The organism is Mucilaginibacter flavus, assembly GCF_030409315.1.
Lineage (GTDB): Bacteria > Bacteroidota > Bacteroidia > Sphingobacteriales > Sphingobacteriaceae > Mucilaginibacter > Mucilaginibacter flavus.
This window is the reverse complement of the sequence record NZ_JAUFPS010000024.1, coordinates 57,672-283,134: the sequence shown is the minus strand read 5'-3', so window position 1 is coordinate 283,134 and position 225,463 is coordinate 57,672. Positions and strand designations below refer to the sequence as shown.

Below are 225,463 nucleotides of genomic sequence, written 5' to 3'. Positions count from 1 at the left end.
GCCCTAAACAGGCTGGCATAAAGCCGCCTTAATAAAACAAAATTAAAAATTATTTGATAATTAACACAGAATCTCTCTTCGGCTGCGCCGGAAAGAGGGATTTTAAAAGTTCATATTTTATTATAAATATCTAATAAACAGCATTCAAACCCCTCTTTCCGCGAAGCGAAGAGAGGGTGGCCAGCGGAGCGTAGCCGGGTGAGTCTTCGCCAGCGTTCAAAGGCAATGCTTGTATAAATATCCAAATCATCATTTCTTAGTCGTAACTCTTCGCAATGATGATCTTTTTACTGGCTTTAAAAAGGTATAAAACAAAACCATTAGCGCTTTTAAAAGGTTATTAAGGTATGAGCAAGAAAAGAACCATGCCCGTAGAGCCGGACGAAATGCCCGTAAATCCCAAGAATCCGGAGATAGGGCAGCCAACAGATCCCGGCCAGCCGGTTACACCCGAGGAAGCGCCCGAAAACATTCCGCAGGAATTACCACCTGATGAGCTGATAGAACCCGAAGTAAACCCGGATAAGTTTGAAAAATAAAGCGTTAATTATTGATGGCTCGGGGTAATTACATTAACGCCATCGTCACCAGCTATGATGGCTTTGGCAGCCATCCTGTAAAACAGGGAATGTTCCACAATGCCGGGGATCATGCCTATGCTGATGTTTAATTCATTGAGCGGAATGAGCTTATCGAAATAAATATCAACCAGCATATTGCCGTTGTCAGAAATTACCGCGCCATCTTTTTGGGTGCTTATCCTTTGTTTTATGGTAGCGCCGGGGAAATAAGTAGCTAAACGATGAAGCACAATTTGCAGCGCGGCAGGTAAAACTTCAATAACCAGTGGGTAAGTTGTATCCAGTTGGGTTGAAAACTTAGCTGCATCGCCAAGGAGTATAAATTCGGTGGCCATGGAGGCCAGGATCTTTTCGGTAGTGTGGATACCGCCGCCACTTTTCAGCGCGTTTAGTTCGGTATCAAACTGATCGCATCCATCAAAATAAATATCCAGGTGTTTAAGCAGGGCAGGAGCTTTTACATTCAGCCCTTTGTCTGCAAGCAGATTGGTTGTTTTAAATGATGATGATGTAAAAGTAAGCCTTTCAGCTAACTCAGCTTGCTGCGCTATTAAATTTACAAGGTACGCAATGGTACTACCAGCGCCCAGGCCAATGGTTTGGCCTGGTTTTATATATTGTAAGGCTGCTTTGGCGGCTTCCAGTTTAAGATCGGTCATGATAAATTAAACAGTATCTAAAGCCGCCGGTTTCGTATTGCTATCGTTGGTGGTGTTTGTTTCGGTATCTGCCGGTACTTCGCAATGGAAACCAAACAAACAACGGTCTTTAATTATTGCCGCAACTTCTGTAGGTACGTAACTTTCCCACCCTTCGGCGCCTTCTTTAATTAATTCCAATACTTTATCGGTATCAACATGCAGGTTGCCCTCGGTGTAATGCCTTATATCTTCAATTTTATTGTTGGCTATCAGGTAACGGTACAAATCTATCAAATGCGGCGGCGGGTAAAATTTAAGGCAGTTAAATATGGTGCCATCGCGCAGGGTAGGGTATATGAACAATTTAACCTTACGGCTAAACAGGGTGGCGAATGATTCCAAAATACCGCCCGGTAAATCCTGGTAATGTTCTTCAGAAAAAATGTACTCGAGGTTAGGATAACCCAGTACCATGCCTATTTTAAGCCTGGTGATTTTTGAAAGATAAGCTACCAGTTTATAATACTCGTGGAAATTGGAAATCATTACCGTTTGCCCAAGCGAGCAAAGGATGTCAACCCGGTCAAGAAAATCCTTCTCGTCAATATCGGCGTTTAAATCGGCGTTGCGCTCTTTTAGGGCTTGCAGGGTAAGTTCTGTTACTACCACCACCTTTGTTTTGTCAACATCGGGCTCCTGTAAAAACTGTTTTACACCGGTGTTAAGCATATCCATATGTAAATTGATCAAGGGGCGGAAACGACCACGGATCACTACAATATGTTTTTTATACAGGGCCTCGGTAGGCTGCATGTTTTTGCCATCGGGGCCAAATACGGCAGCGTCAGAAAAGCCGTATTTAACCAGGTGCAGGCTCATCAGCCTGTTATCAACTTTGGTAAAATCCGGGCCCTCAAACCGGATCATATCTATCTGTATCCTGTCCCTTGATAAATTGTCCATCAACGACAACAAAAACACGGGTGGAATTTCGTTATAATAAAAACAGGCATACATGAGGTTTACACCCAATATACCTACCGCCTGCTGCTGCAGGTTGGTATCATTATCTAACAGGTTAACGTGGATAACCACATCATTGAACGGCCCGTTAGGTACCAGCTGAAAGCGCACGCCCATCCATCCGTGGCCATCATTGGTTTTATTATAGTTAAGCGCCGATACGGTATCAGAAAAAGCGAAAAAGGTGGTTGAGTCGCCACGTTGCGCGGCAAGGCGCTCGTTAAGCAAACCATACTCATGATCGAGCATGGAAATCAGGCGGGCTTCGCTTACATACCGGCGTGTTGCCTGTACCCCGTAAATAGCATCAGAAAACACCATATCGTAGGCCGACATGGTTTTGGCGATAGTACCCGACGAAGCTCCGGCTTTAAAAAAATTAGCGGCCACATCCTGTCCGGCACCAATTTCAGCGAATGATCCGTATATTTTAGGGTCGAGATTAATGGCAAGGGCCTTTTGTTTTGTCCCAATATCCTTGTTGTGAATTGCATTCATCCCCTTAAGTATTAATAGTTTACCGTTGCCGGTACCCTGGTCAGAAAAGTTGTCTAAAAATACTATTTTTTATGAAATCTGTGGTCAATAATTAGTAAAAATGCAAGGGAAGCGGTTTTTTGTTTTGATAACGATATAAGCTTGGGCTTAGGGCTTAACAAATTGTTAACAATTGTGAATGGTTTGTCGGCAAATTGTAAGCGTGTTTTTGGGCTTTATCGGCAATCCCCTGATATTTAAAACACAGCTAAGTGATTGCGAAATTTGCTCCGATCATCGGTTCATATATGCTTAATTTATAAAAATATTTTACTTTATGGATAATATTTACCATTCATTGAATAATTTTTATAAGCCGTAAAAGTGACTAATAAGGTTGTTTTGTAATGCTGGATCAACAGCAAGGTTACTAACCCATTATACACCAAAATACAACCATATGATCTCGTCGAAAACACCGGCTTTAGATAGCCTTATTACGGTTGATGATAACCTGATCAATAGTTTCAGGAAAGATGGGCATGTGCTCATTCAAAATATCTTACAAGCCGATGAAGTAGCCTGGTATCGCGATGCCATTCGCGATGCTGCTTACAGGTACAATACCGAAACCCGTGACATGAAAGATCGCGATACCTACGGCAAAGCTTTTTTGCAAATCATGAACCTTTGGGAAACCGATGAGCAGGTAAGGCAGTTTACTCTGGCCAAACGTTTTGCTAAAATTGCTGCCGATTTGCTGGGCGTTGAGCATGTAAGGATATACCACGATCAGGCCTTGTTTAAAGAGCCGGGCGGTGGCTTTACGCCCTGGCACCAGGATCAATACTACTGGCCGCTGGATACCTTTAAAACAGTTACCATGTGGATGCCGCTGATAGATATTGATGTTGAGTTGGGCATGCTCACTTTTGCTTCCGGATCACATAAAGATGGTTTTGCCGAAAATATTCCCATCTCTGATGAATCGGAAACGGCACTGCAAAAGTATATCCGCCTTAAAGATTATCCAATTCAACGCGCCGAAACCATGCAGGCCGGCGATGCTACCTGGCATTACGGCTGGACACTGCATAACGCGCCGGGGAATAGCTCCACAACTACCACCCGTGAAGTAATGACAATTATTTATTATGCCGATGGCGCACACATAACCGAACCTGAAAACAAACACCAGGAAAACGACCGTAACCGCTGGCTCGATGGACTGCCCCCCGGCGACTTAGCCAATTCAAAACTTAACCCACTGGTTTATTAATATTAATTACCACTCCTCATGATAAAAAAGACATTTTTACTCTTAATGCTATTGCTTTGCGGTACCATAACCTTCGCCCAAACAGTGGGCAAACGCTGGTCAGAAGAGCGTATCTGGACCTGGTATAACCAGCAGCCCTGGTACTGCGGCTTCAATTACATTCCGGCTTATGCCATTAATTACACCGCCATGTGGGATAAAACCTCGTTTGATCCTGTGGCTATTGATAAAGAGCTCGCGCTGGCTCAGCAATCGGGCATGAACTCCCTGCGTGCGGTTTTGCAATACGCTGTTTATGCCGATGATCCTAAATACTTTTTGAAAACGCTGGATAGGTTTATGGCTATTTGCGATAAGCACCATATTAAATTTATCCCGGCTTTGTTTGATGATTGTTCTTTCGGTATTTATAACGATCCTAAAATTGGGGTGCAGCCAAAGCCATTAAAAGGTTGGTATGCCTGGGACTGGTCGCCAAGCCCGGGGCATACCATGGTTACCGATTCAACCACGCATCCTAAGCTGGAAAAATATGTAAAGGAGGTTATAGGCAGGTTTAAAAATGATAATCGCATCCTGATGTGGGATCTTTACAACGAACCTACCAATGGTGGTTTGGGTTCGGCCACATTTCCGTTGCTAAAAAAGGTGATTGTTTGGGCACGTACAATTGACCCTTCACAACCGCTTACCATCGATATTTTTGATCAAAACCCGCGCCTTAACGCTATCATTACCGATAATGTGGATGTAATAAGTTTCCATGATTACGGCAATAAACAAACTGTGATCAATCAAATTGAAAAACTACAGCAGTATAAACGCCCTATAATTAATACCGAGTGGATGAACCGCCCCTGGAAATCAATAGTAAGCGAAATTATCCCGGTGTTTTATAAATATAAAGTGGGCTGCAATTTATGGGGACTGGTAAATGGCAAAACCCAAACCAATTTACCATGGGGCCACCGCCCCGGCGATCCTGAGCCAACCATCTGGCAGCACGATTTGTACTACGGCGATTTTAAACCTTACAAACAGGCCGAGATCGATTCCCTCAAATTGTTTATTGATCAATCTAAGACCAAGGAATATATTGCGGAGCATCAGCATAAATAATTTATTTGGTTTATTTGTGGTGCTCAGGCACCCTTCAAAATATAAGCGTCATTGCGAGGTACGAAGCAATCTCGAAACCTTACAGAGCTAACTTTTAGGGCTGAACTGCCTGTGTAGAGATTGCTTCGTACCTCGCAATGACGGTACTTTAGCGTTTTTGGTACGTTAACGACTTAACTATTGAAAGGTTAAAATAAACAAACCCATGATCAAACCTACATTAGAAACACTTACCGGCCAAAGCCAAAGCACTTTCCTGTATAGGTTATTTGAACAGGATGAGTTTGCATCGCCCTATCATTTTCACCCGGAGTATGAGCTTACCGCTATACTGAAGGGGGAGGGAAACCGCTTTGTGGGCAATAGCATGTCGCCCTACAAAAAAGGAGATTTGGTTTTAGTGGGGGGCAATGTACCCCACTGTTGGAAGACAACTTTACGTGAGGGTGAGATCAATGCCAGGTCGGTTGTGATCCAGTTTGACAGGGCTTTTTTGGGTACGCGTTTTTTTGAAGAGCAGGCCGCCTGGAAAGTGATCCAATTGTTAGATAAAAGCCTGCACGGGATTCATTTTACCGGCGATGAAGCCAGCGGTATCATTAACCTGATGTTGAGCATGGCCAAGGTTGATGAGCCATTTAAAAGGCTTATCATTTTGTTGCAGATATTGGATAAGCTAACGGCTGCAACATCATATGAGTTGTTAAACGCCGAGGCAGTGATCTATCATTCGCCGGCAATTGAGCACCACCGACTTAATGCCATACAGGGTTTTATTATTGATAATTTCAGGGATAAGATAAGCCTGAAACAAGCAGCCGAAGTAGCACGCATGACGCCCAACGCCTTTTGCAAGTTCTACAAAAAAATGACCGGCAAAACCCTGATGGAAGCGGTATCAAACTATCGCCTCCATTATGCCATGCAACAATTGATATCGACCCACAAAAATGCTACAGAGGTAAGCCTGGATAGCGGCTTTTCTGACGTTGCTTTTTTTCACAAACTGTTTAAGCAATATACAGGGAAAAGCCCACTGATTTATCGGAAAGAGCATTTGGAAGGGTTAGGGTTGGAGTAATCGTGAATAATTGTAGTGTGAAATCAATATGAAAAATCGAAAAATGGCTATGGTTGTTAACCATGTTAAGATGGAAGAAGAGGATCGCCTCGATGTGGAATTCTGGCTAAATAAAACACCATCCGAAAGATTAGCAGAAGTAGTTCGGTTAAGAAGGATTTATTTTATGGGGCGTGATGGCTATTTCCCCGATAAAATTGAAAAAGTAGCGCACAAGCGGAAGCTATAATGTTTAATAGCATTCATTTATAAAGCTGTTCACTATAACGATCGGTTTAAAACCTTATAAAAAGAGCGAGGGGAGGTGCGATTCCTTCCTTGGGGAAGGGGAGGAAGGGGTTTAATCCACTATTCATTGCCGCATTTTTAGCCGCACCCAATCCCGTTAGTAGGGAATTGAAAAAAAATGCTACACAAAATACTGCCCAATTTTTTTTCTCCCCAATTCCTTTCCTTTTTATAACTTACAGCGTTGTAAACACAAATACATGCTGCAAAGCACAGCCTTCACCTCACTAAATATTTATCCGCGCCTCAGGTTGTTGGTAGCCAAATGCTTTTTTGTGGCGTTTGGGGCAATTCTCATCACCAATAATTTATTGGCCGAGGGCAGCAAGGAGCTTAGCGCCAGTGGTGGTAGTCGTGCTTATCTTTTCTCCAGCAATACTTTAAATAACGCGTCGTTCCCGTTCCCAACGTTGGGCACCATGAAGGTTTATGTAAAAGCGGGCGAAAGTATTTACGTAGGCTCAAGCGCCCAGGGTATAAGTACCGGTACGATAAACCTGAGGTCGCCGGATGGTAATACGTATACCAGCGGCACCAGTACTACAGTGGGTTTGATACAAAACCGGGCGCAGGAACAGGCGGGTGCGCTGCCTAATGCCGGGGGGTACACACCCTTCATACAAAAAGTTTTGGCAGGGCAGGATGGCGTTTGGGAAATAGATTTTATTGCCGAAAACCTGGGTAGCGACCTGAACGGCAATCCACCCACGGTGCCCGCCAACGCCAACTGGACCCAACCCGCGGCAGAATACATTACCGCTTTTGATATATCTGTGCGCAATGCCGCCAATACCGCTTTTGTTAACGGCAGGGCATATACGCAAGTGTTCTCGGGAATTTTAGGTACGTTTAATGTGGGTTTCAATGCTATATTTCATATCCTTACTAAAGATGGTTACCAATACATCCTCAACAACAACGGACAGGCCGGTAATGGCTTTACCTTTTTTGTAAATAACAAGGGTTTCAGGGGCGATGATGGCAAGGCATCTTACAAAAGTATAAACGGACTAAGCCCCAACATCAACGTGCAGGACCCACGGGCCGCAGATACCGAAACCGATATCACTCAGAAAATATTTTTCAATACACCCGCCGCCGACCTGCCCGAAACCGCGAATACGCCCGGTAGCACCACCACATGGCTTTTGCGGGCGCCAGTTGCGCCGGTAATAAGTAATGTAACCTTTACCGGTGCAGAAGGTACGCCCGGCAAGGCTGGGACAAGCCCCTTGGGCGGTAACTTTAATTTTAATATAACCGGTAACGGTACCTATCTCATCGCCCTCGATATTAATAAAAACGGAGTTTATACAGACGCTGTCGACCGTAAATTAACCGGCCAGGCAAATGCCGGTGATAACCAGGTTTTTTGGGATGGGCTGGATGGTAATGGCAATAAAGTACCCGCAACCAGTGGCATTTTCCAAACCAGTATTACCATAGCCACAACCGCGGGCGAAGTACATTTCCCGTTTTTTGATGTGGAGCGTAACGTGAACGGATTGTTGCTTACACGCATTAACGGCACTTTTGCCCCAAACGACACATTGTATTGGGATGATAGCCCCATAACCGTAGTAGGTACACCATCAAACCCGGTGAAAAACCTTAGTGGTTTAAGCAGCGCCGTTAACGGACACAAGTGGGGTACCCCAACTACAAACCCGCTTAATGATGCCGATTTTGGCAACAATAAATGTATTGATACCTGGAGTTATATTAAAAGTAAACCGGTTTTTAGCTCGGTAAGTTTTGAAACAAGGGAGGCCGATCTTTCGGTGGAAAGCGTCACCGCTTCGGACGCCTGTTCGGGGCAGGTAGCTGTTTATAAAGTTGTGGTTAAAAATAGCGGGCCGGATGATGTGAGCGGAGGACAATTCAGCTTTGGTTTCCCGGCAACGCTAACCGGCGTATCCATTACCAGTGTATCAACCACCGGTGTTTCAGCCTCGTCGGGCGGTACGGTTGCAGCAAACTCCTATCGTGCCAATATCGATATTGCCAACGGCGCCACGCGTACTTTTACCGTCAGCGGTAATATAGCGCCTGCCGCGAGTGGCGATCTTTCTGTTACGGCTGGAATGTTACGCCCCGCCGATGTAACCGATCCCGACGCCACCAACCCAGATTCCGCCGTACCCACCGATGCGGCTAATGAGTGCGATGCCTTACCATCCGGCGTAGGGTGTAATAATATTAAAACCAATATCATCCATGTAACCCTCGCTCCAAACGCCGGGCCCGATCAAACCATATTTCAATATGCCCCGGCAACTATGGCAGCAACCGGTACAGGTACATGGACTCAGGTAGCCGGTGATGCATCGCCGGCAATAATTACCAGCGCAACCAATGCTACTACCACTATAACCGGGCTTGATAAGGTGGGCCTGTATCACTTTTTATATACCAATGTAAACGGCTGTGCCGATACGATAGTGCTTAAAGTGATCTCGGCCGACCTACAGATCCCCAACATCATCACCCCAAATAACGATGGTAAAAACGATGTGTTTAAAATAGTGGGCTTAGAAAGTTACCCTGGCTCACAGTTGCTCATTTTTAACCGCTGGGGAAATGAAGTTTACCGGGCCGATAATTACAAAAACGACTGGAACGGCAGCGGCCTTGCCGAAGCTACTTACTACTACATCCTGAATAGGAAGGAGCATACCGGTGAGGTTACGCCGCTTAAAGGATGGGTGTTTTTAAAATTGAGCAAATGAGGCAGGTAATTAAAATATATCTGCTGGTGGCAGCCATGGTTTTTATCACCCTGAAACTACAGGCGCAACAAAGCATACAATTTAGCCAGTATGTATTTAACGGCCTCGCGGTAAACCCGGCGTATGCGGGTTACAAGGAAGATTGGACGCTTAATTTAAGTAGCCGCATCCAGTGGGTAGGCATCAATGATGCCCCTAAAACCGGTACGGTAGCCGTGGACGGCTTAACCAATACCACCAACCAAAATGTAGGCTTGGGGCTGATAGCTACGTTTGATAAATTGGGACCCGAGAGCACATCATCTGTTTATGCAAATTATGCTTATCGGCTTCGGCTGGATGAACTGGATACCAAACGCCTGTGTTTTGGTATAGGGTTGGGTGCTATACAGTATAGGTTAGACGGTACCAAATTTAACGCTACCGATGATGGCGATACCAATATCCCCGCAGGCACTCAAAGTAACATCACGCCCGATATCAGGTTCGGCATCTATTATTACACGCCCAACGTATACATTGGCGCATCGGTATTTAACCTGCTTTCGGGGTTGGGTAATACTATTGATCATTTGCAGCAATATAAACAACAGCGCACCATTTATTTAACTGGCGGCACCATGATTCCCTTGAATGAGTCGATAGATTTAAAGCCATCCATATTAATCAAGGAAGATTTTAAAGGGCCAACCAATATGGATGTAAGTAGTAGCGTAGTGTTCAACAAACGCATCTGGATTGGTGCATCATACCGTACAGGGGTTGATCTTTGGCATAAAAGCAACCTGCAAAGCAGCCTGGATAAAACTGATGCTGTAGCCGGCATTGTGCAGTTTTATATTAGCGATAATTTCAGGTTAGGGTACTCGTACGATTTTACAACCAGCAAGCTGGCAAGTTCACAAAGCGGATCTCACGAGCTTTCACTGAGCATAAGTTTCCCTAATAAAAACGGGCGTGAGGTTAGTCCGCGATATTTTTAAGCTCATGAAAAAGTTTATACTCATTTGCATATGGATCATGCTGGCAGCTAAAGCGCTTACCGCGCAGGAGCAGCTATCCATTAAGCAGCAGGCCGATAAACTTTTCGACCGGTACGAGTATTTCAAAAGCCTGAAACTATACCTTAAACTGGCCGACCGCAAAAATGCCGATATAAAACTATTCGAGCGCGTAGCCAGCTGTTACCGTTACATTAACCAATACCCCGAAGCTGAGCAATGGTACGAACGAATCACAGCCAACCCCAAAGCAGAAAAGTTAAGTCACTATTTTTATGCCGAGGTGTTGCTGAGAAACCGAAAGTTTGACCAGGCAAAACAACAATACAAAATCTATTTTACCAACGATGCCGGGGCATTGGCGCTAAAGCTAAACGATTGCGATTCGGCCATGGTTTGGATGAAGCAGTCGACAGGTTATAAGGTAGCTAACACAACGGCCGCCAATACCAAATCGTCCGATTGGGGCGCGAGCTACGATGGCAAAACAGGTATCATTTTTACATCCGACAGGGAAACCAGCGATGGCAAAACAGACAACCGCACCGGTAATAGCTGGTTTAGATTATATGAGTACGATTTAAATACCAAAGAAACCAAAGAGCTGATCCTTGACGCGGGGAACAATCCCGAATTTAAAGGCGCTTACCATATTGGGCCTATGGCATTAAATGCCGGGGGAGATACCGCGTATATCACCCTGAGTACCGAAACCGCTTCAAAAAATCTCCCTATAGATAAGGTTACGCGACAAAAGCTTTATACCCGCCGCCTGCAACTGGTAACGGCCTGTAAAAAGGATGATCGCTGGGTAATTTGCGGCAGTTTTGCCTATAACAATGTTAAGCAATATTCGGTAGGTAATGCGGTGCTATCAACAGATGGTAAACTGTTGTATTTCAGTTCGGACATGCCGGGTGGTTTTGGCAAAACAGATTTGTGGTATTGTGCGAAAGAGAGCGATGGCTCCTGGGCCAAGCCGGTTAACTGCGGTAATAAGGTAAATACCAAAGAGGAAGAGAATTTTCCTTTTGTTGATGATAACGTTACACTATACTATGCTTCAAAAGGGTTGCCCGGTATGGGCGGTTATGAAATTTACGCAGCCACAGGCAGCAAAGCAAACTGGACTTCCCCTAAAAACCTAAAATATCCCATTAACAGCACCAGCGACGATTTTAATTTAATTACCCGTGATGGCACCAGTGGCTACCTGTCATCAAACCGGGAAAATGGCCAGGGCAACGATGATATTTACGAGTTCGCGTTTGTAAAAGACAGTATCAAAATCATTAAACCGTTAACGCCAGGAACCGTTGTTACTTCAGGAAAACCATCTGCGCCCGCACCCGGCTCTTCGCTTCCCGTCCCTGGCTCCTATACCACCGGCATCATTTATTATGATTTGGATAAATCATTTATCAGGCCCGATGCCGCGGCAGAGTTGAATAAGTTAGCCGACGTTTTAAAGCGATACCCCGGTTTAAGGGTGGTGTTGTCGTCGTACTGCGATTCAAGAGCGTCTTACCTTTACAACCTCGCCCTATCGCAACGCCGGGCAAAAGCCGCGGCTATTTACCTGGTTAAAAAGGGTATTGCCATCACCCGGATAGCTGCCAAAGGTTACAGCAAAAGCAACCTGGTAAACCAATGTGTCGATAACGTAAAATGCTCCGAAGCGGATCATCAATTGAACAGGAGGACGGAGATTAAGGTGGTGCAGTAGTACTTGGATTTAAAGTTCTATATTCTGTAATGCTGAGGAACGAAGCATCTATTCGCGACTTTACAGGGCGAATATGCATTGCGTAGAAGACTCACCCGACATCGCTGCGCTTGTCACCCTCTCTTCGCTTCGCGGAAAGAGGGGTTTGAACGCGTTCTTTTGAATATATAGTGATAAATATCAATTTACTACTATTTAAACCCCTCTATGCGGCGCAGCCGGAGAGAGGGTGCCGTCCGCCAAAGGCGGGCTGGCGGGTGAGTCTTCTACGTCCGGCATTCTACGTTATGCTTTTACTTCCGGAGTCTGTTGGATTTAACAATTCGCAATAAGATTTTTATATTTAAGTGACTGTATTACTGGTTTTTGTGTTTGTTTTGGTTGGATTATCAAAAAAACTTAAATTTTCTTGTAAGGTTTTCCAATCAAAAACGACTAACCGGCAAAAAGGCCATTAAATACACTTTGCCCGAATAAAAAATATACCCCTAACTATGGATAATTCTACTGATTACAAGATGCTTAATGATCCGCAGCAAACTCGATCAGCGGGCGAATTTTTGATTGATCCGCACCAATGGGTTGATAAATATGCCGATTACTTATACACATATGCTTTTACGCGTACCAATAACGAAGATAAGGCCCGCGACCTGGTGCAGGAAACTTTTTTGGCCGCGCTGGAGCACGTAGATAGTTTTGAAAGCAGGAGTTCGGAAAAAACCTGGCTTACGGCTATTTTAAAAAACAAGGTGATTGATAATTATCGCAAGGCTTCATCGGGGCTGGCGAAAAAGACGGTCTCCTTAGATGCGGATACCGGGCAAACGGAGTTTTTTGTGCCCGACTATAACAACTGGCGACCGGAACAAGTCCCCAAAGCTTTTGGCTTGGAAGATGACTGCCCCATGCTAAATAAAGAGCTGAACAGCATTTTACAACGATGTTTGGAAAAACTACCGTCACAATGGCTGGCAGTTTTTACCATGAAACACATGGACGATGAAAAAACCGATGACATTTGCGAAAAGTTAAATGTAACCACGGCCAATTTCTGGGTGATTATACATCGTACAAAACTTAACCTTAGGGCATGTTTACAACGCAATTGGAATTAAATACAGGAGGATATGGAAATGGATGAGATAACTAAAATAGCCTACAACTGCAGAAAAGCTACTTTTTTAATCGAGAAGCAGCAGCTAAGCAGCATAACCATGCGCGAAAAGCTGGAACTGAAAATTCACCTTGCAGGCTGCGTAGTATGCCGCATATTTATGCAGCAAAGCGCCAATATTAATAAAATGGTGCATAATTTATTGCACAATGAAGCACACGCCGAAATGAAACTTAACGATGAGTTTAAGAAAGAGATGAAAGAGAAGATAGAACAGCAGTTAAATAACAATAAAAATTAATTGATGCTTAAATTGTTACTTGAATAGGTGTTAGTCAAGGATATTATAGTACAAAGCGCCGTCATTGCGAGGTACGAAGCAATCGCCAATTTTACAGTGCGGCTCTGTATATTGGGGATTGCTTCGTCGTTCCTCCTACCCATGACGCCTTTTTGTATTAATACCAGCGCTTCTTAAATATCAGATATCTAATCATCATTTTATGAAATTCAGGCGGTTCGTATTCACCTTAATCTCGTGCCTGCTAATGTTTAATGCATCATGCAGGTACATGCGCATGCCCGATAAAAAAGCCGAAGTTGAATTTGATGAGCAAAGCTTGCAGCCGCGTTTTACCTACACTTATGTGGATAACGTACGCCTGCATTACGTTAAAGTAGGCAATGATACCTTACCTACCATTTTTATCATCCATGGTTCGCCGGGATCATGGAAGCGGTATCGCCAATATTTAATGGATAAGGACCTGTTAAAACATTTCAGGCTCATAGCTATCGATCGCCCGGGTTTTGGGTATAGTAATCCGGGGCATGCCTACCATTTGCAGGAGCAATCAAAACTTATTTATGGCATTGTAAAGCAGGAGAAAAATGGTAAGCCCTTTCACCTGATGGGTCACAGCCTTGGCGGCCCTGTAGTGGTTAAACTTGCGCAGGAGCATCCCGAGGCTTATGCGTCCATCACTATTTTGGCCGGCTCTATATCGCCCTATGATGAACCTGCCGAAAAATGGCGGGCCTGGGTGGTTTATAATCCGCTGCAATACCTGTTGCCTCGGCCATTCAGAGTTTGTAATACCGAGATCTGGTATTTTAAAAAAGACCTCTTTCAAATGGATACCTGCTACAACCGTTTAACCATGCCCGTAACTTTTATTCATGGCGATAAAGATCCCCTGGTAACCGTTAAAAATGTGGATTACGGTACCCAAAAGCTCGCCTTTAACAAACATGTTAAAGTGATCATTATCCCCGGTGCCAATCATTATATCCCCTATGAGCATTTCGATATTATCAAAGCGCACCTGCTTACTTTGCAAACGAGCAAATAGCTTTTTGGTTGAAGCAGCTGGGGCGCTTCGTAATTCAAACCTCCCGCTTTTAAATTCAGGAGGCACCTACGGAGCCAAATACTATATATAATTATGCTATAAACACGTGGCTCCGCTGGAGCCTATCATCGTGTGCCAGCTTTAAGATTAAATGGCAAGGCATGCTAAACTCCGTAGGAGTATCGTGTTTATAGTTTGATTGAACCGCGCTACATGGCTCCGTAGGTGCCTCCTTTATAAATGAGATCGGTCTACCCGGCCTCTTCTCCTAATTATTTTCAAATTTTTTGTAAGGCTTGATGTAATCCTGCGACAAAGCAGGAAAAACACCATAACACTTTATAAAATATCATGAAAAAATTATTTAGCCTGCTTTTGGCCTCTGCACTTACCATCAGCATTGCATCAGCGCAAACAGCTACAGATCTTCATAAAAAACATTATAACCTTGATAGCGAGGGTTTAGCCATAAAAGGTTATGACCCGGTTAGCTACTTCACCAACAAAAAAGCGCAGGAAGGCAAAAAGGATATCACCCTAACTACCGAAGGCATTACCTATCGTTTCGCTACCACCCAGGATAGGGATTTGTTTAAAGCCAATCCCGCCAAATATCAGCCACAATATGGCGGCTGGTGTGCTTATGCCATGGGCGCTACCGGCGAGAAGGTAGATATTGATCCCGGCACCTTCAAACTATTGGATGGCAAGCTTTACCTGTTTTACAACAAGTTTTTCAACAACACCAAAAAAACCTGGGATAAGGACGAAGCCAACCTGAAATGTAAGGCTGATGCCAACTGGGACAAGATCATCAAATAAGCTGGACAAATCATCATCACTTAAAACCACAAACATTATGAAACGTACCATCATCATTGCCGTACTCGCGTTATTCATCATTGTACAGGCCAAAGCCCAAAAGTCAGAAATTTTTGCACCCGGTGGCAAAGCCATTAAAGGATATGATCCGGTTGCTTTTTTCAAAGAATCGAAACCTGTTAAAGGTGCCGATAGCTTAAGCTACAGCTGGAAAGAAGCTACCTGGCTGTTCTCTTCCCGCCAAAACCTGGAAGCATTTAAAGCCGATCCGGATAAATACGCGCCTCAGTATGGCGGTTACTGCGCTTATGGCCTTTCGCAAGGGCACAAGGCACCCACCCAAACCGATACCTGGACCGTGGTAAACGATAAGCTTTACTTTAACTACAACAGCAAGGTAAAAGAACTGTGGACTAAAGATCAACCTGCTTTGATCAAAACGGCCGACGAAAAATGGCCGGAAATTAAAGGCCAATAAAACCCTAAACATCATGAACACAGCAATAGAGAAACCTTTGGTATTAATTACCGCTGGCCCCACAAGGGAAGCCATTGATCCAGTACGTTACATCAGTAACCATTCGTCAGGTAAAATGGGGTATGCTATCGCCACTGCCTTTTTAGAGGCTGGTTACCCGGTGGTACTGGTATCTGGTCCGGTAAATTTAACACTTACCAATCCAAACCTTACTACCATCAACGTTAATTCGGCCGATGAAATGTTTGCGGCCTGTAAGGCCTACTTCGCATCGGCGACAATAGCTGTTTTCGCTGCCGCCGTAGCCGATTACAAACCGGCCGAGATCTATATCAACAAGATGAAAAAGTCGGCCAGCGAGTTCGACCTTAAAATGGTGAAGAACGTGGATATAGCCTATGAGTTTGGGCAGGTAAAAACCAACAACCAGGTTGCTGTGGGCTTTGCTTTGGAAACTAACGACGAGGAGCAAAACGCCCTCAAAAAATTATACAAAAAGAATTTTGACCTCATTGTCCTCAATTCCACCCAGGACAATGGGGCAACATTCGGCTTCGATACCAACAAGATCACCATCATCAACAAGGATTTTGTATTCAGGGCATTGCCGCTTAAATCAAAGGCAGAAGCGGGTAGGGATATAGCCCAGGCCGCCTTAAAACTGCTAAAAACCAACACCGATCAAACCATCAACCAAATACAACTCACTTAACAACATTACGATCATGACAAGCGTACCACTTAACATTTTAACATGGCTGTTTCGCCTGGCTGCCGCCATTATTATGCTGCAAACCTTATACTTTAAGTTTAGCGCAGCGCCCGAATCTGTTTACATATTCAGCACCCTTGGGTTAGAGCCATGGGGCCGTATCGGGATAGGTTCGTTGGAGCTTATAGCATCTATCCTTATCGTTATCCCTAAAACCACCAGCCTGGGTGCTTTATTGGCGGTGGGCATTATGGCCGGCGCTATTTTATCGCACCTAACCAAATTGGGCATCGTAGTTCAAAACGATGGTGGGCAACTGTTCACTCTTGCGTTAGCGGTGTTCATTTGCTCGGCAATTCTGCTTATCATCTACAGGAAACAGCTCATCGCTTACATTCCATTTATTAATCAACAGGCTTAATCATTTTAAATACCACCACCATGAAATTGAAAGAACCTATCTCCAACCTAATGGAGCAATTAGAATTTGTAATTGACGGATTAACTAATCAACAATATACGCAGCCGGTAAAAGTATTATCAAAATCAACCATTGGCCAACATACCCGCCACATCCTGGAGTTTTTTATCGAACTGAATAAGGGCTATGAAGAACGGATTGTTGATTACGATAAACGCGTGCGCAACCATGCTATCGAATCGGATAAATACGTGGCCATTGATACCATACATCAAATAGTTGCCAGCCTGGCTAAGCCAGATACGAAGCTTGTTTTAAATGTAGAGTATGGTGCCGAAGCCGATCACCGCGCCCAGGTAATTACCAATTACTTACGCGAGCTGGTTTACAACATGGAGCATACCGTGCACCATATGGCATTGATAAGGATAGGGGTAGAGGCTATATCCGAACTTGAAATTCCCGCGGAGTTTGGTGTTGCAGCATCTACGCTCAAATTCAGGGCAGCATGTGCACAGTAACCTACATCCCTAAAAAAGAAGGTTTTTACCTGACCTCGAACCGGGACGAAAGTGTAAAACGGGGGCAGGCCATTACTCCGCGGGAATATAACAACGGCAAAAATACCTTGCTGTATCCCAAAGATGCCGACCGCAACGGCAGCTGGATAGCTGCCAAAGATAACGGCGACCTGGTGGTATTGCTCAATGGTGCCTTTATAAAGCATACGCCGCAGGCAGCTTATAAAAAAAGCAGGGGGTTGGTTTTAATGGATATTATTAAAGCCGATGATCCTTACACCTATTACAGTATGCTTAATTTATATGATATTGAGCCGTTTACCATAGTGCTGTACTCGGGTGGTAAGTTGTATGAATGCCGCTGGGATGGTGGGCGCAAGCATATTACGATGCTTGATAAAGGGATGGCCTATATCTGGTCGTCGGTAACGTTGTATGATAAGATGGCAACAGCCAAAAGGGAAAGTTGGTTTGGCGATTGGAGGCGCGGCGAATCTCCGAAAACTGCCGATGATATTTTACATTTCCATCATTTTGGTGGCCGTGGTGATTTAAAGGATGGTTTGGTGATTAACCGCGATGGAATGATGAAAACGATGAGCATCACCAATATAGATGTAAGCGCAGAAAATGTAATCATGACCTATCATGATTTGAAAGATGATAAACAATATGTAACCGATCTTCACATTCAAAAAGACGCGGTACTTGCAACCAGCAAGGTTAGGCTACCCCGTTTTTTAGGTTTAAGAAGCTTTTTTATAAGGCTTACACATTGGGAATACTGGCCGTTTAATGCGGTTTACCTGCCGGTAATGTTTTACTGGTTTTGGTTGAGTTTTAAAGCACGATCGTTTTTCTTTTTCAGTGCCGCCAACCCTTTGATAGAAAACGGCGGTTTTGCCATGGAGAGTAAATGGCTTATTTACAAATTAATGCCCCGTAAGTACAATCCAGAAACCCTTTTTTTTAAAACAGGGACCGATATAGAATTGATAAAAGGCGCCATTGAAGTACACCGGTTTAGCTTCCCGATGATAGCCAAGCCCGATATTGGGGGCAGGGGCGTATTGGTGAAAAAAGTACATGATTTACATGAGCTAAACCAATATGTTAAAAATATAAAAGTTGATTTTTTGCTGCAGGCTTTTATACCCTATAAAAATGAAGTTGGCATATTTTACCATAGGATACCGGGGGAAAGTAAAGGCAGCATATCGGGTATAGTAGGTAAGGAGTTTTTAACGGTGGTTGGCGATGGACGGTCGACAATAGCTGAGCTGATTATCAATGAGCCGCGTTATTTATTACAGTTACCTGTATTGAAAGATACGCATGCCGATGTTTTACCACAAGTACTGGCACCAGGGAAACCACTTACATTGGTGCCTTACGGCAATCACGCCAGGGGAGCCAGGTTTATTGATTTGAGCCACCTGATCACCGATGAATTGACCGGGAGCATTGACAACATATGCCAGCAAATACCCGAGTTTTATTTTGGCCGGATGGATGTGATGTATAACACCTGGGATGAACTTTGTGCAGGTAAAAACCTGACCATAGTTGAGCTGAATGGAGCAGGCAGCGAACCAACGCATATTTATGATCCTAAATACTCCATATTTTTTGCATGGAAAGAGATTATGCGGCATTGGAAACTGCTGAGCGACATCAGCAAGCAAAACCGGATTAACAAAGGCCTTAAATGCATGACGTACAGAGAAGGTATCACCATGCTAAAAAATAATACCGAATACCTAAAATTAGTATCCTAAACCATGAGCAAATATTTGAAATTGTTTTTTGTTGCTTTCAGCATCAGTTTTATAGGGGCTTTGCCTATTGGCACCTTAAACGCCAATGTGGCCAACTACGCGCTAAAGGGTAATTTTTCCGGTGCTACCCAATTCGGACTCGCAGCTATTATTGTAGAAGTTGTATTGGTAAGGCTTGCCCTGTTTTTGCTGGATAAGCTTGGCCACCTGCAAAAGCTGTTCAGATACCTGAGCGCTTTTATGTGTGTGGTGATCTTTATTTTGGCTTACAAAACGTTAGAGGCTGCATTTCATATGCGTAGTTTTCAGGATGATTTGCCCTTTGTAGGCATGCAGCCATTTTATTCTGGACTGGTGTTGAGTTTGCTTAATCCACTCCATTTGCCCTTTTGGCTGGGCTGGACGGCAGTACTAAAAGGTCGTGAGGTATTAGCATCAAAGGCAGGGGATTATAACGTCTACATCGCTGCTATTGGCACAGGCACATTGCTGGCCTTTATACTTTACGGCGTTGCCGGTAATTATTTGATGGATGCCCTTAAAGCACAGCATAACTTGATTAACTGGATTTTGGGCTGTACGCTATTGTTAACCGGCTTGGTGTTAGCTTATAAATTGATAGCTAAGAAGGTAAGTTTGGGCGGGGTATCACAAGCTTAGTTAGTAATCGTTTTTAGATTTGTCAGATTGCATCCGCATTGGATAGGTAGCATCTACGGCGCATAAAAATCTTCTCGTTTTTTTCTACAAATAGATAGCCGCTATGCGGCAGGTATGATTGTGAGATATAATGCACATTGGGAGGAAAGGTTATTTAAATTAAGAGGAAAACACTTGCCTTTGCGATTAAGAAGGTAGCACCTACGGCGTATAAAATCTTCTGCTTTTTTTTCTACAAATAGGTAGCCGCTACGTTGCGTGCATCATTGTGAGATATTAACAATTTTATTTTCTTAGGCTTATTATTGTCAATTGATTTTTTGCCGCATCGCGGCTACCTATTTGTAGCCCAATCGCCACCACCCGCAAGATGCCGCGTAGCGGCTACCTTTCTAAAAGCGACTCACCAAAAAGGTTCGTCACTTATTACCTGATGAATAATTCTTACCATAAAATGTCCATACGTTTATAATTTATTGAGATTTATAGGATAATATTGCCGGGAATTTAAAAGCTACCGGGTAATTGCATATTTTATGAATTGGGAAAAGTTATTATCGGCAAAACGCTGGGGTTACGAGGCTAAATACGTAGCCAGCCAGGTTGATGCCAGGTCGGAGTTTCAACGCGATTATGATCGCATCATATTTTCGTCGCCGTTCAGAAGATTGCAGAATAAAACCCAGGTATTTCCTTTGCCGGGTAGCGTTTTTGTTCATAACCGGCTTACCCACAGCCTGGAGGTTGCCAGTGTGGGTAAATCATTAGGGCGTATCTTTTACAATAAACTCAAAGCAGAAGACCCCGGTCTTGATGCCCACTTGCCATTGATGGCCGATATTGATACGATCATTTCGGCGGCTTGTTTAGCGCATGATCTGGGTAACCCTGCGTTTGGTCATTCAGGCGAATCGGCCATCTCTCATTACTTTGCCGAGGGCGACGGAAAAAAATATCAGGATAGCGTTACTAAAGAACAATGGGCCGACCTTATCAATTTTGAAGGTAATGCCAATGCCCTGCGCATATTAACGCACGCTTATTCGGGCAAGGGCAACGGCAGTTTCGCGCTTACTTACGCAACCATAGCCGCCATAGCCAAATATCCCTGCGCTTCAATCGTCGGCGGAAACAAAGCTAATATCTACACCAAAAAATACGGTTTCTTTCAGTCGGAACAAGAGGGCTTTAAAAAGATAGCCGATGAGTTGGGTTTAAGCCAGGTACAGGACAGTCCGCTGATTTATAAGCGTCACCCGCTGGTTTACCTGATAGAGGCTGCCGACGATATCTGCTACAATATTATTGACCTGGAAGACGCGCACCGTTTAAATATCCTTTCGTACCAGGAAATTGAAAATCTGCTGCTGCCTTTATGTAACGATCCTAAAATGCGAACCCGTTTAGATGATATTGACGACGATGACGCCAAAGTTGGGTACCTGCGTGCACGGTCTATCAATACGCTGATACAGCAATGCTCTGACGTGTTTTATCGCGAGCAGGAAGCCATCCTTGCCGGCGACCTGAACCAGGCTTTGATTGATTTGATTGATGAGCCATTCAGGCAGATCATGAAAAACATCACCAAGCTTTCTATCAAAAGGGTCTATAATTACTCGTCGGTTGTACAGATAGAGGTTGCCGGTTATAAAGTAATGGGCGGAATATTGGAGGAGTTTATTCCAGCTTATCTGCAAAATAATTCAAAATATCATCAAAAGCTGATCGAACTGATTCCCAAACAATTCCTCACCAAAAACGAAGACGATTACTCCAAAATTCAATCCATACTGGATTTTGTATCAGGAATGACGGATTTGTACGCGGTTGAATTGTTCAGGAAGATTAAGGGGATTTCGTTCCCATCGTTGTAGGGCGGACTAAGAGATTATTCGCTATATATTTTAGATGATTAATATACGATCTCAAAATCTTCTATGACTTTAGAAACGCTCTCCATGCAAATAACAGAATCTTAAAATCAGCCAAAGGTATATTTATAGGGTTTGCGCCTCCTTTTGACGAAACAATTAAATTATCACTTGTCAAGGTGCCGTATATTTGCCGTAAAGGATCACTGTAGTCTGTGTCTTCCACCAACTCTATTTGTCCATTAAGGCATAAGTTAACATCCGATAGAAAGTCTTCTATGTCATCAGCGTGCCGCCATATGTCGATGTAGGAGCTGATTGGGTTTTGGCCGTTAGTTAACTTTTTTCCTTCGGTATTCCTATAAAAGACCACATTATATTTTTCTAAAATTTCCATATTCATTCTAAAAATATTAAGAGTATTAAAAGAAAATAATGTTCGAAAAAATTTGCCTTGCTGCAATAAATTTTTTTCATCAATTAGTGTGTCCATAATAGGTTCGATTTCGTCGAAACCAGTGATGGGATTTTTGTCAATTTTCTTGTGAAAGACTATTCCATATTTATTTAGGATTTTAATCATTATCTGATTGATGGTAACATATTTGTTATTTCTAAACGATTAACGCTGTTTTTATCAAATGTACAATTGTGCCACCATAAACTGATTTTCAAAATATGCAGATTGGCGTATTGGATTTCTAAAACGCTTCCTTGCTGCCACCCCTACAAATCGTATCAACTTTTCCTCAAAATAAATCAAACATACTTGCGGGTTAAAACCGCATAGCTTTTTAGTATAATTTTAGCCGGTAATAGCATTTTGCGCTTTGCACACGCCTGTTGTACAAGCGCGATAAAGTATATCGACCTAAAAATTATGAACATTAAAAAATTACTTTCCGTAGCGCTTGTAGCTATGCCCGGCTTGTTGTTTGCCCAGGAGTGGCAACCTAAAAAGGCGGTACTCATGACGCGTTTTGCAAAAGATGTTGATCCAAAAAACGTATTGCCCGATTATCCCCGGCCACAATTTGCCCGCGAAAAGTGGCTTAACCTCAATGGCCTTTGGCAGTATCAACCAGGTAAAGCCGGCGAACCCACGCCTGTTGGCAAATTAGCGCAAACTATTTTGGTTCCTTTCGCGGTAGAATCCGCGCTATCTGGAGTGATGGAGCATCACGAGAGGTTGTGGTACCGCCGTAAATTTACCGTTCCGGCCACCTGGAAAGGCGAGCATGTGTTACTGCATTTTGGCGCGGTAGACTATGAATCGGAAGTATTTGTGAACGGCAAAAGCATGGGCGTGCATACCGGTGGTTATGATCCGTTTAGCTACGATATTACTTCGGCCCTCAAAGGCGCTGGTGAGCAGGATATAACCGTAAGGGTATATGACGCTACCGATGATGCCGGTAAGCCACGCGGCAAGCAAAGCTTACATCCGCAAGGTATTATGTATACGCCAACTACGGGCATCTGGCAAACCGTTTGGCTGGAGCCGGTGCCGGTTACCAATATTAGCGATATCAGGATTACGCCGGATATCGATAAATCGGTAGTAAAACTTACCATAAGTACCGATGCCAAAGCTGCCGGTTATACTGTTGCCGTAAAGGTAAAAGATGGTGGTAAAGTTGTACAAAATGCCACCGGTGTTGCCAATGAAGAGATTAGCGTACCGGTGCCTAATGAAAAGTTATGGTCGCCAGATTCTCCGTTTTTGTATGATCTGGATATCACGCTGTTAAAAGATGGCAAAAGTGTCGACGCGGTTTCAAGCTATTTTGGGATGCGCAAAATTTCGGTAGGTGACGAGGATGGTTACAAAAAACTGTTCCTTAATAATAAGTTCTTGTTCCAGATTGGTCCGCTCGACCAGGGTTTCTGGCCCGATGGTATTTATACCGCCCCAACCGATGCCGCTATTAAAAACGATTTGCAAATGATGAAAAATTATGGCTTTAACATGGTGCGCAAGCATATTAAAGTAGAGCCATACCGCTGGTATTACTGGGCCGATAAACTGGGTTTAATGGTTTGGCAGGATATGCCATCACCCAACTCTTACACAGAGCATACGCCACCCGTTGATACCGCGGCCTATGCGTCTGAGCTTACCCGCATGGTTAAAACCCATTGGAACACGCCAAGTATTGTTACCTGGGTGGTGTTCAACGAGGCACAAGGCCAGCATAATACACCGCAATTGGTTGATATGGTGCGCAAGCTTGATGGCTCCCGCCTTATTAACCAGGCCAGTGGTGGCAACCATTTTGGCGTGGGCGATTTTATGGATATCCATAGCTATCCGCCGCCCGCAGCGCCCGAAAGTAAAACCCAGGTTTTGGCATGCGGCGAGTATGGCGGTATAGGTTATATCATCCCCGGCCATATCTGGAAATCTGGTCCTACCTATATCATGATTGATAATAAAAAGGATTATACCAATCTGTACGATACTTATGCCAACGACCTGGTGTTATACAAAACCAACAAAGGTCTTAGCGCGGCGGTATACACCGAAATTACCGACGTGGAAGTGGAGCTGAACGGCTTGCTTACCTACGACAGGGAAATTGACAAAGGCGGTGCCGAAAACATTGCCGCGTCAAACAAAAAGATCATTAACGATCATATGTACATCACCGATATCCTGCCGTCATCGCAAACCAACAGTCGCGATTGGAAATATACATTTGCTAAACCCGCCGACGATTGGTTTAGCAAAAGCTTTAACGATTTAGCATGGAAAACCGGTCCCGGTGGTTTTGGTACCAGCTTTACACCCGGTGTAAACGTAAAAACCGTTTGGGATAGCAGCGATATTTGGGTAAGGCAGGATTTTACCTTAAATGTAACCCAAAACATCAATAAATACGACCTGGTGCTATACATTCACCACGATGAAACCTGCGAAGTGTACATTAACGGTGTTAAGGCAGCTACCATTGATGGCGCTACATCCGGGTATACTGTAGCCCAAATGACCAAAGAGGGTAAAGCAGCGCTTAACCTGAACGGTAAAAACGTGATAGCCATTCATTGCCACCAAACAGTAGGGGGGCAATATATTGATGCCGGTATTTCGTTATTGAGTAAAACGAAACCGTAATTTTAAATACAATTATTTGTGTAATAGCCCCGGCAATTGCCGGGGCTATTTTATTTTAGGGCTTATGGTATTTGCTCGTAGGGAAACAATTCACCGAATTTATTTTTCTAATCATATTTTGCTAAATCGATTTTATTAAATAATTTGGCCTATAATTGTCAATCTAAATAAACCATCTGCTAAACGTAACTTCACGATTAAAAAAATGACCAACACAAAACAGGCTGTTTTTAAAACGCTGCCGCGTAAAAAATGCTATGCGGTATTGTTAACCGCAGCGCTTGCCATCAGCACCTTAATTGTAAAAGCACAAGGCCCGGCAACTTATGTAAATCCCTTTATTGGTGCCACTACCAACACGGATGACGCCGGGGTATACCATGGTTTGGGTAAAACTTTCCCGGGAGCGGCAACACCTTATGGTATGGTACAGGTAAGCCCTAATACCATCACCGGCGGCGATAACGGATCTGGCTACAGCTTTGAACATAAGACTATTGAAGGTTTTGCCATGACACAAATGAGCGGCATTGGCTGGTATGGCGATCTGGGTAACTTTTTGGTGATGCCTACCACCGGTAAGCTAAAAACCATTGCCGGCAAAATTGATGGATCATTAGCCGGTTACCGTTCTAAATATGATAAAAAGAGTGAAAAAGCATCTGCCGGGTATTACAGTGCATTGCTGACAGATTATAATATTAAAGCCGAAATGACGGCAACCCCGCATAGCGGCATGCTACGTTTTACCTTTCCGCAAAATAAAGAATCGCGCATACAGATTGACCTGGCCCGCAGGGTAGGGGGCACTTCAACCCTGCAATATGTAAAAGTGGTAAATGATCATGCTATAGAAGGTTACATGAAATGCACCCCGGACGGCGGTGGCTGGGGCAATGGCGACGGCCATGCCGATTATACCGTTTATTTTTATGCCGAGTTCAGCAAGCCTTTAACAGATTTTGGCGTTTGGAGTGCCGATATCCCCGACGGCTGGAGCCGCAAGTTGGATGATGTAACCAGCACTAAGTACCTTAACCAGGTAGCTGCCGCCCCCATTTTAAAAGGCGTGAAAGAAAAAGAAGGTAAACATCTGGGTTTTTATACCCAGTTTGCCACCAAAGCCAACGAGCAGGTGATCCTTAAAACAGGAATCTCTTTTATCAGTATCGCGGGAGCAAAAAACAATTTAAATACCGAGATCAAAGATTTTAATTTCGACGCGGTGCACCAAAAAGCGGTTGCCCTATGGAATAATGCCTTATCTAAAATTAGCGTTGATGGTGGTACCAAAGAGCAAAAAACTGTTTTTTATACAGCGCTGTATCATACCATGATAGATCCGCGCATTGTGAGCGATGTGGATGGTAATTATCCCGGTGGCGATGGTAAGGCACATCATGCGGCTAACTTTAACAAGCGTACTATTTTTAGCGGCTGGGATGTTTTTCGCAGCCAAATGCCTTTGCAAACTATTATCAATCCATCGTTGGTAAATGATGAGGTTAACTCATTGGTAACCCTGGCGCAGGAAAAGCAAAAAGATTACCTGGAGCGCTGGGAACTGCTAAACGCCTATAGCGGTTGTATGCTGGGCAACCCGGCGGTATCGGTAATAACAGATGCTTATGCCAAAGGAATACGCAATTTTAACGTGCCAGAGGCTTACCGCCTGGCGGTAGGTTCGGCAGAAAAATTTGGCAATGGCGATAAAGGTTTTACAGGCGGAGATTTAAGTATCTCTAATACGCTTGAATATGCTTATACCGAATGGTGTACCGGGCAGTTAGCCAAATGGCTGGGCAAAACTACCGATGCCGAAAAATACAATAAACGCGGTCAGTCTTATAAAAACGTGTTTGATCCTGAAAAGGGCTGGTATCGGCCTAAGGATGACAATGGCAACTGGAAAGCCTGGCCCGATTCGGCCCGTACAAAGCAGTGGTATGGTACAGTTGAAAGCAACCCTTACCAACAAGGCTGGTTTGTACCACAGGATGTGCAGGGCATGGCCCGGATGATGGGCGGCAAAGAAAAGGTTATTGCCGATTTGAACAACTTTTTTGAAAAAACACCCGATAACATGATGTGGAACGATTATTACAATCACTCAAACGAACCCGTGCATCACGTTCCATTTTTATACAATCGCCTGGGCGCGCCATGGCTTACCCAAAAGTGGACCCGCGCTATTTGTCGCCGGGCCTATAACAACTCGGTTGATGGCTTGGTGGGAAACGAGGATGTAGGGCAAATGTCGGCCTGGTATGTGCTGGCGGCCAGCGGTATTCACCCGGTTTGCCCTGGTGATACCAGGCAGGAAATTACCAGTCCGGTATTCAGCAAAGTAGTTTTAAAGCTCGATCCTAAATATGCCAAAGGCAAAACCTTTAGTATTACAGCGCTCAATAACTCGGCAACAAATATTTATATTCAGAGTGCCAGGTTAAACGGCAAGGCTTATAACAAGTGTTATATTGATTATAAGGATATAGCGGCAGGCGGCAATTTGCAACTAACCATGGGCAATAAGCCGAATAAAAACTGGGGTGTTTTATAATAGCAGTGATCCCGAATTGTATTGACTTATTAAAAATGCTAATTGTGCCTGTAATATATATTGCAGGCACAATTAGTTTTGGGGGATGAGATTCCCTTGGTAAATCGCTTTAAAAATACCGGGTTTATTTGGGCTAAAGCCGGTTTTTCGACTGCTATTCTTCCGCCCCCATAAATGGGACGGCAATGAATTTTTAATTCGCTTTTATCAGTTTTTTATTCATTGCCATTCTGGCTTTAGCCAACGGCTCATATAAGTAGCCATGGAAGAGGGCTTTAGCCCCAATTTTGCTGATTGGGATTTAAAAGGCGCTTTCAGGAGCATTGCCGCTAAAATTTAACGAAAAGGTTGCCCATTCATCAATAAGATTGGGGTTAAAAAGAGGTAAAAGCGATTTTATGAAAAAATAAATCGTTTTAGATGTGTATAATTCAAAGATTTCAATTAATTTGCAATCACCAATTAACAACTGAATAAACCTTTATAATGAGCACCAAGCCCAACTTTACCGAACGCAAGTACCTTGTGGTACTCATATTTGTTACTTCACTATTTTTAATGTGGGGTATTTCTATGACCCTTGGCGATACGCTGAATAAGCATTTTCAAAATGTGTTGCATATTTCCAAGTCAAGATCGGCCTACGTGCAATTGTCAATTTTTGGTGCATACTTTTTTATGGGTATCCCCGCCGGCTTATTTATGAAACGTTTCGGCTATAAAGCTGGTGTTTTAATGGGACTTACCTTTTACGCTATAGGCGCGTTTTTGTTTATTCCGGCCGCAAATGCCGAGTCGTTTATATTTTTCAGGATAGCATTATTTATACTGGCCTGCGGTATGGCTACTTTAGAAACCGTGGCCCATCCGTTTGTTGCCTCCCTGGGCGATCAGCGTACCAGCGACCAGCGGATAAATTTTGCTCAGGCGTTTAATGGGGTAGGTGGAATTATTGGTCCGCTCGTGGGCAGTTACTTTGTATTAAAAGCCGGACAAGAACATTCAAACGACCTGGTGTCGGTTAAGCACCTGTATATCATCATAGGCATAGTTGTTGCCGCTGTAGCTTTATTGTTTTCGATGGTAAAGGTGCCAGACCTTACCGATCCTCATGTGGTTGCCGAAGATTCATACGCAGTTGCCGGTGTGGAAGAAACCAATAAGAGCTTATTTAAACATAAGCATTTTGTTTTTGCAGCCATAGCTCAATTATTCAATGTTGGCGCGCAAGGCGGCACCTGGGCCTTTTTTATCAATTACGGGCGCGAAATTATGCATTTATCAGATGAGCATGCCGGGTATTATTTTTCGTTAAGTATGGTAATGATGATGGTGGGGCGTTTTGCAGGTACCGCGTTGATGCGCTTTATCAAACCATATAAACTGCTGTCGATATTTGCACTGGGCAATATTGTGATGTGTATTATTGTAGCGCAGGGCTTTGGCTGGCCTTCGTTTATCGCGTTGTTATTCATCAACTTTTTCTTCAGTATCATGTTCCCTACCATATTTAGTTTAGGTTTGAAAGATATGGGCGCCAAAACACAGCAGGCATCATCTTTTATTGTAATGGGTGTAGTAGGTGGCGGATTATTTCCGTTAGTGATGGGCCAAATTGCCAACCACAACGTGGCTACCGCCTATTATTTGCCTATTATTTGTTACGTTGTTATATTCGCGTTTGGCTTTATGTACCCAAGGTTAAATAAAAAAGCGGTTTAGCTTTCCCGCTACAGGATACATTCTCAGCATCATATTTATAGTTAACCGATTTAGTATTAAAATAAATCGATTAACTGGTGATGCTGTGTTTACAATCTCCTTATATTGCCCTATATTTGAAATAACCAATATATAAAAGGGGTGAAGAAGAAACTATCAATTGTTGACATCGCCAACGAGCTAAACGTATCAAAAACTACTATATCATTTATCCTTAACGGGCGCGCCCAGGAAAAAAGGATCAGTAATGATCTTGTTGAACGTGTAATGAAACATGTAGCCGAGGTTGGCTACAAACCAAACTCGTTGGCCAAAAGCTTACGCACCGGCAAATCAAATACCATTGGTTTGATGGTAGAGGATATCTCGAACCCATTCTTCGCCAGCATTGCACGCCTGATAGAAGATCGGGCTTATGTAAATGGTTACAAGATCATTTATTGCAGTACCGATAATGATACCAATAAAACCAAGGACCTGATAGGCATGTTTCGCGACAGGCACGTGGATGGCTACATTATGGCACCACCAGAAGGGATTGAAGAAGATATTCAATCGCTGATCAAAGATGGCATGCCGGTGGTATTGTTTGACAGGCACCTGCCTGGCGTTAAAACCGATTTTATTGAGGTCGACAATCTTTTCAGTACCTATAACGCTACAAAGCATTTAATGGATCAGGGTTTTAAAAATATAGCCTTTGTAACCTTTGCATCCCATCAAACCCAAATGATGGATAGAGTAAAAGGTTATCGCGATGCCATAATAAGCAATGGTTTTAAGCCTCCTATCATTAAAGAAATCCCCTTTAACCAGGATGAAGAGCAAATTATGGCTCCCCTTCGCGACTTTGTTAAAGCAAACCCGGATATAGATGCTATATTGTTCGGTACCAACCATATTGGTACCTGCGGCTTAAAAGTACTGAACGAGTTAGGCAAAAAAGCGCCTACCGATGTTGCCGTAATTTCTTTTGATGATTATGATGTATTTAAATTGCACTCGCCCCCGGTAACAGCCATCGCTCAACCGGTTGAAGCCATAGCCGATAATGTGATCACCGTATTGTTAGAGAAACTTAATGACCGCTCATCATCTGCCAAACCACAATCTATTGTACTTAAAACCGATTTGAGGATAAGGAATTCATCTTTGAAGGGATAGAATCAAGAGTCAAGAATCAAGAGTTAAGACTTTTTGAAAAATGAGAAGACTTACGAAGTTTTTAAAACTTCGTAAGTCTGGCTTTTACGACATCTAATTCGGCATAAATTTCTGCGTGCCCATTGCGCGTTCTAATTTCACAAGTCCAAGGATCACGGACTCATAATATCCCTATTCTGCTAATTCTCAAATTCTGAAAATTCTGATTCAGACAATCGCGTTAGGGATGGCAGCGGATACCTGCCTTGCGCCTAAGGCCTTGTGCGCTGTATGAGCATACAGCCCGGCCGCAGGCAACGCCATTATTGGAGAAAGGACTTTAAGACTTTTGGACTTTTGGACAAAAGATTTTTGGATAAAGGAATAAAGACTTCGAAAAAAAGAATAATTCAATAATTCAATAATTCAATAATTTCCTCCTTCAGACAACCCTCCCTTAACCATATCTTAACCCAAAAACTTACCTTAGTCTACTTTTTTTAACAAAAAAAGATAAATGAAGTTAAAATCCGGCTAATGATTGTTAAATTGTAAATGAATAATAACTATCTACAACCTTAATTTTGTTAAAAAATAGATACAATGATAACTTTTGACTGGAAAGGCGTATTCCCTGCGGTAACCACCAAGTTCACCGATAATGACGAACTGGATTTTGATGCATTTGATGTAAACCTGAACGCGCAGCTGGAAGCTGGTGTTGATGGTTTCATTTTGGGCGGATCATTAGGCGAAGCCAGCGTGCTGAGCGATGATGAGAAGTTTGCATTATTAAAACACACTATTGACTTTGTAGCCGGCAAAGTACCTGTAATACTTAACATTGCCGAGCAAACTACCAAAGCTGCTGTTGCTTGTGCCCAAAGGGCGTTTGATACCGGTGCCGATGCTTTAATGTTGTTGCCGCCAATGCGCTACAACAGCGAAGAGCGTGAAACTTTGGCCTTTATTGGCGCGGTTGCCGAAAGCACCAAACTGCCAATTATGATATACAACAACCCGGTTGATTATAAAATTGAGGTTACGCTGGATATGTTTGAAAAACTATCGGTTTATGATAACATTCAGGCTGTAAAAGAATCAACCCGTAATGTATCAAACGTTACTAAAATGATTAACCGTTTTGGTAACCGTTTCGCTATCTTAACAGGTGTTGATCCCCTGGCTATGGAAAGTTTGGTGATGGGTGCCGATGGTTGGGTTGCCGGTTTGGTTGACGCCTTCCCTAAAGAAACCGTTGCTATTTTCCGTTTGGTAAAAGCCGGCAGAATTGCCGAAGCATTAACCATTTACCGTTGGTTTTTACCGGTATTGGAATTGGATATTCACGCTAAATTAGTTCAGTACATTAAACTGGCCGAGGTGGCCAACGGCATTGGTACCGAAAACGTACGTGCCCCACGTTTGCCTTTAATTGGCGAAGAGCGTACCAAAGTATTAAAAATCATTAACGATGCGATTGCTGTTCGCCCTGAATTGCCTGCTGGCAGCTGGGGAAAACTGGCCGAAGTTGAGGCTCAATAAAATCACAATATCTATAAATAAAATCAAAGCTTTTGGCCTTGCGCCTTAAGCTTTTAGCTTATATATGAGTAGTAAAACTTTTTTTTGTGTAGATGCCCATACCTGTGGCAATCCTGTGCGATTGGTTGCCGGCGGTGGCCCCACGCTTAAGGGCGATAACATGAGCCAGAAACGTCAGCACTTTTTAAAAGAGTACGACTGGATACGTACCGGCCTGATGTTTGAGCCCCGCGGGCATGATATGATGTCGGGCAGTATATTGTACCCCCCTCATGACCCGGCTAATGATGTGGCAGTTTTATTTATTGAAACCAGCGGCTGTTTGCCCATGTGTGGCCATGGTACTATTGGTACCATCACCATAGCTATTGAAGAAGGATTAATTCAGCCTAAAGTACCAGGCATTGTGCGCATGGAAGCACCGGCCGGTTTAGTACTGATTGAATATAAGCAGGAAGGTAAAAAAGTTACCTCGGTTAAGTTGAAAAACGTAGCCGCTTATCTTGCAGCTACCAATCTGGAAGTGGAATGTCCTGATCTGGGCACTTTAACCATCGATGTATCATACGGTGGTAACTACTATGCTATTGTTGATCCGCAGCCAAACTTTGGCGGTATTGAAAACTACACTGCCGGACAGCTGATTGCATGGAGCCAGGTTTTGCGCAAACGCATCAACGAAAAATACCAGTTTGTACACCCTCAAGATCCTACCATTAACACCTGCACCCACATCCTTTGGGCTGGCGCAGTGTTAGATGAAACATCAACCGCCCGCAACGCTGTTTTTTATGGCGATAAAGCGATTGACAGATCACCTTGCGGTACCGGCACATCGGCACGTATGGCGCAATGGCATGCCAAAGGCAAGCTTAAAGTTGGCGAGCCTTTTATCCACGAAAGCATCATAGGCAGCAAATTTACCGGCAGGGTAGAGGAAGAGGTTAAGATAGGCGAATTAGATGCCATTATCCCAAGTGTAGAAGGCTGGGCCAAGGTTTACGGCTACAACACCATCAAAATTGATGATGATGATCCGTACGCGCACGGTTTTCAGGTGATATAATAGCTACAGAAATAAATAAAATAATCCGTCATTGCGAGGAACGAAGCAATCCCCAATTAGCAGATAAGCCATGTAAATCGGCCCTGTATAGTTTGGGATTGCTTCGTTCCTCGCAATGACGGTTGGTAAATAAATTAAGCCTTTGGCTTTAAGCTCTAAAATAAAAATGTCAAAAGTACTGATCATAGGTGGTGGTATAGTTGGTTTAAGCTCGGCTTACTATTTGCACAAGGCCGGGCACCAGGTAACGGTTTTGGATAAGGGAGATATGACCGATAGCTGTTCATACGGCAATGCCGGTATGATTGTGCCAAGTCATTTTATTCCACTGGCTACGCCGGGTATGGTGTCGCAGGGAATTAAGTGGATGTTTAACAGTAAAAGTCCGTTTTATGTTAAACCATCCTTGAATCCGCAGTTGATTTCCTGGGGATTGAAATTTTTGCAGAAAGCAAACGCCGGTCATGTTGAAAGATCGGCCACGCCCTTAACCGAACTATCCTTGCTCAGCAAAAAACTTTACGAAGATTTAAGCAAGCAATCCGGCTTTGATTTCGACCTGGTAGAAAAAGGCATCCTGATGTTTTACAAAACCGAAAAGGCAGGTGAAGAAGAAGCCCACATGGCTGAAAAAGGGCGGGAGTTGGGTTTGGATATGGCAGTGCTTAGCCCGTCAGAATGTAAGGCATTACAGCCCAATTTGGAGCTTGATGTATTAGGCGCGGTACATTACCGTTGCGATGCGCACTTATCGCCCAATAAACTGATGGCTGCCTTTTTAAAATACCTGAAAGGCGCCGGCGTAAACCTGGTGACCAATAAAGAGGTAACTAAAATTGAAACTACCGGTGGTAAAGTAAGCACTGTGTTATCGCACAACGAAAAATTTACTGCCGATGAATATATTGTGGCAGGTGGCTCATGGTCGCCGGCTATTGGGAAGTTATTAGGCATAAAGATTTTGCTGATGCCTGGTAAAGGATATTCCTTTAACGTGAAGCAAGAAGTACCAGCGATGGAGATCCCCGCTTTGTTGGCCGAAGCCCGTATAGCCATTACCCCGATGAATGGTGGCTTACGCTACGGCGGTACTATGGAGCTGGATAAGATTAACAGCCGCATTAATATGAACCGGGTAAAGGGCATTGTTGAATCGGTACCTAAATACTTCCCTGGTTTAAAACCGGCGGTACCAACTGAAAAAGATATCTGGTTTGGTTTCCGTCCTTCGTCTGCCGATGGTTTGCCTTATATAGGTCGTAGCAATAAATTCAGTAACCTGGTTATAGCTACCGGCCACGGGATGATGGGTCTGGGCTTAGGTGCGGCTACAGGTTTATTGGTACAGGAGATTGTATCGGGCGATAAAACGGCTATTGGTATTGATGCTTTTGCACCGGATAGAAACTAAGAATAGTTTATAAATTAGACAACTGCCTTTTAACCTTTAAAGGCAAAACAATAAAGCGAAAGCCTTACTGAGTTTTAAAAACTCAGTAAGGCTTTCGCTTTATTGTTTTTAGTATTAAAATGGATTAATTTTTTGTTAGTTAAACAAACGCAACGATGTATTTGTGGTCAAGCAAAAGTATTTATCAAACTTTTTGCACTTGCAAGGCGAGTAATAGCGTGAATTGCCTTTTGATGATCAACCTGTAGCGAATTTTTGATAAGCCGTTTTTAAATTAAGGAAGTACTTTTCATAATAATTAAATGATATCCACGCTAAGCAAATAACCCCTATATATACAAGTGGATAAAGCAGATACATTGCGTGAAAATGATTTAATAAAACAATCAGTACGTTTACCACAACTATGTGGTACATGTAAATCCCGTACGATATTTTACCCAAAAAGTTGAATATAGGATATTCCATATTGATTATGCTGGTATCAGGATGTACAAGATTATAAATGATTAAGCCATAAATACCGGCGTGTACTTCCCACATTACCATTTTTGGAACAACGTCGTAAAACACTAAAAATATCTCTAAAACGTATAAAAATGCCTGGAAAAATTTATTGGTAAGATATTTTTTTAAATCAAATTTGATATTTAGTATAGCAAAGAAACCTCCGATTAGCAAGCAATCAAACTTTAAGCCATCGCGCATGAAATCATTTAGTTCGCTCCAAAAAACGTTGGTGTGGTATTTAGTAATGTATAAATGTTTTACCCCAGCTACAGCTATAAGGTATACAATAACAAAGCCGATGATAAAAATCATCAAGCCTTTAAATTTTAGACGGTTAACTACAAAAGGCCAAAAAAGATAAAAATACTCTTCAATGCCTATTGACCAAGCCTGGGCGCAATACAGTATTGGGCCAATAAAATAGATCTGAACATGGGGTAAGAAAGCGATATACAAAAATATATTTTCGATAAAACTTCCCTGGGGTGAAATAAAGGTGCTATTTAACCGAAGTGCCGGGATGTAAAAGTTAATTAATATGGCAATTACAAATATTAAATAATATAAAGGCCAAATTTTCAATACCCTACGCATTAAAAATTTCTTGATATCTACTCTTTTGAAGCTTTCTTTTTCTGCTAATATTAAAGATGTGATTAGGAAGCCACTCAATGAAAAAAACAGATCGACACTTAATTTTCCAACTAATACAACTGGTGGGTACCCCCAATGATTCGGTAAACCGTGAAGTGATTTAAGTTGCTCGGTATGATGAAATACAACGATGAGAGCCGCAAGTGATCTAACAAAATTGAGGTTTGGGTAGTGTATTTTTTTCATTCGACGGCTAAGATAGATAAATAATAAAAAAATCACGATGTAAGCCGCCCCTTTCTAAAGGCAGATGTTATTAGCCTCACAAGTTAAAATCTCGTAAAATTGTACTTAATGTTCTGATTGATAGGGTCGGTTTCTCTTGTAAAATATTGAATATTATTTAGTTATAATAAGTTTTCGAAGCCTATGCAGAAACTGGAATAAGGCGGTTCTGATGATGACGATTTAAAAAAGTAATGTTTTTATTGGTTTATTCAACAAACTATACTAATCACAACGCCTCATTCACCAACTCATTCAATTCATAATACCGTTTATTCCTGCCATCGTTATTCAGGTAAAATGTCATCATAAAAGCGGCGTAATGCTTATCGTTGTTCACCCACGGAAAGCTGCCAAATAAACCCGGACTACTGATAAAAAATGTTTTATTCGTTCCCGGAACTTTTAGCACCCATTCGCCAAAACCATAACCGGCATTGCCGGCTTCGGCAGGGGAGTAGGCTATTTTAACATTGGCCGTAATACGGTCAATTTGCATTTCGTTAATGCTTTTTTCGCTTAAAATGCGCTTGGCGTTAAAGGTGCCCTTGTTAAGGATCATCACCAGGAAATTCAAATAGTCGTTAGGGGTGCTGTATGCGCCGCCCGCCGGTAATGCTACCGGTCCTTTGCCAAAATCGGAATTTGACATGTTTAACGGTTGGGCAATACGTTCGGCAAAAAGTGTTTCAAAGCTTTTACCGCTTATTTTTTCGATGATGGCACCGGCAATTTGCAAACCGGTGTTGCTGTACCTGAACACAGTGCCTGGTTTGCCTTCCATCGGCATATCGGCTATGTTTTGAATGGCTTCATCCATGCTGTTCATCTGCCGCATTTCCTGTAAACTCTCCTTCAAATCGGGCGCTCTGATGCCAGTGCGGTGCGATAAACATTCGGCTATAGTAATACCACCCTTGCCGCTTTTTGAAAGCACAGGCAGATATTTACCAACGGTATCATCAAGCTTTAACTTGCCCTCATCAACAAAAGTCATGACAAGGGCGGCGCTAAACCATTTGCTGCAACTGGCTACCGGTATTTTAGATGTTGGCGTAAAGGCATCGGTGTTTGGCGTTTTGCCCATTTTGCGGGCAATCATTTTGGTGACGAATTTTTGCTTCATCGTCATATCCGTTTTACTGCCGGTATATATCACCTTGCCATCTTTATACACCACTAAAATTACCCGACCGCCCATTTGCTCTACATTGGCAGATAGCCATTGGTCAACTTTTTCAAAATTGTGTTGGGCGTGAGAGGTGAGCGTACTTGCTGCAACCAACAGTAATATCAGGACTATCTTTTTCATAACTCTCTAAATAAAAAACGGAACGCGCCCGGCTCATAAATTTGCTATAACCCGGGCGCTATTCAAAATTCTAAATCCGAAATCGAACATCCGAAACGGCGGAGCCTTCAACGGAGTTAATCCGAAATCAATTTGCTTTTTTTGCTCTTTGCATCAGTTGGTTTTTCATGGCCTGTTCAATATCCTGGTATTGTTTAAACTGAGCCTCGGTAAATACGGGTTTTAGCTCCTGGTCTTTAGCCTCCTGTAGTTTCATAATCTGCCTTACCTTGCTAAACCTGCCGTCGTCGCTTTTCAATACCGACTGAAATTTATAAGCGTAATTTAAGTTGATTGCCCTCACCTTATCAGCCTGTGTGCTATCCAACTTCAGTTTGGTAACCATGGTGCCGGTTTGGAATTTTGCCCTGTCCTCGGGCGTGGAGTTTTTAAGATCGGGCCCTGTACCCTGGGCAAATGCCGAACCAGTAGTCAGGCAGATCATCAGCATTAAACAAACCCTTACGCAGGTTTTAAATAGATTGTTTGGCTTTTTCATCATTGGAATGTTTTACTAAAATGCAGTTTACCAGCTAATGGCATAGCTTGCGCCGCTAATTAAAACCAGGTTGGCTTTGTTATTACCCTGGAAGGTAATGGTGCCGTTAAAGCTAAAGCTTTTGCCCGATGATGAAGTGCCTGTTAAAGTAACGGCCGCCGTACCAGATACTATTTTCAAGGTAGTTTTATCAACAAGCACATTGTTTGATGTTATGCTTAAATTACTTGTAAAAGTGTATTTACGGGCTATTTTTGAAGTTTGCGTACCGTTACGTACATAAGTTGAGCTTAAGGTATATGTTGATGCTGTAGGCTGCAAATTGGTAAGTACAAAGCCGCCGGTGCTTTTATCATCTGACGACATTCGTGGGCCGTCAAAAGTGCTGCTGCCTGTAAAGTTAAACGTTAGCTGGCTTGGTACTATCCCCGCGCAGGTAAGCATGTAATCCCAGCTTAAGTTGTAGCTATAGGCTGGTGTTGCGCCGCTGGCGCTTGTTTTACTAATGGTAGAGTCTTTTTTTCCCCCACAGCTTAAGGCTACATTTTTATAGATACTTACCGAACTGTTTACCTGCAAGGCAAACCCGCCTGTTGTAGGGGTTATGGCGTCGGTGGCCAGTTCGGCAGCATCTGCCTCGGTTACAGTAACAGGGGTGCTTGTTGCGGCTGCATCTTTTTTACAAGAGTACAATCCTAAACCCAGTCCCGATGTTATGAATAACATCACCATTGTTGTTTTCAAGTTTTTCATAATATTAGCTTTTACGTTTTTAGATTATTTGTGTTCTGTTTGATTTTGCGTTTGATTGATCAGGAAGCCAGTTGGTTATATTCACCGGTCTTTAAAGTCACGTCTTTAATTTTTACTGTCGATGCTTCTTTTTTGGTTTGTTTTAATGGTTTACCCTTAAATAACTCGATGAAGCCCTGAGCCATCAGCATAAAAGGATTATAGCTTACAAAGCCGGTGGTTAGTCCGTATTGTACTTTTTCAGTTTCGGGCTGATAAGTGCCAAATAATTTATCCCAGATGATAAGCACCCCGCCAAAGTTTTTATCAATGTAAATAGGATTGCTGCCATGATGTACCCGGTGCGATGAAGGCGTATCCATCAAGTTTTCAATTATACCTAAAGTGCCCACAGCTTCGGTATGTAAAAAAAATTGATAGGCCAGGTTAAGTACGTAGGAGATGATGATAAAGTCGGAAGGCAAGCCCAGCAACGCTGCGGGTATAAAAAACAGCGGACTAATCAGCGCAGAAAACCAGTTTAAGCGATAGGCGGCAGTAAGGTTCATATGCATAGCCGAGTGGTGCACCAAATGGAAAGCCCAAAGCGGCTTCCAGATGTGTGATATGCGATGAAACCAGTAGTAAATAAAATCGGTGGTAAAAAAGGTAAGCACGAAAACCCAGGCGTTGCGTGGCAAATGAATGGGCGTAAGGTTTGCAAAAATACCCAGCACGGCTAATTGATACCCGGCAAAAATATATTTAGATAACTGGAAGCCTGCAAACACCGAAAGGTTTGATAAGGTTTCTTTAACATTATATGCGCCTTTATCCTTTCTCCAGCTCCAGATAATCTCGGCTGTAACCATTACAGCCAGGAATAATAAAATGTATATGCGGTAGGGGCCAACTTGATGTTTCATTTTCTTTATGTTTTATTGACAATATAAAATTGACCAGAAAATGCTACCTAAGTTTGGCTAAACAAGGTGAAGCTGAAAAAGTAGGGGGTGAAGTGATTGGTTCCTATTGTGTCTTAGTATTTTGGGTTATGGTGAAAATACCTACCATAGGTTGCGAAACGAAAGCGCCTCGTGTTCCGAAAAGTGTCAGCAGAACAGCTTCGGGCGAAAACGGGCAGAACGATGGTGGGTAGTGCAGTGGCAGGGCATAGGAGTTTTTGCATGCGTGGGGGAATGAGGGTTAGGGCAAAATAATCCAGCCCAGGTTCTGTCCGTTTTGCAGGGCAAAGGCCTTGAGCGCAAAGAAGCATTTCTGCTGACTTGATTTATTCACCAGTAATTTATTTTTATTGGTGTTCATTATCTCGCTGTGCTCGGTCTTTGTTACTTTTTTATCAAGAAAAAAGTAACAAGCCCCTTCCCGCGGCGAATGAGCGGGCCGATGTTATTCGTTTCTACTAAATGTACTTGTAAGGATGGTGAAAGTCATGAGTAATAAGCCCGCTTGGCCAATGCATTGGAAACCATGACGCAGAAACCCTTACCCTCCTTCCCCAAGGAAGGAATCGCACAAGGCCGCCGCTGTTTCGGTTTTAAATTTCAAATCCGAAATCGAACATCCGAAATCGAAAATCCCAACTAACTATCCATCCACTTCTTAAACTCCGGCACCCTTGCCTTACTTATCAAAATCTTCTCCGGCGGTTCCGGTTTCATTTTTAGGGATAGGCGCCCGTTAAAGTAAAAATCTACCTCGGCAATAGCCCCACGATTTATTAGAAACTGGCGGTTAGCTCTAAAGAAAAGGCTGGGGTCTAATTGTTGTTCCAATTGCTCCATGGTAAACTCAATGTTGTATTGATGCCCATCTGCGGTTCGGACGTATACAATTTCATGAGCGGTATAAAACCAGGCTATCTTGGCGGTTTCTACCGGGATCAGTTTGTCCCTGAAATGTACCAGGAACGATTTTTTATAAGGTTTGGCCAGCACCTTCATCTGCTCCAATAACTGGGCAAAGGGTTGCGCGTTTTCGTTTTGGGGCGATTGAGCCATCCATCTTTTAAACTTGTTAAGGGCTTGTTCAATTTCGGCCTCGTCGAAAGGTTTCAGAATATAGTCGATGCCGTTGTTTTTGAAAGCTTGTATGGCGTAATCGTTATATGCGGTTACAAATATTACCGGTTTCAGGATTTCAGCCTGTTTAAAAATATCAAAGGATAAACCATCGGCCAGACGTATGTCCATAAAAACCAGGTCGTAGCCTTTTTTATTGTTATTAAACCAGCCGGTGGCGTCATTTACATCGGGGAGCGAGGCCTCAATGCTGATATTTTCATCAATAGTTTGCAAAACATGAGCAAGGTTACGGGCGGTAACCGGTTCATCTTCCACAATAACAATCCGTAGTTTATTCATGCAGCAAAGGCAGTTTAACAATAAATTGATCGGCCGTTTTCAAAATCTCAATATCCCGGTGAAGTAAAATCTTAAAACGCTGACTTAAATTGGCCAATCCCGTACCGGTACCTTCGGCTTCAACCGGGTTAAGGTTATTGCTCACCGTCAACTGATCCCAAATTACATTAACAGTAACCGTTAATGGCGACTTAAGCGTAGCCGCGTTATGCTTAGCCGCGTTTTCTAACAAGGGCTGTAAAGACAGGTGCGGCACTTTGTAGTTTAGGTACTTTTCGTCAACCTCAATTTTTAAATCAAAAGCGTTCTCAAAGCGCATTTTCAACAGCTGGGCAAATGATTTTACCATGGTCAGTTCTTCTGCAACGGTAACCAAATGTGCTGATGGCTTTACTAAAGTATATCTAAAAACGGAGGATAAATGTTTGATGTATTGCTGAGCCAATGCAGGGTTTTCCCGCACCACGCCCGATAAGCTGCTTAAGGAGTTAAACAAAAAATGGGGGTTAAGCTGCTCTTTCAATAACTCCAGTTCGGCAGTGGTGTAGGCATTTTTCAGCCGTTCGTTTTCGAGCGCCTGCTCTTTGGTTTGCCGCATGAGCAGGATAAGTTTGATGATAATGCCCACCAATATTACCGTTAAAGAAAAACGGGTAAAATATCCGGCCCAAAAAGCGCCTTTAAGCTGCCCATCATTAAAAGCGAAAATACGTTTCTGGATGCCCCCGCAAACTACCATGCAAAAAAATGATAGGGTAATATTGTAAATGAAATAAGGGAGGTATTTATTCCGGTCGCGGTAGTCGGTCAGCCAACCATCCTTTAAATTGAGGTAAAATAACAGGTAACAAAAGCCAAACTGTACCGCGAACTGAAAACCGAGTTCGGCGGCGTTAAAGTGCCAGTAGTGGGCTACAATACCGTTTTCGCGCAAGGCCAGTAGTTTAGCACTGTTTAGCAGCAACGCTATCAGCAAGGAACTGTAAAGCCACAATTGCCTCTCGGTTTTTCATCAGGTAAATCTACCTAAAGATAACATCATGCTGCTAAAAATTAGGGTGAAGCTGAAAATTTGAGGGGTGAAGAGCGTCGGCCTCACCCTGCCCTCTCCAAAGGAGAGGGTTCTGATTTGCTTGTGTATAGAGTTAGCGTTTAATCAACTTGCAAATCAAAGTCCTCTCCTTTGGAGAGGATTTAGGTGAGGCTATTTTAGGTGAGGCCGCGGCTATTTTTTACAAAAGTCCCCTTAACTTATGAAAGCTTTTTAACATCTTTACGGTATACATATTTTTAGCACGATGCAGCATTGGTTAGTAAAAAGTGAACCCTTTAAATATAGCTGGGAAAAGTTTAATAAGGATGGTCGCACCTTTTGGGATGGCGTACGTAATTACCAGGCCCGTAACAATTTAAGACTGATGCAGGAGGGCGACCTGGTGCTTTTTTATCACAGTAATGAGGGCAAAGAAGTAGTGGGCATTGCCAAAGTGGTAAAGGAATCTTACCAGGACCCAACTACCGAAGATCCTAACTGGGTTGTGGTTGATCTATCGCCGGTAGAAACTTTAAAAAAGCCGGTAACGTTAGAAACTATTAAAGCCGACGAACAATTGAAAGATGTAGGCCTGGTAAAACAGGGCCGCTTATCGGTAATGGCATTAAAACGCGAAGAGTTTGATCGCATTTTAGAGCTGGGCAGTTAATGGCCGCGCTATCAAAACTCCAAAATATAGCTAAGGCGGCCTTAATGGTCGCCATATTTTTTACTCCTGCCATAGCCATGGCGCAGTCGCCTTTTGGCGGGCTCGAAAACTTGTTTAATGTTCCGCAAAGCTATGTAGTAAGGCATATAGCCAAAGCGCCTGTTATTGATGGCGATATTAATGATGCGGTATGGCAGCAGGCCAAATGGACAAATGATTTTGTTGATATTGAGGGTGATTTAAAGCCGAAGCCAACTTACAAAACCAATGTAAAAATGCTTTGGGACGATAGTTGTCTATATGTAGCCGCCCGCATGAGCGAGCCGCAGGTTTGGGCCACCCTAAAAAATCACGACGATATTGTTTACCACGACAACGATTTTGAACTTTTTATTGAACCCGGTTCAACAACGCATAATTACTACGAGATAGAGGTAAACGCCTACAATACCATTTTCGATTTATTTTTAAACAAACCCTATCGCAACCGTGGTGGCGGATTGATTGGCTGGGATGCTAAGGGACTGCGTTCGGCGGTTAAGATCCAGGGGACGCTGAATAATACAGCGGATAGAGATGAGGGATGGACGGTTGAAATGGCTATCCCTTTTAAAGCTATTACCATGGGTTTTAACCCTCAAATCCCTAAAGATGGTACCATTTACAGGCTGAATTTTTCGAGGGTGGAGTATGATGCCAAAATAGTTGATGGACGTAATGTGAAGCTGAAGGATTCAGCAGGGCGTGATCTACCGGAGCATAACTGGTCGTGGTCGCCGCAGGGCGAAATTGCCATGCATAGTCCCGAGCATTGGGGATATCTTTTGTTTAGCACCCGTGAAGCCGACGATGTGGTGTTTAAAATGCCTTATTCCGAAGAGCAGAAGAAATACCTGTGGCTTATTTATTACCGCGAAAAGCTTTGGTACAAAGAGCATCATGAATATACCTCGAAACTGAGTAAACTCGGTATTGAAAGTAAATACGACATAGATGGTAAGCGCAACACGCTAAGAATTGAAGCCACCAAAACCCAGTTTGCCGCTTTTATAAATACCGACGATACAGAGATCGCCATAAACCACGAGGGTTTCATTGAACAATTAAAACCGTTACGCTATGAATAAACGCCAATTTTTAAAAGCCGGTTTATTGGCCGGTGTTGCCGCGCAATTACCTTTAGCCGGTATTGCTGCCGAGGTAAAATTACCCGCCAAAAAGAAGGTAATGAAAAACTGGATCTGGATCAATCCTAACTTGAAGGATACTGACCTGGATTTAGAAACCAATTACACGGCATACAAGGCGGCAGGTATAACGGGAATATTTTTTGAGGCTGATAGCGAGCGTCATTTCCGTGCGGCCAAAGCGCATGGTATTGAGGCTCACCGTTGGATATGGACGTTTAACCGGGCCGAATTACTCACCGAACACCCGGATTGGTACAGCAAGAGCCGCAATGGCGATTCCTGCGCCGATAAGCCTCCCTATGTAACGTATTACAGGTGGCTTTGCCCATCGCGCCCCGAGGTGCAAAATTACCTTACCGATATTGTGGATAAGGTTTTAACGTTGGATTATGTAGATGGCATTCACCTGGATTATGTGCGTTACTGCGATGTAATATTGCCTTTAAACCTTTGGGATCATTACAAAATTGAACAAACCAAAGAACTGCCCGAATATGATTTTTGCTATTGCGAGGTTTGTCAGGCCAAATTTAAAGAGCAATACAATCAAGATATTAAAGCCATCCAATATCCCGAAGCCAGTCTTTCATGGCGGTTGTTTAGGTACGGCAATATCATTCGCGTGGTTAACAGTATTTCTGAAGTAGCCAAAAAGCATAAAAAAGCCATCACAGCCGCTGTTTTCCCAACCCCCGAAGTTGCCCGTAGAAATGTGAGGCAGGATTGGACAAACTTTCATTTGGATGGTGTTTGCCCTATGATATACCACGGTTTTTACAAAGAAGGCGTACGCTGGATAGGCGATGCCGTAGCCGAAGGCGTTCACTTTTTAGATGGCAAATTCCCGCTGTACGCAGGCCTTTATATTTCTGATTTTAAGAATGAAGAGGAAATTCGTACCGGTATACAATACGCGCTGAAGAATGGCGCAGCCGGGGTTTCCTTTTTCGGCCACGTTACGCCGGGGATACTGGATATTTTAAAGCAGGAAACTAAAGTTTAGATGTGCAAATGTGCAGATTTCAGATGTGCAGATGATATTGATTTGAGAATTTGAATATGATGACAAGAAATCTTCAAATCTTACATTATTTTTCATCTGCATATCTGCAAATTTGAAATCTGCACATTGAGTGAAATTCATCTGCATATCTGCACATTTGAAATCTGCACATCTGATAAACTCACCCCCTCAACTTATCCAATAAATCACTTAATTGCCCGGCTTCTTCTTCGCTGAGGTTGTTTTTAAGTACTTCGCGGGTTTTAAACTCTTCGTCCATTTTGGCAAGGGTTTGCAGACCAAGTTCGCTGATTCGGATGTCAACTGCGCGGCGATCTTTGTTATTGGTACAACGTGAAACCAGTTCTTTTTGAATCAGGCGGTCAACAATACGGCTCGCGTCCGACATTTTATCAATCATCCGTTCCTTCAACAAATTGATAGTTGCCGGTTTTGGATACTGACCTCTTAAAATACGCAGAATATTAAACTGCTGCTGTGTAAGGTTATGCTTATCAAAATGGCAACGGAAATAATTACCTAACCAACCCGATGTATAGTTAATGTTGATAGCAACTTTGTGGTAATTATCCTCAAAATTAGTGCTTTGTATTTCGTCGTCTATCCGCATAATAGTTTAATGACTAAAGTGCAAATATCTCTAATTATTTTTAATTTGTTGTTATCGGCACAGCGGCATTTCGTTAATCCTCCGGTTGCTTCTCCGGTTGGTTGTTGCTTTTTTCGGGTTTGCCATAATCCCAGGGGCAATGCAGGCATTTGTTTTTACAGCAATAGCCACGTTTTTGGTGGTATTGTTTGGTAAAAACAAAGTTGCCGTCCTCGTTTATATAATAGTCAACACCTTCCTGTAACATTAGTTGAGTATTTTAACCAGTATCTGGTCTTTAAAATGGTTTTTAAGGTGCCTGCCATCGCCGTGAAGCGTCCAAACCTGTTTGGGTTGGGTGCGGGCAATAGTTTCTAATATATCGTTCCAGTCCACGTGGTCGGATATAAAAAGCGTATCCTGGTTATTAACCTGCAGGTTTTTCCAGCCTGAAGCAAATAAGCGTTTAACCCCTGTAGCCCTGATGTAACTATCAAACGTAAAGGGTGGCACTATGTATACAAACTCGTCCTGCACTTTCATTAGTTTACGGCCGTACATTTGGTATTTGCCTATCATAACGCCCATGCGCTCGTAAATGGCGTTGATGGGCATTATTTTATGGTGTACCAGGATTTTTTTTTGTGGGGCATGCTGGGTAATCAAATTAATTAGCCGTTGGCTTTTGCCTAATCCGTAAGCGCCCAAAAGTATATTGCTTTTAATAGCGTTGATCTTCTTGATCTCTTCAATAGGATCGGGGTGAATAACGGCTGGGTCAGCAAAGGTACTTTCCGTGATCAGCACATCGGTAGTAACCCATTCAATAGGCTCGCAGGTGGCATCGGGCTGTAATTTGTAATCGCCGGTATACAAGTATCTGGAACCATTATACTCCATCAGAATTTGCGCCGAACCAAGCATGTGGCCGGCGGGTATAAACGTGATGCTTACCCCTCCAATAGTAAAAGGTTCATTAAAAGTAATGATGTTAAACACTTTGGCTGCCGAGCGTTCATAACGTAACTGCATCACATTTGCCGTAGCGCGGGTACAGTAAACCTCATTGTTACCGCTGATGGCGTGGTCGGCATGGGCATGGGTAATTACCGCGCGTGTGGCAGGTAATTTAGGGTCGAGGTAAAAATCGCCGTACTTGCAGTAAAGTCCTTTTTCATCTATCAGTACAAAATCGTCGAGTATCATATTTGGGAGCCGAAAGCGGAACGCTTAAAGCATAAAGCTAATTTTTTATAATGTATTGGCGAGTGATAAATACTTCTCATGTAAAGCTATCACCTGCGGTATCACCAATTGCACATCATCGTTAATGATGATATCATCTGCCAGTTTTTTCTTTTCCTCTTCGGGCATCTGGCGGGCTTCGCGTTTTTCAACTTCGGCTATGGCAATGTTGTCGCGCTCCACTACACGGGCCATTCGTTTTTCAAAAGGTGCGGTAACTATCAGCGTACGATCACAGGTTTTGTAAGATCCGCTTTCAAACAAAATAGCCGCTTCACGAATAATATAAGGCGCATCTTTAGCGTCGCTTTCCAGCTTATCAAAGGCCCTGAAAACCGCGGGATGTACCAGCGCGTTTAGTTTCTCCAATTCGGCAGGGTTATTAAAAACAATGGCCGAAATGTGTTTACGGTTAAGGCTGCCATCGTCAAAGTAGGATACCACACCGAAGGCCTGTTTAATGGCGGCTATCAATATCGCATCGGTTACCATTACCTTTTTAGCTTCATCATCAGCATAAAAAACGGGGATGCCCAGCAGTTCAAAAACTTTGGCTACCGTGGTTTTGCCGCTGCCTATATTGCCTGTTAAACCTACTTTAAGCATTATTTTTTGATGATGAAATCAATATTAGCCGGAACAACCTTAACAATTTTGCAAAAAGGAGGGAAGCGGTTAACTACTACCGGCAGGGTTGAGTATCCGTGATCGCGCCAAAGGTCAAGATCGGCAGTGGCCTCAAATAAATCCTCTGTCATATCCTTATACCGGTTTAAGGAGGTAGTAAAGGTAACCCTCACCTTTTGCGGAAACACCTTAACATTATCGTAATTGTGGTTGTTGATGAGTTTAACGGGGATATCTAATGTTTTTTCGGTAAACTCATCAACAGGGATAATTACCTGCACGGTTTTGGGGTATACATTTAAATTGCCCTCCTTAACGGGCTGTAAATTTATCCTGGTGTTAATGGTTTCGTTTATTTTATCGGCATGGATAGAGTCTGTTCGCCAATCCGTAATTTCCTTTAACCTATCAGTAGGGCCGCTCACGGTTACATAGGCTGGTTTGATAGTTACATTGCCCGATACGGCAAATTGTTTTTGATAGCTGATGTTCATTAATGCTGTTACCGGCACCTTTTTGGTGAGCCTGTTGCTGAAATCAAAATAAAGGGTATCGGGGTCAATTACCGAAATCTGTTGATTTGCATCCCGCTTTGCGTTAATTTGTTTTAGCTGGGTGCTTAGCACAACGTAATTACGTGTTTCCAATGGCGATAGATCGATGGTGATGGGTTTACTATCGGCCCGCATTTTAGAAAACAGCATTTGCCAGCCTGTTCCCTGTACCGTAGCTTTAAGGGTATCGGCCTGTAAAGAATGAAAGGCCCGACGCTGTGGCGTGTTTTTGTAAGTTACCGCCGTATCAATAGTATAAGGCAACGGACTTGACAGCGTAGTAAAAATCCAGGCAATAATAGCCAGCCCCAAACAGGTAAAAAATACCGAGAGCCTCCTGCGTTCTGTTGCTGATAATTTTACTATAGCCATTCTTTTGGAGTAAGGATTTATGGAGCAAGGAGTAAGGACTTTCTTGCATAAAGGATTTAGGGAGTAAGGATAAAGGATTTTTTGCTGAAGGCAAGTTGAAAGTCGTCAATTTCCTCGCCTTAAATCTTTTGTCTTTGCTCCTTTATCCTAAAAAAGGCGAAAGCGTAATGGTAAAACTACCAGTTCTCTTTCGCCTTTTGGAGTTTTAAGTCTTTTGTCTTTAAATCCTTGCTCCTTTGTCTTTTTATCTTTGCTCGTGAAAGCTTAAGCTTTCACAGTAGCTGGTGCGTTCAATGCTTTTGAGGCATCTAAAGAAATTGCTGATTTATCGAAACGGATTTTACCGTTATCAACTTCAACTAAAAAAGTAGTGTCGTTAAGGTCGATGATACGGCCGTGGATGCCGGCGGTGGTAACCACCCTGTCGCCTTTTTTAAGTTCATCTACGTATTTCTTTTGATCTTTTTGCTTTTTAACCTGCGGACGGATCATGAAAAAATAAAATACCACGATAATTAATACCATTGGTATCAACATGCCATAACCTTGCTGACCGGCGGCCTGTAAAAAAATAGTTGCTATCATTGTTTAAATTAAAAATTATTTAGTTAAAACTTCGCCAATAAGGTGTACCATAGTTTGCGCGGGTACGGTATTGGCAGTACAGGTAATTTGCTTATCCTGTAAACCGGTTTTGCCGGCGCTGTTAAATGTAACCTTGATTACGCCGCTTTCGCCTGGTTTAACAGGTGCTTTTGGCCACTCCGGTATAGTACAGCCGCAAGTAGCATGCGCTTCGCTGATAATTAATGGCGATTTACCCGTGTTGGTAAATTTAAAATCGTAATTAACCTTATCACCTTGTTTGATTTTGCCAAAATCATGGCTTTCTTTTTCAAACTTCATTACCGGTGCATTGGCTGCATCTGCAGTGGTTGTAGCGCCTGCCGCTGGTGTTGCGGTGCTATCTGCTGCCGCGGTTGTGCTGCTGGTTTTTGATTGGTTACAGGCCGATAATAACAGGCCTGCGGTTACTAAGCTTAAAAACAGTTTCTTCATTTTTTAAAAGCGCTATAGTGGTTATTCTATTAATCCTCTGCCAATTTTTTTGACTTTGTTTTCGGCCCTAAGGTCAATCAAAATCTTGTCTAAGATACCGTTTATAAATGAATTACTCTTAGGTGTGCTAAACTCCTTTGAAATTTCCAGGTACTCATTAATAGTAACTTTAACCGGGATAGAAGTGAAGTTAATGAACTCTGTAATAGCCATTTTCATTAACAAGGTATCCATCATCGCAATACGGTCTGGCTCCCAGTTGGTGGTTTTGGCGGCTATCAACTCCTGGTAAGGGGTATCAAAACGGATGCTTTTTTCAAAAAGATCAACTACAAATTCACGGTCTTCTACCCAGTTACCGGTAATTTCGGCCAGGTGGTTTTGTTTGTAATCTTCGCTCGAAAAGTTTTTGAATGTTTTAGCGATGAGTGCCTGTAATACATCTTTATCTACGGGCCAAAAAATAAACTTGTCTTCAAAAACCTGCTCGGCTAATGATGATTTCAGAATTACTTTTTTGAAAATAAATTTAATGATGTCTTTATCCGTTTGGATAGTGTCGCCTGTTTTTGCCAGGTATTCGGCATATTCAGGTGAGTTTTTAAGAGTGATGAACAGGGTTTTTGCCAATTCGGGCTCAAAGCCCCAATCAACCTTATACTTTTTTAAAGCAATAAGGTAATCCCTGTTATCATTTAAGGAAAGGATAAACCTGTTGCCAATAATTTTAAGGTTGGCATTAAGGTCATCGGCGGTGGGTAAATGTTTGTTGGCTCTTTCGGCGGCGTCGTTTTCGGCAAAACTAACCACTTCAGAAATCAGCGACAGCATCCAAACATACATTTCAAAAACCTGGTCAATACTGCCCAGCATGTTTTTTTCGTGCTGCTTAATTTCTCTAACGTCCGATTGATGGAACGCGTACAATGCCTGTAATACTTTTACCCGTAGGTGCCTTCTGTTTAACATGTGTAAGAACGATTTGATTTGCTATAAATAGCAAACGGTTAATTTATTATAATTAATATGATGATTTTACTTTTTTAATATCTGCTATCCGTTTCTCGGCAATTTTGTTGGCCGCTTCGGTAGTAGAAATGTTTTCGAGCTTTGAAAGTTTTAAAATGTTGCGTGTAACGTCGTAAATATTTTCGGTAAGCTGAATAGTGCGTTTTTTGCTGAAGCCCTTCAACTCCGAATAGCAATTGATAATGCCACCCGCGTTAATCACATAATCGGGGGCAAACAAAATGCCTTTATCTAACAGCATGGTACCATGTTCAGCCTCGTTCAATAACTGGTTATTGGCCGAACCGGCAATGATGCTGCATTTTAGTTTATTGATAGTTTGGGTATTAACCGTGCCGCCTAAAGCGCATGGCGCGTAAATATCGGCGTCGATATCAAAAATACTGTTGTTTGATACCGCCTGGGCTCCGTATTTTTTGGCTATCTGGCCAATACGGTCTTCCTGTATATCACTTACATAAACCTTTACATTTTCTTCACGCAGTAAGCGCACCAGGTGCTCGCCTACGTGGCCAACGCCTTGTACAATTACCGAGCGACCGGTAAGGGTATCGCTGCCAAATTGTTCTTTAACGCAGGCTTTAATCCCCATAAAAACACCTTTAGCTGCAACGGGCGAAGGATCGCCACTACCACCCAATGACTCGGGAATGCCGGTAACATGTTCGGTTTCCATACGGATGTATTCCATATCGCGCGGATTAGTGCCTACATCTTCGGATGTAATAAACTCGCCGTTAAGGTTTTTAATGAAACGACCGAACTTCCGCAGAAGAGCTTCGGTTTTATCGCGGCGCGAATCGCCAATGATAACCGAGTAGCCGCCACCCATGTTAAGGCCTGCGATGGCGCATTTATAGGTCATGCCTTTTGAAAGGCGCAATACATCTTCCAGTGCATCGGCCTCTGTTTTGTAGCTCCACATACGGGTACTGCCAAAAGCCGGACCTAACGTAGTATCATGTATTGCGATAATAGCTTTCAGATTCGTTTCCGGATCACTGCAATACACCACTTTTTTGTGCCCGAAAGTATCGAGCTGACTGAATATAGATTGCATTGATGGTTGAACGGACATTAGCTATGGCAGTAAATGTTTTAAGGCGGCACAAAAGTAGGTGTTTTTTTGGTTTCGCCAAAGTTTAATTGACTTGCAAAGCTTGTGTTTTAAGGTAAAAGTTGGTTTGAATGTCATTTTGGAGGCAGGGGAACCAGAAGCCTGTAAATTTCGGGAAGCCCTGTTTTGAACCAGTTTGGTATTTCGGCATTTGAGAGGGGAGTAAATGACCCTGATTGGGTGATGCTACAAACCGGTAGGATGTTATTGTTGGATGTATCTAAAATTTCTATTGAGTGGAACATTTTGAAGTTTTTGTTTAGCATCTCCATGTTTCCGTAAAAGTTGTTTTCGATTGCCAGAGGAGGAACATGAAATCCTCCTTTTTTAACTCGTATATCGACACGTTGTACAGATTTATACAAATTATTCAGGCCACAGAAAATTAAATGAATTTCGAATCCTGCTTCTTTAAATTTTTCGGGGATTTTCCACGCACCTGCTCCAGTGAAATGCCCTTCATAAGCAAAATGAAGTTTCTCTCGTATATGTTGAGCCGTTAAGTCAAGGAAATGTTCTTCTAAGGCTGCCTCTGCAAGTTTTCGCGACTCTTTAGAGCTTTTATATTTTTTATAAAACTCAGTACTTTTTTGGGTGAAAAAAATGTCGCCATCAAAAATATTAAGATCACTAAATTCAGGGGGCAACAAAGTTTGCTTTAATGTGGATTTACCCGCCCCGTTGCTGCCAGTTACAATAAAAAGCTGGGGCTTAATAATTGAGGCCATGGGCTTTTCTAACAATAGCGGCTTCGCTTTTATTTAAAACCTTTACTATTTGTCTTGGAATTTCGATGTTTCGTTTGTCGAGTTTTTCAATTTGGATATTGCCATCCGGATATTCATAGTAAGCTTGATCTTCGGGCAGGTTTTCATCAAAAATCATGAAACAATGCCCCTGCTTCAAATCCTCGCTACGAAGCTTACGAATAACATCCTGCATCGACGCTATTTTTAAACTATAAGTATTGGAGAAGTTATTGATAATTGCTGTCGAACTCATGTTGGTCATTGCTTAATGTTGTATTTTGCAAGTGACTACAAATTTAATAATTAAAAGCTAAAGCCGAGATCATTACCTTTATTAAAAACTCATCCCCATGAAAGTAGTACGCGTACAATACACCACCAAAGCCGAATATGCCGCCACTAACCAGGCCAATATTGCCGCGGTGGTTAATGAATTAAAACAATTGAACCATCCGGGTATTAAATACGGGGCATGGCTGCTGCCCGATGGTAAAACCTTTATGCACTTTGATCAGTTTGAAAGCGAGGAAGCTCACCTGGTATTGCAGGGGTTGGAATCATTCAAAAAATTTGCTGCTGAACTTTGGGCAAGCGAACTGGAGGTTGAGCCGGTGCTGGATTTGCTGTCGCTCGCGGCATCTACAGAAGATTATTATAAATAGTTATAATCTCCCTGACTTTTAGAAGTCAAGGAGATTAATAAGATGCTTATACCTCGATGCTTTCTACCGCTTTACTCAGCGCGGTCTCCTGCAAGGCCGGTACTTTTAAACCTTCGGCGCGGTAGGTGGTAATATCAGTCATCCCTAAAAAGCCTAATACGGTGCGTAAATAAGGCTCGGTAAAATCATAAGCTTTCATAACTCCTTCAGAGTAAATCCCGCCAGACGCGATGGCCAGGTAAACCTTTTTGTTTTTTACCAAACCTTCCGGCGTACCACCCGAATAGTTGAAAGTTTCGTTGGCACGGGCAATGTGGTTGATCCAGGCTTGCAGGGTGGAGTGGATGGTGAAATTGTACATAGGTACGCCTATCACAATCACATCAACAGCTTTTAATTCGGCAATAGCCGCGTCAGAATTTTTAATGGCTTCGGCTAATTCCGGCGAACGCTTTTCGGCAGGTGTAAAAAATGACTGGACATGCACATCCTCCAAGTGTGGATATGGGTTTTGGGAAAGATTGCGGGTTATAACGCTGCTGCCGGGATGAGCAGCCTGTAGTTTTTTGACAATAGCATTCCCTAACTGAATGCTCACTGAGGCCGCGCCGCGAGGGCTTGATACGAGGTGTAATATTTTCATTTGTTTGTTTTTAAAGTATGCCACAAACCTATCTATCGTAGCCTTTAAAAACATCAGACTATCCCAAAGGATAGTACTATCCTTTGGGATAGCCGGCCCCTGAAATCAACTTTAATGAGGCAATGGATGGCCGGGATTTGCCCGGAAAAGCCTGGCGTAATGACTAAAATAAATCTTTAAGACCTGTTGGAAATGAGTATCATTATAGTTAAATTAGTATTACCAATTGTACTACAAACTTAAATCAGGAGAATTTGTCATGAAGAAGAAAAACGCACCAGTTACTCAGCCTGACAAGACTGAAACTATTAAATCAGAAGTACTACCCGACGCTAATCGTAACTCCAAAATGTATCGCGATCATTCACATTGTGATCACGCGCATGGCAGGGTTAACAAGTTCCCAATCGGGAGCAGCCATGGCCCAAATTTCTTTTAAACGGGCTGTTTAAGCCATGAGCCGGCACATGAGGCCGCTATTTTTAGTGCGGTACCTCATGGTTTGGCTTGATCTTTTTTTTAACTCCTTATTAGCGGGATATGGCTGCATTGTCTCAAAAAAAGGCATCATAGCTTTATAATATTGCACTGAATAGGAGATAGGTTAGTTTATCCACTACTATTGCGCGTGGCATGAAGGCGTTTTCTTAATTTATTCCTTTAACCGCCTCCACCGCCAGCCGACATTACTTCCCACTCGTCGGCATGTTTCCACTTCACAAAAAATATTTTCAAATTTTATTGGTAAAAAAGCTGAATGCTACGCACTTGTAGTTAAACAACAAAATTTTAATTGTTGATTTATAATTTACCTTTTTTTAAACGCCAATTATGATCTGCAATTTAAAACGCCAACGTACACCCTAAAACAATAAACATTATATGATTTAAAAAATTGAAGCAGCCCAGCGGCTGTTACGGGAATTGCTATGCCCAAAAATCGACAGGAATAACACGCTCACAAATAAATAATTCAATCACTTAATCATTAAAAAACATGAAAAAAATCTGCTTTGTTTTATTAGCTGCAATGATTGCCGCGGGATGTTCTAAAGAAAAATCGGCGGTTAATCCGGCCGCGCCGGCTGCTGTAAATACGGTAGCAAAAAAGAAGGAAGTGGCCAGCACCTTATCTTTTGGCGGCTACACCTGGGTTATCAACGCGCCGGCTGGCCAAACCTATCCGGGGCCAAACTATTGGAATGCTTCCTACGCCTGGGTTGATGCCAATGGCTGGCTGCACTTAAAAGCGGCCTACAATTCGGCAACCGGGCATTGGGAATGTGCCGAGGTTTACACCACAGCAAGTTTAGGCTATGGTACTTATCAGTGGCAGGTTGAAGGTGCCATAGGCTCATTTGATAAAAACATTGTGCTGGGAATGTATAATTACTCTGGTAATGATCAGCATGATGAAATGGATATTGAAATTGCCCGCTGGGGTAATGCCGCCTGGGATAATCTTAACTATACCATTTGGCCTGCGACAGGCGTAACCGCGAGCCCGGGTGTGTACACGGCCTCGTTTACTACGCCAAACGGCACATATACTACTCACCGTTTTAAACGTACCAGCACCAGTGTAAAGCTGCAAAGCCTTTATGGTTTCCAGGATGGAGATGCCAATCAGTTCCAAACGGCTACATTTAATTCACCCGGTACATCTATCAGTACCTTATCCATGCCGGTACACATGAATTTGTGGTTATACGGTGGCTCGGCACCTACAAATGGACAAAATGTTGAAATCATTATCCATAGCTTTAAGTTTACTGCTTTGTAAGCGGCTGTTGCTAAAAAACAATAGGGATATGCTACCACGTATCTCTATTGTTTATTAGTGGGTTTAAATATTGGGGAAATTCATTGCCGTTGACTTTAGTCAACGGTAAAAGAAGGAACTAAAAAGGGGCTTTAGCCAAACTCTTTAAGCGGGTTTTGGCTAAAGTCCCTTGTTTTTTTATTGGTATTCCGTTGACTAAAGTCAACGGCAATGATATCGGGCAATTACTCACTCCATGGCGAATGCAAAATGCAATCGCAAAAGTTTTTACGATGAAAATTGGGGATCATAAAGGCGCAAACATCAGCCTTGATATTGCCAAAGGTTGTTTCGGTTTTATGCTCAAAGCCGCTGAAAAAGGTAGGAATAATGTTTTTCTTAAAGTCGTTCCGTGGAAAAGCCCTGATGATCTCCTCGCGGTTTGCCTGGCTTAGGTTTTCATAGCCTTCGCCCATCACATCAAGTCCCACGCCCGAGTACATCAGCGCTACTTCTGCCTCTTTATGCTCCGCAATGCCAATGGTAGTGTGCAGGGCTATGGTATCCCAAACCAATTGTAACTGGTCTTTTGGCAAACCGTGACTTTTCAGAAAATCGCGCGCAGCATTAGCGCCATCTACCTCAAACCGCAAATCGGCGCTGCTATAATGTTTGGTTAAACCCAGATCATGAAAAACAGAACTTACATAAAGTAATTCCGCATCGTATTTGAAGTTGTTACGTTTGCCGTTTAGGGATGAGAACAGAAACACGCGTAAAGAGTGGTTATAGATAAATTCGGTACCATGTTCAAGCAAAAGTTCAGTGGCATGGGTAGCAATAGTACTATCGGGGATGATTATCCCAGCTACGGATTTTAATTTATTTACAAACATAATTTTGATGATTAATTTTGCTCAAAATTAGGTCGGCAAGCTTTTTAAAAAATGTCAGAAAGCCCCTATCACATGCCAATATGCGCAAAGCGCGACCGGTAATGAAAAGGTGACATCTGGGTGTTTTTCTTGAAAAAATGACTAAAGTGGTCGGCCGTAGCGAAGTTGAGTTGAAAGGCAATTTCTTTAACCGGCTTGGTAGAAAACTGTAAAGCGCGTTTAGCTTCGGCAATAAGTTGCCCGTTAATGATATCCTTGGCGCCTTTGCCACCGCATTTATTGCAAAGGTCGGTCAGTTTCCTGGTTGAGATTCCCAGTAACCCTGCAAACTCATTAACCTCGTGCGTGCTTTGGTAGTTTTTACTTACTAATTCCAAAAAACGGCGATACAATTGGTTATCATAGTTCTCGTGCCCATCGGTTAATAGCGATTTAAGGTTGGCTATTTTAATCATGATGATTTTGAGGTAGGCTGCCAGCACATCGGGCTTGTTGATGTAGTCGGCCTTCAGAAATTCATCTCGCAGGGTTTTAAAATGAAAAATGAGTTCGGTAATATCGGCATCGCCCACCAATACATGTTGGTTGGCTGTGGCATTGTTAAATAAAACGGCCTTGCAATTATTGGCGCTTGGTGGGGTTTTATCCCAAAAACAATCGCCAAAGCAAAGTTCAAAGCCGGTGATCATGGTCTGGTCATCGAATTGATAACATTGTCCTTTGGCTAACAAAAACAGTTCATTACCGGTAACGGGGTAGCTTGCCTCATCAATTTGAATATTGCCAGTACCCTGTGTAATCAGGAAGATTCGATGATAGTTCAATCTGCAAACCGATTGGTGTGTAAAACTCAACGCGTCTATATACCTTATGGCAAAGGAATCTTTTATTTCTTTTTCTGTTTGTATGTTTGGCAGAGGGGCTTTGCTGTTCATTTATTTTCGTAGCTGCAATTACCGTAAAATGTGTTGATCTTTGATCTATTAAATGTAATAAATTGTAAATGGCTAAGGCAATTCAACTTCAATCGGTAATTACCTGCCCGCAATGCGGGTTTCAAAAAGAAGAAACTATGCCAACGGATAGTTGTCAGTATTTTTATGAATGCGAGGCTTGCAATGCGCGTTTAAAACCTTTGCCGGGCGACTGCTGTGTGTATTGTAGTTACGCTACCGTAAAATGCCCGCCCATACAGGCCGGCAATTCATGCTGCGGTTATTAACCATTTTCTTACACCAATCCGACTTTCCATCGCCCCCAATCCACCTAAAAATTAATACTTTTGATTACCCGGTTTTGCAGCGTCTTTCGGTCTTACCGACTTTCCCCCACTTCCGGACTAACATAAATGAAAGATCTCGCATACCTCAATAAATTCTTTTATAAATACCGCTGGCATTTAATTCCGGGCGTGTTATTTGTAATTATATCTAACATTTTTGGTGTGCTGCCGGCCCAGGTTATCAGGGTAGCCTTTGATTTGGTAACCGAAAATATCGGCGCTTACCAGCTGTTTGCCGGTTTTAACCGCCAGGGCATGATCTATGATATTTTTGGCAGCAGCCTAATGCTGTTTGGCGTATTGGTGCTGGTGCTGGCTTTACTTCGTGGTTTGTTCCTGTTTTTTATGCGACAAACCATTATCCTCATGTCGCGCCATATTGAGTACGATCTTAAAAACGAGATATATAGTCACTATCAACGCCTTTCGCTGGCTTTTTATCGCCGTCACAACACCGGCGATTTAATGAACCGTGTTACCGAGGATGTAAGCCGTGTGCGCATGTACCTTGGCCCGGGTATTATGTATACTATTAATACCGTAGTGCTGTTTGTGTTGGTTATTTATGCCATGCTCACGGTAAACGTAAGGCTGGCTATATTTTCGGTTTTGCCGTTGCCTATCCTGGCGGGTATTATTTACTATGTAAACAATGTGATCAATTACCGCAGCGAGCAAATTCAGCAGCGTTTATCGGGTTTATCCAGTTTTGTGCAGGAGAATTTTTCGGGCATCCGGGTCATCAAATCATACGTGCGTGAGGGTTTTGTACGCAAAAATTTTGCTACCGAAAGTGAAAATTATAAAATTCACTCCATGGCGCTGGCCAAAGTGCAGGCCCTGTTTTACCCTATTATGTTGTTGTTGGTGGGTTTAAGTAACGTGATTACGATGTATGTAGGCGGGGTGGAGGTGATGAAGGGCAATATCTCATCAGGCAACATTGCCGAATTTATTGTATACCTCAACATGCTCAGCTTCCCTGTAATTTCTTTGGGTTGGGTAACCTCGCTTATTCAGCGCGCTGCGGCATCCCAAAAACGCATCAACGAGTTTTTGCATGAGCAGCCCGAGATCATATCCTCCAAAGCACCGGCACATCCAATCAAGGGTGCTATTGAATTTAATAATGTATCGTTTACTTATCCCGATACCGGCATCGAGGCCCTAAAAAATGTATCCTTTAAAATAGAACCGGGGCAAATGGTGGCTATCATTGGCCGCACCGGTTCTGGTAAATCAACCATTGCCAACTTGGTGATGCGCATGTATGATGCTACCGGGGGGCAGGTTTTGGCCGATAAAATTCCGTTGGAGCAATTGAATTTAGAAAGTTACCGGTCGCAAATTGGTTTTGTACCGCAGGAAGTTTTCCTGTTTTCTGATACCATTGCCAATAATATCGCTTTTAGTGCCGATGTGTTGGACTTACCGGTTGTGGAACAGGCCGCTAAAGATGCCGCGGTTTACAATAATATTGTGGAGTTAGAGCATGGTTTTGCTACGCTGATAGGGGAGCGGGGTGTTACTTTATCCGGCGGCCAAAAACAGCGGGTATCCATAGCCCGCGCTATTTTTAAGCATCCGCAAATCCTGATTTTTGACGATTGTCTTTCGGCGGTTGATACCCGTACCGAAGAGGAGATTCTGAACAACCTGGGCCGGGTAATGAAGGGTAAAACCAGCATTATTATAGCGCACCGCATATCAACCATAAAAAATGCCGATAAGATTTTGGTAATGGATAACGGCGAAATTATTGAGCATGGCAACCACGAATACCTGATGCAGCTAAAAGGCAGCTATTTTGAGTTATACGAAAAGCAATTGCTGGAAGAAGAACAGGACGCGTAAATAAAATTAACTCCCGCACAATTAAAGCCTTGTTTTGTTTCAAAAAGCGCAATTAAATTGAATAAAATACTTGCACTTTGAAATTTTATTTATATTTATGCCAACCAAAACTAATTACAGGGAAATTCATATGGGAGATTTTGACAATAGAGAGCGTGAAGAGGTATATTCAAAGAAGGTGAGAGCCGGGAAGAGAACGTATTTTTTTGATGTAAAAGCAACCCGATCAAACGATTATTATGTTACCATAACCGAAAGCAAAAAGCGTTTGGAAGATGGCGTTTTTATTAAGCACAAGATTTTTTTATACAAAGAAGATTTTGAAAAATTTGCCGAAGGGTTAAAAGAAACTGTTGATTACATCCGTGCTAACCAGGATGTTGTAGAAAAACGTTACGAATACAGCGAAGGCCACGAAGTAGCCAAAGCATCTGCTGATGAGGATTTTTCATTTGAAATTTAATAAGCTATTACACGCTAAACTTAATATTACAGGAACCCTGCTCACAAGGCAGGGTTTTTTTATTGCCCCGGATTTTATTAATAGTTTTTGCACTTGTTTGATAATAAGTATTTTAAATTGGATATTGTAGTTTTAAAGGGTAGGTTGATTGTAACCGGAGCAATTAAAAACATATGAAGCAGCGTATACACTCCATTGACATTGTAAGGGGCCTCATCATGATCATTATGGCGCTTGATCATACCCGTGATTTTTTTCATTATGCTGGGCCATCGCCGCTTAATATGCAGACTACTACAGTTGTTTTGTTTTTTACGCGTTGGATCACCCACTTTTGCGCGCCTACTTTTGTTTTTCTGAGTGGCGTATCAGCATACATCGCAGGTCAGCGAAGAACAAAAAGCGGGTTAAGTGTTTTCCTGCTCAAAAGGGGGGTATGGCTTGTTCTGTCAGATCTGCTCATTATCACCCTGCTATTTACCTTCAACCTGCAATATCGAATGCTCATTTTAGAGGTGTTATCGGCAATAGGCTTCGGAATGATGATATTGGCTTTATTGCACTATTTACCAAGATCTGTTATAGCTACAATAGCCGTGATCATTATTGCCGGCCATAATTTGCTGGATTATGTTACGTTACCCAAAGATGGCGTATCGGGCTATTTAACAACCTTGTTTTTATCGGTTAAAAGCTTGTTTATACCTTTGCCCGCAGGCAGAACAATCGCCGTATTGTATCCTGTTATTCCCTGGGCGGGCCCTTTGCTATTAGGATATGTTTTTGGGGCGCTATATGGAAAAGACTTTGACGCCCGGAAACGGCAGCGGGTATTGCTGGTATCCGGCCTTTCGATAATTGGATTGTTTGTGGTGCTAAGATTTATCAATCATTACGGCGATTCTGCCCCATGGGTATTTCAGCGCAATTTTGCACATACCTTATTATCGTTTTTGAATACCACCAAACAATCGCCCTCGTTACTATTTATTTGTATGACATTGGGGCCGGTAATGATATTATTGGCGTTAACGGAAAAGCTGGGCAAGCGGTTTACCGATATTTGCCGGGTGTATGGCAATGTGCCCTATTTTTATTTTATAGTTCACTTCGTGGTGCTACGTATCCTCAATATCGCGCTTATTCTTATTACCGGTCTGCCTCTAAAATCCGACGGATCACCGTTGGTATGGCAGGCGCAGGGCTTTGGCTGGCCGCTTTGGGCGGTATACCTGTTTTGGATAGGCGTTGTAACGCTGATGTATTATCCCAGTAAATGGTACGGTAACTATAAACGTACGCATAGCCATTGGTGGCTATCGTACGTTTAATTAAATGTATTTGGGCTTGTGCGCTGTTTAATTACAACAGCACGCCTTTCATAAACAACAAGGCTATTGAAAAGTAAATGATTAACCCGGTAACGTCAACCAGGGTGGCCACAAACGGGGCCGACGACGTAGCCGGGTCGGCACCTAATTTTTTAAGTATTAGTGGTAACATGGAGCCCGCTAATGATCCCCATAAAACTACACCTACCAGGGCGCAACCTACGGTTAAGCCAACCAACATCCAATGCGGACCGTACAGTGGCGAAAACAAAGTCCAGGCGTAAATACGGAAGAAGCCAATAACGCCAAGGGTAACACCCAGCATCAGGCCCGAAAGAATTTCGCGGCGCATTACACGCCACCAATCTGCTACGGTAACTTCACCAAGGGCCATGGCCTGTATAATTAGGGTAGATGCCTGTGAGCCACCATTACCACCGCTTGATATAATCAAAGGGATAAAAAGAGCCAGCACCACCGCTTTTTCAATCGACTTTTCAAAAAAGCCCATCGCGGTAGCGGTTAGCATTTCGCCTAAAAACAAAATGATAAGCCAACCAACACGTTTTTTTACCAGTTTAAACAGGTTAATATCCAGGTAAGGCTCGTCTAAAGCTTCGGTACCACCAATTTTTTGAATGTCTTCCGTGTATTCTTCGTTGGCTATCCAAAGGATATCATCAACGGTAACAATGCCTAATAATATATTTTCTTTATCCACCACGGGCAAGGCCGTACGGTTATTCATCCTGAAAACGTTGATCGCTTCCTCCTGCGGATCGCTTGCGCTAAGGGCTATCAGGCGACCGTCCATCAAATCAGATACCTTGGTTTCGGGTTTAACCAGCAAAATCTCGCGGATTCTGATATCATCCAGTAAAATACCGTTTTCGTCAATCACGTAGATAACATCAATAGTTTCTGAGTTTTTACCGTAACGGCGAATGTGCGATAGTACCCTGGTTACATCCCATGTTTTTTTAACGGCGATATAATCGGGCGTCATCAAACGGCCAACGCTTTCTTCCTCGTAACCTAAAAGAGATAAAGCCTCTTTACGGTTCTCTGGTGATAAGCTCAGGATCAGTTTTTTTACCGCGTCGCCATGTAATTCACTGAAAAGAGCGGTACGGTCATCGGGAGGGAGTTCATTAATCAAGTCGGCAACCTTTTGGCCCGAAAGTTTTTTAATGATACGTTCCTGCGTAGGGAAGTCGAGGATACGGAAAACGTTTACAGCGCGGTTAAGCGAAAGCGTTTCAATAAATAAGGGGCCATGTTCGGGCAGTTCGCCTATGAGTTCTTCAACATCAGATATGTTGAGGTTGTTCAAATATTCCTGTAGTTTGGTATTGTCCTGCCCTTCCAGCAGCAACTCAACTTGCTCAACCATCTCTTCCATATAGTGCCCTCTTTTTTACATCTTATTATAAATAATTCTTGTTTTTTAACGTCGGCAAAAGTCGTTTATTTTTTCAAATAATCGGGTAAAATTTTCTCTTATCTTTGCGGTTTTTAAAGTGAGTGGTTGATTAAGTTAAATGGTTGATTAGGTTGTCAAAATCTAAACTTAGTTAACCCAATCAACCACTCACCTAATCAACTTAATCAACTAAACAAATGGGTTTACAATGTGGGATAGTAGGTTTACCAAACGTGGGTAAATCAACACTTTTTAATTGCTTATCAAATGCCAAGGCGCAGGCGGCCAACTTTCCGTTTTGCACCATTGAGCCAAACGTAGGCGTAATTACGGTGCCAGATGAGCGTTTAACAAAACTTACAGAAATAGTACAGCCTAAAAGCATTGTACCAAACACTATAGAAATTGTTGACATTGCCGGCCTTGTTAAAGGAGCCAGCAAAGGCGAAGGATTGGGTAACCAGTTTTTGGCCAACATTCGTGCTACAAACGCTATTATCCACGTATTACGTTGCTTTGATAACGATAACGTAATACACGTTGATGGTTCGGTTGATCCTATCCGTGATAAAGAGATCATTGATACCGAATTGCAATTGAAAGACTTGGATTCGATAGAAAAGAAAATCCAGAAGGTTGAAAAAATGGCCAAAACCGGTGGCGACAAAGAGGCTAAAAAAACATTTGATGTTTTAACCATTTACAAAAATCACCTGTTGCAGGGTAAATCGGCCCGTACTGCGCCAGTTGAGGAAGAAGATAAAGAATACGTTGCCGATCTGTGGTTGCTTACAGCTAAACCGGTAATGTACGTTTGTAACGTTGACGAAGGTTCGGTAGCAAACGGAAATGCCTACGTTGAGCAGGTTAAAGCCGCCGTTGCCGACGAAAAGGCCGAAGTGCTGATCATATCTGCCCAAATTGAAGCCGAAATTTCTGAACTGGAATCATACGAAGAGCGCCAGATGTTTTTAAACGACCTGGGTTTAACCGAATCGGGCGTAAACAAACTGATTAAAGCCGCTTACCGCCTGTTAAGCCTGGCCACTTACTTTACCGCTGGTGTACAGGAAGTGCGCGCCTGGACAATTACCCAGGGCTTCACCGCACCGCAAGCAGCCGGCGTTATTCACACCGATTTTGAAAAAGGCTTCATCCGCGCCGAAGTTATCAAATACGACGACTTTGTGAAATTCAACGGCGTGGAAACCACCATCAAAGAAAACGGTAAATTAGGCGTTGAAGGCAAAACATACATTGTGCAGGACGGCGATATCATGCACTTCAGATTTAACGTATAGTTTTTTAGAGTCAAGAATTAAGAGTCAAGACAGATGCAATTTTTGGGAGTACCTACCCTAAAAAAACGCTGTCATTCTGAACGTAGTGAAGAATCTATTCTACGCTATGATTCTATGATATTGAAATCCCCGGTTTGCAGAACTATGCTGTAATCGGGGATTTTTTTTGCGCTGCCAGTTATGAGGTAAATAATTGGGGCTTGTGCCTGCCAGTGGAAGGAGGGCCTGGCTTTTGTTTATAAGCTCGCTTGGCGTACCGCGACTGTTGGTATCCACGCAATTTCTCAGAATGGTGAAGGGAAGAGACAAATTCGGCTTACTGTTATTATTTTGAGTCCTTTCCATTCTATTAACACCCGCGCGAATAATGTTTAAAACTTTTGATGCTACTTTTTTTAGCATCGCCTCGATTGCATGTATATTGCATTATTATTACCAGAACCATATGAACACTGTTTTAAAGGGAAATCTATTCGAGGATAAAGCGTGCGATATCATTTTAGCAGCGTTAAATGATGGACAATTGGGTTTTCTACCTGGTATTTGTAAATCATACCGCAAACCCAGATATTATGGACATGATCGGAAGGAGTACGTCAATTTTGATTTAAGTATTGAAGTTTGGCCATCCGGTGCAGATCGTTATTCTCACATATGTTTAATAGAATGCAAGGATTATAATCACCCTGTCAATGTAAAGGAGATAATCAAGTTTGTTGGTGATATCAATTCAGTTGCTGGTAAAAATGTAAAGGGTATTTTCATCACAACAAATAGGCTACAAAAAGCTGCAAAATCTTATGCGGAGTCTCATGGGTTGATGGTAATCCAGGTTGACTCGAAAGGTCAATCAAAAATGATTTTATACAACACCAAGAGAAGTAAAGATTCACTACAGACCGATGCGTCAGCGCGTGAGTTTTCTGAAGAGCTCGATCAATTGGCAGATATCAGCGATTATTATAATCAGAGTCTTGGTGGAGTTAACGATCTCGGATGGGAAATTAGCTTATTCAATTTCCTGACAAAGGTTCTTAAATACGGTCCTCAATGGTATCAGCCTGGTAATCAGGTTCAGAGCACAGAGCTTCGGTCAGCAAAATTGATCGAAAAAATAACTGTGGATATACTAAACGCATTTGACTCCTCAATACTGTATAAAAATAAAGGTTTGCCGATGTCTGACTTTATGGTGTATGTTTCAGAAAAATATAGCGTAAGAATTGTGACGGATCGACCTATTAAATCTGATAAAGGGAAAAAGATAAATGGCTATATTGATTTTGCTGAAAAGATAATCCACATTGATAGTAATTTGGTTGGATCTCCGCAGTTTAATTTTATTCTAGCTCATGAAATAGGTCATTACATTCTGCATTCGGGCTTTTCTATGGATCAGATGGTCTTCAATAATCTTCAAGATTCCGAATATAATAAAGCCTTGGGTAAACACGCTTTGATTAATGAAAAGCATTGGATCGAATGGCAAGCTAATCGATTTGCGGCTTGCTTACTCCTGCCGTATAAAAGCCTTTTAGCTCAGATTGTCCTTTATCAAATTAATAATGGCATAAATGGACATCGTGGTACAATATACGTAGATCATCAACAGTGCAACCAACAAGCATTCGATTTAATGCAGGAACAATTCTCGAACTTTTTTGGCGTTAGCAAAGCAACATTAGAACATAGGTTAAGTAACCTTGGTATCCTCAAGTTCGGGCCAGGCGGTAATTACCGGCGTACAGATCCTAATTTTGAGCGAAATTCCAGGACCGTTGGCCAGATAATCAATAAGATGGTAATGCTCTGATAAGGTTATACCCCGCTGTTCGAAGTCCCCGCTGTCCGATAATCTCTGACTTCGGACAACTATAAAACCACGATAGTTTGTCGATAACCTCATACTAACTCCGATCAAAAAATGATATGAGATTTATTGAATTAACAAAACGTGCTTTAATAACTTGGCGCAAATCAGCTGATCATTCAAAATGCAAATAAGTTTCCACGGTAATTTTGCAACAGCCTGTTGCAAAATTATACCGAGCATAGGTTTAGTCTCGCTTTGCTGCAATTCAGATAAGCTACAGCTGTCCGAAGCCTCCGACTTCGGACGACTATGCCTGTAGTCTCCGACTACAGTATCAAAACCACAATATCTTGTCCATAACTTCACACCAATTCCAATTAACAAGCTGATACGAGGTTTATTGAACTAATAAAACGTGCTTGAATAAAACCACTCAATCCCCGCCCATTCAAAAAATCAAAAGGCCGCTTAGCATAGCTTAAGCGGCCTTTTGTAGTGCTCCCGACGAGATTCGAACTCATATCGATGGTACCGGAAACCATAATTCTATCCATTGAACTACGGAAGCAGTTATTGGCGCAAATATATAAAATTGATTGAAACCATTACCACTGTTTAAACTACTAATGTTTTCAACCAATTTTAAATTTGTTACTATGCTGCACTGCCGGTTTAGATAGCCAGCCAGATGGCGGTACCGCCGAGGTGGTCAGTCTGGGTTACATTAGGGTCAATCATAAACCCATTTACCAGTTTTTGCGTGTGTTGTAAAATCTGGAAGCCGCGTGTGGCAACGTCGGGGCCGTTATACGCCCGCCAGTAGTGACTAAATGATAATTTAGTATACAATTGCTGCGATGTAAGGCCGGCGTCCCAGCCAACGTATATGCCAGGTTCATACCCTGCCGATTTTACTTCGGTATACCATGCCTGGCAATAGGCTATTACGTCGGCAGCAGGAGCCTGTTGATTAACCCCTTCCAGATCAAGCCAGATGTTTACTCCAGGCGGCAGCCCAACTATCTGGGTTGCATATAAAGCAGCATAGCTCCCGTATTGTGTTCCAAGGGCTGCAGATGGCACCCAGCCATCGTTGGCAACGTGTTGCACTGCCATAAGCGCTAAACCAGCGTTTAAAATGTGCAATGCTTCGGCATTAGTTAGGTTACCTGCTTGCAGTTGGGCGGTACGCGGAATGTAGCGGATGCAGAAAGCGTATCCCGCATTTTTAAAACCCGCTGCGGCTGTAGCGCTTACAGGCGAATTGATATCAAAACCCGATAAACCGGCAGCAGCAGGCTGAACGGTACCGGGTAGGGCGATTGGTGATGAGGTATTTGGCATAATGTTATTGGGTTTAGGTTATATGTTGATAAACAGTTATTTATATACTAATTTATGAAAAAAAAGCGACAAGAACAAGTAAAAAGCGACATAATATCAGACCCTTGCGCCAAAATTGCGCTATACATCAGTTTAATGTTAACCTTGTAAAAATATAAAATATTGATTGTTAGTTATTTATAAAATGTATTTCTGAAATGTGTTAAGTTATGTTAACCCAATTACATGCGTTTGCCCTTCCTTTATGGCGGCGAATTGTAAGCTGTTTTGTGGTTAATGATATAATATATGCCCGGTTCATCCTTGCCCTTCCTTATACCTTACGAAAATCAAACCGATGCTTACAAAAATCAAACAATTGGATGTCGCTATTTGGTAACCTGTTAAAATAGGTCTTAAACTTGCACACATAAAGCTAAAAAGGCAGGGCGTAGCTTGTTAACCTGCGCGATAAAAAATAGTTTGCCTTAGGGGATATAATCCCATCCAAACTATAACAGCACTTGTAATTATTAGTACCTTTAATTACCAACAAACACTAAAAAACAACAAACAAAACTACCATGATTGAAGCAAAATCTTATGCAGCCCAGGACGAGAATACACCATTGGCTCCCTGGTCATTTGAAAGGCGCGAAGTAGGTCCGCATGATGTACAATTTGATATTTTATATTGCGGCGTTTGCCACTCAGATTTACACCAGATTAAAAACGACTGGTTCCCGGGTATTTTCCCGATGATTCCGGGTCACGAAATTGTAGGTCGCGTAGTTAAAGTAGGCGACCACGTAAAAAACTTTAAAGTAGGCGACCTTGCCGGTACCGGCTGTATGGTTGACTCTTGCCAGGTTTGCGAAAACTGCAAACAGGATTTGGAGCAATATTGCCTTGAAGGCAGCACGCAAACCTACAACAGCTACGAGCGCGATGGCAAAACTCCAACTTATGGCGGTTATTCAAACACCATTGTTGTACGGGAAGAGTTTGTATTGCATGTATCTGATAAAGTAGATTTGGCGGCTGTTGCGCCTTTACTTTGCGCAGGTATTACAACCTACTCGCCTTTAAGGCACTGGAAAGTAGGCAAGGGCCATAAATTAGCCGTTTTAGGATTGGGTGGCCTTGGCCACATGGCTGTTAAATTTGGCGTGGCCTTTGGTGCCGAAGTTACAGTGTTAAGCACTTCGCCTAAAAAAGAAGAAGACGCTAAAAAATTAGGAGCCCATCACTTTGTGGTTACAACCGATGAAGCGCAGGTAAAAGCCGCCAAAGGTACTTTCGATTTTATTTTGGATACCGTATCGGCCGAGCATGATTTTAACATGTACCTATCTTTATTAAGAACCAACGGTGTACATATTTGCGTAGGCGTACCACCAAAACCGGCAGAAATTGCCGCGTTTAGTTTATTAGGCGGCCGTAAAAGCTTAGCCGGATCGGGCATTGGCGGGATCAAAGAAACCCAGGAAATGCTTGATTTTTGCGCCGAGCATAACATCGTATCAGATATTGAATTAATTGATATCAAAGATATTCAGCCAGCTTACGACCGTATGGTTAAAGGCGATGTGCGTTACCGTTTTGTAATTGATATGGCAACCCTTTAATTTTTAACCCGGGTTTATCCGGGTAAACGAAAAGCCGTTGAAGAAATTCAACGGCTTTTTTGCTTAATATTTGTTTTGCCTTAGTATTTAGAAATCTTGTAATCCTGCAAAATCCCTAAATCGTGTAAAAACAAAGAAGGCTCCGGGTTATCCGGAGCCTTCGCAAATAATATTTTATTAAAAATTATTTTTGTTTGAATTGAACGCGACGGTTAGTAACGCGCCCTTCTTCTGTTGAGTTATCTGCAATTGGCATGGTTTCACCATAACCTTTTACTTTAACTTTTTTAGCGTCAACACCAGAGTTAACTAAGTAAGTTTTTACTGAGTTAGCACGATCTTTTGATAACTGCATATTGTGAGCAGCAGTACCTTCAGATGATGCAAAACCATCAACCTCAACTTTTTTACCAGATGAACGTAAATCGGCAGAAGTAGCATCTAACACAGGATAAGATGAAGTGCGTAATACCGAACTATCAAATTCAAACTGGATGTTTGAGTAAGCTGTAGCTACCGGTTTAGCGGCTAATGAAGAATCTGGTTTAGGGAACACGATAACGCAACCAGAACCATCAACTACACTACCTGCAGGCGTACCTGGGCATTTGTCAAACTGATCGGCAACACCGTCACCGTCAGAGTCTTTTTTCAAGTCGCTAACCGCGGTTTCTACGTTAGTAACACGACCTTTTAAAGCTTCAACTTCCTGACGTAAGGCAGCATCGTATAACTCATCATACATCTGCGCAACCGGGTTTACCCAGGTAAGGTTCTGTTTTGATTTTGAACCTAAAGTAAACTCTAAACCACCATAAGTGTAAGAGTAGTGGTTTTGCTGAGGATAAGTATGGAAACCCTGGAAGTTGTAACCTTGTACAAAGTTAACAGTGTAACCTAAATTTAATGCAACCGCATCGCTTAAACGGAATTTAACACCTGCACCTACCGGGGCAAATAATTCTTTAACTGTGTTAGTGTAAGCTGCCGTATTGCCGTTAACGTCGGTATAGCTTTTAGGTTTGTAGAAACTTAAGCCTAAACCTGCCGAACCGTAAAAGTTAACGCTGTTTTTGCGGTGTAAAAAGCTTACGCTTGCAATATTAAAAACGCCGCTCAACGCTCCTGCATTGTAAGATGTTTTATACTCGGTATAACCGTATTTGTTTGTTCCTTCCTTGTCAATACCGTGTACTTTACCACCTAAATAATCTAACTGTAAGCTAAAAGTGTGCGATAATTGTTGTCTTAACGAAACACCATAACCCAAATCAGCTTTAAACTTATTGGTAGAGTTAATTGAAAAAGGAACCAACCCATCGGTAACACCTGCACTTATGCCAATACTAAATGTGTTGTACTGCCCAATACCACCAAATACCTTGGCGGTAGAGGTCTCAGACGACGTTGTAGTAGTTGCGGTTTTGGTAGAATCGGTTTGGGCATTGGCCATACCTACAACTAACAAAGAAGCAATCGACAACGCGGCTGTTTTCTTTAATGTAGAATAATTCATAGTTTTTAGATTTGTTTTCATTATAGTAGTTGCCCACTAAAAGTTCTTAATAAATTAATCTAATAACTCTTAAACAAGACAAAAGTTTTCGGAGAATGAAAAAAAATAACATAAGAGGGTATTTGTTACCAATAATGATACAAAGTTTGTTGTTTTTTGAAAGTTTATTGCTTTATACCATGGTTGATAATCAGCTTGTTAAACTGGGCCGAAGCAGTAAGAGGCAGTTTTGTAACATTGTTGTCATAGAAAATAAAGCTGACCTTGCTTACCGCTGAGTTTAACGTTATAAATACAAACGCACCATTTGTTTCCAATAACGTGGGCGGTGGGCGTAATTATCCCATACGTACAGCTGATGGGGGATTTGTTTTGCAGATAATAAATGACCAAAGGCGCGGTTACTGTTAATGAATGGGTCGGTTTCGCCAACTGCCATAATGATTTCTACTTTTCTGATCGCATTTAAAACGGCATCATCTTCCATATTGGCCATAAATTGTAAAGGCATATTGAAGTAAATGTTTTCATCCCGGTAGCCATCAAACAGGTCTTTAAAATCATCAATTTGTTGGGTAAGATCGTACCTGCCACTCATGCTGATCACTTTTTTAAACAGGGTAGGGTGTTTCATGGCCAGGTTAATGGCATGGTAGGCCCCCATGCTGCAACCGGCAACTTCAAAATAATCGCCCTTGTTTTCGGTTTGCATTACCGGGAGCACCTCGGTAAGAATGTATTGCTCGTATTGTAAATGGCGCTCAATACGTGCAACCGGGTGTACCCAATGGTTATAAAAACTTTCAGAATCAACGCTATCAACGCAAAAAAGCTGTAGCTCACCGTTTTCTAATTTATCTTTTAAAGCTTCAACAATGCCCCAGTTTTCATAATCATAAAACCGGGCCATGCGGGTAGGAAAAAAAAGCACAGCTTTGCCGCCGTGGCCAAATACCAACATTTCCATATGGCGGTGCAAACTTGCGCTAAACCATTTATGGTACGTTCTGTTCATTATTGGGCTGGTATTTTGCTGCGAAATTTCCAAAACAAATGTTACTTCAAATTAAATAAATGGTAATGCTTAGCGGTTAATATGGTCGGTTATAATTTGTTTCCATAATTGATATCCCGCCGTACTTAAATGCAACCCATCGCCTACAAAATACTCTTTTTTTGGATAGCCTTTAACATCAACCATCTCTTTATAAATATTAATGAACTGCCAGTTGTTGGTGTTTTTAACTATTTCTGTTTCAATAAGGTTGTTTGCATATTTAAATTTATCGATAATGTTCCAGCGGCTGAGGCTTGGTTTTAAAGAAACATAGTAACAGGGCAAATTGCCAAAGCGCTGTTGCACTTTGGTTACCAGTTGCTGAAAAAATATAAATACCTCTTCGGGGTGGCGGCCGTCGCCCAGATCATTGTCGCCGGCATAAATGATCAGTCTTTTTGGCTGATAACTTATCATTACCCTTTCAAAAAACCAAACACAAGCGGCAAGGGTTGAGCCGCCAAAACCAAGGTTAAAGGGGTTAAGTTGTTTAAAATCGTCGTTAAGTGTTGTCCATAAACGCACCGATGAACTACCGTAAAAAATAGTTTCGGGCTCAAATGTTTTATTTAAAGTAAGCTTTTCAAGTTGCTTAATGTCCTCTTCGTACCAATACATGAAAAAAATCTGTTGCTCGTTAATTATCTATCCGGCGCAAATTAACGCAATTAAATTACGCCCGCCGATACGCATAAGAGGCAATATAGTAGTTTATTGTTTCCCCGATGTTAATTCGGCCGGTTTGAAGTGATAAATAGCTATTTTACCTTTATTACCCCGGTTTTGTATAGCTCTAAAGCCTGCTTCAAAACGGCTTCAATGGTTTTTACAGGCAAATCTTTTTCGGCATCAAAAAGCATGATTTTCATTCGGGCGCGTTTTTCAATGATCAGGTTAGGATGCTCAATACGTTGCCCTTCAACAATGCCAATGTAAGGCTGCAGGACTTTTTTATGCACCCATAGGTAACAGAACATCTTTCCCTTATAACAAAAAAAAGGCATTCCATACTTCCATGCGGCAGTAACGGCGTCATCCTGTTTCAGAATAATTTCGCGTAAGGCCAGCAGGCAACTTCTTACGGGTTCATCTTTTTGCAGGTAGAAATTATCAAGTTGGGTTAAACTCATGCTACAGATCTTTTTTTACAAGGTTGATAGCCATAGTCAAAATTTCATTAATGCTATTCTCGGGTAGCTCTTCTTCAGGATCGATAATCATGATTTTAATGCGCGACCGCTTTTCAAAGGCAAGGTTAGGATGCTCTATCCGTTTACCTTCGCTAAATCCGATGAAAGGCTGTCGCAATTTGGTATGCGTCCAGAGGTAACAAAACATTTTACCCTTATATAAAAAGAAGGGCATATTAAATTTCCAGGCGTGGGTAATGTTTGGATCATGGGCCAATATCAAATCCCGCAAAGCAAAAAAACAGCTTTTCAGCGGTTCATCCTGTTGCCGGTAAAATTCATCAAGCTTGGTCGGCATATTTTTATTTAGCCTTTTTAGCAGGCGCTTTTGCCGGTAATTCTTTAACGTATTCGGTAGCACTTATCGCGAATTCTTTCCATCGGTTTTGGTAAGTGAACGGAATTACAATCCAATCTTTCATGGGGCGGCCGTCCATAGGGTCAAAAAAATGGGTCCCGTCTAAACTCAAAGCTTCATCACGTACATTACCGGTTAATTTAATCACAATCATATCATGCCAAAACATGGCCGCGGCTTTGCCATTAGGTGTTTTAAAACAAAGTGCACCAAACATTTTACCTGGTTCAACGTCAGGAATCTCCTGGGTAATTTCATGAAAATAAGCTTCGGCCTGGGTCATACAATAGATTTATTTTTAACAATTTTAGATGCCACAAAAGAGAACAACCCGAGCACAATGCCCGATCCAATGCCAAACATTACCACGCCCAATATAAACATGGCCGCTTTGGGCGGAATTGGCATGGTGGGGTTTTGATATAAATGAGCTTCATTGGCATGGTGGGCAATGTAAGCATCAAATAATATAACATGCACGGCCGATATCCATAGTGAATTAACTATACTCACCATAAAGCCATTTAAAAAGAAACTTTCGACACATTTTTTTGCCACCAGATAGGCACTTATCAAAAATATAGGCAACCAAAAAAAAGCTTCGCCGCTTGATGGGATAAAATATACCGTGGCAAAACTCATGGCCAGGCCAAATAAGGAGAGTTGAAAGATGAGTTTCCAGTTCATGGTTGTTTAGGTTAGATGTTATAAAGCTATTTATTAATTTCGATATTCAATTATCAAGAAATCGATAAAACCCAAACCTCAGATCAGCGATGGTGATACACCATAAACCTTTTTAAACGTGTATGAAAAATGCGAAAGGTTTTCAAAACCAACATCAAGGTAAACTTCTGATGGTTTGCGACCCTTTTCGCGAATTAGGTAATGGGCCTCCTGCAATCGTTTCTGTTGCAGCCATTGCCCGGGCGAGGTACGGAATACCTTTTCAAAGTCGCGCTTAAAGCTGGCAAGGCTGCGGCCTGTGAGCGTGGCAAACCGGGCGGCCGGCACGTTGTACATATAGTGCTGATTCATATAAGCTTCAAGGTCGATCTTGTAAGGTTCGCTAAAATCAAAAAGGAAATCGTAAAAAGTGGCGTCGAGTCGCAACAGCAACTCAACCGCTTCTTTACTTTTCAATTCGCTCAAAGCGCTGTTAATCATATTTGGATGATCAAAGTAGGGGAGCAGCGAATCAAAATAACCTTTAATGAAGGGGTCTGGCGGTAATATCCTTATCTTATCGCCATTGTAGCTATTGGCGGGTGCAAGTTTATTATCCGCACTGTATTTACGTAAAAAAGACTGATCTAAAAATATATTTATCGCTTTAAAGTCGCCACCACCCAGGGGCGGTACTTTGTCCGATTTAATTAATTGGTTACGGCGTACCAGGCCAATAGTACCCGGACCCGCAACCCGAAGCCCCTCGTTGGTTTTAAAGTGGCTTTCGCCCGATATAATGTACCCAAAAGCATGCTCCTGTACAAAGGACTCATTAGCCCGCTGTTTTTTATCTACACAAGAGTATAGCAGGTTATCAAACTGGATGTGGCTTTTATCTTCCATAGCGTTGCGGATTAAAGATAATGATTACTTTAATTGGCTCATCAGTATTTTATCCATGGCACGATCTGGCAGTAGCTTACGTAAAAACAAAACCAGGCCTGCCATATAACCACCGTGATACCTTGTTTTTGATTTTTTGGCTGCAATGGCTTTCCGTACAAGGTTAACAATTACAATAGGATCGGCATTTTTGACCTCGGCTTTTTTACGGATTACATCAAATTGCGTGGCTAAATCACTGTAAGCTGAATCGCTTGAAGCTTTAGCCATGTGACTGGATGCAATTTCGCTCCAATCGGATTTTACGCCGCCCGGTTCAATCACTACCACATCAATGCCAAATTGTTTAACCTCATTACGTAAAGCATCACTTAGGGCCTCCAACGCGAATTTGCTTGCATGGTACCAACCACCTAAAGGCATAGATACTTTACCACCTATAGAAGATATATTGATGACCAGGCCTGAACTGTGGCTACTCATATGGGGCAAAACCAATTGTGTGAGCCTTGCAGCACCTATTGCGTTTACTTCTAACTGATACCGTGCATCGGCCATTGATACATCTTCAATTGCTCCGTATGAGCCAAAACCGGCATTGTTGATCAAAATATCTATTTCCCCTTCGGCTTTGATAATGGCATCTACGCCGGCAACCATAGCATCTTCGTCGGTTACGTCCATGGCCAATACGTTAACGCCCAGTTTTTTGATGTCGTCCATCTTTTCAAGCCTGCGGGCGGCGCCATAAACAATATGTCCGTCTTTCAATAATTCTTTGGCCATTTCTTTGCCCATGCCGGCAGATGCGCCGGTTATCAATATTACCTTTTTCATTTTGCTCTGTTATTAATTACAAAACAAATGTCGGGTTAATGGCTGGGTGGAAGGTTTGGTGGGAAGCTCAAGTTTGCTTTGGTGAGTAGCTCAAACCACACATCTGCCGCGGGATTAACAGCAGTAAATCAAAGCCCTCCCCTTTGGAGAGGGTTGGGTGAGGCTTCTACACATGCTCAATATCACCGGCTTTCAAAAAGCAATCCTTCACCGTGCTGAAAATATCGCTCAGGTTAAAAGGCTTGGCAATAAATGCGTCTGAGCCGTAACTGCCTAAGGATTCCAGCACGCGAGGGTACGCCGAAACCATAATTACCGGTACGTGTGCCGTTAAGGGGTTGGTTTTCATCATGTGGCAAAGTTCGCCGCCGTTAATGCCAAATAAAATGTAATCGAGGATCACCATATCGGTGTTAAAGGAGATAGCTTCCTTGCAGATATCATCGGTATAGTTTAAAGTTTTAACCTCGTAGCCCTCCATTTCAAGAGCATCCTTCATCACCTCAAGGATATCATCGCTATCATCGAGTATCAAAATCTTTTTAGACATTATTTTATATAATTGGTACAGGTAATAACGTACCGGCCCTGTCTTTTGTTTTTGATACGTTCAACTTAGTGTTGTAATATTTGGGTTACAGGTTTATAACTTTAAACCGTTTATTATTTCATCAACAGTTTGCAAAACGGTATCTAAGCTACCAGGAGTGTCGGTTACTTTCGCAATCATAATGCCACCTTCAATAAGGGCAATTATAGATAAGGCTATATTATTAACATCGATACCGGCTTTAAACTCGCCGGCGGCTATACCACCATGTATCAGGTTCTCTATCGATTTTTTCCAGCGCAATACCGCGTTAGCGGCTTTTTCCTTAAGCATAGGGTTGGTGTCATCGGCATCAACAGCAGTGTTTAGTATGGGGCAGCCACCAACGGGGAACTTTTTGCTACGGTTAAAACTATGGTAAACTTGCGCATAGACCCTAAGCTTTTCATAAAAAGTGCCGGCTGTATGGATACGGTCGGTTACCTGTTTTCTGAGTATGGCCGAATTATGATCAAAGGCCGCAGCGGCTACTTCCTCCTTGTTGGCAAAATTGCCGTAAATACTGCCTTTGGTAAGCCCGGTAGCCTCGGTAAGGTCGGATAGGGAGGTGCCTGCATATCCTTTTTTATTAAAGATAGGTGCCGTAGTTTCCACAATAAACTGGCGGGTTCTTTCGGCTTTTGATAATTCCTTTTCCATAATGCAAATATACCATACGGTATTTTAAAAGTATAATTTGGCCTTTTTTTTGCCTCATCATATTAGTGATCGCTAACCAGTACAACCGGTCCGGCTTGTTTTTTACGGTTTAATACCAATAATAATAAAGGCATCGCCAATAAAAACAGCAAACCAACAAATATATAAGCATCAAGGTAGCTCATTAAAAACGACTGCCGGTTAATGCCACTATCAATAACAGCAATAGCCTTATGTTGCGCATCAAAAGACGAAAATCCTTTACCCGCAAAATACTGACTTAAACCATGCACCCGTTGATTTGCCTGTGGGTTGTACACGTTGATATTGGAGATAAGATCATTACGGTGCGAGCCAAAGCGATGAGCAACATAGGTATTGATGATGGCGATACCAAACGAGCCACCTAATTGCCGCATCATGTTATTTAATGCCGCGCCCTGCGGTACGTCTTTAGGTTCCAGGCCGGATACTGCAAGCGCCGTAAGCGGCACGGTTAAAAAGGCCAGTCCCAATGCCCTGAAAATTAAAGTGGCTGCCAAATTACCGGGCGTTGCTTCAAGGTTAAAGCCAGCCATTTTGTAGCTGAATATCATAAACAGGATAAACCCGGTAAATATGATGATGAGTGGCGACACCCCTTTTTTAAGCAACGTGGCCGAAAAAAGTAACCCAAAGATGGCGAGTATAGCGCCCGGCAGCAAGGTGAGCCCCGTAATAGTAGGCGGAAAGCCCAGTACCCTTTGCGCCAATACCGGTGTCAGGAATACCGAAGTAAACAAGCCTACCCCTGTAACAGAGGTAAGGATAGCCGCCACTGCTAACGACTTGCTTTTTAATACCCGTAAATCAATAACCGGGTTGGGGATGGTAAGTTCCCACCAGATAAATAGCAGAATACTAAACACCGCTATTGCCGTTAGCGCGATAATGTAATTGGCAGAAAACCAATCATCGGTTTCGCCGCGTTCCAATACGGTTTGCAGGGAGCCTACGCCAATAACCAGCAACAGGATGCCCCACCAGTCTACCGCTTTTGGTTCAACTTTGATGGATGGCTCGGTCACTAAAAGTAAGCTTGATACAGTTACGGCGATACCAATTGGGATATTGATATAAAAGATCCATGGCCAAGAGTAGTTTTCGGTAATAAAACCACCCAGGGTAGGGCCAATGGTTGGTCCTAAAAATACACCTACACCAAACAACGCGCTGGCAATGCCGCTTTTTTCTTTACCATAAACTTCAAATACAATGGCTTGCGATACCGATAATAACGCCCCGCCGCCCATGCCCTGTAAAAAGCGGAAGGCAACCAGCGTCCAGATATTGGGGGCCAAACCACACATGGCCGAAAAGAAAGTAAACGCGATGATAGAACCTATATAATAATTGCGCCGCCCCAGTTTGGTGCTTAAAAAGCTGGTCATGGGGATAACGATGATATTGGCTATGGCATAAGCGGTGATAACCCAGGAGGTATCTTCCAAGGTTGCACCAAGGTTACCGCTCATGTGCGATAGTGCCACGTTTACAATGGAGGTATCAATTAACTCCATCATAGCTGCGGTAATAACGGTGATGATAAGGATGCTCTTTTTCATTTTAGGAACTTATAAATACCATAAAATATACCATTTGGTATATTTTATGGTAAATTTTTTTATTATGCTCTTGGTAAATTCATCACCCTTAAAGCTTCATCGGGGTTTGAAAGGTATAAGCGGTAAAAATCTTCGGTACCAGCCACCCTGATTTCGTAGTTATCGCTTTCAAGTCCGGTTAAAAATTCATCAGCAACCTGCGAAGCCGGGATACCGTTTTTGCCGCCTATCTCTGCCGAAAATTCGGTATTAACCAATGGAGGCATCAATTCAAATACTTTTACATTGGTTTCGGCAAGCGACAAGCGTAAAGCGCGGGTATATGCATGTAGTGCTGCCTTGGTTGCGCCGTAAGTGGCTAACCTGGTGCTTGGTGCAAAAGCTACTACCGATGATACGTTTACAATAGCCGCTTCATTTTGATTTTTAAGTGAGGGCAATAGTTTTTCATTAAGGCGAATTACCGATAGGTAATTGGTAAGCATTTCTTCGCCTGCTTTTTCAAAAGTATCGGTGGCATTAAGCAGATCGTTCAGGTTAGCTGCGCCCGCGTTATTGATTACGATGTTAAGTTCAGGGAAATCGCTGTTTAATTTACTAACCAGTTTTTCAACGTCATCGGCGTTTGATACGTCGGCAGTAATAGCAGTTGCGTTTGGTAATTGGGCTGCCGCTTTCTGCAAGCGATCGGCATTACGACCGATGATGATTACATGATTATCTTTTGCCGATAACGATTTGGCTAATTCAAAACCTATCCCGGCACTGCCGCCTGTAATAAGTATGGTGTTTTTTGAGGTTTTCATTTTAGTAATTGTTGACTTGTTAAATTCAACGATACAAAAATATACCAATCGGTATATTTTTACAATAAACAAAATTCATCCTTGTGTCATCATTGCAAAACCGAGGAAACAGGGCACATAAAAAAGCCCGCTGTTAATCACGCAGCAGGCCCATTAAAAATATATAAACCAAATATATAGGCTATGGAAGTATAAATACCGATAAACTCCTGGGGCCGTGGGCACCAATAACCAGGGATTGCTCAATGTCGGCGGTTTTGGATGGGCCGGATATGAAGGCCCCGTATCCGTACCTGGCATCGCCAATAGTTTGATACGCTTGTGCCATGGTAGGTACCAGGTTTTTTTGGCTAATTACTATGGCTAAATGCTGCGCGATGAATGGTAGCACCCTTACGGTCATCTGCTCTTCGGTAAGCCAAAGCGCCCCGTTTTCGGCAACGCCAAGGTTTGAAGCCAGTATGCAAAGTTCCACATCGGCAAAACTGTGCGATAATTCGTGCTTAACATCGTCAACATTGGTGTACTCATGTAATTGGGGCACACCGCATATGATCTTTACACCGGGTATAAACTCCTTTTGCAGGATGCTTTTAATAGCATCATAATCTGCAACTTCGTATACAAAGCTGCCGCCGGCGCTACCGATGGTTTTGTAGCGTTCAACCAGGTTTTCGCTGGTAGCGGTAAGCGTATTTAAAACTTCCAGATCGGGCAATTCGGCATGGCTAATTTGGTTGGCTTTTACGGCGGCTAATATTTTATCCCTGCTGCTCATTTCTTTTGCTCCTTTCTTTTGGCATACCATTCGCCAAATGATTGCTCGGGCGCTTTGGGCATTTCGCGGTGTTTGTACCATGGGTTAGCCCCGTTATTTACGGCAAATGGCGCGTATTTAAAAGTTAACCTGCCCATTTTACCTGCTGCCCTATACAAGGTGGGAGAGGCCAGCGTAAATGCCATACCTTTCATGGCTATTGTTTTAGCTGTAGGGGTATAACCTGCTTTAACAATAACCTGTCGCCATTTATACAGCTGATCATGAATATCTATTTTTACCGGGCATACGTTACTGCATGATCCGCATAGGGTGGAGGCAAAAGGGAGGTCGGCATACTTTTTCATATCCAGGTTAGGGGCCAGTATACTGCCTATTGGTCCGGCAACCGCGGTATGGTAACTGTGCCCGCCACTTTTGCGGTAAACCGGGCAGGTGTTCATACAAGCTCCGCAACGGATACACTTTAACGAATTGCGGAAATCTTCTCTGCCGAGTTGGATGCTCCTCCCGTTATCAACAATGACAATATGTATCTCTTTACCATCCTGCGGTTTTGCAAAATGGCTTGAATACGTAGTGATGGGTTGCCCTGTAGCGCTGCGGGTAAGCAGGCGCAAAAACACGCCGAGGTGTTTCCTTTCGGGGATGATTTTTTCCATACCCATAGATGCAATGTGGATTTCGGCCAGGTGGGCACCCATATCGGCATTACCCTCGTTGGTGCAAATCACAAATTCGCCGGTTTCGGCAATGGCAAAGTTTACGCCGGTTAAAGCGGCACGCCGGGTTAAAAATACCTCGCGCAGATGCTGGCGGGCAGTTTCCGTCAATATCTTAGGGTCCGATTCGCCTTTGGCCGAACCTAAATGCTCATGGAAAATATCGCCTATTTCCTCTTTTTTTTTGTGGATGCAGGGCAATACAATATGGCTTGGCGGTTCGCCGGCTAATTGTACAATGCGCTCGCCCAGGTCGGAGTCAATCACATCAAAGCCCCGTTGCGCCAAAAACTCGTTAAGGTGGCACTCTTCGGTAAGCATCGATTTACTTTTAACCATGCGGTTAATACCCCGCTCGCTTAACAGTTTGTGTACAATCTGGTTATGTTCTTCGGCATCGGCAGCCCAATGTACCGTTACGCCATTTTTGATGGCGTTAGCCTCAAACTGCTCTAAATAAGTGCTTAAGTTTGATAGTACATTATTTTTTATCTGTGAGGCCGTCTCGCGCAGTAATTCCCATTCGGGTAGTTTATGCGCGGCTATATCTCTTTTGGCGCGTACCCACCACAGGGTTTCGTCGTGCCAGTCAACCCGGGGTTCATCCCGGTTAAAAATAGCAGCTAATTCGGCGTGATCTTTAGTGGCGGTGCTGCTCATTGGATGCTGTTATTTAAAATTTCGGCCACGTGAATTACTTTAACATCGCTGTTTTGGCGGCGAAGGATACCTTCCAGGTGCATTAAACAGCTTAAATCGGCCGATGTGATGTATTGCGCGCCATGTTCAAGATGATCATCCACGCGGTCTTTTCCCATTTTTGACGATACCGCTTCTTCAACCACGCAAAAAGTGCCCCCAAAACCACAGCAATCATCGTTTCGGCTTAGCGGAACCAATTCCAATCCTTTCACCAGGTTTAGCAATTGGGCAGGTTTACTAAAGGCGGGCGCAACTAATTCGCTCATTTGCGAAATGCGTAATCCACGCAAACCATGGCAGCTGTTGTGCAGACCCACCCGGTAGGGGAAAGATGCCTCCAAAATATCTACCCTTAAAATATCTACCAAAAACTCCGTCAATTCAAAAACCCGTTTGCGGATCTCCGTGGCCATATCTTCGTTATCATGGGCGTGCAAATGCTCCTTAATATGCAGGGTGCAGCTGCCAGATGGGCATACAACATAATCATAGCCCGAAAAGTTATCTATAAACAGGTTATTACAGCCGCCGGTAAGATGCTCATAGCCAGAGTTGGCCATAGGCTGCCCGCAGCAGGTTTGATTTTTAGGATAATGAACTTCGCAACCCAGCTTTTCCAGCAACTCTAAAGTAGCGATAGCCGCCTTAGGATAAAACTGATCAACATAGCAGGGTACAAATAAAGCTACCTTCATTCTTTTTGTGTTTACTTTAATTGGTTAAAGCAATATTAACGGATATAGTTTGTACAACTATCCCTGTGTATCTGCAAAAAGTACAAATACTACGCTTGAATGCTTGGTAACGAAATTACCGCAAATGCCGGCGCTGCTTGTCAGCTTTTTTAGCAAAAGATTAAGGCAGATTAGCGCAAATGGATAATAGGATAATCTATCAAAAGAATTGAATAGGTGTAGCAATAATGATATAGGGTATAAATAATCAACTCAATTACCTTATAACTTAAAAGGAGAGATTCTTTGTCCTGTGAATGTAGGTATACCCTGGTAAAATATTCCGGATAGTATTTAAACACCTTGCGGATTGTGTGATTATAGAATGCCAATAGCAGGCTTAATGGACTTACATTTGATTGTTTTTTAATTTTATCTAATTGATATATAGATTATTAAATGTTGTTTAAAATATATTATACTACTTCTATAGGAATTATATAAAATGTATTTATATTTGCACTGTCGAAAGAGACAATCGTTCTTTATTTTAACTTATCAAGAAAGACTGAGGGAAAGGCCCAAAGACGTCTTAGCAACCTATACATCCGCATAATGTAAAAGGTGCTAATTCCTGCTCCATTCAACGGAGAAAGATAATATACCATCTTCGCCCCCTGCCAATCTAATAAGTGATTTTATAGTTTTTTTTAAGTCGTGTGACCGAGAGGATAGGTGGGGGTCTGCAAAACCCTAAACGGCAGTTCGAATCTGCCCGCGACGTCTAATTTTTGAGCTGAAAGTTAAATGCATACAGCTTAAAGCCATCAAGATTTCTACAGAAACATTCTTGTTTTCAAAAGCTTTCTGCCTTAAGTTTTCCGCTTTTAGCTCCTATAGGTTTCCTACAAAATACCTTACTGACGCCCTGAAGTATGGATATTTTTTATCTACATCGGGATAATCGTGGTAATTACCTTCCAGTCTAAAGTAACCAGGCTCGGCAGCGATAGCCAGGCGTTTAATAACTTTGTAGCTAAGCTCACTGCTAAAAGTGTGTAAAAAGTAGTGCGATTTGTTGCCGCTAATGGTGTAGATGTAGCCGCCACGATAGTTAATTCCGTAAGAGAGTTTTTGGGCAATCCGGATAGTTCCGCCCGCGTTATACGCAAAACCCGATCCATAATCATAATCACGGCTCCGATAGGTATATTGATCGGGAACGGCCCCAAGCAGGATTGGGCCAGCTCCTAAATTGGCATTTATCTGGAGCCCATTAGTTAATTTATAAGTGGATAGTAAATTGAATTTTACGCTTTGCCCGCCATAAAAGAAGGCCTCATTGCGGATATAATCATAATTGGCCGATAGGATGATGAGCATTTCTGATTTATCCTGGTCAACTTTAGAGATATCCCAACCGGTAATAGAACCATATACGCTGATATTATTAACCGCGCTGCTATCATCTTTCCCAAACTCGGCTGTTATAGATATGTTACTGAATGGCTTTCTGAAACCCTCATTGGGTACGCCGTATAACAACCGGGCTCTGCCAAACCAGCCAAACCTGCTGTGCCCAATCGGGCTTGTTGATTGGCGATTAAAAGTACGTGCGCCGAAATCAAATTCGGCATTTAACTTTGATGAATCACGCTCAACGGGGTTGCCATACACTTTACCCCAGCGGCCATCCAATAAGCGGTTAAGGCCATTCATGGGGTTTACAATAAACCCGGCAACCTCGCTCAACTGCCTGTTAAAACCACGGGCCTGGTTATTGATGATACGGTTTGAAAGGCGATAGGTCATTTCGCCCAAAACGATGCCGCCAAAACTGGTATTGATAAAATCGTTAGGTGCGGGTGCCTGGTTTTCGGCAAAAGTTTCCCAAAGGTAACTGCCGGCCATAGTAGCCGGTACAGCCTGCCAAAAGCTGTAGCCATTGCTCCTAAAGGCACTATAAAACATGCTGCCATGGTAGGGATGCCCAAATTGGTTGGTTTGAAAAGGATCGTTATCAAACTCCCAGCTGCCGGGGTTAAGGTTGTGGCCAACGGTTTTCCAGGAGATGTGTGCATAATCCTGGTTAACCACGTAGCGGTCATAAATCCAGGGGGTAAGTTCCGCGATGCCCAATTCGGTTGCTGCCCGGCCAAAGCGTCTTTTAACGGTTGTATCGCGCACATCCCTTCTGTAACGTACTTTAACTTCCGGCTTTTGATTAAATATGCTGTTTTGAGCAAACACCTTAGCGGGGTTTCCTAATACAATCAGAGTAAGTAAACTAACAAATGATATTTTTTTAAAAAAGCAAGTATCTGTTGATGTCATACACGGCGCTGTAAGGATGGAAAAACTATTATGCAAAAGCGCCAAAGCGTTTAAATTGTTTTATCAACGTTAGTTTTATGTTAAGTGTATTTGTTGGATGCTAAGCTATTTTATAACCCGCTGTTATCTATAATCCTAAATTGTTATCTTTAGCCCGCTTAACCTGCTGTAAGCCGCACTCAAAAAACAAGGTTTATTAATTATGAAAATTTTCAACATCGTATTTGTTGTACTCTTTGTCATTTTTGCAGGTTTACAGTATAATGATCCAGATCCTTACGTGTGGATGCCTATTTATTTGTATTGCGCCTTTTTTTGCTTCATGGCCGTTAAAAAAAAGTTTTACCCCGTTTGGTATGCAATAGGTATAGCCATTTTCCTGCTTTATGCCGGCTATAAGGTATTTGACAATAACGGCCTCATAGACTGGCTACAGCGCCATCATGCCGAAAGCCTGGTTGAAACCATGAAAGCCGAAAAGCCCTGGATTGAAGAAACCCGCGAGTTTTTTGGTTTGCTTATTTGTGTAGCCGTACTGGCCATCAATTGGGTATATGGCGAACGTGTAAAAGCGAAACGGAACTAAATCCCTAAATGGCAATTAATTTTGGCTGCTAAAATTTATTTCTATTTTAGTAAAAAATCCAATTCCTGTAAAATGATAAAATATTACCTGGCATTTTTATTTGCTGCCACTATAAGCTGCGCAAACGCCCAGGAGCCAGTTACTGTAAAAAAGGTAACCGCCGGTACAGTAAAATTCCAGGGCGGTACTAATACATGCTGGTCGTTTTCAACTACATCGCTGGTGGAAGCAAACGAGATATTGAACGCCAAAAAAGATATCGATCTGTCTGAGTTGTTTACCTCACGCAACCTGTTCATTGAAAAAGCCAAACGCTATATCTTATCAAATGGCACAACATTGTTTGAGGCTGGCGGCCTTGCCCATGATGCCATGTATGGCATTGAAAAATACGGTGCCATACCAGATGAGTTTTATACCCGCAAAAAGGGCGTTTATTATTCAACCAAAGCCGATAAGCAAGTTGATGAGGTATTGAAAAGCTACCTCGATTCGGTATTAAAAACGAAACCTATAGACCCAAACTGGCTTGCCGGTTTTATCAAAAAACATGATGATATAGTAGGCGTACCACCGCAAACCTTTACCTGGGAGGGTAAAGAATATACGCCCATCACCTTTGCCAAAGAGGTATTAAAGTTTAACAGGCAAGAGTACGCTACCATTACCTCGTTTACGCATCACCCGTTTTATCAGAATTTTCCGTTGGAGATTCCTGATAACTTTTTGCTGCGCGAAAATTACCTGAACGTTCCGCTTGATGAAATGATTAAAATAGCCTGGGATGCTATCGAAAAAGGACAATCGTTGGTGGTTGATATGGATGTAAGCAATAACGGCTGGAACTGCGGCAGCGCAGGTTACGCCTTGTTTGAAGACAAAAGGTTTAAACATGTAGCTAATGCTGATACTACCGAAATGGCTTACACGGTGCCTTTAAGACAACAACTGTTTGAAACCCTGGTTACGCAGGATGATCACCTGATCCATATTGTAGGTATCGCCAAAAGCAAAAACGGAAAAATGTTCTTTATTCTGAAGGATTCCGGCGGCGAAAAATATGGCCCTTATAAAGGGTACGATTATGTATCGGTTAACTACTTTGCCATCAATGCTTTAAGCATAACGGTACCCGTGAGCGCTTTAGATGCTAAATACGCTAAGCTTGTAAAAAGCCCTGTACCGGTTATTAATTAAGGTTCAAAAAAAAGCCGGCGAAAGACTTACGAAGTTTTCAAAACTTCGTAAGTCTGGGTTCTACGATTGTCATTGAGTTACGAACTGACTACGTTTTTTTATCTTTGCTCTCTTGTCCACAAGTCCTTTGTCTAAAAGAGTCCAACAGTCCACAAGTCCAAAAAGTCCTACAAATACGATAATCCCTCGTATTCTCCCTCACTATAATAAATAGGTTCAAAATTATCCTCTGCCAGTTCGCAACTTACCAGCATGGTGGTAAAATTAATGTTGCCGAAGATGTTGGCGATGGCATTATCGGCAGCATCCCTGCCGGCAGCTATTTTAATAAGGCCATTAAGCGGCACCAGTTTGGTGGCATCAAATAAAATCCATTTGCCGCCAATGTAAGCTTCAAAACAGGCATGGAAATCGGGCGGATTAAGCTGATAGGCATAACCCGTAAAATACCGGGCCGGAATTGTTAAACCCCTGCACAAGGCTATGCCCAGGTGCGCAAAATCGCGGCAAACGCCGGCACGCTCTGTAAATGTATTAAAGGCCGACGTTTCGGCATTGCTAAAGCCACTGAGGTATTGTACGTTGTAATGTATCCAGTTGGTAAGGGCAACAACTTGATCAAAGGGATTGGTGATATGCCCAAACATGTTATGGGCATGGGTAGAAAGTTTGTCACTTTGGCAATAACGGCTGGGGTTAAGATAGGGGAGCACGGATACAGGCAGTTGCGATACCAAAGTTATGTCCTGCTGCCCGTAATTGGTAAGCTCGATGCTATTATCAACCAGGGCCTTGTAGGTAACTTTAATCGTACATTGCTCCTGAACCTCAAAACGGATCAGCCGGTTTTCGCCTTCGGCAGATTGCAGCTCCTCAAATTTAATGTATGGCTCAATGCTAAATTCCTCGCTAATTACCGTTTGGTTGGGTGTGCGTAAAGCGTGGATACTTAAAATCAATGTGCCAGGTGCCCATACTACATACTCCATTTGAGTAAACACATTGAATTTCATTGGCTCAGCTTCCGGTTTTAGTTTGTTCTAATTTATTAAATGTTGCATCCATCCAGTCTTCAGAAATATGCTCCAGGGCCAGTTTTAGTTCCTCGGCCCATTGGGTCGAGATATATTCCAGGTCTTTCTTTTCGTAACGCTGCTGCACAATATCAAAGCTGTCCTTTTTATACACAGCCACATCTATTGGGAAATCCACATTGTTTGAACTCACCCGTGTGGAATCGAACGAAAGGAAGCCCGTTTTCAGCGCCAATCTCAAACTCGTGTCCTCGGTAAGTATGCGGTTTAATATTGCCTTACCATGACCCGAATTACCTATCACGGTGTATGGCGCGCCTTGGCCCAGTTCAACCCAGTTACCTTCGGGATAAAGGAGGAACAGTTTGTGTTCCTCGTCGTCCTTTAATTGTCCGCCTATAATCGTATTCAAGTCGAATTTAAAACCGGCTGCCTCTAACGAGGCCCTATCTTCTTTAGCCGCCCTTTTTATCTGTTCGCCAAAAGCGTTAACTGCCTTGTATAGCTTATTAAATTCGGTAGTTTCAAGCAGTTCCTTAAAATAGATCACCGCTTTATCCCTTACCGACCGTAAGCCACTGGTCATGATAAAAAGCGAAAAATTGTCTTTTTGTTCTATGGTGATCTTCTTTTTTACGGTAGTATCCGTACCCGAAGTAATGCGTGTATCGGCAATGGCTAACAAGCCTTCTTTAACCTTAATCCCCAGGCAATAAGTCATTTTTGTAATATAAGTTTCCCGATAGCCAAAGTAGTTAAAAAGAGGCAAGAATCAAGAGTCAAGAATCAAGATAAAAATTGGGAAATAAGTAGAGTCAAGAATTAAGAGTCAAGAATCAAGATGAAAAACTAAGTAAGTTAAAAAAAACGCGCCATTGCGGGATACGAAGCAATGACGCGTTTTTTTATGAAGAGGCAATTTCTGTCTTGACTCTTGATTCTTAACTCTTGACTCTTTTTACAATATATAAAACGTCGCTTGTTTTTGCGGCTGATTTTGTACCATGTCCATTTCGCCTGGCAACTCATCTTTCATCATCTGTTTCAGATTTTTTTCAATGTTGCGGCTGATGGTGGTTGTTGGTGTATCGGTTGGCATGTTTTCAAATGGGTCCTGCAGGTGAATAGCCATCTTTTCTATCAGGAAAAATGCTGATGAAATAGCAATCACCAAGGGCACCTGTAAAATACCGAAGAACTCTATTAAACTAAATGGCAACAGCAGTACAAAAAACAGTACCAAATAATGAATGTACACGCTGTAGGTTGACGGGAAAACTGTGTTTTTAATACGCTCGCAGCCGCCCATAAAATTCATAAAGTTGGTTAATGTACCATCAAGTGTTACCTGTTGATATTCATTGATCCAACCGAGTTTATATAGGGTACGAAGGTCATGACCTTGCATTTCGTTAATGGCTAAAGGAGCGTTGCCTGCTTTTTTTAATGCTTTAGCGTCTTCTTCACTTAAATAAGCGTCAAGATTGTCTTTAGCGTTTTGGCCGCGCAGGTGACAGCTTAAGCTGTAGCACCAGGCCATTTGTCGCCTTATCATGCGTTCTTTCAGGGCACGTTTTTGTTCGCCGTCTTGGCTGCTATCTACAAAGGTTAGTATTTGACGGGTAAGCGTGCGACAGTCGTTTACAATGCCGCCCCAAAGTATCCGGGCTTCCCACCATCTGTCATAAGCCTGGTTTGAGCGGAAGGCCAGCAGTAGCGATATAATGGTACCCAATATGGTTGATACGGTTAGCGGGATAGACATCGCCTTAAAATTATAAAACTGATGAACGAAATAAATTGTGGCCGAGTAAATGGCGGTTAAAATAAGCTCCTTTTTTATTTTGCCAAATACATAGCTTACCGGGATATTTTCTTTTAGTAACATAGATGTCGATTTTTTAATGATTATTGATGTTCTGTTAATTCCGGCTCGTTTACCACAATGGTGGCTGCTGTGCCTTTGATTTTCGGCTTGGTTATTACCTGTAATCCGCTTTTTTCGATAAGTATTTCCGGGTCGATGCTGTTTTTAAAAAGCAATTGATAATTGTCATGCGGTTTCACAATGGCATCAATTTCATTGGCTTCTAAAAAATTATTGAATACGGCTACCGTACTGCCATAAAAAAAGGTGATCGCGATGTTGTTAATAAGGTGATTATGCTTGGTTTCAATCTCGCGGCACCGTTTGTAAAAGTTATCGGGTATTTGCCGGTACTCTACATTTCGGCGCGATAGCATGAGCAGTTCGCTGATGGAATCTGTTATTTTAAGCATATGTACCAGCACAACGCGTACCTTTTGCGGATAAAATTGCCGGGCAAGCTCCGGAATATCCTGGATAGATTGCTGGGTAAAATCGGTAGGGATTAATAGCGTTTTCATAGATATTTTAATTAATGGTAAAACCTTGTGTTATTTTGTTGATACAAGGTTAGCGCCCAATAATTAGGAGGATCTAAGAAAGTTATTAGAAATTGATTAGAGTTTTATCCCAAGGGTAAAAACACCTTAATTTCGGTGCCGCTGCCTACTTCGGAGCTTATACCAAGGCTGCCTTTGTGCAACCGGATGATGTTAAGGGTTAAGGGTAGGCCAACGCCATGCCCTTCAAAATCGTGCGTGTTTGATGCCCTGAAAAAGGGTTCAAAAATATGCTGAAGTTCTGTTTTAGGAATGCCGATCCCCTGATCTTTTATCGCGATAATGATCTTTTTATTTTCGGTAGATAGCCCCACTCTAACCATTTTATTGTTGGAATATTTACAGGCATTGCTAATGATGTTGCTGATGGCCAATCGTAATAAATTACCGTTACCTTTTACAAGCAATAGGTTTTCATCCTCGGGGATGTTTTCAAAATCGATGGAGATCTCACTTTCGGGAATTACTTTTTTAACGGCTTCAGATGCTGTTAATAAAAGCTCATCTATGCGGATGCTTTCCCAGTTTTGCCGTTTGCCATCAAAGCCCGATTGTGCCAGGGTAAGCAGGCTATTGATCATCAACCTTAACTTTTCCGATTCGGAGTAAACCGTATTTAATACCTGCCGTTGCTGCGGGTCTATGTTTTGCTTATTCAAAACCAGTTCAAGTTCGCTGCTGATTACCGTGAGGGGGGTACGCAGTTCATGCGATGCATTGCTTACAAAATTGTTTTGGGTTTCAAACGCGGTTTCAAGGCGGTTAAGCATATCGTTAAAGGTGAGCGATAGTTCGGCTATTTCATCTTTGCCGCTTAGCTCATCCAGCCTGAAATGCAGGTTATTGGCAGTGATATTTTTTACATTGTTGATAATGCGCCGCACGGGCTGAAAGGTATAAAATGAAAAAATCTTCCCAATAAAATACACCAACACCATCGCCAGTAAAAAGCCGTAGATCAAAATTTTCTGCAATTCCTGCAGTTCCTCAAACCCGGCCGGGTTTGAGGCTGATACGATGACAATTGATTTTGTATCGCCTTTTTTGAAAAGGGAGCCGGCAAAAAAAGTATTGCCGTTTTTAAAATGCGCATGCCCTGTTAATATAATATCGCGTATAAAATCATCGTCTGCTTTTATATCCGCGGGTATCCGGGCTTTGCCATCTTTATCTACCGCAAAAACGTACTCTTTTTCTTCGTCCAGTTTTTCAAGATATTTATTCCTTACCTGGAGCGTATGCTCACTTTTGGCATCGGGAAATAAGTTTACTTCCGCATAAATGTTTACCCTGGCCTCCAGGCGTTTGTAAAAATCATCAAAGCTGAATTTGTGGGCAAAGTAAAATATAGAAGCGCTTAGCAATACCAAAATACCACCAGATAGCAGCAGGAACAGCAGCGTAATTTTACTTTGTATCTTCATCGCCCTCTTTCATCATATAGCCCATCCCAAAAACAGTATGTATTACTTTGGGGCTGCCATTCTTTTCCAGTTTTTTACGAAGATAGTTCACATACACATCTACCACGTTGGTGCCCATGTTAAAATCAATATCCCAAACGCTTTCTAAAATCTGGATGCGCGATAGCACCTTTTTCTGATTGCGGATAAAATACTCCAACAGGCGATATTCAGTAGCGGTGAGTTTCAATGGTTCATGATCCTGGTAAGCAATTTTCGATTCGGTATCTACCTTCAGGTTATTGATGGTAAAAATAGTACCGCCTGGGTTTTCAAGTCCGCTGCGGCGCAACAGGGTGCGCAGCCGGGCGGCCAGTTCGGCTATTTTAAAGGGTTTGGCCAAATAATCGTCGGCACCGCTATCCAATCCGTTTACAATGTTTTCGGTGGAGTCGAGCGCAGTAAGCATAATAATAGGCACTGTTTTGTTGTGTTGCCTTATGTTTTTGCAAACCTGAACGCCATCCATCAGCGGCAGCATAATATCTAAAATAATGAGATCAAAATTGTTGTTGAGTGCCATTTGCAGGCCGTTAACACCGTTTGAGGCTATACTCACGTCAAAGCCGTTTTCGGTTAGTCCTCGCTTAATTACCGATGCTATATTCGGCTCATCCTCTACCAACAATATTCCCATATGCTACATTTTTCGCGGTTATAAACTCTGATGGCTGCCAAAGTAAAAAAAATGGACAAGCTTTGTAGCACATAACTCTGCGCAGTGCATTAAGTTTTTAAACAATTAAGGAACATACAGCTGGCAATAAACACAGCTGCTTCAAAAAAACAACAAACCCGGCGGGACGGCGATAACATCCGGGCTTTAAAAGTTTAGCCCTTGCCTGTTATTTTATTAACAATTACACCAATAATTTCTTTGATGTAGATATTCCAACCGCCCAGTACATCTGCGCTGGGTACAAAGTCTGCAAATGAAAAACTTTTATCGCCAGCTACATAGTTGCAGGAGTAAGGAATTACTTCAACGCCCTGCTTTCTAAAAATCTGCAATGAACGGCGCATATGAAAAGCTGATGTTACCAGCAAATAAGGTCCTTTTTGGTGTTCTTTAACTAATAGCTGTTTGCTGTATGAGGCATTTTCGCGGGTGTTACGCGATTGATTTTCTATCAGGATGCAGCTATCGGGTACTTGTAAAATTGTTAGCTGCGATTTTGCCCAATCAGCTTCTTTGAAACCATCGGCAAACAGGTTGCCATTACCGCTTGATATCAGAATTTTTTTAACTACGCCAGTTTTTTGCAACATAACGCCCTGTATAAATCTATCTGCCGCCCAGTTAAATGAGCCTTTGCCGTTTTTATCATCGCCAGAAAAACCGCCTAATACTATTGCTGCACTGTAAGTTTTATTGGGTTGGAGTGTTTCGGGCGCCACATCCCACGCTCGGGCCAGTAAATTCAGCAATAATGGGGTTGAAAATATCCAGAGTATTATAAATCCCGCAAGCAGGCATTTGCGTTTCCATTTGGGTTTGTTTAAAAATATCCCTAAGGCCAATAAAACAAAGGCGTACAGGAAAGGGCAAATTAAAAACGCGAGTACTTTCGACAGGATAAAAAACATAGTATCAGTAAAAATAGATAAAACATTAAACTTTTTAACTCCGCATTACTCTTAACTTGTAGATGCGTAACAAACTGGCATCATGATTGTCATATAAACAATAAATTAAACAGTAAAATATGGGCTTTATAAAAACACTTGCCATTGGCGCAGCAGTTGCCTACGGTATAAACTATGTTACCAAAAAGGGACCTGATGGTAAATCCATCATTGATAACCTTGCCGATGAAGCTCCCGAATGGATGGAACGCGCCAAAAAATATGGCGAGCTTACCTTAGAGCAAATTGCCGTACGTGCACAAAACTACAGGGATAATAACAGGTTTTAATTTTAAAACCACACCTTACATCTCTGCTTTTAAACTATGCAGAATATACTTTTTTTTGGCGATAGCCTCACAGCAGGGTATGGTTTAGGCGATCATAGGTCCCAATCATTCCCTGCTTTAATACAACAAAAGATTGACGCCCTTGGCTTGCCTTATCACTGCATCAACGGCGGGCTTAGCGGCGATACTACATCGGGCGGACTCATGCGACTGGATTACTGGATGAACCGCCCGTTGCATGTTTTTGTGCTGGAACTGGGCGTTAATGATATCATCAGGGGCATTTCGCCACAAACCACCGCTCAAAACTTACAAACTATTATTGATAGGGTAAAACTTAAATACCCAGGCATTAAATTGCTGATGATGGGTATGGAAGTGCCTTTATTTATTCCCGGTGTTTTTGCCGCCAATTTTAAGGCCATTTTCAGAAAGCTGGCCGATGCTAATCAAATGGCCTGTGTGCCTTTTTACCTGGATGGAGTAGCTGGTATGCCACATTTGAATTTGCCGGATATGCTGCACCCCAATGCCGCCGGCTACCGGGTTATGGCCGAAAAAATTTGGCCGGTGTTGAAGCAGTTATTGTAAAACTCTTATCAAGGTACCTTTGCGGTAGTTTGTCTTTAACTTCAGGACAGTACAGGATGCCCATATCCGCTCATCCGGTTAATATTGTGTTTGAGAAGAATTACCAGGCATTTGCTACATTTATCCATCCAAACACTTTCCATACATGAAACATCCTTTATGTAAGCTTTCGCTTTACATCATTTTGCTGTTTAATATTGTTCAACAATCCCGTGCTGCCGGGCCTGCCCAAGCAGTAGCCTTAAAGTGCGAATACCTGGTAACTCCCATTGGTATTGATGCTAAACACCCGCGCCTAACCTGGCAAATGGCCAATGCCAACCAAGGCGCGGCACAATCAGCCTACCAGGTTTTTGTAGGTACCGATTCTTTGGCGGTAAGCCAGGGGAAAGGTGGCAACTGGATGACCGCCAAAACAACATCGGCATTAAACTTAATTACTTATAACGGCAAGGCTTTGCAACCGTTTACCAAATATTATTGGCGCGTACAATTATGGGATGAGGCCGGTAAAAAGCTCGCCCCATCGGCGGTAACCAGCTTTGAAACCGGGATGATGGAAATGCGTAATTGGAAAGGTTCATGGATTAGCGATGGTAAGGGAATTGCCACGCAGGCTGCGCCATACTTCAGGCACGATTTTAAGATAGCTAAAACCATCAAATCGGCAAGGGCTTATATCGCTGTTGCCGGTTTATATGAAATGTATATTAACGGCAAAAAAATAGGCAATCACCGCTTAGATCCCATGTACACCCGTTTTGACAGGCGCACGCTATATGTTGCTTATGATGTAACCGCAAACCTCCAAAACGGCAAAAACGCGGTAGGGGTGTTGTTGGGTAATGGCTGGTACAATCACCAAAGTACCGCCGTGTGGTATTTTCACCAGGCACCATGGCGTGGCAGGCCAACCTTTTGTATGGATTTGCGCATTACTTATACCGATGGCACTACCGAAACGGTATCGTCAAACACCGAATGGAAAACAGCTTTTAGTCCGGTAGTATTTAACAGCATTTATACCGCCGAGCATTACGATGCCCGCAGAGAGCAACCAGGATGGAACACGCCTAACTTTGTTGACAGCGCCTGGAAACAGGTGATTAACCGGTCGGCACCATCTGCCAATATTGTGGCGCAAAGCCTGCAGCCTATCCGTAATGTAGAGGAAATTGCTTCTAAAACCATTACTAAATTAGATAACAATCTTTGGGTATTTGATATTGACCGGAATATTTCGGGCGTAAGCCAGATCACAGTTAAAGGCGATTCGGGTACGGTGATCCGCCTTAAGCATGCCGAGCGGTTGAATAAAAACGGGCATGTTGATCAATCCAACATCGACCTGCATTACCGCCCTACGGATGATAAAGACCCTTTCCAAACAGATATATTTATTCTTGGTGGCAAAGGCGAAGAAACCTTTATGCCTAAGTTTAACTACAAAGGCTTTCAATATGTGGAGGTAAGCAGCAGCAAGCCCATTCAACTTACTAAAGAGAGCCTGAAGGCCTATTTTATGCACAGCGATGTGGAGCCGATAGGCGAGGTTAAATCATCAAACCCGACTATTAATCAAATATGGAGCGCTACCAATCATAGCTACCTCAGCAACCTGCAGGGGTACCCTACAGATTGCCCGCAACGTGAAAAAAACGGCTGGACAGGTGATGCCCACATAGCCAGCGAAACAGGGTTGTATAACTTTGACGCCATTACCATTTACGAAAAATGGCTGGCGGATCATCGCGATGAGCAGCAGCCAAACGGTGTGCTGCCATCTATCATTCCAACCGGCGGCTGGGGCTATGAGTGGGGTAATGGCCCCGACTGGACAAGCACCATAGCAATTATCCCATGGAATATTTATTTATTTTATGGCGATAGCAAATTATTAGCTGATAGCTATACCAGTATAGAAAAATATGTTAACCACATCAATGATCTTTACCCATCAGGCTTAACCACCTGGGGCCTTGGTGATTGGGTGCCGGTAAAATCAGTATCGCCGGTTGAGCTAACCTCATCTGTTTACTATTATACTGATGCTAATATTTTGGCCAAAGCCGCTAAAATTTTAGGCAAGCAGGATGATTTTGTAAAATACACTGCCCTGGCCAACAAAATTAAAAACGTCATCAATGCCAAATACCTTAATACGCAAACCGGCATTTATGGCCAGGGCTTACAGACGGAATTGAGCGTGCCGTTGTTTTGGGGCGTAGTGCCGGACCAATTTAAAAGTAAAGTGGCCGCTAACCTTGCTGCACGCGTGGCCGCCGATAACTTTCACCTGGATGTAGGCATCCTGGGTGCTAAAGCTATTTTAAGCGCTTTAAGCGATAACGGATACGCTGATGTGGCGTACAAGGTGGCCTCGCAGGAAACTTTCCCTTCATGGGGCTGGTGGATGGTTAACGGGGCAACTACGCTGTATGAAAACTGGCAGATAGATGCCAAATCTGATATCTCCCTAAACCACATCATGTTTGGCGAAATTGGTGCATGGCTTTTTAAAGGCATAGCCGGTATTCATCCCGATGCGGATAAGGCAGGATTTAAAAACGTTATTTTGGCACCACATTTTGTACCGGGCTTAAATGAGTTTACGGCAACGCACAACGGTCCGCATGGTAAAATTATATCATCATGGCAGCGCACGGCAAGCGGGGTTACCTATAAAGTTACTATCCCGGCAAATTCAACTGCCAGTATCCAGTTACCGGCGGGCAAGGCTTATCTTGGCGGAAAACCCATTGCCAATTTTTACCAGGCAAAAGCGGGCAGTTACGTTTTTGAAGTGAAATAACAGGCAATTGCCATAGCAGTTTCATATTTAATATTTACCAATAAGCAAATGACTTTTGGTTGACAGGCCGGTAATTCACCGGCCTGTTTTTGTATTAGATTTGTTACACCGGATAATATCCCGGCTAACCTTATGTATAAGAAGCTGACTTTTTTGCTACTATTAGTAGCACAGTTTGCATGGGCAAATACAGATAGCAACTGGAACCTGGATAAAGATGATGACGGCATTAGGGTTTATACCCGAAATATTGCCAACTCTAAAGTAAAAGCCATCAAAGTTGAGTGTTATTTGGATGCCACGCCATCGCAACTGGTATCTGTTATTATGGATATCAATAATGAAGACGGATGGGTGTACCATGCAACAGAAAGTCATGTGGTAAAGCAGGTATCGCCTGCCGAGGTTTATTATTACTCGCTGGTAAAAGTTCCATGGCCGGTAAAAAACCGCGATTTTATTGCGCATATTAAAGTATCACAAAATCCGGCCACTAAGGTAATTACTGTTGATGCGCCATGTGTAGCAGATATGGTGCCGCGCAAATCCGGCATAGTGCGTATCGAGGAGTCGACAGGGCAGTGGATAATTACGCCTGCGGATGGCGGCAGGGTTAAAGTTTCTTACACGTTGCATTCAGATCCGGGAGGCGACGTACCGGCCTGGTTAACTAATATGTTTATTGCGCAAGGCCCTATGGAAAGCTTTAAAAAGCTAAAAGTGCAGTTGCAGAAGCCTGTTTATAAAAACGCCAAATTGAGCTATATTGTAGATTAACGCATTCGCTGCTTTAATTTTTGATGATAATCCTGCTGCTCCTGTTATATGTACAAAAAGTTAACCTTGTTTTTTACCCTGATTGTGAATTTTGCCTTCGCGCAAGCGGGCGACGACTGGAAATTAAAGAGCGACAATGATGGCGTCAAAATTTTTACCCGCAGCGTTGCCGATTCAAAAATTAAAGCCATTAAAGTAGAGTGCGTGTTAAATGCCACCCCAACGCAATTGGTGGCCGTATTGCTGGATGTTAAAAACAGCGAGGACTGGCTGTACCACACCTCATCAAACTACATTGTAAAACAGGTATCTCCTGCCGAATTATATTATTACTCCAAAGTAGAAGTTCCCTGGCCCGTAAGCGACCGCGATTTTATAGCCCACATTAAAGTAACCCAGGATGTCACCACTAAAGTAATTACGGTTTACGCCCCCTGTGTAGCCGATATGGTACCTGTAAAACCCGGTATAGTACGCGTTGCCGATTCAAATGGAAAGTGGGTGTTAACGCCAGAAGCCAATGGAAAAGTAAAAGTGTTGTATACCCTTCACGCCGATCCCGGTGGTAGTATCCCCGCCTGGCTCAGTAACATGTTTGTAACCCAGGGCCCGGCCGAAAGCTTCAAAAAATTAAAGCTGCAACTGCAAAAGCCGGCTTATAAGAATGTGAAGCTGCCGTTTATTGTGGATTGAGGGGGCGATTATTATATATCGTCTAATAAATATCACAGAAAAAAATAACGTCATTGCGAGGTACGAAGCAATCTCCAAACTATACAGGGCGACCTTCAATGCCGATTTGAATGTGTAGAGATTGCTTAGTACCTCGCAATGACGCTTTTTAGGTTGCCATATAAGTTGGGGCTTTGTACTATAAATTTATCACCCCAATACCTTCTCCTTACCAAGCTTAGCCTGCTTTTTCAATTCCTCAAAATATTTCTTCTTAACCACGGTAGTCATCTTATGATCGCCGGTGTGGCTCCAGCCGGGGGGCATAAAAATATAAAACACTTTGTTTTTGATACCCGGTGCCTTATACACATCTTTTGCAAGGGCTACTATTTCGCCAAAATAAGCATCCAGGAAACTATTTTTAATCATCGGGCGACTAATGCCATACTCAATGGGTATCGTGATATCTTCATTTTGATAAGTGCCGAAAACCCTGTCCCAAATGGGTAACAGGTTACAAAAATTAGTATCCATGTAAGTTACATTGCGGGCATGGTGTACCCGGTGATGCGATGGTGTAAGCAGGATGTTATTTAAAAAGCCAAGCCGGCCGTCTTTAATAGCATTTTCACCAATGTGGATGAAGGTGCCCCAAAAGCCATCAATAAACATAATAACAGCTAACATGGGTGGACTTACCCCAAGCAGGATACAGGTTGTGGTGCGGATAAAATCGGCGTAAGGGGCCTCTAAAAAGAAGTGTGCGAAGCCGATGGATAGGTTCATGGTTTCGGGCGCGTGATGGGTGGAATGCAGGCACCAGAACAGTCGCACTTTGTGGCCAAAATAGTGGTACAGGAAATGGCCAAATTCCCAAACTATATATCCGTAAATAAACCAGTACCAGGTAAAGCTGGTTTTAAAAATGGCATACTTTTCAAACCAGCCTATACATAATATCATCATGCCGATAGATATCACCCGGCCTATAAATGAATTGAGTACAAAGGAAAAAAAGGGCAGTTTGTAATGGATAACCTTAAAGCGTTTATAAAAAGCTCCCCTGATAATTTCCAGCAGCAACAAAAAAGGCATAATAGGGAAAAGCATAGCCTGCACACCCTCGTAGGTGAGTAGCTTGCCATAATCGCCGGTTTTGATGATCTCGGTAAGATTATGCCAGCTGCCCCATCCAAAAAAGCCTTTAAAAAGATCAAGTACGGTATTTAAAAAGTTCATGAGCGAAAATTATAACCGGTTTATATTGGTAATGTACTTATGTATGTACAATGCTAAGGTATAAAATTACTATGGTTAACAGTTTGAAAATCTTATAAAAAATAAAACCAATCCCGCTCTTGATGCTTTTATTAATAAAATAAGATTATGAACGCTTATCAACAAAAATGGCTGGATATACTGCATAGCAGTAACCTGTCGGGATGGAAAATTGAGGCACAGGGGAATGATATTTTAATTGATATGCCCCATATTACCGATCTGAAACTGATTCGCGATAATTTGCCCGAAACACTGGCACTACTGGCCCTGGATATTGAATTACCTAAGGAACGCCTGAAGTTTATGATACATAACGGCTATGAGCAGTTTGATTACCTGCTTAATCCTGGTGTAGTAAATTGAGGGGATGCTTAGGCGTCAAGTTTGGCCTTAGAGGAAACAATCACTACCGATAAACCCATCATAGCTATCAGCACAAATGAAGCCCTTAGCGTAGCTATGCCTGCTATAAAGCCAATTACCGGCGGCCCAACTAAAAAGCCCAGGAAGCCAATGGTTGATACCGCTGCCAGTGCAACACCGGGTTGCATGGTTTTTGATTTGCCCGCGGCGCTGTACACCATAGGTACCACCGATGATACGCCTGCGCCAACTAACAAAAAGCCGGCTATAGCAGTATAAATATATGGGAAAGCTACGGCTATGGCCAGGCCTGTAGCCGTTAATGAGCCACTAACCTGTAAGGTTCTTTTTAAGCCGAAGCGATGAGCAAACCAATCGGCAACGAAACGCCCGCCGGCCATGGTAGCCATAAATGCAGTAAAGCCGATGCCTACCATAGCAGTAGGGGCAAGTACCACCTTTTTAAAGTAAATTACGCTCCAATCAAACATGGCGCCTTCGCATATCATGGAACAAAAGGCGATGATCCCCAATTTAACCAGGGAGCTATCGGGCATTACAAATACGGGGCCTGCATTGGCAACTTTATCGTCTTTTAAATAACGGGCCGCTATCACAACGCCAATAGCAATTACAATCAGCATCAACACAAAATGATGAAAGGGAGTGATATCGTGAGCAATCATGAACGTGCCTATACCCGCGCCTGTAAAACCAGCCAGGCTCCATAAACCGTGAAAAGATGCCAGGATAGGTTTCTGATAAGCTTCTTCGGTAGCTACGGCCTGGGTATTTACAGATATGTTAACCGCGTTGCTACTAAAACCAAAGGCAACCAAACAAATAATAAGCTGAAAAGTATTTTGAGCCAGACCCAAACTCACCAAGGCGGCAGAGTAAACCAATAAAGCGATAATAAGCAAACGGCGACTGCCAATTTTGGTAATGATCCAGCCAGAAAAGGGGAGGGAACACATTAAACCAACTGGCAAAGCAAATAATACCGCGCCTAAAGCGGCATCAGATAAGCCCATGGTTTGCTGCACGGTGGCAATACGCGATGCCCAGCTTGAAAAGCTTAAGCCAGCCATAAAAAACATAGCGCCTACAGCTATGCGTAGCTGTAACCGGGTGTTTACTGATTGTATTTTTATGGGTGTATCTATCATTTTAAACCAACTAAGTGTAAAAAGTACACTTAGTTGTACTGATGCAAATATAAGGCAATTATATAAATAATTACTATGCTAAATCGTTTTTTACTTTGGAATGTGTTTTGATCCTTAAAAAACAAAAGCAGCTGTTTTACAACAGCTGCTAAATAATAATGATTGGTTTGGGTGTATTTATTGCTTTAAGTTAAACGAACCTTTAACGGTATGGCTGGCGAACGAATCATCCATTACCGTGCTGTTAAAAGTGCCCGTTACTGTTCCTTTTACATTTGTTGAATAGGTTAATACAGTGGCTTTTGCCCTGCCGCCCGTGCCGCTTAGGGCTTTACCTCCCGCAGTAATTGAAGTTATAAATATATCAAAAGTGCCCGGTACAGCGCCCATAAATGACATAATAAAAGCGTTGGCTGGATTCTGTGGATTAAGCATGCCTATTTGCACACCACCATTAGGATAAATCGCGCTGGTTTGAGGGTCGCCCGGTTTAAATATCACAAAATTGGTATAAGAATTTAATGTTACAACACTGCCGTTATCAACCTGGTAAATAATAGTTCCGGATGCACCTATGGCAAGGCCGGCCCCATCTTCTGTGCCAGTACCAGTTCCGGTGCCAGTTCCCGTACCAGTGCCAGTCCCAGTTCCGGTGCCAGTCCCAGTTCCGGTGCCAGTGCCAGTTCCGGTTCCAGTGCCAGTTCCGGTAGTTGACGCTCCGGCAGGAAGCACGTCTCCTTCCAGTTTACAGCTGCTCATAGCGGCAGTTAAAAATAATACAGTGAAAATTTTATAGTAAATGTCTTTCATACACACCCTGCTGATTTTAACAGTTTTACGTGCATTAAATATATAATAGTTTCGTGGTATTTAAAAATGTTGAAAACTATTTTATGCGATGATTGTATAGCTTTCGCTTTAAGCAAAAATAGCGCGGACTAAATGATTTACTCACTTAGCCCGCGCTATTAAAGTTCTTGAGGAAATGTGCCGTTAGTTTAGCGTAACAGATTTATCCATTATCCGCAATCGCCATCTGGTGTGCATGATTCACCTTCAATAATAGTGAGTTTTGGCTTATTATTTTCCTGTTGCCATTCGGCGAATGATTTTTCAATAGTTTCCTGGAAAACCGGTACAGCCTGCGCGCCGGATACGCCATATTTGTTGTTCATCACAAAAAACGGTACCCCCCTGATGCCTAAATACTGTGCTTCTGCAATATCATGTTTTACAGCGTCAGCATAAGTATCACTTTCTAAAACCTGTTGTACTTCTGCAGCATCAAGGCCAATAGCTGCGCCAAGTTTTAACAGCGTTTCATTGTCATCAATATTTAAGCCCTGGGTAAAATAGCCGTTAAATAAGGCTTCCTCGGCTTTATCGCCCAATCCGCGTTTTTTGGCAAGGTGACTAAAACGATGTGCCTTAAAACTGTTTGCGACTACTGCCTTGTCAAAATCATAGCTAAGACCAACTTCGGCAGCCATTTGGGTAACATGGTTGTTCATTTGCTCTGCGTAGTCTAAGGTCCATCCTTTAGCATCGGCAAGGTATTGGTTAATGTTGATGGTAGGATCGGTTTTCATATCGGGGTTAAGCTGAAAACTCTTCCACTCAATTTCAACCTCGTCCTTATGCTCAAATTGTTCAAGCGCTTCTTCAAACCTGCGTTTACCTATATAACAAAAGGGGCACATTACGTCGCTCCATATTTCTACTTTCATCATCTTTGTTTTAATTGCTCAACAAATTTAAACTATGAACACCGTAAGGCTGTTGGTTAAAAGTAAAATTTAAGCAGGAGGGCATTTGATTGAGGCGCCGGAAACGTCATCATTAAAATAAATACCCCGGGTAGTTGCATTAGGAAGCTGCCCCAAAATGCCGATTTCAATAATGTCGACTTTAAAAAAGAGATCAAAAGTTTAGAAAACCGTAAAAAACAACAGGTTGCTAAATAAATTTTTACCCTTACAGTTGTTTATTTAATTTTTTAGATAAATTAGGGTCGATTATAAAACCTGTTTTAAACTTATTGGCCGGCCTTAAACCGGGAGAATGTTAACTTTTGATATGCCATACATACCATTAGATGAAAACCTGCCGGGTATTACCGGCTTGTTGAATTATCGGCTGGATACAGCTTTGCCCATAAGGCAGCTTACCCAGATCTTATTGCGCGGCGAATCAACGCTTACCGAAGGTGAGCGTGAGTTGATTGCTACCGTGGTGAGTAATGGTAACCAATGCCGTTTTTGTACCAATGCCCATACCGCCGCGGCGGATGTGCTGCTGGGCGAAACAGAAACCGCTGAAAAAGTGAAAAATGATCCTGAAAACGCGCCGGTGACCGAGAAAATGAAATACCTGTTGGAAATTGCCCGACAAACCCAGGTAAGCGGCAAAAATGTAACGACGGAGCTGGTTGAAAAGGCCAAACAAGCTGGCGCTACAGATCTGGAACTGCATGATACCGTACTTATTGCCGCCCTGTTTAGTTTATATAACCGTTACGTAGATGGCCTGGCCAGCGTAACCCCAACCGAACCTGCATTTTACAACAGGCTTGCCGGCATCCTTAAAACAAATGGTTACCTGCCATCGGCAAACAGGTATGCCGCTTTACAAGCAGTTTAAATGGAGAAATATATACACAGACCCGGGATATTTTGGATTGGAATAATTTTGCTGGTGGTACCTGGCCTGGTACATGCTTACCTGTTGATGCCTTTTCCCGGCAGCCAGGATTTAAATGCCATTACCGTTTGCTACTACTTAGAAAAAATTGTTAACCCCCTGCGCTTAATAGGGCTGATATTTATTGTTTGGTACCTGTATAAATTCTACAATAAAAACACCAAAAGGGGCCGGTGGGTAAAGGCTATTGTGTTTATACTTTGCCTTTGCAGCTTTTACATAACCGATTATATGTACAAAGCCGAAACCATGTTTAAGGAAACCCAGGCTGCCAAATTTGCCAACGGATTAAATAATAAGGTTCCCCTTAACTACCTGGTGGTAGGAGTGGTAAATAATGGCGTGGCCAAAGCCTACCCGGTTATTTATTTAGGTTATCATCATAAAGTACAGGATAACGTTGGCGGGCAGCCTGTTTTGGTAACCTATTGTACCATGTGCCGTACCGGTAGGGTTTACAATCCTGTAGTTAACGGCAAACGGCAAAACTTCAGGCTTGTTGGCGCAAGGCATTACAACGCCATTATTGAGGATGAAAGCACCCGCACCTGGTGGTACCAGGCAACCGGTAACGCGGCTGTAGGCAAACTAAAGGGGCAGCATTTGCAAGAGTTGCCTTATGAGCAGCTAACCCTTGGCGCATGGCTGCAAAAGCACCCAACATCAATGATTATGCAGCCCGATAAACTGTACGCCCCGGATTATGCTGATCTTAAAAATTACGACAGGGTGCAGGCTATCGATAAGGATAGCACCCTTAAAAATAAAGATTCGCTGATCCGTAAAAGCTGGGTTATCGGGGTAATTATCAATGGCCAGGCCAAAGCTTATGATTGGCGGCACATTCACAACAAACGTTTACTTAACGATGAGTTTAACCATAATTCATTACTGATAGGTATTGAAAAAGATAGCTTAAGCTACCATGTTTGGAACACGACCGTAAACGGCAAAACGTTCCACTTTGATTTGAATAAAGATGAGCAGCTTACCGACAAGGAAACTGCCTCTGTGTGGGATTGGGATGGTTTGTGCATAGCGGGTACTCAGAAAGGACAACGCTTGACCAAAGTACAGGCCTACCAGGAATACTGGCATTCATGGAAACACTTTCACCCGGCCACCACATTTTGGAAGGGCGGCCAAATTGAGCCTACCGTTGCCATGATTTATTAAAGCTTATTAGCCTTCAATAACAGCTACAATTTTGCTTACGTCGATGTCACTTAACAGCTCGGCTTCGGGGATGTTGGGGTAATATTTTTTGAGTATTTTCTGGATAAGCAGGTAGCTTTCCATTGATTGAATAGGTGGGTTAGCCAACTCGCTGATGATAGAACCAATCATTTTCAACTTTTTAACCTCGTATTGATTAATCACAAAGTCGGAAGTCTTTTTTTTACGGTTTTGGGTGATCAGGTCATCCAGTTTTTTAATTTCTTCGATCAGATCGATCAGCTTTAGCACTTCCACTTTTTTCATCGCGGTAAAACTACGGAAATTTCAGATATGCAGGTGTTAGATGTGCAGATGTTGGATGTGCAGATATGCAAATTTCAGATGTGCAGATGAATTTTAATTAAAAAAGTATTTATAATTCAATAATTCAATAATTCAATAATTCAATAATTCAATAATTCAATAATTCAATAATTAATATCTCCGTAACTTAAGTTGATAAAAAACGTCTTATCTTAGATATCAATAAAATCACATTATGAAAAGAAAATTATTCACAACTGCGCTATTAGTAAGCTGCTTTATGGTATGCCTTGCGGCAATTGCCGATTTGAACGGAAAATGGGTTGGTAAAGTAGATATTGGCGGTACAGAGTACCCTTTAAGCTACAATTTTAAAGTTGATGGCGATAAGCTAACCGGTACCGCCTTAACTCCCGAAGGTGATGTGCCTTTAACCAATGGTAAAACCGATGGCACTACTTTTTCATTCAGCATTAGCACCAGTGGTATGGATATCCCGCACACCGGTAAATTCTATGGTGATTCAACTACTGTAGATTTAGAAGTTGGTGGTTCAAAATCTCATGCCGTTTTGAAAAGGGCAGAAGAAAAAAAATAGCCGATATCTTTTAAAAGAAAGCCGCATTAACCAGGTGTTTAATGCGGCTTTCTTTTTATAAAATATTGAGGGTTTAATTACAAATACGTAGCCTTTTGTAACATCAGGCTTAAATTGTGATCGAAGCTTATAACCATCGGTAATATCTAATCCCCATTTATGAAAACACTTTTATGCTGCTTTGCTTTTTTAATGCTGTGTTTATTTCCGGCTGTGGGGCAGCAAAAATTTGATACGTTTAGGGATAACTTTGTAAGTGGCTACAACCAGCTAAAATTACCCCAGTTAGAGTTAAGCTATGTAACCGGGCTGGAGCATATTGGCACTACCGCGCAAATTGAACAACAGGATGCCTTTTTTAAGGGGATCAAAACCCAATTATCAAACTATAAGGTTGATCAATTAAGCCCGTCGCAAAAAACGGACTATGCCTTGATAACTTACGAATGCAGGCTTAACCTGGAGCGGATTGCGTTAGAGCAGGAATGGGCAAAGCACAGGCCCGAAAAAATATCAACAGAAGGTATTATCACCATTCCCAATGGTAAAGCATGGTATGCCTATTGGCTAAAACGCTGGGTAAGCGCTGATGTAACCCCGAATGAGATCTACAAATTCGGGCTGGCTGAGGTGCAACGCGTACAGCAAAATATTGAGGCGGTAAGGAAACAAACCGGACTTGATGAGGATACTTTTTACAAACACTTGAATGATCCTGAATTTTTTGAAAGCGACCCCAAAAAAGTACAGGAGGCCTTTGAACATAACAAAACCATAATTTATAGCAATTTACCCAAGCTTTTTAACAATGCCCAAATTCATGAGCTAACCATTAAAGCCGGCGAAAGTAAACAGCTTGCCCAAACGCCAGGTTATTATGATAACAATACCTTTTACTATAACCTGTTTGATAAGCCCTATAACAAACGGATGTATGATTGGTTGTTTATTCATGAGGGTGTGCCTGGCCATCATTACCAGTCAAGTATCGAAAATAACACCAGAATATCTGCGGTACAGCAGTTATTTTATTACATGGGTTTTGCCGAAGGATGGGGCGCTTATACCGAGGAGTTGGGCAAACAATTAGGCGTTTACCAAACACCATATGCTGAACTGGGTAAATGGGAGTGGGATATTGTAAGATCGGTACGGGTACCATTGGATGTTGGGCTAAATTATTACGGCTGGACTGATGAACAGGCGTTGGCCTTTTGGAAAAAAAACATCCGCAACCAGGATGATATTGCCCCGCGCGAGATAGCCCGTATTCGCCGATGGCCGGCACAGGTGGTTACCTACAAATACGGTGCCCTGCAAATATTGCATTGGCGCGAAGAGTTACAACAAAAAGAAGGTAAAAAATTTAACATCAGGGATTTTCATTCCCGCGTGTTAGATCATGGATCGTTGCCTTTGTTTTTGGTGAAACAGAATGTATTTAAATAAAAGACGTAGCCGGTAATTGATAAACCTCAAAAAACGTTTGGTATAGCTGCTTATTTTTTAATATAATACCCAATAACAGGTATTTTATATCTGCATGTATTTAAGCAGCTTTACATAAACCCAAACCTTATCAAATAAACGGAAGTCCCCGGCTGTAATAGCCGGGGCTTGCGTTTGTGTAAGTAATTTACTTGCTTTTATAATTCACCCTCCTTGTAAAACTTTTTGCCCGCTATATCCATTAAATTTTAATTAGCTATAAGCAATTAAAATCCTATTTTTAGCGCCGCAAATAAAGGCACGCGTGGTGCCGGTAATTTGGTTAACAGCAATAGCGATGAAAGTTTTAAAATTTGGTGGTACCTCGGTGGGCAGTCCGGCCCGTATGAAGGCGCTCCTTGACATTATTAATCCGGCGGAAAGGCAAATAGTTGTGCTTTCGGCAGTATCAGGAACCACCAATAGCCTGGTAGAGATTGGACAAGCTTACCTTACCGGCGATAAGAAGAAGGCTATCATCCTCGTTAGTGCTTTAAAGGATAAGTATGAATTATTCATCAAAGAACTATTTGCTGACCCCGAATATTTGCAACAAGGTAAAGGTGTTATTGATTACCATTTTGCGTTGCTAAGCAATATGGCCAATGATTTGTTTACCAGCATTGAAGAAAAAATCGTTTTAGCCCAAGGCGAACTATTATCAACCACTTTATATCACGTTTATTTAAAGGAGATTGGTGTATCATCGGCTTTATTGCCTGCCCTAAGCTTTATGAAAATAGATGAAGATAATGAGCCTATTGTTGACTACATCACCGAAAAAATAACGCCTTTATTAGATAAACAACCCGAGGTTAACCTGTTTATTACCCAGGGCTTTATTTGCCGCAATGCTTTTGGCGAAATCGATAACCTGCGCCGTGGCGGCAGCGATTACACCGCATCATTAATTGGTGCCGGCATCCGCAGCGAAGAAGTACAGATATGGACCGATATAGACGGCATGCACAATAATGATCCACGGATTGTTAAAGGCACACAGCCTATCGCCCAGCTTTCATTTGATGAAGCTGCCGAACTTGCCTATTTTGGTGCCAAAATATTGCATCCGCAAAGCGTATTCCCTGCCCAAAAATATAAAATACCGGTACGCCTGTTAAATACCATGGACCCACAGGCCTTGGGTACTTTAATTACCCATACCAGCGAAAAAGATAAGATCAAATCCATCGCGGCAAAAGATGGTATTACAGCCATCAAGATCCAATCAAGTCGCATGCTTTTAGCTCATGGCTTTTTACGAAAAGTGTTTGAGGTTTTTGAGCGTTATAAAACATCAATAGATATGATCACCACATCGGAGGTGGCTGTTTCATTAACTATTGATGATGTTACTTACTTAGGCGAGATCACTACAGAGCTAAATAAATTCGGCTCGGTTGAGATCGACGTAAACCATACCATTATTTGTGTAGTGGGGGATTTTGGTGCCGAAAAGCATGGTTATGCAGCCCGCGTGTTAGAGGCGGTTAAGCATATCCCGCTAAGAATGATATCTTACGGAGGCAGCGATCACAACTTATCATTACTGGTTAAAACCGATGATAAGGTAGAAACCTTAAGAAGCCTGCATAACAGGTTGTTTTAATTTCGGAATTGAGATTTTCGATTTCGGATTTAAGAAGTCGCTCACTTTCCAGCACTTTTGAATTTTGACTTTTTACTTTTGAATTTACAACGCATGTTCAGCAATCAAACCATAGATAAATTTTCGCAATTAGATACCCCGTTTTATTATTACGATATGGGGGTATTAAACCAAACGTTACAGGCCTGCAGCGATGCATCGCTAAAGCACGGTTTCCATGTGCATTATGCCATGAAGGCCAATTTTAACCCCCGGGTTTTGGATATGATCCAGTCGTTTGGTTTTGGTGCCGATTGCGTTAGTGGTAACGAGGTAAAAGCTGCTATTGAACATGGCTTTGATAAAGGTAAAGTTGTTTTTGCCGGGGTGGGCAAATCAGACAGGGAAATTAACCTGGCCTTGGATGCCGATATTTTCTGTTTCAACGTAGAGTCTGTTCAGGAGCTTGAAATTATCAACGAGCTGGCTGCTGCTAAAGGTAAAAAGGCCAATGTGGCTATCCGCATAAACCCTAATGTTGACGCGCATACGCATCATTTTATAACAACAGGGCTGGATGAAAATAAATTCGGCATTAACATTTGGCAACTGCCGGACGTTGCCGCCATGCTGCGCAAATGCGCCAGTCTGCAATTTTTAGGCATCCACTTCCATATCGGTTCGCAAATTACCGATCTGGAAGTTTATAAAAGCCTTTGCACCCGCATTAACGAAATGCAGGATTGGTTTGAAGATCACGGTTTCCCGGTTAAGGTGTTAAATACAGGCGGTGGTCTTGGGGTTGATTACTATAGCCCAGATACCAACATAGCCGATTTTGAAAACTATTTCCAGGTGTTTAAACAATTCCTGAATGTAAAACCCGGCCAGGAAGTTCATTTTGAACTTGGCAGAGCATTGGTTGCACAAAGCGCTTCTTTGATATCAAGGGTACTGTACGTTAAAAACGGAAAAAAGAAAAATTTCCTGGTATTAGATGCCGGTATGACGGAATTAATTCGACCGATGCTTTATCAGGCTTATCATCAGATAGAGAATATAAGTAGAGAGAGCCAAGAATCAGGAATCAAGAGTCAAGAATCAAGAGTCAAGAATCAAGATGAGGCTGCCACTCACCACTTAAAATACGATATTGTTGGTCCTATTTGCGAGAGTACCGATTGTTTTCAGAAGGATGTGGATATGCCCGAGTCTTTCCGTGGCGACTTGATTGCCGTACGCACGGCGGGTGCATACGGCGAGGTTATGGCTTCGGGTTATAATTTACGCGATAGGGTAGGAAGCGTTTACTCAGAGTAAGCGCTTAAAATTTAACGCCTAATCTGAACTGTACATAGGTGCCGCCTTCAACAACAAAAAAGTATTGCTTAAGCTGTAAAAAGTACGCGAAGGAAACCACTGTGGGCGTTTTATAGCTTACGTAATTGTTATTAGTGTTGTTGTAAATATTATCGTTACCAAAAGTTTTACCCACAAAAGCGCGAAAACCCATTTGGGTATTAGGCCTGCGGCCATGAAAAACTATTTCACTGGTAAGGCCACCTGTAAACAGGTCGGTGCGGGTGTCGGTGTAAAAGCTGGGGTCGCCGGTTACCGCTCTTCTAAAGCGGGCATAGTCGCCAAATTCGTGGCTGTAAACGGCTTCGAAACCTATGATGCGGAAATCGGTACGGTTATCAAGATTGGTAAAAAAGTTACCCGATAGGCGCCCACCAACTGCTCCGAAAAACTTGTTTTTAAAGTAATGCGGGTTGTCTTTCTCCAAATCATAATTTTCGTAATTACCCAAAGATGTAAAACCGCCGTAAGCCAGGTTAAAGTTTTGAAAGGTATGGGCTTCGCTGATATTCAATTGCCCGCTTGTCAACACATCAGACAGGTTGTTGCTAAAGTCAACTACCACGCCGCCGGATAGGTAGGTGGCTGATTTGGCGCTATCCATTGACATTGGCTTAGGCATATAAGCCATATCGCTGTGATGCAGAGCCGGGCCATACACATGATCACTGCATGAGCTTAAAAATCCCCCAACGGCCAATAGGATTACATAAAGTTTAATTTTCATATTATAATTGGTTTAGCTTTAGGGGTATAAATTCTAAACCAATTATACGTTAAATTAAACTAATGTGTAACAGTTGCTTGCATTATTCTTACTGAGCCAGCAGGTTAGTAAAATAGGTATCGGTAAAATCGGGCGAAAAATGGAGAATATTAGTTAATTGGCTAAACTCATCTTCCTGGTGGGTGGTGGTTAATACAACAGATTTCATACCTGCATTATCCGCTGCTTCAACGCCCTTGGGTACATCCTCAAACACTATACAATCTGTTGGTAAGGTGTTAAGCAGTTCTGCCGCCTTTAAAAAAGTTTCGGGATGTGGTTTACTTAGCACAACATCATCCGCACTTACTATTGCTTTAAAATAATGCCTGATGTTAAGGTTATCCAACACAAAATTGATATTAAAAGGAATAGCCGCCGAGCCGATGGCCATAGGGATACCTTGTTGATGGGCAGCTTCTAAAAACTCATGTAAGCCGGGTAATAGGGCCAGCTGGGGTAAAAACTCCTGTTGGTAGCGTTCTTCCTTTTTGTACGATAAATCGTTCATCTCATCTAAAGTAAACCTATCAGGGCCAAACATCCTCACCAATACTTCGGGATTTTTGCCGTACATCTGTTTTTTAACTTCGTCCCAGGTAAAGTTGCCGCCCAGCTGGTCATTCAAAAGCGATTGCCATGCTTTGGTATGGTAAGGCATATCATTAATCATGGTGCCATTAAGGTCGAATATAAAGGCCTTCATATTGTGTTTTTTGATTTGGGGCGAAAATACGTTTTCTGAAAACTAAAAACCCGCTGGTGGCGTATATTAAGTGTACATGATTCAAAAAATTACGTTTAGCAACATAGCTGTACACAATTTTAAAAATGTAGCTAAAATAATAAGGACTGTGTTGTGGTTGTTTTTGTGCGATTATTACTTTTAGTAAGCCCGTTGGCCCCAAAAGCTGAAGGGCTTTTTTTTGACACGAAAACCAAAGTTTAGGTTGTTTTAAACCTTGCTGCGTTTTTGCGATTGGTATTTCATAATTTTTGAAACAACTGCTGTGAATTGATGTTTCGTATTCCTGATAGCTATAATTGAACGGATTAGTGTTAAACCGACAACTAAATAATCTTTTTGATCGTAGTAAACAAAAAAGTATAATCGCCCATAGATACATCTATACAAACTTTATAATGAGTAACGAATTACTACGCCTGCAGGCAGTAAGGAAATTTATGGAACTTGACCATCAGATCGTTACTGATTTGAATGAAATTGTGGGCTTAGCCGCCCAGATTTGTAATACTCCTGTGGCCCTTGTAACCCTCCTTGACGATGAAAAACAATGGTTTAAAGCCGCCGTTGGTACCAATGTAGATTGTACCGACAGGGAGTTGGCCTTTTGTAATTATACCATTAAGCAAACCGATGTTTTTGTAGTGCCGGATTTAACTTTGGATGAGCGTTTTTGTAATAGTCCGTTAGTTACGGGCGGCATACAGGCCAGGTTTTATGCCGGCGCACCGTTGATCACCAAAGACGGTTTTGCACTTGGGACGCTTTGTGTTGTTGACGTGCAACCCGCGCAGTTAAGCGCCAGCCAAATAAACTCATTAAGGGTACTGGCCAAACAAGTTTTAAACCTCATGGAACTTAACTGGAGCTTGCAAACTTTAGAGCATCAGCACCAGCAAACACAAATTCAAAAAGCGGCTATCGGAAAATCAGAGATGAAGCTTAAAGCTATTTTTGACAGTTCAAAGGATACTCATATTTTGGTAGGCCGGCAATTGGAGGTATTGGCGTTCAACAAATCGGCTTCCGTTTTTATACGTACTACATTTAATAAAAAACTCACCAATGGCGATAGTATTTTGCAATATACATCGCCGGAGTTGTTGCATCAATTTAGCAAATATTTTAACGTGGCCCTTGCCGGACGTTCAATAAAACGTGAATGGGCATTGTTTCCCGGAACGATCAATGAATGCTGGAAGGAAACCTCTTTTATCCCTGTTAAAGATATCAGCGGGGTTGTTATTGGAGTGGCGCTCAACTCAACCGATATTACCACCCGAAAAAGGCACGAGGAACAAATAAGGATACAAAACGAGGCTTTACAGCGTATTGCCATTATCCAATCGCACGAGCTGCGCCGGCCGGTTGCTTCCCTTTTAGGAATAATGGATTTGATGCGTATGGAAAATATCGATTTCAGCTACTTCGATATTATGGAACTCACCGTGCAGGAGCTTGATGAAAAAATCAAGGGTATTGTCAAAGATTCGGAAGATACCATTCAGGGTGGGCACTTAGCCATTGTGGCGTAATTTTAATTTGAAGATTTGAGATTTTGAAGATTTGAAAATTAGTTTTTTCGAATCTTTAATACTTTGAACTTAAATAAGATAGATGCCATGGTTTGTTTTTTGGTGCAGTGAGTGCCTTTGTCATTTTCAAGTCCTCAAATTTTCAAATCCTCAAATCAATAAAATTATCCATACCTTGCCGACTTTAATAAATAAAATAATGCAAAAAGAAGGAACAGTAAAATTTTTTAATGAGACAAAAGGTTTTGGATTTATTACACCAACAGGTGGTGGTCAAGACGTTTTTGTTCATTCAACAGGCCTTATCGACGAGATCCGTGAAAACGACAAAGTAGAATTTGAAGTTGAAAACGGCAGAAAAGGTTTAAATGCGGTAAATGTAAAAGTTATCTAAGTATAATATATCATTAAGCATACCGGGCATTCACTTTTTAGTGGATGCCTTTTTTATTTTAGTCATTTCGCTGCGCTGTCATTAGGCTGCGCCGTCATTAGTCATTTCGCTACGCTGTCATTAGTCATTAGTGTTTTTGTCTTTTGTCCAAAAGTCCTTGCTCCTTTATCCCAAAATCTTTTGTCTCCAAGTCCTATGGTCTAAAAGTCCAACAGTCTCAAAACTGGCATTGTTGTTGTTTATATAACTGCAATTGAATCATCACATTTAAAAACATAACAAAAATGAAAGATCAAGCAAAAATTATAGCCGCACTATTGGTAGGTGCCGCAGCGGGTGCTGCATTAGGTTTACTATTAGCTCCGGAAAAAGGTGGCGACCTGCGCGACGATATAGCCGATTACATTAATGATTTGGTTGATACAGCTAAAACTAAAGCGCAAACTACAGCAAACAACGTAAAACAATATAGCAATGACGCCATCGAATCGGCAAAAGCAAAGTTTAATGGCACGGTAAGCGATTTGTACGATTATAAAGACGATGCTATTGACACTGCCCGTTCAAAAGCCAAAGCAGCAGCCGATAGGGCGCAGGCCGTAGCGGAAGACTTTGCTGACGATGCAAAAGCCAAAGTGAAAACTACTGCCAACAACTGGAACAATAGTATACAAAACGCATAATATTTAGTACTATGCTAACAACAAAAAATCCGGCCAATTGGTCGGATTTTTTGTTGTTATATGTTTTTGAAATATTATTTAACATCTAACGTATTATCTTTTTCTGTCGCGTCCATAAATATGCCGCCGTCTAAGGTTACCGTTTTGATGGTTTTAGCAGTTTTAAGGTTTATCGAAACCTGTTTTTGATCGCGTTCCCAAACGGCAGGCGTTTGGTGTTTGGTTTCTGTTGTGCCATCGGTATAAGTGATCTTTACATCAAACGGGATAGCAAAACCACCCACGTTTTTAATATCGGCTACATAACCATCAGATGCTTTGCTTATTTTTTGCAGGCTCAGGTCGATATAATAGTTGGTGAAAAACCAGTTATTAAAAAACCAGTTAAGGTTTCTGCCCGATACATCGTTCATAGAGTTAAAATAATCCCACGGAATAGGGTGTTTGCCATGCCAGCGATCCATATAGCCATGTAAGGCCTTTTTAAATAGCTCGTCGCCCAGCATGTCTTTTAAAGCGAAATAGCTTAAGGATGGCTTGCCGTAAGAGTTATTGCCATAGCCCGCCCTTAACTCGCTTGAAGGGGTTATAATAGGCAAATCTTCTGATGTTACAGCGTCATGGATATAACCGTTAATCCTGAAGTCTTTGTAAAGCGCGTCGGCTTTTTCCTGTCCAACTTCATCGGCACCAATAAGGCGCTCAAAAGTGGTAGCCCAGCCTTCGTCCATAAAAGCATAACGGCTTTCATTGATACCCATGTAAAAAGGGAAATAGGTATGTGCAATTTCATGGTCCTGTACAAAGGCCGCAAACTGGATATCATCTGTATGGCTGTCATTTACCATCATTGGGTATTCCATATCGGCAAAGCCCTGGAAAGCCGTCATTTTAGGAAAAGGGTAGGGTACGCCCGGCCAGTTGTGAGATAACCAGCTTAAAGAATGGCGACCGGCTTGTACTGCATGATGAAAATCGGCGGCACTATCCTGAAATGCGGCCTGCATGCTGGCACGGCGGTGGGTGGCATCATCAACTATAGCGCTTGCGCCATCCCATACATAATGGTCACTTATGCCCACAGCCATATCGCTGATGTCGTTAGCTTTCCAAACCCATGAGTTTTGATCTTTTTGAGCTGTTATTTTCTGTTTAGCTAAATCAGCCGCGGTTGCAATGTGAACTGTCGAATCGCTGGTCATTGATTTTTCAAGACGCTTAGCATATTCGGGCTGTAAAACCTCTTTAGGGTTTTGCAGGGTACCTGTAGCCCATACAATGTAGTTTTTAGGAGCGTTTACGGTAAGGGTGTAATCATTAAAATCGTTATAAAACTCTTGCCCGTCTAAAAAGGGCAGCCTGTCCCAGCCGTTGTAATCATCATACACAGATACGCGCGGGTAAAAGTAAGCCAGGTAATAAGTGGTTGGATCAATCATCCCTTCGCGGCCGCTTTGTAATGAGATCTGGAAGTGCCAGTCGATATCAAGCTTAACCTGCGCGTGTGGTGCCAGCGGTTTGCTTAAATCAACCCGCATATTGGTTGATGCGCCTTCGCCGTTTACTTTAACGGCTTCGCCATCTGCCAAAAACTTATCAAAGTGAACGCCGGATGTAAGATAATCAGGGCCTGTATCCCCAAAACGGGCCACACCTGGTTTGTGGATGTTAAGAATCAGCTTCATGTTAAGCCTCTTTAAGGTATCGGGGCTGTTGTTAACATAGGTGATGGTTTCTGTTCCCTTGATATTTCTATCTGGTGGCAGGGCGGTAATAGTAATATTGTAAGTGCCATGGTTTTGCCAGTAGTTTTTGCCTGGTTTACCATCGGCCTGGCGGGTGCCTTTGTCAAAGGCTTTTTGTATATCGCGGGGCTTATACAAATCCTGGGCATTTACCCGCGTTAATGCAACGCATGATAATGCCGTTAGCATTAAAGGTTTAATGATGTTCATAGTTAATAGTATTAATCTTTGTAAAGATGCTCTTAACAGAAAAATGTTACAACATAAAATGAATTTTTAATTTACCTACTTTTAGGTCAGTTTTTAGTAACAAAAACGTAACATCTATTTTTTTGATGGCAAAGCGCTTGCTATTATGAGAAATATTTATTCTATTTGTTTAAGTTATTTTAATAGGGGTATTAAATAACTAATATTTGAGCCATTCGCTTTATGCGGATGGCTTTATTTTTTAACTACAAGTAATGTTAAGTGCTTAATCTTCAGTTAAATATTCTTTCGATATAATCATAAAAAGGCGGTCATTATCTACCGATTCATCAAAACACTCCGTAAGTAGTTGCGTTACCTTATCATATTTTAATAGTTTTGCTACCATCATCAACATACGGCACGATGTAATATTTACGTGTTCCAACAATTGTATGTACATGATAATGTCCATATCGCTTAAAACGGTTATGGCTTGTTTTTCGTCAAGACAAAACTCATCTTTAACAATGGCTTTTATGGGGTTACAGTTTTTATCAGAGGGAATTTCGCCCATGTAAGTGTAAACCTCATCCATCCTGATAATCTGCTTTTTAATATCGCTCCAAAACTCATTAATAGCCAGTTTTAAATTACTGAAAGAAGCAAGGCCGATAATGTTTTCAAGGTTTTTGTTGAGGTAGCATTTGCCAAAATAAATGCGGTTAAGGTTGTGTACAAACACCTGTTTTAACAGGTAAGGATCTAAGTGATTAGGGGTGTTATCGCTCATAATTTTAAAGGTAAAAATGTTGCACATGCCGCTTAATGCGGCAGTAGTTAAATGTTTAATTAATGGGTATACTTTATTTTATATTTTAATGTGCGTATATAAGCTAACTTTGCTAACTGATAAGCATATCTATGAAATATAAATTAGGCGATTTTGTTCGGTTTGTTGATGAAAAAATGGAAGGTTTTGTAACCCGCATTATTGACGACCAAATGATAGGCGTTACTGGAGAAGATGAATTTGAGATTCCTGTACTTGCAAGTAAGGTAACAACGGTACACGGTTATGAGCCTGCCGGCTCAAAAAAAGCGGCATTGGCAGATGAAAAACCTGTTGATTTAACGCAATTTGAAACCAAAGGAATTTATTTAGGGGTAGTAACCGATGTACGGGCGCAATCTGTGGTGCATTTTCATTTAATAAACACTACATCTTTCCAGTTAATGGCAACTCTGAGCACCGCTAAGCAACAGGTGTTTAAAGGAGAATTTGCGGGGATTATAGCGGCCGGCAAAACAGAAATCATCTATTCTGCTCAATTAGCCGATTTACAATTATGGCCCGAGTTTACTTTTCAAATTCTTTACAGCACAAAGCATAATATTGAACAGCCGGCGCCTTTAGTGTTAAAAGAAAAATTTAAAGCAAAGGATTTTTCGGGCACCAAAAAACAGGTTCCTTTGTTAAATCAGGCGGGATGGCTCATCAGGCTTGATGAACCCGAACTGGTTATAGATGCCCAAAAACTGAAAGAAAGTTTTTTTAAACCTGCCGAGGAAAAGGTAGTAATAACCAAACCGGTAAGCGAGGTTGATTTGCATATCGAAAAACTGCGCGATGATTACCCGTTTTTGCAAAGCAGCGAAATGCTGAGCATCCAGCTGGCCCACTTTCATAAAGCCTTAGATGCCGCCATAGTACATCAGCTACCCGAGGTAACATTTATACATGGTGCCGGCAACGGTACTTTGCGCAATGAATTACATAAACTATTAGGCAAACACCCCAAAGTGCAAACCTTTATGGATGCCCGTAAAGAAAAATTTGGCTATGGTGCTACCAAGGTGTTGTTGAAGTAATTTCTTTTGCTGTTTATACAGCCCTCTAAATGTGTTAAGGTTTGGAGGGTTTATTTTTTGTAAAAGTACGCGCGGCCCTTTTTAAGGCACTTTTTTTGGGGTAGTCAATAACAGGGGTGGGGAGCGCGTAACAAAATGACGCCCCTTTGCTTTGATTGTTCTCTACCCAAATACGACCGTGCATTTTCTCAATAAAGTCATTACAAATCATCAGGGCTACGCCTGCTCCTTTTTCTTTTTCGTTACTGTATTTAAGATCTGCTTTAAAGTTAAAAATGGTAGGAAGTTTTTCGGGCGAAATACCTTTGCCTTCGTCCTGTACACAAAGTGTAGTTTCGCCCCGGTCACTAAAAGCAACAATAGTGATGGTTGAATGCTTGGGCGAAAATTTGATGGCATTATGAATAAAATTGCGGTGTATAAATTGCACCAGTTCTTTATCGGCACTCATACTGATGCTGCCATCAATGTTGTTAATCACCGTAATTTCATATTCTTCGGCAAGCCGGGCAAATGGCTGTAATGCCTCGTCTATTAACTCCCTCAAGGGTAATAGCGCGGGTTGATAGCTAAAGCCTGATAGTTGTTGTTTAATCCACTGTAGTATATTTTCAAAAATCTCAAGCGACATGTTTGATGCCTGCGCCATATTATCTACTAAGGACATTAGCTCTTCGCGGGTAAACGAATCCGCGTCTTTCAAAACAGTAGCCAGTGTTTTTAGGGTCCCCAGCGGCTGTCTGAAATCATGCGCGAGTATAGATATCAGTCGGTTATTAAACTCATGGTCAATCTCCAGTTTCTCGTTTCGCAGCTGCACAGTTTTGTTTAACTCTTCCAGCACCTGGTTATGGCGTTGTTTAAGGTGGTATAAGCGGTAAAATACTACAACGGATACGCCTGTTACTATAAACAGGAAGCCAAAAACAAAAATCAGCGTTTTGCGATTATCCGCCCTTATGGTAAGGGCTTCCAGCTGCTGGTCCTTTATGGCGTAATCAATATAATCAAAGCCCGATGTGTTGGTATACAGCTCTTCATCCTCATAAAGCTGCATTAGTTTTTCGCTATACCGCTGCACTTCGGGAAGGTTGTTTTGTTTTATGTATATGTTGTACAGGTTTTTGCCAAATATCTTTTCATAATAATGATAGCTTTGTTTTTCGGCAATACTTAAGCCTTGTTTATAGAAATCTAAAGCCTTGCTGGTATCGATAGCGGTAAAAATATCGCCAAGGTTTTTGAGGATATCAAGGGTGGCATAGTTTATTTCCATCGCTATACCTTCGGCTGCCGCCTTTCGTAGCAATGCAATGCCTTTTTCCCGTTCGCCGTTTTTGATGTACAGGTTAGCCTGTATCTGGTCAATTACCAGTAAAACTCTTTCATCTTTGTATTTGGTTGCAATTTGGCGGGCTTTGATAAGTAACAGGTTTGTAGAGTCTTTACTAATTTGTGCGGGGTACAGCAACAGGTAGTTACAATACGCCAATGACATGATGGAATCTTTTTTGATATTTTCGCCAATGGCCATCGCGTGCTTAAAGTTATCAATAGCCTTTTTATCCTCTTTGTTTTCATTGAATACCAGGCCTATATTCATGAGGCCTTGCACAATATTGGCCGAATCGTCTAAGGCTACGTAGCGGTTATAGGCATCATTATAATATTTTAACGATAGCTGCAAATTGCCGCGCAAATCATACACTATGCCAATTATGTTAATGGCATCGGCCTGGCCCTGGGCATATTTTATCCGGGTTGAAATGGCGCGCGCGAGTTTGGCATAATAAAAAGAATTGTCTACGTTCTTTTCATACATCAGCATGCCAAGGCGGTTTAAAGCATCAACATATTTGGTACTATCGGTAATGGAGGGAAGCCCTTTTTGTATTTTGTTAATATCAGCCACCTGGCAAAATGCAATGTTGCCGGCAAACATTAACAATAATAAAAGGCTTAAATATTTACTCATTGGTACAACTTATAGTTGTTTCATGGTGTATACGAAATAACAAGTCAATCAGTTTAATAAATGTAAGATATTTATAACTAATTGATCGTTTTTAAGTAAACCATTGTTAACCAATAGTTATAGCCAGGTTTTTATTGCTTGTTTATATAAAGCCAGTTAGCTTGCACAGCTTGCAGAAAAAAGTTTCTACAAAGTATCGGGATTGGGTATAAAGTTCATAAACGCCTGGAATTTGGCGTAATAGTTTTGCATATTAAGCTGGTAGTAATAGGCGCCACGTTTTGAGCCTGCTTTATCCTTATCGGCCAGTTTAATGAGCAAACCGGTAGCCAATACCCGCTTACTGAAATTGCGTTTATCAATAGTGGTATTAAAAACGCTTTCGTACAGGATTTGTAACTGCGGTATGGTAAATTTTGTAGGCAGCAGCTCAAATAAAATAGGGTGCATGGCAGCCTTGTAACGTATGCGTTTGCGTGCCTGCTCCACCATTTCCTGCTGATCAAATATCAGTTTTGGGGTACGTTTAAGCTGAAACCACTCGGCATGATAATCGGTGCTTAGCTGGGTTTCATATTTGTGGATATCTATCAGCGCGAAATAAGCCACAGATACGGTACGCTCCATCGGATCGCGGTTAGGATCGCCGTAAGTATATAATTGTTCAAGATAAACACCTTCCAGGCCGGTGAGCTGGTTAAGGATGCGATTGGCCGCCTGGTCTAAACTTTCATCGTTTTGCACAAAGCCCCCCATCAAACTCCAGTTTCCTTTTTCGGGCTGAAAATCTCTTTTAATCAGCAAGATTTTTAACACCTCGCCGTCAAATCCAAAAATGATACAATCAACCGCTAATAATAACCTGGTCTGTTTGGAGTACTTGAGCATTTTTTACCTTGAAAGTTTATATAAAAACAAATATATAATAACATTTGGTAAAAGCATTAACCAAGACATTCTCTTTACTTTTATGGGATATATGATGTTACTGTAACGGTTATTTAATATTCAGCTTTTAATCAAACACGCGTAAAACTTTTCCAAATAAATCTTCTTTAACTTACAGATGCAATTATATCTGCACATTTGCAATCTATGAATAGTCTTGCCAATTCTACATCACCCTATTTATTACAACACGCCAATAACCCGGTTAACTGGTATCCCTGGGGTAAAGAAGCCTTAGATAAAGCCAAAGCCGAAAATAAACTGATATTGGTGAGCATAGGTTACTCGGCCTGTCACTGGTGCCATGTAATGGAGCATGAGAGCTTTGAGGATGAGTCCGTTGCAGCCGTAATGAACGAGTTTTTTGTTTGTATTAAGGTAGATAGGGAAGAGCGCCCCGACGTTGATCAGATTTACATGAGCGCGGTACAACTCATGAGCGGCCGTGGCGGATGGCCGCTAAATTGTATTTGCCTGCCCGACCAGCGACCCATTTATGGCGGTACCTACTTCCGAAAAAACGATTGGACATCCCTGCTGTTTAACCTGGCCGATTTTTACAAACAAAAGCCCGAGGAAGCCGAAGAATATGCCGTGAGACTAACCGATGGTATCCAAAAATATGAATCGGTACAGTTTATAGCCGAACAGCCCGAATACACCAAAGATGATCTGCAACTGATAGCTGACAACTGGAAACGCTATTTTGATAAATATGAAGGCGGCACCGGCAATGCCCCTAAATTCCCGATGCCCAATAACTGGTTATTACTGATGCGATACGCCCATTTAATGCAGGACGACGAAATTGCTAAACAGGTAAAGCTTACGCTGCATAAAATGGCTTATGGAGGCATTTATGACCATATAGGTGGCGGCTTTGCACGTTACGCTGTTGATGGCAGGTGGCACGTACCGCATTTTGAGAAAATGCTGTATGATAATGCGCAGCTTATCACCCTGTACTCGGAAGCTTATACCTGGCAACCCGATGAGTTGTACAGGCAGGTAGTTGATCAAATCATTCACTTCAGCATAACAGAACTGGCCTCGGCCGATCTTGGTTTTTACTCAGCCCTTGATGCCGATAGCGAAGGGGTAGAAGGTAAGTTTTACATTTTTACTAAAGCCGAAATTTCGAGGATTTTAGGCGATGATACAGATCTGTTTTGCATCTACTATCATATTACCGAAGATGGCAACTGGGAAGAGGAGCACTCAAACGTGCTGTTCCGCAAAGAAACGGATGAGGAACTGGCCGGGAAATTAGGCCTGGGTGTTGACGACCTGCTATCGCGAATAAAAGCCTCCCGTAAAAAAGTATTGGATGCCCGCGGCCAAAGGGTAAGGCCAGGTTTAGATAACAAGATCCTGGCATCGTGGAATGGTTTAATGCTCAAAGGCCTTTGCGAAGCCTACCGTGCGTTTACTAAACCAGCTTATTTAGACCTGGCTTTAAAAAACGCCAATTTTATACTTGAAAACCTGATAAGCCAAAATGGCAGGCTTTCAAGGGTTTATAAAAGCGGTAATACGGTAGCTTTTTTAGATGATTACGCCAACATCATTGATGCCTTCATCGCCCTTTATGAAGTAAGCTTTAACGAGTATTGGCTTGAGCAGGCAAAAAGCCTTACAGATACCGCCATAGCCCATTATTATGATGAAGCCAACGGTGTTTTCTTTTACACCGCCGACGATGAAGAGCAACTGATAGCCCGGAAATCTGAAATTATGGATGGGGTTACGCCGGCCAGTAATTCGGCAATGGCACGTAATCTTAAAAAGTTGGGCCTGCTTTTTGATAACGAAAGTTATGCAGCGGTTTCGGCACAGCTGTTACGCAATATTATGCCGCAGCTTGCAAAGTATGGTACGGCCTATTCAAACTGGACAATGCTTTTGCTCGATGAGGTTTTTGGAGTTTACGAAGTTGCGATAACAGGTAACGATACCGAGACTGTTAGAAGGGAAATTGAAAATAATTACATCCCCAATAAAATAATATTGGGTGGTAATAAAGGAAGTTTACCTTTGCTGCAGGATAAGTTTGGTGCATCTACACAGATTTTTATTTGTAAAGATAAAACCTGCGGACTACCTGCTCATAACACGGCCGACGCTTTAAAACAAATGACGGCTTGATTGCTTATTTAAAAAAAACAATTCCAATGAAGATTGAACCACAGCACGTAGTGTCATTAACTTACGATTTGTATGTTGACCAGGATGGTACCGAAGTATTACAGGAAAGTGCCACAGAAGAACAGCCATTAACCTTTTTATTTGGTGCCGGCCAGATGCTGCCTAAATTTGAAGAAAACCTAAGCACCCTATCAACAGGCGATACCTATGAGTTTCGTTTGACAGCCGGCGATGCTTATGGCGAATATGATGAAGAAGCAGTAGCCAACCTGCCTAAAGAAATGTTCCAGGGAACTGAAATTCCTGAAATTGGCAGCATTTTGCCTTTACAGGATAACAACGGTAACCGTTTCCAGGCCCAGGTAGTATCAATTGCAGAAGACGCGGTAATTGTTGACCTTAACCACCCAATGGCCGGCCAGGAGCTTCACTTTAAAGGTAACATCCTTAACGTCCGCCCAGCTACCCCCGAAGAATTATCACACGGCCACGCGCATGGTCCGGATGGTCACCACGCTCACTAATTTTTAGTAGCTATATAAAATAGAAAAGCCCGCTATGTGAATAGCGGGCTTTTTGCTGAAATATCCTATCTTATTTGCTTTCTTAACTTTGCCTTTACTTAGTTTGAGATAGTAATGACTTGTTGCCTATGAAAAGTCCTAAAGAAATTTGGTGGTCTTTCATTTCTGGTTTGAAGGAGTCATCTGTCCAAATTCCCCTTTTTATTCTTTCCTTTTTTATTTTTTCGGGGAATAATTGATTGTAATTTTCACGATATTTATTCAGATGGTCTTCCTCCTCTGCTTTATTTTTTAGTCGATCAACTATCACTTCAGTGGGGCCGAGTTCTATTCCTATCCATTTTCGACGTTTAAGTTCGGCAACAAGATAAGTAGTGCCAGAGCCTCCAAAAGGATCGAAAACAATATCTCCTTCAACGGTAGCCATCTCTATAATTCTATCTAATAATTTAATTGATAATTCATTAGCGTCCTTCCTTTTTTTATGCTTTGAATGTCTCACAGGAGGGATATCATACCAAACATCAGGCATGTTTATTCCCGATGGATTCATTTTATCTTTATAACCTCCATAGTCTCTTAACTCCCGATAACAATGTTGGCATGTTTCCATTTTCAGACGATCAGGCTTAAACACCGAAGCTTTTTCCTGTTTTATATAATACAGTAAGCCATAATGTGAAGGATATAAGCGAGATGAAATAGGCAACGAATATTTAATATCTGTTGCTATCCAGTGTCTGAAATTAAGCCGATGATTTAAAAATTCGCTGAAGTAGGTGTTCCATTTAGGTATATTCCATAAAAATAAACTTCCTCCGGGTTTTAAGATTCGTATGCATTCTGAGAGCCATTGTTCCGTCCATCTGATATATTCCGACGACGCAATGTTATCATCCATATTTGAGGGATAAAGTTTATCCAAATTAAATGGCGGGTCAGCAAATACGAGATCAACGGAACCACTCTCTATTGTGGGCATCAGGCTGAGGCAATCGCCCTCGAAGAGCTGCCCCAGTGAGGTTGTAAAAACCTGTTCGTGGTTTATAGTAGGCCTCGTTTTTATATGTGATAATCCTTGCGCAATTTTAGCAGCCTGTTGACTTAATAGTTCTTTCAATTCTTGATTATAAATGCCCATGCCAATCATAATTTGATATCGGTTTATTTTGAAATAAGTCGCCATTTTTTCCAGCTCATTATCAGGCGGTAATATTGAATTGAGGTTGTAATAATTAAGTGTTTTCAATGAAATATTTAAATCTTCAGCAATTAGCTGTAAAGTCTTTTTGTCCTTTCCATCTATACCTAAAACCTTGAAAAAACTGTCCTTTTCTTTCATATACTGTCAATATCGATCAAATATACGATAAAATTTGCAGACTATAGTCTGTTGTTGGGGTAGAATAAAAACGTGAATTTGTCATTGATATGTTGGAAAAAATATTTGGTCAGGTTTTAAAAAATCTTCGTGAAAATACTGGTGTTACTCAGGAGATTCTGGCTCTGAATAGTGAATTAGACAGGACTTACATTTCGTTGTTAGAAAGGGGCTTAAGGACACCAACCATTGCTACTCTTTTTAAAATGGCTCCAACATTAAAGAAAATGCCATCAGAAATTATTGCTATTGTAGAACAGAAACTAAATGAGGATAGAGTTTGAAAACTATTTAATTAAAACCGGAACTTTCAGTGAGTCGGAAGAGTTTCAATCTATAATGAAAGAGATCCACGGAGGAATACAATGTGTCTCCTGGCATGATTCTTCCAAATTTATTGTAAATCCCGTTTCTAAAGGAAATGGCGTATTCCCAATAAAAGCGAATTTTATTGCTTATCTAAAAGAAATGCACTGGTTGCCAGAAAATAAAATGGCGCTTGCTCTTGGAATGAACCCGGGGCCAATTGATGCGGTTAAAATAACTAACTATGGCCCTTTCGCAGTTGAGTGGGAAACTGGTAATATTTCCTCATCGCATAGAGCTCTTAATAAAATTGCATTAGGTATTATACAAAAACAAATTATCGGTGGCATTTTGATCTTGCCAACAAGGAAATTTGGGAAATATTTAACGGATCGAGTGGGAAATTATCAAGAGATTGCCCCTTATTTTCCGATGTATACACAACTATCCATTGCAGAGGGAGTAATAGGTGTGATAGGAATAGAATATGATGATATCGATGCCTTGGCTCCATTAATTCCTAAGGGCAAAGATGGGAATGCTCGAAAAGATAATACTACGTCATAATATGAGCACGTCAACAAAACGGCCCTTGAAAAAAGGGCCGTTTAAAATATGATTTCATGGGGGGCTGCCCTTAAAAGCTATGCCTTACGCTGTTGCTGAAAGTTTTAGTTGTCCAGTAACCGCTATCTAATATACGGCGCACAGTCATCAACGGATAATCCGGATCGCGTTTATCAGCAAGCTGGAAAGCTATTTTGAATCCTCTTTTCTGAATTTCTGGTAATACAGGTTTTTTCCATACGCCAAATGGGTAGGCGAAATAATCTATTTTTTTACCGGTAATTTCTTCCAATTTTTTGGTTGGTTTGTCAATCTGGGTAACCCAGTCATCAACTGGTTTGTTGGTTATTTTGCCGTTTTTGCCAATAATTTTTAATACACCATTGTGGGTGTATTTGTCAACACGGTGATGATCCCAGGTATGGCTGCCAATGATGTTGCCTTCGTCAGATAGGGTTTTAACCATCTCGTTGGTCATGTAATGCGGGCGACCTAATGATACGGTCATTACAAAATAAACGCCTTTAAAACCGTACTTTTTAAGTGTAGGGTTAGCAATGGTAAACTGGTCAAGGTCGGTATCATCAAAGGTTAGCATGATGGGTTTGCTTGGCAGCGGGGTACCCTTGGTAAGGTAGTTGTATAGCTGATCGGGCAAGATGGTGTGATAACCACTATCGGCCAGCATTTTGATGTGTTCCTTAAAAGCAGCGATAGGTATAATGTAATCTTTTGCTCCTTTTGAATCGGTAGGTTTCCAATCGCGTATCTGGTGATAACAAACAACAGGCACTTGTTTGCGGCCCATAATGGCCGTATTATCCGCGGCAGGTTTTGCGCTTGAAGTTGCCGCTGCAGCGTTTGCAGGTGTTTTATCGGCTGGTTTAGACTGGCATGATAATGCACCCATGGTGCATACCGTTAGCCACACAAAAGCTTTCTTGATCATAGTGAGATGATAATTTTTTAATTTATTCAACAATGGCGAAATTAAGATAATATTTAGAAAAGAATCAAGAATTAAGAGTCAAGAATCAAGACAACTACACATTAAGGTCGTTGCCAGGTCCGAAGCAATCGCAAACTTTATAGCGCGGCTTTAACGCGTGAGAATGCTTTGTACCTACCCATGACGTTTTGTAAAAAATGTTTGTCATCCTGAGGAACGAAGGATTTTCTTCGCCCTGCTAAATGTAGACTTTTATACCGAAGAAGATTCTTCGTGCCTCAGAATGACAGGGTGTAGAAGGTAGTTCTTACGTCATCTCCACCTTCAAGTCCCGGATTTTATAACTCGCAATGACATGACTTTGGGGAGTTTTGTCTTGATTCTTGACTCTAACCTCTTGATTCTTCTTAAAGAACTATTCGCTTACCTTCCTTAATCGATCTTTTAGCGGCATCAAGTATCATCATTACCACCATATTGTTTTTTAACGATGAACGATCATTACGTACCTGTAGCGGGTTTTTAAGCGCGTAGGTAAAGTAAGGCACAGGCGCATCTGCCGGGCTTGCTAAAGGTGTTGCTTTAAAGCTGCGTACCTGGTTGTTGATCTTTACCTCCAGGCTGTCTTTATCAAAAGTGTGTATGTAACCCTTGGCTCCAAAAACTTCCATGTCCTTGATACCAAAAGGCCAGTTCCATGAGGCTTCTATCAAGCCGGTGGCATCCGGGTACTCCACTATAATGGTGGCATCGTCTTCAACTTTTGGATATACGCCCGGCTTGTAATGGCGGGCAATGGCGGTTACCGCAATGGGTTTTTGACCTTTCATCATCCAGGTCATCATATCGGCACCATAGCAGCCAAAATCATTTAAAGCGCCCGCGCCATTCAGTACCGGATCTGTAAGCCAGGCTAAAAAATCATCGCTGCAACCAATTTCCTTTGGTCCCTGGTGGCCGTCATGGAATACCATTTTACGTATCACACCCACACTATCTGTTTTAATAGTATTGTAAGCACTTTGCACTGATGGGTACCAGGTAGTTTCGTAATTGGTAAGCAGGCTGATGTAATATTTAAGGGCTAAAAACTCCATGCGTTTAGCTTGATCCAATGTAGCAGCCAAAGGTTTTTCAACCATTACGCTGATGCCCATGGGGGCGCAGGTTTCCACAATATCAATGTGTTTGCCAACGGCATTATAGCCCAGTACAATTACCGGTTTACGTTTTTGGCACATGGTTTTCAAATCGTCAAAAAACAGGGAATCGGGTACGCCGTACATTTTGCCGTACTTTTCCCATAACTTTTTATCGGGCTCGGCAATGCCAACAAGGTTTACGTTACCGTTGCGGTATTCATTTAGTATCAGGTGTATGTGATCGTGGTTTAAGCCCGCTATGCCCACTTTTGGTCCGGTTGGTACCTTTTTTACTATTACGGTGTCTTTTTTTTTAAGCGACGTATCGTTTTTTAATTTGGCTGCTGTATCGGCAGGTAAAGCCAGGGGCTTATTGGGCACCATGGGCGTTGTAGGCGTAGGGATTGTTGTTTGGGCTTTTGCTATAGCCACACAGCATATATTAAATGCCAGCACAGCTAATACCAGTTTAAAGCCTTGGTTTAGTTTGGTTTTCATGGTTAATGTATGGTAATGTAAGTTTTAATTGGCTTGCTTAAAATAAGGTTTGACTGCCCCCTAATTTTATTTTACCCAGGTGTTTATAGGCACTCTCGGTAGCCTCACGACCGCGGGCTGTGCGCATTAAAAAGCCTTCCTGTATTAAAAATGGTTCGTACACTTCTTCAATAGTACCTTCATCCTCACCAACGGCTGTGGCAATAGTTTTTAAACCTACAGGGCCGCCTTTAAACTTGTCAATAATGGTCACCAATATTTTGTTGTCCATTTCATCAAGACCATGTTCATCAACATTAAGAGCATTGAGGGCGTATTTAGCTATCGCGGTGTCAATATTACCATCGCCTTTTATCTGGGCAAAATCGCGGGTACGGCGTAACAGGGCATTGGCAATACGCGGTGTACCGCGGCTGCGCCTTGCAATTTCGTAAGCACCCTCATCTGTCATGGGGGTTTTTAATATCGATGCCGAACGTAGTACAATGGTGGTAAGCAGTTTGGCGTCGTAATACTCTAACCGGGCATTTATCCCAAACCGAGCCCTTAATGGGGCTGTAAGCAAGCCCGACCGGGTGGTAGCACCAACAAGGGTAAATGGGTTTAATGAGATTTGTACCGATCGGGCGTTGGGGCCGCTCTCCAGCATAATATCTATCTTAAAATCTTCCATGGCAGAGTACAAATATTCCTCCACCAGCGGACTTAAACGGTGTATCTCGTCAATAAAAAGGATATCGCCTGTCTCCAGGTTGGTGAGTAGGCCAGCCAGATCGCCGGGTTTATCCAGCACAGGACCCGATGTTATTTTAATACCTACCCCCATTTCATTAGCCACAATGTGCGATAGGGTAGTTTTGCCCAAACCCGGAGGGCCATGCAACAGCACATGGTCAAGTGCCTCGCCACGCTGGCGGGCAGCCTGTACAAATACTTTTAAGTTGGCTAATATTTTATGCTGACCGGTAAAATCCTCAAACTGCTGCGGACGTAAAACTTTTTCAATATCACGTTCGGTATTGCTGAGGCGTTCCGGCGCGGGATCAAGGTGCTCATTCATTACCAACGAAATTAGCTTTTTTTAGCTAAAAGCAGAAAGCTAAATGCCAAAAGCTTTTTTGCTTTCAGCTTTCTGCTTTTAGCCTTCGGCTACCCTTCCGGATATTTCCTGAAAATGCTGTTGATCTTCATTTGGATCACCCCAAAAAAAGCTTCTTTGAATATTCCGCCCGACATTTTGGAGGTGCCCATGATGCGATTGATGAATATAATGGGCACTTCTACCAGGCTAAAGCCATGCTTAATAGTGGTATACTTCATTTCAATTTGAAAGGCGTAGCCCACAAATTTAATTTTATCAAGCTGTATGGTTTCCAGTACCTTGCGCTTATAGCACATAAAGCCTGCTGTTGAATCGGCAACATCTATCCCGGTGATAAAGCGTACATATACCGATGCAAAGTAGCTCATCAATACCCGGCTCATGGGCCAGTTTACCACGTTAACCCCCGTGCTGTAGCGCGATCCTATGGCGGCATCGGCGCCGTCAATACAGGCTTGTCTTAGTTTGAGCAGGTCATCCGGGTTATGCGAAAAATCTGCATCCATCTCAAAAATATAGTCGTAATGATGCGCTATGGCCCATTTAAAACCATGGATGTAGGCGGTGCCCAAACCCTGTTTCCCGGCGCGTTCTTCTATAAAGAGCTGTTCGGGATATACGTTCATTAAACTTTTTACAATGGTGGCTGTACCATCCGGCGATCCGTCATCAATGATGAGGATATGAAAATCATGAGGAAGGGAAAACACCTTACGAATCATCTTTTCGATGTTTTCCTTCTCGTTATAAGTCGGTATAATAACTATGCTGTCTGGCACTTAGTATTCAGATGTGTGATCAAATAAAACACAAAACAACAACTTTTATTATACAATTGGGTTATCGGGATGAATTTCTGTTACTTTATCATCGCGAATATCTAATCCATCAGCTAAAACATCTGATGCCAGATAAGCTTTTTCTTTTAAACGCGGACTAACAAAAAGGAACAATACAAAGAAACCAAGACATATGCCTGTGAACAACCAATAGAATGATGCGCCGGTAAAACGGGCATAAAAACCACCTTTTGCAATGCTGTTATTTACAATGGTATTAAAGAATGAACCTACTGAATAAGTAAAATACCAAATGGCAGTCATGGTACTTTTCATAGAGATAGGAGATTGCGTATAAGCGTACTCCAAGCCAACTAATGAAACTAAAACTTCACCGGCAGATAATACCGCATATGCCAAAATTTGCCACCAAACAGATGGGTGTAAACCTTTATCAACTTTTTCCTGCAATAGGGCTATGATTAAAAAGCTACCAGCGGTAACCAGTAAGCCAAAGCCTATTTTGCGTAACGGCGTTAACTTTAAGCCCAGCTTTTTTGCCAAAGGATAAAAACCGAAGTTAAACAAAGGGATCATCACCAATAAAAATACCGCGTTTACGGTTTGTATTTGCGATGGAAGGATGGTCCAGCCGAAAATGCCCAGGCTAAGATCAAGTTTGGTTGATTGTAATACCCACTCGGCACTGTTCATATCCCATAACGACCAAAAGACAGGTATAAATGCAAAAACGGCCATAATGCGCCAAACAGCTTTAATACCGTCAACTTTTTCATGACCATATTTAGCTTCTGTCTGTTCCCAGGCAGTGCCAGGCTCCAGCGGCCTGATTTTACGCATTAGGGCATAAAAACTAACCGAAACAAAATTGGCTTTGTTAATACCTTTTGCCGGTAGCTTAACATAACTTTTACTACCCGAAAAGAATATAGCAGTAGCCAACGCCATTAAAATGCCCGGTACACCAAATGCCCAGGCCGCGCCAAACTTATCGTAAATTAAAGGGATCAAAAACAAGCTAACCATTGAACCTGCATTGATGCTGAAGTAAAACCAACTGTAAATGGTACTCATTAAATGCTGGTTACTATGATCAAACTGATCGCCCACGTTAGCCGATACGCACGATTTTATAGCGCCTGCCGAAAATGCTATAATAATTAAGCCGGTTTGAAAGCCGGCCAGGTTGGTATCAAACATCGATAACAGGAAGTGACCGATGGTATAAATTAAGGAGCCAATTAAAATTACGCGGTATTTGCCAAAAAACCAGTCGGCCAGGATAGCTCCAAGCAGGGGGGTAGCGTAAACCAATGTAGAAAACATATGGTTGATACTGTTGGAGTGCGCGTTGGCTACAACATCACTTTCGTGATTGAAAAATTGATGGACTAAAAAAACAGCAAGAATGCTCCGCATTCCATAAAAACTAAACCTTTCGGCAAATTCATTGCCTATGATGAATGGTACCGCCCTTGGAATTTTTCCGATTGAGCGCGATTGTGCTGCTGTCTTTTCTTGCATTTATGTGTCAACTTAAGTGTGCTAAAGTAATACAAATCTTTTAAATCGAAATTTAATACCGAAAGTGTTACAGTAGGTGGTGGAATTATTTTGATTATTAACTGCTAACAGTTGTTTAATTCTTAAATTAATGTGATGTTGGAACAAGCATTTTATCTTTGATGGCCTGTTTTTTAGGGTCTACATAATCATTGTCGATAGCCTCACTGGTATTGTCCTGTACGTTGCGCATATCCAGTTGCTCTACATAAACCCAACGGCCATTTTTTAGCTTGTAGCCATCATAAGTAAGGTCGGGACCGAAAGATTCGGGCTTATCTTTCATTTTGGCATCAGGTGCAGAGAGGTGATCAAACACAATAAGATTTTGCTCCGGTACATATCTTAACAACATAGATACCTGGCGGGCGTATTCAAAAACCACTCTTTTACGGGTTTTGCCGTTGCCATCAAAAACGGGCATCCCAAATCTTGGTTCGCCATTGTTGAAGGATAACACATCAAGCACTTTTTTAGTTGATTTTACGGTGTTACCCTTCCAGCCTATCAGCACATAATAAGTTTTAGCGGCATAAACGGGGATAATTTTATAGTACTGCGCGCCAAGCCATTTGTGGGTATCGGTTACCGAATCCTCGGGGTTTTTAAGCAGGGGCGACAAGTCTTCAAGCGGATACATTTTTAAAAAGCCGCCGGTGTTCATTTGTATCGTTCCGTAAAAACGATAGCTGCCATCCTGGTTCATAATAGGCCAGGTAAGGATGCGAAAACGGTTATCGGGCGAGTTAAGGATGCTGATGGTTTTAATAGAATCAAAGGGGAAAAGAAACGAATTGGGCACTTTAAGCGCGTTAACCATAGTTTTAATAAACTTATAGTTGGCGTTTTTTCGTTCCAGGTCGTTCTCGTTATTGATAAAAGTTTTACCCAGTGTTTTCAGGGTATCTTCATACAATTTAAGCTGATTGATATGCGCGCTTTCGTCAGAATGCTGGGCATAGGTTTGTAAACAAAACAGGAGGGGGAGAAGGGATACAAAAAGTTTTTTTGTCACGATTCTTGTCGGATTATATTTCTAATATACTATTATTTATCAAGTATGGCGCTGGGGAGAATTGCTTGCAGAGGCCAAACTTACGAAGTTTAAAAACTTCGTAAGTCTTTCGCCGCTTTGCTATTCTCTGGTTAAGTATTTTTACAATCGATGTTAAATGTCTACTAACGTAAATTTTCAATAACCATTGCGCTGGCACCGCCACCGCCGTTACAAATTCCGGCAGCGCCAAATTTGCCCTGGTTTTGGTTTAATACGTTAATTAAGGTAACAATGATACGTGCGCCCGATGCACCCAGCGGGTGACCTAAGGAAACAGCACCACCGTTAACGTTAACTTTTGTAGGGGCGAGTTTTAATAATTGATTATTGGCTATGGCAACTACCGAGAATGCTTCGTTAATTTCAAAGTAATCGATCTGATCTGCCGATAAACCAGCTCTGTGTAAGGCCAGTGGGATAGCTTTAGATGGCGCAGTAGTAAACCACTCCGGTGCTTGTTGCGCGTCGGCATAAGATACTATGCGGGCAAGCGGTTTAATGCCCAGTTCATCGGCCTTTTCACGGCTCATCAACACCAAAGCAGCAGCACCATCATTTAGGGTGGACGCGTTGGCAGCGGTTACTGTGCCGTCTTTTTTAAATACGGGTTTTAAAGAAGGGATTTTTTCAAACTTAACAGCTTGGGGTTCCTCGTCATCGGCAAATAAGGTGATATCACCTTTTTTATCTTTTAGCTCGATTGGGGTGATCTCGTCTTTGAACTTACCATCGGCCTGGGCCTTTTGCGACCGGTTGTACGATTCAATAGCAAAAGCATCCTGCTCCTCGCGACTGATGTTGCAATCGACGGCGCAAAGTTCGGCTGCTGAGCCCATGTGGTAATCATTATAAACATCCCAAAGACCATCTTTCACCAATCCATCCGTAATTTGGCCGTTGCCTAAGCGATAGCCGTTACGGGCTTTATCTAAGTAATAGGGCACATTGCTCATACTTTCCATGCCGCCGGCAACAACAATCTCATTTTGACCAAGGGCGATGCTTTGGGCGGCCAGCATAATAGCTTTCATGCCTGACGCGCAAACTTTATTTATGGTAGTAGCAGGTAAATGTGGTAAGCCTGCAAATATAGCCGCCTGTGTAGCCGGTGCCTGCCCCAAATTGGCCGACATTACATTCCCCATATAAACTTCTTGAATTTGATCTGGCCGTAAACCGGCCTTTTCAACTGCCGATTTGATAACCTGTGCCCCAAGCTGTGTGGCGCTAATATTGGCTAAGCTGCCCCCAAAACTGCCTATGGGCGTGCGGGTAGCGGCTACTATTACTACTTCTTTCATGTGTCCCTCATTAAATTGGTAGGACAAATTTAGTTATTTTGAGGAGAGTAAAAAGCTATGCATGCATAATATTATTGACGGTGTGCAGCCGGCAGTTGGCATATTTTTTAAAATTTCTTCATTGGGAGCATTAGAGTATTTCATCGGTAATGAATAGCGCCAATATGTTGATACTACTGCTAACTGCAAACCGAAAACTGCCAACTGATTATTCTTTTTTCCTCTTCGCCCCCTTTTTACGTGTCAGCAAAGCTTGTTGCATCAAGTATTCTATCTGCCCGTTGGTGCTTCTGAATTCTTCGGCGGCCCAGGTTTCCAGTTCCTTTAATACCTCCGCACTGATGCGTAATACAAATGCTTTTTTCTCCGCCATATCAACCTCCTGCTGCCGCGGCCTGCGCCTGTTTCATCAAAATTAAGTTTACCCCCAATAAGGCCAGCAAAGGCATATCAGGTATTTGTTTTAGTTTATCTAAATCTACCGTTATTGTAAACGGCTTTTTCATACCCCATAATTCAGTTTTAATATCAAGGATATCGCCATATTGTTCACTTGTTAGGCTAAAAGTGCGGGTAAATAACTTTTTGGCCAGATAGACGGCTTCAAAGCCGTTATTCATCATTAGGTTTACCTTTCTTGATAATAATTCGGGTGTAACAATACCTAATTCCATCTCGTTGCTATCGGTAACTAATAGTGATCGGCTAAACGCGCCTTTACGTTTAATTATCCATGTATTTTGTGCCGATTCTAATATCATTTTGGTTTTCCATAGGCTGGCATAGCTCAGTTTACCATAAGTAAACTGACCACCACTTAGCTCAAAATAAGGCCTGAAAAAACCGGTTCTGGTGATAGCCAGTTGGTTGTTACGCAACTGATCAAAACTTCTGTACTGCTCCATGATTATTAATGATATAAAGTGCCGGTGTTAACCACAGGATTAACCGCTTTATCGCCACATAATACTACTAACAAATTGCTCACCATGGCGGCTTTGCGTTCTTCATCCAACTCCACTATATTTTTTTCTGATAGTTTATTCAAGGCCATTTCAACCATTCCTACCGCGCCCTCTACAATTAACCTGCGGGCAGCTATGATGGCCGATGCTTGCTGTACTTGCAGCATGGAATGGGCAATCTCAGGCGCGTAAGCCAGGTGCGATATTCTCGCCTCCAATACCTCAATACCGGCACGATCAAGCCTTTCGTTCAGCTCTTTTTCAAGCATGCTGCTTACTTGTTCGGCACCGCCACGTAACGTGATGGTGGCTGTTTCATCCTCCAGGTTATCATAAGGAAAGGAGTTTGCCAGGTGCCTGACAGCAGCCTCGCTTTGGATGTTTACATATTGGATATAGTTTTCAACCGCGAAAACCGCGCTGGCCGTATCTTTTATCTGCCATACAATTACCGCGGCAATTTCAATGGGGTTGCCGATACTATCGTTAACCTTTAGCTGTTGGCCATTTAAGTTAAATGCCCTTAGTGAAACCTTCTTTTTTACAGTGAATGGATTTACCCAAAAGAAGCCATCCTTTTTAACAGTGCCCTGGTACTTGCCAAACAGCGTAAGTACCTTTGACTCATTTGGATTAACTACGATAAGACCCGGGACTAGGAAAAACAGGCCAACAAAACCCAATATAAAACCCAGGGCTTCTATGCCTGTACAAAAACAAATAATAGCTATTAATGATACGGCAAGGAATGCGAAGAATACCGTAAAGCCCGAAGGCGGATTGATGATTTTTTCAGAGTCCATGATGATTTAAATTGATTTTAAAATGATATCATAAAGATATCAAATTTTATTTGATAAACGCAAATAAGAATCAAGAATTAAGAGTCAAGAATTAAGAGGGAGCTTGGGTGAGTAATGATTAATGAGCAAAGATCAAAAGCGAGTTGTATGAAACGAGGGATGAAATAAGCGCTTAGTTGTGTTAAGAATGCGCAAGGCTCCTGTCTTGATTCTTGATTCTTGACTCTTCTTGAAAAACCTTATTTTTGAGCGCTTAATCATATAAATGGCAAAACTATCCACCTCGCGGCAAAAAGCCTTAATGCGCAAATATGCCCGCAACGTTAAGTTTTTGATGATGCTGGTGAGCATCGGCCTTATTGTTTTCTTTTTACCCAAGCAGGCAAAATTTGGCTATGAATATGAAAAAGGACGTATCTGGAACCAAAAGGACCTTATATCTCCCTATAATTTCGCCATCTTAAAAACCGGGCAGGAAATTGATAACGAAAGGAAAACTGCTTACGAAAGTATTACGCCCATATATCAGCTCGATGCCGCGGCCGGCGATCAGCAAACGGAAGGCTTTAAAAGCGACCTGGAGATAAAATGGCATAACGCCGGTATAAATGACAAGCTAAAGCCTAAATACATTGAAGCCGGTACGGCATTGTTAAAAGAGGTTTATGATACCGGTATTTTAAAACTGAACGATAAATATCTTACCCACGCTAATAATTACCCGGTAACCATATTAAACAAAAATGTAGCTACCGATAAAAATACCAATTCGCTATTCACCAAAGAGAAAGCTTTGGCTTACTGTGATAAGGTACTAAGCAAACGCACGGATGTGGATAAAGCCTTTTTGCTCGATCTGCTTCAAAATCGCATCCAAAGCAATTTAAATTATGATGATAACCTTACCCTGCGCTTAGAGAAAGAGGTTTATGATGGTTTATCTATAACCCGCGGCATGGTACAAAAAGGGGAGGTGATAGTTTATAAAGGTTCGGTTATTAACGATGATGTTTTTCAAAAGCTGGAGTCATACAAAAAAGCTTTTGAAAATAATGCACGGGTAAATGGCAACCGGGTGCTGGTACTGGCCGGCCAGGTTATGTTGGTTTCTATTGCCATAGCGCTGTTAATGATATTCCTGTACCTGTTCCGCAAGGATATTTTTGCCGATAACCGTTTAGTTGGTTTGATATTGCTGGTAATCACCGCCATGTTGGCAACATTATCGGCAGCCATCAAATTTCAGATACCTACCAACCTTTACTATATTCCTTATTGTATAGTACCTATCATTATCCGCATTTTGTTTGATACCCGTTTGGCGCTCAATATCCATTTGCTGGTGGTGTTAATAGCAGGCTTTTTTGTGCCCAATAGCTTCGAGTTTGCTTATTACGAGATTACCGCGGGGATGGTATCTATATACAGTATCAAAAACCTGCTTCGCCGCGAACAGTATTTCATTTCGGCGGGAATGATTGTGTTTACTTATTTTGTTGCCTTTTTGGGTATTACTTTCATCAGGGAGGGTACATTCAATGATATCGACTGGACCGACTTTTTGCCCTTTGTAGTAAGCGTGATGCTCACCTTGCTGGCTTACCCGATGATCATCATTTTTGAGAAGATCTTCGCCCTTACGTCAGATATTACGCTTATAGAGCTTACCAATACCAATGCGCCATTATTACGCGAGTTGGCCTTTACTGCTCCCGGTACCTTTCAGCATTCGTTACAGGTAGCCAATTTGGCCGAGAATGCCATTTACAGCATTGGTGGCAATGCTTTGCTGGTACGGGCAGGGGCATTGTACCACGATATTGGTAAAATGGAAAATCCGTTGTTCTTTATCGAAAACCAAAGCTCGGGCTTTAACCCGCATGATAAGTTACCTTATGAAGAAAGTGCCCAGGTGATCATCCGCCACGTGAGCAAGGGTATCGAAATGGCACGCAAGGCAAACCTGCCCGAAGTGATCATCGATTTTATCCGCACACACCATGGCAATACCCGGGTCGATTATTTTTACCAGTCGTCATTGAAGAATTTTCCTGAAAAATTCATCAACGAGAACATTTTTAGGTATCCAGGCCCCATCCCTTTCACCAAAGAAGCGGGGGTTTTGATGCTTGCCGACTCGGTTGAGGCTGCTTCGCGCTCGTTAAAAGAACCGGATGCTGAATCGATAAGTGTTTTGGTAGATAGGATAGTGAAATATAAACTCGATCAAAACCAGTTGAAAGACAGTAATATAACTTTAAAGGATATTGAAACCATTAAAGAAATATTTAAGCGGATGCTGATGAGTATTTACCATGTGCGGATAGATTATTAAAAATCCGAAATATTTTTTTGACGGGAAGCATGTTTTACTATATTTGCAATCCCGAAAACGGGGGACAAGTTTAAAAAACACTGGTGAGGTGCCTGAGAGGCCGAAAGGATCAGTTTGCTAAACTGACGTACGGGAAACTGTACCGAGGGTTCGAATCCCTCCCTCACCGCCAAGGGAAACTTTAAATCCACTAAAAATCCTGTAAATAATATGATTTACAGGATTTTTTATTTGTAGCATCCCCGAATAATAAGAAAGGGATCAAGCAGAAAAAGCGGAATTTGTTGCTTAATTATTTACCGTTAGATCTTAAATAGCTTTTTTCTATATCTTTAGTTATGTCAGTCGGGTTGCCGGTTAAATAAACCCGCGCGTCATTTTTGGCTACAATGTTTAATTTCTTGGTAACAAATAGATAGGATTCACTGCCGCTATATACCCGGGCACTGCATGATTCCAGCATCAGTTTTTTCCCGTCAAAAATGCTTCCTCCTTTTACGTGGAAATTGCCGGTAACTGCTTCACCTTTTAAAATGAGGTTGCTTCCGTCCTGAATTTCTGCATTAAGCATTTTACAGTTGATGTTTGCATATAATTGGGCGCCTGTTACAAGCGTAAGAGATAGTTGGTTTACTGCAAGTTGATCCTTAATAGTTACCGAAGCTGCTTCAGAGGCTTCGATAGACGCTATATTACCGGCAGAGATCTGTACATTTAAAGTTTCCTTTGAATTAACTAATCCTTTCCAGTTAGGATCATCTTTATAGGACAATGAAACTTTTAAAGTATCATTAACCACCGTTGTTTTTATTTTTTTTCGTAGGCTCTGATTAGAGGCCGTAACCAAAACCCGGTTATCGCTTCCCCCGCTTATTGATAAACGTATCCCCGTTGCTACGCAAACGGTTTTATAAGATGTATTAATCACCCTCGTTTCGGTGTTGGTGCCGGATTGACAATTACCTTTGAATGATGAAGCTATTAACACAACCAATGTTAATGCCCAATAAACGCTCTTGTTGAAGTTTTTCATGTTTTAGGTATTTGAGTTTATAAGATGAACCATAAAAGGTAAGTTACAAAAAACGACTCCGGTTTACTTACTAAATGACGTTTGCCGGTATATTTAATTCCCCAGTTCCAATTGATTTTTTACCAGTTTGAAGTATTTTCCTTTTTTTGTAGTCAAATCTTCGTGTTTTCCAATTTCTGTTATTCGGCCATTTTCTAACACTATTATCTGATCTGCATTTTTTACAGTGCTAAGCCGGTGAGCTATAATTACAACGGTTTTGTTTGTAAAAAAGAGCCTTAAATTATCTATTATTTCTTTTTCGTTATTGGCATCCAATGAACTGGTTGCTTCATCCAAAAATATAAATTGTGGGTTTTTATAAACCGCCCTGGCTATTAGCAACCTTTGTTTTTGTCCGCCGCTTAATTCAATGCCCACATTCCCCACTTTGGTGTTATAGCCCATTGGCAGCTGAGTGATAAATTCATGTAGGCATGCCACCCTTGCCGCGTGAAATAGCCGGTCGGTATCAATAACCTCGTCGGCAATGGCAATATTTTGTGCAATTGTGGTTGCAAATATATGCCCGTCCTGGAGTACAGTTCCACACTGTTTTCGCCATTCATCACTGTCAACATCATTTAAGTTACGATCATTTAATTTTATTTCGCCTTCCGTAACGTTGTAGTACGAAAGTAAAAGCTTTAACAAGGTTGTTTTTCCGCTACCGCTTGGCCCAACAATGGCTGTAACGGTGTTTTTCTTTATTTTTATAGAAATGTCGTTAAGAACAAATGAATTAAAGCTGCCTGGGTATTTAAACGAAATATTATCAATATCCAATAGCGTAATTTCTTGTGGGAGCGGTGCACTTGATGAGTTATTTTCGTCGGGTTCAGAGTATACGTCGTTAATCCTTTTCTGGGAGATGTCTGCATCCTGAGCATTTCGTATATTATTAACAAAATTCAATATAGGCACATTTAACTGCCCTAAAATGTAGGATACGCTTAAAAGTGTACCTATGGTCATTTGCCCTTTAATAATGAGGTAAGCGCAAATGGCAATGGAGAGCAATTCTTTGAGTTTAGAAATAAAGTTTGCCCCAATAATTTGGTACATATTCAAAAACAAGGATCTAAGTTCCAATCGGTTCAACTTTTCCTGAATTTTGATGAGTTTGTTTATAGACGTTTTTTGCGCCCCGCTTACTTTAATTTCGGGCATGTTCATAATAAACTCGTAAAGACTGTTACTATTCTCCGATTGCCTCAAAAATTTTGAATATTCTAAAATTGCTCTGATCCTTAAAAAAAAGGCAACCCAAAGAATAGATAATGAACTTAATATTAAAAAGCTGAAAAATATATATTTATTCAGATAAGCGAGAATAACACTAAAAACAACAAGGTTGAGGGCATTTAAAAAAAACTCCAAACCCTGCCATGTTAAAAAGGACTGAATTTTACTTTGATCATTCAGTCTCTGTAGCGTATCGGAATTAAGCCGCGTATCAAAATAACTGATAGGCAGCTTCATTAATTTAAAAAGAAAACTTTCTTTTAGTGTGATAGATAGGTTAAAGTTTAGCCTGGTGAGAATTAGATCGCTAAATAGTTGAGATAAAAAGTTACCCAAAAACAATGCGAACTGTGCAAATAACAATAGCCAAACCATGTTTAACGACTTGCCAATAATTCCCCGGTCAATTGTTTTTTGAAAAATTATTGGCAATAGCCAGTTAAATACAAGCCCTGTTAAAAGCAGGGTGATTGAAGCCAGGTATTTAAATTTTTGCTTTTTTACAAAAGAAAGGATGTTAAGGATATACGCCGACTGTAACAAATTTGATTTTGGCTTATCAATAACCACCGGGGGGCTTTCTCCCGGCTCAATAAGAATAGCTATCCCTTTAGGATTAGTCCCCATCCACTCCTGGATCACGGTGTCTGAGTCAATCTTTATTTTGCCGTATCCTGGATCTGCTAAATAGTACTTTATAGTTCCATTCTTTTGCTTCTCTATTTTGTATAGCACAACAAAATGGTCCTGTTTCCAAAAAAGAATAATGGGTAATTCAACTTCCTCCAATTCTTCTAAGGTTAGCTTTACGCCAGAGGGCTCAAGCCCTATTTTTCTGGCTCCGTTAATGATATCCTGAACGGATACCCCCATCCTGGTTATAGAGCATACGGTTTTAACCTGCTTAACAGAAAGTTTCCTTTTATAATGCCAGGAAACCATTGCCAGGCAGGCAGGCCCGCAATCTATGCTTTCTAACTGATAGAAAAATTTAAATGGTCGGTTTTTAATTGGCATTGACAATTTCCTCAACTTTAGCCTTTACGATGCGCATTTTTTCATTGAAATCTCCCGAGTGCACGCAATACTCCTCTCTATCCATGTGTTCAAACGCATGTTGAGAGCAGCCTCCGTTACAAATAGGCAAAATTGGGCAGGTTAAGCACGGCTTGTTTTTAAATTTGGAATTCATCCTTTTTTCAAGGTACCCATTTTCCCAAATCAACTCGCCCTCCTCGCTTAAATAGCCAGCACGCGCAACAGTTGTAAAGTCCCTGGCAGTACATTTGAACAAGTCGCCATTATAGTTAATTACAGCGCTATTTCTTTTGTCTGCATAGCATGATTCAACAACATTATTGGGTACATAGGTGCTTGAAACATTTAATCCATCGGTTCTCATCTGATCAATGTTATCACCTACAACAAGGTAAGTATTGTCAATTTTGTCATCCTGCCAAACCCTGTGAAAATCAATCAGCAACAAATTGTCTTTAATTTCTGCCGGAATATCACTGAATTCGGCGCCAATTTTATGAGTATCCTCTATATTGTTTTCAGTGTAATTTATCCGCAGCCGAACATAAAATCCATTCATCAACAGTAATTTGATGTTGGTAATTATTGTTTCGTACGATCCCTTAGACGCGCTTACGTACCTAACCAAATCGTGTTTTTCCCGGTATCCATCCAATGTGATCTGTAAACTACAGCTCAGGTTTCTTTCTTTAAAAAACGAAATAAACTCATCGTTAATCAAATACCCGTTTGTAGTAAAAGAGATGGATGTACTGATGTTGTTTGCTGTACATTGCTTAGCATAGTTTTCTATAATTGGAACAACATCTTTTTTAAAGTACAAAAGCGGTTCGCCACCAAAAAACGAGAGCGCGAAAAATTGCATCTCTTCTTTTGAGGCCGTGGCAGTTACAAACTTATTAATTTTTGCCACCATATGTTCATCCAGCATAGATCCCTTAACGTGGGTTTCATAACAGTACCAGCACTTAAAGTTACAGTTCATGCTTGGGTTTATGGTTAACAGGTAGGTATTAGTGTTATTATCAACTTTTGCAACCAACTGCTTAACTAAATCCACCTCATCGGTATCATCGGCCGTTATGAAGCTTTCGGAGCTTAAATAATCGTAAAAAGTGGGGTGGATGCTTTGTAAGTTGTCAACGCCTTCATTAACCGCTGCGGCTAATAAATCTTTGAGCGTTTCTTCAAGGAAAATTACTTTTTGAGAAAACGCGTTGTATAACGCAAACTTATCGTCAAAAGGAACGACAGAATTAAATTGACTGTATTTCATGGTTGTTTTAGTAGAATTTAATTAATAATTGCAATACGTGCCGGCCTAAACAGGTCTTTATGATAAACGCGTTTTTTAGCCGGCTACCTTCTCTTTACCGTAATGTGTATAGAATTTATTTGTTGCCCAATTAATTATTTGTCGGGGACACCACAATAATTACAATTCATACCCTGGCAGTTGTTTGACGGGCAAACGTTGGTAGAGGTTAAATTTCCGCCAAGCATCTTTATTGCAGATGAAGAAAGTGACGCTGCCGAAAAGCCACTTACCAGGAACCCGTTGGAATCTTCAGATAATAGATCAAATTCAGCCTTTGATTTAGTTTTATTTAAAATCATAATTCAATAATAAATGGTAATTGAAAAGTTGCTAAAGCGCCTCAAAGGCGCTTTAGCATAATTTAGCTCATGGGTTTAATTAGGCAGTCTTAGCTCCGCAACCTGCAACGCAGTTACCACCGGCGCAGTTTGTGTTTTTAGGGCATGAAAGATTGGCCTCAATTGGAACAAGCCCACCTGTTGCGGTGTTTGAAGACAATGAAGTAGAAAATCCACTTACCAGGAAACCGTCTGATGTTTCTGAAAGGGCCTCAAATTGACGTAGGTTTTTAATTTGTTTTTTCATGATTTTATGTATTTATTTTTAGTTGATTTTTTAATTGATATTAATACGATTTAGGTTTGGGTTAACCCTTTTCAAGGCCGCTTCCTGGAAGCGCCATGATAGTTGTTATGGTTTTTTTGACTTATAATTTATTTTCCTACTTTGTTTATTATGGGCTTTTCGGTTTGGCCCTTTATTGTTGTTTATTGACCGGTCCTGTTTTTTAATTCATCATTAGCTATGCTATGATCCCTGTTTTGTTTAAGATTGGGGTTGCCAAATTTGAACCGCAATACCAGAGTAAAACTTTGGGTGTAGCTATTGGTGACGATGTAATTGTTTGCAAGCAGGGCATTAGGTGTAAAATAATTTTTGCTGATCGCGTTGCCCTTATAAATGTCATTTGCAAAAAATAATATAGATACCTTTTTGCTAAGCACTTTTTTTATTCCGAGATCAAGATGGGAGTTGGCGTTTATTTTACGGCTGCCAATATCGGCCTGTTTGCTAACATAGGTAAAGGTGGCAAACCCGGTTACATGAGCCGCTTTTGAAATGTATACAGTATTATCGAAATAGAAATTATAGCTAAAATTGTTTAGCGCAAAAGATACTTCGGGAATTTTACTGTGATACATCGAATAGTCGAGCGAAGTTGATAGCTGGCTATCCCACACATCCTTTATCAATGGTAAAGTTGTGTTAAAAGTAAAATCAAAACTCTTCGCGGTGCCATAATTTAGTGTAGTACTCTTTAGTATGGTGTTGCTATTTAAATTTACCGGGATAGTAAAATTGTTGTAAGCATGATCAATTAAGGTGTAGTCTAATAAAAAATTAAATCTGCTCTTGTAGGTATAGGTAAGTTCTCCGTTGTAATACAACATGGGTTGTAAAAATGGATTGTTTTGGTTGTAATAATTGGGGGTGTAATAGGTAATACCCGGGAACAAGCTTTCAATTCCGGGCCGTGAGATTTTTTTTGACAAACTTAACCCGAATTGGTTTTGCTGATTTTGAGCGTAACTTAATGAAAGGCTTGGGAACAAATTAAAATAATTGGTATCCAAAGCCATATTATTGGCTGAAAAATGATCATTACTTACAGAGGATTTATAACGGGTGTTTTCAAACCGCAACCCTATAGAAGCGCTCACTTTTTTACTCAAATCGGCATTCAGGCTTAAATAGGCCGCCGCATAAATTTCTTTATACTTATAGTTGTTAGTGAGCAGGCTATCGGTAACTAACGAATTACTGTTATAATCAAAGTTTTTATAGTTTAGGTTATTTGTTACATGCGTATCGCTGTATTGTATCCCGGCACTAATCTTGGTTGAATGACTTATGGGTTGTCCATATTCTAATTTTTCAGACAAGTTGAAAAAGTTCTGCGGCAGGTAGTTTTTATACCTTCCGGTTTCCTTCAAAAAATCACCACTTGTAGTTAAGCGATTGAAGCTACCCTCATAAGTGTTTTTTTGAGTAAACTGGTTATAGTCCACATTGGCATCTAAATATTTTTGACCTCCCGAGTGACCAAAAACTTTGTGATAATTAACATTGCCAAAATTGTATAAGTAACTATCCTTGCCTTTATATGGGGCACTTAGTAATGAATCTGCACTACTTTTTCCGGTGCTGGAGAAAGCGGTAGTTGTGCCGGTAGTGGAATGGCCGTTAACGTTTGATATCCACCCCTTGTAGCTTATATTATTGGTGCTGTCAATATCATAGTCAAAATTTACTCCGCCTCCAGCAACAACGTACCTGCGGTAATTACTGGCGTCTAATTTTTGACTCGCTTCGTCCCTGTAATCAAGTACGTTTTGCCTTGTAGTGTAGTTGTAACTATCATTTAAAAAAGGAATAATTTGCAACGCTATTTTGCCTTTTCTATAGTTTACCGCGCCGTTAAGTACAGTGGTATTATAATTACTTTGCTGGCTTGTTATTGATAGGTTGCCCAACCAGCCCTCATAAAGCTGGCGTTTAATATTGATATTAATAATTCCTCCTGTCAAATTTGCTTCATACTCGCTCCCCGGGTTTGTGATTATTTCAACACTTTTAATATTTTCTGCAGGGAGGGCTTTAAGCATTTCCAAAATCATTTCTCTTGGCAACCGCGTTTTTTTGTTGTTGATATAAATAACCGTGCTATGCTTGTTAAGAATTGCTAACGTTTCGCTTTTTACATCATATTTAATTAGCGGCGTATGCTGCAATATATCCAGGCCGCTGCTTCCCTGGGCAAACAAACGCCCTGGCGTAAATACAAAGCGCCCCGCTTTTGCTATAAAGGTTGGTTCATTTGATGTTATTATAACATCGTTAAGCATATTTACCTTCCCTTTAATCCTAATGTTTATTGTTGTATCGCTCCTGAGGTATAAGGCTTGTAAATTGGGCTCGGAATTTAGGTAGCTAACCAAAAGACTATATTTTCCGGCTTTAACGCCCGAGAATTGATAGTGGCCTAAACTATCTGAGCTTGTAGCTTTCATTAAAACAGTATCTTTTATAAGTTCGATGGTGGCGTACTTTACCGGTGCCGCCACGTCATTAGTTATTTTTCCGGCAAGGGATATTTGACCGTATGAATAAATTGAAGAAAAAAGAAAAATGGCAGTGTAAAATAACCTCATAAAGTGATATGGTGTGTATATAGTATGGCAAGCATTCGGTTATGCATAGCGGTAAAAACAGCCTAACCAGGCTGATATTGCTACCTCATGATTTCAGAATAACTTACTATCTCGTATCTATGTTAACCTAAATTAACATTCGGCATTTAATGTTGGCTTGTGTTGTGTCCCGAATACCGACCTGTTTATCCCGAAAATTGGCAAATGCTCAAAAACTTAAGAATAGATGATTGCTAACACCAATATTTATCAGGTGCATAAAAGGGATATATCATGCATTAGCGCGATTTAGTTTAAGCACCGGCATAATGATGCATCGTAATAAATTTTAGGTGAGCCGGCTTTAGAATTGTGAAAATATTATGCGATGCTTCCCATAGAATATGAGATAATTAGACAGTTGTTGGAGGCATGATAAACACTTTAACCTAATGGCAAGATGCCGTATTATTAGCGGAGCGCCTTAAACGTTAGTTGCGCATAATTTAACCGCATTAATGTTTAGCTATTGATGCTGATGAGGTACTACAATACTTTTATAAGTAAAAAACAACAGGGCTTGTTTAGCTGCCAGATCTTCTGAATAATTTATTTGATACATAGTTTACAAATTCGGGGCGGTAGCTTTCACCAACCGTAAATGTGAGGTTATTCTGCATTTTAATAACATTACCTTCTATGTAGGAGATGCAGTCGGTAGAAATAATGAAAGCACGATGCAATTGTTTAAACTCCGGCCTATTTGCTATCAATGCTAAAACATCTTTAATAGTTAGGTAAGCAAGAATTGTTTTGGTATCGGCCAGGTGAATTTTAACGTAGTTATGTGAGCTTTCAAAAGCGATAACATCTTTATAGTTAACCTTTATAATTCTAAGATCTTCTTCCTTGTTTTTTACCAGGAAATAATCATCGTTTAAATTTAATGCAGGTTTTGGTGCAGATTCGTTTGGGAATAATCTTTTAACCGTAGTAGAAAATTTTGCAAAGGTAAATGGCTTTAAGAGAAAGGCATCGCCCTCGGCCTCGTATGCGTCTAACGCGTACTTGGAATGAGCTGTGGTGAAAATTAATTTCCGGGTTTTTGATCTTAAAGCTTTAGCCAATTCAATTCCAGACATGTTAGGCATGTCAACATCCATAAATAACAAATCAATGCTGTCATCTTCTTTTATTTCGTCCAAAGCCAATTCGGGCTTGTTGTATATACCAACTATATTGAGTTTGGGCAATAATTTGATGTATTTAGTTACAACCTCAACAGAAAACTGCTCGTCATCAATTATAATACAATTTAACATAGGTAATTAAGGTTATCTGTTTGGTGAGTTTACATGCCTTGTAAACAAAGTAAGCGAAAAAATTAAACAACTAACTATACGTTAAATTCGTCTGTCTGTTTCATTGAAATCTGAATTTAGCTGTAGGTTTATCTCATGGCATATATTATGCTTTAATAATATACTATAAAAATAAAAAGCGCTGGCAGTCATTTTTTTTCTGCTTCGCCGATCAATTTAATCGTAATAAATAATAATCACATCTTTTTTATTTCAAGAGGCGTATTTTCTACACGGAAAGGCATATTTTCTTTTATTTACAATCAATAATAACAAAAGCAAATTGATAATCATTAAACGCCTGCTTAAAAACAATCGTAATAGATGTAGTAGTTCGCCACTTTTAAATAATAAAACATAATTTTAATATGAATATTTATAAATGTATTATCATTGATGATGATCCCTTTGCTATTGAATGGTTGGAAAAATATATAAGCTTTGTGCCCAATTTAAGGTTAATTAAAAGTTACACCAATCCAATGGAAGCTTTGGTTGATTTATCTAACGGCGAAATGATGGATTTAATTTTGTTGGATATTGAAATGCCTGTTGTATCGGGAATTGAACTGTCACAGGAAATTAGGCAACGAGCCAGAAAAATAGTATTTTCAACAGCTTATAAAGAATACGGTTACCAGGCCTTTGAAGTTAACGCAGATGCTTATCTCCTTAAACCTTACACTTTATCCAAATTTGCGGGAACTATTGAGAAATTATTTTCGAAAGAAAATCATTCTGTAACAAAGAACAATGACGACTTTTTTTTTGTAAAGGATAAGTATGAAAGTTTAAAACTGATAAAAATAAACTACAGGGAAATTATAGCGGCCGAAAGTAAACAGAATTACGTTTTAATTCATACCCTTTCCAAAAAAGTATTAACTTATATGTCATTAACCGAAATTTCTAAAATACTAAACGAAAAGAAAAACTTTGTTCAATTTCAAAGAAGCTTTATAATTGGAAAAGATCACATTGAATCAATTGACGGTAACACCATAAAAATGGTTAATGAACTAAGAATTTCAGTTGGCGATTATTACAAAAAGGATTTTACCAGTTTTTTATCAGAAAAACTAATTAAGGCAGGGCGTAAGGGTAATGCCCTGCCTTAATGGTAATTACTCTCCAGAATTAAATAAGGAGGTTCTTATCGTTGTTAAAACAATGCTGGTGGTTGGGTCGCCGGCTGTTGTAACTGCTTCTGCAGAAGGTTTTGCCGATTTTTTAGGCGAATAAATAAAGAGCGTTGAGCTGTTGATTTTAAAATGTTTTTGTTTCATAGTTTTTTCTTTAAACTTATGAGCAAAATATATATCCTGAAAATGGTTTATATGAAACCCCCGTTTTCCTATTCAGAAGGAACTGTTAACATGAAAGAAATTATTAACGATCGATTTAATCAATATAAGCTTCACATTTTTTTGTGGGTAATTTTTATATTTTATGAAACTGTAGTTATAGGATTGATAATTGGCCAATTTGGAAATCCTTTAACCTATTTTTTTCATTACATACTCATTATTGCTCTTTTCTATTTTCACGCAGATATTGGCCTAACCTGGGGATTAAAAGGAGGGCTCAACTCCATTTGGAAAGTGCCTGTATTGATATTGGCAGAGACTACCATTTACATTGTAGTTAGTTATGGCATTGATGTATTGTTGGTTATTTTACATACCCTTAAACCAACGGTTAATCACTTAACAGTTGAATACGCCCTCACTAATTTGTACCGGTGTATATATTTCATGGGGTTTTCAACAGGATACTATTCTATTTTAAGGTATAGAACACGAACCAATGAACTTGAAAAGAACCGGCTTACCAATATTATTAATTTACAAAAGTCGGAGCAGGAATTGATCAAATCGCAGAATGCTTTTCTAAAAGCGCAGATCAATCCTCACTTCCTTTTCAATACATTGGATTTTATCTATCATAACATAGAATCGTCGTCGCAAACGGCGGCCGAGGCTGTAATTGTTTTATCAGAAATGATGCGATATGCAATAGACTCAGATAAAATGGGAGATTTTATCGCCCTGGGGGAGGAGATTGATCAGGTAGAAAATTTTGTTTATTTACAGCAGATGAGAACCAATTTTAATTTGTGTTTTAAACTCCTTTACGATGATGAAGTAAGAAACCTTAAGTTTATACCACTGGTTTTGTTAACTGTTGTTGAAAACATATTTAAACATGGAAGCTTACATAACATCGATGATGAAGCTACCGTTAGGGTATATGTAGAAAATGATACTTTTTTTATTGTTACCGATAATTTAATTAACAATAAACAGCAAAAACTAAATACACATATAGGGCTTAAAAATATTGAGAAAAGACTGGAGTATACATTTAACGGCAAGGTGAGCTTCGATTATTATATCTCTGATGAAAATCATTTTAAATTATGCATTTCGGTGCCTGTTCTGCACTTGAGAGCGCCCGACGGGCCATTAACGTCTTAAACAGAAAATGATATAATATAGCTTCATGAAGCCTCTGCTTTGAGTTGAATAGCCTGTTAATATGCATATGTATTAAATCGCCCAGGAGTTTATTTCTTTCGGCTTTACTGTTGCATGATTGGAATACCAGCGAAAGAATATTTTTCTGCTTTTTTGATAATATCTTTTTATTGGAAGGTTTACCGGAAATAAGGCGCGGCTTTAAAATTTTAAATTCATCATTTATTCGTTTAAAATCTTCCTGGCCAAAGCCAAATTCGGCGGTAAAACTTTCGGCTACATTTTTCGCAAATAATATGCGGGATTCTATATCGATAATATCGAAAGCAAGGTAGCTATCCATAAGTTGCAGCGTTGCAAAATATAGGTTGTTTGGAGATGTATCCTTGTCGAGCGCTGCCAGCACATGTTCACTATCTAAGAAAAAAAGGGTTTCGATATTTTCAATTCTGGCGGCGCCGTAACGATCAATTTCTTTAAAATAAGTTTTTATTTGAATATCTGACACAAGGCCAAGTTCACATTGCGGGCGTAAAAGCTGGTTTAGCGTTTTTATATAACTGTATCCCTGGTCTGGATCTCTTAATTGTAATCTTAAGCGTATGTGAGGCCTGGGATCATCGTACCTGATGAAAAACCATTTAAGTATATCATCGCTCGCATTATTTATAAGCAACCTCACCTGGTTCAGTAATATTTCATCTGCCCTAAGCGGATGGCAATAAATTTCAAAATAAAGCCAGTCGGCACCGGGGAAAGATGTTGCGGAAGTTTGTGCGTTTTTTTCGTTTTGCACCGGGTAGGGCCGGTATAACCTATTTAAATGATAATAATTTAAAATAAACTGAGCTTGATAAGGCTTGCTTAAGCTATCTTTTATCTCATTTTTAACGATAGAAACTAAGGCCTCTTCTATATAAATTTCGGTCCCGGCATTTTGCCTGCAAAAAAAGAGGAAAGCATTTACATCGGCCAGATCAGTAGGGTTGAAACATAAAGTTTGGTCGTTGTGCCCCGCTTTAAACATAAAGTTTATTTTATTTTCCGCTAACCAGTTGAGCACTCTTCTTTTCCAGCTTTCCCAATCTTCGTTTTTAAAAGGATTTGATATGGCATTTGGAATAAGCCATTTGGCTGGGCATACAATTATCGACTTATAAGTTACCCGGGGGTAATAAGCTAAACCAGGGAACGTTTGCTGCAATTTAAACGTAAGATCGGATTGGATTTGCTGGTGCTGTAAATCGCAAAAAAAACGGTACGCGGGAAGATCAGACCGGTGGTAATTATAGGCCGACGAAAGTCTTGGGAGCATCCTTTTGCCATATGTTTTGGATAAAAGTATTACCTCGGCTCCTCTAACCATTACCAATATATCGTCAAAATGAATAGCTTCGGCATTGGTCGACCACGTTAAAATAGGAACTTCATGGGTATAAAGATGTTTCCTGCGGTTGATATTATCAAATTGAGTTTCTCCCTGGTAAGCGATATCAAAAAACAGAATATCCGGATTTGCCTTTTGTTCGATATCAGCAATTTGTTTACCTAAAGCCTCTATTTCATTACCAGCAATAGAAAACCGGCCCAAAAGTGCGTTTGCAGTACAACCACCGGCGCATCCAATAACAGGCTGCCCCTCATAAATACTTATCAATACGCTGAGTGTATTGGGTAGTGGCAAATCGTCTGTTTTTTCTTTTTCAAGGTACTCTTCCAATTGTATTGGCTCGTTTTTCATTAAATTAGTTAATAAAAAGCGATGGAAATGGGTGTATGCTATTTTACTATCGGAGGTGTTATTTTTAGCTGCCGAATCAAGGAAATCCACTAATTTATTATCTGATTTTTGATCACCTAAATTTCCGTAGCCCACCCCAATTTCAACATCTAAAGCCAATGAGAGCGGAATGGTTTGCATATCAAACCTTTTTACAAAATCTTTCCTGAATTTAGTTAAATGGTTGTTTGACTGATGGCGTAAAACCTTTGATAAAAAACTGATCAATTGAGGTATTTCTTTTAAAACTTTACTGTTAAGCCCGCCATCCAAAACTTTCCGCTCCGAAATTATATATGGGTTTTGTAATGATGAAGGCTTGATTTTAATTCGGGAGAAGAAATCCTCTCCTGTAATATTAGGGTGTTGATCTGATAATATTAATTGCTGAGATAGCATTTGGGCAAGCAACGAGTTGGATTCTTTTAGCTTTAAGTTGTATTTGGATTGCATAATTTGATAAATAGCATCCTTGCTTTTCTTTTCGCTGCAATAGTTAATAATTGTATCCATCTCGGGAAAGCGACTTACACAGGCTACTTCGAATATGCCATTTTGAATACGGATGTACCGGTAGTGATTACCAACAGCGTATATGGTAGAATTAATAATAAAGGAGCCGGATAATAAAACCGTTGCATTAACATCATTAAGATGTTCCTCTTTGTGCGTCCAATTGGTAAACTGATGCCTAATCATTTTGGGATCAATCATTATTGGGGTATCGGCATCGTTACTTACTTTAAAAGTTGAAAAAGCGGCAAATGCCCCATAAGGTGTTGCCCTGAACCTGGCCCGGTTAAAGTATTTCCAAATTGAAAAATCTACTTTGTTGTCGAGGGTCTTAAAATCGGGAGGGGGTAAATTATTTATAACCTGATAAAAAGCGGGCGAAGATTCGGCTATAAGATCTTTTAAATTGTGCCATTTTTCTTCCAGCTTTTCTTCCGAACTAAAGGCCGGTGTTCTTCCAATTATAACAGGGAGTAATTGCATACTGTTAACATTATAAATCATATGTTAAAAAAAACACAAGCCATCCTTATTTTAAAAAACATTATGCATAACCAGCAGTATTCGGGCTAAAAGAATAAAAAAACAGGATTTCGAAAAAAGACAAACTATCGATTTTGGGTATTGCTTTTATTGAAATATTTGGCAGCGGTATAATCAAGGGGTGGTTTTTAAATCATATGATAAGTAAAGTCAATAGGAGCAATCCGCATAATATTATTCTTTCTATAAATATGCTTTTATTTTCGGGATGGAAAGGTTGGTTTTCGGGATACAAACACTGGTTGTTTTGACTTGATTAAAAATACACTTAGTATTTTAGACAAACGCTCTCCTTATTATTTTACATGAGTGATTTATGATTTTGATAAGTAAAGCCAATACGCTTAATAACCTAACCAAATAATTAACATGAAAAAAAATCAACTCATTGCATCTGACGTTAAAGGTAAATCTATTCTTCAAAGTGCTTTACAGTCTTCAGAAAACGAACAATTAGACTTGTATAAAGCTATTTTTGGAGGAACCGGTACAGACTGCCCTATTGTAGCGGTGGCTAATTCGGAAGATAGGGCAACAGCCTATGATAAAACCGATCACGAATTTTTGCGGGTTTAAACAACTTAAAAAGATAGCCGGCGCTCTTTGGGGTAACCCTGCCGGAGGCGCCGGCTATCTGCTTATTATTTAATGGTTTGATAGAATTGCTGCCCGAAATATTCACACATTTTAAGAGAATATATTTCCTGTATAGTTAACCCTACCAAATATTCGTCGCTGCCTTATTATTTTATGAGTAAGAGTCATCATTGATGGAGCCTTTTTCATAATATTAAAGGTAAATTATATCTACATGCTTAAACTACCTCTAACTGTAATTCTGTTATTTATTTCTCAAATTTTAATTGCTCAGATAACCATCAGCGGCAAAATTACAGACCATACTCAAAAGGCCCTGCCTTATGCAACCATTGGCTTGCTACAAAATAACAGCAGGGTAAACAATGCTGTTTCAGATAGCAATGGCAATTACCGGTTCAGGAATATAAAAGCTGGCATATATACCTTAAATTATAAATCACTGGCATATCGGGATACCTTTTTCAAAGTATCTATTCATGCCGATACTACAATTAATGTACATCTGAAATCCTCACAGATGCTATCGGAGGTAGTGATAAGGGCTAAAAAGCCCATATTTCAACGCGAACTGGACCGGTTTCGGTTTAATGTAGCTGAAACGGATTTAGCTATTGGCAATAATATATGGGATGTACTGGAAAAGACTCCTTTGGTTACCGCTACAGAAGATGGTTCGGTACAAATTAGCGGTACAACCGGGGCCATCGTATATATTAACAACAAAAAGAAGGTGCTTACCGGCTCGGCGTTAAAATCATACCTCAGCGGTTTGCCTTCTGATAACCTTGAAGCCATAGAAGTTATTACCACGCCGCCAAGCCAGTATGAAGCTGAGGGCGGTGCGGGTATCATCAATATTGTGACTAAGAAAAATAAAGAAGAAGGATTGATTGGCGATGTTTCGCTTAGCACGCGGCAAACTGCCGTCAACTCAGAGGCCGGGAGTATTTATCTTAACGAACGATCCGGAAGCTGGAATGTTTATTCAACAGTTTACATGGGTAATCGGAGCCGAAAGCCGGTAACCAACAGGGATATTTTTTTCCCTGCACAATCTTCAACCTCCATTATTCAGCGTACCATACATTCTGACAACCAGTATCAGGAACTTTATCCGGGAGCCAGCGTAGGTGCAGATTACCAGGTTAACAAGAAAAATGTTATCGGATTGTTGTTTGACTACACTGGCAATTGGCACAAAGAAACCCGAAACGCAACCAGTCGTGATTTTTATAGTGGTTTGGATTCTTTGTCAAAAACAAATAATAAGGATAATATCAATTCCCAAACTTACGCGCTGAATATTAATTATGAGGGAAAGCTCGATTCTTCGGGAAAAACGCTAAGTGTAGATTATGATGCTTTGGCCTACCGGTCAAAATATAACTCTAACAGCAATACCACACAACTGGATGCCCTAACAGGCGATGAACTGTATAACGTTAGCACATTTAGAACGGCATCGCCACAAAATATTGATAACCAATCTATAAAAGCAGATTTTGACTGGCCCGTTAGCAAAAAAGGTTACCTAAGCTTTGGTGCAAAGTCATCTTTTTCAAAGATCAGGAATACCTTTCTTTTTGAAAACCAGCTTCCGGATAACGGTTGGATAGCAGATGCTGATAAGAGTAATAATTTTCGCTACCAGGAAAATATAAATTCATTTTATGGGAATTTTAGTTACAAGATGAGTGCCGTATGGTCCTACCAATTGGGTATCCGTTTGGAAAACACCGTAGCCAAAGGATGGCTGGAAGAACAAAAGGTGATTAACAGGAACTATACCAATATTTTTCCAACAGCTTTTTTAAAGTTTACTACCAAAAAGAAGGGTTCATATGTATTAGCAGTAACCAGCAGGATAACACGACCGGGTTATTGGGATTTAAACCCTTTCCGTACTTACACTACCGATCAGGCATACTTTGCCGGAAATCCGTATTTGAACCCTGTAAAATACTACCGGCAGGAATTAAGCCATAGTTTGAATGGCAAGCTTGGATCGCTAACCCTGCAAATAGCCGCAAGTCAAACTATAGGCGAAATTTATGCTCTTCCTTATAGTTCGGGAGATACTATTATCAACAGAAAAACCAACTATGGTAACAGATATGGTTACTCCACCACGGCAAGTTACAATAATCAGTTCAACGCCTGGTGGCGTTTCTCCGGAACGGTTGTGGCTGGGTATGTGCTTACCCGGGGCGAATACGCAAATGACATTCTGATTAATAATAATACGTTGCAGCTGATCCTGTCAACCAATCAAACTTTTACCATTTCAAAAAAAGCGGGTTTAAGCAGTACATTAATTGTTAGCAACTCGTTTCCCGGCACTATTGTAAATACCCGTATTGGCAACCGATTGGAGACTGAAATAAGACTGAGAAAAAAAGCAGGCCCGTTCAATATTACTTTATCCGCTCAGGATCTTTTGAAGAGTAACAAGGATCGCTACAATTATATGCTTGGCGAATTACATATCAAAGACAACTATTATAATGATACGCGCAGCGTTGCCTTAGCACTTACCTATAGTTTTGGCAAGCAAACAGTGAAAGATAAACGAGACCGCGATACAGGTTCGCAGGATGTTAAAGGCAGATTGATGTAAGGGATTTGTTTTTCTGCGTCTCAGAAATAACAGGGGTAATTTTTAGATAAACGGGCAGTTGCCATGTCCTTACTGATGGCTCAATTTTTATTTTAATCAATTTTCTTAATGAAAAACAAACAAACCATTGCATCTGATGCTAAAGCGAAAAGCATCCTGCAACATGCAGTTCAGTCTTCTGAAAATGAGCAGATGGACCTGTACAAAGCAATTTTTGGCGGTACCGGTTCAGATTGCGGCGCAGTAGTAATCACAAGCAGTGAAGATCGGTCTACCGCTTATGATAAGACAGATCAGTTCCTGAGGGTTTAATTAAAACAAGGTTGATCTGTGCAATGCACAGGTTAGCCTTGTTTTTTGCGCTACGCGGTTTGGTTGGTAAATATATTGTCTGATTCAGGGCGTTTTCGGGAGATAAGCCTTTTCGATATTATGAAAAAAGTTACTTCATATGTGCTTAAAGTTGCCAGCAGGTGCAATCTTAATTGCTCATACTGTTACATGTATAACTTAGGTGATAAAACCTATTTAAAGCAACCTAAGTTCATGTCGGTTGATACGGTAAAGGCGCTAACTTTACGGCTGCAATCCTATTGCAGCCGTGGTGCCATCAACTTTGTACACATTATATTTCATGGGGGGGAGCCTCTTTTACTGAGTAAAGAATATTACGCCGAATGTATTCAGATACTTACCAGTGGGTGCCCCGGTGTTGAATTTAATTTTTCACTGCAAACCAATGGCGTAACGTTAGACCTTGACTGGTACAACTTTTTTAATAGCTTAAAAATAAAAGTGGGCATAAGCCTTGATGGGCCAAAGGCTTACCATGATGAATTTAGGCTGTTTCACAACGGCAAAGGTTCTTATCATGAGGTTGCCAACGCGGTTAAGCTTGGAAACCAAAATGGTCTTACCGGTATTTTAATGGTCATAAACCCTAAAATACCTGTTCAGGAATTTTACCAGGAATTAAAGGAACTTGGGGTTAAGAAAATCAATCTTTTATTTCCGGACGGGCATTTTGACCGCTTACCAGATGGTATTGATCCCGATAAGTTTAAAAACAACGGATATACACCTTATGCCGATTGGCTTATCGCGCTGTTTAAGATATGGAAGCAGGATAAAGGCAGGCCCGTTATTCGCTTATTTGAAACCCTGATAGAAATGTTAGCGGGTATCCCCAGGGGTAACCAGGGGTTTGGCCGAACAAAAAACGGCGTTATGGTGATAGAATCTGATGGCGGCATCGAGGTAACCGATTCTTTAAGGGCCTGTTACGAAGGCATTACCAGGAATAATTATAATGTTCATGCCAATGAGATAGATGATCTTTTTAAAGACCAGATTTTTGAAGTTTATTATAACGCGCATGACCTTGTTGCAGAGCAATGTTTGAATTGCCCGGTATATGATATTTGTGGTGGTGGCTTTTTAGGTAACCGGTTTGCCAATCACAACGGTTTCGATAATCCAACTATTTACTGTAAAGATATGGTTCGTTTAATTACTTTTCTGAGGAATGATCTTCTGGAAAGCTTACCAGAAGAAACTATTAGTCAACTAATGGCAGAAAAGCTTCTTTATGATGACGTTATCAACTCGTTTAAGCTACCTCCTCAAAATTTAATCAATTTGGAAGTAAAGCAGCAACTTAACTCATTTAATCAGTTGATCGCCCTATGAATTTAAAAAGAGGAATCCAATTTAAAAGTGACCTGGAAAATTTTGATGAACAATTGTCATTTAATAGCGGCACAAATATGGGCGCCGAAGCTACGGGCGTATACTACAGGCCCAACTCCTTTATCCCCAAAAATGATTGGCGGCCATTGGATAGCACTGCAAAAAATATTTTATTCCACAAAAATAATCAGCATTACAGCAATATTGTCAAAGTTGGCGAAGTGCCGCGTCAACTGAGAGATACGTTCAGAACAATGAAGCTGCATGAATGCACCAACCCGGATGATGTTTATCCTACCGTTCGTCTGCACGAAGAAACTGTAAAGGGGCTTGCTACAGATCTGGATGATTTCTTTGCCGGTTTTTCTGCCCATAGGCAGTATAAGTTTCATCGTATAACCAGGGCTATGCCAAACAGGGAAACTATTACCTGTCATTACATTGATCAAAAATTCATTTACATCGGTTTGCATGTTGATAGAAGCCGGTTATATAAACCCCATACCGCTCATAAATCGGGCAATCGGATATCCATTAACCTGGGGAGCGAAAGCAGGCACCTGGCTACTGTGAATTTGTCGTTGATTCAGTGTTACAACATGATCCGAAAAAAAGCAGGTGCTGAAATAGTTATTACGCCGGGGAATATCGCGGGCTTGTTTTTTCAGTATTACCCTGAATACCCCGTAGTAAAAATTGAAATAAAACCATACCAATACTATATAGCGCCTACCGATAATTTTTTCCATGATGCCACCACAATGGGAATGCAGGCTTTAGACATCACGCTGGTTTATACCGGAATTTTCGATAACCTGTAGCTCTATGAAAATTAAGAAAGGGATAGGAATACATAATTCACTACATCAAAAGTTTGGTGCAGTATCAATCAACACCGGATCTTGTTATGCAGATGAGCAGCAGCGTGCCCCGGTTGTGTATGGGCGCGTCAATTTTATTCCAAAATTCCAGGACGGGGCAATATTGCCAAAGTCAGATTGGCGCCCGCTGAGTGAAAGCGAACAAAAAATGCTAAGGCCGCCAAAGCCATCTGCCCATTATAACACCATTTTTTTAGGCGAGTTAACAGAACAACAGGTACAGCATTTAAAGGAATTGAAGTTGACCGATGCAACCACTTTAGAAGATATTTACGCGCTGTTTAGGCGAAATGAATTGGTTGCAAAGCAATTAAACGACGACTTAAATGTTTTTCTGCACAATATATCGGGCAACAAGCCCTACAAATTTCACTGTTTTGGAGCAACGTATCCCAATTTGGCATCTGTATCGCGCTTGCAAAAAGAACATTTTCCTAAGGATGTAAGGTACTTGGGTTTACATAATGATTGTACATCGGCAATGTCAATTCACACCGCTCAAAAGTTTGGTAACCGCATCTCTATAAATCTTGGAAAGCAAGCCAGGGAGTTCTTGTTTGTAAATTTATCGTTAAAACAGGCCTACAATATGATCAAAAAAAAGAGTAGCTCATGCGCTGCTCAGGTTGACTTGATTACAATGCCCCGGATCTTTTTTTCTCTTTATCCCGAATACCCGGTATTGAAAATTAAACTCAATCCCTATCAGTACTACATAGCGCCTACAAATAATTGTTTTCATGATGCGCAAACCTTGGGAAACCAATTTTTGGATATTACCATGATCTTTTTTGGAACTTTTTTTATCAGTTAATTTAATAGGTTGAATGTTGAAATTAAAAAAAGGAATTGGCCTGTATAGCTCCTTACAAGATGGATTTGACCGGGTGTATATCAACTCGGGCACTTTGCCATACAAGGAACAGGAATTACAACCAATAAAATTTGGAAACTGGGATTTTGTGCCCTTATTTCATGATAAGGCTTACCTACCGCGACATGATTGGAGAGCGCTTGCCCCAATAGAACTTGCACAATTAAACGTAAACACCAGGCAACAAGATTATAATTCAATTTTTATAGGTGATACGCCTGCCGAATTAAAACAAATATTTGAAGAATTAGAGATAACTGATTTAACCAGCAGGGAAGAGGTAATGGCCCGGATTAGGGAAAGAGGTACTATTGTTAAAAAAATGAGCGACGGTTTGCAAAATTTTCTTTTTCCAAAGGCTAACAATAAGCCTTTTAAATTTAATTGTATAGCCGCTAACTTACCTAATTTAGAGCTGGTTGCCTGTGATATAAGCAAATTGCATCCAGGTTTTACCGTTCCCGAAAGGAAATATGAAGGTTTGCATAATGATGGAACCAAATTTATGAAAATTCATACTGTGCATAAGGCAGGTAACCGCATTACAATCAATTTAGGTAAACAATCAAGGTTTTTTTATTTTATCAATCTGTCTCTTATTCAAGTTTTCAATATGATAAAATCCAAATTGACATTTGAAGACGAAAAAATCAGTATCTATAACATAGCTCCTTACTTTTTTAAATATTTCCCTGATTATCCGGTAATAAAAATTATTCAAAAGCCGTACGAATATTACATAGCACCTACTGATAACTGCTTTCATGATGGCTCAACGCTGGGCAATACATCGTTGGATATTAATATGGTCTATTTTGGCTCCTTCACATGTTAGCGTTCCGTAAATTTCCGTTTCAAAAGCAGCTGGATTCGATGGATTGTGGTCCCGCATGTTTAAAGATGATTGCTGCTTTTTACGGGATAGATGTAGAGATAAGCTTTCTGAGAGATATATGTAACACATCGCGGATAGGGACAAGTACCGGAGACATTATACATGCCGCGGAAGAAACCGGGCTAAAAGGGATGGTATTCAAAACTACTGCCGATTACTTGAATAGCCACCAGCCATTCCCTTGTATTTTGCACTGGCGAAAAAACCATTACGTGGTGTTATACCGCATCCGGAACCAAAAATATATCATCGCAGATCCCGGGCATGGCTTAATTGTTTTAAACCAGGGTGAGTTTTTAGAAGGCTGGCATGATAATCATGAAAAAGGAATAGCGCTTTTCTTTGAACCGGATGATCAGGCTAACCGCAAACAAGTAGGTGGTAAAAAAAAGGATAGAAAGACATTTCTTCAAATGGTGGCATTTTTAAAGCCGCACACTAAGCAAATAGGCCTTTTGGCACTATTTATTTTACTTTCCAGCCTGATATCTTTATTGATACCCCGTACCATTCAGTACATGACAGATAATGGGTTAGGTAAAAAAAATCTGGGGATTGTTTGGAAAATACTGTTATTCCAGTTCGTGCTTTTTGGAAGTCTTACCTTTTCCAACTATCTGCGTAATTTGATTCAAACAAAATTAAGCACCAAATTGAGTGTTAATATTATTTCTAATTTCCTTACCAAACTATTACGGCTCCCTATTTCTTTTTTTGATACAAAAAATCACGCGGATTTGTACCAAAGGATTGACGATCATTCCAGGATAGAAAACTTCCTGGCAAACCGACTGGTATCATTTCTGTTTTCTGCCGCTTTGTTATTTTGCTACACCGTGCAACTGTTTTGGCTTAATCAATGGATGGTTTTATTTTTCTCCTTAATTACCCTGGCGGCATTTGGCTGGTTTTTTATGTTTATGCAAAGGCGAAAAAACCTTGATTACAAAAGATTTGGGTTAGCGATTGAAGAGAGGCACTATCTGCATGATTTGATATCGGGAATGACAGAGATAAAACTAAATACCGCCCAGACTGATAAAGTATTAAAATGGAAGGAATTACAAAACAAGTTGTATACTTTCAAATTGGCAAGTTTAAAGCTAAATAACCTGCAGCAAAACGGGATAAGTATTATTAACCAATTGAAAAACTTACTAATTACCTTTTTATGCTCTTATTGGGTTATTAACGGTAAAATAAGTTTTGGGGTAATGCTGAGTATAAGCTACATTATTGGGCAACTTACGGTACCAATTCAGGAAATAATGTTTTTTTTTCACGATTATCAGGATGCGAAAATATCATTTGAACGATTAAATGAGGTACAGCTAAAAAAAGATGAAAACGAAAATAAACCTGTAATTAGAGATGCCAGGTTGCAGGCCGGTTTAAAAATTGAAAATTTGTTTTTTAAATACCCTGGTATCCATAATACTTACATCCTTAAAAATGTAAGCTTATTTATTCCAAAAGGAAAAATAACCGCTATTGTTGGCGCCAGCGGCAGCGGTAAAACCACGCTGCTTAAGTTACTTTTAGCTTTTTATAAACCCCAGCAAGGAAGGATATTTGTAGATGAATCGGACTTAAACGATTTAAATACAGATCAGTACAGAAAGTATTGTGGCGTGGTTATGCAGGATGGCTTTATTTATAATACCTCCATCGCGCAAAATATAGCCATGGAAGAAAAAAATATCGATTATGATAAAATAAAGAAAGCATTAAGTATAGCTTGTTTAGATGAATTTGTTGAATCGTTGCCTCAAAAGCATGGTACATTGCTTGGTACCATAGGTGTAAATTTAAGTGGGGGGCAAAAACAAAGGCTATTTATTGCCCGGGCAGTATACCGAGATCCTCAGCTTATATTTCTCGACGAAGCAACAAACTCGCTCGATTCTAATAATGAACGTGCGATAATGCGAAACTTAGAGACCTTTTTTATTGGTAAAACGGTAATAGTTATTGCTCATAGATTAAGTACTGTTCAAAATGCCGACCAAATTATAGTTTTGAACGGAGGGAAAATAGCCGAAACGGGTAACCATTTTGAGCTTACCCGGCTACGGGGACGTTATTATGAATTAGTTAAAAACCAATTGGAGTTAGGCCAATAACTTTTGAGGATGTCGCAACCTATTTATTAAAAATCATAAAAGGGTGAGTCATTCAGATCAATATATTGACGTGAATGACTCACCCAAGCCGATTAACTACGGAGAATTGCTGTGTTTAATCAGATGGCGTATCCTTTTGGCTTTTTAACTGATTTAAGATGGCTACTAAATCTCACTTTAGTTTTTTATATCATTTTTGCGTTCATCAGTTTTTCTGTATGCCCATCCAAAAATTAGGGGGAATACCCAAAGACTAAATATCATGGCGCATAATATGCCCCCAATAACAACCCTGGCCAGCGGTCTTGAACTTTCTGAGCCGATACCGTGGGAGATGGCGGCGGGTAACAAGCCAATGGCGGCCATTAATGCGGTCATCATCACAGGTCTTACCCTTGAGTTTACACCAAGTTTTAATGCTTCATATAACGATTGATCTTCGCCCTTAAATTTATCCAGGTTTTGTTTAAATACGGTAATCAGTAGCACCCCATCCTGAATGCATATGCCAAATAAGGCTATGAAGCCTATACCTGCAGAAATGCTGAAATTTGTACCTGTTATATGTAGGGCAAGTAAGCCGCCTACAATAGCAAAGGGGACATTTAAAAACACCAGGGCCGCGTCTTTAATACTGCCAAACATTACAAAAAGAAGTAAAAAAATGAGCAACAAACTAATGGGCACAACTTGTGTAAGGCGCTTCTCGGCCCGTTGTTGATTTTCAAAATCGCCCTGCCAGGCCATATGATATCCTTTTTTTACAGAAACCTGTTGGTTAACCTTTTGTTGTGCCTCGGCAATGGTGCTGCCCATGTCCCGGCCGCGAACAGAAAATTTAAGGGTGGCAAAACGCTGATTTTCATCCCGGAATATTAAACAAGGTCCGGTTTTTTGGGTTATTGTGGCAATTTCCTTAATGGGTACTTTTGATCCGCTTTGAGTTGGCACTAAAAGATTGCCAATATCATCCGGTGTTTTGCGGAATGCCTCGGGAAAGCGTATCCTGATATCGAACGTTTTAACGCCTTCATATAAGGTAGACGCGGCTACCCCACCAATTGCCATGGATATAACCGAGTTGGCATCGGCTGTGGCAACGCCATACTGTGCCATTTTTTGCTGATCGAGATTTATATCTAACTCTGGCAAACCAATACTTCTTAATACGCCTAAATCCTCAATGCCTTTTACTTTTTTTAGAATATTGTACACCTGGTCTGCCTTGTTTTCCATATAGTTAAGCGAGTCACCATATATTTTAACAACAATAGATCCTTTAACCCCCGAAACCGCTTCTTCCACATTATCCATAATAGGTTGCGAAAAATTAAGATCGGTACCGGGGAGTTTTGCCAGTTTGACGTTCATCTGGTTAATAAGTTCTTCCTTGCTTATATGCGGGTTCCAGTCTTCCTGGGGGTACATGAGCACATCAAATTCATTATTGTAAAACCCCGTTACGTCGGTGCCATCGTCTGGTCGTCCGGTTTGCGATACCGCGTACTTTACCTGTGGAAAAGTCATCAATATGCTACGTACCTCTTTGGCTGTTTCAACAGATTTATCAAGCGATACACTGTAAGGTAATTGCACCCTTAGCCATATGGAGCCTTCGTCCAGCTCCGGTAAAAATTCGCTGCCTAAAAATCTAAATGAATATAAACCTATTGCCATAGCGATAAGCGATGCTGTAACAACTATTTCTTTACGTTTAAAGGCCCTGGTAAACCCGTTTATCATAAAGCCGGTAAGATGATGTACAATAGGGTTATGTTTTTCGCGCACATTTTTATCAAGCAAAAATTTAATGAGCACCGGTACCAGCGTTAATGTAGTAATAAGCGCGCCAAGCAACGCGAAGCCCAGGGTGTATGCCAATGGCGAAAACATTTTTCCCTCAACTTTTTGGAAGGCAAAAATCGGAAGCAAGCCGGTGATAATGATTAATTTGGCAAAAAAAATGGCCTTGCCCAGGTGAGCTCCCTCATTTTTTATTAACCCCATTTTGGCTATTTTGTTAAACCGGCTCATGCCCATAATGGCGGCTTTATGATCTAAAATAACAAACATGCCTTCTACCATCACCACCGCACCATCTATAATTATCCCAAAATCAACGGCGCCTAAGGAGAGTAAATTTGCAGACATCCCCATAAGGTGTAAACAAATAAAGGCAAATAACAATGCCATAGGGATGATAATGGAAACTATTAAGGTAGTGCGCCAGTTAAACATAAACAGCGATACCAGGAAAGTTACCAGAACAATGCCTTCAACCAGGTTATGTAATACGGTATGGGTGGCGTAGTCTACCAGGTTGGTACGGTCATAATAAGGAACTATTTTGGTGTCGGCAGGCAAAATTTCGTTATTGAGTTTGTCAACCTCGGTTTTCAGGGCATTCACAACCTCAGTGGGGTTTTCACCTTTTCGCATCAGTACAATGGCTTCAACCGCGTCCGGGTCGTCGGTTATTTTTCGTTTTCCGTTTTGATCTGTGATCGCGTCGCTTCTGCCAACCCAACCTAATCTTGATAAATTAGATATCGAAACATCTGCCACATCTTTTACCAATACAGGTACCCCATTATTATTGGTTACAATAATGTTTTTGATCTCGTTAATATTATCCAACAGGCCCAGCCCGCGTACTGCAAAAGCCTGGTTGTTTTGGATAATCATATCACCGCCTACATTAATATTAGTTTTTTGTACAGCGGTAAATACATCTAATGGGGTAATGCCCAATGTGGTAAGCTTACCCGGGTCTACTGTAATTTCATAGGTTTTTGTTTTACCGCCAAAACTGTTTATATCGGCTATGCCGGGTACCGATCTTAACCTGCGGTCTATAACCCAATCCTGCATAGTTTTAAGCTCTCTTACATCTCTGAAAGTACTTTTAAGGGTGTATCTGAATATTTCGCCCGTAGGGCCGGTAGGGGGCTGTACAGAAGGTGCTATACCGGCGGGTAAACCCGCGTTGTTCAACAAGTTCATCACCTGTTGGCGGGCTTCGGGATCTTTTACGTTATCGTCAAAAATTAATTTAACATAGCTTAATCCAAATATACTGGTAGAGCGCAGGCTTATTTTTTTTTGAACCGGGTTTAATGCTATTTCTATAGGTATGGTTATAAACTTTTCTACCTCCTCGGCGCTTCGGCCCGGCCATTGTGTAATAACCGTTATTTCGGTATTGGTAACATCAGGAAAAGCCTCAATAGGCATTTGCTTAAATGTTATTATACCTGTTACAATTAGTAAAGCGGCAAGAAATAAAATGAGGTATTTGTTTTTTAGCGAGAAACCAATGATTCCTCTCAGAAATTTAATCATTACAGATGTGATTTTGAAGGGATAATTTAGTTGTTTAACGATCCGTAAATAAGAATTGCCTGTGATCCTATTAATCGCTCGCCTGGCAATACCCCACTTTTTATATAGGCAGTTTGGCCATTTATGCTGATAACATCAACTGGCCGTATCTGAATATCTTTTCTGCCCTTATAAAGCAGTACATAATATTGGCTGTGATCAAAAATAAGGGCACCGCTCGAAACAGATATCGCTTCTTTATTTTCGCTATTGTTTACAGTAACTGTGGCAAACATCTGGGGCTTCAAAATATAATCGGGATTGTTTAGCACTATCCGCATTTTCATTACTTTGCTTGTAGGGTCAAGCACGTTCATCAGTTTATCTATCTTGCCTTTAAATATTTTATCGGGATAGGCTATGGTGCTTACCTCAACCTCATCGCCCAGGTGTACTTTGCTTATGTTTTGTTCATAAACATTGGCCTGTACCCAAACTTGTTTTAAATCGGATATCGTAAACAAACCTGTGTTGTTGTCCGTACGGATAGCCATGCCGTTAGTTACATTTTTTTGAACCACGAAGCCATCAATAGGCGATTTAATTACATACTCGCCATTCTTGTTGTTCCCATTAATGCTCAGTATTTTTTCTGCCGCAACTTTGGCCGCCATAGCCTGCTCATAATTAACATCGGCATTGGTTATATCTATCTGAGATGCCAGCCCACTCTTAAACAAAGCTTTTTGCTGAGCCAGTTGTACGGCCGTTGAGCGTACCGTGGCTTCGGCGCTTATCAGGGCCGCGTTATAGTTGGCTACCTCGGCGCTTTTTATAATTCCCAAAACCTGGCCCGCTTTTACAAAATCGCCCGGCATTACATTAATGTTTTGCAGGTTACCGCTAATTAAGGGGAATATATTAACCACTTTATCGGGGTTAAAATCTATCAATCCGTTAAATTTTATTGCGTTTGTAAGGCTGGATGTTTTTACGGTATCTATTGTTAATGTTTTCATTAATGAATCTGGTACCTGGTAGGGTACCCGGGCATCGTCGGCAGGTTTATCTGAATTGCATGAAAACAGAAGCCACGATAGCCCGATAAAAAAGATAACAACTATATAGTTTTTTTTGAAGCGTTTCATCTTGGGGAATGTTTTAGGATAAGAGATTATTGTTTGTTAAAAAAGGGAGTCCCGGTAACGTAATTAAGTTGCTCAAGCGAGGCAACGCGGTTTAGCCTGGCGTTATCAAGCAGTAGGGTGTTGTTTTTGTAATCGTCGTAATAGTTTAAAAAATCTAATAACCCAATATTGCGCAGGGTGTAGTTTTTAAGTACCTCCTGTATAAGATGGCTATAGTCTTGTTTAAACTTAGGATCGAAACTATTGCATAGCTGTTCCAGCTTTAATGCATTGTCGTAATTAACAGCTACATCGTTTTCTACCTGGTTTTGTTGTTGCTGATATTGCGCCTTGCCCTGGTCTATCGCTATGCGAGCCTGTTTTATGCCTCCCTGGTTACGGTTAAAAAAAGGTAGTGGAAGTGATATGCCCAAATTGCTAAAGTTGGGTATGTAACTACCGTACTTATCAAAGTTGGCACTAAGGGTAATGTCGGGCCATGCCGCGGCTTTTTGTACTTTAAGGTTTACATCATTATAGGTAAGGTTTACCCGGGCAATCTTAAGATCGGTACGGTTAGTGTTTGCCGAATCTAAAAGGTTTGCATACGGAACCGCGGTTAATACCTCTTTGCCATCAATGTTATAATTATAAATAGCGGCAATACGGGTTGTACCGGGTACTTTTATAAGGGTTTTAAATTCTGCTAAAGTGCTATTGATACTAAGCTGCAGTAAATTATACTCGGTTTGCATGGTGTATAATTGAGACTGAATACGTAAAACCTCTTTTTGGGCAATATAACCGTTCCCGTATTGCTCTTTAAAGGCTGCAAGTATTTGCTGTAACGCACCAATTTCCTGTGTATAAACTTTTTCTGATTGTTGCTGGAAATAAATATTGAAAAAATCACTGCGTAAAGTGAATCGCAGCGTACGTAACAGATCGAAAAATTGATAGGTTGCCTGTTCAACACCGACTTTGGCCAACGCTATATTTTTATTGCGCTTGCCGGCGGTTAAAAAAAGTTGAGATATACCAACAGCAAACTCGCCGTTACGGGTAATATCGGCATCATTATAACCAAGGCTAAATAATTTTTTGGTGACAGGATTATACGCGCCAATGCTATAATCAAGCTGCGGGTTCTGAAAAAGTTTTGCTGTAATTACCTGCGCCTGTGCATTATCTATATTATAGTGCTGAATGATTAAGGCGAGGTTGTTTTTCAGAAACTGATCTTCGGCTTCTTTTAAGGTTAATTTAAGCGTATCGGGTACCGGGTTTTGGGCTTGCCCTTTGTTAATGGTAGTTACACATACCATAAAAAGTAGCATTAATTTTAAGCGCATACAAATTGATGGAGTTGAAAATAAGCTCCGTACAAAAGTACCCGCGCGCAATTAGGCAACACTTAGTAGCACATTAAAGGCGGATTAGAAGGTGATTAAAATTTTCTAATGTATCGACGTAAATATTGGTCCGAAACGCTGTTTTCTGACTATCAGTTGCTGTAAATAGGGAAACTGATATAAAATGTTGTTCCCTTGCCTAATTCCGATTTTACTTTAATGGTACCGTTATGCACCCTGATGATGTTTGAACTGAGTGAAAGACCAACACCATTACCCGGATAACCAATGGCGTTGGTTGATCTGAAAAATGGTTGGAAAATTTCCCGCAGGTCATTTTCAACTATGCCAATACCTTGATCTGCTATCACAACATTTACGCTTTTGGCATCGCAAAAAATATTGCACTTAATTTCCTTTTGATTAGAAAATTTTATGGCATTTTTAATGATGTTACTTATAGCTATGAACAACAATTGCCTGTTTCCCTGTATGGTGTATTTTAAAGCTTCGTGCGGCAAATCGTAAACTACGTTTACTTTACTGCCCGGCATGGTATCCTCAAACTCATCTAAAATTTCCCAAACCAGCTCATCTATCCGCACATCCTGTAAATCGATGGTGTCCAGGTTGGTTTGCATCAGGTCCATTAAACTGCTGATGATACCCCCAAGACGTCCGGCTTCCTGCGCAATGCTTGTTAGGGTTGCTTTGTATTCTTCTGTTTTACGTTCGCGCATCAAGGTGGTTTCGGCCTCGCCCAAAATCATGGTAATAGGTGTGCGCAGCTCATGAGAGGCATGAGATATAAATGATTTTTGACTGCTGAAGGATTGCTCTAAATGCTCCAACAGTTGGTTAATGCTGATACTCAGCAGGTCTATTTCATCGGTTTTACTTTGATCAACGCTTAACCGCTTATCAAGACTGGATGATCTGATGGCCTTTAAATTACCCGTTATTTTAACAATGGGGTACAGGGCAACGCGCGAAAATATCCTTCCCATCAGAAATGTGATAAGCAGGGAAAACAGGAAGAAAAAAAACATGATCAAGCCAAGTTCCTTCATATCCGCGTTTCCACTGTTATCAATGGCAGAAACGATGATGATATAATTGCCGGAGTTGTCTTTATAGTAAATTCCTGTAATTTGCTTATTGTCAGTAGATAAGTGTATTTTTTTTTGATTTATAATTTGCTTTAGCAATTCTTTCCCCCAATGAATGGAGTCTTCGGGAATAAATTGAGGCTGATAGCTATCGTTGTAGATCCGGATGGCTTCATTATCTAACGAACGGGGGAACTTTTTGATGATATGTTTAAAATTATCCTCCGATAAATTATCCTCTGCAAGGTAAAACTGGGCAATGGTTAAAGCGCGGTCATCCAGTTTATTAAAAAACGAACGCACCCTGTTGTGTTCAACAAATAAATAAATGCCTAATAATACTATCACCAGTAAAATGGCAAACATTAGGGTAAACTGTAACGATAACCTGTTTTTAACTTTCATTGCCAGTCGTCGTTTGTTCCCGTATTACGTAACCCATGCCAATAACTGTATTGATTAGCTGTTTGGGGAAGCCCTTATCAACCTTGGTACGCAAATAATTAATGTAAACATCAATGAGGTTGGTACCCCTGTTAAAGTTGATACCCCATACAGATTCCGCTATATAACTTCTGGATAATACCCTGTTTTTGTTCACCATTAAAACTTCGAGCAGGGTAAACTCTTTTACCGTTAAAAAAATTGTTTTGCCGGCCCGGGTAACCGTTTTGCGAAAGCAATCCATTTCAAGGTCATCAACCTGGTAATTAGTGCCTGGCAAAACCATCGATCGTCTTCGGTCAAGCGCTTTTATTCGGGCTAAAAGTTCGGCAAAATGAAAGGGTTTGGTTAGGTAATCATCTGCACCATACTCCAGCCCCTGTACTTTATCATTTACTGTACCCAGGGCGGTAAGCATTAAAATAGATACTTCTTTTTTAAATTGCCGTATTTGTTTGCACACTTCAAATCCATTGCTGTAAGGGAGAATAATATCCAGTAAAATCAAGTCAAAATCCTGCTCAAGCGCAAGTTTGCAACCCATATTGCCGTCATAAGCAACCATTACAACATGGCGCTGCTCCTCAAGTCCCTTTTTTATAAAGGCAACTACATTGGGCTCATCTTCAATTAATAATATATTCATAACTCTGCCATTGCACAAAGGTAATTCGGTTATCAGTAATTCTTTTACACATTAGAAGATTCTAATTTCTGCGGCAGAATGTGTAAATGACAAGAAGATGCCTTAGAATAGTAGTTTTATCGAGATAGGCTTTTGATACAGGCGGAGCTACCCCTTATTAAAGGCGGATTAACATGCTTTGGCGCAGGTATTACTAAAAAGGAGAAGAGGTATGCTGAAAACCTTGTAGTTGACTAACAGCGTGGTTTGCGGGTTAAAGTACAATATTAAATCAGCCCGGGATATTTCATTAACTGCTTTGTTCCTGAATAAGCCTGTTAGGAAATCAGGAACAAAGCAGTTAGGTGATGAGTGGCCACTCCAATGGTATTTTAGAGCGGATAGGAGGGATCGTAAGCGCGGCTAAATAGCCGCGTTATTGATTTGTTTAATAGCATCCTCTGCTTCTTTTGCAGATGCGCTGTCGTTCATGTCTTTGCGGGCCTTTTCTATCGCTTCAAGGGCAGTGATTAACCTTGGGGCAATGTTATATTTTTTGTAGCTGATAGCCAGGTCGCGGATGCTGTTAATCCCTTCTGTAACGTATGCTGGATTAGTCATTTTGCCGATAATCAGGGGCATTGTTTTTATGGCATTGTCCACCTTGGTTTGTACCGAGGCTTTTTTAAATGCAGCTATTACGTAAGGCCATTCCGCGTCAGATCCGTTTGCGGCGTAAACACCAACAACGGCCTGCGCAACCGCGCCTTCTGCCTGTGGCTGTAATGCTTTCGCGGTTTTAAAGGCTTCTTGTGGGGCTATGGTATTCAACGCCGTTAAAGCTGCTGCGCGTACACTGTAGGATGGACTTGTTAAAGATGAGGTATACAAATCTTTATAAGCTACAGCGTTTGTTTTACCTAACAGACTTAAAGCTGCTGCCCTCACAGGGTAGTTAGGATCGTTTTTAGCAAGGTTGATTATAATTGGTAAAACGGTTACAGTAAAATCGGGATCATCCGTTTTAACGGCCCTGATGGCTTTAACACGGAGGCCGTGGTATTTATCATTTAAGGCCGCTATTAATATCTGCCTGCTTTCTGCTTTGGCTGGTTGATCAAGTGCAGCCATAAACGCCTCAAAGCGGTCCATATACAATGGCGCGTGTTGATATTGGTATAACAGTTCTGTAAGGGTTTTATGATCTGTCTTTTTGCTTAGCAGTATCTTTTCGGCGTCAACGTTTACCAGCGATGGTTGTACAGGCAGAGTAAAGCTTAAAGTATCTTTTGCATGGCTTAACCAAACCTGGTGTCTTTTTGTTTTCCCGCCGGCGTAAACATCAACTGCAATGGGTAGTTGAAAAATCTGACCTTGTTGGTTTTGCGCGATAAAGACTTTTTCTGTTTTAGTAGCGTCGTCCCATTTATAGCTAATGTCAAGCACAGGGTGGCCTGCACCATAATACCATTGGTTAAAATACCAGTTAAGGTCGCGGCCAGATACTTCTTCCAGTGCTAAACGCAGGTCTTGCACTTCGGCACTTTTAAATGAACGCGCTTTAAGGTAAGTGCCTAAACCTTTAAAAAAGGCCTCATCACCTAAATAATTGCGCAGCATGTTAAGAATCAAACCGCCTTTATCATAAATGTTAGAGCCGTTTATCCCTTCGCTATCTGAGTAGTAAAAAGGTACCAGGTTTTGGCTGGCGGCAGTTTTATTATTGAGGTAAGCTTGTAACTCATCGTAACGTTTGGCGTCGCCATCGTCTTTACCATATTGCTTCTCGTTCCAATATTTTTCGCCAAATACCGCGAACGATTCGTTTAATGTTTCATTACTCCAGCTTTCGCAAGTTGCCAGGTCGCCAAACCATTGGTGAAAAAGCTCATGAGCAATAGTAGTTCCGCCTGTACCATTCGGGTCATCTATCAGTTCCCAGGGGCTTTTCTGCACATAGTCGCCCAGTAAAGTGGCCGATGAGTTTTCCATGGCACCAAGCGGATAATCTCTCACAACAACCTGCGAATATTTTTCCCACGCAAAATCGACACCAAGTGCTTTAGAGAAAAACTCCATCATTTCTGGCGTTTTGCCAAATATGGCCTTTGAGTAAGCGGCGTATTTAGGTTCCAGGTAATAACTAACCTCTTTATCACGCCATTTATCTTTATAAATTTTAAAATCGCCAACCGCCATCATGAAAAGGTAGGGCGAGTGAGGTAGTTTTTGTTTCCAGGTATCTGTGCGGGTACCATCGGTATTAGTCTTTTGACTAATGAGCAACCCGTTAGATAGTGTGGTATATTTTGCAGGCACTGTCATGCTCAATTGCTGGGTGGTTTTTTGACCGGGGTAATCAATGGTTGGGAACCAGCACGATGAGGCTACGGCTTCACCCTGTGTCCAGATCTGGGTAGGTTTATCGGCTTCGGTTCCTTTCGGGTTTATAAACCACAAGCCCTTGCCATCCAGTTTATGGCCGGGCTTATCATGCAGCAAGTTAGGTTTTGATGTATAGTCGATATAAATAACATATTGTTCGCCGCCAGCGTATTTTTTATCAAGCTTGATGTTAAGGTAGAGGCTATCTTGATAAACATATTTTAAGGACTGGAACTTGCCGGCTTTTACAAGGGCCACCTGGTGGATGTCCATGCCTTTGGCATCAAGCTTAAGCGAATCTGTAGCGTAAAAATGTGGCTTTAGGGTAACCCATTCTTTACCGTAAAGATATGATTGCTGGTAATCAAACTTTACCTCCAGCCGTGTATCTACAAGGTCGTTTATTTTTGCAGGTGTTTCGTGGTAACCCCTGCCGTCTTCGGGGCTTCCATGTGTCTGAGCCTGGGCTGCGGCGAACAGAAATGGAGAAAATATGGTAATGAGTAATGGCAAGTAAGATTTTTTCATTGTTTACTTCTTTTTAGTTATGCAATATGTAAATTAATAATGGTTTTTGCTATTTAAAATATAAATATTGTAAATAAATTGCATTTTTATTAAGTTTTTTAATTCTATAATAATTAAACGTTTTATCAACAAGGTAAAATTATCCGAAAGAAATATCAACGCAAATAACGGTAGCCGGGATTTTCAAATATCGGAATGGACGGTGAATAAAGAACAACCTTAGTTCATTATCAAATTGGAACAAAACCTAATGGTTTAAAATTAACAAAAGCCTGTAAAATAAATAATTACAGGCTTTTGTATTTTTAGAAAGTATCTTTTTGACACAGACTCGTATCTTTTAATTATAAATCCCCAATTTATTTCATGATCGAAAGCACCTCGGAAACCTGTAGATAGGGTGTCAGTAGCTTTTTCATTACAGCGCTAAAGAAAGTTATCGCCTTTTTTTAATGCGCCAATAACCTCATCAGCATTTAACACTACGGCAAACTCATCATTTAGTTGGGCCAGGGAGGTTAAATGAATGGTTTCTGCATCGTAATGCTCGCCTTTAATGCCTGTTTTAGCAAAAGCGGCGGTTGCATCGGCCACAACAAAGGTATGGTAACCAAAGTTACCGGCCATTCTTGTGGTGGTAGATACGCAGTGTTCGGTTGTTAAACCCACAATTACCAGGGTATCAATGTTAGCCGTGTCAAGCCTTTCTTTCAGGTCGGTACCAATAAAGGCACTGTTAACTGATTTTTTTATGACTATTTCATCTGCTAATGGCTCCACAATTTTTTTGAAGGCATTGCCTGGGTTGCTTTCTGCTAAAAGGGAATCGGGATTTGCCGAACAATGCCTGATGTGAAACAGCGGCAGGTTGTTTGCCCGCCAATAATCAAGTAATTTGCGGGCATTTGCTTCGGCGTTGGGGTTATTGCGTTCGCCGCCCCAATAGGGAACGTTATCAAAACCCTGCTGTATATCAATCAATATAAGTGCAGGGCGGGTGTTTTTTAAAGTTTTCATACCTCAAAATTGAAGGTTTGAAAATGCCTGTATTTTGTTGTGAAGCTTTATTTGTTTGTTTTAAAGCACCACTTCGCTGCGCGCGCTTTTGGGCGAGCCGCCAAATTTTTCCTTATATACTTTTGAAAAATGCGATATGTTTTCAAACCCGCTTGTGTAAGCGATAAGTGATACCGGATCATTGGAGTTTTTTAACTGGTATTCGGCATATTCAAGTCTGCGGTTAATAAGCCACTTTGCCGGCGTGGTATTAAACCTATCGGTAAATTCTTTTTTAAAGGCGCTTACACTTCTGCCGGTAAGCTTTGCCATATCTGCTAAAGAAAGCTGCCGGTTAAAATTGGTATCCATAAAATAGGCCAGATCAACCTTTTTATCGCTAACCAGGTACTTCAGGAAAGCCACAAAACTTCTTGAATTATCGGTTGCCAAAATTTGTAAAATGATCTGGTGGGCAGCAAATTTCACAATGCATCTACCGTACTCCTGCGGCTGTAAAATATTTTGAATTATATGTGATACGTTGGCGTTTATAAACGCGGTGGTTTTGAATTTAAAAGGGGGCTGATCTGCATTGAATTTTTCCTGTTTAAAATCGGGGACATGGGTTTCTAAAAAATAATCAACAAACTCATTTTCCATAAAAATGAGCAAACTGGTATAATCATCAGATGGGAAAATCTGGTAATTGCCGCGTCTTCTGAATTGGATATCGCCGGCATCCAATTGCTGTACGTTGCTGCCATACCTAATGGTGATTGAACCCGTTAAAACCAGTTCAAGACAATGCATGGTTTGCAAAGTGTTATCGCATTTGAAAGGCCGTTTCTTATCAATCAAAACGGCATACATTTCGCACATCCTTAACTTAATGTACGTGTGGTAATCAAGCAGGTCTTTAGGAGTATCGGGAACGTGTAGCATCTTAACGGCATTAGTTGCATCTAATTTACACGTTATAAGCCCCGTTGGCAGGCTTTTAGCTAATTATAACAAAACTATGATAGATAAATGAATATGATTAACCCCTTATGCCGCGCCAGCGGCGAGGAATAAGCGGTTAATCATAATGTTAGTTTTAATTACTTAGGGTTTCCGTGATTGTCGGTGTCTGTTGATTGCGATTGAAAGCGCAGAAACATGGCCACCCAGCGATTTTCGTCGGGATAATGAATAAAAAATGCGCCGTCCTGGTAAACTCCATTGGCGTGTTTCATTTTTTCATCGCCCTGGTTCATATGGATATCATGAATACCTGTACCGGGTTGAAAATCAAAATAAGGATCAGTTTTGGGATCATTCCACCTGCTTCCAAAAACATAAAGTAATGAGCCCGGTGTTTTTTGCGATTGATTGAGGTGAACGGTAAATATATCGTTCAGATCGTTTCCAGAAATGCTGTCGGCCATGGCGGGTACTACTCTCATTTTGGTCAGATCAAACAGATTCATTCTTAAAAAGTCGAGCGCGCCCGAGCCAGCTGTGCTATGTAGTGGCGTATAACCAACCTTAAAATTGCTGATACTGGCAGTTACCGGGTTTTGGTAATTATCGTCAAGAAAAAACAGTAAATCCACCGGGTTTTCGTTGGATTTAACATTTATAGCCACACGGTTGCTTTCGCCATTGCTATCTAACAGCAATTCATAATGTGGGCTGCCGTCGGGATTTTTATCAAGTGCGGCCTGGCTATCTAATTTATCTTTCAGCGTTCCTACAAGAACGCCATAAGCTGGTACTGGCATACTAATAATAGTTATATGATTGTTTTAAATAATTTATGTTTTATACTTATCCGCATATATAGTCGGCAAGACTACCTTTACCTGTTGCCGACATTGCTTTCTCCAGCCATCCATCGCTGATTGATAAAAAACCGTCCCATTCTGGCTTACCTTCGGTTTGCAATTCTTCCTGTACGGCTCTAAAGCGGTAGTGTTCGTAAATGTCCAGCACATGTGCCGCATAGGCCCTAACCAGGGCCGGGTTGTTTTGTACAATAACCAGGTTTTCGTCATTAGCGTAGGATGCTTTGAACCCCAGGTTGTGGCTGCCAAATATCGCGGTAGCATTATCTGAAAAAGGATCTATCACAATAATTTTATCATGAATAATGGCTATGCCGGCGGTTAAAAGCTCGGCTTCAAAATTACCAATCAGGTCATTGGCATGTAGGTTGGTAGCGCGTACCAGGTGTACATTGGCCGTATCATAGGTTGTGGGCTGATGCACTTTTGTTTTTGATTCGGTGCCATCATCGCTGCCATCGCCGGTTGACCCTTTTACGGGTTTAATATAGTTGGGCATGGCCATCGGACTGCTAAGCGAACCATAAACCAAAAGCGAACTGTCTTTTTCGCCAATGGCAATTGACTCGGTAACCACATTGGTCATGATATCTGTATCAGGCGTTGGACCCGACATACCGGGCAAAAACACCGCGAATAATATGGCCTTCTCTGCTTTGCGCATCAGCGAGTATACAAAAGATAAATCGGGCGGAGTTTTTGTTTTATTAACTGTAGATGCTATGGTATTTGGCGAAAACCAAACGGTAACCTGCGATTTGTTATCATCATTAAGTGTTGCCGTAGCATTGGGGGTTAAATTGGCCGATCGTAAGGCGCTCCCTTGTACGTTGCTTGTTGGATTGCCGCTGGGGTTTGGCACCGTAAATAAAGCCGTATCTGCTTTTAAATTTTCCCAATAGGTGTTATAATAACCGGCAACCTCTTCGGAGTCAATTATGGTGGCATTATTACTTTGCGCGCAAAGACCCGTGTAAGTCCAGTTTGTGCTACCCATTAATACAGATTTCGGTTTACCGTTTTCCAGGTATACCACAAATTTATTGTGACCAATTCTGACGTTATTAAAAAAACGATCGTATTTGATTACGCCGGCATTTTGCAGGGTTTGTCTTGCAGGCGCATTTTCGGTATCCCATTCATTAGCTTTGCTATCAAAAGCGGTGTTAGATAAAATGATCTCTACTTTATCTTTCAGCGAGGCTATTTTTGTTATCAGTTCGGGGTCGTTAAGCTCATAAATGGCCATTTTTATTGAAGCTCCCGGGGTATTCTCAGCTTTATCAAGCAGCATGCTAAGGGAGTTTAATACTTGGCCGGTCATGTAGTTACGAATTGCGTTGCCCGGTGTTTGGATATCTTGTCTAAAAGTGTTGATATCGGCCCCGGTTTCTTTCAGCGTACGCGAAAGCCATTGTGTGGCCATGATACCGTTTGTAAAAGTAGCGCGAATATTGCCATGCTGCGTTCCGATGAGGATTTTGTTGGTGATAAAACCGTCGCCTATGTAAGAAAGAGGCACAACTGCGCCCTGGTAATTTACAGGCAGGGTTGTTATTACCTTGTTATCGTCGTTGCCATCAAATGGTCCTACAGGGCGTATGAGGTATTGAACTTCGGTGTCCTGGGGGTGGGTGTCAACACTATCTCTTTTACGCACAAGCGTCATATCCTGCCAGCTTAATTTTTGAACTGGCCATACGCTGGTATCTTGTGGGTTCCAGTCGGGATTAGATTGGCCTTTAAAGGCTACCCATGCCGGAAGCACCCTGTCTGGCAATTCGCCGTTGGGGTATTGGCGGGTGATCTCGAAACCGAGACAGCCATGAATCATACTGTCAACTTTCCAGGCGATATACGCTGTTTCGCCATTGGTAAATGCGGCGGCTTTTATTATTCTGCTACTCATGATTAGGATTTTAGGATTTTTATAAAATTCAAAATAATATTTGATAAAAAGAACAATAAGTAAATGATTAACAGTTTGTTAATGTTAAAATTACAAGCTGCGTTTCCGCAGGTGTTTGTTGGTTTTATCGGTATGTCTGGTTAATGCTTTTTTTTAATAAAGTTAAAGGCGAAGCCTGCGTGTAGTAAGGTGTTTTTACGGTATTTGAGTGCGTTTTTTTGCCCTTTATATAAGAAAAATATAGTAGTCAATAGTTTGCTGGAGTTTAAAACGAGGAGTATAGTTAACTGATGGAATTTAATCAACATAACAGAGTTAACCTTAATTAAAGTTCAAAATGCCTTTCAAATGTTTTGAGCTTTGGCCTTTTTTCATGGTTCGTAAAAAAACATATTTATTAGTAATGTTGATACTTAAATGTACAACACGTCAATAAAAATGTATGAATTGTCAACTGTCTAAACTTAGTAAATAGGGTTATTTGTGATATCCAAAAGGCTTCATATAGCCGCGCTGTTTGATTATCGTTTGTCGCGAAGTTCTGCAGTGTTTACTTAACCGGATTCATGAGAAAACTATTCTTTTTTGCATTATTGATCATAGCCCGTGGTGCCTTTGCACAGCAGGTAAATAAAGTAACCGACCCTGTTGATTGGATCAACCCGCTAATGGGTACCGATTCTAAATTTGAGCTATCTAACGGAAACACCTATCCTGCTATTGCTTTGCCCTGGGGCATGAACTTTTGGGCTCCCCAAACCGGTGGCATGGGCGATGGGTGGATGTATACTTATGATGCCCACAAAATTCGAGGCTTTAAACAAACCCATCAACCATCACCATGGATGAATGATTACGGGCAGTTTTCAATAATGCCGGTTACTCAACATTTAAAAAATACCGAGGACGGCAGGGCAAGCTGGTTTCGCACAAAGCAGAGGTTGCCAAGCCCTACTTTTACAGCGTTTACCTTGCCGATTATGACGTAACCACCGAGATAACACCTACCGAGCGTTCTGCTCAGTTTAGATTTACGTTTCCCAAAAGCGATAGTTCGTTTATTGTGGTAGATGCTTTGGACAAAGGTTCTTACGTTAAAATTATCCCTTCCGAAAGGAAAATCATAGGTTACTCAACCAAATATGCACGTGGACCGCTAAAGAATTTTAAAAACTACTTTGTTATTTACGTAGATAAGCCTTTCACGGTATTGCGTACTTTTAACGATACGGTTTTGACGGATTCATTGCATCTGCACTCCAGGCGGTCGGTAGCCGCCATAGGTTTCAAAACTACGGCTGGCGAAAAAGTGCACCTTAGGGTAGCCTCGTCATTCATCAGCTTTGAACAGGCCGAATTGAATTTAAAAACAGAGCAGGGTAATGATAGCTTTGAGGTTACCAAACAGAAAGCGAAAGCCGTTTGGAACAAAACCCTGAATCATATCACGGTTTCGGGAGCATCTGTTGATCAGGTGCGCACCTTTTACTCATGCCTGTACCGCATGCTTTTCTTCCCCAATAAATTATATGAAATAAACGCACAAGGGAAAATACTACATTGGAGTCCTTATACAGGCAATACCGAACCCGGGTATATGTTTGCCGGCACGGGTTTCTGGGATACCTTCAGGGCTTTGTACCCGTTTTTGAACCTGGTTTATCCTTCGATAGATAAGGAAATGCAGCAAGGTTTAATTAACGATTACAAAGAGGGCGGCTGGCTGCCTGAGTGGTCGAGCCCGGGTTATGCCGATATTATGGTGGGTAATAACTCCGCCTCGGTTGTGGCCGATGCTTATTTGAAAGGGATTAAGGGCTATAACATTGATACGCTGTACCAGGCATTGTTGCATGGCGCCAATAACCAGGGGCCAAATGCTACCGGGCGCAAAGGTGTTGAATATTATAACACCCTGGGTTATGTACCTGTTGATAAGGTTGACCAAAGCGCCGCCCGCACGCTGGAATACGCTTATGACGATTTTTCGATTTATCAATTAGGTAAAAAGCTAAACCGCCCTGCTGCCGAATTAGAAATTTATAAAAAGCGAAGCTTAAACTACCGTAACCTGTTTGATAGCTCAACAAAGCTAATGCGCGGCAAAAATGCTGATGGAACATTTCAAACGCCGTTTTACCAGTTTAGGTGGGGCGGACCGTTTACCGAAGGTAACAGCTGGCACTATACCTGGGCCGCCTTTCATGATATTCAGGGTTTAATAAACCTGATGGGTGGCAACCGGCAATTTACAGCCAAGCTCGATTCGGTGTTTACCCTGCCGCCCTCATTTGATCTTAAAAAATCTGATTGGGTGATACACGAAATGCGCGAAATGCAGATAGCCGGCATGGGCCAATACGCGCACGGTAATCAGCCTATACAGCATATGATATATTTATATAACTATGCCGGCCAGCCCTGGAAAACCCAATATTGGGTGCGCGAGGCTATGCGCAAACTATATGCCGCCACGCCCGATGGTTATTGCGGCGATGAGGATAACGGCCAAACATCGGCCTGGTACGTGTTTTCGGCCATGGGTTTTTACCCGGTGTGCCCAACAAGCGGGCAATATGTTTTAGGCACCCCATTGTTTAAAAGCATGACCCTTAACCTGGAAAATGGTAACAAGCTGGTATTGAACGCGGCTGCCAATAGCGAAAGTAATCAGTACATTAACGGGATAAGTATTAATGGCAAACCTTACAACAACAATTGGTTTGATCACTCAACACTGCTAAAAGGAGGGGTAATTAACTTTAACATGTCTGCACAGCCCAACAAACAACGGGGTACTACGCAGGCAAGTTTCCCTTACTCATTAACCAATGATAAATAAGCTGCAATTACAGAATCAGGTAATTCAGGCATAAACAATAAAGGCTATCCGCATTGGATAGCCTTTATTGTTTGTTTATTTTTTGCGGGGATGATTTGGGTTTACATAAAAAGATATGCGAAAAGCAAAATGCAAATGTGTTTAAAACACAGCCTGAGATGTTTTACCGCTAAAGCCAATTGATTTTCTACCGTGCGTTTTGAGATATTCAGCCGTTCGGCTATTTCCTGGTTGCTTAGATTATCAAACCGGCTTAATTCAAAAATTTCCTGGCACCGTTTGGGTAGTTTATCCAGGTGGCCATTAAGCCGGATGTCAATTTCTGTTTGCTGTATTTTTATTTCGCCGTCATTTAATTGAAAATGGGCGTCATCTACCAGGTTTTCTTTAAAAATAACTTCCAGTTTAACCGCTTTACGGCGTTTGTAAATCTGGTACCTTACCGATGTTTGCATAAAGGTGCAAAACGAAACTATCTCCAATTCTTTTCTCCTGTTCCAGATACTTACAAAAACATCATTTACCGCCTCGGCACAAACCTCGCGGTCGTCCAGGTAAAAATGTGCCGTTTTGTATAGCCTTATCCAATAACGATCAAACAGCATATTGAATGCGCTCGCGTCGTCATTGCGTACGGCATGCCATAGTTCTGTATCTGTTAATGAATGATTTGACATTATAATTGGTATCTTAAAAATAATCAAAAAATCTTAAAAATTGATAAATAATCGAAAAAAAAATATGAAAAAGTATGTGAGTTTTTTGTGCAACCGGGTACTATAGTAGTATAAACCGACAAATGTCAAAACAGGATTTTATTACGCTTTATGAAAAGTACCTTTCGGGCCAATGTACCGATGAGGAAAAGGTGCTTTTGGATCACTATTACGAGGAAATTAAATTACTGGATAATGAGTGGGATCCATTTCTGGGCAGCGAAGAGGAAACCAGGCGTTTGATTATGGGTAAATTTCTGCATGATTCTGATTATCAATATGTATTTACCCCGGTTAAACGTTTGCGCTATCTGCGTTTTGCATGCGCTGCATCGGTTACACTGGTGTTAATGTCGGGTGTTTTTTCGTGGTTTTATGCCGGCAAAAACCAAAACAAGAAGCAAGTAGCAAGCCATATTGTTCCCGGCAAAAACATGGCTTACCTTACCCTGGCTAATGGCAAATCAATTGTTTTACACAATGCAATCAATGGGCAAATTGGCAATAATAGCGGTGTTATTATCAAAAAAATAAATGATAGTATACTAACTTATTCTTCAAATAATAATATTAAAAATAGTAAAAAAATACAGGCGGCTGCCGATAGTAATTCATTAACAATACCGCGGGGCGGTATATTCCAAACGGTGCTGTCTGATGGTACCAAAGTGTGGCTTAATTCGGCATCGTCATTAAAATACCCTGTTGCTTTTGCCGGTAAGGAGCGGCGGGTGGTACTTGTTGGCGAGGCTTATTTTGAGGTGGCCAAAAATAAGAATATGCCCTTCAAGGTATGCGTTAACGGTATGGATGTGCAGGTATTAGGTACCCACTTTAACGTAATGGCTTATCCCGATGAAAAAGAAGTAAAAACAACCCTGCTCGAAGGTTCGGTTAAGCTGCATTCGCAGGCATGTAATTCTTTACTTAAGCCCGGGCAGCAGGGCGTGCTTTGTTGCCGCAACGCGGCTTTTGCTGTAAATGAAGTAAACACTGCTGATGTGGTAGCCTGGAAGGATGGCTTTTTTGTGTTTGACAATGAAAGCATCCAAAACACCATGATGAAAATAGGGCGGTGGTATAATGTAGATGTAGTTTTTCAAAACAAGCTTACTCAAAGCAATTTTGGCGGTACAATTTCCAGGTATAAAAATATAGATGTGGTATTAAAGGCCCTGGAGGCAACCGGATCTGTTCACTTTAAAGTTACAGGAAGGAGGGTGGTGGTGATGGATTAACCTTTACGCGCAACTTTAACGGTACCCTTAATACGAAAGAAACCAGGAGCAGGTGGAAGTGCCCCCGGTTACATACCTTTCGGTGTTGAGGGTCAATAACTGATTATTTCTTACAACCAATTAATTACTAACCTTAACCAAATGTATAAATTTTCTATTGCATTCCCATGCAAAGGGGATTCCCGTGTCCTATCAAAATTTTTGCTGATAATGAAACTCACGTTTGTTTTATTAATGGCGGCTTTGCTTCATGTAAGTGCTGCTACTTATTCGCAAAACATCAGTTTAAAGGTGAAAGATGTTTCGCTTTTAGATGTGTTTAAACAATTGCACCGCCAAAGCGGTGTTGAATTTGTTTACGATAATAAAATGCTTAAAGAGGCAAAGCCGGTAAGCATCAACGCCGTAAATCAGCCTTTAAACAGGGTGCTTGATCAGTGTTTTTCAGATCAGCCGCTTAATTACGAGATCATTCAAAACATGATTGTGATTAAAAGAAAAACGCCTCAACCAGTCACTTCAAGTACTGCCGATGTAATCCCCTTTACCGTAACTGGCAAGGTGGTTGATGAAAAGGGCTTGCCTGTAGGCGGTGTAACGGTTAAACTAAAGGATGGTAATATCAGTACATCTACCCGAGCCGATGGTACATACACCATTAAGCTTACCGATGGTAATGGTACGCTGGTTTTTACCTTTGTGGGTTACGCTACCCAGGAGGTCCCTGTAAACAACACCAAAACGGTTAACGTAACCCTTAAGGAGGTTGCTACCGGCTTAACCGATGTAGTGGTTGTGGCTTACGGGCAGCAGAAAAAGGTGAGTGTAATTGGCGCTATCAGCACCGTTAAGGCCGAAGACTTGAAGATGCCGGTTGCCAACATCACCGATGTATTGGCGGGCCGTGTAGCGGGTATTATAGGCGTACAGCGTAGCGGCCAGCCCGGTTATGATAATGCCGAAATTTACATCAGGGGTATTTCTACGTTTACCAACAGCAGCCCCCTGGTATTGGTGGATGGGGTTGAGCGCGATTTTGCCAATGTTGACCCTGAAGATATAGCCAGTTTCAGTATTCTTAAGGATGCCTCGGCAACGGCGGTTTACGGTGTGCGTGGCGCTAACGGCGTTATCCTTATTCAAACCAAAAAGGGCAGGGTAGGTAAGCCATTAATCAACGGGCAGTATGACCAGGGTATTACCCAGTTTACCAAAATTCCGCAGTTTGCCAACGGGGTAACTTATATGCAGATGGCTAATGAGGCCAACAGGAATAGTAACCCAACAGATCCGCTGCCTAAATACTCGCAGGATAGGATCGATAAAACCGCCAGCCACAGCGACCCCGATCTGTACCCGGATGTTGACTGGTTTAAAGTACTCTTCAATAAAACAGGACAAAACCGTCGCGCCCGTGTAAATGCCAACGGAGGTTCAGAAAATGCCCAATATTATTTATCATTAGGATATTATGATGAAACCGGCTTATATAAAACAGATCAGCTGGCTAACTACAACTCCTCTATCAAATTTAATCGCTATAATTTTACATCAAACCTAACCCTTAAAGTAACCAAAAGTACCAAGGTTGATTTTGGCGCATCGGGCTGGATAAGCAACGGTAATTATCCGGGTAACTCGGTTGATGCCATCTGGAGCTCGGCGTACCTGTTGCCGCCAATCATCATTCCACCGGTTTATTCAAACGGCTTGCATTCACAGATCCGTACCGGCGATGTGCTTAACCCCTATAACCTGTTAACCCAAAGTGGTTATGTTACCGAATTTAAAAGCCAGTTGTGGAGCAATATCCGGGTAACGCAGGATTTAGGGTCGATTCTTAAAGGCCTCTCTGCAACGGCCATGTTCTCTTTTGATAACTACAACGCGCATACCATCAGTCGCACCAAAACAGTCGATGGTTACCTGGCTACCGGCCGCGATGCCAATGGCAAATTGCTGTTAGATCAAACATCCATCGGCACCAGCTTTTTGGGTTATGGACGTACCAATGGCGGCACACGCCAGTTTTATGACGAGGCCGCTATTAACTACAGCAATACAGTTGGTAAACATAGCTTTACAGGGCTGGTGCTTTTTAACCAGTCGGACAAAGAGGATGCCTTTGCAGGCGATTTTATCAGCTCTATCCCATACCGTTACATGGGTTTAGCAGGGCGTGTTACTTACGCTTACGATAACAAGTACCTGGCCGAGGCTAACTTTGGTTACAATGGTTCTGAAACTTTCGCGCCAGATCATCGCTTTGGTTTCTTCCCATCTTTTGGCGCCGGCTGGGTGATATCCGAAGAAAAGTTTTTTAAACCACTTGCCGATGTATTCCAATTATTTAAGCTGCGCTACTCTTACGGTGTGGTGGGTAACAGTAATATTGGTGGCCGCAGGTTTGCCTACATATCTACCGTTGGCGGTGGTAATGGCAACTACTCGTACGGTCAAAATGGTACCAACCAAACCATTAACGGACTGGATATTGGCGATTATGCTGTAAGCGTAACCTGGGAAAAAGCCAAAAAGCAAAACCTTGGTGTAGAGGTTAAAATGCTGGATGATGTTGTATCCCTTACCGCCGATGTTTTCCAGGAGTACCGTACAGGCATTTTCCGCCAACGGGGAGATGTACCTACTTACACGGGCTTGCTATCGTTACCTTACGCCAACCTTGGTGAAATTCATAACCGCGGTATTGATGCCTCGCTTGAGGTAACCAAGCGTGTAGGCCGGGATTGGCAGTTGGGCATAAGAGGTAACTTTACCTACAACAAAGCCATCAATATTAATGATGCCAACGCGCCATGGCCATATCCCTGGCAGCAGCGCATAGGCCGGCCGGTTGGGCAGCGTTTTGGATATACCGCCTTAGGTTTATTTAAAGATGATGCCGATGTAGCCAACTCGCCATACCAAACCGGTACCAACAAAGCCGGTGATATCAAATACAAAGATTTAAACGGCGATGGCAAGATAGATAGCTACGATGAGGGCCCTATCGGGCACGGCAGTATCCCTGCTATTGTTTATGGTTTTGGCCCAACAATTAACTACAAAGGTTTTGCGCTTGGCGCGTGGTTTAAAGGGATAAGCGATGTAGATATTTCCCTTAACGGCGATGGTTTGCAGCCCTTTAGCCAGGGTGGCGAGCGTGGTAACCTTTTGGCCCAGATAACCGACCGATGGACACCTATCAATCCCAACCCGCACCCGCTTTATCCGAGGCTTACCTATGGTAATGATAACATGAACTATGTAAACAGCACATGGTGGGTAAAAAACGGGGCATTTATGCGCATGCAAACCCTACAGTTAAGCTATGATTTTGCTGGCGCAACGTGGTTGAAAAAAACAGGGATGTCAAACCTAAGCATCTATTTTATTGGCTATAACCTGTGGACAGTGAGTGGATTTAAGCTTTGGGATGTGGAGCTTGGCGATGGCCGTGGCGCGCAATACCCTTTGCTTAAAACGTACAACCTGGGCTTAAAATGCACCTTTAAATAGTGGTTATCATCAAATATAAACAGATATGAAAAATACAATCATAAAATATAGCATGGCATTGCTCATTTTAATATTGCCATGTACCAGCTGCAAAAAATACCTTGATCAGGTACCTAATGACAGGGTTACCATTGAGCAGGTTTTTCAGAAAAAAGGCCCTTCAGAACAATACCTGGCCAATGTATACAGCTACGTTGACGATGAATCTGAACAATGGACCCAAAATCCATGGCTTGGCAATGCCGATGAGGTTGATGTTACCTGGTCAAAATACACCATATATGACCTTAACATTGGTAACATCAGCGCGGGTAACGCCATTTTTGATAAATGGAATCATTATTACGATGGTATCCGCTCGGCTACCTATTTTATTAACCACATTGGTGGTAATGCCGAAATCCTGGCACTCAACGGCCAGCAACTGATAGATCAATACACAGCCGAAGCCAGGTTTTTACGTGCCTACTATTACTTTTTATTGATGCGCCAATACGGGCCGGTTGTGATAGTTGGTGATAAAGAAATTCCTGCCGATGCGACGGCTACCCAAATGCAGATTCCCCGCAGCTCGTTTGATGATTGCGTAAACTACGTAAGCGGCGAATTGGATAAGGCCGCGGCGGTATTACCGCAAGTGCCGTCAAACAACGGGCAGGCAAGTGATATACAATATGGCAGGGCCACGGTTGGGATGGCTTTGGCTGTTAAATCGCGCTTGTTGTTATATGCGGCAAGCCCGTTATATAACGGCAATACCGATTTTTCGGGCTTTAAAAACCAGGATGGTAAGCCTATGATCAATCAAAATTATGATGCTGCCAAATGGAAAAAAGCAGCAGACGCCGCCAAGGCGGTGATTGATTTGAATTTGTATACTTTGTATAAAGATCCCAGCGGCGATCCTGTCAAGTCATTGCAAGGCATATTTTTTATCCCCTGGAATGCCGAGCAGATATTTGTACGTAAGGATAATAATTTGCCGGGTTTTGACGTAAACTCCATGCCAAGGCAAGCCGGCGGCTGGAATGGTATTGCCCCAACGCAGGAGCAGGTTGATGCTTATTTTATGACCGATGGTTTGCCCATACATGAATCATCCCTATACTCAGAAACCGGATTTACCAACGTGAATGGCGTACAGGTGTACAACATGTACATGAACCGCGAACCACGTTTTTACGCTTCAGTTACCTATAACAATGCTATTTTTCAGGGCGGTAAAATGCAAAGCCCGGCGGCTATATCATTTTTTGTGAGCGGACCGAATGGTAAAAACGGGCACCCTACAGATTGGTCAAAAACCGGCTATCTGGTGCGCAAAAACGTGGGCACGCAAAGCAATAACGGCTCGGGCGGTAACGGCGCTACACAGGCACGCCCCGAGGTACTGTTCAGGCTTGGTGAAATTTATTTGAACTATGCCGAGGCCTTGAACGAGTACGCGCCCGGTAATCCCGATATCTTAAAATATGTAAACCTTATACGTGATAGGGCGGGCATTCCGCAATACGGAGCCGGCAACAAATCATTACCGGTACCGGTAAGCCAATCAGATGTGCGCACGCGCATTTGGCAGGAACGCCGCGTTGAGCTGGCCTTTGAAGAGCAGCGATGGTTTGACATTCGCCGGTGGAAAATTGCACCCCAGGTTATGGGCGCTTTACACGGAATGGATATCAATAAAGACGGTAACGATTTTTACAACAGGGTGGTAGCGACTAACCACCTGTTTCGTTCGCCGGCCTCTTATTGGTTCCCTATCAGTCAGTATGATATTGACAGATCAAAGCTGGTTGTTCAAAATCCCGGATGGTAATAATCATTTATAAACTTTAAAACCGACGTTATGTTAACCTCAAATATTTCAAAATATATATTGTTTTTTGGCCTTGCCGCAAGCAGTTTGTTGTATGGCTGTAAGGATAAGGTTGATTTACCAAACCAGCCGGTAGATAGTTACAGCAAAGTATACATGCCCGAAGCTGTAAACAACCCGGTAGTAAAAACCTTTAAAATAACCGATAGCGTACAAACCGCTACTTATGGTGCCGATTTTGGCGGCCAGGATTATCCCACCACGGATATACCCATTACCTTCACCGTAAACAGCGCTATGGTTGATAGTTTTAACGTGGTAAATAAAACCAACTACCCGCTTTTACCGGCAGCCAGTTACACGCTTTCAAATACATCGGGTACTATACTGAAAGGGCAGTTAAGTACCAGCCCTTTCAGTATCTCGTTTAAAACCAAGGGAGATGGCGCTATGGATGCTTTAAAAACTTACCTGTTACCCATTAGCATTGCTACCAGTGCCGCTAAAGTTAATCCTGTTTTACGTACCACCTTTTACCAGGTAAAGGCGCAGCCCGATTTTAATGATTATCCTAATTATGACAGAACCAAATGGGCGGTTATCGGCTTCTCCTCGCAGGAAGCAAGCGGCGAAGGACCAAATAACGGGCGTGCTATTTTTGCTTTGGATGGCAACATCAATACGTTTTGGCATTCCAACTGGTCGGGCGCGGCACCTGGCCCGCCGCATTTCATCATTATTGATATGGGCGCGGTTGCCACCTTGCATGGCTTATCATTTGTGGGCAGGCAGGGCGATGGTGCCGGCAAACCCAACGAAGTGAATGTTAAGGTAAGCCTTGATAACATTACCTGGGTTGATGCAGGTACGTTTAACCTGCTAAACAACAAAGACCTGCAAAAGCAATTTTTGCCGGGGGGCTTTAAAGACGCCCGTTACTTTAAAGTTACCATTAATTCGGCCTACAACGCATCATATATGCAGGTGGCCGAGCTTAATGCTTTTTAAAATATCCTATAGGTGGGGCTAACCAACCACCTATAGTTTTTCCATTACTACTTCGGCTTTTAAAGTATTCATCTGCTATCGTTTCAAACACCGAAATTGATGGTGAGGGATGCCTTTGAGCAAAAAGTAGCTTTTATACCCTACACTATCTGAAAAATAATTTTTTGTCCCCGTGCTATCCCTGTTGCCAAACCAGGATAGCTCGGGGCTTAAAAAGCGAAACCACTTTAAAACAATCTATAAAAACAACATTATGAAGAAAAATCACTTAAAAAACAGCTATTGGCTGCGGGGGCTGCTCCCGTTGGCGGCAGGTGTTGCACTCATGTGTCCGGCCTGTAAAAAAACAGCGACACCTAAAACAGATGATGGGCAAACAACCAATGGCTCAAAGCTGGCGGTGCACACCAGTTCGGCCAACGCGGGTAATGCCGATGCCGCTTTTAACGCGTACAACAACGCTTTCCTCGTAAACTCGGGCGGGCAAACTTATTACAAAAAATCAATCAGCGATGGTACTGCCGATGGTACCTGGGTGGCATCGCTTGATATTTTGGTGGCCGAAGATGCTTATGAACGTACCGGCAGCGCAACGCATAAAACATTGGTTAATAACCTTTGCAACACCTGGCTGCAAAACACGCCACCACCATGGACCTGGGATGGCTGGAACGATGATATCGGTTGGTTTTCCCTGGCGCTTATTCGCGGTTATCAAATGACGGGTACGGCTAATTTCCTTACCCAGGCCAAATACGGCTTTGATATGGCCTACGCCCGTGGCTGGGATACGCAGTACAATGGCGGCGGCATTTGGGAGCAACAACCCGATATGACACCTGCCGGGCAGCCTATCAACAAACAGGCATTATCAAACAATAGCCTGGGCAAGGTGGCTTGTCTTATTTATCAAAGTACGCACGATCAAAGCTATTTAACCAAAGCCACCCAGATATATGATTGGGTTTGGAACCATATTTATAATTCAAGCACCGGCCAGGTTTATGCCGGTATTGATCGAAGTAATACGGTAGATCAAGGTTCGGCGGTTTACAACCAGGGTACGTTTGTTGATTTTGCCAACCTATTGTACCAGATAACCGGCAACGTAAACTATTATAACGACGCCAAAAGATCTATAGATTATGTAAAGAATAACATGACTACCAATGGCATTATCACCAACAATGCCGGTTACCTTAATACCTGGGGCGATGAGTTTGCCCGTGGCCTTGGCCATTTTGTGCGGGATAATCATATGTGGAGTACCTACTACCCATGGATGGCGCAAAATGCCACCGCGATATGGAACAACCGCCGTACCGATTATAACATTACCTGGAACGGCTGGGATCAGGCAACGCCTACCGATAATACTTTAACCACAAGCAAGTTTGCAAGCGCGGTAGCCTGGCTGCAATATACACCCGGCTCGCAGCCAGATAATTTGGCGGGTACGCATGTTATTGTAAACAGCCAGAATGGTATAGCCGTTGACAACGGTAGCCTTAGCGGTAATGGTACCGGCGTTGTAATATGGGGATTGAATAATGGCCTGAGCCAGAAATGGAATTTTACTCAAAACGAGGATAATTCATGGAACATTGTTAGCCAGTACAGCTGGCTTTGCCTTGATGTGCCGGGTGGTGCGGCAACTAATGGCCTGCAATTAATCCAGTACACTCCAAGCCGTAATACCAACCAGCGCTGGTGGGTTGATAAACAATCTGACGGTACTTACAAAATCTGGAATCAAAGTACAAGCGGTGCCCTGGATAATTCAAGCTCAAATGTAAACGGCTATAAGCTGGTACAATGGGGCTGGAACGGCGGCAGCGCCCAACGCTGGCTAATTCAATAAGATTGCTAAAATATAGTGTGAACAGGCCCGCCATTTGCGGGCCTCGTTTGTTTTAAGCGGTTTTTTCAGGTTAAATTTTAGATGAGTTGAGGTCAATGACTGTTAACCATATTAATGGTTCTATGAGGTTTTTAATTGCTTGATAGATAGTTGATTGCTTCGTTTTTTTTACACCAGACACTGTTCCTGTAAGTCGGCTTTACCGGCCAATATTTAATTATTAAACAATAATTTGTTTCTTGTTAAATCTTTTATATAAGTTTGTTGCAACTTTAGGGGTGTCCTTCAATGGACTGAGATAATACCCTTTGAACCTGATGCAGTTAGTACTGCCGAAGGGAAAAGTGACAACAACTTTGACTGATATTCGGGTTGTTTTTTCTTTCCTCCATACGGGGCCATTCCTAAAAGTTATTTTTTTAGATTCAGAATGGAAATAACCGTAAATCAACAAACTTACCACGTTACCGATGCTTGCAGTGTGCAGCATTTACTCACGGATGTGTTAAAAACCTCCGTTAAGGGCATTGCTGTGGCTGTAAACCAAGCCATTGTTTCTAAAGCCAACTGGGAAGCGCAAACGCTCGGTCCCGGCGATCATGTAATTATCATTAAAGCTACTCAAGGCGGCTAATCATCAAATCGAAACCAATGAAACAAGAAAAAATTCCGACAGACCAGGTGTTAACTACTACGCCTTTTCCGGCTTCAAAAAAGATTTTTGTACAAGGACAACTGCATGATATTCAGGTAGCCATGCGTGAAATTAGTTTAAGCGATACCAAACTTCATGGCAGGTTTGGCGAAACTGAACCTAATGCCCCGGTAACCGTGTATGATACCAGCGGCCCCTATACCGATGTGAATGCCACCATCGATGTGAAAAAAGGCTTACCCGGTTTGCGCAAAAAATGGATCATGGATAGGGGAGATGTGGAACAGCTGGATCATATTTCATCGCAATACGGGCAGCAGCGGTTAAATGATAGCAGCTTAGATGGCCTGCGTTTTAACCATACCACAAAACCTTTCCGCGCTAAAGCCGGGATGAATGTATCGCAAATGCATTATGCCAAAAAAGGGATCATTACGCCCGAGATGGAATATATCGCCATTCGCGAAAACCAGCGTATTGATCTTTTAAAAGAGCAGCTTAACGGGCAGTACGAGGTAATGAACCATCAGCACCAGGGGCATAGCTTTGGTGCCAATACGCCCAAGGGTTACATTACGCCCGATTTTGTGAGGCAGGAGGTCGCCGCCGGCCGGGCGGTAATTCCATCCAATATCAATCACCCCGAAATAGAACCCATGATTATAGGGCGTAATTTTTTGGTGAAAATCAACGCCAACATCGGCAACTCTGCGGTAACATCCAGCATCGAGGAAGAAGTGGAGAAAGCCGTATGGGCCTGCCGCTGGGGAGCAGATACCATAATGGACCTATCTACCGGCAAAAACATTCATGAAACCCGCGAGTGGATTATCCGTAACTCGCCGGTGCCCATTGGTACGGTACCTATTTACCAGGCTTTAGAAAAAGTAAACGGGAAGGCTGAAGATTTAACCTGGGAACTATTCCGCGATACATTGATTGAACAGGCTGAGCAGGGGGTAGATTATTTTACCATCCATGCCGGGGTGTTGTTGCGTTATGTGCCCTTAACGGCAAAGCGTATAACCGGCATTGTATCCCGTGGAGGCTCTATTATGGCTAAGTGGTGCTTGGCGCATCATAAAGAGAATTTTTTGTACACGCATTTTGAAGAGATCTGCGAAATTATGAAGGCATACGATGTGTCGTTTTCGTTAGGCGATGGTTTACGTCCCGGTTGCATTGCCGATGCCAACGATGCCGCCCAATTTGGCGAACTGGAAACTTTAGGCGAACTGACTAAAATTGCCTGGAAACACGATGTGCAAACCATTATTGAAGGTCCCGGTCACGTACCTATGCACCTGATTAAGGAGAACATGGAAAAGCAATTGCAGCATTGTTCTGAAGCTCCGTTTTATACATTAGGTCCGCTGACTACGGATATAGCGCCTGGGTACGATCACATCACTTCGGCAATAGGCGCGGCCATGATTGGCTGGTTTGGTACGGCTATGCTTTGTTATGTTACCCCAAAAGAACACCTGGGCTTGCCTAACAAAAAAGATGTAAAAGATGGAGTGATCACCTATAAGATTGCAGCCCACGCAGCCGATTTGGCTAAAGGCCATCCCGGCGCGCAATACCGGGATAATGCGCTTAGCAAGGCCCGTTTTGAGTTTAGGTGGGAAGATCAGTTCAATTTATCGCTCGATCCGGATACAGCTAAAGAGTTTCATGATGAAACCCTGCCTGCCGAAGGTGCCAAGATCGCGCACTTTTGTTCGATGTGTGGTCCTAACTTTTGCTCCATGAAAATTACGCAGGATGTGCGCGAATACGCCAAAGAAAACGGTGTAGGCGAAGAGGATGCCTTGGCAAAGGGCATGGAACAAAAATCGAAGGAGTTTGCCGAAAAGGGAAGCGAGATCTATTTATAAAATGGAGCTGGTAGTTATATCCGCCCCCGGGGAAATTGCAGATGAAGCAGCTATCATTAACCGGCTTTTTGAGGCTGGTATGCAACGCTTTCATCTGCGTAAGCCGGGTTGGGATGCCACGCAGTTAAGTGATTTATTAATACAGATTGACCAATTGTTTCATGGGCAAATTGCTTTGCACCAGCATCATCACCTGGCCGGATATTTTGATATAAAAGGATTGCATTACAAAGAACATGAGCGAATTAACACATCGTCAGAAAAATTGGGCATGCAAATGAAACAGGGGTATGTATTAAGCACATCGGCGCATGATTTAGAGGTATTGCCGTCATTAAGGGCTTTTAATTACAGTTTTTTCGGTCCGGTATTCAATAGTATCTCCAAGGCAGGTTACAGTGGGATAGTTCCTGAGCAATTTTATTTAGATAAAACAGAAATAAACCAGCAGGTGATTGCTCTGGGAGGAATAAACGAAACTAACCTGAATAAAGTAAAGGCAATGAATTTTGATGGTACCGCTGTACTGGGGGCCGTTTGGGATAACCCGTCCGAGGCGGTAATCAACTTCAAAAAATTAAAAAAACTGACAACCAATTAAACCAGATGATTGACAGATTACATTATATATCACAACAACCGGCAAATGGTACCCATATCACCGCTATAAAAGCGGCGCTTAATGCCGGCGCTAAATGGATACAATTAAGAGTTAAAGCGCAACCTGAAGCAGATATTCTTGAATACGCCTTAACTGCCACCGAATTATGCAATGAATATGGGGCTAAACTAATTGTGAATGATCACCCCGAAATTGCTCTCAAAGCCGGGGCATATGGCCTTCACCTGGGTTTGGATGATATGCCGGTGAATCAGGCCAGGGCCATTGTGGGTAATGCGATGATTATAGGTGGCACAGCTAACACGTTTGAGCATATTAAACAAAGGGTTGCCGAAGGTGTAGATTACATAGGTCTGGGGCCATACCGGTTCACCAAAACCAAACAAAAACTCAGCCCCATATTGGGCCTGGAGGGCTATGCCGAAATTATGAAAAAAGTGAAGCTGGCCGGCATCCAAACGCCCATTATTGCAATAGGTGGTATAGAGCAACAGGATATAAACCGAATCATGGCAGCCGGTTTATATGGCGTAGCTGTTTCTGGTGCCATTACGCATGCCGCCGATGCTTCATTGATGGTAAAACAGATGTATCAGCAACTGAATGCCAGTTATTTGTTGGTGGTTTAATTGAGTGTAATAATAATCCCCAAATTACAGACTAACCATATTGATAAACAAAGCATTGGCTTTAAGCTTTAAGCCTTTTGCTTTTAGCTCAAATTTAAATCAATACAAAATGTTAAAAATAGCAGATAAAATATTCAACTCGCGCTTGTTTACGGGCACTGGTAAGTTTAGCTCTTCGGTTTTAATGGAAGAAGCTTTACTGGCTTCGGGCTCGGAGTTGGTTACGGTAGCATTGAAACGGGTGGATGTTAAAAGAAATGATCAGGATGATCTGTTGATGAGGCTAAAATATCCGCATATCAATTTGTTGCCCAATACATCGGGCGTACGTAATGCCAGGGAAGCGGTTTTTGCTGCTCAGCTGGCACGTGAGGCTCTGGAGACCAACTGGATAAAACTGGAAATACACCCCGATCCTAAGTACCTGATGCCCGATCCGATAGAAACCTTAAAGGCTACTGAAGAACTATCTAAACTGGGTTTTATTGTACTTCCCTATATTCATGCCGATCCGGTTTTGTGCAAACGGCTGGAAGATGTCGGAACGGCTGCCGTAATGCCCTTAGGGTCGCCCATTGGTAGTAACAAAGGCTTAAAAACCATCGATTTTTTGGAGATCATCATTAGCCAGAGCAATGTGCCGGTTATCGTTGACGCCGGTATTGGTTCACCATCAGACGCGGCCTGGGCCATGGAAATTGGTGCCGATGCGGTGTTGGTGAATACGGCGATAGCGATATCAGCCAATCCTATACAAATGGCCGCGGCATTTAAATTAGCTGTTGAAGCCGGGCGCATGGCTTTTGAGGCAAAATTAGCATCGGCAGTTTCGCATGCGGTTGCAAGCAGTCCACTAACCTCGTTTTTAGATGAATAGCTTTAACGATATTTTTGAAACCTACAATTGGGACGATACCAAGGCCTCCATATACGCTAAAACAAGCGATGATGTGGAGCGGGCTTTAGCGGCAACCAAAAGAACTTTAGAAGATTTTAAGGCCCTGGTATCGCCGGCGGCGGCACCTTACCTGGAGCAAATGGCGCAGATAAGTCAGCAGCTAACTTTAAAACGCTTTGGCAAGGTGTTGCAAATGTATGTGCCGCTCTATTTATCAAACGAGTGCAGTAATATTTGTACGTATTGCGGTTTTAGCTACGATAATAAAGTGAAGCGTAAAACGCTTTCGCCGATGGAGCTTATGCAGGAGGTAGCGGCCATAAAAGCGATGGGCTATGAACATGTATTGCTGGTTACGGGCGAGGATAATGTAAACGTACATGTCGATTACTTTAAAAAAGTACTGGAACTTATCCGCCCGCATTTCGCGCATATCTCTATGGAAATACAACCCATGGATCTGGAAGATTATGAGCAATTGACACCCTATGGTTTAAATACGGTATTGGTTTACCAGGAAACCTATCACCAGGAAGATTATAAAAAGCATCACCCAAAAGGCAAAAAATCAAACTTTAAATACCGGGTAGAAACGCCCGACCGCCTGGGAAAAGCCGGAATCCATAAAATGGGCCTCGGTGTATTGATTGGCCTGGAAGATTGGCGCACCGATTGTTTTTTTACCGCCCTGCATCTCAGTTACCTCGAAAAAAAATACTGGCAAAGCAAATACAGCCTCTCTTTCCCCAGGTTACGCCCTTTTAGTGGGGGCCTTGAGCCCAAAGTAGAAATGAGCGACCGTGAACTGGTGCAACTAATTTGCGCCTACCGCATATTTAACGAGGAGGTAGAGCTATCAATCTCTACGCGCGAATCGCCAGCCTTCCGCGATAATATTATTAAGCTGGGTATTACATCCATCAGCGCTGGTTCTAAAACTAATCCCGGCGGTTATGTGGTTGCGCCGGAATCGTTGGAGCAGTTTGAAATATCCGACGAACGTAGTCCGGCCGAAATAGCTAAAGTAATAACCGCCCAGGGTTATGAGGCTGTATGGAAAGATTGGGATAAATGTTTGGCCTAAACAATATGTTATGTTGGAGCGAGAGGAATTAAAGCGGTACAGCCGCCAGGTAATTTTACCCGAGCTGGGGATGGAAGGGCAGCAAAAATTAAAGGCAGCCAAAGTGTTGATGATAGGTGCCGGCGGCCTGGGCTGTCCGGTATTACAATATTTGGCTGCGGCAGGCGTGGGCACCATTGGCATAGTCGACGATGATGTGGTTGATATAAGTAACCTGCACCGGCAAATTCTATACTCAACTGCCGACATAGGAAAGCCCAAAGCTAAAACTGCTAAACAAAAGCTGGGTTTGCTAAATCCATTTATCAACATTGTTGCTTACCAGCAAAGGATTACAAATGACAATGCTGCTCAACTTTTTAAACAATATGATCTTGTAATTGATGGCTCAGATAATTTCCCTACCCGATACCTGGTGAACGATACCTGCGTGGCTTTGCTTAAGCCGCTTGTTTTTGGCTCCATTTTTAAGTTTGAGGGACAGGTATCCGTTTTCAACTATCAAAACGGACCCAATTACAGAGACGTTTTCCCCGAGCCACCACCGGAAGATGAGGTTCCTAATTGTTCGGAGATTGGGGTAATTGGCGTATTGCCAGGCATCATAGGAACCTATATGGCCAATGAAGCCATTAAGGTTGTTTGTGGGATAGGAGAAACGCTATCGGGCAGGTTATTGACCATTGACGCGCTTAATAACAGCACGACGGTTTTTAAGATTACGGCACAACAGCCAACCAAATCCCAATTGCCTGTACAGGAGGAAAGGCCTGTTGGAATTGTAAACGACGAGATTCCCATAGCTGTTTTAAATACCTGGCTAACTGAAACTCCCGACAGTGTTTACCTTGTTGATGTACGGGAAGATTATGAATTTGAGGATCACAATATTGGCGGGATAAACATATCGCTATACAACCTTCATGACTATATATCAACCTTTCCTACAAATAAAAAGCTGGTATTTGTATGCCAAACCGGTAAGCGAAGTAAAATGGCGGTTAACATAGTAAAGCCTCATTTTAAAGGAGAGGTTTTTAACTTAAAAGAAGGGATTTTGTGAGCACTCCATATAAATATACCGCCCTGCTTACCATTGCAGGATCAGATAGCGGCGGCGGCGCGGGCATACAAGCCGACTTGAAAACATTTAGCGCCCTTGGCTGCTACGGAACTTCAGCAATTACGGCTATTACTGTGCAAAATACATTGGGCGTAACAGGTATTCACAGCATACCGGCAACTATTGTTCAACAGCAAATTAAGGTTGTTATGGATGATATTAAACCAATGGCAATCAAAATCGGCATGGTCCACTCTGCCGAGTTAGCGCTCGCCATAGCTACAGTAGTGAAAGATTACCCACAGGTGCCGGTCATTTTTGATCCGGTAATGGTATCAACCAGCGGCCACCGTTTAATTGAAAAAGATACAATAGTCACCCTTCAAAAAGAATTGTTTCCAATATCGAGGCTGATTACGCCCAATTTAAATGAGGCCGAAATACTGGCGGCAATGAAGATCGATACCCTTGCCGACATGCAAGAAGCCGCCCGCCACATGATAAAAGCCGGATGCAACGCCGTTTTGGTTAAAGGAGGCCATTTACAAGGGCCGGATTTGTTTGATTTGTACCTTGATAAAAACGGAGCTAAAAAAATATTCCAATCAGCTGCTGTTAGCACTCAAAATACACACGGTACGGGTTGTACACTATCATCTGCCATTGCCGCTTTTGTTGGTTTAAATCATGACATCTGCACCGCCATTGAGAAAGCTAAAGCTTATGTGCACCAGGCTATTGTTGCCGGGCACGATGTTAAAACCGGTGAAGGGGAGGGGCCGCTAAATCACTTCTTTGATCCTCAAAAACTAATTAAACATAAGGTAGCGTAAAATAATAAAGTGATGATGTTGCCCCGCTTTTCAAACCATTATCGGCGAAGGCTTTAAGTAAGGAGGCGCACGTTTATTAAATTAATAATATAATTTCTATAGATTTAGTAGTTTATAAAAATAATTTTATATTTGTGCTATAAAATTAATGCAATGAACGCTTTTTTAAATCCTACCCCGGGGTTAAATAAATCTTCTCTTGACAATGCCCAGCAGTTTAATAGCTGTTGTTGCTGTTGTTAACAATCTCGCAATTTGCCTAATGTAATAGCACCGGCTAAAGAAGCCCGCTTATAACATTTGCCTATCGTATCCTTTACTCATTTTTAGCAAAAGTCAATGACATGCGCTGTTAACAGCAGCGCTGAGGGGGATTTTATGGCTGTGCGGATTGAATATAAGTGCATCCTCAGGTCCCCCAATTTCTATAAATAAAGAATAATTTATCTGCTCCCTTGCTCAAATAATAATTACACTCAACAAATGGAAACAACTAAAACTAATTACCCCAAGGCGGCTGCTTTGTTATCGGCGGCCTTATTGGCCTTAACATCGGTAACGGCCCTCGCCCAGAATGAGCAGCCGGCGGCTTACCAGGGTACAGTGGGCAAAACACTTGCCGAATCAAAAGAATGGTGGCCCGCACCCGTCAAAGCGCCCAAGGGCGCGCCAAACGTAATATGGATATTGCTTGATGATGTAGGTTTTGGAGCAACCAGCGCGTTTGGCGGCGTTATCAATACACCTACCTATGATAGCCTGGCCAACAATGGTTTGCGTTACACCAATTTTCATACAGCGGCTATTTGCGCGCCTACCAGGGCCTCGCTGCTTACAGGCCGTAATCATCATTATGTACATATGGGGGGCTTCGCGCATACCATACTTTCGGCCGGTTTCCCCGGTTATGATGGTCGTATCCCTTCTGATAAAGGCACCATTGCCGAAATTCTTCGTGAAAACGGGTACAACACCTTCGCGGTGGGTAAATATGGTTTAACGCCAGATGAGGACGCTACCGATGCCGGTCCGTTTGATCGTTGGCCAAGCGGTAAAGGTTTTGACCACTTTTTCGGTTTCCTGGGTTCGCAAACAGACCAATACAAACCCGACCTGGTTGAAGATAACGCCCATGTTACGCCGGATGGCCGCCACCTGAGCGAGCAGATCACCGATAAGGCTATCAGCTACCTTACCCGCCAGCAAAAAGTTGCCCCTAACAAACCTTTCTTTTTGTATTATGCGCCGGGAGCTACTCACGCGCCGCACCAGGTAGCAAAAGAGTGGAGCGACCTGTACAAAGGCAAGTTTGACGAAGGATGGGATGTTTTCAGGGAGAAAGTATTTGCCGAACAAAAACGCAAAGGCATTATCCCTAAAGACGCGGTATTGCCGCCACGCAACGCCGGTATCAGAGCCTGGAATACCTTATCGGCCGATGAAAAGAAACTGTATGCCCGTTTTATGGAGGTATATGCCGGTTACCTTACCTATACCGATCATGAAACAGAACGCCTGATAAGCTACCTGAAACAAAGCAATCAACTGGATAATACCCTGATATTTGTAGTAATTGGCGATAATGGTGCCAGTAAAGAAGGATCGCAGAATGGCGATATCGACCGCTCGATATTGGCCAACACGCAATCAGAAAGCGAAACCATTAAATATAACCTGAGCAAAATTGACGAGATAGGCACACCAGAAGGTACCGAAGCCAACTATCCTTTAGGCTGGGCGCAGGCCGCGAATACGCCGTTTAAATACTGGAAACAGGATGCCAATTCAGAAGGTGGTACCCGTAACCCGCTCATTGTATTTTATCCAAAGGGAATTAAAGATAAAGGCGGCATCCGCACTCAATACAGCCACGTGAGCGATTTGTTGCCTACCACCATTGAGTATCTGGGGATTAAAGCGCCCGAATATATAAGAGGAGTAAAGCAGGATACCCTGCAAGGCACCTCGCTGGTGTACTCGTTTGATAATGCAACGGCACCAAGCAGGCATAATTTGCAGTATTACTACATATTCGGTTCCCGCTCAATTTATAAAAACGGCTGGAAAGCAGAGGCTTTGCACAACACCGCTTTTTTCAATACATCGCGCAATATTGCCGATACAGCCAGGGACTATAATAAAGACAAATGGGAACTGTATAATTTAGATAAGGACTTTAATGAGCGTATTGACCTTGCCGCTAAATACCCCGAAAAATTGAAAGAGCTACAGGCCGTATTTGACGATCAGGCTAAAAAGAATAATATCTATCCCTTTATTGATTGGGACGATGTTTTCAAACAGCGCATCCACAAAAAATCAAGTGTTGCCAAATCAAACCAGCAATCAATGATTGATACAACACCGACGGGCAGTCAAAAATAAACTAAAGGAATAATAGCGTTACCAGGTGGTATTTTAATCGTTAAACTTATACACGATATAAAATCGAACTAAATCAGTTAAATTAAAAATTAATAAAGTATTTTGAACCGGTGATGAAGGAATTATCAATCAATATCAATAAAAAGCTATTTGGGGTGGGTTATGGGGTTTTAATTATAAGCCTCGGCCTGCAATTTTCGGCATGCAAGCCTAAGCCGGCAGCCGCGAGTAGTATAGTTAAAGTAAAACCTTCATTGTCGGCAAAAAAGGCCGTTTGCTGCGAATCAAATATCCCCGCGCGTTTCCCTTCATTAGCGCGTAAGCCGGTAGCAGTGTTGGGAAGTAATGCTGCGCCAACTACAGCGCATGCAGGCATGGTTTTTATTCAACCGGGAACTTTTTTAATGGGGGGCGATAATAAGCAGGCAAGCCCTGACGAATACCCTAAACATAAGGTAACCGTAAATGGCTTTTGGATTGATGTTACCGAAGTAACCAATGCACAGTTTGCCCGCTTTGTAAAGGCTACCAACTATATAACCACCGCCGAGAAAAAGCCTGATTGGAACGAACTGAAAAAGCAAGTGCCGCCGGGCACACCAAAGCCTGATGATAGTATGCTGGTACCGGCATCCCTGGTATTCAGCGCGCCTAAACATGCCGTTGATTTGAATGATTACAGCCAGTGGTGGACCTGGAAAAACGGGGCCGATTGGAAGCACCCGCAAGGTGCAGGCAGCAGCATTAAGGGAAAAGAAAAATATCCCGTGGTGCATATTTCCTGGTACGATGCCGTGGCTTACTGCAAATGGGCAGGCAAACGTTTACCAACCGAGGCCGAGTGGGAGTGGGCGGCCCGTGGCGGATTGCAAAACAACATTTACCCCTGGGGTAACGAGCCTGTTGATGCCGGAAAAGCTAAAGCCAATACCTGGCAAGGCCATTTTCCGGATAATAATACCGTAAAAGATAAATTCTACGGCCTGGCACCGGTTTCCAGCTTTGCTGCCAATGGCTATGGCTTATATGATATGGCCGGCAACGTGTGGGAGTGGTGTGCCGATTATTACAACAATAATTATTACTCAACAATTAGCCGGCCCGAAGGCGTCAAAAATCCAACCGGCCCGGCTAAAAGTTTTGATCCCGATGAGCCTTATGCCATTAAAAGGGTAATAAGAGGGGGCTCTTTTCTTTGTAATGATAGCTACTGCTCGGGCTACCGCGTAGCCCGCCGTATGAAAAGTACCGAAGACAGCGGTATGGAGCACCTTGGCTTTAGGTGTGTAGCGGATAGATAGGTGGTTGATAATACAAAAGTTGTCATTCTGAACAGAGTGACATGTTGTGTTTTTAGGGTGCGGAGGGCCTGTCACCCTGAGCTTGTCGAAGGGCGCGCGTAGAGGCCTTTGCCCGCTATCCTTCGACAGGCTACCCATGACAAGTTGTAAAAAACAAAGAGGGTCGTCAGTCTGAGCCTGTCGAAGACTCGCGCGCAGAGGCCTTCGCCCGCGTGCTTCGACAGGCTCAGCATGACCCCATTTTTTGATGTTGTCATTTCACTTTCAGAGTCCCTGGATTTACAAACTCAGGATGACAATCCTTTTAGTATGCCGTTTTATCTTCAGGATTTCGTGAAATTTTACAACTCAGAAAGACAGGATGCAGAAGCTGGCTTTGCATTATTTCCACTTTTACAGTAACCAACTTTTTACTAATAAATCAAGGGGATAGTGTAGTATTATCCCAATTCACTTAAATGACAAATAAATTATATAATGTCTATGTATTTAGTAGATTTTATTATATATTTGCATCATCAAATAGTTCTTTAATTTTAATTATCAAGAAAGACTGAGGGAAAGGCCCTATGATGTCTTAGCAACCTGTAAACTCTTCTGGTTATAAAGGTGCTAATTCCTGTTTGCCGGTAACGGTAAAAAAGATAATGTTCGCAAAATTATTGCACAGCTTACGGCTGGTCGTTATGTCTTCTCCTTAGTTAATCTTCCTTCTTAATTAAAATTCATGAACATTTATTGGCCGTTAAAATGCGGTGCTAAAATTTATTGTTATGAATATTAAACATTTACTTATTGCCTGCTCATTATTAATAACCGCAACGGTTGCTTTGGCACAAACAACGCCATCGGCTACAGCCAACGACGATCGTGGTTACATTGTAAAAGTTGGCGATCAGGCCCCGTCAAACTTTGAGCTTAAACTTGCCGATGGTACCACTACTTCATTAAAAGCCCTGCGCGGCAAGGTAGTTATTTTACAATTTACGGCAAGCTGGTGTAGCGTATGCCGCCAGGAAATGCCCCATCTTGAAAAAGATGTTTGGCAAGCCTATAAAGACAAAGGCCTGGTACTAATTGGCGTAGACCGTGATGAGCCGCTTGAAAAAGTGAAGGGTTTTCACCAGGAAATGAAGATCAGCTACCCTTTGGCACTTGATCCCGGAGCCGATATTTTCGGCCTGTTTGCCAACAAAAAAAGTGGTGTAACCCGTAACGTGGTTATCAATAAGGATGGTAAAATAGTTTACCTCACCCGTTTATATGACACCCAGGAATTTGCATCTATGTTAAAGGCTGTTGATGCTTTGGTTAACAATAAAACCGCGTCGTTATAATTAAAATAACATTGGGCAGCTGCGCTTTTACAGGCAGAGGCTGCTACACAATACCAGCTTTACGTTCTATATTTAAATTGTTATGAAAACAACAAGTACACTTTTACACAACATTTCCCCTGCCAAACAAACTACATTGCCTGTTTATGCTTTTATGCAAAGCATGCGGTGTTGCTGTTAATCCCAACAGCCATAGTTAATTAGGTAAGGTTGCCTGCTGCAGCTTGCTGCCTGCCGTTTAACTATCAATTCCCAATCAATTTTCTTTACCGGTGCTTTAAAAATGCTATAGCTGGGCTTGCCATGCCCAAAGGTTATTGGCTATGCTTTGCCGCACGGGTATTGTTATTAAAAACTAATCAACATTAAATTATTATGTTTAAAAATTACAAACTGTTATTGGCATTCCTGCTGCCATTTTTTGTTACCCTAACGGTTGCGGCGCAATCTGTTAAAATAAGCGGGGTGGTAACCGCCAAAGCCGATGGCTTGCCGCTGCCTGGTGTAAGCGTATCTGTAAAAGGTACCACCAGGGGCATCCAAACCAATACAGAAGGCCGCTTTACTATTGACGCTAATATTAACGAGGTATTGAAGGTAACCTACCTTGGCTTTGTAAGCCAGGAAGTAACCGTAAACGCCAATTCAACCAATTTGCAAATTGTATTGGTAGATGCCGCCAACTCCCTTAATGAGGTAGTGATCACTGCCCTCAATATTTCAAAAGATAAAAAATCATTAGGCTACTCTGTTCAGGGTTTAAAATCAAAGGAGATATCAGAAGCCAAGGAAACTAACCTGGTAAACGCGCTTGCCGGTAAAATTGCCGGTGTGCAGGTTACCAATAGCCAGGGCGATATGGGCTCATCACGTATTATCATTCGTGGCGAAACATCTATTGCAGGCAACAATCAACCTTTATTTGTGGTTGATGGAACTATAGTTGATAACTCACAGTTTTTAGGCACCAACGGTTCAAGGGATTTTGCTAACGCGATAGCCGATCTGAACTCCGAAGATATTGAATCGGTAAGTGTACTTAAAGGCCCCAACGCGGCGGCGCTTTACGGTTACCGTGCGGCTGCCGGTGTTATCCTCATCAAAACCAAAACAGGCAAAGGCACTAAAGGCCTTGGTATCAATGTAAACTCAAATACCAGTTTTTCAAATGTACAGGTGTTGCCAAAATACCAAAACCAATACGGCCAGGGATCAAATGGCAAGTTTAGCTATGTTGATGGCAAGGGCGGCGGCGTTAACGATGGTGTTGACGAAAGCTGGGGCCCGGCATTAGATGGTTCGCTTATTCCGCAGTTTAATTCAAACGGTGTGGCTGTACCATTTGTGGCCCATCCGGATAACGTTAAGGATTTTTTTAAAACAGGTGTTACTTTAAATAATGGTGTGGCTTTAGCCGGCAGCACCGATAAAGCCGATTATCGCTTATCATACAATAACCTGCATCAAACGGGCATCATCCCAAATACATCACAAGGCCGTAATTCGTTTTTGCTGAACTCTACTTTTAAGCTTAGTCCTAAATTAACGGTTACTACCATTGCCAATTACATTAAAGACGATGCCGATAACCTGCCGGGCGCGGGTGGTAAACGGGCCACCAGTACCATGTTGCAATTCACCTGGTTTGGCAGGCAGGTTGATGTGAGCCAGTTAAAAAACTACAAGGATGCCAATGGCAACACTTTTAACTGGAACAATAGCTACTACAGCAACCCATACTGGTTGGCTTATGAAAACACCGTAGGGCAGCACAAAAACAGGATTATTGGTAGTGTTGAGTTAAACTACAAGATAATCGAAGGCCTGTCGGCTAATTTCCGTACCGGTACCGATTATTATAACGACCGCCGTAAAATTAAAGTAGCCTATGGCACCAACGGTACGCCTTTTGGTTCATATGAGGAAGATGCTTACACCGTAAACGAAACCAATACCGAAGGTCGTTTGCAATACACCAAAAAACTAAATAATGATTTCTCATTAGATGTTTTGGGTGGTGGCAACATCAGCACCATTTTAAATGAGCAAAACGACCAGGTAGCACCAAAATTGGCAGTTGCAGGTTTGTACACCTTAAGTAACTCCCGCGATCCATTAGTGTCGTCAAATTACTATGGTAAGCTTAAAACCTATAGCTACTTCGCATCGGCACAGGTTGGTTTTCGTAATTACGCGTTTATTAACTTAACCGGGCGTAATGATTGGTCGTCAACATTGCCTGCTGCTAACCTTTCTTACTTCTACCCATCAGTAAACGGTAGTTTGGTGCTATCAGAAGCGTTGGATATTAAAAGTGATGTGTTAACTTATGCCAAACTAAGAGGTGGCTGGTCAAAAGTGGGTAAGGCTACAACGCCATACCAGTTAATTAATGCTTACACCTTTACCGCGCCATTTGGTGCCAGCCCGCAACAAAGCTCGCCAAGTATTGATTTAAACAGCAAACTTAAACCAGAAACTACCACATCTGCCGAAGCTGGTTTTGAGTTAGGATTTTTCCAGGATAGGGTACACCTGGATGTGAGCGCTTACAATACCAATAGCGTAAACCAGATATTAACAGTTGATGTAAGCCCGGCAACCGGCTACAGCCAAAAAGTGATTAACGGCGGCCGTATCAATAATAAAGGTGTTGAGGTACAATTAGGTATTACACCAATAAAATCAAAAGATTTTACCTGGGATGTTACCACCAACTACTCATTAAACCGCAGCAAAGTAGCCAAACTTGATGACGAAGGCAGGCTTCAAAGCATCGTGTTGGGTAGTGATCGTACGGTGCAGGTTTTGGCCGCTCTTGGTCAGCCTTATGGTACATTATACGGTAACGCTTATCAGCGTAACGCGTCGGGCCAAATTGTGGTTGCGGCTAATGGCACACCGGTTATCAATCCAACCAAACAATACCTGGGCAAATTTACACCTAACTGGTTGGGTAGCATCAATAATAGCTTTAGCTACAAAGGTATTAACCTTAGCTTTTTGGTTGATGCCCGTTTTGGTGGTTCAATTTATTCTAATACCAATCGTACGGGCACTTATACGGGTGTATTGGCGTCAACCCTGCCGGGCCGTGGCGCGGCTAATGGCGGCTTAAGCTATTACTACCCTGGTAACAATACCTCGGGTACAGCGGTACAGGTAAGCGGCAGCGCGCCGGCGGGTGTTACCGTTTATAACGACGGGGTGATATTTAAGGGTGTAAAGGCCGATGGTACAGCTAATACCACTATACTGCCCGCGCAATCATACTACAAAGGCTTTACCAATGTTGATGAGGCATTTGTTTATGATGCATCATATATTAAACTACGCGAGGTTAAGTTGGGATACACTTTCCCATCGGGATTGGTTAAACGTATTGGTTTCCAGGGGGCAACCGTATCATTGGTTGGTCGTAACCTGTGGATCATCCATAAAAACGCGCCAAACATCGATCCTGAAACGGCCTTTAACTCGGGCAATGGTCAAGGTTTAGAAGACCTTACCCTGCCAACTGTACGTAACATTGGCTTTAACATCAACCTTAAATTTTAATGATCATGAAAATTAAATATACAAGTATACTATTATCGGGGGCGCTGTTATTTTCCGCGGCCTCGTGCAAAAAGGAGTTGGTAAAAATTAACCAAAACCCCAACAATTCGCAGGTTGCGCAGCCAGATTATTTGCTTACGGCCGCTACAAAGGCAACTGCCGATACCTACTGGGGTGTTGCCAATACCATGGAATCGAGTTTATTGTTTGTGCAGTACTGGGCCAAAATTCAGTATACAGATCCCGACAGGTATATTTTAACAAACAGCGCATTCCAGGAATTGTGGACCGTTGGCTACTCAAAAAGCATCGTAAACTTTAACCAGATCATTAAACTGGCCGACGCGCAAGCCAACACCAATTATAAAGGCGTGGCATTGGTGCTGCGTTCATGGGTGTTTACATTACTAACAGATGCCTACGGTAACGTCCCTTACAAACAGGCGGTAAGTATCGATCAGTACCTTACCCCGGCATATGATAATCAAAGGGATGTTTATTTCGCCCTGTTAGATGATTTAAAGGCGGCCCAAACGGCGCTTGACCCGGCTGGTAAAGCCATTGCAGGCGATGTAATATATGGCAACAATATTGCTCTTTGGAAAAAGTTTGCAAACTCGTTACGTCTGCGTATCGCGTTACGTATTGCCGATAGGGAACCTGCAAAAGCAAAACAGGTTTTGGCCGATATTCAGGCAGAAGGTGGGGCTTACATCAGTTCTAATGCAGAGATAGCCCAATTGGTTTACGTTGATTCGCCTAACCAAAACCCGGTAAGTAACCTGTTTGATACGCGCGATGATTATCGCGTTAGCAAAACTACGGTTGATAAACTTACCGCTTTGAATGATCCGCGTTTGCCCGTTTATGTAAGCAAAACGCAGGATGCAACCCCGCAAGGTTACGTAGGTATACCAAACGGTTTATTGGTTGGCGATGCCAGCAGCCTGGGCTTTACCAAAACATCAAAACCGGGTAGCTATTTCAGGGCGCCACACGCGCCTGCCGTAATCATTAGCTATGCCGAAGTATTGTTTGACAGGGCGGAGGCCGCGGCCCGCGGATTTACTACTGAGAATGCTGCCGATTTGTACAAACAAGCCGTAACAGCTTCGTTAAAACAATACAGCATTGCCGATGCCGATGTTGCCACTTACACCGCCTTACCGGCTGTGCAATACGATGCAACCAACTACAAAAAATCAATTGGCGAGCAAAAGTGGATAGCGCTTTTTGCCCAGGGATTGGAAGCTTTTGCCGAATGGCGCAGGCTGGATTATCCGCAACTACAGCCAGCTGTAGCGGGTACGCTTAACGGTAAAATACCGGTAAGGTTTATTTACCCCGGCACCGAGCAATCATTAAACGGCAGCAGTTACAACGCCGCCGTTGCCGCCCAGGGTGCCGATGTATTAACCACCAAACTTTGGTTTGATGTAAATTAAATACCAAGCCGGCTATATTCCTTTTTGGGTATAGCCGGCTTTTTTTTAAGGCGGAGTGGCCGAGTGGTTAGGCGGGGGTCTGCAAAACCTTTTACGACGGTTCGAACCCGTCCTCACGCCTCTTAATTATTGTATATTGGCAGGGCTGCGGGTAAATTTTCAATAATTTTCCCCGGCCCTTTTTTCTTCTTCATGGATGCTGGGCAGGGCAAACGCATTTAAATAGGGTTAACATAACTTAACACATTTTAGATATATTTCTTAATAAATAATTGATAATCAATTGTTTATATTTTTTCATGGTTAACATCCTGAGGAGCAAAAAAATGAAATATTTGTTCTACAAATAGATAGCCGCAATGTGGCAATGTTGTTAAATTAAGCTTTTTTCCCCGTAGGAGATAAAGCTTTGTAGAAAAAACAAGAAATAGCGCTCCGTGCCGTAGGTACGAAACCTGAGTAGCGTACCTACGGCACGCAAAAAATCTTAATTCCCGTATACTACAAAGCTTTTGCTCCCATGGAGCAACTTGTCAATCTCTTAACTTAATGGCATTTCGCATAGCGACTACCTATTGTCCGCATGGAAAAATCTCACGTTGTGCTGAAATGTTTAAAAGCGATCTCTTTATAGGGCTTCCGTTTTTGCAGTTAACAATTCGTTATAGCTTATAATTTGATATTTAAGTGTTTAAAATACATTAAAAATACATATGGCTTCCGGATTAAAAAGGCATTATTTTAATCAATGATTGTAACTTGATAAGGGTATTATAAAATATTTTTAGCTATGATTTTACCAATGAATCCTCGAAAAATGCTGACTTAGGTACGGGTTTTAAAACGGATAGGAATTGAAAAAATTGTTTAAATAATTGTTGTTTTGACAATAAAAATTTCTACATTGGCTTTTGATAAGCAATTCAATCGGCTTTATTATAAACCAGTTATAGTTCATTTCATGGAAAATTTAGGTGACGCTCAAATTATTGAGCAGTTAAAAACGGGCAATCGGGAGGTGTTTGAAGTGCTTTTTAAAAAGTATTACAAGCTGCTTATCGTAACCGCTTTTTATGTTTTAAAAGATGAAATGGATGCCGAAGATGTTGTTCAGGGTTTTTTTATTGATCTTTGGGAAAGGCAGTTGTATCACAACATCAACTCGTCGTTAAAAGCTTATTTAACCACTGCCATTCGTAACCGGTGCTTAAAAAAGATGGAAGCAGAAACAAGGGTGCAGAAAAAATTAGTTGATTATGGCTATACGCTCAGCGAAGTAGAAGAAGATGTGGTTGTTGCCCCGCAAATTTATCCCGAAAAATTATTGGCTGATCTTTCGGTGCAGCGTATGCAAGCCTTTACACTGGTGCATTATCAAAATAAAAAGTACACGGATGCAGCCATGGAAATGGGTATTAGTATTAACTCCTTAAAAACTCATTTAAAGCTGGCGGTGCGCGCTTTAAAGGAAGGGTTAAAAAGTGTTAAATAATTCACCCGTTTTATATATAATAAGGTCTTACAAATAATGGCATATAATAAAACATATATACAGGAGCTAATCATTGAACGGGTTACCGGTACAATTAGTGCCGAGGATGATAGTTTGCTTGAAACCGCCATACAGCATGATGAGCAGGTGAAGCAAATGTGGGATAAAATGCAGCAGGAGCTTAACACCAGCCAAACCTTTTTTAACAATATTGATGAAAATAGTGCATGGGATAAAATAGCGCCTCAAATTTCAAACGTCAGGCCGATAGGCTCCAGGCGTAGCGGTATAACCAAGTGGATTTCAATAGCTGCCTTACTGTGCATTAGCATAGGGCTTTTCTTTTACTGGCAGCCCAAACAGGTTACCGGCGGTTTGACTTTAAAAAAGGTATCCAACAAACCCGCCATAGAATTACAAATGGCAAATGGGCAGCGCATCAATTTATCTGACACTGGCAAACGGATTATAAGCACCTCCTTCGCTAACCTAAAAAAAGGCAGCAATGGCTTAAGCTACCAGTTGGCCAATACCAAAACCCAGGAGTGGAGCACGTTGATGATTCCGCCTAAATTAAATTACCAGATAGTTTTATCTGATGGTACCGAAGTTTGGATGAACTCAGCATCAAGCCTGCGCTTTCCCTTTGCTTTTACCGGCCAAACAAGAGATGTGTATTTAAGCGGTGAGGCGTTTTTTAAAGTGGCAAAAAACAAGGCGCTACCTTTTATAGTGCATACCAATCAAACCGATATTAAAGTATTGGGTACCCAGTTTAATGTAAATACTTATAAGCAGGATGTTACCACAACATCATTGGTTGAAGGTTCTGTAACCACTAACAGTGCAAATACACCTAAGGTGTTATTACAACCGGGTTACCAGGCCGTTTATGCCGCGGGTAAAGGTTTTTTAACCCAGCCATTTGAGGCCGATGTTGAACTGGCCTGGATGCATGATATCTATTATTTTCATGATACCAAACTACAGGACATTGGTGAAGTGCTTTCGCGCTGGTTTGATGTAAAGGTTGTTTTTGATGATCCGGCCAAGGCGCATGAGGCCTTTAGCGGCGCTATTGAAAAAAACAGGCCCATTGAAGTTTTTATTCAAAATATCAAAACATCGGCAGGGGTAAAAACATCTTTTGCAGATGGTGTTTTGCACATCAAATAATACAATACTTTAAGAATTTGCCCACCGCCTTAGTGTTGTGACTTTGCTATCAAACCATTTGATTAATTGTTCTTTATGGCTGTTTGTATAGCTAAAAATAAAAAAAGATAATCTTTTTTTATTTCCCCTTCACCCGATTTTCTCAAACCGGGTCTTAGAAGAAACCAAATTATAAACCCAATAAATATGGAGAGAATTTTATTCTGCCGGCGGATAATACTGCCCTTTATTTTTCTTTTATTGGTAACCTGCTATAGCGCGGTACACGCGCAAAATACGGGACCAATAACACTCAAAAAGGCTAATACCACCTTAGCCGAGGTGTTTAAAGCAATTAAAAAACAAACAGGACTCACTGTTTTTTACAGCAACAATTTATTAAATGATAAAGAAGTTGTTTCCGTTGATTTTAAAAGCGCCGATTTAAAAGAAGTTTTTGCCACGCTTTTAAAAGGTAAAAACCTTAGTTACGTACTGCGCGACCAGCTCATAGTAATTGAAAAAAGCGAACCCGCGCCCGCAGCGCCTCCACAGCAAAAGGAACCCGTAAAAGCGGTAGTCCCCAAAAAGGTGCAGGGTGTTGTTACCGACGATAAGGGACTTACCTTACCCGGCGTAAGCGTTAAAGTTAAAGGTACTGCCATTGGTACACAATCAGATGCAGACGGTAAATATTCTTTAAACCTAAAAGAGGGTAACACTGCCATCGTTTTTTCATTTGTGGGATCAAAATCACAGGAGTTTGAACTGGCAACCTTTCCTTTATCAGCTAACGGAACTTATAAGATAGATGCACAAATGGGGGCCGATAAAACCTCGCTTGAGGAGGTTGCCGTTGTAGCTTACGGTACCCAGAAAAAGGCGAGTTTGGTTAGCTCCATAACTACGGTAAGCCCTAAACAACTTAAAGGCCCTTCAAGTAACCTTACCACTATGCTTGCAGGTGTGGTACCGGGTATGATATCATACCAGCGCAGTGGCGAGCCGGGGGCTGATAACGCCCAGTTCTTCATTCGTGGTGTGGGTACATTCGGGGCCGGTAAGGTTGATCCGTTGATTTTGATTGACGGTATCGAATCTTCAACTACGGATCTGGCCCGTTTACAGCCGGATGATATTTCTGGTTTTTCGGTGCTGAAAGATGCTACGGCTTCATCATTATATGGTGCCCGCGGTGCAAACGGCGTTATCCTGGTAACCACTAAACGTGGTGAAACAGGGGCGGTTAAGTTCAATGTACGTGGCGAAAATTCAACCTCATCAAACATTAAAAATATCGATTTAGCAGACAATATTACTTACATGACTTTGGCCAATGAGGCTGTGCTTACCCGTAATCCGCTGGGTGCGCTCCCTTATTCGCAAAATAAAATAGATCATACCGCTAAAGGTGATGACCCGCTGTTGTACCCAAGCAACAACTGGATCAAGCAGCTCATCAAAACCAAAACCAACAATCAGCGGTATAATATGAATGCCAGCGGTGGTTCTGAAAAAGCGAAGTACTACCTGGCCATGACCTACAATATTGATAATGGTAACCTGGCCGAAAACAGCCTGAATAATTTCAGCAACAACATTAAGCTGCAATCATATTCCATATTATCAAACACCACACTAAACCTTACCAAAACTACCGAGGCGGTAGTAAGTTTAAAAGGTCAGTTTGATAGCTACCACGGACCTATAAACGGCGGCGGCTACACTTTTTTAAACGCCTTGTGGAGTAACCCCGTAGCTTTCCCTGCAATTTATCCCGGTAATTTGTTGCCGTATGTAAATCACCCGCTTTTTGGTAATACTATTATCCCAAGCGGTGGCCTCTATATGAACCCTTACGCGCAATCGCTATCGGGCTACCAAAGTTCAAATACCAGCACGCTAACAGCACAGTTAAACCTGAATCAAAAGCTCGATTTTTTGACTAATGGCTTATCTGCAAGGGTGATGGCGTATACCACCCGCTATTCATACTTTACGGTATCGCGCCAGTATAGTCCTTATTACTATCAATCAAACGTACTTAACGGTCAGTTTAATGGTTTAACTTTACTTAATGATGGTTCGTCGGGCAGTGTAGGTGCCACACCAACAGAATATTTAACCTACAGCCCCGGCGGCAGCGTATCTAACGCAACAACTTATATTGAAACAGCGGTAAACTACAACCGCACATTTGGCCAAAAGCATGCCGTTAGCGGTTTGCTAATTGGTACCATGCGTAATTACCTTACCGCCAATGCGCCATCGTTGCAATTGTCGTTACCATCGCGCAACCAGGGTGTATCGGGCAGGTTTACCTATGGTTATGATAACCGCTACCTGTTTGAATTTAACTTTGGTTACAACGGCTCGGAGCGTTTTGCAAGTAACCACCGTTTTGGCTTTTTCCCGTCTGTGGGTGCCGGCTGGGTGGTATCAAACGAAAAGTTTTTTGAGCCTGCGTTATCTGTTATTGATAACCTTAAATTCAGGTTTACCTATGGTTTAGTGGGTAACGATCAGATAGGTTCGGCCAATGATCGCTTTTTTTACCTGTCTGATGTTAATTTAAACAGCGGCAATAACGGCCAGTTTGGTACCAATTACACCTACAGCAGGCCCGGTGTGGTTACCAACCGTTATGAAAATCAAAATATTACCTGGGAGCAATCAAGGCAAACCAATATAGGTATGGATTTAACGGTAGCAAAAGACTTTACCTTAACAGTAGATGCCTATCAGCAAAACCGCGATAATATATTGATGGTGCGTAGTACTATACCTTCCTCCATGGGTTTGCAGGCCAATATATCTTCAAATGCCGGTAAATCATCAAGTAAGGGTGTGGATATTGCTATGGATTATAAGAAAAACTTTACTAACTCTTTCTGGATACAATCCCGCGGTACGCTTACTTATGCTAAGAGCAAGTTGTTAAAAAACGAGGAACCTATTTACCCCGCCAACCTGCAATACCTGAGTAAAGTAGGTAATTCGCTGAGCCAGATATACGGCCTTGTTGCCGAGCGCTTATTTGTGGACGATAAAGATGTAGCCAACTCGCCGGTACAAAGCTTTGGCGCCTATAAAGCAGGAGATATTAAATACCGGGATATGAATGGCGACGGAAAAATATCAGCCTCGGATGTGGTACCAATAGGCTACCCGCAGGTGCCCGAAATTATTTACGGCTTTGGTTTTTCGGTAGGGTATAAAAACTTTGATATCAGTGCCTTTTTCCAGGGATCGGCCCGGTCATCCTTTGTGATCAACTCGGCAGATATTTCTCCTTTCTATTTAGTGAATGGATACAACCCGAATAACCAACTGAATACAGGTAACCAAAGTGGCCTGCTTAATTCAATTGCTAAAGACCATTGGTCGGAAGATAACCGCAACCCCTATGCATTTTGGCCGCGTTTAAGCTCTACCATACAGCCAAACAATAGTCAAACCGATACTTCACCAACATCAACATGGTGGTTGCGTGATGGTTCATTCCTACGCCTTAAATCGGCAGAGATTGGTTACAACTTCACCAAAAATCAATTGAAAAGCATCCACTTGAAAAGCGCGCGTATTTATGTAAACGGCCTAAACCTGTTAACGGTAAGCAGCTTTAAACTGTGGGACCCGGAAATGGGCACATCTGGATTAGGGTATCCAATTCAAAAAGTGTTCAACTTAGGCTTAAGGGTAGAATTTTAAAAGCTTTCAAATCAATTATATGAAAAGTAATTTTATAGAAAAAATTAAACATACCGTATTAAGCCATTCGCCTAAAGGATATACCAGCCTGTTAGCAGTGGCTTTAATAATGGTTTTGCCAATATCATCCTGCAAAAAATCATTTCTTGATGTGGTGCCGGATAACGTATCAACCATAGCTAACGCGTTTGTTTCAAAAACCGAGGCAGAAAAGTATTTGTTTACCTGCTACTCATACCTGCCTACCGAAACCGACCCTACCTATAACGTAGGCCTTACCGCCGGCGATGAAGTGTGGGTTGAAGACCCGGCAGGCCACATCAGGCCAACCAATGTGCTGCAATTGCCCAGGGGTTTTCAAAACTCATCAGATCCTATTGCCAACTACATGAACGGTACCCGCGATGCCGCGGCAAATTACAAGGCTATACGTGATTGTAATGTGTTTTTAGAAAACGTAAGCGACCTGACTAAAGTACGCGATCTGGATGTGGATACCCGCGAGCGCTGGATAGCCGAAGCGCAGTTTTTAAAGGCGTTTTATCATTTCCAATTATTCAGAGCTTATGGCCCGATTCCTATCATCGACAAAAATTTGCCTATCGATGCCTCTATCGACCAGATAAGGGTGAAACGCCGCCCGGTTGATGAGGTGGTAACCTATATTGCCGGCTTATATGACCTGGCAGCTGCCAAACTTCCATTAACTATCCGCAATGAAGGAAGCGAGCTTGGCCGTGTTACTAAAGGAGCGGCGTTAAGCATGAAAGCAAAGCTGCTGGTTACTGCCGCAAGCCCGCTGTTTAATGGTAACCCCGATTATAATTCGTTCAAGAATAAAGATGGCGAGCAATTATTTAACCCTACCTACAGTGCCCAAAAATGGCAACTGGCGGCCGACGCGTGCAAAGCGGCTATTGATTTTTGCGAATCGCAAAATATACAGCTGTATACTTTCCCCGCGCCAACTAATAAGCTTAGCGATACTACCATGACGCAAATGAGTATCAGGAATGCCATGAGCGAAAAGTGGAACGACGAGTTAATTTGGGGTTTAACTGCCGATAATAACATCAACTATAATTCATTTTTCCAGTCGATGTGTGCCGGGCAGTATGATTTTAACAATGCCGATGCCGCGAAATCGGCAAACAGGCCATTGCTTGGTCCTACTATAAAAATGGCCAAAATGTTTTATACCAAAAACGGAGTGCCAATTACCGAAGATAAAACGCTTGATTTTACCAATATTTCGCAATTGCGTGTTGGTACCCATGCCGAACGTTTTAACATTAAAGAAGGCGAAACTACGGCTCGCCTTAACTTTGACAGGGAGCCCCGTTACTATGCCGATTTGGGTTTTGACCGTGGTGTATGGTACATGGCCAACAGCCCTACCAAAACCGATGAAGATACCTGGTGGATGAAATCGCGCGGAGCCGAAGTTGGCCAATCGTCGCCAATACCTATCGCCGGATTTTACATGAAAAAAGCGCTTAACTGGCATTATGAGTGGGCCACGGTAACCTATATCAATTACCCATGGCCAGAAATGCGCCTGTCTGATTTGTACCTGCTTTACGCCGAGGCATTGAACGAAGCGCAAGGCCCGGTAGCTGATGTATATACTTATATAAACCGCATTAGGGCAAGGGCTGGTTTGCCTACCGTGCAGGATTCATGGTCAAATTACAGCATCAACCCAACAAAATACACCACCAAAGATGGTATGCGCTCCATTATACAACGCGAGCGCGCGGTTGAGCTTTGCTTTGAAGGTCATCGTTTTTGGGATTTGCTACGTTGGAAAACGGCAGGAGTGGAGCTTAACGGCAACGTAACTGGCTGGTCAATCAGCGAAAACTCGCCAGAGTTGTATTACCGCGAACGCTCTATTTATTCAAGGCATTTTATAATTCCGCGCGATTATTTATGGCCTATACAGGAAAGCGATTTGCTGGTTAACCAAAACCTGGTTCAAAATCCTAACTGGTAAATGTATAGCAATCATATGTTTAACACTAAAAACATTAACATGGAAACAATGAAATTACGTACCGCTTTATACATATGGCTATTAGCGATAATAGTAGCCGGTTGTAAGCAGGATACACTTAATAAACCTACGATAACAAATAATGGTGCCCCGGGTGTGGTTAGCAATGTGAAGGTGCAAAACCAAAATGGGGCAGCCACTTTAACCTATACATTACCTAATGATGCCGATCTTTTTTACGTAAAAGCGGTATATGAAACATCGCCGGGTAAAACGCGCGAAGTTATTGCATCGCACTATACCAATAACATTACCATTGATGGCTTTGCCGATACGCTTGCCCACGTGGTAAAGTTATATGCCGTTAACTCAAGCGAAAAGGCCTCGGCACCGGTTAATGTTACGGTTACGCCACTAACGCCGCCTTACATACTTGCTTTCCGGTCGCTTAAAATAACTGCCACCTTTGGCGGGTTTAACGTGGCTGCCGATAATATTAACCAGGATAACCTGGCCATTGTACCCATGGTTGATACCGCAGGTAACGGTTTGTACGTACAGCCAAAAGGTATGGATAACATTTATAGTAACAGCGTTTTAATAAAAGCGGCTGTGAGGGGCCAGCCGGCTGTAGAACGGAAGTACGCCTTTTTTGTGCGCGATAGGTTTTTAAATAAATCTGATACGCTGTTTTTGAAGCTTACACCATTTTACGAGGAGCAGTTTTCAAAATCAGATTGGTCGCCTTATGTATTGCCCGGCGATGCTACCAATTTATACTCCTATACAGATATTACTAAAATTTGGGATGGTAACTTCACCGGCGGCTGGCCAAACTGTTTATTCACGGTTGAGAGTGCCGGCAGCCCGCAAATGGTAACTTTTGATTTGGGTAAACAACGGGTGCTTAGCAGGTTTATACTAAACCCGTTCCTGGAGATTGGCAATGTTTATTATGTGAGGGGTAACTTAAAAGAGTTTGAAATATGGGGTTCAAACACGCCAAATGTAAATGGTGCTTTAGATGCTTCATGGACAAAACTGGTAACCTGCACGGTGGTAAAACCATCGGGTTCGCCATCGGGTACCGAAACCGCTGCCGATTATCAATACGGTCATGATGGTTGGGCATTTGATTTTCCGGCAAACCCGAATTCTTATAGATACATCAGGATCAGGAGCCTGCACAACTGGACAGGATCATACTTTATGAGTATCAGCGAGTTTACCTTGTTTGGAAAGTAGTAAACGTGTAAGGCATTTTCAATTTTAATAAAATTATGAAACAGCATAAAAATATATCATACTACCTTTTGGTATTAACGACGTTTGTTATAGGCGCCTGTACCAAAATGGATGATTACAAAAAGAAATACGAGCCAAATGGGGCAATCATTTACCCGGGTAAATTAGATTCGGTGCAGGTGTTTTCGGGCAAAAACCGGGTGCTTTTAACAGGCCTTTTTACATCCGACCCTAAAATTGTAAAGTACCGGGTTTATTGGAACAGTAAACAGGATTCTATCGAAACACCGGTAACCCGTACATCGGGCGTTGATACCGCCAGGCTATACATCCCTAACCTGCCCGAAGGTATCATGACTTTCGAGATTCGTACATACGATAACGCCGGGCATGTATCTATCCCCGTAACGCTGGCAGGCAACGTTTATGGCAGCTTGTACCAAAGCTCGCTCATTAACCGCGGTATAGCTAAGGCCGAATTGCAAACAGATGGCTCGGCACTGATTAACTGGGCCGATGTTAACGCAGATGACGGTTTGCTATCAATGGAAATTAAATATGCCGATGCCGCTAATAAGCAGCATGATACCTTGATTACATCGGTACCAAGCGGTTTAAGCACCTCTTTGCCTAAGTTTAAAGCGGGAAGCGTAATTAGTTATCGTACGGCTTTCAAGCCCAACAAAACCGCTATTGATACTTTTTATGTAGACTACCAGGATCATAGCGTAAAGGCCGAGGTAACCAATATTTATTTATCAAACACCGGCCCTTTCCAAAGAGCAACTTATGATGGTCGTTGGGGAACGCTTGCAGCGCCATGGATTACCAATGCTGCCGCAAAAAACAAAGATGGTGGTACCAATGGCGGCTATTCATCAGACGCGGGCGGCGTTATTAACTGGGAAACATGGGGTAATACCCCGGTGGTGAACGGTATAGTGTACCAGGCTACAAACGCGGCCTTACCTGCGGGCAATTACATTGTTTCGTTTAGTTATTACTCCGAGGTGCAATCTAACTCAAGCGTATACTGTGTAGCGGCAGCGGGCGGCAATGGCATACCGGTATTGGCTAATCTGAGCACAGCCCTTGGCTCGGCAAAAATGTTTAACGGTGCTAATGTTGGCGCAACCAGCCCTAACGTTACCGAAACAAAAACCTTTACGTTTACGCTTACTACTCCGCAAGTAGTGTCAATAGGTTTTTTGGGTAATGTTGTAGGCAGCGGTAACCCGGGTAGTTATTTCCAGGTATCCAATATTAAGTTGTTTAAAAATTAAACTAAACTTAAAAACTATCTTTTTAAGCCTTATCATATCCCGGCCAGGTAATCCTGGCCGGGATTTTTTTGCCTTGTGCGGAATTGCCCGCCTCCATACCATTCCGCTTTTTGACAAAATTGTAAGCTGGGTGTGGCAAGGTGTGTCGTAATTACACAATAATAGTGGAGGTATTTCTACAAACTGAGACGAAAATTTTTATTAAGTGCCGATTTAAGCGATTTAATCCATATTTAATAACTGGCATCGCGTTTGAATTAAACTTAATACCTTTTCTCATAAAGGTTGTTTTCATAGGTAGATGTAGGGCCGTAAAACTGCGAGAGTTTTTACGGCCTTTTTTATGTTAAAAGCGTTCGATGGTTTTACATTGTAATTGATATTTAATCCGGATGTTTTGCGATTATTGATTACTATTGCTTATCAACAGCGCAGGAAAATCGCTTTTAAAGACTTGCATAGAAAAGGTAACTCCTACGGAGCAAAAAAATAAAATATTTGTGCTACAAATAGGCAGCCGCCATGCGGCATCGAATATTTAATAAAACGAAAAATTGCCGCATCGCGGCTACCGGTTTGTAGAAAAAAATGAACCAGGCCAGATGCCGCATCGCGGCTACCTGTTGTGTGTTCATTAAAAGGTATCGCTTTGTATGAAAATGTTAAAGACGATTTCCATGAATAAACAGCGCTAATACATTAAGATAATTGTAAATAATGCTTAAACTTAATAAAGTACATCATATAGCCATCATCTGTTCAGACTATCAAAAGTCTAAACATTTTTACACCGAAATATTGGGATTAAAAATAGTACGTGAGGTTTATCGCGAAGTAAGGGATTCTTATAAGCTCGACCTGGAAGTGTGCAATCAATACCAGATAGAACTTTTTTCGTTCCCCAACCCCGTACCACGCCCATCGCGACCCGAAGCTGCCGGTTTGCGCCATTTGGCATTTGAAGTTGATGCCCTTGACGAAGCCGTATTTCACATCAAAGAATTTGGTATTGAGGTTGAACCGATAAGAATTGACGAGTTTACCGGCAAACGCTTCACCTTTTTTGCCGATCCGGATGGCTTGCCGCTGGAATTGTATGAAGTTTAGTAGTAAGTAGTGAGTAGTAAGTAGTAAGTATCAAGTAGTAAGTATCAAGATTTGGCTTTCAGGGGCAGAATTTGATTTAGCTATCCTTCTACTGATTACTTGCAACCAATCGCAGCTGTCTTACTACTTGATACTTACTACTATGTATCTCCATCTATAATTTGCGTGAATTTTCCGCAAATTAATAACTTTGCAACATGCCCACCAATCAGGATATTAAAGTTGCCGTTGATGCCGTTGTTTTTGGATATACTTCAAAAGAGGGTTTATCTGTGTTGCTCATTAAACGCAACATACAGCCATTTAAAGATAGCTGGGCGTTACCGGGTGGCTTGGTAGGTAACGATGAATCATTGGAAGATGCCGTGCAGCGGGAACTCAAGGAGGAAACAGGCATCAGCATAAATTACCTGGAGCAGTTGTACAGCTTTGGCAAACCAGGGCGCGATCCGCGTAACAGAGTTATCTCTATTACGTATTATGGTTTAGTGAAACCGGATGTTTTTGAGATAAAGGCTGATACCGACGCTGCCGAAGTTTCCTGGTTCAACATAAAAAAAATACCGCAGTTGGCTTTTGATCACCAAATCATCATAACCGCCGCGCATGACCGGCTTAAAAGCAAAATGCTATACCAGCCGGTAGGCTTTGAGTTACTGGAAGAGCGATTCCCTTTTTCTGAATTGGAAAAACTTTATATGGCGGTTTTGGATAGGGATATAGACCGGCGTAACTTTAAAAAGAAGATCAGCAAATTTGGTTTTTTAGAAGAAACAACAGAAAAGCAGGTACTTGAAGGTGCCGGCAGGCCTGGCAATCTTTTTCGGTTCAACCTCCAAAAATACTTCCAACTCCAAAAAGAGGGTATCAACTTCGAAGTTTAATTTTTTGTAGATACGCCTATTGGCGTTTCCCGCTTGCTGGTCGATCACGCAAATGAACCATGTCAATTCTCCTTATAATCAACCTTTATTAACTAACCTGCAGTTGAGTTCAATGTGTATAAAGCACAATTTTTCATAAAATATTTTCAAAAATAATTTGCGTATTTAAAACGCATATTTATATTGCGTATAATTAACGCAAATTATATGAAAATAGCCGTAATTATTGCCCGTTTCCAAACCCCGTACCTGCACGAAGGGCATAAGCAGTTGATTGATACCGTAAGTAAGGAGCATGCCAAGCTCATCATATTGCTGGGCGTAAGCCCGATAATGGGAAGCCGTAAAAACCCGTATGATTATCATACCCGCGAAAAGATGATCAAAAAAGATTATCCCGAGGTGATAGTATTGCCGGTGAGCGACCATCCGAGCGATAAGGTATGGTCTGATAGTTTGGATAGCTTGCTAAAAAGCGTTTTCCCCGGTGGCAGCTTTACCTTGTTTGGGAGCAGGGATAGTTTTATTCCGTACTATACAGGTCATTTCACTACCGTGGAGTTACCGGCACACGGCGATTACAATGCTACCGAGTTGCGCAAGCAATATGCCGAATTGGTTTTTGATTCAAAAGATTTCAGGGCCGGTATTTTATACGCTTACTACAACCAGTATACCAAAGTGTACCCAACGGTTGACGTGGCGATGTTTAGAAACAACAAAACCGAATTGTTGCTGGGTAAAAAAGCAAATAGCCCTAAATGGCGTTTTATAGGCGGCTTTGCCGATCCGGAGGATGAGAGTTATGAAGCCGCAGCCTTGCGTGAGTTAGGCGAAGAATGTGGCGAGGTAGAAGTAGGGGAGATGACCTACGAAACATCGCACCGGGTAAATGACTGGCGCTATCGTAACGAGGCCGATAAGATCATCACGCTTTTATTCAGCTGCGATCATATCTCTGGCCAACCTACAGCCAGCGATGATATTGTTGATGTAGCCTGGTTTAAGTTAAACGAGCTGCAAAACATGATTGACCAGGAACTGGTTAACCACGAACACATTAAAATGCTGAAACTGATAATTGGTAAATACCTAAATAAATAATACCATGAAACGCGAAAATTTAATTTTACTGGCAGATGCCTATAAATACGCTCACCATAAATTTTACTACCCCGGTACCACCCAAATTTACAGCTACCTGGAAAGCCGGGGCGGTATGTTTAACGAAACTATATTTTTTGGTTTACAGTATTTTCTAAAGGAATACCTGCAAGGGCAGGCATTTACCCAGCAGGATTTGGACGAAGCCGATGGCTTTTTACAGCAGGTGTTTGGGCGCGATGATGTGTTTGATAAAAGCAAGTTTCAATACATTATTGATAAATACGATGGCAGGTTACCCGTAATTATCAAAGCAATAGTCGAAGGTACCGCGGTGCCAACCGGAAATGTATTAATGACCATTGAAAACACCGACCCTGAATGTTACTGGTTAACCAATTTTTTAGAAACCCTGTTAATGCAGGTTTGGTACCCCTGCACAGTGGCTACGGTAAGTAACCAGATCAGGAAAGTAGTAACACGGTACTACGCGGAAACTGCTACCCCAGGTACAGAAGCCGGGATAGATTTTGTGCTGAACGATTTTGGTTTTAGGGGTGTAAGCAGTGTGGAGAGCGCTAAAATTGGTGGCGCGGCGCACCTGCTTAATTTCAATGGCAGCGATAACCTGGCTGGCTCAAAAATGGCTATCGACTATTATGATGCACAACGGGTTTACGGTTTAAGCATCCCCGCTACAGAGCATAGTATTTGTACTTTGTTGGGCAGGGAGGGCGAAGAAAAGGTTTTTGAACATGTACTTAAAGCGTTTTCTACCGGCACCATCGCCTGCGTATCTGATAGTTTTAACATTTTTAAAGCCTGCAGCGAATATTGGGGAACCGACCTGCGCGACCAGATCCTGCAACGCGATGGTACGCTGGTGATCCGCCCGGATAGCGGCGACCCGATTGCTACCTTGTTGAAAATATTTGAGATACTGTTTGATAAGTTTGGCTTCACCGTTAATGAAAAGGGTTACAAAGTTTTGCCGCCACAGGTAAGGGTGATACAGGGCGATGGCGTAAACTATGCCGAGATAGGTAATATTTACGAAGCACTAAAGGAAAACCTAATCAGCGCCGAAAACCTGGTACTGGGCATGGGCGGCGCATTATTGCAAAAAGTTGACCGCGATACACAAAAATTCGCTTTAAAGTGCAGCAGTGCTATTATTAATGGTACCGAGGTTAGGGTTGAAAAAAGCCCTACAGAAATGGATGCCGATGGCAATATTACCCAAAGTTTTAAAAAGAGCAAGGGCGGCCGTTTAAAGTTGGTGAGGGTGAACGGCGCTTATAAAACAATTAACCAGGATGAAGATCCAGAAATAACCGACTTGCTGCAAACTGTTTTTGATAATGGTAATTTAATAAATACCCTTAGTTTTGAGCAGGTGAAAGCCAATGTAAATGCCAACTGATACCATGACCAAAAAACTGCTGTTTGCTATAAAAGATTATGAATACCTGGCCGAAAAGGTGATGGCCTGCGGTACGTTTGAAAAAGGACAACTCTCTGTAAGTAATTTTACCGATGGCGAGCGTTACCAGCGCATCCTGTCGTCCATAGAAAACCGGGATGTGGTACTGATAGGGGGGACGGTTACAGACCAGGCTACGCTTGAGCTATACGACCTGGCATCATCGCTGGTAAGTTATGGGGCAAACTCGTTAACCTTGGTGATTCCGTATTTTGGTTATTCAACCATGGAGCGGGCTGTGCTGAGCGGCGAAATTGTAACCGCCAAAACACGGGCAAGGTTATTGTCATCTATCCCAAAATCAAACCGGGGTAATAAGGTGTTGTTGTTTGATTTGCATTCTGAGGGTATTCAATACTATTTTGAACACGATTTATACCCTGTGCACGTTTATTGCAAGGATATTGTGATTAACGCGGCGCTTAAATATGGCGGCGATAATTTTGTAATGGCCAGTACCGATGCTGGTCGTGCAAAATGGGTAGAGTCCTTAGCTAATGATATGGGCGTAAACGCGGCCTTTATTCTTAAACGCCGTTTAAAAGGCGACCATACCGAGGTGAGCGCCATTAATGCCGATGTGGCCGGGAAAACGGTAGTTATTTATGACGATATGATCCGCTCTGGTGGCAGTATTATCAATGCCGCTAAAACTTATAAAGATGCCGGTGCCGGGGATATTTATGTAATTACCACCCATGGGTTGTTTGTGAACGATGGTATCAACAAACTTAAAAACTGCGGGTACGTTAAAAAGTTGATTTGCACCGATTCGCATGTTAACATGCAACATATCGATGATGATTTTGTGGAGGTGAATAGCCTGGCAGAGTTAATTTGCTCCGTTATTTAAAAGCATTCGCAACGATGTTCCATTTCAAACAATTCAGCGTAGACCAAACCGGCTGCGCCATGAAGATCAATACCGACGGGGTATTGCTGGGCGCGTTAGCCGAAGCCGATGAGCCCTTAACTGCTTTAGATATAGGAACAGGTACCGGTGTGATCGCTTTAATGTTGGCTCAGCGTTTCCCGATGGCGCACATCGATGCTGTTGAAATTGACGAAGCCGCCGCCGTTACTGCCACCCGTAATTTTGAAAATTCTCCGTTTAAAGATAGGCTTACACTTTACCCTTCAGATTTTAAATCGTTTTTCGATGCTCATCCCGAAAAGAAATACGATTTGATTGTTTCTAATCCGCCGTTTTATATTAATTCCCTTCAATCGCCAGGCGCAAAAAAGAACCAGGCCAAACATGCGGAAGACGGCTTTTTTGAGGAACTGATTGAACAAGGGCGAAATCACCTGGCAAACGCAGGTGTGTTTTGGTTGATACTGCCGCCCGATACCTCGGCATTGGTTAAAGATTTAGCTTTAGCAAATGGGCTTTATCTGGAAAAAATCACCAAAATACATTCCTTCAAAACCGATGAGGCGCATCGCGAAATTATTGCTTTGGGCTTAGTTCAAACTAATATAATAGAGAAGGGATTTGTAATTTATAACGAACCTAAAGTTTATAGCGAAGCGTACCAACAGGTCTTGAAGGGTTTTCTGACGGTTTTTTAATTCCGGATAAATTCCTGTCTTTACTGTTGATTCTTGACTCTTGCATCTTATTTTTACATCCATGACCAAAATAGGCCTTATATCTGATACCCATAGCTACCTCGACGAAGCAGTTTTTAAACACTTTGAAAACTGTGACGAGATTTGGCATGCCGGCGATTTTGGCACATTAGAACTGGCCGATCGGTTAGCGGCTTTTAAGCCAACAAAAGGTGTATATGGTAATATTGATGGTAAAGACATTCGCATTGTTTACCCCGAAAACCTGCGTTTTAATTGCGAAGGTGTGGATGTGTTGATGACCCACATTGGTGGGTATCCCGGCAAATACAACCCCGCTATCCGCACAGAAATGTATAGCAATCCGCCAAAGCTATTCATCTGCGGGCATTCGCATATCCTGAAGGTGATGCACGACAAAAAGATCAATTGTCTGCATTTAAACCCCGGCGCGGCAGGTAAACA

General features: G+C 41.9%; 194 protein-coding genes, 4 tRNA genes, 1 pseudogene and 3 riboswitches (1 of these 202 running past the window's edge). Of the genes and pseudogenes, 106 read left to right on the top strand and 93 right to left on the bottom strand.

Annotation, left to right across the window (positions count from 1 at the left end):
• Nucleotides 1–347 precede the first annotated feature (347 nt).
• A complete protein-coding gene (locus QWZ17_RS09380; protein WP_290304923.1) occupies nt 348–539 on the top strand; it encodes a hypothetical protein in 192 nt (63 codons plus the stop codon).
• A gap of 8 nt (nt 540–547) precedes the next feature.
• On the opposite strand, the gene rpiA is transcribed toward QWZ17_RS09380, so the two are convergent.
• Both rpiA and QWZ17_RS09370 read right to left on the bottom strand, forming a co-directional pair.
• Nucleotides 548–1,240 (bottom strand): ribose 5-phosphate isomerase A, encoded by a 693-nt coding sequence (rpiA, locus tag QWZ17_RS09375; RefSeq protein ID WP_290304922.1) that lies wholly within the window; start codon nt 1,238–1,240, stop codon nt 548–550.
• 6 nt (nt 1,241–1,246) lie between these two features.
• Nucleotides 1,247–2,743 carry a TonB-dependent receptor gene (locus QWZ17_RS09370; RefSeq protein ID WP_290304921.1) on the bottom strand — a complete coding sequence of 499 codons (1,497 nt, stop codon included), beginning with the start codon at nt 2,741–2,743 and terminating at the stop codon, nt 1,247–1,249.
• A 439-nt stretch (nt 2,744–3,182) separates the two neighbouring features.
• Between QWZ17_RS09370 and QWZ17_RS09365 the strand changes: the two genes are divergently transcribed.
• From QWZ17_RS09365 to QWZ17_RS09280, 18 genes are all read left to right on the top strand, one after another.
• Nucleotides 3,183–4,001 (top strand): phytanoyl-CoA dioxygenase family protein, encoded by an 819-nt coding sequence (locus tag QWZ17_RS09365; RefSeq protein WP_290304920.1) that lies wholly within the window; start codon nt 3,183–3,185, stop codon nt 3,999–4,001.
• 18 nt (nt 4,002–4,019) lie between these two features.
• Complete coding sequence (locus QWZ17_RS09360; RefSeq protein ID WP_290304918.1) at nt 4,020–5,120, top strand: glycoside hydrolase family 2 TIM barrel-domain containing protein; 1,101 nt, start codon at nt 4,020–4,022, stop codon at nt 5,118–5,120.
• A 205-nt stretch (nt 5,121–5,325) separates the two neighbouring features.
• A complete protein-coding gene (locus QWZ17_RS09355; protein WP_290304917.1) occupies nt 5,326–6,201 on the top strand; it encodes an AraC family transcriptional regulator in 876 nt (291 codons plus the stop codon).
• 70 nt (nt 6,202–6,271) lie between these two features.
• The gene (locus QWZ17_RS09350) at nt 6,272–6,430 is read left to right on the top strand and encodes a hypothetical protein (protein ID WP_290304916.1); all 159 of its coding nucleotides are present in this window, start codon (nt 6,272–6,274) and stop codon (nt 6,428–6,430) included.
• Nucleotides 6,431–6,689: 259 nt separating this feature from the next.
• Nucleotides 6,690–9,218, top strand: a complete 2,529-nt coding sequence (locus tag QWZ17_RS09345; RefSeq protein WP_290304914.1) for a T9SS type B sorting domain-containing protein — start codon at nt 6,690–6,692, stop codon at nt 9,216–9,218.
• Nucleotides 9,215–10,201 carry a PorP/SprF family type IX secretion system membrane protein gene (locus QWZ17_RS09340; RefSeq protein WP_290304913.1) on the top strand — a complete coding sequence of 329 codons (987 nt, stop codon included), beginning with the start codon at nt 9,215–9,217 and terminating at the stop codon, nt 10,199–10,201. Before QWZ17_RS09345 ends, QWZ17_RS09340 begins: the two co-directional genes overlap by 4 nt.
• Nucleotides 10,202–10,205: 4 nt before the next feature.
• Nucleotides 10,206–11,945 (top strand): OmpA family protein, encoded by a 1,740-nt coding sequence (locus tag QWZ17_RS09335; RefSeq protein WP_290304912.1) that lies wholly within the window; start codon nt 10,206–10,208, stop codon nt 11,943–11,945.
• Between the two features lie 494 nt (nt 11,946–12,439).
• Nucleotides 12,440–13,063, top strand: a complete 624-nt coding sequence (locus tag QWZ17_RS09330; protein ID WP_290304911.1) for a sigma-70 family RNA polymerase sigma factor — start codon at nt 12,440–12,442, stop codon at nt 13,061–13,063.
• An 18-nt stretch (nt 13,064–13,081) separates the two neighbouring features.
• Nucleotides 13,082–13,363: a hypothetical protein gene (locus QWZ17_RS09325; RefSeq protein WP_290304909.1), complete on the top strand. Its 282-nt coding sequence runs from the start codon at nt 13,082–13,084 to the stop codon at nt 13,361–13,363.
• 202 nt (nt 13,364–13,565) lie between these two features.
• Nucleotides 13,566–14,414 carry an alpha/beta fold hydrolase gene (locus QWZ17_RS09320; protein ID WP_290304908.1) on the top strand — a complete coding sequence of 283 codons (849 nt, stop codon included), beginning with the start codon at nt 13,566–13,568 and terminating at the stop codon, nt 14,412–14,414.
• Nucleotides 14,415–14,765: 351 nt separating this feature from the next.
• The gene (locus QWZ17_RS09315) at nt 14,766–15,236 is read left to right on the top strand and encodes a YHS domain-containing (seleno)protein (protein ID WP_290304907.1); all 471 of its coding nucleotides are present in this window, start codon (nt 14,766–14,768) and stop codon (nt 15,234–15,236) included.
• Nucleotides 15,237–15,273: 37 nt separating this feature from the next.
• Nucleotides 15,274–15,714 carry a YHS domain-containing (seleno)protein gene (locus tag QWZ17_RS09310; protein WP_290304906.1) on the top strand — a complete coding sequence of 147 codons (441 nt, stop codon included), beginning with the start codon at nt 15,274–15,276 and terminating at the stop codon, nt 15,712–15,714.
• Nucleotides 15,715–15,727: 13 nt separating this feature from the next.
• Nucleotides 15,728–16,426 (top strand): phosphopantothenoylcysteine decarboxylase domain-containing protein, encoded by a 699-nt coding sequence (locus QWZ17_RS09305; RefSeq protein WP_290304905.1) that lies wholly within the window; start codon nt 15,728–15,730, stop codon nt 16,424–16,426.
• Between the two features lie 13 nt (nt 16,427–16,439).
• Entirely contained in the window at nt 16,440–16,847 is a 408-nt protein-coding gene (locus QWZ17_RS09300) for a DoxX family protein (RefSeq protein WP_290304904.1), read from the top strand.
• Between the two features lie 20 nt (nt 16,848–16,867).
• Nucleotides 16,868–17,368 (top strand): hypothetical protein, encoded by a 501-nt coding sequence (locus tag QWZ17_RS09295; RefSeq protein ID WP_290304903.1) that lies wholly within the window; start codon nt 16,868–16,870, stop codon nt 17,366–17,368.
• Nucleotides 17,356–19,146 (top strand): NRDE family protein, encoded by a 1,791-nt coding sequence (locus QWZ17_RS09290; protein ID WP_290304902.1) that lies wholly within the window; start codon nt 17,356–17,358, stop codon nt 19,144–19,146. The genes QWZ17_RS09295 and QWZ17_RS09290 overlap by 13 nt, the downstream gene beginning before the upstream one ends.
• Before the next feature lie 3 nt (nt 19,147–19,149).
• Nucleotides 19,150–19,806 (top strand): LysE family transporter, encoded by a 657-nt coding sequence (locus tag QWZ17_RS09285; protein ID WP_290304900.1) that lies wholly within the window; start codon nt 19,150–19,152, stop codon nt 19,804–19,806.
• Nucleotides 19,807–20,342: 536 nt separating this feature from the next.
• Nucleotides 20,343–21,683, top strand: a complete 1,341-nt coding sequence (locus QWZ17_RS09280) for a deoxyguanosinetriphosphate triphosphohydrolase (RefSeq protein ID WP_290304899.1) — start codon at nt 20,343–20,345, stop codon at nt 21,681–21,683.
• A gap of 61 nt (nt 21,684–21,744) precedes the next feature.
• On the opposite strand, the gene QWZ17_RS09275 is transcribed toward QWZ17_RS09280, so the two are convergent.
• The gene (locus QWZ17_RS09275; protein WP_290304897.1) at nt 21,745–22,263 is read right to left on the bottom strand and encodes a hypothetical protein; all 519 of its coding nucleotides are present in this window, start codon (nt 22,261–22,263) and stop codon (nt 21,745–21,747) included.
• 297 nt (nt 22,264–22,560) lie between these two features.
• On the opposite strand from QWZ17_RS09275, the gene QWZ17_RS09270 reads away from it, so the two are divergent.
• The 7 genes from QWZ17_RS09270 to QWZ17_RS09240 all read left to right on the top strand — a co-directional run bounded on the left by QWZ17_RS09270 (nt 22,561) and on the right by QWZ17_RS09240 (nt 34,242).
• Nucleotides 22,561–24,795, top strand: a complete 2,235-nt coding sequence (locus QWZ17_RS09270) for a glycoside hydrolase family 2 protein (RefSeq protein ID WP_290304896.1) — start codon at nt 22,561–22,563, stop codon at nt 24,793–24,795.
• A gap of 205 nt (nt 24,796–25,000) precedes the next feature.
• On the top strand, nt 25,001–27,355 hold the full coding sequence (locus QWZ17_RS09265; protein WP_290304895.1) for a GH92 family glycosyl hydrolase: 2,355 nt from the start codon (nt 25,001–25,003) through the stop codon (nt 27,353–27,355).
• A gap of 486 nt (nt 27,356–27,841) precedes the next feature.
• A complete protein-coding gene (locus QWZ17_RS09260; RefSeq protein ID WP_290304894.1) occupies nt 27,842–29,077 on the top strand; it encodes a sugar MFS transporter in 1,236 nt (411 codons plus the stop codon).
• Between the two features lie 141 nt (nt 29,078–29,218).
• Nucleotides 29,219–30,241 carry a LacI family DNA-binding transcriptional regulator gene (locus tag QWZ17_RS09255; protein WP_290304893.1) on the top strand — a complete coding sequence of 341 codons (1,023 nt, stop codon included), beginning with the start codon at nt 29,219–29,221 and terminating at the stop codon, nt 30,239–30,241.
• Nucleotides 30,242–30,823: 582 nt separating this feature from the next.
• Complete coding sequence (locus QWZ17_RS09250; protein WP_290304892.1) at nt 30,824–31,765, top strand: dihydrodipicolinate synthase family protein; 942 nt, start codon at nt 30,824–30,826, stop codon at nt 31,763–31,765.
• 64 nt (nt 31,766–31,829) lie between these two features.
• Nucleotides 31,830–32,831, top strand: a complete 1,002-nt coding sequence (locus tag QWZ17_RS09245; protein ID WP_290304890.1) for a 4-hydroxyproline epimerase — start codon at nt 31,830–31,832, stop codon at nt 32,829–32,831.
• A gap of 166 nt (nt 32,832–32,997) precedes the next feature.
• The gene (locus tag QWZ17_RS09240; RefSeq protein WP_290304889.1) at nt 32,998–34,242 is read left to right on the top strand and encodes an NAD(P)/FAD-dependent oxidoreductase; all 1,245 of its coding nucleotides are present in this window, start codon (nt 32,998–33,000) and stop codon (nt 34,240–34,242) included.
• A 237-nt stretch (nt 34,243–34,479) separates the two neighbouring features.
• Here QWZ17_RS09240 and QWZ17_RS09235 read toward each other — a convergent pair whose 3' ends face one another.
• The 7 genes from QWZ17_RS09235 to QWZ17_RS09205 all read right to left on the bottom strand — a co-directional run bounded on the left by QWZ17_RS09235 (nt 34,480) and on the right by QWZ17_RS09205 (nt 41,591).
• Nucleotides 34,480–35,628, bottom strand: coding sequence for an acyltransferase family protein (locus QWZ17_RS09235; RefSeq protein ID WP_290304888.1), 1,149 nt, complete (start codon nt 35,626–35,628; stop codon nt 34,480–34,482).
• 232 nt (nt 35,629–35,860) lie between these two features.
• Entirely contained in the window at nt 35,861–36,943 is a 1,083-nt protein-coding gene (locus QWZ17_RS09230) for a serine hydrolase domain-containing protein (RefSeq protein WP_290304887.1), read from the bottom strand.
• Between the two features lie 127 nt (nt 36,944–37,070).
• The gene (locus QWZ17_RS09225) at nt 37,071–37,484 is read right to left on the bottom strand and encodes a DUF4890 domain-containing protein (protein WP_290304885.1); all 414 of its coding nucleotides are present in this window, start codon (nt 37,482–37,484) and stop codon (nt 37,071–37,073) included.
• Nucleotides 37,485–37,508: 24 nt separating this feature from the next.
• Nucleotides 37,509–38,234 carry a hypothetical protein gene (locus tag QWZ17_RS09220; protein WP_290304884.1) on the bottom strand — a complete coding sequence of 242 codons (726 nt, stop codon included), beginning with the start codon at nt 38,232–38,234 and terminating at the stop codon, nt 37,509–37,511.
• A 59-nt stretch (nt 38,235–38,293) separates the two neighbouring features.
• On the bottom strand, nt 38,294–39,139 hold the full coding sequence (locus tag QWZ17_RS09215; RefSeq protein ID WP_290304881.1) for a sterol desaturase family protein: 846 nt from the start codon (nt 39,137–39,139) through the stop codon (nt 38,294–38,296).
• 678 nt (nt 39,140–39,817) lie between these two features.
• Nucleotides 39,818–40,597 (bottom strand): LytR/AlgR family response regulator transcription factor, encoded by a 780-nt coding sequence (locus QWZ17_RS09210; RefSeq protein WP_290304880.1) that lies wholly within the window; start codon nt 40,595–40,597, stop codon nt 39,818–39,820.
• Nucleotides 40,590–41,591 (bottom strand): sensor histidine kinase, encoded by a 1,002-nt coding sequence (locus QWZ17_RS09205; protein WP_290304879.1) that lies wholly within the window; start codon nt 41,589–41,591, stop codon nt 40,590–40,592. Before QWZ17_RS09205 ends, QWZ17_RS09210 begins: the two co-directional genes overlap by 8 nt.
• A gap of 304 nt (nt 41,592–41,895) precedes the next feature.
• Between QWZ17_RS09205 and QWZ17_RS09200 the strand changes: the two genes are divergently transcribed.
• Genes QWZ17_RS09200 through QWZ17_RS09190 form a run of 3 tightly spaced genes read left to right on the top strand, consistent with a single transcriptional unit; the run spans nt 41,896 to nt 44,493 of the window.
• A complete protein-coding gene (locus QWZ17_RS09200; protein ID WP_290304878.1) occupies nt 41,896–42,300 on the top strand; it encodes an EVE domain-containing protein in 405 nt (134 codons plus the stop codon).
• Nucleotides 42,300–43,427: a carbohydrate-binding family 9-like protein gene (locus tag QWZ17_RS09195; protein ID WP_290304876.1), complete on the top strand. Its 1,128-nt coding sequence runs from the start codon at nt 42,300–42,302 to the stop codon at nt 43,425–43,427. The genes QWZ17_RS09200 and QWZ17_RS09195 overlap by 1 nt, the downstream gene beginning before the upstream one ends.
• Nucleotides 43,420–44,493: a family 10 glycosylhydrolase gene (locus QWZ17_RS09190; RefSeq protein WP_290304875.1), complete on the top strand. Its 1,074-nt coding sequence runs from the start codon at nt 43,420–43,422 to the stop codon at nt 44,491–44,493. The genes QWZ17_RS09195 and QWZ17_RS09190 overlap by 8 nt, the downstream gene beginning before the upstream one ends.
• Before the next feature lie 181 nt (nt 44,494–44,674).
• On the opposite strand, the gene QWZ17_RS09185 is transcribed toward QWZ17_RS09190, so the two are convergent.
• From QWZ17_RS09185 to QWZ17_RS09135, 11 genes are all read right to left on the bottom strand, one after another.
• Nucleotides 44,675–45,124: a MarR family winged helix-turn-helix transcriptional regulator gene (locus tag QWZ17_RS09185; RefSeq protein WP_290304874.1), complete on the bottom strand. Its 450-nt coding sequence runs from the start codon at nt 45,122–45,124 to the stop codon at nt 44,675–44,677.
• Nucleotides 45,125–45,197: 73 nt separating this feature from the next.
• The gene (locus QWZ17_RS09180) at nt 45,198–45,371 is read right to left on the bottom strand and encodes a C1orf53 family protein (protein WP_290304873.1); all 174 of its coding nucleotides are present in this window, start codon (nt 45,369–45,371) and stop codon (nt 45,198–45,200) included.
• Nucleotides 45,371–46,309, bottom strand: coding sequence for an MBL fold metallo-hydrolase (locus QWZ17_RS09175; RefSeq protein ID WP_290304871.1), 939 nt, complete (start codon nt 46,307–46,309; stop codon nt 45,371–45,373). The genes QWZ17_RS09180 and QWZ17_RS09175 overlap by 1 nt, the downstream gene beginning before the upstream one ends.
• A 45-nt stretch (nt 46,310–46,354) precedes the next feature.
• Entirely contained in the window at nt 46,355–46,954 is a 600-nt protein-coding gene (gene coaE, locus QWZ17_RS09170) for a dephospho-CoA kinase (RefSeq protein ID WP_290304869.1), read from the bottom strand.
• A complete protein-coding gene (locus QWZ17_RS09165; RefSeq protein WP_290304868.1) occupies nt 46,954–47,901 on the bottom strand; it encodes a CdaR family protein in 948 nt (315 codons plus the stop codon). Before QWZ17_RS09165 ends, coaE begins: the two co-directional genes overlap by 1 nt.
• 264 nt (nt 47,902–48,165) lie before the next feature.
• The gene (yajC, locus tag QWZ17_RS09160; RefSeq protein WP_290304867.1) at nt 48,166–48,486 is read right to left on the bottom strand and encodes a preprotein translocase subunit YajC; all 321 of its coding nucleotides are present in this window, start codon (nt 48,484–48,486) and stop codon (nt 48,166–48,168) included.
• 15 nt (nt 48,487–48,501) lie between these two features.
• Nucleotides 48,502–48,960, bottom strand: coding sequence for a DUF1573 domain-containing protein (locus QWZ17_RS09155; protein WP_290304866.1), 459 nt, complete (start codon nt 48,958–48,960; stop codon nt 48,502–48,504).
• 21 nt (nt 48,961–48,981) lie between these two features.
• Nucleotides 48,982–49,929, bottom strand: a complete 948-nt coding sequence (locus tag QWZ17_RS09150; protein WP_290304865.1) for a transcription antitermination protein NusB — start codon at nt 49,927–49,929, stop codon at nt 48,982–48,984.
• Between the two features lie 52 nt (nt 49,930–49,981).
• Nucleotides 49,982–51,049, bottom strand: a complete 1,068-nt coding sequence (locus QWZ17_RS09145) for a Glu/Leu/Phe/Val family dehydrogenase (protein ID WP_290304864.1) — start codon at nt 51,047–51,049, stop codon at nt 49,982–49,984.
• Nucleotides 51,050–51,180: 131 nt separating this feature from the next.
• Nucleotides 51,181–51,834, bottom strand: coding sequence for an ATPase (locus QWZ17_RS09140; RefSeq protein ID WP_290304863.1), 654 nt, complete (start codon nt 51,832–51,834; stop codon nt 51,181–51,183).
• Entirely contained in the window at nt 51,818–52,108 is a 291-nt protein-coding gene (locus QWZ17_RS09135; RefSeq protein WP_290304862.1) for a hypothetical protein, read from the bottom strand. Before QWZ17_RS09135 ends, QWZ17_RS09140 begins: the two co-directional genes overlap by 17 nt.
• Before the next feature lie 97 nt (nt 52,109–52,205).
• Here QWZ17_RS09135 and QWZ17_RS09130 point away from each other — a divergent pair, with 97 nt between their 5' ends.
• Nucleotides 52,206–52,517 carry a hypothetical protein gene (locus QWZ17_RS09130; protein ID WP_290304861.1) on the top strand — a complete coding sequence of 104 codons (312 nt, stop codon included), beginning with the start codon at nt 52,206–52,208 and terminating at the stop codon, nt 52,515–52,517.
• 46 nt (nt 52,518–52,563) lie between these two features.
• Here the strand turns inward: QWZ17_RS09130 and QWZ17_RS09125 are convergent, their stop codons facing one another.
• Nucleotides 52,564–53,160 carry an FMN-dependent NADH-azoreductase gene (locus QWZ17_RS09125; RefSeq protein ID WP_290304860.1) on the bottom strand — a complete coding sequence of 199 codons (597 nt, stop codon included), beginning with the start codon at nt 53,158–53,160 and terminating at the stop codon, nt 52,564–52,566.
• 997 nt (nt 53,161–54,157) lie between these two features.
• On the opposite strand from QWZ17_RS09125, the gene QWZ17_RS09120 reads away from it, so the two are divergent.
• Nucleotides 54,158–54,943: a glycoside hydrolase family 16 protein gene (locus QWZ17_RS09120; protein ID WP_290304859.1), complete on the top strand. Its 786-nt coding sequence runs from the start codon at nt 54,158–54,160 to the stop codon at nt 54,941–54,943.
• Between the two features lie 224 nt (nt 54,944–55,167).
• Here QWZ17_RS09120 and QWZ17_RS09115 read toward each other — a convergent pair whose 3' ends face one another.
• Both QWZ17_RS09115 and QWZ17_RS09110 read right to left on the bottom strand, forming a co-directional pair.
• Complete coding sequence (locus QWZ17_RS09115) at nt 55,168–55,818, bottom strand: HD domain-containing protein (protein ID WP_290304857.1); 651 nt, start codon at nt 55,816–55,818, stop codon at nt 55,168–55,170.
• Between the two features lie 68 nt (nt 55,819–55,886).
• Nucleotides 55,887–56,753 (bottom strand): helix-turn-helix domain-containing protein, encoded by an 867-nt coding sequence (locus tag QWZ17_RS09110; RefSeq protein ID WP_290304855.1) that lies wholly within the window; start codon nt 56,751–56,753, stop codon nt 55,887–55,889.
• 68 nt (nt 56,754–56,821) lie between these two features.
• Here QWZ17_RS09110 and QWZ17_RS09105 point away from each other — a divergent pair, with 68 nt between their 5' ends.
• The 4 genes from QWZ17_RS09105 to QWZ17_RS09090 all read left to right on the top strand — a co-directional run bounded on the left by QWZ17_RS09105 (nt 56,822) and on the right by QWZ17_RS09090 (nt 60,748).
• The gene (locus QWZ17_RS09105) at nt 56,822–57,040 is read left to right on the top strand and encodes a GDCCVxC domain-containing (seleno)protein (protein ID WP_290304853.1); all 219 of its coding nucleotides are present in this window, start codon (nt 56,822–56,824) and stop codon (nt 57,038–57,040) included.
• Between the two features lie 126 nt (nt 57,041–57,166).
• Nucleotides 57,167–58,954 (top strand): ABC transporter ATP-binding protein, encoded by a 1,788-nt coding sequence (locus QWZ17_RS09100; protein WP_290304852.1) that lies wholly within the window; start codon nt 57,167–57,169, stop codon nt 58,952–58,954.
• A 130-nt stretch (nt 58,955–59,084) separates the two neighbouring features.
• A complete protein-coding gene (locus QWZ17_RS09095) occupies nt 59,085–59,417 on the top strand; it encodes a DUF3276 family protein (protein WP_290304925.1) in 333 nt (110 codons plus the stop codon).
• A 173-nt stretch (nt 59,418–59,590) separates the two neighbouring features.
• Entirely contained in the window at nt 59,591–60,748 is a 1,158-nt protein-coding gene (locus QWZ17_RS09090) for an acetyltransferase domain-containing protein (protein WP_290304850.1), read from the top strand.
• A gap of 31 nt (nt 60,749–60,779) precedes the next feature.
• On the opposite strand, the gene mgtE is transcribed toward QWZ17_RS09090, so the two are convergent.
• Nucleotides 60,780–62,150, bottom strand: a complete 1,371-nt coding sequence (mgtE, locus tag QWZ17_RS09085) for a magnesium transporter (protein WP_290304848.1) — start codon at nt 62,148–62,150, stop codon at nt 60,780–60,782.
• 218 nt (nt 62,151–62,368) lie between these two features.
• On the opposite strand from mgtE, the gene ychF reads away from it, so the two are divergent.
• Nucleotides 62,369–63,472 carry a redox-regulated ATPase YchF gene (gene ychF / locus QWZ17_RS09080; protein WP_290304847.1) on the top strand — a complete coding sequence of 368 codons (1,104 nt, stop codon included), beginning with the start codon at nt 62,369–62,371 and terminating at the stop codon, nt 63,470–63,472.
• Nucleotides 63,473–63,917: 445 nt separating this feature from the next.
• Entirely contained in the window at nt 63,918–65,285 is a 1,368-nt protein-coding gene (locus tag QWZ17_RS09075; RefSeq protein WP_290304845.1) for an ImmA/IrrE family metallo-endopeptidase, read from the top strand.
• Between the two features lie 496 nt (nt 65,286–65,781).
• Here QWZ17_RS09075 and QWZ17_RS09070 read toward each other — a convergent pair.
• Nucleotides 65,782–65,853 (bottom strand) — tRNA-Arg (locus QWZ17_RS09070).
• 104 nt (nt 65,854–65,957) lie between these two features.
• On the bottom strand, nt 65,958–66,629 hold the full coding sequence (locus QWZ17_RS09065; protein WP_290304844.1) for a DUF1906 domain-containing protein: 672 nt from the start codon (nt 66,627–66,629) through the stop codon (nt 65,958–65,960).
• 563 nt (nt 66,630–67,192) lie between these two features.
• Between QWZ17_RS09065 and QWZ17_RS09060 the strand changes: the two genes are divergently transcribed.
• On the top strand, nt 67,193–68,236 hold the full coding sequence (locus tag QWZ17_RS09060; RefSeq protein ID WP_290304843.1) for an NAD(P)-dependent alcohol dehydrogenase: 1,044 nt from the start codon (nt 67,193–67,195) through the stop codon (nt 68,234–68,236).
• Nucleotides 68,237–68,420: 184 nt separating this feature from the next.
• On the opposite strand, the gene QWZ17_RS09055 is transcribed toward QWZ17_RS09060, so the two are convergent.
• From QWZ17_RS09055 to QWZ17_RS08980, 16 genes are all read right to left on the bottom strand, one after another.
• Nucleotides 68,421–69,752, bottom strand: coding sequence for an OmpA family protein (locus QWZ17_RS09055; protein WP_290304842.1), 1,332 nt, complete (start codon nt 69,750–69,752; stop codon nt 68,421–68,423).
• 286 nt (nt 69,753–70,038) lie between these two features.
• Nucleotides 70,039–70,767, bottom strand: coding sequence for an esterase family protein (locus tag QWZ17_RS09050; protein WP_290304841.1), 729 nt, complete (start codon nt 70,765–70,767; stop codon nt 70,039–70,041).
• A gap of 69 nt (nt 70,768–70,836) precedes the next feature.
• Nucleotides 70,837–71,427, bottom strand: coding sequence for a GDSL-type esterase/lipase family protein (locus tag QWZ17_RS09045; RefSeq protein WP_290304840.1), 591 nt, complete (start codon nt 71,425–71,427; stop codon nt 70,837–70,839).
• Nucleotides 71,428–71,567: 140 nt separating this feature from the next.
• On the bottom strand, nt 71,568–71,939 hold the full coding sequence (locus tag QWZ17_RS09040) for a DUF1801 domain-containing protein (RefSeq protein WP_290304838.1): 372 nt from the start codon (nt 71,937–71,939) through the stop codon (nt 71,568–71,570).
• A 1-nt stretch (nt 71,940) separates the two neighbouring features.
• Nucleotides 71,941–72,297, bottom strand: coding sequence for a DUF1801 domain-containing protein (locus QWZ17_RS09035; RefSeq protein ID WP_290304837.1), 357 nt, complete (start codon nt 72,295–72,297; stop codon nt 71,941–71,943).
• Between the two features lie 4 nt (nt 72,298–72,301).
• Nucleotides 72,302–72,640 carry a hypothetical protein gene (locus QWZ17_RS09030; protein ID WP_290304836.1) on the bottom strand — a complete coding sequence of 113 codons (339 nt, stop codon included), beginning with the start codon at nt 72,638–72,640 and terminating at the stop codon, nt 72,302–72,304.
• Nucleotides 72,637–73,044 (bottom strand): hypothetical protein, encoded by a 408-nt coding sequence (locus QWZ17_RS09025; RefSeq protein WP_290304835.1) that lies wholly within the window; start codon nt 73,042–73,044, stop codon nt 72,637–72,639. Before QWZ17_RS09025 ends, QWZ17_RS09030 begins: the two co-directional genes overlap by 4 nt.
• Nucleotides 73,045–73,122: 78 nt before the next feature.
• Nucleotides 73,123–73,929, bottom strand: a complete 807-nt coding sequence (locus QWZ17_RS09020) for a helix-turn-helix domain-containing protein (RefSeq protein WP_290304834.1) — start codon at nt 73,927–73,929, stop codon at nt 73,123–73,125.
• Nucleotides 73,930–73,953: 24 nt separating this feature from the next.
• Nucleotides 73,954–74,766, bottom strand: a complete 813-nt coding sequence (locus QWZ17_RS09015; protein WP_290304832.1) for an oxidoreductase — start codon at nt 74,764–74,766, stop codon at nt 73,954–73,956.
• Nucleotides 74,767–74,932: 166 nt separating this feature from the next.
• The gene (locus QWZ17_RS09010; RefSeq protein ID WP_290304831.1) at nt 74,933–75,316 is read right to left on the bottom strand and encodes a response regulator; all 384 of its coding nucleotides are present in this window, start codon (nt 75,314–75,316) and stop codon (nt 74,933–74,935) included.
• Nucleotides 75,317–75,409: 93 nt separating this feature from the next.
• Entirely contained in the window at nt 75,410–76,015 is a 606-nt protein-coding gene (locus QWZ17_RS09005; RefSeq protein WP_290304830.1) for a TetR/AcrR family transcriptional regulator, read from the bottom strand.
• Between the two features lie 62 nt (nt 76,016–76,077).
• Nucleotides 76,078–77,619, bottom strand: coding sequence for a DHA2 family efflux MFS transporter permease subunit (locus QWZ17_RS09000; RefSeq protein WP_290304829.1), 1,542 nt, complete (start codon nt 77,617–77,619; stop codon nt 76,078–76,080).
• A 62-nt stretch (nt 77,620–77,681) separates the two neighbouring features.
• Nucleotides 77,682–78,425 carry an SDR family oxidoreductase gene (locus QWZ17_RS08995; RefSeq protein WP_290304827.1) on the bottom strand — a complete coding sequence of 248 codons (744 nt, stop codon included), beginning with the start codon at nt 78,423–78,425 and terminating at the stop codon, nt 77,682–77,684.
• Between the two features lie 181 nt (nt 78,426–78,606).
• Nucleotides 78,607–79,203, bottom strand: coding sequence for a LutC/YkgG family protein (locus tag QWZ17_RS08990; RefSeq protein ID WP_290304826.1), 597 nt, complete (start codon nt 79,201–79,203; stop codon nt 78,607–78,609).
• Complete coding sequence (locus QWZ17_RS08985) at nt 79,200–80,585, bottom strand: lactate utilization protein B (RefSeq protein WP_290304825.1); 1,386 nt, start codon at nt 80,583–80,585, stop codon at nt 79,200–79,202. The genes QWZ17_RS08990 and QWZ17_RS08985 overlap by 4 nt, the downstream gene beginning before the upstream one ends.
• Nucleotides 80,582–81,322, bottom strand: coding sequence for a (Fe-S)-binding protein (locus QWZ17_RS08980; RefSeq protein ID WP_290304824.1), 741 nt, complete (start codon nt 81,320–81,322; stop codon nt 80,582–80,584). The genes QWZ17_RS08985 and QWZ17_RS08980 overlap by 4 nt, the downstream gene beginning before the upstream one ends.
• A 531-nt stretch (nt 81,323–81,853) precedes the next feature.
• Nucleotides 81,854–81,964, top strand: a riboswitch (SAM riboswitch).
• 50 nt (nt 81,965–82,014) lie between these two features.
• Here QWZ17_RS08980 and QWZ17_RS08975 point away from each other — a divergent pair.
• Nucleotides 82,015–82,085 (top strand) — tRNA-Cys (locus tag QWZ17_RS08975).
• A 110-nt stretch (nt 82,086–82,195) separates the two neighbouring features.
• Here the strand turns inward: QWZ17_RS08975 and QWZ17_RS08970 are convergent.
• Nucleotides 82,196–83,635, bottom strand: coding sequence for a DUF3943 domain-containing protein (locus tag QWZ17_RS08970; RefSeq protein WP_290304823.1), 1,440 nt, complete (start codon nt 83,633–83,635; stop codon nt 82,196–82,198).
• Between the two features lie 202 nt (nt 83,636–83,837).
• Between QWZ17_RS08970 and QWZ17_RS08965 the strand changes: the two genes are divergently transcribed.
• Nucleotides 83,838–84,221 (top strand): transmembrane 220 family protein, encoded by a 384-nt coding sequence (locus tag QWZ17_RS08965; protein ID WP_290304822.1) that lies wholly within the window; start codon nt 83,838–83,840, stop codon nt 84,219–84,221.
• Nucleotides 84,222–84,293: 72 nt separating this feature from the next.
• Nucleotides 84,294–85,418, top strand: coding sequence for a C1 family peptidase (locus tag QWZ17_RS08960; protein ID WP_290304821.1), 1,125 nt, complete (start codon nt 84,294–84,296; stop codon nt 85,416–85,418).
• Nucleotides 85,419–85,585: 167 nt separating this feature from the next.
• On the opposite strand, the gene QWZ17_RS08955 is transcribed toward QWZ17_RS08960, so the two are convergent.
• The 7 genes from QWZ17_RS08955 to QWZ17_RS08925 form a co-directional block, all read right to left on the bottom strand.
• The gene (locus QWZ17_RS08955; protein ID WP_290304820.1) at nt 85,586–86,431 is read right to left on the bottom strand and encodes a transglutaminase-like domain-containing protein; all 846 of its coding nucleotides are present in this window, start codon (nt 86,429–86,431) and stop codon (nt 85,586–85,588) included.
• A 4-nt stretch (nt 86,432–86,435) separates the two neighbouring features.
• Nucleotides 86,436–87,173, bottom strand: coding sequence for a proteasome-type protease (locus QWZ17_RS08950; RefSeq protein ID WP_290304819.1), 738 nt, complete (start codon nt 87,171–87,173; stop codon nt 86,436–86,438).
• Between the two features lie 237 nt (nt 87,174–87,410).
• On the bottom strand, nt 87,411–88,340 hold the full coding sequence (locus tag QWZ17_RS08945) for a bestrophin family protein (RefSeq protein ID WP_290304818.1): 930 nt from the start codon (nt 88,338–88,340) through the stop codon (nt 87,411–87,413).
• 20 nt (nt 88,341–88,360) lie between these two features.
• Nucleotides 88,361–88,840 carry a hypothetical protein gene (locus QWZ17_RS08940; protein WP_290304817.1) on the bottom strand — a complete coding sequence of 160 codons (480 nt, stop codon included), beginning with the start codon at nt 88,838–88,840 and terminating at the stop codon, nt 88,361–88,363.
• A gap of 104 nt (nt 88,841–88,944) precedes the next feature.
• Nucleotides 88,945–90,303, bottom strand: a complete 1,359-nt coding sequence (locus QWZ17_RS08935; RefSeq protein ID WP_290304816.1) for a sensor histidine kinase — start codon at nt 90,301–90,303, stop codon at nt 88,945–88,947.
• On the bottom strand, nt 90,287–90,979 hold the full coding sequence (locus QWZ17_RS08930) for a response regulator transcription factor (RefSeq protein WP_290304815.1): 693 nt from the start codon (nt 90,977–90,979) through the stop codon (nt 90,287–90,289). Before QWZ17_RS08930 ends, QWZ17_RS08935 begins: the two co-directional genes overlap by 17 nt.
• Nucleotides 90,980–91,173: 194 nt before the next feature.
• Nucleotides 91,174–91,929, bottom strand: coding sequence for a YdcF family protein (locus tag QWZ17_RS08925; RefSeq protein ID WP_290304814.1), 756 nt, complete (start codon nt 91,927–91,929; stop codon nt 91,174–91,176).
• A gap of 119 nt (nt 91,930–92,048) precedes the next feature.
• On the opposite strand from QWZ17_RS08925, the gene QWZ17_RS08920 reads away from it, so the two are divergent.
• The 5 genes from QWZ17_RS08920 to QWZ17_RS08900 all read left to right on the top strand — a co-directional run bounded on the left by QWZ17_RS08920 (nt 92,049) and on the right by QWZ17_RS08900 (nt 97,131).
• Nucleotides 92,049–92,258: a YtxH domain-containing protein gene (locus QWZ17_RS08920; RefSeq protein ID WP_290304813.1), complete on the top strand. Its 210-nt coding sequence runs from the start codon at nt 92,049–92,051 to the stop codon at nt 92,256–92,258.
• A gap of 36 nt (nt 92,259–92,294) precedes the next feature.
• Nucleotides 92,295–92,849 (top strand): arylesterase, encoded by a 555-nt coding sequence (locus tag QWZ17_RS08915; RefSeq protein WP_290304812.1) that lies wholly within the window; start codon nt 92,295–92,297, stop codon nt 92,847–92,849.
• A 145-nt stretch (nt 92,850–92,994) separates the two neighbouring features.
• Complete coding sequence (locus QWZ17_RS08910) at nt 92,995–95,661, top strand: alpha-L-rhamnosidase (RefSeq protein ID WP_290304811.1); 2,667 nt, start codon at nt 92,995–92,997, stop codon at nt 95,659–95,661.
• A gap of 132 nt (nt 95,662–95,793) precedes the next feature.
• On the top strand, nt 95,794–96,438 hold the full coding sequence (locus QWZ17_RS08905) for an START domain-containing protein (RefSeq protein ID WP_290304810.1): 645 nt from the start codon (nt 95,794–95,796) through the stop codon (nt 96,436–96,438).
• A gap of 48 nt (nt 96,439–96,486) precedes the next feature.
• Nucleotides 96,487–97,131: an START domain-containing protein gene (locus tag QWZ17_RS08900; protein ID WP_290304809.1), complete on the top strand. Its 645-nt coding sequence runs from the start codon at nt 96,487–96,489 to the stop codon at nt 97,129–97,131.
• A 189-nt stretch (nt 97,132–97,320) separates the two neighbouring features.
• Here the strand turns inward: QWZ17_RS08900 and QWZ17_RS08895 are convergent, their stop codons facing one another.
• Nucleotides 97,321–98,352, bottom strand: a complete 1,032-nt coding sequence (locus QWZ17_RS08895; protein ID WP_290304808.1) for a sterol desaturase family protein — start codon at nt 98,350–98,352, stop codon at nt 97,321–97,323.
• 147 nt (nt 98,353–98,499) lie between these two features.
• Here QWZ17_RS08895 and QWZ17_RS08890 point away from each other — a divergent pair, with 147 nt between their 5' ends.
• On the top strand, nt 98,500–98,757 hold the full coding sequence (locus tag QWZ17_RS08890; RefSeq protein ID WP_290304807.1) for a hypothetical protein: 258 nt from the start codon (nt 98,500–98,502) through the stop codon (nt 98,755–98,757).
• 8 nt (nt 98,758–98,765) lie between these two features.
• Here the strand turns inward: QWZ17_RS08890 and QWZ17_RS08885 are convergent, their stop codons facing one another.
• From QWZ17_RS08885 to QWZ17_RS08875, 3 genes are all read right to left on the bottom strand, one after another.
• Nucleotides 98,766–99,926 carry an MFS transporter gene (locus tag QWZ17_RS08885; RefSeq protein WP_290304806.1) on the bottom strand — a complete coding sequence of 387 codons (1,161 nt, stop codon included), beginning with the start codon at nt 99,924–99,926 and terminating at the stop codon, nt 98,766–98,768.
• Between the two features lie 177 nt (nt 99,927–100,103).
• The gene (locus QWZ17_RS08880) at nt 100,104–100,736 is read right to left on the bottom strand and encodes a hypothetical protein (RefSeq protein ID WP_290304805.1); all 633 of its coding nucleotides are present in this window, start codon (nt 100,734–100,736) and stop codon (nt 100,104–100,106) included.
• A gap of 209 nt (nt 100,737–100,945) precedes the next feature.
• Nucleotides 100,946–101,656 carry a DsbA family oxidoreductase gene (locus QWZ17_RS08875; protein ID WP_290304804.1) on the bottom strand — a complete coding sequence of 237 codons (711 nt, stop codon included), beginning with the start codon at nt 101,654–101,656 and terminating at the stop codon, nt 100,946–100,948.
• Between the two features lie 331 nt (nt 101,657–101,987).
• Between QWZ17_RS08875 and QWZ17_RS08870 the strand changes: the two genes are divergently transcribed.
• A complete protein-coding gene (locus tag QWZ17_RS08870) occupies nt 101,988–102,566 on the top strand; it encodes a carboxymuconolactone decarboxylase family protein (RefSeq protein ID WP_290304803.1) in 579 nt (192 codons plus the stop codon).
• The gene (locus tag QWZ17_RS08865; RefSeq protein ID WP_290304802.1) at nt 102,567–103,802 is read left to right on the top strand and encodes a DUF3179 domain-containing (seleno)protein; all 1,236 of its coding nucleotides are present in this window, start codon (nt 102,567–102,569) and stop codon (nt 103,800–103,802) included. It begins immediately after the preceding gene.
• A 6-nt stretch (nt 103,803–103,808) separates the two neighbouring features.
• Here the strand turns inward: QWZ17_RS08865 and QWZ17_RS08860 are convergent, their stop codons facing one another.
• Nucleotides 103,809–104,108, bottom strand: coding sequence for a hypothetical protein (locus tag QWZ17_RS08860; RefSeq protein ID WP_290304801.1), 300 nt, complete (start codon nt 104,106–104,108; stop codon nt 103,809–103,811).
• Nucleotides 104,109–104,343: 235 nt separating this feature from the next.
• Between QWZ17_RS08860 and QWZ17_RS08855 the strand changes: the two genes are divergently transcribed.
• From QWZ17_RS08855 to lysA, 4 genes are all read left to right on the top strand, one after another.
• A complete protein-coding gene (locus QWZ17_RS08855) occupies nt 104,344–104,706 on the top strand; it encodes a hypothetical protein (RefSeq protein ID WP_290304800.1) in 363 nt (120 codons plus the stop codon).
• A gap of 159 nt (nt 104,707–104,865) precedes the next feature.
• Nucleotides 104,866–106,155 carry a DUF885 domain-containing protein gene (locus tag QWZ17_RS08850; RefSeq protein WP_290304799.1) on the top strand — a complete coding sequence of 430 codons (1,290 nt, stop codon included), beginning with the start codon at nt 104,866–104,868 and terminating at the stop codon, nt 106,153–106,155.
• 337 nt (nt 106,156–106,492) lie between these two features.
• The gene (locus QWZ17_RS08845) at nt 106,493–107,803 is read left to right on the top strand and encodes an aspartate kinase (RefSeq protein WP_290304798.1); all 1,311 of its coding nucleotides are present in this window, start codon (nt 106,493–106,495) and stop codon (nt 107,801–107,803) included.
• A 93-nt stretch (nt 107,804–107,896) separates the two neighbouring features.
• Entirely contained in the window at nt 107,897–109,102 is a 1,206-nt protein-coding gene (gene lysA / locus QWZ17_RS08840; RefSeq protein ID WP_290304796.1) for a diaminopimelate decarboxylase, read from the top strand.
• Nucleotides 109,103–109,106: 4 nt separating this feature from the next.
• Here the strand turns inward: lysA and QWZ17_RS08835 are convergent, their stop codons facing one another.
• Nucleotides 109,107–109,868, bottom strand: a complete 762-nt coding sequence (locus tag QWZ17_RS08835; RefSeq protein WP_290304793.1) for a hypothetical protein — start codon at nt 109,866–109,868, stop codon at nt 109,107–109,109.
• Nucleotides 109,869–109,956: 88 nt separating this feature from the next.
• Nucleotides 109,957–110,613 (bottom strand): HAD family hydrolase, encoded by a 657-nt coding sequence (locus QWZ17_RS08830; RefSeq protein WP_290304792.1) that lies wholly within the window; start codon nt 110,611–110,613, stop codon nt 109,957–109,959.
• A gap of 437 nt (nt 110,614–111,050) precedes the next feature.
• Between QWZ17_RS08830 and QWZ17_RS08825 the strand changes: the two genes are divergently transcribed.
• The 3 genes from QWZ17_RS08825 (at nt 111,051) to QWZ17_RS08815 (ending at nt 113,264) form a co-directional block, all read left to right on the top strand.
• Nucleotides 111,051–112,187, top strand: coding sequence for a PAS domain S-box protein (locus QWZ17_RS08825; protein ID WP_290304791.1), 1,137 nt, complete (start codon nt 111,051–111,053; stop codon nt 112,185–112,187).
• Between the two features lie 199 nt (nt 112,188–112,386).
• Nucleotides 112,387–112,581 carry a cold-shock protein gene (locus tag QWZ17_RS08820; RefSeq protein WP_290304924.1) on the top strand — a complete coding sequence of 65 codons (195 nt, stop codon included), beginning with the start codon at nt 112,387–112,389 and terminating at the stop codon, nt 112,579–112,581.
• Between the two features lie 284 nt (nt 112,582–112,865).
• Entirely contained in the window at nt 112,866–113,264 is a 399-nt protein-coding gene (locus QWZ17_RS08815; protein WP_290304790.1) for a YtxH domain-containing protein, read from the top strand.
• 74 nt (nt 113,265–113,338) lie between these two features.
• On the opposite strand, the gene QWZ17_RS08810 is transcribed toward QWZ17_RS08815, so the two are convergent.
• Together QWZ17_RS08810 and QWZ17_RS08805 are read right to left on the bottom strand one after the other, a co-directional pair.
• Nucleotides 113,339–115,219 carry a M1 family metallopeptidase gene (locus tag QWZ17_RS08810; protein WP_290304788.1) on the bottom strand — a complete coding sequence of 627 codons (1,881 nt, stop codon included), beginning with the start codon at nt 115,217–115,219 and terminating at the stop codon, nt 113,339–113,341.
• A gap of 265 nt (nt 115,220–115,484) precedes the next feature.
• Nucleotides 115,485–115,991, bottom strand: coding sequence for a DUF892 family protein (locus tag QWZ17_RS08805; protein ID WP_290304787.1), 507 nt, complete (start codon nt 115,989–115,991; stop codon nt 115,485–115,487).
• Between the two features lie 131 nt (nt 115,992–116,122).
• Here QWZ17_RS08805 and QWZ17_RS08800 point away from each other — a divergent pair, with 131 nt between their 5' ends.
• Nucleotides 116,123–117,070 (top strand): Smr/MutS family protein, encoded by a 948-nt coding sequence (locus QWZ17_RS08800; RefSeq protein ID WP_290304785.1) that lies wholly within the window; start codon nt 116,123–116,125, stop codon nt 117,068–117,070.
• Nucleotides 117,071–117,104: 34 nt separating this feature from the next.
• On the opposite strand, the gene QWZ17_RS08795 is transcribed toward QWZ17_RS08800, so the two are convergent.
• The gene (locus QWZ17_RS08795; protein ID WP_290304784.1) at nt 117,105–119,045 is read right to left on the bottom strand and encodes an ATP-binding protein; all 1,941 of its coding nucleotides are present in this window, start codon (nt 119,043–119,045) and stop codon (nt 117,105–117,107) included.
• 186 nt (nt 119,046–119,231) lie between these two features.
• Nucleotides 119,232–119,933, bottom strand: coding sequence for an NUDIX hydrolase (locus tag QWZ17_RS08790; RefSeq protein WP_290304783.1), 702 nt, complete (start codon nt 119,931–119,933; stop codon nt 119,232–119,234).
• Nucleotides 119,934–120,140: 207 nt separating this feature from the next.
• Here QWZ17_RS08790 and QWZ17_RS08785 point away from each other — a divergent pair, with 207 nt between their 5' ends.
• Nucleotides 120,141–122,138 (top strand): thioredoxin domain-containing protein, encoded by a 1,998-nt coding sequence (locus QWZ17_RS08785; protein WP_290304782.1) that lies wholly within the window; start codon nt 120,141–120,143, stop codon nt 122,136–122,138.
• Between the two features lie 26 nt (nt 122,139–122,164).
• Entirely contained in the window at nt 122,165–122,662 is a 498-nt protein-coding gene (locus tag QWZ17_RS08780; protein ID WP_290304781.1) for an FKBP-type peptidyl-prolyl cis-trans isomerase, read from the top strand.
• Between the two features lie 94 nt (nt 122,663–122,756).
• Here QWZ17_RS08780 and QWZ17_RS08775 read toward each other — a convergent pair whose 3' ends face one another.
• Nucleotides 122,757–124,004: a DNA-methyltransferase gene (locus QWZ17_RS08775; protein WP_290304780.1), complete on the bottom strand. Its 1,248-nt coding sequence runs from the start codon at nt 124,002–124,004 to the stop codon at nt 122,757–122,759.
• An 89-nt stretch (nt 124,005–124,093) separates the two neighbouring features.
• On the opposite strand from QWZ17_RS08775, the gene QWZ17_RS08770 reads away from it, so the two are divergent.
• Both QWZ17_RS08770 and QWZ17_RS08765 read left to right on the top strand, forming a co-directional pair.
• Nucleotides 124,094–124,327 carry a helix-turn-helix domain-containing protein gene (locus QWZ17_RS08770; RefSeq protein WP_290304779.1) on the top strand — a complete coding sequence of 78 codons (234 nt, stop codon included), beginning with the start codon at nt 124,094–124,096 and terminating at the stop codon, nt 124,325–124,327.
• Nucleotides 124,311–124,916, top strand: a complete 606-nt coding sequence (locus QWZ17_RS08765) for a PDDEXK family nuclease (protein WP_290304778.1) — start codon at nt 124,311–124,313, stop codon at nt 124,914–124,916. The genes QWZ17_RS08770 and QWZ17_RS08765 overlap by 17 nt, the downstream gene beginning before the upstream one ends.
• Before the next feature lie 70 nt (nt 124,917–124,986).
• On the opposite strand, the gene QWZ17_RS08760 is transcribed toward QWZ17_RS08765, so the two are convergent.
• The 10 genes from QWZ17_RS08760 to QWZ17_RS08715 all read right to left on the bottom strand — a co-directional run bounded on the left by QWZ17_RS08760 (nt 124,987) and on the right by QWZ17_RS08715 (nt 135,096).
• Nucleotides 124,987–125,865 (bottom strand): polysaccharide deacetylase family protein, encoded by an 879-nt coding sequence (locus QWZ17_RS08760; protein ID WP_290304777.1) that lies wholly within the window; start codon nt 125,863–125,865, stop codon nt 124,987–124,989.
• A 407-nt stretch (nt 125,866–126,272) separates the two neighbouring features.
• Entirely contained in the window at nt 126,273–127,505 is a 1,233-nt protein-coding gene (locus QWZ17_RS08755) for a Gfo/Idh/MocA family protein (RefSeq protein ID WP_290304776.1), read from the bottom strand.
• A 37-nt stretch (nt 127,506–127,542) separates the two neighbouring features.
• Nucleotides 127,543–128,565, bottom strand: coding sequence for a Holliday junction branch migration DNA helicase RuvB (gene ruvB, locus QWZ17_RS08750; RefSeq protein WP_290304775.1), 1,023 nt, complete (start codon nt 128,563–128,565; stop codon nt 127,543–127,545).
• 89 nt (nt 128,566–128,654) lie between these two features.
• Nucleotides 128,655–129,386: a polyprenol monophosphomannose synthase gene (locus tag QWZ17_RS08745; protein ID WP_290304774.1), complete on the bottom strand. Its 732-nt coding sequence runs from the start codon at nt 129,384–129,386 to the stop codon at nt 128,655–128,657.
• 48 nt (nt 129,387–129,434) lie between these two features.
• Nucleotides 129,435–130,931 carry a POT-type proton-dependent oligopeptide transporter gene (locus QWZ17_RS08740; RefSeq protein ID WP_290304773.1) on the bottom strand — a complete coding sequence of 499 codons (1,497 nt, stop codon included), beginning with the start codon at nt 130,929–130,931 and terminating at the stop codon, nt 129,435–129,437.
• A 127-nt stretch (nt 130,932–131,058) separates the two neighbouring features.
• Nucleotides 131,059–131,985 carry a hypothetical protein gene (locus tag QWZ17_RS08735; RefSeq protein WP_290304772.1) on the bottom strand — a complete coding sequence of 309 codons (927 nt, stop codon included), beginning with the start codon at nt 131,983–131,985 and terminating at the stop codon, nt 131,059–131,061.
• Nucleotides 131,986–132,149: 164 nt separating this feature from the next.
• The gene (locus QWZ17_RS08730) at nt 132,150–133,328 is read right to left on the bottom strand and encodes an acetyl-CoA C-acyltransferase (RefSeq protein WP_290304771.1); all 1,179 of its coding nucleotides are present in this window, start codon (nt 133,326–133,328) and stop codon (nt 132,150–132,152) included.
• Between the two features lie 208 nt (nt 133,329–133,536).
• A complete protein-coding gene (locus tag QWZ17_RS08725) occupies nt 133,537–133,701 on the bottom strand; it encodes a type II toxin-antitoxin system antitoxin (protein ID WP_290304770.1) in 165 nt (54 codons plus the stop codon).
• Between the two features lies 1 nt (nt 133,702).
• Entirely contained in the window at nt 133,703–134,233 is a 531-nt protein-coding gene (locus tag QWZ17_RS08720) for a hypothetical protein (RefSeq protein ID WP_290304769.1), read from the bottom strand.
• Nucleotides 134,234–134,238: 5 nt separating this feature from the next.
• Nucleotides 134,239–135,096 (bottom strand): SPFH domain-containing protein, encoded by an 858-nt coding sequence (locus tag QWZ17_RS08715; protein WP_290304768.1) that lies wholly within the window; start codon nt 135,094–135,096, stop codon nt 134,239–134,241.
• Nucleotides 135,097–135,361: 265 nt separating this feature from the next.
• On the opposite strand from QWZ17_RS08715, the gene QWZ17_RS08710 reads away from it, so the two are divergent.
• A complete protein-coding gene (locus QWZ17_RS08710) occupies nt 135,362–137,431 on the top strand; it encodes an HD family phosphohydrolase (RefSeq protein WP_290304767.1) in 2,070 nt (689 codons plus the stop codon).
• Between the two features lie 82 nt (nt 137,432–137,513).
• Nucleotides 137,514–137,603 (top strand) — tRNA-Ser (locus tag QWZ17_RS08705).
• A gap of 120 nt (nt 137,604–137,723) precedes the next feature.
• Here QWZ17_RS08705 and QWZ17_RS08700 read toward each other — a convergent pair.
• The 7 genes from QWZ17_RS08700 to QWZ17_RS08670 all read right to left on the bottom strand — a co-directional run bounded on the left by QWZ17_RS08700 (nt 137,724) and on the right by QWZ17_RS08670 (nt 146,617).
• Nucleotides 137,724–138,464 (bottom strand): GIN domain-containing protein, encoded by a 741-nt coding sequence (locus QWZ17_RS08700; RefSeq protein WP_290304766.1) that lies wholly within the window; start codon nt 138,462–138,464, stop codon nt 137,724–137,726.
• A gap of 93 nt (nt 138,465–138,557) precedes the next feature.
• The gene (locus QWZ17_RS08695) at nt 138,558–140,765 is read right to left on the bottom strand and encodes a peptidase domain-containing ABC transporter (protein ID WP_290304765.1); all 2,208 of its coding nucleotides are present in this window, start codon (nt 140,763–140,765) and stop codon (nt 138,558–138,560) included.
• On the bottom strand, nt 140,755–142,062 hold the full coding sequence (locus tag QWZ17_RS08690; protein WP_290304764.1) for a radical SAM/SPASM domain-containing protein: 1,308 nt from the start codon (nt 142,060–142,062) through the stop codon (nt 140,755–140,757). Before QWZ17_RS08690 ends, QWZ17_RS08695 begins: the two co-directional genes overlap by 11 nt.
• Nucleotides 142,063–142,196: 134 nt before the next feature.
• Complete coding sequence (locus tag QWZ17_RS08685) at nt 142,197–142,403, bottom strand: hypothetical protein (protein WP_290304763.1); 207 nt, start codon at nt 142,401–142,403, stop codon at nt 142,197–142,199.
• Nucleotides 142,404–142,482: 79 nt separating this feature from the next.
• Nucleotides 142,483–142,689 (bottom strand): hypothetical protein, encoded by a 207-nt coding sequence (locus QWZ17_RS08680; RefSeq protein ID WP_290304762.1) that lies wholly within the window; start codon nt 142,687–142,689, stop codon nt 142,483–142,485.
• A gap of 182 nt (nt 142,690–142,871) precedes the next feature.
• A complete protein-coding gene (locus tag QWZ17_RS08675; RefSeq protein WP_290304761.1) occupies nt 142,872–145,316 on the bottom strand; it encodes an outer membrane beta-barrel family protein in 2,445 nt (814 codons plus the stop codon).
• Nucleotides 145,317–145,879: 563 nt separating this feature from the next.
• Nucleotides 145,880–146,617: a LytR/AlgR family response regulator transcription factor gene (locus tag QWZ17_RS08670; protein ID WP_290304760.1), complete on the bottom strand. Its 738-nt coding sequence runs from the start codon at nt 146,615–146,617 to the stop codon at nt 145,880–145,882.
• Between the two features lie 407 nt (nt 146,618–147,024).
• Here QWZ17_RS08670 and QWZ17_RS08665 point away from each other — a divergent pair, with 407 nt between their 5' ends.
• Nucleotides 147,025–147,774 carry a LytR/AlgR family response regulator transcription factor gene (locus tag QWZ17_RS08665; RefSeq protein WP_290304758.1) on the top strand — a complete coding sequence of 250 codons (750 nt, stop codon included), beginning with the start codon at nt 147,025–147,027 and terminating at the stop codon, nt 147,772–147,774.
• A 6-nt stretch (nt 147,775–147,780) separates the two neighbouring features.
• On the opposite strand, the gene QWZ17_RS08660 is transcribed toward QWZ17_RS08665, so the two are convergent.
• Nucleotides 147,781–147,942 carry a hypothetical protein gene (locus QWZ17_RS08660; protein ID WP_290304757.1) on the bottom strand — a complete coding sequence of 54 codons (162 nt, stop codon included), beginning with the start codon at nt 147,940–147,942 and terminating at the stop codon, nt 147,781–147,783.
• An 18-nt stretch (nt 147,943–147,960) separates the two neighbouring features.
• Here QWZ17_RS08660 and QWZ17_RS08655 point away from each other — a divergent pair, with 18 nt between their 5' ends.
• Nucleotides 147,961–149,133 (top strand): sensor histidine kinase, encoded by a 1,173-nt coding sequence (locus QWZ17_RS08655; protein WP_290304756.1) that lies wholly within the window; start codon nt 147,961–147,963, stop codon nt 149,131–149,133.
• On the opposite strand, the gene QWZ17_RS08650 is transcribed toward QWZ17_RS08655, so the two are convergent.
• Nucleotides 149,069–151,909, bottom strand: a complete 2,841-nt coding sequence (locus tag QWZ17_RS08650) for a lantibiotic dehydratase (RefSeq protein WP_290304755.1) — start codon at nt 151,907–151,909, stop codon at nt 149,069–149,071. The two genes, QWZ17_RS08655 and QWZ17_RS08650, sit on opposite strands and share 65 nt — an antisense overlap.
• Nucleotides 151,910–152,338: 429 nt before the next feature.
• On the opposite strand from QWZ17_RS08650, the gene QWZ17_RS08645 reads away from it, so the two are divergent.
• The 8 genes from QWZ17_RS08645 to QWZ17_RS08610 all read left to right on the top strand — a co-directional run bounded on the left by QWZ17_RS08645 (nt 152,339) and on the right by QWZ17_RS08610 (nt 161,648).
• Nucleotides 152,339–152,545, top strand: coding sequence for a hypothetical protein (locus QWZ17_RS08645; protein ID WP_290304754.1), 207 nt, complete (start codon nt 152,339–152,341; stop codon nt 152,543–152,545).
• Between the two features lie 235 nt (nt 152,546–152,780).
• Nucleotides 152,781–155,186, top strand: a complete 2,406-nt coding sequence (locus QWZ17_RS08640; protein ID WP_290304753.1) for an outer membrane beta-barrel protein — start codon at nt 152,781–152,783, stop codon at nt 155,184–155,186.
• A 108-nt stretch (nt 155,187–155,294) separates the two neighbouring features.
• Complete coding sequence (locus tag QWZ17_RS08635) at nt 155,295–155,498, top strand: hypothetical protein (protein ID WP_290304751.1); 204 nt, start codon at nt 155,295–155,297, stop codon at nt 155,496–155,498.
• Between the two features lie 120 nt (nt 155,499–155,618).
• The gene (locus tag QWZ17_RS08630; RefSeq protein ID WP_290304749.1) at nt 155,619–156,875 is read left to right on the top strand and encodes a radical SAM protein; all 1,257 of its coding nucleotides are present in this window, start codon (nt 155,619–155,621) and stop codon (nt 156,873–156,875) included.
• On the top strand, nt 156,872–157,696 hold the full coding sequence (locus tag QWZ17_RS08625) for a hypothetical protein (protein ID WP_290304747.1): 825 nt from the start codon (nt 156,872–156,874) through the stop codon (nt 157,694–157,696). Before QWZ17_RS08630 ends, QWZ17_RS08625 begins: the two co-directional genes overlap by 4 nt.
• Nucleotides 157,697–157,700: 4 nt before the next feature.
• Nucleotides 157,701–158,570, top strand: a complete 870-nt coding sequence (locus tag QWZ17_RS08620) for a hypothetical protein (RefSeq protein WP_290304746.1) — start codon at nt 157,701–157,703, stop codon at nt 158,568–158,570.
• Between the two features lie 13 nt (nt 158,571–158,583).
• Nucleotides 158,584–159,465 carry a hypothetical protein gene (locus tag QWZ17_RS08615; protein ID WP_290304745.1) on the top strand — a complete coding sequence of 294 codons (882 nt, stop codon included), beginning with the start codon at nt 158,584–158,586 and terminating at the stop codon, nt 159,463–159,465.
• Nucleotides 159,459–161,648 (top strand): peptidase domain-containing ABC transporter, encoded by a 2,190-nt coding sequence (locus QWZ17_RS08610; RefSeq protein WP_290304744.1) that lies wholly within the window; start codon nt 159,459–159,461, stop codon nt 161,646–161,648. Before QWZ17_RS08615 ends, QWZ17_RS08610 begins: the two co-directional genes overlap by 7 nt.
• Before the next feature lie 177 nt (nt 161,649–161,825).
• Here QWZ17_RS08610 and QWZ17_RS08605 read toward each other — a convergent pair whose 3' ends face one another.
• From QWZ17_RS08605 to QWZ17_RS08560, 10 genes are all read right to left on the bottom strand, one after another.
• Entirely contained in the window at nt 161,826–164,990 is a 3,165-nt protein-coding gene (locus QWZ17_RS08605; protein WP_290304743.1) for an efflux RND transporter permease subunit, read from the bottom strand.
• Between the two features lie 26 nt (nt 164,991–165,016).
• Nucleotides 165,017–166,117: an efflux RND transporter periplasmic adaptor subunit gene (locus QWZ17_RS08600; protein ID WP_290304742.1), complete on the bottom strand. Its 1,101-nt coding sequence runs from the start codon at nt 166,115–166,117 to the stop codon at nt 165,017–165,019.
• Between the two features lie 26 nt (nt 166,118–166,143).
• On the bottom strand, nt 166,144–167,433 hold the full coding sequence (locus QWZ17_RS08595; protein WP_290304741.1) for a TolC family protein: 1,290 nt from the start codon (nt 167,431–167,433) through the stop codon (nt 166,144–166,146).
• A gap of 167 nt (nt 167,434–167,600) precedes the next feature.
• Nucleotides 167,601–168,962, bottom strand: coding sequence for a sensor histidine kinase (locus QWZ17_RS08590; protein ID WP_290304740.1), 1,362 nt, complete (start codon nt 168,960–168,962; stop codon nt 167,601–167,603).
• Nucleotides 168,952–169,647, bottom strand: coding sequence for a response regulator (locus tag QWZ17_RS08585; RefSeq protein ID WP_290304739.1), 696 nt, complete (start codon nt 169,645–169,647; stop codon nt 168,952–168,954). Before QWZ17_RS08585 ends, QWZ17_RS08590 begins: the two co-directional genes overlap by 11 nt.
• Nucleotides 169,648–170,049: 402 nt before the next feature.
• Nucleotides 170,050–172,539, bottom strand: a complete 2,490-nt coding sequence (locus QWZ17_RS08580; protein ID WP_290304737.1) for a M1 family aminopeptidase — start codon at nt 172,537–172,539, stop codon at nt 170,050–170,052.
• A 426-nt stretch (nt 172,540–172,965) separates the two neighbouring features.
• Entirely contained in the window at nt 172,966–173,556 is a 591-nt protein-coding gene (locus QWZ17_RS08575; protein WP_290304736.1) for a cysteine hydrolase family protein, read from the bottom strand.
• Nucleotides 173,557–173,616: 60 nt separating this feature from the next.
• A complete protein-coding gene (locus tag QWZ17_RS08570) occupies nt 173,617–174,480 on the bottom strand; it encodes a helix-turn-helix transcriptional regulator (protein ID WP_290304734.1) in 864 nt (287 codons plus the stop codon).
• 158 nt (nt 174,481–174,638) lie between these two features.
• Complete coding sequence (locus QWZ17_RS08565; RefSeq protein ID WP_290304732.1) at nt 174,639–175,301, bottom strand: YukJ family protein; 663 nt, start codon at nt 175,299–175,301, stop codon at nt 174,639–174,641.
• 46 nt (nt 175,302–175,347) lie between these two features.
• Nucleotides 175,348–177,273: a phospholipase D-like domain-containing protein gene (locus tag QWZ17_RS08560; RefSeq protein ID WP_290304731.1), complete on the bottom strand. Its 1,926-nt coding sequence runs from the start codon at nt 177,271–177,273 to the stop codon at nt 175,348–175,350.
• 566 nt (nt 177,274–177,839) lie between these two features.
• Here QWZ17_RS08560 and QWZ17_RS08555 point away from each other — a divergent pair.
• A pseudogene (locus QWZ17_RS08555) lies at nt 177,840–180,115 on the top strand (GH92 family glycosyl hydrolase).
• A 101-nt stretch (nt 180,116–180,216) separates the two neighbouring features.
• On the opposite strand, the gene QWZ17_RS08550 reads toward QWZ17_RS08555, so the two are convergent.
• Nucleotides 180,217–180,792 carry a sigma-70 family RNA polymerase sigma factor gene (locus QWZ17_RS08550; RefSeq protein ID WP_290304729.1) on the bottom strand — a complete coding sequence of 192 codons (576 nt, stop codon included), beginning with the start codon at nt 180,790–180,792 and terminating at the stop codon, nt 180,217–180,219.
• A 122-nt stretch (nt 180,793–180,914) separates the two neighbouring features.
• On the opposite strand from QWZ17_RS08550, the gene QWZ17_RS08545 reads away from it, so the two are divergent.
• From QWZ17_RS08545 to QWZ17_RS08390, 32 genes are all read left to right on the top strand, one after another.
• Nucleotides 180,915–182,069: a FecR family protein gene (locus QWZ17_RS08545; protein WP_290304728.1), complete on the top strand. Its 1,155-nt coding sequence runs from the start codon at nt 180,915–180,917 to the stop codon at nt 182,067–182,069.
• A 210-nt stretch (nt 182,070–182,279) separates the two neighbouring features.
• On the top strand, nt 182,280–185,588 hold the full coding sequence (locus QWZ17_RS08540) for a TonB-dependent receptor (protein ID WP_290304726.1): 3,309 nt from the start codon (nt 182,280–182,282) through the stop codon (nt 185,586–185,588).
• 25 nt (nt 185,589–185,613) lie between these two features.
• Nucleotides 185,614–187,407, top strand: a complete 1,794-nt coding sequence (locus QWZ17_RS08535; RefSeq protein ID WP_290304725.1) for a RagB/SusD family nutrient uptake outer membrane protein — start codon at nt 185,614–185,616, stop codon at nt 187,405–187,407.
• A gap of 30 nt (nt 187,408–187,437) precedes the next feature.
• Nucleotides 187,438–188,415, top strand: a complete 978-nt coding sequence (locus tag QWZ17_RS08530) for a BT_3987 domain-containing protein (protein ID WP_290304724.1) — start codon at nt 187,438–187,440, stop codon at nt 188,413–188,415.
• Nucleotides 188,416–188,668: 253 nt separating this feature from the next.
• Nucleotides 188,669–190,276, top strand: coding sequence for a glycoside hydrolase family 76 protein (locus QWZ17_RS08525; protein WP_290304723.1), 1,608 nt, complete (start codon nt 188,669–188,671; stop codon nt 190,274–190,276).
• A gap of 264 nt (nt 190,277–190,540) precedes the next feature.
• A riboswitch (TPP riboswitch) is annotated at nt 190,541–190,634 on the top strand.
• 72 nt (nt 190,635–190,706) lie between these two features.
• Nucleotides 190,707–190,910 carry a sulfur carrier protein ThiS gene (gene thiS / locus QWZ17_RS08520; protein WP_290304721.1) on the top strand — a complete coding sequence of 68 codons (204 nt, stop codon included), beginning with the start codon at nt 190,707–190,709 and terminating at the stop codon, nt 190,908–190,910.
• A 17-nt stretch (nt 190,911–190,927) separates the two neighbouring features.
• On the top strand, nt 190,928–192,811 hold the full coding sequence (thiC, locus tag QWZ17_RS08515; RefSeq protein ID WP_290304719.1) for a phosphomethylpyrimidine synthase ThiC: 1,884 nt from the start codon (nt 190,928–190,930) through the stop codon (nt 192,809–192,811).
• A gap of 1 nt (nt 192,812) precedes the next feature.
• Nucleotides 192,813–193,412 carry a thiamine phosphate synthase gene (locus QWZ17_RS08510; protein ID WP_290304717.1) on the top strand — a complete coding sequence of 200 codons (600 nt, stop codon included), beginning with the start codon at nt 192,813–192,815 and terminating at the stop codon, nt 193,410–193,412.
• 5 nt (nt 193,413–193,417) lie between these two features.
• Nucleotides 193,418–194,062 (top strand): thiamine phosphate synthase, encoded by a 645-nt coding sequence (locus tag QWZ17_RS08505; RefSeq protein WP_290304716.1) that lies wholly within the window; start codon nt 193,418–193,420, stop codon nt 194,060–194,062.
• Nucleotides 194,063–194,171: 109 nt separating this feature from the next.
• Nucleotides 194,172–194,939, top strand: a complete 768-nt coding sequence (locus tag QWZ17_RS08500) for a thiazole synthase (RefSeq protein ID WP_290304715.1) — start codon at nt 194,172–194,174, stop codon at nt 194,937–194,939.
• Nucleotides 194,932–196,044: a 2-iminoacetate synthase ThiH gene (gene thiH / locus QWZ17_RS08495; protein ID WP_290304712.1), complete on the top strand. Its 1,113-nt coding sequence runs from the start codon at nt 194,932–194,934 to the stop codon at nt 196,042–196,044. The genes QWZ17_RS08500 and thiH overlap by 8 nt, the downstream gene beginning before the upstream one ends.
• A 10-nt stretch (nt 196,045–196,054) precedes the next feature.
• On the top strand, nt 196,055–197,107 hold the full coding sequence (moeB, locus tag QWZ17_RS08490; protein ID WP_290304711.1) for a molybdopterin-synthase adenylyltransferase MoeB: 1,053 nt from the start codon (nt 196,055–196,057) through the stop codon (nt 197,105–197,107).
• Nucleotides 197,104–197,940, top strand: coding sequence for a bifunctional hydroxymethylpyrimidine kinase/phosphomethylpyrimidine kinase (gene thiD, locus QWZ17_RS08485; RefSeq protein WP_290304710.1), 837 nt, complete (start codon nt 197,104–197,106; stop codon nt 197,938–197,940). Before moeB ends, thiD begins: the two co-directional genes overlap by 4 nt.
• A gap of 483 nt (nt 197,941–198,423) precedes the next feature.
• Complete coding sequence (locus QWZ17_RS08480; RefSeq protein ID WP_290304709.1) at nt 198,424–200,325, top strand: arylsulfatase; 1,902 nt, start codon at nt 198,424–198,426, stop codon at nt 200,323–200,325.
• Between the two features lie 113 nt (nt 200,326–200,438).
• On the top strand, nt 200,439–201,626 hold the full coding sequence (locus QWZ17_RS08475) for a formylglycine-generating enzyme family protein (RefSeq protein ID WP_290304708.1): 1,188 nt from the start codon (nt 200,439–200,441) through the stop codon (nt 201,624–201,626).
• 537 nt (nt 201,627–202,163) lie between these two features.
• Nucleotides 202,164–202,277: riboswitch (SAM riboswitch) on the top strand.
• A 122-nt stretch (nt 202,278–202,399) separates the two neighbouring features.
• Nucleotides 202,400–202,963: a TlpA family protein disulfide reductase gene (locus tag QWZ17_RS08470; RefSeq protein WP_290304707.1), complete on the top strand. Its 564-nt coding sequence runs from the start codon at nt 202,400–202,402 to the stop codon at nt 202,961–202,963.
• 375 nt (nt 202,964–203,338) lie between these two features.
• The gene (locus QWZ17_RS08465; protein WP_290304706.1) at nt 203,339–206,521 is read left to right on the top strand and encodes a SusC/RagA family TonB-linked outer membrane protein; all 3,183 of its coding nucleotides are present in this window, start codon (nt 203,339–203,341) and stop codon (nt 206,519–206,521) included.
• Between the two features lie 5 nt (nt 206,522–206,526).
• The gene (locus tag QWZ17_RS08460; protein WP_290304705.1) at nt 206,527–207,966 is read left to right on the top strand and encodes a SusD/RagB family nutrient-binding outer membrane lipoprotein; all 1,440 of its coding nucleotides are present in this window, start codon (nt 206,527–206,529) and stop codon (nt 207,964–207,966) included.
• A 49-nt stretch (nt 207,967–208,015) separates the two neighbouring features.
• Nucleotides 208,016–208,087: transfer RNA gene (locus QWZ17_RS08455), tRNA-Cys, on the top strand.
• Between the two features lie 840 nt (nt 208,088–208,927).
• A complete protein-coding gene (locus QWZ17_RS08450) occupies nt 208,928–209,458 on the top strand; it encodes an RNA polymerase sigma factor (protein ID WP_290304704.1) in 531 nt (176 codons plus the stop codon).
• Between the two features lie 36 nt (nt 209,459–209,494).
• Nucleotides 209,495–210,634, top strand: coding sequence for a FecR family protein (locus tag QWZ17_RS08445; protein WP_290304703.1), 1,140 nt, complete (start codon nt 209,495–209,497; stop codon nt 210,632–210,634).
• A 186-nt stretch (nt 210,635–210,820) separates the two neighbouring features.
• A complete protein-coding gene (locus QWZ17_RS08440) occupies nt 210,821–214,324 on the top strand; it encodes a TonB-dependent receptor (protein WP_290304702.1) in 3,504 nt (1,167 codons plus the stop codon).
• 19 nt (nt 214,325–214,343) lie between these two features.
• Nucleotides 214,344–216,320: a RagB/SusD family nutrient uptake outer membrane protein gene (locus QWZ17_RS08435; protein ID WP_290304701.1), complete on the top strand. Its 1,977-nt coding sequence runs from the start codon at nt 214,344–214,346 to the stop codon at nt 216,318–216,320.
• Nucleotides 216,321–216,359: 39 nt separating this feature from the next.
• Nucleotides 216,360–217,565, top strand: coding sequence for a DUF5000 domain-containing lipoprotein (locus tag QWZ17_RS08430; RefSeq protein WP_290304700.1), 1,206 nt, complete (start codon nt 216,360–216,362; stop codon nt 217,563–217,565).
• A gap of 35 nt (nt 217,566–217,600) precedes the next feature.
• Complete coding sequence (locus QWZ17_RS08425) at nt 217,601–218,848, top strand: DUF4998 domain-containing protein (protein ID WP_290304699.1); 1,248 nt, start codon at nt 217,601–217,603, stop codon at nt 218,846–218,848.
• 717 nt (nt 218,849–219,565) lie between these two features.
• Nucleotides 219,566–219,955 (top strand): SMU1112c/YaeR family gloxylase I-like metalloprotein, encoded by a 390-nt coding sequence (gene gloA2, locus QWZ17_RS08420; RefSeq protein ID WP_290304698.1) that lies wholly within the window; start codon nt 219,566–219,568, stop codon nt 219,953–219,955.
• 197 nt (nt 219,956–220,152) lie between these two features.
• Nucleotides 220,153–220,839, top strand: coding sequence for an NUDIX hydrolase (locus QWZ17_RS08415; protein WP_290304697.1), 687 nt, complete (start codon nt 220,153–220,155; stop codon nt 220,837–220,839).
• Nucleotides 220,840–221,046: 207 nt separating this feature from the next.
• Nucleotides 221,047–221,943: an NUDIX domain-containing protein gene (locus QWZ17_RS08410; RefSeq protein WP_290304696.1), complete on the top strand. Its 897-nt coding sequence runs from the start codon at nt 221,047–221,049 to the stop codon at nt 221,941–221,943.
• Nucleotides 221,944–221,947: 4 nt separating this feature from the next.
• On the top strand, nt 221,948–223,366 hold the full coding sequence (locus QWZ17_RS08405; RefSeq protein ID WP_290304695.1) for a nicotinate phosphoribosyltransferase: 1,419 nt from the start codon (nt 221,948–221,950) through the stop codon (nt 223,364–223,366).
• A 4-nt stretch (nt 223,367–223,370) separates the two neighbouring features.
• Entirely contained in the window at nt 223,371–224,279 is a 909-nt protein-coding gene (locus QWZ17_RS08400; protein ID WP_290304694.1) for a ribose-phosphate diphosphokinase, read from the top strand.
• Nucleotides 224,280–224,293: 14 nt separating this feature from the next.
• A complete protein-coding gene (locus tag QWZ17_RS08395; RefSeq protein ID WP_290304693.1) occupies nt 224,294–224,998 on the top strand; it encodes a tRNA1(Val) (adenine(37)-N6)-methyltransferase in 705 nt (234 codons plus the stop codon).
• Between the two features lie 61 nt (nt 224,999–225,059).
• Nucleotides 225,060–225,463: the 5' portion of a metallophosphoesterase family protein gene (locus QWZ17_RS08390; protein ID WP_290304692.1), read on the top strand. The gene runs 94 nt beyond the window's last position; the window shows 404 of its 498 coding nt (coding positions 1–404); it begins with the start codon at nt 225,060–225,062; the stop codon falls past the right edge of the window.

Excerpts from the sequence above, each read along its gene's own strand:
- QWZ17_RS09175 (WP_290304871.1), bottom strand. The coding sequence starts at position 46,309 with ATGATACTCGACGATTTTGTACTGATAGATGAAAAAGGACTTTACTGC.
- QWZ17_RS08595 (WP_290304741.1), bottom strand. The coding sequence starts at position 167,433 with ATGCTACTTTTTATGGTATGTGTAACTACCATTAACAAAGGGCAAGCC.
- QWZ17_RS09045 (WP_290304840.1), bottom strand. The coding sequence starts at position 71,427 with ATGTATTGGTACGAAGAGGACATTAAGCAACTTGAAAAGCTTACTTTA.
- QWZ17_RS08855 (WP_290304800.1), top strand. The coding sequence starts at position 104,344 with ATGAAAAGAAAATTATTCACAACTGCGCTATTAGTAAGCTGCTTTATG.
- QWZ17_RS08775 (WP_290304780.1), bottom strand. The coding sequence starts at position 124,004 with ATGAAAGAAAAGGACAGTTTTTTCAAGGTTTTAGGTATAGATGGAAAG.
- QWZ17_RS08475 (WP_290304708.1), top strand. The coding sequence starts at position 200,439 with ATGAAGGAATTATCAATCAATATCAATAAAAAGCTATTTGGGGTGGGT.
- QWZ17_RS08530 (WP_290304724.1), top strand. The coding sequence starts at position 187,438 with ATGTTAACCTCAAATATTTCAAAATATATATTGTTTTTTGGCCTTGCC.
- QWZ17_RS09060 (WP_290304843.1), top strand. The coding sequence starts at position 67,193 with ATGATTGAAGCAAAATCTTATGCAGCCCAGGACGAGAATACACCATTG.
- QWZ17_RS09190 (WP_290304875.1), top strand. The coding sequence starts at position 43,420 with ATGAATAAACGCCAATTTTTAAAAGCCGGTTTATTGGCCGGTGTTGCC.
- QWZ17_RS09095 (WP_290304925.1), top strand. The coding sequence starts at position 59,085 with ATGGGAGATTTTGACAATAGAGAGCGTGAAGAGGTATATTCAAAGAAG.
- QWZ17_RS09310 (WP_290304906.1), top strand. The coding sequence starts at position 15,274 with ATGAAACGTACCATCATCATTGCCGTACTCGCGTTATTCATCATTGTA.
- QWZ17_RS09345 (WP_290304914.1), top strand. The coding sequence starts at position 6,690 with ATGCTGCAAAGCACAGCCTTCACCTCACTAAATATTTATCCGCGCCTC.
- QWZ17_RS09295 (WP_290304903.1), top strand. The coding sequence starts at position 16,868 with ATGAAATTGAAAGAACCTATCTCCAACCTAATGGAGCAATTAGAATTT.
- QWZ17_RS09265 (WP_290304895.1), top strand. The coding sequence starts at position 25,001 with ATGACCAACACAAAACAGGCTGTTTTTAAAACGCTGCCGCGTAAAAAA.
- QWZ17_RS08955 (WP_290304820.1), bottom strand. The coding sequence starts at position 86,431 with ATGAAATTCAATGTGTTTACTCAAATGGAGTATGTAGTATGGGCACCT.
- QWZ17_RS09140 (WP_290304863.1), bottom strand. The coding sequence starts at position 51,834 with ATGGCCTCAATTATTAAGCCCCAGCTTTTTATTGTAACTGGCAGCAAC.
- QWZ17_RS08950 (WP_290304819.1), bottom strand. The coding sequence starts at position 87,173 with ATGACTTATTGCCTGGGGATTAAGGTTAAAGAAGGCTTGTTAGCCATT.
- QWZ17_RS08830 (WP_290304792.1), bottom strand. The coding sequence starts at position 110,613 with ATGAAGGCCTTTATATTCGACCTTAATGGCACCATGATTAATGATATG.
- QWZ17_RS08580 (WP_290304737.1), bottom strand. The coding sequence starts at position 172,539 with ATGAAAAAATCTTACTTGCCATTACTCATTACCATATTTTCTCCATTT.
- QWZ17_RS09240 (WP_290304889.1), top strand. The coding sequence starts at position 32,998 with ATGTCAAAAGTACTGATCATAGGTGGTGGTATAGTTGGTTTAAGCTCG.
- QWZ17_RS09020 (WP_290304834.1), bottom strand. The coding sequence starts at position 73,929 with ATGGAAGATAAAAGCCACATCCAGTTTGATAACCTGCTATACTCTTGT.
- QWZ17_RS08640 (WP_290304753.1), top strand. The coding sequence starts at position 152,781 with ATGCTTAAACTACCTCTAACTGTAATTCTGTTATTTATTTCTCAAATT.
- QWZ17_RS08985 (WP_290304825.1), bottom strand. The coding sequence starts at position 80,585 with ATGAGCAGCACCGCCACTAAAGATCACGCCGAATTAGCTGCTATTTTT.
- QWZ17_RS08990 (WP_290304826.1), bottom strand. The coding sequence starts at position 79,203 with ATGAGCAGCAGGGATAAAATATTAGCCGCCGTAAAAGCCAACCAAATT.
- QWZ17_RS08790 (WP_290304783.1), bottom strand. The coding sequence starts at position 119,933 with ATGCTCAAGTACTCCAAACAGACCAGGTTATTATTAGCGGTTGATTGT.
- QWZ17_RS09165 (WP_290304868.1), bottom strand. The coding sequence starts at position 47,901 with ATGGCTATAGTAAAATTATCAGCAACAGAACGCAGGAGGCTCTCGGTA.
- lysA (WP_290304796.1), top strand. The coding sequence starts at position 107,897 with ATGTTCAGCAATCAAACCATAGATAAATTTTCGCAATTAGATACCCCG.
- QWZ17_RS08890 (WP_290304807.1), top strand. The coding sequence starts at position 98,500 with ATGAACGCTTATCAACAAAAATGGCTGGATATACTGCATAGCAGTAAC.
- QWZ17_RS09015 (WP_290304832.1), bottom strand. The coding sequence starts at position 74,766 with ATGAAAAAGGTAATATTGATAACCGGCGCATCTGCCGGCATGGGCAAA.
- QWZ17_RS08625 (WP_290304747.1), top strand. The coding sequence starts at position 156,872 with ATGAATTTAAAAAGAGGAATCCAATTTAAAAGTGACCTGGAAAATTTT.
- QWZ17_RS09065 (WP_290304844.1), bottom strand. The coding sequence starts at position 66,629 with ATGCCAAATACCTCATCACCAATCGCCCTACCCGGTACCGTTCAGCCT.
- QWZ17_RS08590 (WP_290304740.1), bottom strand. The coding sequence starts at position 168,962 with ATGAAAGTTAAAAACAGGTTATCGTTACAGTTTACCCTAATGTTTGCC.
- QWZ17_RS08575 (WP_290304736.1), bottom strand. The coding sequence starts at position 173,556 with ATGAAAACTTTAAAAAACACCCGCCCTGCACTTATATTGATTGATATA.
- QWZ17_RS08635 (WP_290304751.1), top strand. The coding sequence starts at position 155,295 with ATGAAAAACAAACAAACCATTGCATCTGATGCTAAAGCGAAAAGCATC.
- QWZ17_RS08805 (WP_290304787.1), bottom strand. The coding sequence starts at position 115,991 with ATGAGCGATAACACCCCTAATCACTTAGATCCTTACCTGTTAAAACAG.
- QWZ17_RS09245 (WP_290304890.1), top strand. The coding sequence starts at position 31,830 with ATGAGTAGTAAAACTTTTTTTTGTGTAGATGCCCATACCTGTGGCAAT.
- QWZ17_RS08550 (WP_290304729.1), bottom strand. The coding sequence starts at position 180,792 with ATGTCAAATCATTCATTAACAGATACAGAACTATGGCATGCCGTACGC.
- QWZ17_RS08980 (WP_290304824.1), bottom strand. The coding sequence starts at position 81,322 with ATGAAGGTAGCTTTATTTGTACCCTGCTATGTTGATCAGTTTTATCCT.
- QWZ17_RS08425 (WP_290304699.1), top strand. The coding sequence starts at position 217,601 with ATGAAACAGCATAAAAATATATCATACTACCTTTTGGTATTAACGACG.
- QWZ17_RS08850 (WP_290304799.1), top strand. The coding sequence starts at position 104,866 with ATGAAAACACTTTTATGCTGCTTTGCTTTTTTAATGCTGTGTTTATTT.
- QWZ17_RS08825 (WP_290304791.1), top strand. The coding sequence starts at position 111,051 with ATGAGTAACGAATTACTACGCCTGCAGGCAGTAAGGAAATTTATGGAA.
- QWZ17_RS08605 (WP_290304743.1), bottom strand. The coding sequence starts at position 164,990 with ATGATTAAATTTCTGAGAGGAATCATTGGTTTCTCGCTAAAAAACAAA.
- QWZ17_RS09100 (WP_290304852.1), top strand. The coding sequence starts at position 57,167 with ATGAAAGATCTCGCATACCTCAATAAATTCTTTTATAAATACCGCTGG.
- QWZ17_RS09275 (WP_290304897.1), bottom strand. The coding sequence starts at position 22,263 with ATGATTAAAATCCTAAATAAATATGGAATAGTCTTTCACAAGAAAATT.
- QWZ17_RS08845 (WP_290304798.1), top strand. The coding sequence starts at position 106,493 with ATGAAAGTTTTAAAATTTGGTGGTACCTCGGTGGGCAGTCCGGCCCGT.
- QWZ17_RS08730 (WP_290304771.1), bottom strand. The coding sequence starts at position 133,328 with ATGAAAGAAGTAGTAATAGTAGCCGCTACCCGCACGCCCATAGGCAGT.
- QWZ17_RS08770 (WP_290304779.1), top strand. The coding sequence starts at position 124,094 with ATGTTGGAAAAAATATTTGGTCAGGTTTTAAAAAATCTTCGTGAAAAT.
- QWZ17_RS09360 (WP_290304918.1), top strand. The coding sequence starts at position 4,020 with ATGATAAAAAAGACATTTTTACTCTTAATGCTATTGCTTTGCGGTACC.
- QWZ17_RS08720 (WP_290304769.1), bottom strand. The coding sequence starts at position 134,233 with ATGGAGCAGTACAGAAGTTTTGATCAGTTGCGTAACAACCAACTGGCT.
- QWZ17_RS08960 (WP_290304821.1), top strand. The coding sequence starts at position 84,294 with ATGATAAAATATTACCTGGCATTTTTATTTGCTGCCACTATAAGCTGC.
- QWZ17_RS08690 (WP_290304764.1), bottom strand. The coding sequence starts at position 142,062 with ATGAAATACAGTCAATTTAATTCTGTCGTTCCTTTTGACGATAAGTTT.
- QWZ17_RS08600 (WP_290304742.1), bottom strand. The coding sequence starts at position 166,117 with ATGAAACGCTTCAAAAAAAACTATATAGTTGTTATCTTTTTTATCGGG.
- QWZ17_RS08395 (WP_290304693.1), top strand. The coding sequence starts at position 224,294 with ATGTTCCATTTCAAACAATTCAGCGTAGACCAAACCGGCTGCGCCATG.
- QWZ17_RS08780 (WP_290304781.1), top strand. The coding sequence starts at position 122,165 with ATGAAGATTGAACCACAGCACGTAGTGTCATTAACTTACGATTTGTAT.
- QWZ17_RS09120 (WP_290304859.1), top strand. The coding sequence starts at position 54,158 with ATGAAAAAAATCTGCTTTGTTTTATTAGCTGCAATGATTGCCGCGGGA.
- QWZ17_RS08700 (WP_290304766.1), bottom strand. The coding sequence starts at position 138,464 with ATGAAAAACTTCAACAAGAGCGTTTATTGGGCATTAACATTGGTTGTG.
- QWZ17_RS08400 (WP_290304694.1), top strand. The coding sequence starts at position 223,371 with ATGACCAAAAAACTGCTGTTTGCTATAAAAGATTATGAATACCTGGCC.
- QWZ17_RS09000 (WP_290304829.1), bottom strand. The coding sequence starts at position 77,619 with ATGAAAAAGAGCATCCTTATCATCACCGTTATTACCGCAGCTATGATG.
- thiC (WP_290304719.1), top strand. The coding sequence starts at position 190,928 with ATGAAACAAGAAAAAATTCCGACAGACCAGGTGTTAACTACTACGCCT.
- QWZ17_RS08470 (WP_290304707.1), top strand. The coding sequence starts at position 202,400 with ATGAATATTAAACATTTACTTATTGCCTGCTCATTATTAATAACCGCA.
- QWZ17_RS08545 (WP_290304728.1), top strand. The coding sequence starts at position 180,915 with ATGTCAAAACAGGATTTTATTACGCTTTATGAAAAGTACCTTTCGGGC.
- QWZ17_RS08755 (WP_290304776.1), bottom strand. The coding sequence starts at position 127,505 with ATGAAAACCAAACTAAACCAAGGCTTTAAACTGGTATTAGCTGTGCTG.
- QWZ17_RS08645 (WP_290304754.1), top strand. The coding sequence starts at position 152,339 with ATGAAAAAAAATCAACTCATTGCATCTGACGTTAAAGGTAAATCTATT.
- QWZ17_RS09135 (WP_290304862.1), bottom strand. The coding sequence starts at position 52,108 with ATGAGTTCGACAGCAATTATCAATAACTTCTCCAATACTTATAGTTTA.
- QWZ17_RS08505 (WP_290304716.1), top strand. The coding sequence starts at position 193,418 with ATGATTGACAGATTACATTATATATCACAACAACCGGCAAATGGTACC.
- QWZ17_RS09330 (WP_290304911.1), top strand. The coding sequence starts at position 12,440 with ATGGATAATTCTACTGATTACAAGATGCTTAATGATCCGCAGCAAACT.
- QWZ17_RS08565 (WP_290304732.1), bottom strand. The coding sequence starts at position 175,301 with ATGCCAGTACCAGCTTATGGCGTTCTTGTAGGAACGCTGAAAGATAAA.
- QWZ17_RS09340 (WP_290304913.1), top strand. The coding sequence starts at position 9,215 with ATGAGGCAGGTAATTAAAATATATCTGCTGGTGGCAGCCATGGTTTTT.
- QWZ17_RS09050 (WP_290304841.1), bottom strand. The coding sequence starts at position 70,767 with ATGAACAGAACGTACCATAAATGGTTTAGCGCAAGTTTGCACCGCCAT.
- QWZ17_RS08815 (WP_290304790.1), top strand. The coding sequence starts at position 112,866 with ATGAAAGATCAAGCAAAAATTATAGCCGCACTATTGGTAGGTGCCGCA.
- QWZ17_RS08905 (WP_290304810.1), top strand. The coding sequence starts at position 95,794 with ATGTATAAGAAGCTGACTTTTTTGCTACTATTAGTAGCACAGTTTGCA.
- QWZ17_RS08405 (WP_290304695.1), top strand. The coding sequence starts at position 221,948 with ATGAAACGCGAAAATTTAATTTTACTGGCAGATGCCTATAAATACGCT.
- QWZ17_RS08570 (WP_290304734.1), bottom strand. The coding sequence starts at position 174,480 with ATGCTACACGTTCCCGATACTCCTAAAGACCTGCTTGATTACCACACG.
- QWZ17_RS08460 (WP_290304705.1), top strand. The coding sequence starts at position 206,527 with ATGAAAATTAAATATACAAGTATACTATTATCGGGGGCGCTGTTATTT.
- QWZ17_RS08860 (WP_290304801.1), bottom strand. The coding sequence starts at position 104,108 with ATGAAAAAAGTGGAAGTGCTAAAGCTGATCGATCTGATCGAAGAAATT.
- QWZ17_RS08710 (WP_290304767.1), top strand. The coding sequence starts at position 135,362 with ATGGCAAAACTATCCACCTCGCGGCAAAAAGCCTTAATGCGCAAATAT.
- QWZ17_RS08925 (WP_290304814.1), bottom strand. The coding sequence starts at position 91,929 with ATGTTTTTTATCCTGTCGAAAGTACTCGCGTTTTTAATTTGCCCTTTC.
- QWZ17_RS09290 (WP_290304902.1), top strand. The coding sequence starts at position 17,356 with ATGTGCACAGTAACCTACATCCCTAAAAAAGAAGGTTTTTACCTGACC.
- QWZ17_RS08675 (WP_290304761.1), bottom strand. The coding sequence starts at position 145,316 with ATGAGGTTATTTTACACTGCCATTTTTCTTTTTTCTTCAATTTATTCA.
- QWZ17_RS09105 (WP_290304853.1), top strand. The coding sequence starts at position 56,822 with ATGGCTAAGGCAATTCAACTTCAATCGGTAATTACCTGCCCGCAATGC.
- QWZ17_RS08970 (WP_290304823.1), bottom strand. The coding sequence starts at position 83,635 with ATGACATCAACAGATACTTGCTTTTTTAAAAAAATATCATTTGTTAGT.
- QWZ17_RS08610 (WP_290304744.1), top strand. The coding sequence starts at position 159,459 with ATGTTAGCGTTCCGTAAATTTCCGTTTCAAAAGCAGCTGGATTCGATG.
- QWZ17_RS09355 (WP_290304917.1), top strand. The coding sequence starts at position 5,326 with ATGATCAAACCTACATTAGAAACACTTACCGGCCAAAGCCAAAGCACT.
- QWZ17_RS08740 (WP_290304773.1), bottom strand. The coding sequence starts at position 130,931 with ATGCAAGAAAAGACAGCAGCACAATCGCGCTCAATCGGAAAAATTCCA.
- QWZ17_RS08875 (WP_290304804.1), bottom strand. The coding sequence starts at position 101,656 with ATGATGAAAGTAGAAATATGGAGCGACGTAATGTGCCCCTTTTGTTAT.
- QWZ17_RS09380 (WP_290304923.1), top strand. The coding sequence starts at position 348 with ATGAGCAAGAAAAGAACCATGCCCGTAGAGCCGGACGAAATGCCCGTA.
- QWZ17_RS08670 (WP_290304760.1), bottom strand. The coding sequence starts at position 146,617 with ATGTTAAATTGTATTATAATTGATGACGAGCAGTTTTCTGTTGAGGTT.
- QWZ17_RS08445 (WP_290304703.1), top strand. The coding sequence starts at position 209,495 with ATGGCATATAATAAAACATATATACAGGAGCTAATCATTGAACGGGTT.
- QWZ17_RS08695 (WP_290304765.1), bottom strand. The coding sequence starts at position 140,765 with ATGCCAATTAAAAACCGACCATTTAAATTTTTCTATCAGTTAGAAAGC.
- QWZ17_RS09110 (WP_290304855.1), bottom strand. The coding sequence starts at position 56,753 with ATGAACAGCAAAGCCCCTCTGCCAAACATACAAACAGAAAAAGAAATA.
- QWZ17_RS08535 (WP_290304725.1), top strand. The coding sequence starts at position 185,614 with ATGAAAAATACAATCATAAAATATAGCATGGCATTGCTCATTTTAATA.
- QWZ17_RS08630 (WP_290304749.1), top strand. The coding sequence starts at position 155,619 with ATGAAAAAAGTTACTTCATATGTGCTTAAAGTTGCCAGCAGGTGCAAT.
- mgtE (WP_290304848.1), bottom strand. The coding sequence starts at position 62,150 with ATGGAAGAGATGGTTGAGCAAGTTGAGTTGCTGCTGGAAGGGCAGGAC.
- QWZ17_RS08480 (WP_290304709.1), top strand. The coding sequence starts at position 198,424 with ATGGAAACAACTAAAACTAATTACCCCAAGGCGGCTGCTTTGTTATCG.
- QWZ17_RS09025 (WP_290304835.1), bottom strand. The coding sequence starts at position 73,044 with ATGAACTGGAAACTCATCTTTCAACTCTCCTTATTTGGCCTGGCCATG.
- QWZ17_RS09115 (WP_290304857.1), bottom strand. The coding sequence starts at position 55,818 with ATGTTTGTAAATAAATTAAAATCCGTAGCTGGGATAATCATCCCCGAT.
- QWZ17_RS08415 (WP_290304697.1), top strand. The coding sequence starts at position 220,153 with ATGCCCACCAATCAGGATATTAAAGTTGCCGTTGATGCCGTTGTTTTT.
- QWZ17_RS09130 (WP_290304861.1), top strand. The coding sequence starts at position 52,206 with ATGAAAGTAGTACGCGTACAATACACCACCAAAGCCGAATATGCCGCC.
- QWZ17_RS09200 (WP_290304878.1), top strand. The coding sequence starts at position 41,896 with ATGCAGCATTGGTTAGTAAAAAGTGAACCCTTTAAATATAGCTGGGAA.
- QWZ17_RS09030 (WP_290304836.1), bottom strand. The coding sequence starts at position 72,640 with ATGACCCAGGCCGAAGCTTATTTTCATGAAATTACCCAGGAGATTCCT.
- QWZ17_RS09040 (WP_290304838.1), bottom strand. The coding sequence starts at position 71,939 with ATGAGTTTAACCCAACTTGATAATTTCTACCTGCAAAAAGATGAACCC.
- QWZ17_RS09270 (WP_290304896.1), top strand. The coding sequence starts at position 22,561 with ATGAACATTAAAAAATTACTTTCCGTAGCGCTTGTAGCTATGCCCGGC.
- QWZ17_RS08800 (WP_290304785.1), top strand. The coding sequence starts at position 116,123 with ATGAAATATAAATTAGGCGATTTTGTTCGGTTTGTTGATGAAAAAATG.
- QWZ17_RS08680 (WP_290304762.1), bottom strand. The coding sequence starts at position 142,689 with ATGAAAAAACAAATTAAAAACCTACGTCAATTTGAGGCCCTTTCAGAA.
- QWZ17_RS08965 (WP_290304822.1), top strand. The coding sequence starts at position 83,838 with ATGAAAATTTTCAACATCGTATTTGTTGTACTCTTTGTCATTTTTGCA.
- gloA2 (WP_290304698.1), top strand. The coding sequence starts at position 219,566 with ATGCTTAAACTTAATAAAGTACATCATATAGCCATCATCTGTTCAGAC.
- QWZ17_RS09365 (WP_290304920.1), top strand. The coding sequence starts at position 3,183 with ATGATCTCGTCGAAAACACCGGCTTTAGATAGCCTTATTACGGTTGAT.
- QWZ17_RS08585 (WP_290304739.1), bottom strand. The coding sequence starts at position 169,647 with ATGAATATATTATTAATTGAAGATGAGCCCAATGTAGTTGCCTTTATA.
- QWZ17_RS08835 (WP_290304793.1), bottom strand. The coding sequence starts at position 109,868 with ATGAAAATTAAACTTTATGTAATCCTATTGGCCGTTGGGGGATTTTTA.
- QWZ17_RS08725 (WP_290304770.1), bottom strand. The coding sequence starts at position 133,701 with ATGGCGGAGAAAAAAGCATTTGTATTACGCATCAGTGCGGAGGTATTA.
- QWZ17_RS09210 (WP_290304880.1), bottom strand. The coding sequence starts at position 40,597 with ATGAATAAACTACGGATTGTTATTGTGGAAGATGAACCGGTTACCGCC.
- QWZ17_RS09090 (WP_290304850.1), top strand. The coding sequence starts at position 59,591 with ATGAAGCAGCGTATACACTCCATTGACATTGTAAGGGGCCTCATCATG.
- QWZ17_RS08560 (WP_290304731.1), bottom strand. The coding sequence starts at position 177,273 with ATGAGTAGCAGAATAATAAAAGCCGCCGCATTTACCAATGGCGAAACA.
- QWZ17_RS09250 (WP_290304892.1), top strand. The coding sequence starts at position 30,824 with ATGATAACTTTTGACTGGAAAGGCGTATTCCCTGCGGTAACCACCAAG.
- QWZ17_RS08510 (WP_290304717.1), top strand. The coding sequence starts at position 192,813 with ATGGAGCTGGTAGTTATATCCGCCCCCGGGGAAATTGCAGATGAAGCA.
- QWZ17_RS08885 (WP_290304806.1), bottom strand. The coding sequence starts at position 99,926 with ATGATAGATACACCCATAAAAATACAATCAGTAAACACCCGGTTACAG.
- QWZ17_RS08540 (WP_290304726.1), top strand. The coding sequence starts at position 182,280 with ATGAAACTCACGTTTGTTTTATTAATGGCGGCTTTGCTTCATGTAAGT.
- QWZ17_RS08795 (WP_290304784.1), bottom strand. The coding sequence starts at position 119,045 with ATGAGTAAATATTTAAGCCTTTTATTATTGTTAATGTTTGCCGGCAAC.
- QWZ17_RS09215 (WP_290304881.1), bottom strand. The coding sequence starts at position 39,139 with ATGAAACATCAAGTTGGCCCCTACCGCATATACATTTTATTATTCCTG.
- QWZ17_RS08895 (WP_290304808.1), bottom strand. The coding sequence starts at position 98,352 with ATGAACTTTTTAAATACCGTACTTGATCTTTTTAAAGGCTTTTTTGGA.
- QWZ17_RS09145 (WP_290304864.1), bottom strand. The coding sequence starts at position 51,049 with ATGCAATCTATATTCAGTCAGCTCGATACTTTCGGGCACAAAAAAGTG.
- thiS (WP_290304721.1), top strand. The coding sequence starts at position 190,707 with ATGGAAATAACCGTAAATCAACAAACTTACCACGTTACCGATGCTTGC.
- QWZ17_RS08465 (WP_290304706.1), top strand. The coding sequence starts at position 203,339 with ATGTTTAAAAATTACAAACTGTTATTGGCATTCCTGCTGCCATTTTTT.
- QWZ17_RS08525 (WP_290304723.1), top strand. The coding sequence starts at position 188,669 with ATGAAGAAAAATCACTTAAAAAACAGCTATTGGCTGCGGGGGCTGCTC.
- QWZ17_RS08880 (WP_290304805.1), bottom strand. The coding sequence starts at position 100,736 with ATGAAAGACATTTACTATAAAATTTTCACTGTATTATTTTTAACTGCC.
- QWZ17_RS08810 (WP_290304788.1), bottom strand. The coding sequence starts at position 115,219 with ATGAACATCATTAAACCTTTAATGCTAACGGCATTATCATGCGTTGCA.
- QWZ17_RS09185 (WP_290304874.1), bottom strand. The coding sequence starts at position 45,124 with ATGCGGATAGACGACGAAATACAAAGCACTAATTTTGAGGATAATTAC.
- QWZ17_RS09230 (WP_290304887.1), bottom strand. The coding sequence starts at position 36,943 with ATGAAAAAGATAGTCCTGATATTACTGTTGGTTGCAGCAAGTACGCTC.
- QWZ17_RS08500 (WP_290304715.1), top strand. The coding sequence starts at position 194,172 with ATGTTAAAAATAGCAGATAAAATATTCAACTCGCGCTTGTTTACGGGC.
- QWZ17_RS09010 (WP_290304831.1), bottom strand. The coding sequence starts at position 75,316 with ATGTCTAAAAAGATTTTGATACTCGATGATAGCGATGATATCCTTGAG.
- QWZ17_RS09195 (WP_290304876.1), top strand. The coding sequence starts at position 42,300 with ATGGCCGCGCTATCAAAACTCCAAAATATAGCTAAGGCGGCCTTAATG.
- QWZ17_RS09320 (WP_290304908.1), top strand. The coding sequence starts at position 13,566 with ATGAAATTCAGGCGGTTCGTATTCACCTTAATCTCGTGCCTGCTAATG.
- QWZ17_RS09280 (WP_290304899.1), top strand. The coding sequence starts at position 20,343 with ATGAATTGGGAAAAGTTATTATCGGCAAAACGCTGGGGTTACGAGGCT.
- QWZ17_RS09220 (WP_290304884.1), bottom strand. The coding sequence starts at position 38,234 with ATGAAAAACTTGAAAACAACAATGGTGATGTTATTCATAACATCGGGA.
- QWZ17_RS09350 (WP_290304916.1), top strand. The coding sequence starts at position 6,272 with ATGGAAGAAGAGGATCGCCTCGATGTGGAATTCTGGCTAAATAAAACA.
- QWZ17_RS09180 (WP_290304873.1), bottom strand. The coding sequence starts at position 45,371 with ATGTTACAGGAAGGTGTTGACTATTATATAAACGAGGACGGCAACTTT.
- QWZ17_RS08865 (WP_290304802.1), top strand. The coding sequence starts at position 102,567 with ATGGAGAAATATATACACAGACCCGGGATATTTTGGATTGGAATAATT.
- QWZ17_RS08620 (WP_290304746.1), top strand. The coding sequence starts at position 157,701 with ATGAAAATTAAGAAAGGGATAGGAATACATAATTCACTACATCAAAAG.
- QWZ17_RS09005 (WP_290304830.1), bottom strand. The coding sequence starts at position 76,015 with ATGGAAAAGGAATTATCAAAAGCCGAAAGAACCCGCCAGTTTATTGTG.
- QWZ17_RS09055 (WP_290304842.1), bottom strand. The coding sequence starts at position 69,752 with ATGAATTATTCTACATTAAAGAAAACAGCCGCGTTGTCGATTGCTTCT.
- QWZ17_RS09300 (WP_290304904.1), top strand. The coding sequence starts at position 16,440 with ATGACAAGCGTACCACTTAACATTTTAACATGGCTGTTTCGCCTGGCT.
- QWZ17_RS08650 (WP_290304755.1), bottom strand. The coding sequence starts at position 151,909 with ATGCAATTACTCCCTGTTATAATTGGAAGAACACCGGCCTTTAGTTCG.
- QWZ17_RS09335 (WP_290304912.1), top strand. The coding sequence starts at position 10,206 with ATGAAAAAGTTTATACTCATTTGCATATGGATCATGCTGGCAGCTAAA.
- QWZ17_RS08765 (WP_290304778.1), top strand. The coding sequence starts at position 124,311 with ATGAGGATAGAGTTTGAAAACTATTTAATTAAAACCGGAACTTTCAGT.
- QWZ17_RS09150 (WP_290304865.1), bottom strand. The coding sequence starts at position 49,929 with ATGTTAAACAGAAGGCACCTACGGGTAAAAGTATTACAGGCATTGTAC.
- yajC (WP_290304867.1), bottom strand. The coding sequence starts at position 48,486 with ATGATAGCAACTATTTTTTTACAGGCCGCCGGTCAGCAAGGTTATGGC.
- QWZ17_RS08685 (WP_290304763.1), bottom strand. The coding sequence starts at position 142,403 with ATGATTTTAAATAAAACTAAATCAAAGGCTGAATTTGATCTATTATCT.
- QWZ17_RS09125 (WP_290304860.1), bottom strand. The coding sequence starts at position 53,160 with ATGAAAATATTACACCTCGTATCAAGCCCTCGCGGCGCGGCCTCAGTG.
- QWZ17_RS09285 (WP_290304900.1), top strand. The coding sequence starts at position 19,150 with ATGAGCAAATATTTGAAATTGTTTTTTGTTGCTTTCAGCATCAGTTTT.
- QWZ17_RS08945 (WP_290304818.1), bottom strand. The coding sequence starts at position 88,340 with ATGTTACTAAAAGAAAATATCCCGGTAAGCTATGTATTTGGCAAAATA.
- QWZ17_RS08435 (WP_290304701.1), top strand. The coding sequence starts at position 214,344 with ATGAAAAGTAATTTTATAGAAAAAATTAAACATACCGTATTAAGCCAT.
- QWZ17_RS08660 (WP_290304757.1), bottom strand. The coding sequence starts at position 147,942 with ATGAAACAAAAACATTTTAAAATCAACAGCTCAACGCTCTTTATTTAT.
- QWZ17_RS08935 (WP_290304816.1), bottom strand. The coding sequence starts at position 90,303 with ATGAAGATACAAAGTAAAATTACGCTGCTGTTCCTGCTGCTATCTGGT.
- QWZ17_RS08655 (WP_290304756.1), top strand. The coding sequence starts at position 147,961 with ATGAGCAAAATATATATCCTGAAAATGGTTTATATGAAACCCCCGTTT.
- QWZ17_RS08915 (WP_290304812.1), top strand. The coding sequence starts at position 92,295 with ATGCAGAATATACTTTTTTTTGGCGATAGCCTCACAGCAGGGTATGGT.
- QWZ17_RS09315 (WP_290304907.1), top strand. The coding sequence starts at position 14,766 with ATGAAAAAATTATTTAGCCTGCTTTTGGCCTCTGCACTTACCATCAGC.
- QWZ17_RS08900 (WP_290304809.1), top strand. The coding sequence starts at position 96,487 with ATGTACAAAAAGTTAACCTTGTTTTTTACCCTGATTGTGAATTTTGCC.
- QWZ17_RS08665 (WP_290304758.1), top strand. The coding sequence starts at position 147,025 with ATGAATATTTATAAATGTATTATCATTGATGATGATCCCTTTGCTATT.
- QWZ17_RS08440 (WP_290304702.1), top strand. The coding sequence starts at position 210,821 with ATGGAGAGAATTTTATTCTGCCGGCGGATAATACTGCCCTTTATTTTT.
- QWZ17_RS08450 (WP_290304704.1), top strand. The coding sequence starts at position 208,928 with ATGGAAAATTTAGGTGACGCTCAAATTATTGAGCAGTTAAAAACGGGC.
- QWZ17_RS08870 (WP_290304803.1), top strand. The coding sequence starts at position 101,988 with ATGTTAACTTTTGATATGCCATACATACCATTAGATGAAAACCTGCCG.
- coaE (WP_290304869.1), bottom strand. The coding sequence starts at position 46,954 with ATGCTTAAAGTAGGTTTAACAGGCAATATAGGCAGCGGCAAAACCACG.
- thiH (WP_290304712.1), top strand. The coding sequence starts at position 194,932 with ATGAATAGCTTTAACGATATTTTTGAAACCTACAATTGGGACGATACC.
- QWZ17_RS09075 (WP_290304845.1), top strand. The coding sequence starts at position 63,918 with ATGAACACTGTTTTAAAGGGAAATCTATTCGAGGATAAAGCGTGCGAT.
- ruvB (WP_290304775.1), bottom strand. The coding sequence starts at position 128,565 with ATGAATGAGCACCTTGATCCCGCGCCGGAACGCCTCAGCAATACCGAA.
- QWZ17_RS09035 (WP_290304837.1), bottom strand. The coding sequence starts at position 72,297 with ATGCCGACCAAGCTTGATGAATTTTACCGGCAACAGGATGAACCGCTG.
- QWZ17_RS08430 (WP_290304700.1), top strand. The coding sequence starts at position 216,360 with ATGGAAACAATGAAATTACGTACCGCTTTATACATATGGCTATTAGCG.
- QWZ17_RS08820 (WP_290304924.1), top strand. The coding sequence starts at position 112,387 with ATGCAAAAAGAAGGAACAGTAAAATTTTTTAATGAGACAAAAGGTTTT.
- QWZ17_RS08995 (WP_290304827.1), bottom strand. The coding sequence starts at position 78,425 with ATGAAAACCTCAAAAAACACCATACTTATTACAGGCGGCAGTGCCGGG.
- ychF (WP_290304847.1), top strand. The coding sequence starts at position 62,369 with ATGGGTTTACAATGTGGGATAGTAGGTTTACCAAACGTGGGTAAATCA.
- QWZ17_RS08930 (WP_290304815.1), bottom strand. The coding sequence starts at position 90,979 with ATGGGAATATTGTTGGTAGAGGATGAGCCGAATATAGCATCGGTAATT.
- QWZ17_RS09305 (WP_290304905.1), top strand. The coding sequence starts at position 15,728 with ATGAACACAGCAATAGAGAAACCTTTGGTATTAATTACCGCTGGCCCC.
- QWZ17_RS09370 (WP_290304921.1), bottom strand. The coding sequence starts at position 2,743 with ATGAATGCAATTCACAACAAGGATATTGGGACAAAACAAAAGGCCCTT.
- QWZ17_RS08920 (WP_290304813.1), top strand. The coding sequence starts at position 92,049 with ATGGGCTTTATAAAAACACTTGCCATTGGCGCAGCAGTTGCCTACGGT.
- QWZ17_RS09155 (WP_290304866.1), bottom strand. The coding sequence starts at position 48,960 with ATGAAGAAACTGTTTTTAAGCTTAGTAACCGCAGGCCTGTTATTATCG.
- moeB (WP_290304711.1), top strand. The coding sequence starts at position 196,055 with ATGTTGGAGCGAGAGGAATTAAAGCGGTACAGCCGCCAGGTAATTTTA.
- QWZ17_RS08785 (WP_290304782.1), top strand. The coding sequence starts at position 120,141 with ATGAATAGTCTTGCCAATTCTACATCACCCTATTTATTACAACACGCC.
- rpiA (WP_290304922.1), bottom strand. The coding sequence starts at position 1,240 with ATGACCGATCTTAAACTGGAAGCCGCCAAAGCAGCCTTACAATATATA.
- QWZ17_RS08760 (WP_290304777.1), bottom strand. The coding sequence starts at position 125,865 with ATGATCAAGAAAGCTTTTGTGTGGCTAACGGTATGCACCATGGGTGCA.
- QWZ17_RS08910 (WP_290304811.1), top strand. The coding sequence starts at position 92,995 with ATGAAACATCCTTTATGTAAGCTTTCGCTTTACATCATTTTGCTGTTT.
- QWZ17_RS09225 (WP_290304885.1), bottom strand. The coding sequence starts at position 37,484 with ATGATGAAAAAGCCAAACAATCTATTTAAAACCTGCGTAAGGGTTTGT.
- QWZ17_RS08410 (WP_290304696.1), top strand. The coding sequence starts at position 221,047 with ATGAAAATAGCCGTAATTATTGCCCGTTTCCAAACCCCGTACCTGCAC.
- QWZ17_RS08615 (WP_290304745.1), top strand. The coding sequence starts at position 158,584 with ATGTTGAAATTAAAAAAAGGAATTGGCCTGTATAGCTCCTTACAAGAT.
- QWZ17_RS09260 (WP_290304894.1), top strand. The coding sequence starts at position 27,842 with ATGAGCACCAAGCCCAACTTTACCGAACGCAAGTACCTTGTGGTACTC.
- QWZ17_RS09325 (WP_290304909.1), top strand. The coding sequence starts at position 13,082 with ATGGATGAGATAACTAAAATAGCCTACAACTGCAGAAAAGCTACTTTT.
- QWZ17_RS08715 (WP_290304768.1), bottom strand. The coding sequence starts at position 135,096 with ATGGACTCTGAAAAAATCATCAATCCGCCTTCGGGCTTTACGGTATTC.
- QWZ17_RS08940 (WP_290304817.1), bottom strand. The coding sequence starts at position 88,840 with ATGAAAACGCTATTAATCCCTACCGATTTTACCCAGCAATCTATCCAG.